Source organism: Emticicia sp. C21 (genome assembly GCF_003418935.1).
Taxonomy (GTDB): domain Bacteria; phylum Bacteroidota; class Bacteroidia; order Cytophagales; family Spirosomataceae; genus Emticicia.
Map to the genome: position 1 here is coordinate 1 of NZ_QVMT01000004.1, position 230686 is coordinate 230686.

172 protein-coding genes and 4 tRNA genes (1 of these 176 cut by a window edge) are annotated in these 230686 nt (G+C 38.1%); 80 read left to right on the forward strand and 96 right to left on the reverse strand.

Annotation, left to right across the window (positions count from 1 at the left end; translation table 11 throughout):
* Nucleotides 1–396 precede the first annotated feature (396 nt).
* Nucleotides 397–921 (forward strand): low affinity iron permease family protein, encoded by a 525-nt coding sequence (locus D0T08_RS10595; RefSeq protein ID WP_116982611.1) that lies wholly within the window; start codon nucleotides 397–399, stop codon nucleotides 919–921.
* Between the two features lie 39 nt (nucleotides 922–960).
* Here the strand turns inward: D0T08_RS10595 and D0T08_RS10600 are convergent, their stop codons facing one another.
* The 3 genes from D0T08_RS10600 to D0T08_RS10610 all read right to left on the reverse strand — a co-directional run bounded on the left by D0T08_RS10600 (nucleotide 961) and on the right by D0T08_RS10610 (nucleotide 4598).
* Nucleotides 961–1686: a hypothetical protein gene (locus tag D0T08_RS10600; protein ID WP_116982612.1), complete on the reverse strand. Its 726-nt coding sequence runs from the start codon at nucleotides 1684–1686 to the stop codon at nucleotides 961–963.
* A 73-nt stretch (nucleotides 1687–1759) separates the two neighbouring features.
* Nucleotides 1760–3319, reverse strand: a complete 1560-nt coding sequence (locus tag D0T08_RS10605) for an ADP-ribosylglycohydrolase family protein (protein WP_116982613.1) — start codon at nucleotides 3317–3319, stop codon at nucleotides 1760–1762.
* 43 nt (nucleotides 3320–3362) lie between these two features.
* Entirely contained in the window at nucleotides 3363–4598 is a 1236-nt protein-coding gene (locus D0T08_RS10610) for an NAD(P)/FAD-dependent oxidoreductase (RefSeq protein ID WP_116982614.1), read from the reverse strand.
* Nucleotides 4599–4758: 160 nt separating this feature from the next.
* On the opposite strand from D0T08_RS10610, the gene D0T08_RS10615 reads away from it, so the two are divergent.
* Complete coding sequence (locus D0T08_RS10615; protein WP_116982615.1) at nucleotides 4759–5532, forward strand: alpha/beta fold hydrolase; 774 nt, start codon at nucleotides 4759–4761, stop codon at nucleotides 5530–5532.
* Between the two features lie 51 nt (nucleotides 5533–5583).
* Entirely contained in the window at nucleotides 5584–6249 is a 666-nt protein-coding gene (locus D0T08_RS10620) for a CBS domain-containing protein (protein ID WP_116982616.1), read from the forward strand.
* On the opposite strand, the gene D0T08_RS10625 is transcribed toward D0T08_RS10620, so the two are convergent.
* The 15 genes from D0T08_RS10625 to D0T08_RS10695 all read right to left on the reverse strand — a co-directional run bounded on the left by D0T08_RS10625 (nucleotide 6239) and on the right by D0T08_RS10695 (nucleotide 20436).
* Nucleotides 6239–7483, reverse strand: coding sequence for a TCR/Tet family MFS transporter (locus D0T08_RS10625; RefSeq protein WP_116983019.1), 1245 nt, complete (start codon nucleotides 7481–7483; stop codon nucleotides 6239–6241). The genes D0T08_RS10620 and D0T08_RS10625 overlap by 11 nt on opposite strands.
* Nucleotides 7484–7617: 134 nt before the next feature.
* A complete protein-coding gene (locus tag D0T08_RS10630; RefSeq protein ID WP_116982617.1) occupies nucleotides 7618–8601 on the reverse strand; it encodes a LamG domain-containing protein in 984 nt (327 codons plus the stop codon).
* A gap of 98 nt (nucleotides 8602–8699) precedes the next feature.
* Nucleotides 8700–9503, reverse strand: a complete 804-nt coding sequence (locus tag D0T08_RS10635) for a LamG domain-containing protein (RefSeq protein WP_116982618.1) — start codon at nucleotides 9501–9503, stop codon at nucleotides 8700–8702.
* Nucleotides 9504–9545: 42 nt separating this feature from the next.
* Complete coding sequence (locus D0T08_RS10640; RefSeq protein ID WP_158561244.1) at nucleotides 9546–12074, reverse strand: YfhO family protein; 2529 nt, start codon at nucleotides 12072–12074, stop codon at nucleotides 9546–9548.
* Between the two features lie 154 nt (nucleotides 12075–12228).
* A complete protein-coding gene (locus tag D0T08_RS10645; protein WP_116982620.1) occupies nucleotides 12229–12894 on the reverse strand; it encodes a hypothetical protein in 666 nt (221 codons plus the stop codon).
* Nucleotide 12895: 1 nt separating this feature from the next.
* Nucleotides 12896–13888, reverse strand: a complete 993-nt coding sequence (locus tag D0T08_RS10650; RefSeq protein ID WP_116982621.1) for an alpha/beta fold hydrolase — start codon at nucleotides 13886–13888, stop codon at nucleotides 12896–12898.
* Nucleotides 13889–13984: 96 nt separating this feature from the next.
* Complete coding sequence (locus D0T08_RS10655) at nucleotides 13985–15091, reverse strand: helix-turn-helix domain-containing protein (RefSeq protein ID WP_116982622.1); 1107 nt, start codon at nucleotides 15089–15091, stop codon at nucleotides 13985–13987.
* Between the two features lie 131 nt (nucleotides 15092–15222).
* Complete coding sequence (gene tuf / locus D0T08_RS10660) at nucleotides 15223–16410, reverse strand: elongation factor Tu (protein WP_116982623.1); 1188 nt, start codon at nucleotides 16408–16410, stop codon at nucleotides 15223–15225.
* 252 nt (nucleotides 16411–16662) lie between these two features.
* Nucleotides 16663–16734: transfer RNA gene (locus tag D0T08_RS10665), tRNA-Thr, on the reverse strand.
* 158 nt (nucleotides 16735–16892) lie between these two features.
* Nucleotides 16893–16965, reverse strand: a tRNA-Gly gene (locus D0T08_RS10670).
* 70 nt (nucleotides 16966–17035) lie between these two features.
* A tRNA-Tyr gene (locus tag D0T08_RS10675) sits at nucleotides 17036–17118 on the reverse strand.
* Between the two features lie 206 nt (nucleotides 17119–17324).
* Nucleotides 17325–18377 (reverse strand): outer membrane beta-barrel protein, encoded by a 1053-nt coding sequence (locus D0T08_RS10680; RefSeq protein ID WP_116982624.1) that lies wholly within the window; start codon nucleotides 18375–18377, stop codon nucleotides 17325–17327.
* A gap of 57 nt (nucleotides 18378–18434) precedes the next feature.
* On the reverse strand, nucleotides 18435–19316 hold the full coding sequence (locus D0T08_RS10685) for a hypothetical protein (protein ID WP_147322756.1): 882 nt from the start codon (nucleotides 19314–19316) through the stop codon (nucleotides 18435–18437).
* 62 nt (nucleotides 19317–19378) lie between these two features.
* Nucleotides 19379–19933 (reverse strand): RNA polymerase sigma factor, encoded by a 555-nt coding sequence (locus D0T08_RS10690; protein WP_116982626.1) that lies wholly within the window; start codon nucleotides 19931–19933, stop codon nucleotides 19379–19381.
* A 284-nt stretch (nucleotides 19934–20217) separates the two neighbouring features.
* Nucleotides 20218–20436, reverse strand: coding sequence for a hypothetical protein (locus D0T08_RS10695; RefSeq protein WP_116982627.1), 219 nt, complete (start codon nucleotides 20434–20436; stop codon nucleotides 20218–20220).
* 314 nt (nucleotides 20437–20750) lie between these two features.
* On the opposite strand from D0T08_RS10695, the gene D0T08_RS10700 reads away from it, so the two are divergent.
* Nucleotides 20751–20821 (forward strand) — tRNA-Cys (locus D0T08_RS10700).
* A 100-nt stretch (nucleotides 20822–20921) separates the two neighbouring features.
* On the opposite strand, the gene D0T08_RS10705 is transcribed toward D0T08_RS10700, so the two are convergent.
* Complete coding sequence (locus D0T08_RS10705; protein ID WP_116982628.1) at nucleotides 20922–21656, reverse strand: hypothetical protein; 735 nt, start codon at nucleotides 21654–21656, stop codon at nucleotides 20922–20924.
* A 127-nt stretch (nucleotides 21657–21783) separates the two neighbouring features.
* Entirely contained in the window at nucleotides 21784–22734 is a 951-nt protein-coding gene (locus D0T08_RS10710) for a hypothetical protein (RefSeq protein ID WP_116982629.1), read from the reverse strand.
* A gap of 273 nt (nucleotides 22735–23007) precedes the next feature.
* Between D0T08_RS10710 and D0T08_RS10715 the strand changes: the two genes are divergently transcribed.
* Nucleotides 23008–24192 carry an MFS transporter gene (locus D0T08_RS10715; RefSeq protein WP_116983020.1) on the forward strand — a complete coding sequence of 395 codons (1185 nt, stop codon included), beginning with the start codon at nucleotides 23008–23010 and terminating at the stop codon, nucleotides 24190–24192.
* On the opposite strand, the gene D0T08_RS10720 is transcribed toward D0T08_RS10715, so the two are convergent.
* From D0T08_RS10720 to D0T08_RS10740, 5 genes are all read right to left on the reverse strand, one after another.
* Entirely contained in the window at nucleotides 24189–24626 is a 438-nt protein-coding gene (locus tag D0T08_RS10720) for an NUDIX domain-containing protein (RefSeq protein WP_116982630.1), read from the reverse strand. The genes D0T08_RS10715 and D0T08_RS10720 overlap by 4 nt on opposite strands.
* Nucleotides 24627–24714: 88 nt before the next feature.
* A complete protein-coding gene (locus D0T08_RS10725) occupies nucleotides 24715–25062 on the reverse strand; it encodes a hypothetical protein (protein WP_116982631.1) in 348 nt (115 codons plus the stop codon).
* 28 nt (nucleotides 25063–25090) lie between these two features.
* On the reverse strand, nucleotides 25091–26608 hold the full coding sequence (locus D0T08_RS10730; protein ID WP_116982632.1) for a S10 family peptidase: 1518 nt from the start codon (nucleotides 26606–26608) through the stop codon (nucleotides 25091–25093).
* A gap of 175 nt (nucleotides 26609–26783) precedes the next feature.
* On the reverse strand, nucleotides 26784–27545 hold the full coding sequence (locus D0T08_RS10735) for a carboxypeptidase-like regulatory domain-containing protein (protein WP_116982633.1): 762 nt from the start codon (nucleotides 27543–27545) through the stop codon (nucleotides 26784–26786).
* A gap of 57 nt (nucleotides 27546–27602) precedes the next feature.
* Nucleotides 27603–29087, reverse strand: coding sequence for a PKD domain-containing protein (locus D0T08_RS10740; RefSeq protein ID WP_229238939.1), 1485 nt, complete (start codon nucleotides 29085–29087; stop codon nucleotides 27603–27605).
* A gap of 438 nt (nucleotides 29088–29525) precedes the next feature.
* Between D0T08_RS10740 and D0T08_RS10745 the strand changes: the two genes are divergently transcribed.
* The 5 genes from D0T08_RS10745 to D0T08_RS10765 all read left to right on the forward strand — a co-directional run bounded on the left by D0T08_RS10745 (nucleotide 29526) and on the right by D0T08_RS10765 (nucleotide 34783).
* Nucleotides 29526–29960, forward strand: a complete 435-nt coding sequence (locus tag D0T08_RS10745) for a hypothetical protein (protein ID WP_116982635.1) — start codon at nucleotides 29526–29528, stop codon at nucleotides 29958–29960.
* A gap of 154 nt (nucleotides 29961–30114) precedes the next feature.
* Nucleotides 30115–31173 carry a sensor histidine kinase gene (locus D0T08_RS10750; RefSeq protein WP_229238940.1) on the forward strand — a complete coding sequence of 353 codons (1059 nt, stop codon included), beginning with the start codon at nucleotides 30115–30117 and terminating at the stop codon, nucleotides 31171–31173.
* A 117-nt stretch (nucleotides 31174–31290) separates the two neighbouring features.
* Nucleotides 31291–32406 (forward strand): sensor histidine kinase, encoded by a 1116-nt coding sequence (locus D0T08_RS10755; protein WP_116982637.1) that lies wholly within the window; start codon nucleotides 31291–31293, stop codon nucleotides 32404–32406.
* Nucleotides 32407–32451: 45 nt separating this feature from the next.
* Complete coding sequence (locus tag D0T08_RS10760) at nucleotides 32452–33243, forward strand: LytTR family DNA-binding domain-containing protein (protein ID WP_116982638.1); 792 nt, start codon at nucleotides 32452–32454, stop codon at nucleotides 33241–33243.
* 226 nt (nucleotides 33244–33469) lie between these two features.
* Nucleotides 33470–34783, forward strand: a complete 1314-nt coding sequence (locus D0T08_RS10765) for a hypothetical protein (protein WP_147322757.1) — start codon at nucleotides 33470–33472, stop codon at nucleotides 34781–34783.
* Between the two features lie 67 nt (nucleotides 34784–34850).
* On the opposite strand, the gene fmt is transcribed toward D0T08_RS10765, so the two are convergent.
* Nucleotides 34851–35762, reverse strand: coding sequence for a methionyl-tRNA formyltransferase (gene fmt, locus D0T08_RS10770; RefSeq protein WP_229238941.1), 912 nt, complete (start codon nucleotides 35760–35762; stop codon nucleotides 34851–34853).
* 237 nt (nucleotides 35763–35999) lie between these two features.
* On the opposite strand from fmt, the gene greA reads away from it, so the two are divergent.
* Nucleotides 36000–36473 (forward strand): transcription elongation factor GreA, encoded by a 474-nt coding sequence (gene greA / locus D0T08_RS10775; RefSeq protein ID WP_116982640.1) that lies wholly within the window; start codon nucleotides 36000–36002, stop codon nucleotides 36471–36473.
* A gap of 167 nt (nucleotides 36474–36640) precedes the next feature.
* Here the strand turns inward: greA and D0T08_RS10780 are convergent, their stop codons facing one another.
* The gene (locus D0T08_RS10780) at nucleotides 36641–37897 is read right to left on the reverse strand and encodes an MFS transporter (protein ID WP_116982641.1); all 1257 of its coding nucleotides are present in this window, start codon (nucleotides 37895–37897) and stop codon (nucleotides 36641–36643) included.
* 220 nt (nucleotides 37898–38117) lie between these two features.
* Between D0T08_RS10780 and D0T08_RS10785 the strand changes: the two genes are divergently transcribed.
* Nucleotides 38118–39761 carry a M1 family metallopeptidase gene (locus D0T08_RS10785; RefSeq protein WP_116982642.1) on the forward strand — a complete coding sequence of 548 codons (1644 nt, stop codon included), beginning with the start codon at nucleotides 38118–38120 and terminating at the stop codon, nucleotides 39759–39761.
* Here the strand turns inward: D0T08_RS10785 and D0T08_RS10790 are convergent, their stop codons facing one another.
* The 4 genes from D0T08_RS10790 to D0T08_RS10805 form a co-directional block, all read right to left on the reverse strand.
* Nucleotides 39762–41468 carry a T9SS type A sorting domain-containing protein gene (locus tag D0T08_RS10790; RefSeq protein WP_116982643.1) on the reverse strand — a complete coding sequence of 569 codons (1707 nt, stop codon included), beginning with the start codon at nucleotides 41466–41468 and terminating at the stop codon, nucleotides 39762–39764.
* Between the two features lie 8 nt (nucleotides 41469–41476).
* The gene (locus D0T08_RS10795; protein ID WP_116982644.1) at nucleotides 41477–42694 is read right to left on the reverse strand and encodes a hypothetical protein; all 1218 of its coding nucleotides are present in this window, start codon (nucleotides 42692–42694) and stop codon (nucleotides 41477–41479) included.
* Between the two features lie 172 nt (nucleotides 42695–42866).
* Nucleotides 42867–45401, reverse strand: coding sequence for a cytochrome c biogenesis protein CcsA (ccsA, locus tag D0T08_RS10800; protein ID WP_116982645.1), 2535 nt, complete (start codon nucleotides 45399–45401; stop codon nucleotides 42867–42869).
* Between the two features lie 74 nt (nucleotides 45402–45475).
* Entirely contained in the window at nucleotides 45476–45913 is a 438-nt protein-coding gene (locus D0T08_RS10805; protein WP_116982646.1) for a hypothetical protein, read from the reverse strand.
* A gap of 103 nt (nucleotides 45914–46016) precedes the next feature.
* On the opposite strand from D0T08_RS10805, the gene D0T08_RS10810 reads away from it, so the two are divergent.
* The 6 genes from D0T08_RS10810 (at nucleotide 46017) to hemB (ending at nucleotide 52610) form a co-directional block, all read left to right on the forward strand.
* The gene (locus D0T08_RS10810) at nucleotides 46017–46751 is read left to right on the forward strand and encodes a hypothetical protein (protein ID WP_147322758.1); all 735 of its coding nucleotides are present in this window, start codon (nucleotides 46017–46019) and stop codon (nucleotides 46749–46751) included.
* An 89-nt stretch (nucleotides 46752–46840) separates the two neighbouring features.
* Nucleotides 46841–48139: a phosphoribosylamine--glycine ligase gene (gene purD / locus D0T08_RS10815; protein WP_116982648.1), complete on the forward strand. Its 1299-nt coding sequence runs from the start codon at nucleotides 46841–46843 to the stop codon at nucleotides 48137–48139.
* Nucleotides 48140–48391: 252 nt separating this feature from the next.
* Nucleotides 48392–50434: a regulatory iron-sulfur-containing complex subunit RicT gene (gene ricT, locus D0T08_RS10820; RefSeq protein ID WP_116982649.1), complete on the forward strand. Its 2043-nt coding sequence runs from the start codon at nucleotides 48392–48394 to the stop codon at nucleotides 50432–50434.
* Nucleotides 50435–50457: 23 nt separating this feature from the next.
* Nucleotides 50458–50937, forward strand: a complete 480-nt coding sequence (locus D0T08_RS10825) for a gliding motility lipoprotein GldH (protein ID WP_116982650.1) — start codon at nucleotides 50458–50460, stop codon at nucleotides 50935–50937.
* Nucleotides 50938–50980: 43 nt separating this feature from the next.
* The gene (locus D0T08_RS10830; RefSeq protein ID WP_116982651.1) at nucleotides 50981–51610 is read left to right on the forward strand and encodes an LON peptidase substrate-binding domain-containing protein; all 630 of its coding nucleotides are present in this window, start codon (nucleotides 50981–50983) and stop codon (nucleotides 51608–51610) included.
* Between the two features lie 28 nt (nucleotides 51611–51638).
* Nucleotides 51639–52610 (forward strand): porphobilinogen synthase, encoded by a 972-nt coding sequence (gene hemB, locus D0T08_RS10835; protein WP_116982652.1) that lies wholly within the window; start codon nucleotides 51639–51641, stop codon nucleotides 52608–52610.
* Between the two features lie 76 nt (nucleotides 52611–52686).
* On the opposite strand, the gene D0T08_RS10840 is transcribed toward hemB, so the two are convergent.
* On the reverse strand, nucleotides 52687–53181 hold the full coding sequence (locus D0T08_RS10840; RefSeq protein WP_116982653.1) for a dihydrofolate reductase: 495 nt from the start codon (nucleotides 53179–53181) through the stop codon (nucleotides 52687–52689).
* Between the two features lie 138 nt (nucleotides 53182–53319).
* Here D0T08_RS10840 and D0T08_RS10845 point away from each other — a divergent pair, with 138 nt between their 5' ends.
* Both D0T08_RS10845 and D0T08_RS10850 read left to right on the forward strand, forming a co-directional pair.
* Nucleotides 53320–54027: a 2-phosphosulfolactate phosphatase gene (locus D0T08_RS10845; RefSeq protein ID WP_116982654.1), complete on the forward strand. Its 708-nt coding sequence runs from the start codon at nucleotides 53320–53322 to the stop codon at nucleotides 54025–54027.
* Nucleotides 54028–54104: 77 nt separating this feature from the next.
* The gene (locus tag D0T08_RS10850; RefSeq protein ID WP_116982655.1) at nucleotides 54105–55112 is read left to right on the forward strand and encodes a dipeptide epimerase; all 1008 of its coding nucleotides are present in this window, start codon (nucleotides 54105–54107) and stop codon (nucleotides 55110–55112) included.
* Nucleotides 55113–55185: 73 nt separating this feature from the next.
* Here the strand turns inward: D0T08_RS10850 and D0T08_RS10855 are convergent, their stop codons facing one another.
* From D0T08_RS10855 to D0T08_RS10870, 4 genes are all read right to left on the reverse strand, one after another.
* The gene (locus tag D0T08_RS10855; RefSeq protein WP_116982656.1) at nucleotides 55186–56208 is read right to left on the reverse strand and encodes a PmoA family protein; all 1023 of its coding nucleotides are present in this window, start codon (nucleotides 56206–56208) and stop codon (nucleotides 55186–55188) included.
* A 104-nt stretch (nucleotides 56209–56312) separates the two neighbouring features.
* On the reverse strand, nucleotides 56313–56804 hold the full coding sequence (locus tag D0T08_RS10860) for a DUF6691 family protein (protein ID WP_116982657.1): 492 nt from the start codon (nucleotides 56802–56804) through the stop codon (nucleotides 56313–56315).
* A 10-nt stretch (nucleotides 56805–56814) separates the two neighbouring features.
* Entirely contained in the window at nucleotides 56815–57369 is a 555-nt protein-coding gene (locus D0T08_RS10865) for a YeeE/YedE family protein (protein ID WP_116982658.1), read from the reverse strand.
* A gap of 114 nt (nucleotides 57370–57483) precedes the next feature.
* Nucleotides 57484–57993 (reverse strand): HNH endonuclease, encoded by a 510-nt coding sequence (locus tag D0T08_RS10870; protein WP_116982659.1) that lies wholly within the window; start codon nucleotides 57991–57993, stop codon nucleotides 57484–57486.
* A 209-nt stretch (nucleotides 57994–58202) separates the two neighbouring features.
* Here D0T08_RS10870 and D0T08_RS10875 point away from each other — a divergent pair, with 209 nt between their 5' ends.
* Nucleotides 58203–58745 (forward strand): YqgE/AlgH family protein, encoded by a 543-nt coding sequence (locus tag D0T08_RS10875; RefSeq protein ID WP_116982660.1) that lies wholly within the window; start codon nucleotides 58203–58205, stop codon nucleotides 58743–58745.
* On the opposite strand, the gene D0T08_RS10880 is transcribed toward D0T08_RS10875, so the two are convergent.
* Complete coding sequence (locus tag D0T08_RS10880) at nucleotides 58723–60357, reverse strand: amidohydrolase family protein (protein WP_116982661.1); 1635 nt, start codon at nucleotides 60355–60357, stop codon at nucleotides 58723–58725. The genes D0T08_RS10875 and D0T08_RS10880 overlap by 23 nt on opposite strands.
* A 216-nt stretch (nucleotides 60358–60573) precedes the next feature.
* Here D0T08_RS10880 and D0T08_RS10885 point away from each other — a divergent pair, with 216 nt between their 5' ends.
* From D0T08_RS10885 to D0T08_RS10895, 3 genes are all read left to right on the forward strand, one after another.
* Nucleotides 60574–61647, forward strand: coding sequence for a transglutaminase domain-containing protein (locus tag D0T08_RS10885; RefSeq protein ID WP_116982662.1), 1074 nt, complete (start codon nucleotides 60574–60576; stop codon nucleotides 61645–61647).
* A gap of 80 nt (nucleotides 61648–61727) precedes the next feature.
* The gene (locus D0T08_RS10890) at nucleotides 61728–63602 is read left to right on the forward strand and encodes a beta-N-acetylhexosaminidase (protein ID WP_116982663.1); all 1875 of its coding nucleotides are present in this window, start codon (nucleotides 61728–61730) and stop codon (nucleotides 63600–63602) included.
* A 77-nt stretch (nucleotides 63603–63679) separates the two neighbouring features.
* On the forward strand, nucleotides 63680–65629 hold the full coding sequence (locus tag D0T08_RS10895; RefSeq protein ID WP_116982664.1) for a hypothetical protein: 1950 nt from the start codon (nucleotides 63680–63682) through the stop codon (nucleotides 65627–65629).
* Nucleotides 65630–65639: 10 nt separating this feature from the next.
* Here D0T08_RS10895 and D0T08_RS10900 read toward each other — a convergent pair whose 3' ends face one another.
* Nucleotides 65640–66824: a WD40 repeat domain-containing protein gene (locus D0T08_RS10900; protein WP_116982665.1), complete on the reverse strand. Its 1185-nt coding sequence runs from the start codon at nucleotides 66822–66824 to the stop codon at nucleotides 65640–65642.
* A 175-nt stretch (nucleotides 66825–66999) separates the two neighbouring features.
* Nucleotides 67000–68193: a WD40 repeat domain-containing protein gene (locus D0T08_RS10905; RefSeq protein WP_116982666.1), complete on the reverse strand. Its 1194-nt coding sequence runs from the start codon at nucleotides 68191–68193 to the stop codon at nucleotides 67000–67002.
* 149 nt (nucleotides 68194–68342) lie between these two features.
* Here D0T08_RS10905 and D0T08_RS10910 point away from each other — a divergent pair, with 149 nt between their 5' ends.
* The 6 genes from D0T08_RS10910 (at nucleotide 68343) to D0T08_RS10935 (ending at nucleotide 76196) form a co-directional block, all read left to right on the forward strand.
* Nucleotides 68343–69686: a DEAD/DEAH box helicase gene (locus D0T08_RS10910; protein ID WP_116982667.1), complete on the forward strand. Its 1344-nt coding sequence runs from the start codon at nucleotides 68343–68345 to the stop codon at nucleotides 69684–69686.
* A 95-nt stretch (nucleotides 69687–69781) separates the two neighbouring features.
* Nucleotides 69782–70819, forward strand: coding sequence for a 6-bladed beta-propeller (locus D0T08_RS10915; protein WP_116982668.1), 1038 nt, complete (start codon nucleotides 69782–69784; stop codon nucleotides 70817–70819).
* A gap of 151 nt (nucleotides 70820–70970) precedes the next feature.
* Nucleotides 70971–71747, forward strand: coding sequence for a phage tail protein (locus D0T08_RS28165; RefSeq protein ID WP_116982669.1), 777 nt, complete (start codon nucleotides 70971–70973; stop codon nucleotides 71745–71747).
* Between the two features lie 9 nt (nucleotides 71748–71756).
* On the forward strand, nucleotides 71757–72539 hold the full coding sequence (locus tag D0T08_RS10925; protein ID WP_116982670.1) for a phage tail protein: 783 nt from the start codon (nucleotides 71757–71759) through the stop codon (nucleotides 72537–72539).
* A gap of 5 nt (nucleotides 72540–72544) precedes the next feature.
* A complete protein-coding gene (locus tag D0T08_RS10930; protein ID WP_116982671.1) occupies nucleotides 72545–74230 on the forward strand; it encodes a S8 family serine peptidase in 1686 nt (561 codons plus the stop codon).
* Nucleotides 74231–74294: 64 nt separating this feature from the next.
* Entirely contained in the window at nucleotides 74295–76196 is a 1902-nt protein-coding gene (locus D0T08_RS10935; RefSeq protein ID WP_116982672.1) for an AAA domain-containing protein, read from the forward strand.
* Between the two features lie 153 nt (nucleotides 76197–76349).
* On the opposite strand, the gene D0T08_RS10940 is transcribed toward D0T08_RS10935, so the two are convergent.
* A complete protein-coding gene (locus tag D0T08_RS10940) occupies nucleotides 76350–77288 on the reverse strand; it encodes a LysR substrate-binding domain-containing protein (RefSeq protein WP_116982673.1) in 939 nt (312 codons plus the stop codon).
* A 290-nt stretch (nucleotides 77289–77578) separates the two neighbouring features.
* Between D0T08_RS10940 and D0T08_RS10945 the strand changes: the two genes are divergently transcribed.
* Complete coding sequence (locus D0T08_RS10945) at nucleotides 77579–79936, forward strand: ABC transporter permease (protein ID WP_116982674.1); 2358 nt, start codon at nucleotides 77579–77581, stop codon at nucleotides 79934–79936.
* A gap of 94 nt (nucleotides 79937–80030) precedes the next feature.
* The gene (locus D0T08_RS10950; protein ID WP_116982675.1) at nucleotides 80031–80330 is read left to right on the forward strand and encodes a hypothetical protein; all 300 of its coding nucleotides are present in this window, start codon (nucleotides 80031–80033) and stop codon (nucleotides 80328–80330) included.
* A 95-nt stretch (nucleotides 80331–80425) separates the two neighbouring features.
* On the opposite strand, the gene D0T08_RS10955 is transcribed toward D0T08_RS10950, so the two are convergent.
* On the reverse strand, nucleotides 80426–81502 hold the full coding sequence (locus D0T08_RS10955) for an AI-2E family transporter (protein WP_116982676.1): 1077 nt from the start codon (nucleotides 81500–81502) through the stop codon (nucleotides 80426–80428).
* A 126-nt stretch (nucleotides 81503–81628) separates the two neighbouring features.
* Between D0T08_RS10955 and D0T08_RS10960 the strand changes: the two genes are divergently transcribed.
* Nucleotides 81629–82465, forward strand: a complete 837-nt coding sequence (locus D0T08_RS10960; protein ID WP_116982677.1) for a hypothetical protein — start codon at nucleotides 81629–81631, stop codon at nucleotides 82463–82465.
* 5 nt (nucleotides 82466–82470) lie between these two features.
* Here the strand turns inward: D0T08_RS10960 and D0T08_RS10965 are convergent, their stop codons facing one another.
* Both D0T08_RS10965 and D0T08_RS10970 read right to left on the reverse strand, forming a co-directional pair.
* Nucleotides 82471–83136, reverse strand: a complete 666-nt coding sequence (locus D0T08_RS10965; RefSeq protein ID WP_116982678.1) for a DUF1361 domain-containing protein — start codon at nucleotides 83134–83136, stop codon at nucleotides 82471–82473.
* A 57-nt stretch (nucleotides 83137–83193) separates the two neighbouring features.
* Nucleotides 83194–83502 (reverse strand): hypothetical protein, encoded by a 309-nt coding sequence (locus D0T08_RS10970; protein WP_147322759.1) that lies wholly within the window; start codon nucleotides 83500–83502, stop codon nucleotides 83194–83196.
* Between the two features lie 195 nt (nucleotides 83503–83697).
* Here D0T08_RS10970 and D0T08_RS10975 point away from each other — a divergent pair, with 195 nt between their 5' ends.
* Nucleotides 83698–84957 (forward strand): sterol desaturase family protein, encoded by a 1260-nt coding sequence (locus D0T08_RS10975; RefSeq protein WP_229238942.1) that lies wholly within the window; start codon nucleotides 83698–83700, stop codon nucleotides 84955–84957.
* A gap of 71 nt (nucleotides 84958–85028) precedes the next feature.
* Here D0T08_RS10975 and D0T08_RS10980 read toward each other — a convergent pair whose 3' ends face one another.
* Complete coding sequence (locus D0T08_RS10980; protein ID WP_116982681.1) at nucleotides 85029–85946, reverse strand: patatin-like phospholipase family protein; 918 nt, start codon at nucleotides 85944–85946, stop codon at nucleotides 85029–85031.
* A gap of 296 nt (nucleotides 85947–86242) precedes the next feature.
* On the opposite strand from D0T08_RS10980, the gene D0T08_RS10985 reads away from it, so the two are divergent.
* Together D0T08_RS10985 and D0T08_RS10990 are read left to right on the forward strand one after the other, a co-directional pair.
* Nucleotides 86243–87217, forward strand: a complete 975-nt coding sequence (locus D0T08_RS10985) for a polyprenyl synthetase family protein (protein WP_116982682.1) — start codon at nucleotides 86243–86245, stop codon at nucleotides 87215–87217.
* A gap of 172 nt (nucleotides 87218–87389) precedes the next feature.
* Nucleotides 87390–88241 carry a serine hydrolase gene (locus D0T08_RS10990; protein WP_116982683.1) on the forward strand — a complete coding sequence of 284 codons (852 nt, stop codon included), beginning with the start codon at nucleotides 87390–87392 and terminating at the stop codon, nucleotides 88239–88241.
* Nucleotides 88242–88246: 5 nt separating this feature from the next.
* Here the strand turns inward: D0T08_RS10990 and D0T08_RS10995 are convergent, their stop codons facing one another.
* Nucleotides 88247–88702 carry a sterol desaturase family protein gene (locus tag D0T08_RS10995; protein ID WP_116982684.1) on the reverse strand — a complete coding sequence of 152 codons (456 nt, stop codon included), beginning with the start codon at nucleotides 88700–88702 and terminating at the stop codon, nucleotides 88247–88249.
* A 165-nt stretch (nucleotides 88703–88867) separates the two neighbouring features.
* Between D0T08_RS10995 and pafA the strand changes: the two genes are divergently transcribed.
* The 3 genes from pafA (at nucleotide 88868) to D0T08_RS11010 (ending at nucleotide 92986) form a co-directional block, all read left to right on the forward strand.
* Nucleotides 88868–90499, forward strand: a complete 1632-nt coding sequence (gene pafA, locus D0T08_RS11000) for an alkaline phosphatase PafA (protein WP_116982685.1) — start codon at nucleotides 88868–88870, stop codon at nucleotides 90497–90499.
* A gap of 133 nt (nucleotides 90500–90632) precedes the next feature.
* Nucleotides 90633–91289: a hypothetical protein gene (locus D0T08_RS11005; protein WP_116982686.1), complete on the forward strand. Its 657-nt coding sequence runs from the start codon at nucleotides 90633–90635 to the stop codon at nucleotides 91287–91289.
* A gap of 398 nt (nucleotides 91290–91687) precedes the next feature.
* Complete coding sequence (locus D0T08_RS11010) at nucleotides 91688–92986, forward strand: amidohydrolase family protein (RefSeq protein ID WP_116982687.1); 1299 nt, start codon at nucleotides 91688–91690, stop codon at nucleotides 92984–92986.
* Nucleotides 92987–93032: 46 nt separating this feature from the next.
* Here the strand turns inward: D0T08_RS11010 and D0T08_RS11015 are convergent, their stop codons facing one another.
* The 3 genes from D0T08_RS11015 to D0T08_RS11025 all read right to left on the reverse strand — a co-directional run bounded on the left by D0T08_RS11015 (nucleotide 93033) and on the right by D0T08_RS11025 (nucleotide 96489).
* Nucleotides 93033–94097, reverse strand: a complete 1065-nt coding sequence (locus D0T08_RS11015) for a serine hydrolase (protein WP_116982688.1) — start codon at nucleotides 94095–94097, stop codon at nucleotides 93033–93035.
* A 54-nt stretch (nucleotides 94098–94151) separates the two neighbouring features.
* The gene (locus tag D0T08_RS11020) at nucleotides 94152–94976 is read right to left on the reverse strand and encodes an AraC family transcriptional regulator (RefSeq protein ID WP_147322760.1); all 825 of its coding nucleotides are present in this window, start codon (nucleotides 94974–94976) and stop codon (nucleotides 94152–94154) included.
* A 427-nt stretch (nucleotides 94977–95403) separates the two neighbouring features.
* Nucleotides 95404–96489 (reverse strand): hypothetical protein, encoded by a 1086-nt coding sequence (locus tag D0T08_RS11025; protein WP_147322761.1) that lies wholly within the window; start codon nucleotides 96487–96489, stop codon nucleotides 95404–95406.
* Between the two features lie 456 nt (nucleotides 96490–96945).
* On the opposite strand from D0T08_RS11025, the gene D0T08_RS11030 reads away from it, so the two are divergent.
* The 5 genes from D0T08_RS11030 to D0T08_RS11055 all read left to right on the forward strand — a co-directional run bounded on the left by D0T08_RS11030 (nucleotide 96946) and on the right by D0T08_RS11055 (nucleotide 101211).
* The gene (locus D0T08_RS11030; RefSeq protein ID WP_116982691.1) at nucleotides 96946–97485 is read left to right on the forward strand and encodes an SRPBCC family protein; all 540 of its coding nucleotides are present in this window, start codon (nucleotides 96946–96948) and stop codon (nucleotides 97483–97485) included.
* A 279-nt stretch (nucleotides 97486–97764) separates the two neighbouring features.
* Nucleotides 97765–98832, forward strand: coding sequence for a recombinase RecA (recA, locus tag D0T08_RS11040; RefSeq protein WP_116982693.1), 1068 nt, complete (start codon nucleotides 97765–97767; stop codon nucleotides 98830–98832).
* A 371-nt stretch (nucleotides 98833–99203) separates the two neighbouring features.
* Nucleotides 99204–100013 (forward strand): PspA/IM30 family protein, encoded by an 810-nt coding sequence (locus D0T08_RS11045; RefSeq protein ID WP_116982694.1) that lies wholly within the window; start codon nucleotides 99204–99206, stop codon nucleotides 100011–100013.
* Nucleotides 100014–100026: 13 nt separating this feature from the next.
* Nucleotides 100027–100584 carry a TerD family protein gene (locus D0T08_RS11050; RefSeq protein WP_116982695.1) on the forward strand — a complete coding sequence of 186 codons (558 nt, stop codon included), beginning with the start codon at nucleotides 100027–100029 and terminating at the stop codon, nucleotides 100582–100584.
* Between the two features lie 18 nt (nucleotides 100585–100602).
* Complete coding sequence (locus D0T08_RS11055) at nucleotides 100603–101211, forward strand: TerD family protein (protein WP_116982696.1); 609 nt, start codon at nucleotides 100603–100605, stop codon at nucleotides 101209–101211.
* Nucleotides 101212–101253: 42 nt separating this feature from the next.
* Here the strand turns inward: D0T08_RS11055 and D0T08_RS11060 are convergent, their stop codons facing one another.
* Nucleotides 101254–101928, reverse strand: a complete 675-nt coding sequence (locus D0T08_RS11060) for a pseudouridine synthase (protein WP_116982697.1) — start codon at nucleotides 101926–101928, stop codon at nucleotides 101254–101256.
* Nucleotides 101928–103481 (reverse strand): NFACT RNA binding domain-containing protein, encoded by a 1554-nt coding sequence (locus D0T08_RS11065; RefSeq protein WP_116982698.1) that lies wholly within the window; start codon nucleotides 103479–103481, stop codon nucleotides 101928–101930. Before D0T08_RS11065 ends, D0T08_RS11060 begins: the two co-directional genes overlap by 1 nt.
* A gap of 168 nt (nucleotides 103482–103649) precedes the next feature.
* On the opposite strand from D0T08_RS11065, the gene D0T08_RS11070 reads away from it, so the two are divergent.
* From D0T08_RS11070 to tatC, 6 genes are all read left to right on the forward strand, one after another.
* Complete coding sequence (locus D0T08_RS11070) at nucleotides 103650–104765, forward strand: endonuclease/exonuclease/phosphatase family protein (protein WP_116982699.1); 1116 nt, start codon at nucleotides 103650–103652, stop codon at nucleotides 104763–104765.
* Nucleotides 104766–104937: 172 nt separating this feature from the next.
* On the forward strand, nucleotides 104938–106443 hold the full coding sequence (locus D0T08_RS11075) for a xylulokinase (RefSeq protein ID WP_116982700.1): 1506 nt from the start codon (nucleotides 104938–104940) through the stop codon (nucleotides 106441–106443).
* Nucleotides 106444–106729: 286 nt separating this feature from the next.
* Nucleotides 106730–109192 carry a penicillin acylase family protein gene (locus tag D0T08_RS11080; protein ID WP_116982701.1) on the forward strand — a complete coding sequence of 821 codons (2463 nt, stop codon included), beginning with the start codon at nucleotides 106730–106732 and terminating at the stop codon, nucleotides 109190–109192.
* Between the two features lie 45 nt (nucleotides 109193–109237).
* The gene (locus D0T08_RS11085) at nucleotides 109238–109594 is read left to right on the forward strand and encodes a hypothetical protein (protein ID WP_116982702.1); all 357 of its coding nucleotides are present in this window, start codon (nucleotides 109238–109240) and stop codon (nucleotides 109592–109594) included.
* Nucleotides 109595–109720: 126 nt separating this feature from the next.
* Nucleotides 109721–110335, forward strand: a complete 615-nt coding sequence (locus D0T08_RS11090; protein WP_116982703.1) for an OmpH family outer membrane protein — start codon at nucleotides 109721–109723, stop codon at nucleotides 110333–110335.
* A gap of 50 nt (nucleotides 110336–110385) precedes the next feature.
* Entirely contained in the window at nucleotides 110386–111270 is an 885-nt protein-coding gene (tatC, locus tag D0T08_RS11095; protein WP_116982704.1) for a twin-arginine translocase subunit TatC, read from the forward strand.
* Nucleotides 111271–111338: 68 nt separating this feature from the next.
* Here the strand turns inward: tatC and D0T08_RS11100 are convergent, their stop codons facing one another.
* On the reverse strand, nucleotides 111339–111773 hold the full coding sequence (locus D0T08_RS11100; RefSeq protein ID WP_116982705.1) for a (4Fe-4S)-binding protein: 435 nt from the start codon (nucleotides 111771–111773) through the stop codon (nucleotides 111339–111341).
* A 186-nt stretch (nucleotides 111774–111959) separates the two neighbouring features.
* Between D0T08_RS11100 and D0T08_RS11105 the strand changes: the two genes are divergently transcribed.
* From D0T08_RS11105 to D0T08_RS11140, 8 genes are all read left to right on the forward strand, one after another.
* Complete coding sequence (locus D0T08_RS11105; protein ID WP_158561245.1) at nucleotides 111960–113189, forward strand: carboxypeptidase-like regulatory domain-containing protein; 1230 nt, start codon at nucleotides 111960–111962, stop codon at nucleotides 113187–113189.
* 258 nt (nucleotides 113190–113447) lie between these two features.
* The gene (locus D0T08_RS11110; protein WP_116982707.1) at nucleotides 113448–114566 is read left to right on the forward strand and encodes a Re/Si-specific NAD(P)(+) transhydrogenase subunit alpha; all 1119 of its coding nucleotides are present in this window, start codon (nucleotides 113448–113450) and stop codon (nucleotides 114564–114566) included.
* Between the two features lie 286 nt (nucleotides 114567–114852).
* Nucleotides 114853–115161: an NAD(P) transhydrogenase subunit alpha gene (locus tag D0T08_RS11115; protein ID WP_220275200.1), complete on the forward strand. Its 309-nt coding sequence runs from the start codon at nucleotides 114853–114855 to the stop codon at nucleotides 115159–115161.
* A gap of 33 nt (nucleotides 115162–115194) precedes the next feature.
* The gene (locus D0T08_RS11120) at nucleotides 115195–116595 is read left to right on the forward strand and encodes an NAD(P)(+) transhydrogenase (Re/Si-specific) subunit beta (RefSeq protein WP_116982708.1); all 1401 of its coding nucleotides are present in this window, start codon (nucleotides 115195–115197) and stop codon (nucleotides 116593–116595) included.
* 127 nt (nucleotides 116596–116722) lie between these two features.
* A complete protein-coding gene (locus D0T08_RS11125) occupies nucleotides 116723–118519 on the forward strand; it encodes an FAD-dependent oxidoreductase (RefSeq protein WP_116982709.1) in 1797 nt (598 codons plus the stop codon).
* Nucleotides 118520–118588: 69 nt separating this feature from the next.
* Nucleotides 118589–120391, forward strand: a complete 1803-nt coding sequence (locus D0T08_RS11130) for a 2-oxoacid:acceptor oxidoreductase subunit alpha (RefSeq protein ID WP_116982710.1) — start codon at nucleotides 118589–118591, stop codon at nucleotides 120389–120391.
* Nucleotides 120392–120395: 4 nt separating this feature from the next.
* Nucleotides 120396–121448: a 2-oxoacid:ferredoxin oxidoreductase subunit beta gene (locus tag D0T08_RS11135; RefSeq protein WP_116982711.1), complete on the forward strand. Its 1053-nt coding sequence runs from the start codon at nucleotides 120396–120398 to the stop codon at nucleotides 121446–121448.
* A 112-nt stretch (nucleotides 121449–121560) separates the two neighbouring features.
* On the forward strand, nucleotides 121561–122067 hold the full coding sequence (locus D0T08_RS11140; protein WP_116982712.1) for a DUF6265 family protein: 507 nt from the start codon (nucleotides 121561–121563) through the stop codon (nucleotides 122065–122067).
* A 212-nt stretch (nucleotides 122068–122279) separates the two neighbouring features.
* Here D0T08_RS11140 and D0T08_RS11145 read toward each other — a convergent pair whose 3' ends face one another.
* Nucleotides 122280–124379: a BatA domain-containing protein gene (locus tag D0T08_RS11145; RefSeq protein WP_116982713.1), complete on the reverse strand. Its 2100-nt coding sequence runs from the start codon at nucleotides 124377–124379 to the stop codon at nucleotides 122280–122282.
* Between the two features lie 267 nt (nucleotides 124380–124646).
* On the opposite strand from D0T08_RS11145, the gene D0T08_RS11150 reads away from it, so the two are divergent.
* A complete protein-coding gene (locus D0T08_RS11150) occupies nucleotides 124647–127001 on the forward strand; it encodes a prolyl oligopeptidase family serine peptidase (RefSeq protein WP_116982714.1) in 2355 nt (784 codons plus the stop codon).
* A 42-nt stretch (nucleotides 127002–127043) separates the two neighbouring features.
* Here D0T08_RS11150 and pnuC read toward each other — a convergent pair whose 3' ends face one another.
* Together pnuC and D0T08_RS11160 are read right to left on the reverse strand one after the other, a co-directional pair.
* Nucleotides 127044–127697 carry a nicotinamide riboside transporter PnuC gene (gene pnuC / locus D0T08_RS11155; protein WP_116982715.1) on the reverse strand — a complete coding sequence of 218 codons (654 nt, stop codon included), beginning with the start codon at nucleotides 127695–127697 and terminating at the stop codon, nucleotides 127044–127046.
* 3 nt (nucleotides 127698–127700) lie between these two features.
* Nucleotides 127701–130766, reverse strand: coding sequence for a two-component regulator propeller domain-containing protein (locus D0T08_RS11160; protein WP_116982716.1), 3066 nt, complete (start codon nucleotides 130764–130766; stop codon nucleotides 127701–127703).
* Between the two features lie 256 nt (nucleotides 130767–131022).
* Here D0T08_RS11160 and D0T08_RS11165 point away from each other — a divergent pair, with 256 nt between their 5' ends.
* Nucleotides 131023–131424: a hypothetical protein gene (locus D0T08_RS11165; RefSeq protein ID WP_116982717.1), complete on the forward strand. Its 402-nt coding sequence runs from the start codon at nucleotides 131023–131025 to the stop codon at nucleotides 131422–131424.
* Nucleotides 131425–131435: 11 nt separating this feature from the next.
* On the opposite strand, the gene D0T08_RS11170 is transcribed toward D0T08_RS11165, so the two are convergent.
* Nucleotides 131436–132167, reverse strand: a complete 732-nt coding sequence (locus D0T08_RS11170; protein WP_229238943.1) for an aspartate/glutamate racemase family protein — start codon at nucleotides 132165–132167, stop codon at nucleotides 131436–131438.
* A gap of 100 nt (nucleotides 132168–132267) precedes the next feature.
* Here D0T08_RS11170 and D0T08_RS11175 point away from each other — a divergent pair, with 100 nt between their 5' ends.
* Both D0T08_RS11175 and D0T08_RS11180 read left to right on the forward strand, forming a co-directional pair.
* Nucleotides 132268–133050 carry an AraC family transcriptional regulator gene (locus D0T08_RS11175; RefSeq protein WP_116982719.1) on the forward strand — a complete coding sequence of 261 codons (783 nt, stop codon included), beginning with the start codon at nucleotides 132268–132270 and terminating at the stop codon, nucleotides 133048–133050.
* Between the two features lie 76 nt (nucleotides 133051–133126).
* Nucleotides 133127–133693 carry a DUF1772 domain-containing protein gene (locus D0T08_RS11180; RefSeq protein ID WP_116982720.1) on the forward strand — a complete coding sequence of 189 codons (567 nt, stop codon included), beginning with the start codon at nucleotides 133127–133129 and terminating at the stop codon, nucleotides 133691–133693.
* 261 nt (nucleotides 133694–133954) lie between these two features.
* Here the strand turns inward: D0T08_RS11180 and D0T08_RS11185 are convergent, their stop codons facing one another.
* Together D0T08_RS11185 and D0T08_RS11190 are read right to left on the reverse strand one after the other, a co-directional pair.
* On the reverse strand, nucleotides 133955–137674 hold the full coding sequence (locus D0T08_RS11185) for a HAMP domain-containing sensor histidine kinase (RefSeq protein WP_116982721.1): 3720 nt from the start codon (nucleotides 137672–137674) through the stop codon (nucleotides 133955–133957).
* Between the two features lie 52 nt (nucleotides 137675–137726).
* Complete coding sequence (locus D0T08_RS11190; protein ID WP_116982722.1) at nucleotides 137727–138005, reverse strand: iron-sulfur cluster assembly accessory protein; 279 nt, start codon at nucleotides 138003–138005, stop codon at nucleotides 137727–137729.
* Nucleotides 138006–138118: 113 nt separating this feature from the next.
* Here D0T08_RS11190 and D0T08_RS11195 point away from each other — a divergent pair, with 113 nt between their 5' ends.
* The gene (locus D0T08_RS11195; RefSeq protein ID WP_116983023.1) at nucleotides 138119–138643 is read left to right on the forward strand and encodes a hypothetical protein; all 525 of its coding nucleotides are present in this window, start codon (nucleotides 138119–138121) and stop codon (nucleotides 138641–138643) included.
* On the opposite strand, the gene D0T08_RS11200 is transcribed toward D0T08_RS11195, so the two are convergent.
* Complete coding sequence (locus D0T08_RS11200; RefSeq protein WP_229238944.1) at nucleotides 138636–139271, reverse strand: DUF421 domain-containing protein; 636 nt, start codon at nucleotides 139269–139271, stop codon at nucleotides 138636–138638. The two genes, D0T08_RS11195 and D0T08_RS11200, sit on opposite strands and share 8 nt — an antisense overlap.
* 74 nt (nucleotides 139272–139345) lie before the next feature.
* On the opposite strand from D0T08_RS11200, the gene D0T08_RS11205 reads away from it, so the two are divergent.
* From D0T08_RS11205 to D0T08_RS11215, 3 genes are read left to right on the forward strand one after another with little or no spacing between them, the layout of a single operon-like run.
* A complete protein-coding gene (locus D0T08_RS11205) occupies nucleotides 139346–139930 on the forward strand; it encodes an RNA polymerase sigma factor (protein WP_116982723.1) in 585 nt (194 codons plus the stop codon).
* 32 nt (nucleotides 139931–139962) lie between these two features.
* A complete protein-coding gene (locus tag D0T08_RS11210; protein ID WP_116982724.1) occupies nucleotides 139963–141624 on the forward strand; it encodes a hypothetical protein in 1662 nt (553 codons plus the stop codon).
* Nucleotides 141625–141672: 48 nt separating this feature from the next.
* Nucleotides 141673–142227, forward strand: a complete 555-nt coding sequence (locus D0T08_RS11215) for a DUF255 domain-containing protein (RefSeq protein ID WP_116982725.1) — start codon at nucleotides 141673–141675, stop codon at nucleotides 142225–142227.
* A gap of 71 nt (nucleotides 142228–142298) precedes the next feature.
* Here the strand turns inward: D0T08_RS11215 and D0T08_RS11220 are convergent, their stop codons facing one another.
* The 3 genes from D0T08_RS11220 to D0T08_RS11230 form a co-directional block, all read right to left on the reverse strand.
* The gene (locus tag D0T08_RS11220; protein WP_116982726.1) at nucleotides 142299–142784 is read right to left on the reverse strand and encodes a hypothetical protein; all 486 of its coding nucleotides are present in this window, start codon (nucleotides 142782–142784) and stop codon (nucleotides 142299–142301) included.
* Between the two features lie 635 nt (nucleotides 142785–143419).
* Nucleotides 143420–144679 (reverse strand): MFS transporter, encoded by a 1260-nt coding sequence (locus D0T08_RS11225; protein ID WP_116982727.1) that lies wholly within the window; start codon nucleotides 144677–144679, stop codon nucleotides 143420–143422.
* Between the two features lie 84 nt (nucleotides 144680–144763).
* Nucleotides 144764–145375, reverse strand: a complete 612-nt coding sequence (locus tag D0T08_RS11230; RefSeq protein ID WP_116982728.1) for a DUF1080 domain-containing protein — start codon at nucleotides 145373–145375, stop codon at nucleotides 144764–144766.
* A gap of 76 nt (nucleotides 145376–145451) precedes the next feature.
* Between D0T08_RS11230 and D0T08_RS11235 the strand changes: the two genes are divergently transcribed.
* The gene (locus tag D0T08_RS11235) at nucleotides 145452–146195 is read left to right on the forward strand and encodes a hypothetical protein (protein ID WP_147322762.1); all 744 of its coding nucleotides are present in this window, start codon (nucleotides 145452–145454) and stop codon (nucleotides 146193–146195) included.
* On the opposite strand, the gene D0T08_RS11240 is transcribed toward D0T08_RS11235, so the two are convergent.
* Entirely contained in the window at nucleotides 146192–146623 is a 432-nt protein-coding gene (locus tag D0T08_RS11240; RefSeq protein ID WP_116982730.1) for a hypothetical protein, read from the reverse strand. The two genes, D0T08_RS11235 and D0T08_RS11240, sit on opposite strands and share 4 nt — an antisense overlap.
* Nucleotides 146623–146874 carry a hypothetical protein gene (locus D0T08_RS11245; protein WP_116982731.1) on the reverse strand — a complete coding sequence of 84 codons (252 nt, stop codon included), beginning with the start codon at nucleotides 146872–146874 and terminating at the stop codon, nucleotides 146623–146625. Before D0T08_RS11245 ends, D0T08_RS11240 begins: the two co-directional genes overlap by 1 nt.
* 134 nt (nucleotides 146875–147008) lie before the next feature.
* Between D0T08_RS11245 and D0T08_RS11250 the strand changes: the two genes are divergently transcribed.
* Nucleotides 147009–147464 (forward strand): nuclear transport factor 2 family protein, encoded by a 456-nt coding sequence (locus D0T08_RS11250; protein ID WP_116982732.1) that lies wholly within the window; start codon nucleotides 147009–147011, stop codon nucleotides 147462–147464.
* 43 nt (nucleotides 147465–147507) lie between these two features.
* Nucleotides 147508–148407, forward strand: coding sequence for an SMP-30/gluconolactonase/LRE family protein (locus D0T08_RS11255; RefSeq protein WP_116982733.1), 900 nt, complete (start codon nucleotides 147508–147510; stop codon nucleotides 148405–148407).
* 5 nt (nucleotides 148408–148412) lie between these two features.
* Here the strand turns inward: D0T08_RS11255 and D0T08_RS11260 are convergent, their stop codons facing one another.
* Together D0T08_RS11260 and D0T08_RS11265 are read right to left on the reverse strand one after the other, a co-directional pair.
* Entirely contained in the window at nucleotides 148413–149102 is a 690-nt protein-coding gene (locus D0T08_RS11260) for an acetoacetate decarboxylase family protein (RefSeq protein WP_116982734.1), read from the reverse strand.
* A gap of 3 nt (nucleotides 149103–149105) precedes the next feature.
* On the reverse strand, nucleotides 149106–149666 hold the full coding sequence (locus D0T08_RS11265) for an NADPH-dependent FMN reductase (protein ID WP_116982735.1): 561 nt from the start codon (nucleotides 149664–149666) through the stop codon (nucleotides 149106–149108).
* Between the two features lie 102 nt (nucleotides 149667–149768).
* Between D0T08_RS11265 and D0T08_RS11270 the strand changes: the two genes are divergently transcribed.
* From D0T08_RS11270 to D0T08_RS11280, 3 genes are all read left to right on the forward strand, one after another.
* The gene (locus D0T08_RS11270; protein ID WP_116982736.1) at nucleotides 149769–150485 is read left to right on the forward strand and encodes a DNA alkylation repair protein; all 717 of its coding nucleotides are present in this window, start codon (nucleotides 149769–149771) and stop codon (nucleotides 150483–150485) included.
* A 182-nt stretch (nucleotides 150486–150667) separates the two neighbouring features.
* Nucleotides 150668–151411, forward strand: a complete 744-nt coding sequence (locus D0T08_RS11275) for a hypothetical protein (protein WP_116982737.1) — start codon at nucleotides 150668–150670, stop codon at nucleotides 151409–151411.
* A gap of 119 nt (nucleotides 151412–151530) precedes the next feature.
* Nucleotides 151531–152793 carry an aminotransferase class V-fold PLP-dependent enzyme gene (locus D0T08_RS11280; RefSeq protein WP_116982738.1) on the forward strand — a complete coding sequence of 421 codons (1263 nt, stop codon included), beginning with the start codon at nucleotides 151531–151533 and terminating at the stop codon, nucleotides 152791–152793.
* A gap of 62 nt (nucleotides 152794–152855) precedes the next feature.
* Here D0T08_RS11280 and D0T08_RS11285 read toward each other — a convergent pair whose 3' ends face one another.
* A complete protein-coding gene (locus D0T08_RS11285; protein ID WP_116982739.1) occupies nucleotides 152856–154109 on the reverse strand; it encodes a DUF937 domain-containing protein in 1254 nt (417 codons plus the stop codon).
* 327 nt (nucleotides 154110–154436) lie between these two features.
* Here D0T08_RS11285 and D0T08_RS11295 point away from each other — a divergent pair, with 327 nt between their 5' ends.
* Entirely contained in the window at nucleotides 154437–154742 is a 306-nt protein-coding gene (locus D0T08_RS11295; protein WP_116982741.1) for an isoamylase early set domain-containing protein, read from the forward strand.
* Between the two features lie 54 nt (nucleotides 154743–154796).
* Here D0T08_RS11295 and D0T08_RS11300 read toward each other — a convergent pair whose 3' ends face one another.
* Both D0T08_RS11300 and D0T08_RS11305 read right to left on the reverse strand, forming a co-directional pair.
* A complete protein-coding gene (locus D0T08_RS11300) occupies nucleotides 154797–155090 on the reverse strand; it encodes a Dabb family protein (RefSeq protein ID WP_116982742.1) in 294 nt (97 codons plus the stop codon).
* Nucleotides 155091–155187: 97 nt separating this feature from the next.
* Nucleotides 155188–158628, reverse strand: a complete 3441-nt coding sequence (locus D0T08_RS11305) for a ThuA domain-containing protein (RefSeq protein WP_116982743.1) — start codon at nucleotides 158626–158628, stop codon at nucleotides 155188–155190.
* A 256-nt stretch (nucleotides 158629–158884) separates the two neighbouring features.
* Here D0T08_RS11305 and D0T08_RS11310 point away from each other — a divergent pair, with 256 nt between their 5' ends.
* The 3 genes from D0T08_RS11310 to D0T08_RS11320 are packed head-to-tail and all read left to right on the forward strand — an operon-like array spanning nucleotide 158885 to nucleotide 160480.
* Nucleotides 158885–159613 (forward strand): YafY family protein, encoded by a 729-nt coding sequence (locus D0T08_RS11310; RefSeq protein ID WP_116982744.1) that lies wholly within the window; start codon nucleotides 158885–158887, stop codon nucleotides 159611–159613.
* A 37-nt stretch (nucleotides 159614–159650) separates the two neighbouring features.
* Nucleotides 159651–160109, forward strand: a complete 459-nt coding sequence (locus D0T08_RS11315; RefSeq protein WP_116983025.1) for a GyrI-like domain-containing protein — start codon at nucleotides 159651–159653, stop codon at nucleotides 160107–160109.
* Between the two features lie 2 nt (nucleotides 160110–160111).
* The gene (locus D0T08_RS11320; RefSeq protein ID WP_116982745.1) at nucleotides 160112–160480 is read left to right on the forward strand and encodes a DUF1801 domain-containing protein; all 369 of its coding nucleotides are present in this window, start codon (nucleotides 160112–160114) and stop codon (nucleotides 160478–160480) included.
* Between the two features lie 113 nt (nucleotides 160481–160593).
* Here the strand turns inward: D0T08_RS11320 and D0T08_RS11325 are convergent, their stop codons facing one another.
* The 16 genes from D0T08_RS11325 to D0T08_RS11395 form a co-directional block, all read right to left on the reverse strand.
* On the reverse strand, nucleotides 160594–163026 hold the full coding sequence (locus D0T08_RS11325) for an ABC transporter permease (RefSeq protein ID WP_116982746.1): 2433 nt from the start codon (nucleotides 163024–163026) through the stop codon (nucleotides 160594–160596).
* Nucleotides 163027–163507: 481 nt separating this feature from the next.
* Nucleotides 163508–165703 carry an ABC transporter permease gene (locus tag D0T08_RS11330; protein ID WP_409012922.1) on the reverse strand — a complete coding sequence of 732 codons (2196 nt, stop codon included), beginning with the start codon at nucleotides 165701–165703 and terminating at the stop codon, nucleotides 163508–163510.
* A complete protein-coding gene (locus tag D0T08_RS27935; RefSeq protein ID WP_229238946.1) occupies nucleotides 165700–165867 on the reverse strand; it encodes an ABC transporter permease in 168 nt (55 codons plus the stop codon). The genes D0T08_RS11330 and D0T08_RS27935 overlap by 4 nt, the downstream gene beginning before the upstream one ends.
* 635 nt (nucleotides 165868–166502) lie before the next feature.
* A complete protein-coding gene (locus tag D0T08_RS11335) occupies nucleotides 166503–168938 on the reverse strand; it encodes an ABC transporter permease (RefSeq protein ID WP_116982747.1) in 2436 nt (811 codons plus the stop codon).
* Nucleotides 168939–169075: 137 nt separating this feature from the next.
* Nucleotides 169076–171514 carry an ABC transporter permease gene (locus D0T08_RS11340; RefSeq protein WP_116982748.1) on the reverse strand — a complete coding sequence of 813 codons (2439 nt, stop codon included), beginning with the start codon at nucleotides 171512–171514 and terminating at the stop codon, nucleotides 169076–169078.
* 292 nt (nucleotides 171515–171806) lie between these two features.
* Nucleotides 171807–174254, reverse strand: coding sequence for an ABC transporter permease (locus D0T08_RS11345; protein ID WP_116982749.1), 2448 nt, complete (start codon nucleotides 174252–174254; stop codon nucleotides 171807–171809).
* Nucleotides 174255–174337: 83 nt separating this feature from the next.
* Nucleotides 174338–176728 (reverse strand): ABC transporter permease, encoded by a 2391-nt coding sequence (locus tag D0T08_RS11350; protein ID WP_116982750.1) that lies wholly within the window; start codon nucleotides 176726–176728, stop codon nucleotides 174338–174340.
* A 418-nt stretch (nucleotides 176729–177146) separates the two neighbouring features.
* A complete protein-coding gene (locus D0T08_RS11355) occupies nucleotides 177147–179567 on the reverse strand; it encodes an ABC transporter permease (protein WP_116982751.1) in 2421 nt (806 codons plus the stop codon).
* 66 nt (nucleotides 179568–179633) lie between these two features.
* The gene (locus D0T08_RS11360) at nucleotides 179634–180911 is read right to left on the reverse strand and encodes an amidohydrolase family protein (RefSeq protein ID WP_116982752.1); all 1278 of its coding nucleotides are present in this window, start codon (nucleotides 180909–180911) and stop codon (nucleotides 179634–179636) included.
* A 55-nt stretch (nucleotides 180912–180966) separates the two neighbouring features.
* Nucleotides 180967–183387: an ABC transporter permease gene (locus D0T08_RS11365; RefSeq protein ID WP_116982753.1), complete on the reverse strand. Its 2421-nt coding sequence runs from the start codon at nucleotides 183385–183387 to the stop codon at nucleotides 180967–180969.
* Between the two features lie 153 nt (nucleotides 183388–183540).
* Nucleotides 183541–185895 carry an ABC transporter permease gene (locus D0T08_RS11370; RefSeq protein ID WP_116982754.1) on the reverse strand — a complete coding sequence of 785 codons (2355 nt, stop codon included), beginning with the start codon at nucleotides 185893–185895 and terminating at the stop codon, nucleotides 183541–183543.
* 114 nt (nucleotides 185896–186009) lie between these two features.
* On the reverse strand, nucleotides 186010–188421 hold the full coding sequence (locus D0T08_RS11375; RefSeq protein WP_116982755.1) for an ABC transporter permease: 2412 nt from the start codon (nucleotides 188419–188421) through the stop codon (nucleotides 186010–186012).
* A 133-nt stretch (nucleotides 188422–188554) separates the two neighbouring features.
* Nucleotides 188555–190984, reverse strand: a complete 2430-nt coding sequence (locus D0T08_RS11380) for an ABC transporter permease (RefSeq protein WP_116982756.1) — start codon at nucleotides 190982–190984, stop codon at nucleotides 188555–188557.
* Between the two features lie 73 nt (nucleotides 190985–191057).
* A complete protein-coding gene (locus D0T08_RS11385; protein ID WP_116982757.1) occupies nucleotides 191058–193454 on the reverse strand; it encodes an ABC transporter permease in 2397 nt (798 codons plus the stop codon).
* A 95-nt stretch (nucleotides 193455–193549) separates the two neighbouring features.
* On the reverse strand, nucleotides 193550–194503 hold the full coding sequence (locus D0T08_RS11390; protein ID WP_116982758.1) for an alpha/beta fold hydrolase: 954 nt from the start codon (nucleotides 194501–194503) through the stop codon (nucleotides 193550–193552).
* Between the two features lie 124 nt (nucleotides 194504–194627).
* Nucleotides 194628–197021 carry an ABC transporter permease gene (locus tag D0T08_RS11395; protein ID WP_116982759.1) on the reverse strand — a complete coding sequence of 798 codons (2394 nt, stop codon included), beginning with the start codon at nucleotides 197019–197021 and terminating at the stop codon, nucleotides 194628–194630.
* Between the two features lie 298 nt (nucleotides 197022–197319).
* Here D0T08_RS11395 and D0T08_RS11400 point away from each other — a divergent pair, with 298 nt between their 5' ends.
* The 4 genes from D0T08_RS11400 to D0T08_RS11415 all read left to right on the forward strand — a co-directional run bounded on the left by D0T08_RS11400 (nucleotide 197320) and on the right by D0T08_RS11415 (nucleotide 200374).
* A complete protein-coding gene (locus D0T08_RS11400; protein ID WP_116982760.1) occupies nucleotides 197320–197904 on the forward strand; it encodes a hypothetical protein in 585 nt (194 codons plus the stop codon).
* Entirely contained in the window at nucleotides 197904–199013 is a 1110-nt protein-coding gene (locus D0T08_RS11405; protein ID WP_116982761.1) for a sensor histidine kinase, read from the forward strand. The genes D0T08_RS11400 and D0T08_RS11405 overlap by 1 nt, the downstream gene beginning before the upstream one ends.
* Nucleotides 199010–199765: a LytTR family DNA-binding domain-containing protein gene (locus tag D0T08_RS11410; protein WP_116982762.1), complete on the forward strand. Its 756-nt coding sequence runs from the start codon at nucleotides 199010–199012 to the stop codon at nucleotides 199763–199765. Before D0T08_RS11405 ends, D0T08_RS11410 begins: the two co-directional genes overlap by 4 nt.
* Nucleotides 199766–199852: 87 nt before the next feature.
* The gene (locus tag D0T08_RS11415) at nucleotides 199853–200374 is read left to right on the forward strand and encodes an META domain-containing protein (protein WP_116982763.1); all 522 of its coding nucleotides are present in this window, start codon (nucleotides 199853–199855) and stop codon (nucleotides 200372–200374) included.
* 95 nt (nucleotides 200375–200469) lie between these two features.
* On the opposite strand, the gene D0T08_RS11420 is transcribed toward D0T08_RS11415, so the two are convergent.
* The 12 genes from D0T08_RS11420 to D0T08_RS11475 form a co-directional block, all read right to left on the reverse strand.
* Nucleotides 200470–202866, reverse strand: a complete 2397-nt coding sequence (locus tag D0T08_RS11420; RefSeq protein WP_116982764.1) for an ABC transporter permease — start codon at nucleotides 202864–202866, stop codon at nucleotides 200470–200472.
* Between the two features lie 264 nt (nucleotides 202867–203130).
* On the reverse strand, nucleotides 203131–205497 hold the full coding sequence (locus tag D0T08_RS11425; RefSeq protein ID WP_116982765.1) for an FtsX-like permease family protein: 2367 nt from the start codon (nucleotides 205495–205497) through the stop codon (nucleotides 203131–203133).
* 76 nt (nucleotides 205498–205573) lie between these two features.
* Nucleotides 205574–207973, reverse strand: coding sequence for an ABC transporter permease (locus D0T08_RS11430; protein ID WP_116982766.1), 2400 nt, complete (start codon nucleotides 207971–207973; stop codon nucleotides 205574–205576).
* A 126-nt stretch (nucleotides 207974–208099) separates the two neighbouring features.
* The gene (locus tag D0T08_RS11435) at nucleotides 208100–210520 is read right to left on the reverse strand and encodes an ABC transporter permease (RefSeq protein ID WP_116982767.1); all 2421 of its coding nucleotides are present in this window, start codon (nucleotides 210518–210520) and stop codon (nucleotides 208100–208102) included.
* Between the two features lie 113 nt (nucleotides 210521–210633).
* A complete protein-coding gene (locus tag D0T08_RS11440; protein ID WP_116982768.1) occupies nucleotides 210634–213057 on the reverse strand; it encodes an ABC transporter permease in 2424 nt (807 codons plus the stop codon).
* A 123-nt stretch (nucleotides 213058–213180) separates the two neighbouring features.
* A complete protein-coding gene (locus D0T08_RS11445; RefSeq protein WP_116982769.1) occupies nucleotides 213181–215595 on the reverse strand; it encodes an ABC transporter permease in 2415 nt (804 codons plus the stop codon).
* An 84-nt stretch (nucleotides 215596–215679) separates the two neighbouring features.
* Nucleotides 215680–218046 carry an ABC transporter permease gene (locus D0T08_RS11450; RefSeq protein WP_116982770.1) on the reverse strand — a complete coding sequence of 789 codons (2367 nt, stop codon included), beginning with the start codon at nucleotides 218044–218046 and terminating at the stop codon, nucleotides 215680–215682.
* 131 nt (nucleotides 218047–218177) lie between these two features.
* On the reverse strand, nucleotides 218178–220565 hold the full coding sequence (locus D0T08_RS11455; RefSeq protein WP_116982771.1) for an ABC transporter permease: 2388 nt from the start codon (nucleotides 220563–220565) through the stop codon (nucleotides 218178–218180).
* Between the two features lie 90 nt (nucleotides 220566–220655).
* Nucleotides 220656–223037: an ABC transporter permease gene (locus tag D0T08_RS11460; protein WP_116982772.1), complete on the reverse strand. Its 2382-nt coding sequence runs from the start codon at nucleotides 223035–223037 to the stop codon at nucleotides 220656–220658.
* Nucleotides 223038–223187: 150 nt separating this feature from the next.
* Nucleotides 223188–225605: an ABC transporter permease gene (locus D0T08_RS11465; RefSeq protein WP_116982773.1), complete on the reverse strand. Its 2418-nt coding sequence runs from the start codon at nucleotides 225603–225605 to the stop codon at nucleotides 223188–223190.
* A gap of 135 nt (nucleotides 225606–225740) precedes the next feature.
* Nucleotides 225741–228185, reverse strand: coding sequence for an FtsX-like permease family protein (locus tag D0T08_RS11470; protein WP_116982774.1), 2445 nt, complete (start codon nucleotides 228183–228185; stop codon nucleotides 225741–225743).
* Between the two features lie 94 nt (nucleotides 228186–228279).
* On the reverse strand, nucleotides 228280–230686 hold the 3' portion of the coding sequence (locus D0T08_RS11475; protein ID WP_116982775.1) for an ABC transporter permease. Its footprint extends 17 nt past the window's final position; the window shows 2407 of its 2424 coding nt (coding positions 18–2424); its start codon lies off the right edge, out of view; its stop codon occupies nucleotides 228280–228282.

Sequence of the window (230686 nt, forward strand, 5' to 3'; positions counted from 1 at the left end):
AATTTATTTTCAACCCTTTCGTTCCCTCAACCTCTCTTTCCTTACTCTCTCAATCAATCGGGGTGCAAAATTCTGACTTTATTTTTACAATTCCAAATGAATGACAAACTTTATTTTCAACCTCTTCCCAACCTTCTGATTACTACCTTTTTACTATGCTCCTGCTATGTAACGCTCAGTCTGTTCATCATTTTTGGGACTGCAAAGGTACGGCGCTTTTTTACATTTGTCAACCCCCCAATCAAAAGTTTTTTAGAGCATAAACCTTATTTAACTTACTNTGGGTAAATCTATCCTCATAAAGCTTTAAATATGGTGGAACAGTTTTTTATTATACATAATAGTATATATAAGAGCGAACAGCTACATCCATTATAAACAGTAAATGTTTCTACAATGAAAAAAAAGAAAAAAGGAATACTTGGTTTCTTCGACCGTTTTTCAAAAAAAGTAACTAAGGCTACGGGTAGTCCCTATGCTTTTGTGAGTGCTTTCATCGTCATTATTATATGGGCAGTCTCTGGGCCACTGTTTGATTTTTCTGACACGTGGCAATTAGTTATTAATACTGGTACTACAATCATTACTTTTATGATGGTGTTTATTATTCAGCAGTCTCAGAACAAGGATACAGTTGCCTTACAACTTAAACTCAACGAATTGATAGCTTCAAGTGATAAGGCTAGTAACCGCTTGATTGATATAGAAGATTTAACAGAAGAGGAATTAGAAAAAGCCAAAGCTTTCTATAGAAAACTGGCAGACCTTGCTGAAAAAGAAGATGATGCTTTTGTCTCTCATTCTATTGAGGAGGCCACTCAGAAACATGAGGAAAAATCTAGTACGCAAAGAAGACCTAAAGCAACAGATAATAAAAAAGAAGAAAGTAATAAGAAAGAAGCCACTAAGGCAACAACATAAAAAAAGCCCGACTTTCAGGTCGGGCTTCTCTTTGCCTACTTATCTTGCAAAAGCCGAAGCAGATATATTATCATTAAACACGATACTAGTTGTTACTTTTACAGTTCGCTTATCAGCCGTACTGGTATAAGTTGATTCTGATGGGTACTTGATACCATAAGGCGAAGTTGCGTAATTGATGTAATCTTCTGTGATCACTTCACCGCTAGCCAGAGTAAGTTTTCTTCGGTTCAATAAACCTGTGCCTTCATCAAAATATAGATTGTATTTTACGCCTTTACCGCTAAGTTCTACATGGTTTACTTTTTTTCCGTTCAAGGTTTCTGAACCAACTAAAGTAGCCACGTAACCTTTCTTCTGAAAATCCCAAAAAGGCAACACTAACTCTCTTAATTCTCTACGCATATTTTCTTGTTCTTTCGCACTCAAATCCTTTGTTTCGTATTGCGTATTTTTATCGCCGCTTCCAAGTGGCACTTTCAACCAACCTTCATTTCCCTTAATACCATATACAAAGGTTCTTTTTAGGATAGTCTTTGATTTAGACATTGAATTATCGCCAAACGATCCCTTAATATCCATATCGTAGTCAGAGGCTGCACCACTTTTATAGCTTTGCTTCATAGAATAAGTATTCACCCCATCCCAAAGTGACTTGCCACCTGTAACCTCCATATATTTGTTGAGAACATCTTGTGCCGTTTGAGCAAATGCAAAACTTACCGAGATTGCAAATGCAATAAGACTGATAATTGATTTTTTCATGTTTGCTGGATTAATTATGTTTCCTTATTAACGTAATTTCATTCATTCCATTTTCTTAGATATGATTTATTCTCTAAGGTTTAATTTTCTTCTGCTGCCCGAATCGATAGATAGTCTGGTTACCCTCGGCATTTGGTTGGTCGTTATACACAATTACATCATTTAACCGTAAATCGTGTTGAGCCGATGGATTCAGTAATTTTACAACTATCTTATGTTTTCCCTTTGATAATTGATAATTCCAGAAAATCTCATGCCTGCGGATGCGGAACTCAGTTGGCATTTCTACGGTTTCAGCCAATTTGCCGTCTATGTATACTTCCGTATTTAATACTATATCTTTAGCGTCTTTGTCTTTCTTTTCGGCAACACCTTTTATTACAATACCTGTACCCTCGAAATCAAAACTATATTCGTCTTTTATACTTTTATAAACAAATATCTTGTCAACCGGATAGGTCTTTTCAAAACTTTGCTCCCAACGAACCAATTCAGGCTTTTGTAATAGAATACTTACTTTATCATCAGTAACCTTACCTCCATTTCTTTCGATATTCTGCAAAGCATGTTTCAATCCTATCTCATATACCTTATTTAATGAGATAGTAGTATACTTAAAATCAATATCTTCAGCCTCTGTCAATCCTATTTTCCAGTAAGGAGGTATTTTTGAATAACCTAACATAGTCCCCAGAATACCACAGGCCGACGATGGATTACAATCGGCATCTTGTCCGCAACGGGTGGTTATTTCTATAGTTTTCGTAAAATCTCCCTTACCATATAATAGCCCTAATACCACATAAGCTGAATTCAACTTGGCATCAATATTAAAAGGAGCGAACACACCATCAGGACAGCCAATGTCATCAGACCATCTTTCCTGCAAAGCATACCATGTCTTTTTCCAGTCGTTCGGGTATAGTTTATAATACTTAATTACATCGGCTATACATTTATAATACTCACTTTGCTTGGGAATTGTTTTCAAAGCTTCATTAATTATGTATTCTATATTATTAGAAGAAAATGCCAAAGTATAGCAAGCTCCTAAGAAAATACCACCGTACCAACCGTCTCCGTAATTCATGATATGCCCGATTTTATCCGAAATTTTAGAGGCAGTATTCGGCATTCCTGGAGACATCAGTCCTGCGAAATCACATTCAATCTGATAGTCGATACAATCTGCGTGAGGATTATGAAGCCAATGTCCTGATTGTGGAGGCATTATATTATGTAATATGTTATATCTACCGGCCTGATTGGCATGCCATAATGCATAACCTGCGTTGGCATAAGCTTTAGCATGAGACTCAACCGAAGCATCCAGCCCTTCTTTTTCAAGAATATCTACAAAAGTTAAATCCATGTATAAATCATCATAGAGACCAGGATTTTCAATCATGGTTTTCTTCAGATAGCCATCGTACCAGGGAATAGGCTGATACTCATTAATAATAGTACCATTGTAACGAAACTCCATTGGCCCACCAAAAGTAACGCCAATGGTCTGACCTGCCCAACCACCTTTTATTTTATCATATAATACTTCTTTTGATAGGTTCAGATATTTTTGTTGGGCTTGGCTAACGAATGTCAGACATAAGAGTAGTGAGGTAAGGATTTTCATAAAATATTTATAGGTTTTGAATAGGTACGCTTTTGCTATTATTTCAAATTTCACTAATTATTTCCGCTACTTCTCTACCCGTTTGCATGGCTGCATTTAAGGATGGATAAGCCAGATAATCGCCACAACGATACAGGTTTTCACTCAATTTCAGTACCTGCTTCTTTGTACCTGCCGGAAACTTTACCAATGCCTCGGGCATGTGGTAAGTACGCAGATGTTTCCAGACATTTACTTGTGCACCAAACCAATCATATAATTCACGTTTGATACGGCTGATATGATTTCGTTCATCAATTTTATCTAAACCGTGAGCACTTACTGAAATCAATGTCCTACCTGTTGTGCTATAAGTAGGTGCTATATCTGTAGGCACACATAGGTTGTGAGCCACGCCTTTTCGGTCTGGATTTAAAGTTAGCATTTTCTGTCCTTTTAATGGCGAATATTCTGCCGAAAAATAAGTGCAAGTGCTGATCTGATAATCATAATTTTTGTCTTCCCCTAAAAAATCGGAAGCTGTATTTCGGTCTGTGGCTATGATTATTCTATCCGTTGTCAGCACTTCTCCATTCTCCAAAAAAACCTGGTTACTTTCTATTCCCTTTACAAGGGTATTTAATCGGATTTTCTCTTTTGAAATCAGAGCTGAAATTTGTTCGGGTACTGCCTGTATTCCCTCAGCTGGCAGTGCCATTTCTCCTTTGACAAACTGCTTGAAAACAAAATGGAACAGATTACTTGAGGAATGTAATTCGTTATCAAGAAAAATACTACCAAAGAGTGGTCTGAAAAACTGATGAATGATTTCCTTACTCCATCCATACTTTTTCAGGAACTTAATAGTCTCAGTATCATCCATGCCAAATAGCTCCTCATCTGACATATCTGATACATATTTAGCAAATTTTTTAATTTTCAGTCTATCATTCCATGAACCAATCGGCGAAAAAGCGGTCGACAAAAAAGAACCTTTACCTTTGAAGGGATTTTCAAGCTTTGTGAAACCTTTATTTGCTTTTATTAAGGCACCGGATTCAAAATAGTTGAGATCTAAGTTGCTGTAATTTAGTATTTTACGTGCTTCGGTATAGTTGGTTAATAACGTCTGAAAACCCCTGTCAAGACGAAACCCCTCTACCATATCAGTGCGCACTCTTCCTCCCAAAGCGTCTGAGCTTTCTAAGATTACGAAACTCATTCCTTTGTCGTTCAGATACTTTGCACACGTCAATCCTGAAATCCCACCGCCTATAATCACTGTTGAAAAGTCATTCATAAACTTTTAATCTGTGTTTTTCGTTCTTTACTATAGAAAGTTTTGAAAATTCAATTTTAAACTACTATTTTGTCTTAGAAAACACAAATATAGACGGATTTCTTAATTACATCTTTGTCACAACATACTAAATCTTTAATAGAATTTTCGAGAAAATAGAATGAATTATCAAGTACAACAGGAGGGAGAGTTTAAATATATTGACGAAGGTAGTGGCGATACGCTACTAATTTTGCATGGCTTATTTGGTGCATTAAGTAATTTCGACGATGTGATTGAGGGCTTCAAACATCGTTGCAGGGTTGTTATTCCTGTAATGCCTATTTACGATATGCCTATGCGCGAAGCAAGCTTAGAAGGACTGCAAGCATTTATAGAAAGATTTATTGCTTTTAAACAACTGAAAGACATTATCTTATTAGGTAACTCGTTAGGTGGCCATGTAGGTCTATTATATACGTTGGCGCACCAGGATACCGTAAAAGCATTGATACTGACCGGAAGTTCGGGTTTATTTGAAAATACCATGGGTGGCTCTTTCCCTAAACGCGGAAGTTACGATTATATCCGTGAGCGTGTAGCTTATACTTTCTATGACCCAAAAACAGCTACTAAAGAATTGATTGACGAGTGCTTTGAGATTACATCAAGTATTCCGAAATGTATGAATATCGTACAGATAGCTAAATCGGCACAACGCCATAATATGGCTAAGGAAATTCCGAATATAAAAGTACAAACTTGCTTAATCTGGGGTCTTAATGATACTATTACTCCCCCTCATGTAGGTTTTGAATTCAATCGTTTACTAGAGAACTCAGAACTGTATTTCATTGACAAATGTTGCCATGCCCCTATGATGGAGCGTCCTGAAGAATTTAATCATTATCTTGCCAATTTCCTTGACAAAGTTCAGGAAGAGGTATTGGCATAATTTTTTTATGATTATTTCTTTGGAGAAATATATTATAAAATTTTTACCAGAATGACGGCTGCTCAAATTATCAACCACGAATTACCCATCCTGAAACTGAGCGATACAGTTGGTGACGCTTTAAGTTGGTTGGAAGAAAATCGTATTGGACAGTTGGTGGTTGTCGACAATGAAAAATACTTAGGTATTATAAGCGAAGATATATTGTTGAATTATGACGAAGACTTATTGATTTCTGAGATAATGCCACAATATTCGGGCGTATACATTTTCGATTACCAACATCTATACGAAGCTTTAGGATTAATTTCAAAATACCGTCTCGAAATATTGGCGGCAATAGATGAAGAACAGAATTTCGTCGGCAACATTACAGCCGCAGAAATTTATAATAGATTTGGCGAGTTACTTGGAACACAAGAACCGGGAGCCGTATTAGTGATTGCTATTAAAAACAGGGATTATTCTTTAGCAGAAATCAGCCGTTTAGTCGAGTCTGATAATGCCAAGGTTTTAAGTAGTTATTTTTCAGGGAATCAATATAACGGAGAAGAAAATTCAACCCTTACGCTGAAAATCAACCGCCAGAATATTACTTCAATTGTAGCTACTCTCGAACGTTTCGGTTATATCGTTGAAGGTGCTTATGCCAATGACCCTATTGATAGTATTGAGCAAGAGCGCTACGATATGCTGATGAAATATCTTAGTGTTTAATTTCTTCTGCCTGTTCTACTTTAGTAGTATGCTTATTTAATGTTCTAATAATCAATAACAAACTTATTGTGGTTAAAATAACTGATGCCAGAAAAGGAACTCCAGGAAAATAAATAGGAGCATCTTTAGCTGTGAATCGAGCAAACAGGCTTGACATAAGTACAGGCCCAATAATAGCTGCTACACTATTTAGACTGGTTAAAGACCCTTGTAATTCTCCTTGTTCATTAGGCGGTATCTGGCCTGAAATAATACCTTGCATAGCAGGACCTGCTAAACCGCCTAACGAAAAGGGTATCATAATAGCATAGACCATCCAGCCTTCGGTGGCAAAACAGTAGGCAAGAGAGCCTAAAATGGAAAATACGAACCCTACATAAATTGATTTTTTAGTTCCAAGTTTCGGAATCAGGATGCGGGTAAGGAATCCCTGTACCAAGGCAATCATTACTCCTACGAAAGTCAGTGATAGACCTACTTCACGCTCTGTCCAGTTAAATTTTTCTTTGGTATAGTAAGCCCAGGTACCTTGTGTAGAAAAACTTGATATATATACTAAAAACAAAGCCGCTATTAATCCTATAATCATCGGGAATCGGCGTAAATTTACTAAGGCCCCAATAGGATTGGCTCTTTTCCAGTTGAATTTTCGACGGTTTTCTATGCTGAGTGATTCAGGTAGAACAAAATATCCATATAACCAGTTTAATATAGTCAGACCTCCCGCTACCATAAATGGAGTACGGGTACCAAATTCACTGACCAATCCTCCAATAATAGGTCCGATAATAAATCCTAAACCAAAAGCTGCGCCAATCATCCCGAAGTTCTGGGCCCTTTTCTCTGGAGTACTTATATCAGCCATATAAGCAGCGGCCGTAGTAAAACTTGCGCCCATGATGCCTGCAATGACTCTACCAACAAATAACCAAGCAATAGTAGGAGCAAAAACCAATAGCAAATAATCCAGCCCAAAACCAAAAAGTGAAGCTAATAACACAGGTCTGCGTCCGTACTGGTCACTGAGCCCTCCCATAACCGGAGAAAAAAGGAATTGCATCACCGAATAAGCAGCAAATAATAAACCACCATAACGGGCAGCCCCACTGGTATCGACATGTGCCAATTCTGAAATTAATCTGGGTAAAACAGGGATAATTACTCCGAAGCCTATAGAATCTATTAAAACAGTAATAAGCACGAATGAGGTAGCTGCACTCTTTTTAACGGTCATGGTTTGGTAAGTTTTACGCAAATTAATCATTTTTCTGCCTTACTTCTTTAATTATGGATTAAATTTAGGTTAAAGCACCTACAATTTAACTCATCTCTAAATGCATTTTCAAAGCTTTTAAATATACCAATCTCTCAATTACAACCACCAACTATGGAGCTTACAGATGTAGAAATTACTGCTCTATTATTCACACTAAAGCCTGGATTTAGTTCCACTGATCGTGCATTCAGGTTTAGTCTTGCTTCTCCGGTTATCTTGCTTGCCATTTTTATTTCTACTGCTCCTTTTAAATGGTTACCTGTCGATAAATCATCTATCGGGCTTGTAAGGTTTAGTAAATTAAGACAAGGTGTAGAATTATATAAGCTTGTGATTTCTATAGAAGAAAGTGCTCTGTTCCAGATACCATAATCATCTAATTTGCCAAGAAATACTTCAGCAGGAATATTAGCGGCCTCTCCACCAAAAACCATTTTACAGTAATACTCTACGGCATTGGTATTGCCAATGACAGTTTTATCCAAAATACCATTAATGTAGAAGTCATAATTTTTTCCATTTTTTACCAAGGCCACATGATTCCAATTATTAATAGTTTTCAGAGTATTAGAGTATCCTTCATACTGAACAATATCCCAACCCCTGTTATTTGGCCAAGAACCAGCCAGAAATACATATTTATTGTCGAAATACTCACTAAAAGGATTATTTTCTCCATATAACGTAATCGCAATACCATTATGCGGATCTGTATTAATTATGACCTGACTGTCATTATAGTTATTTGGGTTCAGGAAACTTGTTGAGTATGTCCAACAAGAAATCGTGAACGACTCCCAACCGACATTAAAAAAGGCATTAGTTATATCAATTCTACTGGTTGAACCATTAAATAGGTAAGCACTATTTTCATTCCCGAATCTGTCAGAAGTTAAAAATACATTGGTAGGTGTACCATGATTATTATTACCGCTGTCGTCATTCGCATTACCATTAAATCCCCAATAGCCTACCAGATTAGCAGTTGGCACATAAGGTGGAACTTGTGAAAAAACAGAAAAATGGATAGATACAATGAGTACGATTGTAATCAGAGGTAGAGATTTGAATTTCATATAGGGTAGTTTAAATGTCAGCAGCAATAAAAACAGGTGTAATTAATTAAGCAATTACTTTTATCTTGCTAAGGTAGTTACTTAATTGATAAAATATATTATTTGCTTGATTTTCTTATTTCAAAAGGCACACAGATGAGACAACTCTGGCTCATTAAGCCTCTTATTTCTGATTCAGATAAAGCCCGGTTCCAGATGCCAAAATCGTCTAATTTACCTAAAAATACTTCCGGAGTAATATTAGAGGCCAGACCTCCGAACACGATTTTACATAAATAAGAATCGGTAGATTTATTACCAACAACCGTTTTGTCAAGAACCCCATTTACATAAAATTTATACGTAGTTCCGGTTTTTACCAATACCAGATGATTCCAGGTATTGATAGTTCTGGTTGTGTTTGAATAGCCCGTGTATTCAGCAATATCCCAGCTTCTGATATCAGGCTTAGAACCTGCCAGGAAAACATATTTGTTATCGAAGAAATCTTTGAATGGGTTATTTTGTCCATACAGTGTAATAGCAATACCATTATGAGGGTCGGTATTGATTACTACCTCACTATCATTCACATTATTCGGGTTAAGAAAACTGGTAGAGTAGGTCCAACACGAAATAGTGAATGAATCCCAATCTATATTAAAGAAAGCATTTGTGGTACTTATTCTACTATTAATTCCATTAAACTGATATGCGCTATTCTCATTACCAAATCTATCAGTAGTCAAAGTTACATTCGTGGCAGTAGCATGATTATTACTTCCGCTTTCATCATTGGCATTTCCTTTAAAGCCCCAATACCCAACTAAACCATCGGTTGGTACATAAGGTGGGACTTGAGAAACGACATTGCTAATAGCCAATACAAAAAACAGGATTGTAAATAGTGATAAATTTTTCATCTCAATAATTTTAAAATATCGACAGCTATATATAAACACAAACTAAACAGTTTCTTCTTTATCTTTTTTCTTCCGGAAGCTAAAAAAAGCTATGGCTGCACCCCACAAAAGTATCGAAGCAATTGAAACATAGCCTCCTTCTTTAACCGTTGGCGGAGCGAATTGCAATTCTACCTCATGATTGCCTTTTTCTAATAAAATGCCCATTAATCCGGCATCTACTTTTTCGATAGTCGTTTCTTTCCCATCTACTTTAGCAGACCAACCTTTATCGAAAGGAATGGCAAAGAATAGAATTTTAGGATTCTCTACCTGTATCTTACCTATAATCTGATTATCTGTGAATGAGGTAACTTGTAAGGTATCTTGTTTAAGTTTATCCACCCAGTTTTTCAGTGCAACCAATGAAACGCCTTCCGCCGGAACTGCCGAAGAAGTAATTCTAGAAAGCCCTTTTAGTTTTTGTTCAAAATCTTTATTGACATTGACAGCCTGTAAAACAGTTATCTGTCTTTCTAAGGAATCAAGTTTATTGTAATCAGCCTCAGAAATATATTGGTCAAAAGTTATGCCTAAAGGCAGATTATCTTTCAGTGCAAATACCTTTACATCTCTGAACATTGCCACAGAATCCTGATTAGCTCCTCTCATGGCTGCTGCATCTATACCTTTAGCCAAGAAATATTTAACATTACAAAGTCGCTGAATCAACGGAGAACCCAGCACTCCATATAACCAACGGCTACTTGTTTCATCATTGATTCGGAGTAATTTTACACTCTCCAAAAACTTCACATAGTTCAACTGGTTAAAAGAGTGGTATGAACGCGTACCATAATATCCCTGAATCTTGGCATCATTAGTACTTTGATGGATAGCTACTCCCGAAGTATAGTTTTTCTCGATTCTATAAAAATTAGGATCTTTTTCTTTCAGATATTTTACAGCTTCTACCGTACCGTCTTTCATGCCTATGCCTTCCTCATTTAGTTCTTGCTTAGTCAGGGCATCACGTTTTGAGAGCGAGTTTGATGAGAAATAAACTACTTCTATCAATGCTAATATACCTATCAGCGAAAAGGCAAGCACTTTCAGATTACTTACACGGCTCATGAAAATAAAGCCTGTATAGAGTATCAGAAATATGTTTACCATACTTTTTACACTCTTGCTAACCGTTTGCCCTTCTGCCACTACTGTATTTACAATTATAAGTAATAAGACACTTGTTGCAGCCAGAGTAATGATATTTGCCTTTCCGCTTTCGTACAGAAAGTTTAATGCACGCATTGAAAAGAAGAGCAACAGACATACCATCAACAGAGAGAAAGTTCGGTAGTAATCTCCGGTAAATAACCAGAAAGCATATCTTAAATAGGGGAAAATGATTATCAATAAAGATAGCCCAAGCAATGTTCCATAAACAATCTGCTGTTTACGATTCAATTGGAAGAAGAATTGTGGAGCTAAAAGTAAACTCAAAAATCCACAATAGAATACAGGAGCTTCCATATAGTTTTGCCAGCCTGTATAATTCCTTCCATCTCCTAAGAAATCGCTTGAAAACATTCGTAGAAGAACTGTTGTATACTGTTTCCAATCTCCCAGACTGAATATCGGGCTACTTCTTAAAGTATTGGCATAAGAGTAATCTCCACTGACACGAGGGCTATCAATCATTTGCTGTAAATTGCTCCATAGCTGAAACGAGCCGATACCCACACCTACGATTCCTAAAATCAGAAATACAAATAAATGCCTGGCATAATCTAATGTTTTTATAGAACGATTTTCGGCATAACGAACAGTGATATAAGCAAACAACATGATGCCGTACAGATACAAATCAAAAGGCTGGTGAATGCCTACCAAAGCAATAGCGATAGGAAATAAAGCCCATTTGCCTCTTGATAGATATATTTCTACACTATATAAAAGCATAGCAATATGCAGTATTTCTAAAGGGAACTTATCGACTGTCCAGGTTCCACCAATGGTTACATATCCACAAAAAGTAAATAATAATCCACCTATCAGGGCCGGATAGTTTTTGATTTGCAGAGTTTTCAGATAAAGAAAAAAGAAAATTCCTGCCAGAAGCATATAAATGAGTTGCATCCATATCATCACAGATGCACTTTCGGTCTTGAAAATCAGAAACAAAACTGCACTGATAGGGTCGAACCAGAATGGATGTACGTTTTGTCCTAAACCTTGCTCGAAAGACCATTTTGGCATAGTGCCATACTTCTGAATATAGGCTGCATGATGGTAAAATTGCGGGTAAATGAGGTTATATGAATCACTCCCGATATCTTTGAACATATAGGCCAGCTTACTCCCTAGATACGACCTATACACCCATCCCAACAAGACAATGAGTAATCCGATAAATACAGACAACATCTTAAGTGGAGATAATTTCTCAAGAAATCCTAAATTACCGGATGCAGTAACTGAAATTGAACTCTTAACTGATTTATCTACTGGAGTCTCTATTTTATTAACCGAAGGTGTTGGTACATCATTAGCAATAGCGGGCTTAACAATGTTTTTTTTCTTCTTAGACATATAAGAGGAGCGTATAATTAGGTTTACTTCTACAAAAATAGCAAAAGCCTTGCCTAATTTACCAGAATCTAAAAAAAATCGCATCCATGATAATAAATCTTAATATTGAAAAAGTTGTGTGGAAGGCTTATGATAATTATTGGCTCTTTGTATTTTATTTTATCTTCAAATTATACCCCAACTGTATATAAAAAGGTAGTATTGGCTCAGTTTTGAAATCCTGAGTAACAATTTTTCCTGCTTTGAGGGTTAAATCATGGCTTCGCCAACTAAAACCTGATTGCAAACCATAATAAAAATTTCCTCCGGTAGCAGGTTCATACCAGCCATCTTTAGTAGCAAAGTTCTCTTTCATTAAGTCCGGGTGTTTGAAGTGCGTTACAATAGCTTTATCAAAACCTGCCTCACCTGCCAAAAACCATTTAGGTTTATAGTAGCCGATAATGCCTGATAAGTCGCTTCCGAAATTATTGAGCCTCGCATAATTGTTTTGAAATCTTCTGAAAACACCTTGCACTTTGGTGCTGAATTGCAAATCTCCTACCCTAATCCATCTGATTTGTCCCCCTATTTTGGTTTTAAAATCATCACCTATGTTTTTACCTGATGGTAAAGAGTTCTCCGCTACTAGTATAACAGGCAACTTTGCTTTTAATTGGTAGCCGTAAGCAATACCTAATGTGATGCCATAATCTAAACCAATATTAATACTGGTAATATGTCTTTGTTCTTTTTGCAAACTTGCCCAGTTAAGGGTTTGAGCATGGCTGAAACTGATAGTTATAAAGCAGAAAACGATAATCAATTTTAAGGTATTCATATTAAAGTGTGTTTAAGTAGTTTAATGCAATAGGATAAAAATTAGTCCAACCTGTCGGGAAGCTCAGCATATCATGCCCGGCACCGTTTATTTTTTCTAATTGTACATTCGGATAGGCTGAGGATACTTTCTGAGCATGAACTAAGCCATAGGATTTATTCCGTTCGCTATAGATGAAAAGTACTTTATTGGTATATGATTTTAGATTAGTAGTCCAGTCTGGTTTTTCTTTGTCTCCGACTTCAAATAAGGCTTCCTGAATTACCGCCCCGCTTCGCCAGAATGGTAACGGGCCATCATTGCCTAGAGAGCTTTCCTCCGATTCATCCGCCGAAGCCATTAATGTAAATTTATAATCTAGAATGGCTTGTTCATTCTGCTTACCTGTAATAAACTGGTCTAGATAAGTAGCATCATTGAGGGTTTCGGAAGTAAATCTGAAACTGCGCGAATGACCTACATAATCAAGCACGTCCTGCCAGATAAAACCACCCGGTTCAGCCAATATGGCGCCGTTAATACTTTTGGGATAGGCATTGATGTAGGCAGTTGCCAGCATCGCCCCCCATGAATGCCCTAATAAAAATACCTTTTGTGTAGATGAAGTTTTGTAATGGGTAATTACTGCACTCAAATCATCCAACATAATCTGGATAGAGTAAATACTTTTCGGGTGTCTTTGTGATAAGCCTGAACCTCTCTGGTCATAGAAGACAACATAATAGCCCTTGTCAGCAAATGCTTTACAATTCAGCAAATAACGATAATCACTACCCGGCCCACCATGTAAAATGACAAGCATAGTATTGGCAGGATTGCCAAAAGCTTCTGCGTGAAGCTGGGTTTCATTGACTTTGATAGAAGGAAGAGACACATCTTGTTCTACCGTTTTCGGTACTAAGTTGCCATCATCATTGATAGAGATTTCTTTTTCGCAACTGAAGATAAAGAATGTCAGGAGCGTTGCTGAGATAATACTGAATGTTCGACTCATATTTTTGCTTTAAGTTTTCAGCAAAATTGAACCGTTTAAAGATGCCAGTCGCCCCAATATGTAAGGTGGCACTCACTTACTTTTAAATTTATGCAGCTACTTAAAGGAAGTTTGTGCCAGGTATTCTTTTGGTGAAATGCCCGTAGATTTCTTGAAAGTCCGGTTGAAAGTAGTCTTTGAATTGAAGCCACAATCAAACGCTAAGGAGAGCAAAGTATATTTCTGGCTATCAGGTATTAAAGCAATTTTCTTAAACTCTTCAATCCGTAATTCGTTAATATAATCATAAAAGTGTTTTTGCTCGAAAGAATTAATTACCTGTGATAAAGTATTCTGATGGATGTCTAGTCTTTCTGCTAAATCACCTAAACCTAACTCGGGATTTTTAAAAAGTTTTTCGGTCTTCATTAAGTTATTCAAGCTTGCATGAATCTTTGCGGCATCTTCTTCCTTTAAAGTTGATTTCTGATATTTTACTTTCTCCTGAGCTACATTTATAACAGAACTAGCATTGAACTGGACTGTTGAATAAGATAAATTATAATTGCTGAATACATTTCCCTGTCTAATACCTAAATATCCCAAAAGGGTTACATACACTGTTACCAAGGCAAAAGTGAGTGTATCATTACCCAAAATAACTACTGCCCAAATAGCACCAATACCATAGATTAAATACAATATCCATTTCATATTCACTTTTTCAGTTAATGAAAAATGGTTTTTAATGCTTTTCTTGTGTCGATTCAATTGACGCCAGCTAAGTATCAGATAGATAATTCCTAATAAAACAATGGAAATGAAAATAGTTGCAGTCTGTACCTCGAAACCTAAGCCATTCTGCTGATAAACTAATATTTTTTGTTCGGACGAAAGTAATAAAAAGGGGATTAAAGATCCATAAGCTAAAAGGGCAGGAAGAAAATGGGGAAATGACTTAACAGATTGTTGAGTCGGATAAATTAATGCTCTTATATACAAATACAAAAAAGGTCCATGTAGCAATGGCATCGGGATTTCAAGGCCTAATAAAAAAGAATAATGAACATATTGGCCGCTAAAGTGTAGATAGAATAATTGCAGGTGTATTCCAATAAGACATAGCCAGGTTGCCAGAATTCTATCGCCTTTTGATTTATCCTTTTTACTTATAAGCAGAATTGCCAAAAAGAATGTAATGATGATTCCACTAAGATAAAACATAGATTGTGTTGTTTTCTTGTAGACAACACAAACAGGCTACTCCCCTATCAGCTATTTCATCTTTTTTAGCTTATAAAAACAAAAAGCACTTCCTTGCGGAAGTGCTTTTCTATATGCTGTCTTAATTAAAATTAAGCAAGGATTTCAGTTACCTGACCAGCACCTACGGTACGTCCACCTTCACGAATCGCGAAACGAAGACCTTTATCCATAGCGATGGCGTTGATTAATTTCACTTCGATAGTGATGTTATCACCAGGCATAACCATTTCAACACCTGCTGGAAGAGTGATCTCACCAGTTACGTCAGTTGTACGGAAATAGAATTGAGGGCGGTATTTGTTAAAGAATGGAGTGTGACGACCACCTTCTTCTTTGCTCAATACGTAAACCTCTGCTTTGAAGTGAGCATGTGGTTTAACTGAACCTGGTTTACAGATAACCATACCACGTTTGATATCAGTTTTCTCAATACCACGTAACAATAAACCTACGTTATCACCAGCTTCACCACGGTCAAGGATTTTGCGGAACATTTCAACACCAGTTACAACTGATTTCAAACCTTCAGCACCCATACCTAAGATTTCAACTGGCTCACCTGAGTTGATGATACCCGTTTCGATACGACCTGTTGCTACAGTACCACGACCTGTGATAGAGAACACGTCTTCAACTGGCATCAAGAATGGTTTGTCAGTTGCACGAGCTGGAAGTGGAATAAATGAATCTACTGCATCCATCAATTGTTCGATAGTTGCAACCCATTTCGCTTCTCCGTTCAATCCACCAAGAGCTGAACCTTGAATTACAGGAATGTTATCGCCATCATATTTGTAGAATGATAACAAGTCACGGATTTCCATTTCAACAAGTTCTAATAACTCCGGATCATCAACCATATCCACTTTATTCATGAATACAACTAATTGAGGTACACCTACCTGACGAGCCAAAAGGATGTGCTCGCGGGTTTGTGGCATAGGACCATCAGTTGCAGCTACCACAAGGATAGCACCATCCATCTGAGCAGCACCAGTTACCATGTTCTTCACGTAGTCAGCGTGACCAGGACAGTCAACGTGAGCATAGTGACGATTTACTGTTTGGTATTCTACGTGCGCAGTATTGATAGTGATACCACGTTCTTTTTCTTCTGGAGCGTTATCGATTGATGAGAAATCTCTTTTATCTGCTAATCCTTTCTCTGAAAGTACTTTAGTGATAGCAGCTGTCAAAGTTGTCTTACCGTGGTCAACGTGACCAATAGTACCAATGTTTACGTGAGGTTTACTACGGTCAAAATTCTCTTTTGCCATGATTATTGAAGTCTAAATATTAGATTTATTACAAAATTATTAATTATTCACTTTGATGAGCCTTCCTGCAGAACTGTTGATTGAACTTGTCAAGTTTCCTGGTTACGAAAGAAAACTCCTAAATTTAATTTACTAGTCAGAATCAGATAATTACAAGCAACCCTTTACAACATATCTTATTCTGATTCTACTAAACTAAGAAAACAATTCATCTCTGATTGCTTTCTTAATAAATGCTCGATACAAAGCTAGAGCCTTCAAGCAGGATTGAACTGCCGACCTCTTCCTTACCAAGGAAGTGCTCTACCACTGAGCTACGAAGGCATTTTTCTGAGCGGGAGACAGTTCTCGAATCGGTAACGACCGAACCGCCACCACCTATATCTTGAAATGCCTATCGCTTTCTGAGCGGGAGACGGGTCTCGAATCGGTAACGACCGAACCGCCGCCACCTCTAACTTGAAACGCCTATCGCTTTTCTGAGCGGGAGACGGGTCTCGAACCCGCCACCTATAGCTTGGAAGGCTATCGCTCTACCAAATGAGCTACTCCCGCTAATGATTCATTAAACCGAAAATTTGTAATCACTAAATCACAAATTAACTAAATCACTAAATTTAATGAGTGGGGGCGGATGGATTCGAACCACCGTAAGCGTAAGCTAGCAGATTTACAGTCTGCCCCATTTGGCCACTCTGGTACACCCCCAATTATTTCCCTATCTCATTCTGAACTCTTATCAAAGAACGTTACGTTCCGAATGGGAGTGCAAAATTAAGTTCTTTTTTTTAATTGTCAAATATTCGGTCAGAAAAAAAATAATTTCTTTTTCACTTTTTTTCTTGCCCCCTGATTTACACATAAAAAATTGGCAAAAACCGTAGTTTTCGCCACTTTTCATAATATTATTATTTTTACAATCTTATCCCGATAGTCCAGGCTTGTAGACCAGCCACATTTTTCTGACCTGATTTGAATAAATCTCCCATATCGTATCTACCGAAAAATGTAATCCCTCTTCTCTTGCCTATTTCAGCTGTAAGACCATAACGAAAATCATTCAGACCATAATTATCTCTGTCGATTTCCTTTTTACTACTATCACTATACTTTAATTTGCGATAAGTCCCTATTCTATAGCCAATATATCCACCCAGGCCGATTTTTAGTTTAGCTTCTTCAAAACCGAAGTTCAGCATAACCGGCAGGTTCAGACTGGTTTCAACTAATTTGGTTTTATTGAGGTCTTTATTTGCAACCAGAAACTCTACCTGCTCATTGGTATGTTCTATATAGTTATTATCCTCAAACATGAAGTTATTCCACGATATTTCCGGCCCATAGGTTAAAGCCAGGTCCATCTGTTTACCATTTACCAGAGTAGCATTTCGTTGGAATGATAATGCAATGAAACGAGAACCCCAGGTTTGTAACGATGGCACGGTAGATGGACCATTAGCCCAGTTATTCAATCCCAGATAGAAGCCGAAGTCGGTACGAGAGAAGAATCGGCTATTACCGCTCTTTTTCTTTGGTTTCTCATATTTCCTATCGTTGTCGTTATTATCATCATCGTCATCATTTCTATCCGAGCGACTCCAATGGTCATTATTTCCGTTGCGTAGTGTATCTCTCCTACTCAGTTGGTCTCTGGCATCTCTTGCTACAATCTTAATGTTTCTGCCGTCACTTGCCACCAGAAGAATGGTATCCTGCTTCGCTCCATCCTGCCCTATCAGAACCAATGCCTTTTTGCGTTCTGATGAATCTACGCCCATTGTCTTCAATACATTCTCTAAATTCAGATTACGCGGTAATTCAAAATCTTTTTTACTCGAGGTATAAACCGTTACACGCTTCTTTACGCCCCTGTCTGTAAATTCTACAATAGTGGTATCTTGTTTATAAGATGCCTTTACCGAAATTCCTCCCAACAGTAACAAGAGGATAAGTCCTAGTCTTTTCATTGAATTATTGCCTGTTAATTTTTCTATTAAATTTCCCGTACTAAACGGTATATATAACTACTCTCTTCTTTGCATTCTACCTATTCTGCGTTGCACAAAGTCTCTCACATCTTCACGCTCTTCCTTAAACAAGTTATCATCAACTTTGGCCATTGCATCTTTTACCCCTATACCCTTCAAATCTACTTTTTCGCCGTATTTAAAGTGTTTGTATTCACCTAAAAGTTTTGCAAGAAATGATTTTTCTTTTTCTGCTATAGTTTCAGTTTCAACCGGGGATTGAACGGATGTCTCTTCCATTGGCGTAATCACAACAACGACAGTTTCGCCTGGATTATATTTATTGGCGATAGAAGAATTATTATCAGCATAAGTAGCTATATCAGCAACATTTCTGCCTGTTAAAGTTTCCGCTTGCAATGGAGAAGGTTGCGATTCGTTCGGTTGATTCAAAGCAATAGCATCGTTAGATTCTTCCTCTATTGGTGACGTTATTTCTTTTACTATCGGTGCTTTCGCAGGTATATTGAGTCTTTTTGCAACAGCTAAATCATTAGCTGGATTTACTGATAACACTTGGTCAACAGTATTTGACTCCTTATTGGTTTTGATTTTGGCTAATTGATTTGAATCATCCTGATTGCTAGATGGGGCAGGTTTTATTTCAGGTGCAACCTGAATAGGTTTCACCGGATTAGCTGCTACATGCGTATCATCAGTATTACGTTGTGATAGAACTCCTATTGTCAGGGCAGCTACTATCCCTGCTGCGGCTGCATAATAGCCCCAGTTGCGGTTCATAGCAAAAACTCCACCACGACGTTTGGTCTGTTTCTCTTGCAAACGTGCCTGAAATTTCTCAAAAGCTTTTTGAGAAGGTTCCTGGCGGTGTTCTGCCAGTTTCTTGGCAAAAAGTTCGTCAATTGGATGTTTCTTCATTTTGATTATTGATATTTTCATATCCCCTGCCGAAACGTCGGCTCGCCCATCAGCGGGAAATATTAAATGACACTCTTTTCTAATTTCATTAACTTACTCTGTAACATGGCTCTCGCCCTACTTAACTGAGATTTCGAAGTCCCTTCTGAAATCCCTAACAACTGGCCTATTTCCTGATGATTGTACCCTTCAATGGCATACAGGTTAAAAACCATGCGATAACCCTCAGGCAACTGTTCAATCAGTCTCATTAAATCTTCTGCTTCCAGATCTGTACTAAAGGCAGCATCGTTTGGTTCTTCAATGGCATATTCCAGATCAACCGCTATCATCTTTTTGCTTCGTACATACATTAACGCCTCATTAATCATGATTCTTCTGACCCAACCCTCAAAACTTCCCTGAAATGTAAACTGGTCTATCTTGTCAAAAATCTTCATGAATCCCTCAATCATCACATCTTCCGCCTCCATTTTATCTCCCACATAACGATTACAAACGGCCAGCATCTTCGAAGCAAATTTCTCGTATAGCCGAGTCTGTGCTTTGGAGTCTTGCCTTTGTACAGCTCTTGCGAGGTCGTACTCGTTAGTGAATAAGGATAAAATTCGTGTCATAAAATCATACGTTCATAAGCAAGATGCAAAAAACTATTGAAAGGGTTGCGTCAGAAATAAAAAAATATTGAAGGTTGTAAAATATTTTTCTGAGAGGTGGGTTAGTTATGATTGAACTTGTTAACATTTTTAATTTAACTACTATAGAATGTCGCCTTGCAGCTATCTTATATTCCTGGAATCTCAATTGATAATTTGTAAGCCATCGCTACCCTCATTAAAAAAGGTTCCCATCATATTGGTAACCTTTTCTGGTTCCGTTTGAGTAATCTTAACTCTGGTTTTTAGAGACCATCCCTGCCCTCATTCAAAAAGGTTCCTACCGTATTGGTAACCTTTTCCTGTTCCGTGTTAATGGTCATAACTTTGTTTTTTTGGAAACCATTGCTGCCCTCATTCAAAAAGGTTCCTTCCATATTGGTAACCTTTTCTTGTATTGCACGCTTGCTCGTCATAGTCGGTGATGCCACTGCTACTTGTATTTGCTGTCTTTTTCTCTTCATAATATTTCACAGTTGTTATGTGTTCAGGTAGTTGTGAATGGTTACCCAAAACTGGGAGTTTCCTAAATTTCCGACTTAGGCTTGTGTTTTCAAAGTGATTGGCGAGGTTTCTCGTAAAATCGGACTGTTGTGTTATTCTCTATGTAGCTGCCATCTTACTTGATGCGTAGGAACAAATTTCCTAACCAGTTCCTTATCAATGATTTAGGGAACAACCATTAGAAGCCTTAATTATCCCTTCTCAGAAATTTCAGATTTTTTTTTAGTTTTTTTTTGGAGTTTGGTACAATGCTTGTACTTTTGCACTCCCAAATGGTCCTGTGGCCGAGTGGCTAGGCAGAGCTCTGCAAAAGCTTGTACAGCGGTTCGAATCCGCTCGGGACCTCGGAAAAATCAAAACGCAGTCTTCCTAGATTGCGTTTTTTTATTTGAACAACATGAAAGGTTAAACTTTCATTCTTCACTTGTTTCTCTTACTTATACAACTATTGTGCATCTCTATATTTTCTAACAAGTTGTAAAGTCTGATTTTCCCATAAATAAGTAGAAGGATCAATCGCTACAACGTCTCTATAATTACTTTCCAATACTATTCTTTCAAGATTCTCTTCAAATGAACCATTTGGTATGCTAAGCGCAACTGTACCTGAATTGATTATGGTTACATGAAGGTCATCTGCCTTTATATCAGCTTTTAGTTTATCAATAAAATTACTGTCGTACAAAATACAAGTGGCCAATCCTATCTGGCTACTGATACTAATCATATTTTCTCCTGTTGCCGGGTCTTTAAGTCCTTCAATTTTTAGTTTTGCTTTTTTTATATTTTGAAAACTAATATCTAAAACTTCTTCTTCTGTAATTTTATATTCATACAGATTCGATTTCATTACGTAGTCTATACCTGTTCTTCCGTTTGGTCTAACCTTTACTCTTGCTATAAAAGCACCAATATTATCTCCAAGTTTTTCATTTACTACTACCTGATGGAACATATCATTCTCTTCAAAATTGCGAATAACGGGTAAGAAATCTAACCTATCCTGTTCGAGATTTAGTGTTTTAGTAACGTTTTCGCCGACATTCATTTCACTAAAACCTTCCTTTTGTTCGGCTCTCATTACTATATCTTCTTTCTGCGTTTGATTCTTGTCTTCTTCTTGAGTTACATTCTTATTATTACTATTAAAAAGACCTGATAATTTGCTTAGTATTCCCATGTTTAAGTTTTCTTTATTATTAACACTCAAATATGAGAAAACTTAGTTATAAATGACAGGCCTCATAAACCCAAAAAAAAGTGTTACCAAAAACAGGCAACACTTTCCGACATATTTAAACGTATTACTAACCTTTTTCCCTTTTTGTTGGTTTTGTCTTTTCCTTCTCCTCTGTTACGCCATTGACAGTCACTGTGTATTTCAAATCACAGGTACCATCCCCATAATCGACAATTTTTGTATCGCCTGAGAAAGGCTTGATTTCTATCGTTCCACTTACAGGGAAACCTCGGGAATCTTTACATGAGCGTTTCACTATAAGCGTTTTGGTAATATTGGCCGTAAATTCTGTGCCGTCACTTGACTTGGCATTGGTAGTACCAGTTGTTTGTGATTCGTCATCATCTTTAGTTGCCGTTCCTTTATTATCCACTGCACGCTTTTTAGTACTTGTATAAGTAATTATCTTGTTCGTGTTTGTATTGGTAATGGTGATATTAGCCAATTTCTCGCTTACTGTAGCCTTACCGTTGGCAACGGTAGTGGTGATAGTATGCGTACCATTAACCACCAATGTATCTCTTTTCAGATTCTCATAAGTTACTGTGCGTGTCAGCGTACCTGAGAACCCTGAATCTGGTTTTACAGGAATCGAAATTGTCATTTTTCCGCCTACTGCTTTATCGTCACAAACCCCATCTGCTACACTGGTATAATCGTATACAATCGTAATAGTGTTGTTTGCTACAGTTTTGCTTACATCGGCGCAATTATCAAATCTACCTCTCCAGGGTTTATCCCAGCCTATACCCAAACTTGGAAAATGTCCGCCATGCTTGCCTTTGTCTCCGCCACCGGTTTCACGGAAATTACGGCCGCCAAAAGGTAAAAAAGTTACATCATCTACTAATTCGTACACATCTTCTGAACCATCCTGAATAGTCTGGTTATCGGCTACTACCGCTGCCGATTGCGCGTCTGGTGTTACAGAGTTGTTGTCAGCGTCTTTTGTACAGGCCGTGACTGCCACTCCAAGAGCAATGCACAGTGAAGCAATTTTTAAAAAATTGTTTTTCATCGGTTTTAATTAGATTTTAAATAGTGAACAAATAAGAATTTGTGTACACTTTTTACCATAATCAACGAAACTTTTAAGTGATAGATTAGCGAACCTGTTACAAGGACGAAGCCCTTTGCAAAAAGGGTTGCACTGCCAGAATTAAAATTTAGAACCGCCTGATTATGAAGCTTTTCAGATAAAACTTTTTCAAAAATTGCATTTTACCATTGAATGATAGTTGGAAACAAAGTTTGTCTTGCATATATACCCACCTATGCTTTATTTTTACAGATGGAACAACAATCTAACAGTATATTCTCTCTCCAATATTGGCTTCTCTGTATCAGTTCACTGGTTTTCTTTGCAAGTTTCAATATGCTCATACCTGAGCTACCTGATTATCTGTCTAAATTAGGGGGTGCCGAATCGAAAGGTTTGATCATTAGTCTTTTCACGCTTACTGCCGGACTTTCGCGTCCTTTCAGTGGGCGTCTTACCGACCGTATTGGTCGTGTACCTGTCATGGCTTTTGGGTCTCTGGTTTGTTTTGTGTGCGGATTCTTCTATCCGTTGGTTACCACTGTTTTTCCTTTTTTAATGCTAAGATTAGTACACGGTTTTTCTACAGGTTTTAAACCTACCGGAACAGCCGCGTATATTGCAGACATTGTCCCAATCAACCGAAGAGGCGAAGCCATGGGTATGCATGGATTGATGAGTAGTTTCGGAATGGCGTTCGGACCTGCTTTGGGTAGCTGGATTGCAGATACTTTTTCGATGAATGTGTTGTTCTATGTTTCTTCCATGTTTGCCCTTATCTCTATTGCGATATTGTATAATATGAAAGAAACGCTGCCGAAAAACCAGCAAGAGAAATTTACACTCAACTCGCTGAAAGTTACACAGAATGATGTTTTTGATATTATGGTTTTACCCGCTGCCATTGTTATGTTTCTGACGGCATTCAGTTTCGGCGCAGTTGCTACTTTATCGCCTGATTTGAGTAAAAGCATCGGGTTACATAACAAAGGATTTTACTTTCTGATTTATACACTGGCCTCATTATTTATCCGCTTGTTGGCAGGCAAAGTTTCTGACAAAAACGGGCGGATTCCTGTATTAAGATGGGGATGCTTTGCGCTGATTATTTCTATGGGCTTTACAGCCTTTGCACATAACATTTACCTGTTCGTCATAGCAGCTATCTTCTTTGGCATTGGTCAGGGAGTACTCTCTCCTATTCTACAGGCATGGACTATAGACTTATGCGATGAGAATAATCGTGGTAGAGCGCTGGCAACCATGTATATCTGTATGGAAGCGGGGATTGGTTTAGGAGCATTTTTATCGGCAGAAATCTATCATAATAGTATAGCCCGAATGCCTTATGCTTTCCTGATTATGGGGGGACTGGCAGTTTTAGCCTTTGCCTACCTATTCTCGGGCAAAGTTCGCCGCATGAAAGCAGCTTTCTAAAACCAGGTCTGATCTAGTTTACCTATATATTTATCAGGCAAATTCCCTGACAGGTATTCTTTGAGATTTTTGGTGATATTGGGATATAAATTGACACTACTCAACTCCTTGATATCTATCCATCTGATAGCTAAAGCAGAAGTGTGCTCAGGATTAAGCAAAGGAGTGCCTTTTATAATTTGTCCTTCAAAAATAAAATGAATGGTTTGTTTTTGAGGTTCAGGAAAATGGACTTCTCCCACCATCATTAGCTCACCAATTTCAACTTTAATACCTAACTCTTCGTCTAGTTCTCTGGTTAAAGCAAGGGTTAAAGATTCACCGAACTCTAAATTGCCACCCGGCAAATTATATACATCCTGACCACCATATCGATAATGCATGGTCAGGATTTTTTCATTTTCTATAATGGCAACCGCCGGCCTGATTTTCATAGCTACCTAAGTGAACTCTTTTATAATAGGTTATATATTCTCAATTGAGATTTAATATAGCGCTTGTTTGTAAAAATTACATGAGAAATTATCTACTCCTATATATGATAAACTCCCTCCATTTTTTACAAAGCGCCAGTAAATCAATTGTTTTGAACTCTTTATTTTTATCTATAAATTTAGGGTTATCTAAATCAATTAGTGTTGAAATATCGCTACCCCATAATATACCTTGAATAAATATTCCTCCTAATTCAGAAGAATCAGGTACATCTCTATTGATAATATCTTCAATCTGCTCTATATAACAATCTAAATCTTCAATATCATCCACAGAGCTTAAAATAGAAAGTTCAGATAATGGTTCTTCAACTCTCAAAGTTGGAATGAAGCGATTAGTTGCTACATGTAAAAACTCACCAAATCTATATTCCATTTTCTATTAGCTTTTAGCCAAAATCTTTTTACTTCAAAGCCATCTCATAAAATCTATCAGCATCCTTTTTCAATTTAATTAACGATTCTTTATGAATATACATCATATGCCCCGCTTCAAAATAAGTAAAATTCACATTTTTCTTTTGTTCCGGGCGTAACATCATATGATTAAAAGTATATTCTGCCGCAAAATAAGGGGTTGCCAAATCGTAATATCCTGCCGCTACCCATACTTTTAAATAAGGGTTCTTCGACATGGCCTGACGTAGCGTTTCACTCACATTCAGGTATTTATTTTGCACATTGTTATAGTTCCAGGGCTGTACTCTGCCTGTCAGAATCAGATAGGGTAAATCATTTTCATATTTCAATTCCTGACGCAAATACTGGTTAATTGTTCCAGAATAAGGCCCAGAAATAGTAGCATCCAGGCTTGGGTCAAACTCATATCGTTCTCCGGCATTATCGTAGTCTGTACCAGTAAAACGACCATCTAAACGCCCAGCGGTTTTGCCATCTTCACGCAACAGTTCTTTCACAAAACGACCTATTTCTATACGGTTATTCGCACGTTTGATAAAATCTTTCGATAAACCCGTAAACTTGCTTAGTTTCTCGGTAACCATTGTTTGCTCTGCCTCGCTTGCCTGGTCTCCTTTCATTAATATGGTTGAGTATTCATTCAAAACAAACTTTTCTACTTCCCGCAAAGTCTTTTGTAAATCTGCCTGATATTCGGGGGCTATCTTTTTATGATACCAGGCCATAGCCGTATAAGTAGGCAGAAATAGTTCAAAAGGCAGATCATTTCCTTTATCGAACAGGGCAGTCTGGAAATTCAGAATAGACGAAATCAATGAAATACCATTGATATACATATTATATTTATCCTGCAGATAACCCGATAATCCTGCCGCTCTGGTAGTGCCATAGCTCTCGCCCGCCAGAAACTTTGGCGAAGCCCAGCGGCCATATTTAGTAGCATGCAAACGAATAAACTCCCCTACTGATTCTATATCTTCATTATAACCCAAAAACTGACGTTCATTTTCACCCTGCACGGCACGACTATATCCCGTATTAACTGGGTCTATAAATACTAAATCTGATTTATCTAACCAGCTATATTCATTATTTACATACGAGTAAGGTGGTGCTAATGACTCTCCTTTATCACTCATCGGAATACGTTTTGGCCCAATGCAACCCATATGTAACCAAACCGAAGCCGAGCCAGGGCCACCATTAAAAGTATAAGTAACAGGGCGTTTTGACAAATCATTTACACCATCTTTGCTATAGGCAATAAAGAAGATATTGGCCTTAGCCTTACCGCTTTCATCTTTTAGTACCATATAGCCCGTGCGAGTAGTATAATTAATGGTTTGTCCACCAATGGTTATCTGTCCTTTGGTTTCAATAGGTGCCGGAACGGGTGGAAGAACCGCTGGTTTTTCATCAGGTTTTTTCTCTGTATTCTGGGCCAATGCTGAAAGTGTAATGCAAGTAAGAACAAAAAGGATAGTTTGTCGAAGTCTGGTCATGAGCGTTCAGGTAATTGATTCAGGACAAAAATAGAAAAATTTGTGAGTACACAAGCACATATCAGATATAAAAAAAGTATTCTCCTGATGAAGAATACTTTCTTGCGATTATGGTTAAAAGTTGTGTGGTGAAACCTAATTCTAAACCTACTGCTACTTTCTTAAATGTCTCTTACTACTTGATTAATAACGTCAGCTCATAATGTTCAGCCAACTCATAAGGCGGGATAAAAATTCCAGTAGTTGAATCACTATAATCTTTCTCCTCGTATCTCACTTTTACCTTTAGTTTTTTGCCTGTGCTTACATCTTTAGCTGTAATTTTATATTTGCCTACTGCCACATCATAGATATGATAATCATTAGTGGCAACGCGACGAACCACCGTTTGTCCGGCACTCCCATCAACCAACGGGCCGTCTGGTACTAAGGTTACTTCTATATTTCCGACCTCTAAATTGTCGAAATCATGTAGTATTTCAATAGTCCCGCCATAGAAGCCATCATCACCGAAATTGCCTGTACGTTTACCTGTTAATTTTAGCGTAAGATTCTTGACAGCTCCATCATAAGGCGAAAACTGACCATCGTTTTCAGTAAAAAGCGCCAGATCATAGTTTTGCCCGTTGTATTTTACTTTTACGCTTCCCCTCACATAAAATGACCCTGAGGCAATACCAGTCGGAAGCTTGATTCTATAATTACCATTTGCATCTGAATACCCAATTACGGCATTTGCATAATCCAGACTATTAGCGACAATTTTGGCATTAGCAATAGGCTTTTTGTTACTATCTGTTACTCTACCTTTTACAATTCCTTTCTCTATACCATCAGATTTACCGGGTTCAGGTGCAGGATCATTACACTTGCACTTATCTGGAGTACATGCTATAGTTAATAATGTTATCAGCAGAAAATATATGATTGATTTCATGGCTTATAAATGTTGATTAAGTGGCAGAGAGTAATATCTCTCTGCCCAAAAACCGTTTTAAAACTTAGCTACGTTAGCAGCATTGTTGCTGGCAAATGTATTAGTCGTTGCAGCATCGCTGTTTACATCAGCATCAGAAGTATACAGGATTCCATAGCCGCCGCTATAAGTCAAACGGGTATTTTTAATGGTTAACTTCGCTCCTTTGCCATAAGCAACTACGTTTGCTCTTCTGCCTGATACAATGATTGCGCTACCGCCACCACTTATTTCTGCATTCTGGATTACATTCTGATTACTTACCGAATAAATGATAATTCCTTTCCAGTAGACTTCGTTTCTTCTTACGCCTGTTATCACTACTTTTTTATCAGGTATTCCTTGTGCAGATAAATAACCATTGCGATTTACACTAATCATCACATCTCTTTCTACTTCTACCGTTACACCGGGTTTTAGAGTCCAACCCGTTTCTATTTCCAGATTACCTAATAGTCTATATTTCGTTCCGTCTTTAAAAGCAGGCCAGCTTACGTTAGTCTCTTCCTTAATTATAGATGAGTTTACTTCTATCAAATCACGCTCATTTGCACCTGTAAATTTCGAATCTGCATCCAGAAAAGTAGCGTTGATTGCATCAATCAGAATACCCGCCTGCGATTGTCTTTCAAAGCTGTTTCTCTTAAAATCTTTTAATAGTGATCCCGTTTGTACATATAAACCATAGCCATCATTCGTAGCAAAAAGACAATCTGTTAAACTTATCTGTGCTTTTTTATTGCCAAACATAGCCAAACCTGCTTTAGTATTGGTAAAAGCAATTTTACCTGCGCCATATTCTACATTCACAAAAGCCATCTTATTGGCCGCACTTGGAGAATACAGTTTTATACCAGCCCAATAACCTTTTTGCAATTGCATACCTGTAAATCTTATACGGTTTTCGCTCAATCCTACGGCATCAATTATTCCTTTTTCTTCAATGCTCAAAGCTTTATCGCGGTCAAAAGCCATCGTTACACCCGGCGCAACACTTAGTTCAGCATTTACTGAAATATCTTTTGTTACCAGATAATCTGGTTTTATATGGTCAATAAAACGGTCAGCCAGATGCGTTTTTTCATTGATAGGCTTATCAATGGTTATAGGCTCTTTGTACTCTACTTTAAATCTGACCCTGTCCTGACTTTTTTCGCTGCCTTGCGTTACTGTCAGTTCAAATTCATAATAACCTACAATATCAGGCGTAAAAGTTGGTTTTACTGCCGTTGGTTGAGCCAATGTCAGTTTACTATTGGCTGGTTTACTAATAAGTGTCCAGTTAAAAGTTTTAGTTTCGTTACCGGTAGAAGCAGAACCATCCAGCGTTGCTGCTTGTATAGGCAATACATCCCGATCGGCTCCGGCATTGGCTTTTAGATTTACGACTGGTGTTGGCTTGGGAGTTTCTTCTGTTTCTTTGCACGAAATCAAGGCACTGAACAATGCCAGTGAAAGGGGGATAATAATTGATGTACGTTTCATTGTGTTTAACTTTTTCATAATTGATAAAATGCTTTAACTGTGGTTTTAATAATTTTCTTTGGCTATCAGTTTATGATGCAAAACTATAGGCAGACTTTTTCTGCTACCATTACTGCCTGTTTCAATTGCAGGTTTCGGGTTATTAATTGTAAGAATTGTCACATGAACTGGTAAATTTTCGGCTGGTGCCTGAAGGAGGTTTTTCTATATTCTTGGTAAGTCTTACTGTATTCTAAGTCTTTTCTGCTATTATTAAGTCACAAACTGCTAATAATCTTCTATTTACAGTCTATCCGCCTAAAATCACAATTCAGTCGTAAGAGCTTCCATTTCAGTCAGGATGGCTTTTCAGAATAGACTTCTAAGCCTTCATATTTGTAAAGCGAACGGAAAATCTGTGGTGCAGAAAACTGATTTGCTTATCAATTATTTAAAACAAAATTATTTTTACACATTATGAAAGCTTTACGTTACTCATTAAAATCTGTTTTAGGTATCTGCATGATACTTAGCCTATTTCTTACTTCATGTAAGGATAATGGAAAAGACCCGGCACCGGATTTAGCTACCCAAATTGAAGGTAATTATGCATTTACCGAAGTTGTGGTTGATGGACAGACTGTCCCTGCCAGCCAAACCAATATAAAAGGAACGGTTAAAATTACACGTGCTACTGAAACAACTGTAGATGTAGATTTAAATATCCGTCAGAAAACTTCTAACGAAGAGTTTCTGGTAGGAAAAGTAACAGGTGTGGTAGCTTCGCAAGGAAGTGGCATTATTAATTTGATCTACGAAGGAGAAAATGTTGGTTCAGTAAAAGGCAACAAATTATCAATTAAGAGTGTAGATGAAAATGATGAGCATTTTACATTGGTTGCTGTTAAGTAAAGTAAGCCAACTAAATATCCACATTTTTACAAATCACACATCACTTTTAGCAATTCATACATAAATATGGTCTCATAAAGTATAGTGCATGCAAACATTCGTGAAAGAATTTTTATTTTTGAAAATTGCCTGACACGCACTGTACTGAAATTTCATGAGGCCCAGATTTTTTTCAAAATATGAATGGTGGTATCACCTCACAATGATGCCCATCTTTTTTGTCGCAGGTAACTATTACTTTATTGGTGATAGTTACTTTTCTGACTTTAAGACATTCCTGATTGGAACAGAGTTGGTTTTTGTTCTCTACTGGTTCTCTATTATAGTGCTTACTGTGGCCATCCGTTGGGTAATAGCCCGTTTCCCACACTTCCACCAAAACGGAATCCGCCTGATTGTGATGCTCATACTAGTTGGTAGCATGACTATGCTATTAGCTGTTTTTGATGTATGGGCTTACAGCATCTTTCCCTATCTGAAAGTCGACTTTGTCTGGGACAAGATATGGCCTATCATGATTTTAGGCATATTTTTCGACTTTTTCCTTTGTGCTGCCTTAGGCTTATTTTATGCCTTCGAAAAGTGGAAACAGAATCAGACCGAAAGTGAAAAATTAGAACGTATTGCCCTACAACAACAGTTTGATACGTTGAAAGGCCAAGTGAATCCGCATTTTCTTTTTAATAGCCTGAATACACTCTCGTCTTTAATCGGAGAAGATAAAGACATGGCTGAGCAGTTTGTAGAAGATCTCTCAAAGATATATCGCTACATGCTGCAAGCTGCCAAAGTAGAATTCGCCTGCCTTTCTACAGAATTGGAATTTCTCGAAACATACGCCCGACTCTTGAAAGTGCGCTACGGAGAAGGTCTGCAATTCAAACTTCCTCAACCTAATTTTTATAAAGGTATAGTCTTGTCTCCATTGAGTTTACAGAATCTGGTAGATAATGCTATTAAACACAATATGATGTCAATCAGTAAGCCTTTAATCATTACCATTGATGTTTTAGCTGACCGGCGCATAAGCGTGAAAAATAACCTGCAGAAGAAAATCAGAAGCATAGATACGCAAGAAGCCTTGCTGGCAAATCTGGTAGCCAAATACAGTTTCTTATCTAATGAAGCTGTAGAGGTAATTGACCAGGACAAATATTTTACGGTTATTCTCCCAGTAATTATGGAAAGAGAATTGAGCAATTGGTCGGGATAAACCCTCAATTCATACATCGTTTATGAGGATTGATGTAATGTAGTTAACTTAATCAGTATAAGACCTACTTATTTTGTTTTAAAGAAAAAGAATCAAAGTGTTTTGATTAATAGTCCGATGAAGAATCCTTTTGCCAATGCGCTTAATGAAAAACCTGAAGCTAAAACAAGCTGGTCGTATGCACTGACCATGCCTGTGTTTCTCATGTTTTTCAGTTACCTGCTTATCGGCTCAGGTTATTTTTCCGACATCAGAACATTTGTTGGAGCTACCATCCTGAATGGCGTTTTATTGACCTGCACTTTTTTGATTCAGAATCGGGTAAATACTAGTATTTCAAATAGATATTCCAGTTTGAATCAAACTATCCAACGAGTAGCAGTATCTGTATTTACTCACGCAGTTTTATCAGGAATATTCCTGTTACTGATTGCCACACTCTATGTTAAATTCAGGTGGTTTGGTTCTACAGCCAGTTATAAATCTATTATTATAGTCTATGTGATTAATATGATGGCTATTGTGCTGACGATGGTTATTCAAGAAACTTTTCATTCATTAGGACATTGGAAACATCATGAATTTAATAAGGAAAAACTGCTGAAAGAAAACATACAAGGTCAATTACAGAGTCTGAAAGCACAGATAAGTCCACACTTTTTATTCAACAGCCTGAATTCGCTCTCAACCCTTATTGCTGAAGATTCTGAGAAAGCAGAGGAGTTTGTTGACCAGATGGCACGGGTTTACAGATATCTGTTACATACTAATCAGTCAACAGCAGATGAAGATCAGGTAAATCATCTGACTTCATTAAATAACGAACTGTCATTTATTGAGTCTTACTATCATTTATTAAAAACACGATACGGAGAAGGTATGCATCTGAATATTAATGTTAATGAAAAATATTTATCATACCTGTTGCCCCCGCTTACGCTGCAATTATTAGTAGAGAATGCGGTTAAACATAATGTTATCAGGTCAAGCAGACCTTTAACGGTAGAGATTGCAAGCACTAACGATGGTTTCTTGCAGGTAAGAAATAACCTGCAGAAGAAAAATGTTTCAGGCTTAGAAAACCTGGAATCGACACATATAGGTTTGGCTAATATTAAGGCTAAATACCATTTATTAGCACAAAATAAGTCTGTTGTATCAGAGCCTATTTTTGAAAATGGGCCTGATTATTTTACTGTTACTTTGCCTCTAATTGCAAAGACTATAAGCTAAATATTAAGGATATACTAAAGAAATTTAAACTAAAGAACTGTAGAAATGAATGCATTGATTGTTGAGGACGAAGCGCTGTCAGTCCGCCGATTGAAGAAGATTATTAATGAGATAACTTCCGAGATTCATGTCATTGGCGTAACTGATAGTATAGAAGATACAGTTGATTGGTTGGCAACAAACAGAGCCAACCAACATGCAGATCCTGACCTGATCTTTCTGGATATAGAATTATCTGATGGACAGAGTTTTGAGATTTTTAACCGGACAGAAGTAAAAAGCACAGTCATTTTTACGACTTCTTATGATGAATATGCTCTACAGGCATTTAAGGTAAATAGTATTGATTATCTGTTGAAGCCTGTTCATCGGGATGATTTACAGAGAAGTCTGAATAAATATGAAACCTTAAAGGCAAAGCCTGCGCAACCCGCACAAGATTCGCTAAGTGGCATTAAAAAACTTCTTGAAGACTTAAAGTTAAACGCGACGCCTGAATACCGCGAGCGTTTTTTAGTCAAACAGAATCAGAAGCTATTATCTATAGAGGTGGGAGAAGTTGCTTATTTCTTTACCGATGAGCGATATAGTTTCTTCACGACCCACACTAATCAGAAATTTCTGGTAGATTATACTTTAGACGAAATAGCCGAAACACTTGATCCGGCCCGCTTTTTCAGAATTAACCGAGGGATGATACTTACACACAAAACCGTTGAAAAAATGGAACCCTATTTTGGTAATAGGCTGGCTTTGACGCTCCGCCCTGCGCATGGTAAACAAGCTCTGGTGAGTCGGGAAAAAGTAGCTGATTTTAAAAACTGGATGGGCAAATAACATCTTAAAAATATTATTTAAGGAGAGCAGTGCTCTCCTTTTTTATTGCTATAAACTGCTATTATTCATCTTCTAATTCCACAATTCATAACATGGTTCTATCAATTGCAACGAGCTATTATACAGTTCATGTGTTGGCGCATTTATGAAGTTTTCTCCATCAGCTAAGTTTGCATCATGTTATTTGACATCACTTAACTATATGAACAGCTATTACTTTAAAATTATGAAAACTTTACAAACTGTCGCCATTACACTTCTTTCACTTCTGGGATTAATATCCTGTGAAACCGATCAGCAAAATCCTAAACCTGAACAACCATCAAAAGGTACCCCCACAGAAGTCGGTAAACCTTTAGGCGCTGTCACCGCAAAAATGATTGGTGCACAGGGTGGTAACATTTCTACTCCTGATGGCAAAGTTACACTTACCTTTCCGGCAGGCGCATTAAGCAAAGAAACCAATATCACCATTCGTCCGGTAGAAAATAAAGCCTGGGGAAACGTTGGTATCGGTTATGAATTTGGCCCAGATGGTAGCGAATTTGCTAAACCTGTTACTTTTACTTATCGCTATACTGACAAAGAAATAAGCGGCGTTTCATTAGACAATATGGCGCTGGCATTTCAGGATCAGAATAAAATATGGCAGGCTACTGCACCGCTGACTGTAAACAAAACCCAGAAAACCATTACCGGCTCCATTAAGCACTTTAGCTGGTGGTCTATGATTACTAAATATCGCCTGACTCCGGAATACGATACAGTATTGATTAAGCAAACCAAAGAACTTCAGATAGAATACCTTGAAAGTGAATGGCCATGGTCAAACAAACCTGATAGTGACATATTATTACTTGTTCCGCTGGTAGCGCCTAAGCTGGCCGATCGCACGGCGATTTCAAAAATCTATCTGAATGGGGTAGATTGTACAACTACCTTACCTAAAGACCAGTCCTCAGGGTTATTAGGATTCGCCAATAAAGACAACAAAGCGGTTGTTATGTATACCGCACCTAATAAGAAACCAAATGCAGCTTATAATCCGGTGGCTATAAGCATTGAATTGCAACATGCAGGTAAAGCTAAGCTCATGCTCGTAAGTAATCTTTATATAGATACCGAGAATACTTTTAGTATCGATGGATCAGACCCAACAAGTATCGCTATCAATGCTGCCTATGGCGCTGGGGCATTATATATATCTTTCGAAGATAATATGTCTAATGTACTTCGTGTGTATACAGAGCACTTTGCGCCCGGGACTTATACATTTAATATTAAAGATACTAACATTGCTGCTATGCATCATTCGAAGAAAAAAGCCGGAGGTTCGGTTTATGAGCACTGTAGAGACGAGAAAAGTGAATCAGGCAGAATTGTTATTGACAGAATTTATCAATCAAATGGGAAAACTGTTATTCAAGGCAGTGTTACAGGAAAGGTCTGTACCCTCCATGATACTGATGAAAAATGTAATATAATTAAACATGAAACCATGACGGTCTCCGCTAAATTTACGACCGTAGTAATGATGTAATGCTTAATTATAAACCAAAAGCCTTGCTTCTCAAAAAGCAAGGCTTTCTAATATAAGACAATAGATTTTACAATCTGAATCCTCTCAGAAAATCTTCTATCCCCATTTTCTTTTTCCCCTCAATCTGCAGTTCTTTTATTCTCAGAAATTTATCGGAGCATTTAAATGCCAGAAAAGTTTTTCCGTCCATTTCTATTTCTCCCGCCTTCACATCATTTCCTTCTGTATCTGTCAATTCAGATTGATATATCTTGCACATTTTACCAGATAAGGTTGTCCATGCAGCCGGATAAGGTGAAAGCCCACGAATAAAATTATGTACTTTTTCAGCAGGCTGATTCCAGTTAATCTCACAGGTTTCTTTAAAAATCTTCGGTGCTGGCCTTAATTCAATATCAGTTTCCTGTGGCAATTGCGGATAATCTCCGGCCTCAATAGCTTTTACCGTTTTCAAAACCAGGTCTGCTCCTCGTTCCATCAGTCTATCATGCACTGTACCCGCATTATCGTGCGCATAAATGGGTTCTTTATCTACAAATATGATATTTCCTGTATCTATTTCATGTTTAATAAAAAAAGTAGTTACCCCTGTTTCAGTATCACCATTAATCACAGCCCAATTAATAGGTGCTGCACCACGGTATTGCGGTAAAAGCGAGCCGTGCAGGTTAAAAGTACCTTTGGTTGGCATATTCCACACAATCTCAGGCAACATCCTGAATGCCACAACCACCTGCAAATCAGCCTGATAGCTTCTTAATTGCTCAATAAATTCAGGATTTTTAAGCTTTTCAGGTTGCAAGACAGGAATTCCCTGCGACACCGCATATTGCTTGACAGGTGTTTCGTGCATCTGCAAGCCTCTGCCCGAGGGTTTATCGGGTGCTGTTACCACTGCTACCACCTCACAGCCATTTTCTACCAATTTCCGCAGACTTGCCACTGCAAAATCAGGCGTACCCATAAAAACTATTTTCATCTTTTCTCCGTTATATAATTATGTGGTAGCAAAAATACTTGATTTAAAAAAATCTTTGTACCTTTGTTATCTAAATTGCATAAATGAAACAAAATCGAGCAAATAAAGTATTTTTTCGAGTAAAATTCAGGTAGTTTCTTAGATAAAATCAAAACTTTTATCAGGAACGGTCGAATTTTCGCCGTTCTTTTTTTGTCCACCCCTCAGAAGAAAGGGGTTTTTAAATTTATAAGAGATATGTCAAAACTTCAGTATTACACGGAGGAAGGTTATAATAACCTTAAAAATAAATTACAAGACCTGAAAGGCAAAGGCAGAGCAGATATTGCCCGCCAGATTGCAGAAGCTCGTGACAAAGGCGATTTATCAGAAAACGCCGAATATGATGCGGCTAAAGACGCGCAAGGCCTGATGGAAATGGAAATTTCCAAATTAGAAGAACTAGTTGCCAACGCCCGCATCCTGGATGAATCAACGATTGATACATCTAAAGTATCTTTATTGTCGAAAGTAAAGATCAAAAGCATAAAAAATGGTGCTACTATGATTTATACTTTGGTTTCGGAAGAAGAAGCTGATTTGAAACAAGGTAAAATCTCTGTCAACTCTCCTTTTGGCAAAGGTTTATTTGGGAAAAAAGTAGGTGAAACTGCTCAGATTCAAGCGCCTGCCGGATTGGTAGAAGTAGAAGTATTAGAAATCACCAGATAAAATATCTGAATTGCACACAACAATCAAAAGATTTTATACTGACATCTCCAAGCATTAATAAGCAAAGGTCATTCAACATTGAATGACCTTTGCTTATATAGAGCCTGTTTAAATATTGTCTTGCGAACGGCTAGTTTCTCTCCGAAAAGAGCGGTCCGCCACCCATATCAATCTTTTAAAGCCGTCTCTAATTTAACAGAGAATAATTCTTTTGACCTTAAGAAAAGCGTACCTACCACAACCAAAGTCATTACCCCACCAAAAATAACTGTCGGAATTGCCCCGATAAATTTAGTTAATACCCCCGACTCAAACGCTCCTAATTCGTTAGAACAACTGACAAATATACCGCTCACCGAGTTTACCCTTCCCCGCATATCGTCAGGTGGCAATACCTGTAAAATCGTTTGTCGAATCACCACACTCACACTATCAAATGCACCTGTAAAAAATAACGCTATAACTGATAACCATAAACTGGTAGAAAAAGCAAAAACCAAAGTAGCTAAACCAAACCCTGTTACAGCTATAAGCATATTGCGCCACGCCTGACGGGTTGGCGGAAAATAAGCAGTACCCAGCATGGTCAATACCGCGCCCAAACCTGGAGCCGCCCGCATGATTCCCAACCCCTCTGCCCCTACTTTCAGAATATCTTTCGCAAAAACAGGTAATATAGCTACTACTCCCCCAAACAAGACTGAAAACATATCCAATAATATTGCATAAAATAGGATTCGGTTACCTGTCACAAACTTGATTCCCTCCTTTAGACTTTTAAAAACATCTGTCTGAGCTTCGATATTCTGAATACCTTTTTTTGAAATTTGGGAAACAAACACAAAGGCAGCCAGAAAAAATATAATTACCAAAATAAGGGTATTGGTGAGCCCTAACCAGCTATACAAAAATCCGGCAGAGGCCGGGCCCAGAATAGAACCTATCTGCCAGAACTGACTACCCCATGAAGCAGAGTTAGAATAGTGTTCTGGCGATACCAGAAAAGGCTTTAATGACGACCAGGCCGGACCATAAAAACCTCTGGCTACTCCTAAAAAGAAGACTGTCAGATAAATAAAGTTTTTTTGCTGTAAAATACTGAATCCATGCTCGGTTGAAGGGTGCGTTACCCAAAGCAAGATTAACGAACACATAATAATGATTCCGTAGCAAATCTGAATAATAGTCCTTTTTTCCTTCCGGTCGGCAAAATAGCCACCAAACAAAGCTAAAGATATATAGGGTATTGCTTCAAAAAGCCCGATTAAGCCCAAAGAAAGAGGGTCGCGTGTGATTTCGTAGAGATAATAACTGATTACTACCTCCTGCACTAAAATAGCTATGGTAAATAAAAACTGTGCCGTAACAAAATATCTGAACTCAGGATACCGCAGGGCGGCATAAGGATCCTTGGTCTGTTTCATGTCTGATTAATATGAGAGAAATCAATAGCGTTTCTCAGGGTGTACTCATCGAATCAAATCCTCTTTCTTAAATTAGTACAATTTTTCCACAAAAACAGTTTTCAAAAACCAGATTTATTTGCTGTTTTTAATAACCACTTACAATTTTTGAAATTGTTTATGTGTTTTTATCAAACTAAAGAATTTAGGTTAAATTTGCCTACCAAAAATCTATTAATATATGAAAATGCTAAAAGCATCACTACTCTTTATCAACACTTTCTTATTCTTTGCTGCTTGCGGACAAGTAAAAACTCCTGAATTTAGCCATGACGACACCTTACGTGGAAGCATTACTCCTGAACGAAGCTGGTGGGATTTAAAATATTATGAACTCCGAACAAAAGTAAATCCACCTGAAAGATTCCTTTCAGGTAGTACTACCGTATTTTATGAAGTTTTAAAACCCTATCAGGTTATTCAGATAGACTTACAACCACCACTGAAAGTAGAGAAAGTAACACAAGATGGGCAAGAACTCTCATATAAATTAGATGGCAAAAATGCCTATATGATTAGCTTGAAGAAAAAGCAGGAAAAAGGTAAGAACGAATCTATAGTAGTACATTATTCGGGTAATCCGATTGTAGCCAAACGTCCACCCTGGGATGGTGGTGTACAATGGGTAAAAGATAAAGAGGGCAACGATTATGTGGCAACTTCCTGCCAGGGACTAGGTGCAAGCGCCTGGTGGCCTTGTAAAGACCATATGTATGATGAATGTGATAGTATGCTGATTAGTATCACAGTGCCTGAAAATCTGAAAGATATTTCAAACGGGCGTTTGCGTAAAGTGATTGATAATAAGGACGGTACCAGGACTTTTGAGTGGTTTGTCAAAAACCCTATCAACAATTATGGTATTAATATGAATGTAGGAAACTACGAACATTTTAATGAGACGTACGATGGAGAAAAAGGCAAACTGACCCTTGATTATTATGTATTGCCTGAAAACCTGGAAAAAGCCAGAACACAGTTTAAGCAAGTGCCGATGATGCTGAAAGCATTTGAGCATTGGTTTGGGCCTTATCCTTTCTATGAAGATGGCTATAAATTGGTTGATGTACCTTATCTGGGCATGGAACACCAAAGTTCGGTTACTTATGGTAATAAATATACTAATGGATATTTAGGCAGAGATTTATCTGGCACGGGCTGGGGGATGAAATGGGACTTTATCATTGTCCATGAATCAGGGCACGAATGGTTTGCCAATAATATCACCTATAAAGATATGGCCGATATGTGGATACACGAGAGCTTTACCAATTACTCCGAAAACCTGTTTACTGAATATTACTACGGCAAAGAAGCCGGAGCAGCGTATGTAATTGGCTGTAGAAAAAACATTATGAACAAAGCGCCTATTATCGGTATATACAATGTAAACAATGGTGGCTCGGGTGATATGTATTATAAAGGTGGTAATATGCTACACACCATGCGCCAGATTGTGAATGATGATGAGCGCTGGAGACAGGTATTGCGAGGATTAAACAAAACCTTTTACCACCAGACAGTAGTAAGCAAGCAAATAGAAGATTATGTTTCGGATAAGAGTGGTAAAAATCTCAGTAAAGTATTCGACCAGTATTTAAGAGATATTCGTATTCCGGTTTTGGAGTATAAAGTTGAAGACGGCAAATTTACTTACCATTGGGCCAATTGTATTGAGGGTTTCGATATGCCTGTAAAAGTTTCGCTTAATGGAGAAAAAATGGATTTCATTTACCCAACAACCGGTTGGAAAGCATTGAAGAAAGAGGCTAAAGACGTGAAACTGGATGAGAATTTTTATGTAACGCTCAAGAAAGTAGAGTAGTTATTTAATAATAGCCACTTTGCCAACAAAGCTTTCAGAGCCATCTTCGGCAATACAAAAGACCATATAAATACCAGAGATTGTACGGCTTTCTGTTGAATTATTCAAATTCCAGGAAGCCGTTCCTCCATTAGACTTTGTTTCGTAAATCAACCTGCCCGAGGCATCAGTTATTTTAACTGCACTATTATCTCTCAAACCAGAAATCGTCATAACCCCCTGATAATCCGGACGAATAGGATTCGGAAATATTTTCACTCCGCTCAAATCTTCTTTTGGCTCCGAGGCATCGCTTTGATAAGAAAGTAAGCCCTTAGGAGTCAATACAAACACCTCTCCACTCACCACATCTATGGTCAAATCTACTATTTCATTGGTAGGCAGCGGGCTGTTGGCTTCTGTAAAATTCTGTGTCAGTTCATCAACTGTAGGCACAAATAAATTCAAGCCATTATTCGTTCCGATCCATTTTCTGTTCCCTCCATCTACTACTATTTTCTTTACCGTTTCCTGTAACAATATTCTCCTGCCCTGGCTATTAAAAGGTGTATAAGCATCTACTATTCTCGAGAAAATGTCCCTTGCCGGAATTACCGCCGCAATACCATCATTGGTACCAATCCAGATAGTTCCTTCTTTATCTATGGCAATGGTATTGACTATAGTGCTTGGCAAATTTCCTGAATTTTTCCCAATCGTATACAAGCGCGTTTGCTTACTGGCATCTTCAGTTACCCGAACACCATTAGAAACCATTTGCCAACGAAAACCATAATTATCTATCACATCTTTCGAATATGTCGGTAGCTGATTCAAAGCAATCGTCTGCCATTCGTTATTGGTAAATTGATTACCTGTCGTTCCTTTAGTATAGATTTTTGATTCAAGATAAAACAGCTCGCTAATCTCCCCTTTAGGGCCACTGGGTGAATAATTCTTAAAAGAGCCTTCCCAATTACTGATTAAACCATTTCCATCATCTGCAATCCAGACTTTACCTTCAGCATCTGTTTCTATTTCTAACGGATTCTTGATAAGCACATCTTGCGGATATTGCTTAGGTTTGAATAACTGATTATCCGTAATGGGTTTCCAGTTACCATAAAATTGTAGATTGATATTAGCGGCAAACTTTGCGCCCAGTATACCATCAGTTGTATTGACAAAAATACTGTCTCGCGCAAAAGCTATTTGTTTCAGGCTTACGGCTTTACCACCACCGCCGATATTCTGATAGGTTTCTTTGATTTCTGCTTTTTTGGTATCTAGTACGACTAAACCGAAATCGCTGGCCAGATAAGCGAACTCACCCTGAAATTCAATGGCATTAATACGCTTGCTAGTCTGTATTGTGCTTGTATTTTTGATGAAATCTATATTATGAATCTCGTCTAGCAGCCCATCTGAATCAATATCCACTAAATCCAAATTGCCTGAATCATAGGCTATCAGTAGTGATTTTAAACTCGAATTGTAGCGAATTTGCGCAATATTAGTTTCTGCCAGCCCATCAGTTTTTGATAGCTTAATAGACTGCTTATTAGTCTTGTCGTAGTAGAAAAAGCCATTATCTGAAAAAGCATATACTTTCTTTTCTACTATCTCTACACCTTTCAGATTGACATAGTTATTATGCGTCAGCCAGGTATTGGTAGGTATTTGTGCAAATGCCTGAAAAGTGAAGAAGCAGAGAAAAATTCTAAGCATTATCTGGTTCAAAAATTAGTCGATTCCTGAGCCAGAGGATACCATTCCGAAGAACGCAAAGTATCCTGAATTGGCATTTTGTGTTCCATCAGGAAATACCCCACACCTCTGGTTTTGGTAGCCAATGGGTGTAAAAAGCATATCAAAGCTACAAGCGTCAGTACAACTCGGAGTTGTTGGACGGTCAGCCTGGTACGTACAATCATAATCCCTAAAAAAATCATCGGGAACACATAAGAGCCACTTCGGGTAGAATCGTAGGTAGTCATCCCTAAAAAAACCATAGCTAAAGTTCCACCCGCAACCAATAGAAGTTTCAGATATTCTTTATTGCTATATAAAATGGCAAAAGCCAGAAGCATCAAAAGCCAGAAGCCTTCTAATACCCACGTAAACTTAAAGCCAAAAGAACGCCAGCTATCATGTATCATCTGCATAAACTCCCCCTCTTTGTAGGTGGCCGACATGCCTATATATTTCATCAGATATAAACGCAGACCTCCATAAGCAATAACGCCCAGAGCTACAGCTACCATCTGCCAATTGGGTATAAAACTTATTTTCCGGTTATCTTTAATCGTTGGCGAAATCCACCACCATAAAAATACTAATCCGCTGGCAACAGCCGCACGTTCGTCACACCAGGTAGCTGCAAAAATAGAAGCAAAAATAATGAGTGGATTGCGGAAGTACATGCCTAAGAACAGGAAGAAAAAAGTGTAGAAATCTCCGTAGCCAAGGTTTTCAATAAAAAACGAACTTCCGAAATAAATGCAGGACAACGCTATCATTGCTAAAAGCGTAGCCGCTTTATCGTTGAGAAGCTGAAACAGAAATCTGGTCAACAAAAAGTATAGTAAAACACCCAATACTAATTGCAGACCATAAATAAAGATACTCACGTGTCTGATATGCAATACCTTTACGATGACTGGTAGAGTCAAACGAAAAACGCGATTATTGGAAGCAGGTTCCTCATAAACTCTATGTTCGGTTAGATTCTGAGCCCGGTCTTTGGTTACTTTATACAGAAAGAACTCACCCTTTTTAGCAATTACCTCTTCATAATATAATTTAAAATCATCAAAAGGCATTGTATTGTTAAAAAACGACAATAGCATCAATATGCCCGAAACTACTACCACGCGCAGTTGCCAATTGCTTACGTTTAGGAAACGATTAATTTTCGATTCAAAATTCCGGTAGATGTTTTCTAAAAAGGTCATAAATGATAATGTAGATTGTATTGCGGCTAAAATAGTAGAGACGTATTGCAATACGTCTCATTAGCCTATCTATATTTTAATAATTTTCTTTCCTTTAAAACCTTGCATCTGAATAGATTTATTGGATTACATAGCCCTTTGGAGACGTATTGCAATACGTCTCTACAAAATATTAATCTGTAGCCCCGACTATCGCAAACCGCCTGACGGCTGAGAGCGTTATTCCTATAATAACGAACAAGAACCCAAACCATAGCATGTTGATATGCGGTTTCTCAAGGGCTTTCAAGACTATGAACTCCCGCTGCCCCCTACTTGCTGAGAAAGAAAATCTTCCAGTAGCAGGGTCAATTTTTGTCAGTTGCAAGCGTAAGCCCATTTCGGTATTTACTTCCGGTTTACTCCATATTTCATGGTTTCTGATCGCAAATACCGGACGCATCGTTACTGCCACATTTCTGTCTAATACTTTTACAATCGCTCTTGCAGCGGCATCTCCTACATTCAGTTTCATTCCATCTACTTCATTAACTCCCTCTACATTTTCCAGAATGGCCACATAGTCATTTACAAAGAAAGTATCTCCTACTGCCACTGTAAACTCTTCCGGAACACTCCATTCTCTGTCTTCGTCTAAAGTTACAAAACGAACATGGGTATAAATATCCTTGTTCCAGAATTTCTTAATATCCGGCGAGGCCACATTACCCATTTTCTCATTAATCTGAAAACGTGGATATAGGTTAAAACTCTTCCCACTTTTATCAGTATAAGCTACCTGATAATAGGTATTTTCAGCTTCATATTCTAAGGTGTCACCACGTTTGTAGAAAGTCTTGTCTCCGTCCACCACATCAGCACGGGCAATACCTTTGAAATTACTACCTGGCACAGGCAGAATATATTTTTTCTCAATATAACCAGGCACTTTACGTACATCAACAAATTGGCCTTTATAAGTAAATGAGAAATCACTAAACTCTGTAGGACGATTCAGCCAAAGCAAGGCATTTTCCTTATTCTCTTTATCATTACCTTGAAATATCTCTGCACCCGAAAAATTCAAAGAAATAATTTTCGAATACGCTGACGAGAACATTACCCCCATCAACATTAAAGCTACACCAATATGCGTAATGGCACCTCCGGCAACTTTAAATTTCCCTTTCAGCACATCTGTCAGGATACTTGCATTCGCTACAATACTAAAGGTTGAAGCCGTTAATAAGATAATATATTGCCAGTTGGTTACTTTAGCAAAAGTAATAACCAATGCAGCTACTAAAAGCGTAATAATCAGCGGGTTCAATAATTTAGAAAGGCTCTCTTTCTTCACACGCTTCCACCAGAAAAACTGGGCAATACCTGTCAGAATGGTTATCACCACAAAAAACCACATCTGGAATTTGGTATAGTGCTCAACCTGATTAGTAGGCAAGGCCATATTGAGTTTCACGCCAAATACTTCTCCAATCTTATTATAAACCGGAATAGATGTAGTAACAATAATCTGGAAAGCCGCCAGACTCAACATCAATACCCCCATAAAAACCCAGAATTCACGTGAGAAAGTAGAAATCTCCTGTGCGTCTTTAGGCAAGTGTTTCCAGCGGATAACTGATAAAACTACTGCGGCAATGATGAAAGTAAATAAGTAGAGAAGCAACTGCCCCGAAAGTCCTAAATCAGTAAATGAGTGTACAGAGGCATTTCCTAATACCCCACTCCTAGCTAAGAATGTAGAATAAAGTATCAGAATATACTGCGCAATAACAAGAATAATGGTATACTTTAGTGCAGAACTATTTTTTCTGGCCAATAGCATCGTGTGGAAACTTGCCACTAATACCAGCCAAGGCACATAAACTGCGTTTTCAACCGGGTCCCAGTTCCAGTATCCTTCAAAGTTCAAGGTTTCATACGCCCAGATACCTCCCATCATAATCCCCGTACCTAAAACTACTGCGGCTACCAATGTCCACGGCAATGCAGGTTTTATCCACTCTGTATATTGTTTTCTCCATAAACCCGCCATACAGAAAGCAAATGGGACTAGAGTCAAACCAAATCCTAAAAAGGTGGTCGGCGGGTGAATCACCATCCAATAGTTCTGCAACAATGGATTCAAACCATTACCATCTTTCGGAACAAAGTCCGGATTGGTTTTCCAGACAGGAATATCCGGCATCGATTCCCTTAAAGTCAGGAATGGGGAACTACCTATTTTGAAATCGCCAAAAATAACTACTCCCAAAATCATAGAAGCCAGAAACGTCTGTACCAATGTAAATATGGTAAGCGTTGGTGCTTCTAAGGTTTTGTTCTTTCTTAAAGATGAGTTAATCAATATTACTCCTACAATCACATTCCAGAACATCCAGAGTAAAAAACTACCCTCCTGGTCTTGCCAGAAACAAGAAACAGCATACCCCAAAGGCAAACTCAGCGAAGCGTTGTCCCAGGCATAATGGTATTCAAAATAATGATTAAAAATAATGCCCAACAGTGAAGCACAAACTGCAACAACCGCTACAGCATGCACATAAAAAGCACGACGGGCAAATGTAAGCCAATCGGTAACATTCTCCTTTAGCACTTGGGTAGTCGGGCGACTAGCCTGCCAATAGGCATACGTAGAAACTAAGGCAGCAACAAACGCGACAATAATGGACAAATGCCCTATATTTCCTAAATACGGTCTTAACATAAAATATTTGATAAACTTTGTTTGGTAATTGAAACTCGTAAAGTCCTAGCAATCGGCTACAACTTCTACAAAAATCAATCAAACCAATTACTCCATGGAATACGACTTAAAATCAACACTAAAGCTAAGCCAAAGAAAATGGCCGTTTGCTTAAATTTCTTTCCATTACCCACAGCACGTTTCACACGGGCATTGCCTATTGTTACTAAAATAACGGCAATCAGATTGACAGTCGGGTGTTCAATGGCATACTGACGTAAAACTCCATTTTTCATGGTGGCTTTCATATCAGCAAAAGCAGTCTGTGTAATAGGTGAAATAAATAATAAAATAATGCCTAAAAGAAACATGGTATGTGTTGCTATTAAAGCAAATTTATTGATTCTCAAATGCTTTTCTTCAAAAGCTTTCTGACTACCTGACCCCAGAATACCATTAAGGGTAGCAAAAGCTAACAGAAATAAAGTAAGATATGCCAGATATGAGTGAATCGGTTGGATAATTTGATACATATATTTTAAGTCGTTAGGTTACTAAAAATTTTCGGCAAAATTACATCATAATCTTTTAATAACATACAGAACTTTAAGTTCATTATGAGATGTTAACAGAACAATGAGATTCCTAAAACCCATATTCATCATCCTATTCTTTTGTTTCATACTTTTTATCTCGGTTTTTCCGCAAGTATTGCGTTGCTCTTTTGTGAAGTATGATGATTTTATTAACCTACAGCCCAAGGTGTATGCAGCTACTACTTCTACTTTAAAACAGCAGGATTCACTAAAAAAGTATATTAAAATCGCTAAAAAACGTGTGGAAGATTTCTGGGGTGATCAGAAAGGTAAGGCAACTATTATTTTCTGTGATAATCCGGAAGAATATCAGAACTACTGCCGGACGTCAGACGGAGCAGGTTGTACCATTGGCACACCGGTAGGTTCCTGGATAGTTTTAAATAAAGATGGGCTTAATGCTGATGTGATTGCCCACGAAATGTCTCATGACGAATTAATGACTCGCCTGGGTTGGTGGAAAACCAGGACAAAAATCCCCACGTGGTTTGATGAAGGCGTAGCTTTAATGCTTGATTATCGTTTTGTTGAGGCCCAGGATAGTATTCAACGATATAAGGCCTATAGAGACGAATTATTTTTCCTGTCAAAAAAATCTCCCTCGCTTGAAGAACTAAGCACTGAAAAAGAGTTTTTCGGTCAGGGTGAATTTTATACCAAATTAGCCTATTATACCTCAGCTTCTATTGTTTCCAGAAAAATTGCTTATGGTGGCAAACAGGCTATTCATGAGACCATTCAGAAAGTAAAACAAGAGAATGAATTTGAATTTTAGCTGCCAGCGCTAGCATTTTCCGCTCTCATTTTTTTCTTTTCCAAAAAACTTCCGACCTTTGCCCCTTTGGAACACAAAATTTATACGCAATGAATATTTTGATTATTGGCTCTGGTGGTCGTGAGCATGCATTTGCCTGGAAGATTTCTCAATCAAAAAACCTGACGCAATTGTTTGTTGCGCCGGGTAATGCAGGCACTGCACAACTTGCCACCAACTTACCGATTGCCGTAAGCGATTTCACAGGAATTGCACAGGCAGTAAAAGAGCACAAGATCGAAATGATTATTGTAGGGCCGGAAGACCCACTCGTAAAAGGCATTGTTGATTTCTTCAAAAAAGACAAAAGCCTTAAAAAAATCAAAATTGTTGGCCCTGATGCTGCAGGCGCACAATTAGAAGGCAGTAAAGATTTCTCGAAGAATTTCATGCAGAAATACGGCATTCCAACAGCGGCATCTCAGACTTTTACGAAAGATACACTTGCCGAAGGATTGGACTATTTAGAAAAACAATCGCTTCCAATCGTTCTAAAAGCAGATGGCCTGGCGGCCGGTAAAGGCGTAATTATTGCCGAAACACTCAAAGAAGCCCAGCAAAGTCTGCATGAAATGCTGGCCGAAGCCAAATTTGGCGACGCAAGCAGCAAAGTATTAATTGAGCAATACCTGAGTGGAATCGAATTGTCGGTATTTGTGTTATCAGATGGAAAGAACTACAAAATTCTGCCGGAAGCAAAAGATTACAAACGCATTGGCGAGGGAGATAAAGGCTTAAATACTGGTGGTATGGGTGCTGTTTCTCCGGTTCCGTTTGCCGATGAAGTCTTTTTGCAAAAAGTAGAAGAACGCGTAGTAAAACCTACTTTGGGAGGCTTACAAGCCGAAGGAATCAAATATGTAGGTTTTATTTTCGTTGGACTAATGAATGTAAATGGCGAACCTTATGTGATTGAATATAATGCACGCATGGGCGACCCTGAAACAGAAGTGGTTTTACCAAGAATAAAAACTGATATGGTAAAACTCATGAAAGCTACAGCTGAGGGCAAGCTGGATAAAATCAAACTTTCGCTCAATCCAAAGGCGGCTATAGCCACTGTATTGGTAGCAAAAGGGTACCCTGAAGATTATAGAAAGGGAGATTTAATGCAGATTCCTGAAGCAGAAAAAGATACGATTGTCTTTCATGCTGGCACAAAACTGGCTGATGATAATACAGTATTAACCAATGGTGGACGCGTGATTGTATCTGTAGCAATGGCTCGCACCTTAAATTCTGCCCGTCAGAAGTCACAACGATTAGCAAAAAATATTATATTTGACGGCAGATATTACAGAAAAGATATAGGCAAAGACCTTTTAAAGTATTTGAAAGACCAGGAATAAGATATTTCGAGACTTATTATATATAGATTTTAACACCAGAAATCATAACTTACAAATAAGAATTAGCCCCATAATGCGCTAAAGAAATACATTATTCTCACACTTTTGCCTGTATCTGTATAAATACAATGATGTTTGAAAAGGCTGATTTGAATTAGTTTTTTATTGAATTTTAATCATTCACTCAATCACTAACTCGCTCAATCACTCAATATCATTCTTAAACAAATATAAACTATATATACAGAGGATATGGGCTGTGGACAATGTTCATCAGGTGGCTGCGGAGCAGTAAAAGCCTTAGATAGAACCGAAAAATCGAATCATAAAACTGTGGCAGGTTGCTCATCGGGCGGCTGTTCGACAGGTGGATGTAATAAAATGAATGCGTACGACTGGCTTTCAAACATGGAAGTACCGATGAGTATGCGTTATAATATGGTTGAAGTAAAGTTTAAAGGTGGTAGAAAAGAATATTTCAGAAATACCAACGGCCTTGAGCTTTATACAGGAGACTTTGTGGTTTGCGAAATGCAGACAGGTTTCCATATTGGTAGTGTTTCGTTGCAGGGCGAGTTAGTTCGCTTACAGATGATAAAAAAAGGCATTCAGGACGATGACAATATAAAGAAAGTTCTACGTCTGGCTCAGGAAAAAGACCTTGAAAAACATCAGCAAGCTATTGCCCGAGATTTACCTACCATGTATCGCGTGCGTGAAATTTCAAAGGAACTCAAATTGCAGATGAAAATGTCTGACGTTGAGTTTCAGTCAGATAATACCAAAGCGACTTTCTACTATTCAGCTGATGACAGGGTCGATTTCCGTGAATTGATTAAATTGCTCGCAGCCGAATTCAAGATTCGGGTTGAAATGAAGCAAATCAGCCTTCGTCAGGAAGCTGCCCGTGTAGGTGGTATAGGCTCTTGTGGCAGAGAATTATGCTGCTCTACCTGGTTGACTGATTTCAAAGCTATTCCAACTTCTGCGGCTCGTTATCAGAACCTTTCATTAAATCCTGCTAAACTTTCAGGACAATGCGGACGCTTAAAATGCTGTCTTAACTACGAATTAGAGACTTATCTCGATGCATTAAGCGATATTCCGACTGTAGAGAAACCATTGAAAACAGAGAAAGGAATTGCCGTTTTGCAAAAAACTGACATTTTCCGTCGCATCATGTGGTTCAGCTACAATAATGATATTAACTGGCATTCGTTACCAATTCATAAGGTAGTAGAAATCATGAAAATGAACGAAAGAGGTGTTATTCCTACTTCATTGGATGATTTGAATCTACTGGATACGACAGTTGCCGATAAAAGTTCTCCAAGAAATTCTGACTTAGACCGCCTGGATAAAAAATATACTGATAAAGGCAAAAAACCTCAGCAGTTTAACAGAGACCAGAAGGGAGAGCCTAAGGCACAGAATAATAACCCGAAACCTGCTAATCCGGCTCAGAATAACCAGAATAGTCAAAACACTAATCAAAAACAGGGAAATCAAGGTCAGAATAAAAATAATCAGGGAGGGAATACTCAGCACTCTAAACAAGGAGGTACTCCGAACCAAGGTGGCAATCCTAATAAGCAGCAGAATAATAACCAGAATAATCAGGTTAAGCCTTTGCAAAACAATCAGGGTAGTAATCCTAATAACCAAGGGCATAACCAGAATAAACAAGGCGGTAATCCTCGAGGTGGAGAACCTAATAATCAAAAAGGAAATCTGCCGAATCAGGGAGGAAATTCAAACAATCAAGGGAATAATCCTCGGAGTGGAGATTCGAATAAGCAGCAAAATAACCAAGGCGGTAACCCGCGAGGTGGAGACCCAAATAACCAAAAAGGTAATCAACCTAATCAGGGAGGCAACCAACCTAAGCAACAGAATAATCAGGGCGGCAATCCGAACAATCAGGGAAATAACCAGAATAAACAACAGAATGGTCAAGGCGGAAATCTACGGAGTGGAGAACCAAATAATCAAAAGGGAAATCAGCCTAATCAGGGAGGGAACCAACCTAAACAACAGAATAATCAGGGCGGTAATCCCCGTGGTGGAGACCCAAACAAACAAGGAGGAAATCCCCGGAGTGGAGACTCAAATAATCAAAAGGGGAATCAGCCTAATCAAGGAGGGAGCCCTCGTGGCGGAGACCAAAATAATCAGGAAGGAAACCAACCTAAGCAACAAAATAATCAAGGGGGAAATAAACCGCAGCAAGGAAATCAGCCTAAGAATAATCCTCAGGCCAACAATAAAAACAATGACCCTAATCAGCCCGGCTGATAGGTTTCAAATACATTTGCTTAATGAAAAACCTTATTATAGGCTTCGTACTTTGTTTGAGTGTTTTTGCTTGCGACAGCAACGCTATTTATAAGTCTTTTATAGACTTTAAAGATACAAACTGGTATATCAAGGATGTTCCGTCTTTTACTTTCGAGGTAAAAGACGAAACCATTCCTTATGATATTTATCTGCTGGTCAGAAATGCCTCTCAATATCCTTACAATAACCTGTATCTTACCCGTTACATTTACGGGCCGGATAATAAGCTTATCAACAAGCGTCTGGAACAGGTTATTTTATTTGAGCCTAAAACAGGCAAGCCTTTAGGCAAGGGTTTAGGTGATATCTGGGATAGCAAAGTGCTTTCTAGTCGTGCTTATAAATTTCCAAAGAAAGGCAAGTATACTATCAAGCTTCAACAGTATATGCGCCAAGACCCACTGCCTTTCATTATGTCAATTGGTTTAAGTGTTGAAAAACCTTTGCCTCCGAAACAATAATGCAAAAATTTGGGTTATCCTCATAAACCAAAACTGGGCTTCTATGAGTTTTTTACCTCTTTTTCCGTTGAACCTGGTAGTCTTTCCACATGAAGATTTGAATCTACATATCTTTGAGCCTCGTTATAAAGAACTCATTAATGAGTGTCTTGACAATCAGACAACTTTTGGAATCCCTACGTTTGTGAATAATAAACTGGCAGGTTATGGTACCGAGGTGCATATCACCCAGCTATCCAAACGCTATGGTGACGGCCGGATGGACATTAAAACCAAGGGGCTAAGGGTCTTCAGAATTACTGATTTTCAGAACCCCATAGAAGACAAACTCTATGCTGGTGGCGAAGTAGAATTTATTGACAATGACGATTTGAACGAAGCCGTAAATCCATTTTTATTAAGTCTGGTCGATCGGTTATATGTATTACTGAAAATCAAAGTCGATTATAATAAGCCCGAATATCAGCCTTTCAGCTTTAGAATTGCCCATAAAATCGGCCTTTCAGTTAACGAGGAATATGAATTGCTAACGATGGCATCCGAAATTCAACGGCAGAAAATATTGATTGCCCATCTGGAAAGAATCTTACCAATCGTTTCTGAAGTAGAACGAACCAAAGACCGTATCGCTATGAACGGCCATTTTAAGGAGTTTGACGCCTTAAATTTTTAATTATATTAAGATTATACCTTATATACCCATGCTTATTCACCGCCCACGAAGAAACCGCAAAAGCGCTGCTATCAGAGATTTGGTGCAGGAAACTACGCTTTCGGTCAACGACTTTATCTTTCCGATGTTTGTTATGGAAGGCGACAACATCAAAAGCGAAATCAAATCAATGCCTGGTATCTATCGTTTTTCGTTAGATACGCTTCTGGAAGAACTCAAAGAGGTAACTGATTTAGGCATTAAATCTATCTGCTTGTTCCCGAACTATCCTGAATCAAAAAAGGATAAATATGCTACTGAAAGCTATAAAGCGGGTACACTTTACCTGACAGCATTAAGCGAAATCAAAAACAAATTCCCTGATTTGGCACTAATGACCGACATTGCTTTAGACCCTTACAGCAGTGATGGTCATGATGGTATCGTAGAAAACGGAAAGATTCTGAACGATGAAACTTTAGATGTACTAGGCAAAATGGCATTAGCACAAGCACATGCCGGAGCAGATATTCTGGGACCATCAGATATGATGGATGGACGCGTAGGATATATCCGTGAATTATTAGACGATGAGGGCTTTAGTGAAATAAGTATCATGTCTTATTCGGCTAAATATGCCAGCGCATTCTACGGCCCTTTCCGTGATGCATTGGATTCTGCTCCTAAATTTGGTGATAAAAAGACCTACCAAATGAACCCTGCTAACGTAAAAGAGGCATTAATTGAAGGACAATTAGATATGGAAGAAGGAGCTGACTTCCTGATGGTAAAACCGGCTTTCTCTTACCTGGATGTCATCAAAACTTTATCAGATAATTTCCCGTTGCCCATAGCAGCCTACAATGTTTCAGGTGAATACGCCATGATTAAAGCCGCTGCCCAAAACGGTTGGATTGATGGACAAAAAGCGATGTACGAATTATTATTAAGCATCAAACGAGCAGGAGCCAATGTAATACTAAGCTACTTCGCTAAAGAATTTGCGCAATTAAAAGCATAGATTGATTTACACTTTAGAAATTTATAAAAATAAGGGCTCAAAATTTTGAGCCCTTATTTTTATGATAATCAATTAGTTATCTCTTAACCAATTCAACAATATCAAAATCATGGTCGTTTTTCTCATTTTTATGATATGACTTTCTGGAAACCTCTTTCCATAGATCCTCATTCAATTTCGGAAAAAAGGTATCCCCATTTATATTCACTTTTACTTCTGTCAGAATAATTTTATCCGTTATAGCTAAAGATTGTTCGTAGATATTTCCACCACCGATAATAAAGATTTCCTCATTACCTTTTGCTTCTTTGGCTAGTTCAATAGCTTTTTCGATAGAATTAGCTGTTATTACAGATTCATCGTCTGAAACTTTGCCATGTCTTGTAATCACAATATTAGTCCGGTTAGGCAAAGGCTTCCCAATGGACTCGAATGTTTTTCTGCCCATGATTACGGCATGACCGCTGGTTAAGGCTTTAAACTGTTTCAAATCGTCCGAGAGCCTCCATAGCAATCGGTTATCTTTTCCTATCGCGCCATTTTCGGCTACTGCTACTATTATCGTAATCATTATCCCATTTTTTTATGGGCGCAATTTAGTGGTTTTAATAGGCTTTTACAGCATTTTTTGGCATCTTTGCCAAAATTTAGTCTCAAAGCTTATTCAGATAACTTGATAGTCGTCTGAATTTTTTTTCTCAATCATTGAATGAAAAATATTGACGTTTGCCTGACACCCGATTTATTACATCTCCATAGTATCGACAATTCAATAGTAATTATAGCAGATATTTTCCGGGCTACTTCGTGTATGATTACAGGCTTTGCCTATGGCGTAAAAAGCATTATTCCTGTTGAAACCGTAGAGGAATGCAAAAAACTTCAGGAAATGGGTTATATTGCTGCTGCTGAAAGAAATGCCAGAAAAGTAGACGGTTTTGAATTAGATAATTCACCATTCAGCTATATGAGCGAAAGACTAATCGGTGAAAAAATCGCCATGACTACCACCAACGGCACTTATTCAATTACGAAAGCAAAAGCATCGGCGGTTAAGGTTTTAGCCGGAGCATTTTTAAACCTGAATGCCATAGTTAAATATCTTAAAACACAACCTTACGATGTATTGGTATTGTGTGCCGGCTGGAAAGGGCGTGTAAATATTGAGGATACGCTATTTGCGGGAGCATTGATTGAAGCATTGGAAGATGAATATTTTGTACCTGAGGATAGCGCCATCATGTCACTGCGCCTTTATAAGCAGGCCAAAGATGATTTGATTGGCTATCTGGCTAATTCATCACACATTCGTCGCCTGCAAAACCTGGGCATCCATAAAGACATTTCCTACTGCTTACAAAAAGACCTTTATTACGTAGTACCCATTTTAAGAGGTAATGAATTAGTAAATTTATAAATTTGATTATGGTAAATGAATATTTCAAATAATCACTCAATCACTAATTCACCAATCACTCATTAATTCTCTTCATCATGAAACTAAAATTTCATATCCTTAAGCTGCAGATGCGGCATACATTTACCATCGCTCATGGTTCGCGTGATGATATTGATGCTTTTATTGTAGAGCTACAAGATGGCGAATACAGTGGTTATGGTGAAGCCACCCCTATCCCCTACTATGGCGTAACAGCCGAGGGCATGAGAGATAAGTTGGCTGAATACCAATCCATCATTGAAAACTATGATCTGCAAAATCCGGAAGATTTCTGGACATTGATGTACCCCTACCTGAAAGATAATCCTTTTGCCCATTGTGCCTTAGACATGGCTGCATGGGATTTATGGGGCAAAAAACAGGGCCAACCATTATATAAACTTTGGGGTCTCTCAATCGATAAAGTTCCATATTCAAATTATACTATCGGTATCGATACCATCGAAAAAATGGTATCTAAAATGCAGGAATTTGATTTTCCTATTTATAAAATCAAATTAGGTACCGACCATGATGTAGAAATCGTAAAAGAATTGCGTAAGCATACCGATGCACTTTTCAGAGTAGATGCCAATTGTGCTTGGGGTGTAGAAGAAACCATTAAAAACTCGATTGAATTCAGTAAACTGAATGTAGAATTCATCGAACAGCCAATGGAGAAAAGTGCTTATGCGGCTATGGAAGAAGTCATGAAACATTCGGTACTACCTTTGATTGCCGACGAAAGCTGTATCATTGAGGAAGACGTAAAAAAATGCTTCGGAAGATTCCACGGGGTAAACGTGAAATTAGCAAAATGTGGAGGTTTGACACCTGCCCGCAGAATGATTGCCGAAGCTAGAACCTTAGGCTTACAGGTCATGTGCGGATGTATGACCGAAACCAGTATTGGAATCTCAGCCATCGGGCAATTATTACCTCTACTTGATTATGTAGATATGGATGGGTCTATCCTTATTTCAAACGACCCTGCCACAGGCGTTTACTTAGATAAAGGCAAACCTATCTTCCCGAATGTGAATGGTACCGGGGCTTTGTTATAGTAAGGCTTTAGCATAACAAAAACAGCGCTTTGAAATATTTCAAAGCGCTGTTTTTGTTTATATTTCAAATACCTTACTTCCCAAAATCAGCTTCCAGTTTATTCAAGTCACCATCTGAAACTTCTCCTGAGGTTACAACTACACGGTAACGGAAAGTAGTCGATTGTTTGGGTGCTAAAGTAAGGTTCAAATTCTCTTTACCATTAGAGAAAACTTTTTGACCTAATGGATTTACAGAGAAAAGACCATATCCACGTGAGTGCCAGTAAGCAGGATACCCTGGGTTTTTAGGGTGGTCAATAATCGCTACTGAAATTTTTTCAGCCCCTATTTGTCCTCTCAGGTTTATCCACTCCGAACGTTTTGCCCAGGTGTCTTCACCTTCAATACCTTCTTTGTTTCGGTAAGAACCTACAATCCCTTTATTGTCTAAAACAGGCACTTTTGTAGCCACACCACTTGCGTCAGTAAATACTTCCGGTTTATTAGATGGATGTTCTAATTCTCTTGCTAAACGAATCGCAAAAAAGCCGTCTTTTACGTCTTTAAATACTACCTCTTTATCTGCGGCTGTCAAAGTCGTAGTTCTATCGATGATGCGTTGATTATCTGTACCCTGAAACGTATAAGTTGTCTCTTCAGTCAGCATCAATTTACCTTCTTTATCCAGCCAGTCTGCTGTTACAACCAATGAACCTTTTTTACCTGATTTGACAGATTTAATACCTGTGTGAACAATTGTTCCGTAAGTACCTTTAGCACTTGGAGGTGTATTAGAGTTATTCCAGAAATCATGACCATTTACATCTTCATAATTCATCCAGATACCTACATGGTGTGGGTGGTCAACTCTTTCGCCCGGACGAGGGTCCAATGGCCATCCACGGGTAATAACCGTTCCTTTTGATGTATAAACTGGATACAGAACTGCTTTTTTGAGGACATCAGGCCCCGGATAAAAGTAGGATGTGAAAGGTTTGCCGTCTACTAATACGTTTACTTTTTTATTGGCGTCGTCTCTGACTAACTTCACTTCTTTGGTTTGTGCGAAAATTATGGCAGGGCTTAGTAATAATAACAGAATTAATTTTTTCATGAGTTTATCGGATTGAAAATGAATAAACAAAGTAACGCATCATTTTATTATCTCTCTACCGATATATTAGCTTTTTATTATATTTTTTTGACTTTAAATAAGAATCAATGCGGCAATTTCTCTCTGATTAAGCCATAAAACCATGTTCCGGCTAAGGCACTTAATAAAGTAACAATAAATACTGAAACGCCAGTGCCTATCTGTGCATAGATTGGTCCTGGGCAAGCGCCGGTAAGCGCCCAACCAAAGCCAAAGAGTAAGCCACCGAAAATTTGTCCTTTGCTGAAAGGTTTAGCATCCAGATTGATTGGCTCTCCGCTTATGCTTTTCACTTTAAATCGTTTAATAATTTGCACAGAAATGATTCCAACAACTACGGCTGTACCAATCACACCATACATATGAAATGATTCCAACCGAAACATTTCCTGAATACGAAACCAGGAAATAACCTCTGCTTTCACTAGCACAATCCCGAAGCCAATACCTAAAATCAGGTACTTCAATAAGCTGCCAACCGTTCTTTTCTTAGTTGAAGAATCAGCTAAATTCTGGGTTTCAAAATCTAACGTATCTATGTCTTTTATCTCTTTCATGACCGTAGAATTATAAGTAAGGAATCACTAACCAGGTGACCAGAAAACCACCTACCATAAAACAGATAGTGGCTATGAGCGAAGGCAGTTGAAGATTGGATAACCCCATGATAGAATGCCCCGAAGTACAACCTCCGGCATAACGGGTACCAAAGCCTACCAGAAAGCCCCCTACGACAATAAAGATGAAGCCACGAAGCGTAAACAGGCTTTCCCAACTAAACAAGTCAGTAGGCACCAACGCACCAAATTCCTGAATGCCTATAGATTGCAGATAAGTTTTTGTGCTATCAGCTATTTTAATGGGTTCCAGATTGCTTAATAAATGGGCACCTATCCAGCCACCTATAATTACACCTGCAACAAAAACCAGATTCCAGGTTTCTTTTTTCCAGTCATATTTGAAATAGCGGATTTTAGCAGGAAAAACAGCCGCACAGATATGCCGCATAGATGAAGATATACCAAAGGCTTTATTGCCTGAAATGAGTAAGATGGGGACGAAAAGCCCAATAATGACACCGGCTACCGACCAATGCCAAGGCTGTTTGAGTAGTTCGAGCATGTTGTCAAGTGTTTATATACAAACATATGAAATAATCTACTAAATTTATAGACTATTAAACATAAGTTTGGAAAAATAAATTCCTTGCTCGCTCTATGTCATGTGCCCAGTCCTTTAACTTCTCTCCTTTATACCCAAAAAAGGCACCCAGTTCTCTTCAATAGAGCCTGCGAAATCGCGGAGAAACATAATAAAAGATGGCTTGTAAGGTTTTCGAGAGAGAGAGAGTTTTGCTTCTTCAGGGGAGAGGTCGCCTTTTTTGGAGTTGCAGCGGCGACAAGCAGTTACTAGATTATCCCAGTTTGTTTTTCCACCCTTAGATTTCGGAGTGAGGTGGTCGAGGGTGAGGTCTTCATGGCTTCCACAATATACACATTTGTTCCCGTCCCGCCTAAATACATTCTGCCTACTGAGCATGACACCTTTAAAAGGTAAACTTACATAGCGATGGAGACGTATTACTGAGGGGAGAGGATAAGTAGTGTCTACTGTTCGGAGATAGCCTTTCTGGGAGTCTGACACCAGCTCAGCCTTGGCGAGGTATACCAATGCAAAAGCTTTCGGAACAGTGCAAATACTCAATGCACTATAATCTGCATTTAAAACTAAAACTTTCCTGCCCATACAACATTTAAGATTAGCGGTTTACATATTTGCAAGGCAATTTAATCGAAAGTTTTCAAATTTCCAACAGAAGTTTTTTAAGAAATTGTTTTTTCATTATTTTGAAAACCTCTATTTTGTAGAGTGATTATAAAAGTTCGAAAACATCCTTGATGCAATGTGCGTTAATTAAGAAATCGGAGATATTCCATTAAAAATATTTGAGAAATATGTCGGCGGGAAGAGGAAAATTATTGATTGCTGAACCATTTTTAGGTGACCCCAATTTTGAGCGTAGTGTAGTACTTTTATGTGAGCATAATTCACAAGGATCATTTGGCTTAGTTTTGAATCAGACTACTCAATTACGGTTAGATGATGTCATCGAGAATGTATATGGCGAGTTGCCCTTGTTTATTGGAGGGCCCGTTGAGCAAAATACTTTACATTTCATTCATCGCTTAGGTGATATTGAAGGGGCCGTTGATATTGGCAATGGCATTTATTGGTCAGGAGATTTTGAGAATATCAAAACACTGATAAATATCGGAAAGATTACAGAAAAAGATATTCGTCTGTTTATTGGCTATTCAGGCTGGTCGGCAGGGCAACTGGAAAATGAAATGAACCGTAATTCATGGATTGTTTCAGAAACCGATGCGCATTTCATTTTTGATACACCTGCCGACCAGTTCTGGCGTGAGATATTAAAAAGTATGGGCGGTGAATATAAAGTCCTGTCTAACTACCCTACTGACCCGAGGTTAAATTAGTCACTTTACCTTTTCCATAAATAATTTCGCCGGGCTTTTTACCTGTATGCTTGCCATTTTCAAGCACAACTGTTCCATTGACTAATACATAATCAATGCCCTCTGAATAGGCATGAGGTTTTTCGTAAGTAGCCATATCTATAATTTTGTTTTCATCAAAAATCACAATATCGGCAGCAAATCCGGTTCTGATTAACCCCCGGTTTTCTATTTTAAATCTTTGCGCAGGTAAAGATGTCATACGGCGAACAGCATCTTCCAGACGAAGCACCTGTTTCTCACGCACATATCTGCCTAATACACGGGCATTAGAGCCATAACCACGTGGGTGTGGCATATTTCTGTTGAATTGAATTACCCCTGCGTCAGAGGCTATCATGGTATTAGGATAACGTAAGATTTTAGCCACATCATCTTCACTCATTTTATGAAACACCATTTGCGCCCCACCCTTGTCTACCATATCCATAATTAAATCTGCTTCTGTGGCTAGATCACTCTTTCTCCCCAATAGTTTATTGATTTCGCTTACATTCTTACCATTCAGAGTTGAGTCAGCTCTGTAACGGGCAACAAAGGCATAATCATAGCTTTTGCGCTTATCAGCTTTTACGCCCTTTATCATTTCTTCACGAATCTTCTTTCTTGTTTCAGGATTCGTCAAACGCACATGTACCATTGAATCTCCATCGGCTAAAGCCCATGAAGGGAGCATGGTTCCCATATTCGTACTACTAGCTGTATAAGGATACTGGTCAACATTGACGTCTATTCCTTCCAGACGGGCTTTTTCTACAATGCCAATCGTCATATCGCTATGCCCCCAAAGTGGTTTGCTTGAAATCTTGAAATGGGATATTTCAACCGGAATATGCGCTTCTCTGCCAATATTGATGGCTTCTTCTATCGCATCCCGTACCTTAACACCTTCATCACGAATATGAGAAGCATAAATACCTCCAGACTTTGATGCTGCTTTGGCTAAGCCTACTACTTCGGGTGTTCTTGAATAAGTGCCGGGTATATAAATCAATCCGGTTGCCAGCCCTACTGCACCATCTTTCATAGCTTGTTCCACCAATGCCTCCATCTTTTGTTGTTCCTGAGCAGTCGGGTCACGGAAAACATTCATCATCACCGCTCTTCTGACAGAATTATGCCCAATTAATGAACCTAAATTTACGCTTATCTGCAATTGTTTCAAATCACCAAAAAACTTGGCAAGGTTCACTTCTGACGAACCACAGTTACCAGTAATGACACTCGTAACCCCATCATGAATAAAATTATCAGCCGTCGATACAGTTTTGATTCCATCTTCTACATGCGTATGCACATCAATAAATCCCGGACAAACAATCTGATTTTTAGCATCAATCACCTGCTTGCCTTCATTAGTTTGAAAAGAACCTATCCCCACTATTTTCCTACCTTTAATGGCAAGGTCAGAAGTATACCAGGGATTGCCTGAACCATCTATAATTCTTCCATTTTTGATAATAGTATCGTATTGTTGGGCGAAGGTCAATGAGCAGAAGAAAGTGGCTAATAAAAGTAAGCCCAGATGTCTGAATTTAATAGAAAATGATTTTAGTTTAGTAGTGAAGTTCATAGAGTGTCCTATTGCATTGGTTTAATACTACTAATATACTTATTTAAGATTATTTTCTTATATTAGCTTTAGCTATTAGTCAAAAAATAGTCTGGTCTAAGGTTCAGATAATAGAAAACCTTTTTTAACGTTTAATTGCTGATATTAACCTTTTTTGCTATTAAGTAGGGGTAATTTCCCGAACAATGACGCTATTACCCAATTAAGTTTTCTGAAATGAAAAAGGGAATTTACTTTCTGCTATTTTCTTTTTTTAGCCTTGCTGTATCTGCTCAAAGCGTTTCGCCATCTGTAAAACGCCTGGCTTCCCAAATAACTGATGGTGTTCACACGGACTCATTGAAAGTACGAGCTATTTATGAATGGGTGACGGATAATATTGCCTATGATATTGATTTGTTCAACGAGATGAATATCAAAACTGTGGAACAATATGCAGAAGCCCAAAAATCTGACAAAGTAATACATCGCAAAAAAGCAGTCTGCATGGGTTATACCAATCTTTTTCAGGATCTCTGCAATGCTTCCGGCATAAAGGCCTATAGTGTACCGGGCTATTGCAAAAGTCGTGACCCTCGGACCAATGCGATGATTTTTTCATCGGAACGACACTCGTGGAATGCAGTAAAAATCAATAATAGATGGTATTTATGCGACCCAACCTGGGGCGCAGGGTCAATTAATATGCGTACAGGCTTGTTCGTAAAAAATCTGAATGAAGAATTTTATCTGACTGAAGGCAAAACTTTTATCAAAAGACATATCCCCTTAGACCCACTCTGGCAATTCTTAGATAGCCCTATAAGTATGCAGGAATTTCGCTACGGACAAAAACCTGCCAGACCACTAAAGTTCAATTACCTTGATACCCTCAAAGTATATGAAACCTTAGCTATTGACCAGCAAAAACTGAATGCCGATTTCAGAAGTCTGCGATTCGATGCCAGCAATGATGAAGCCAAATCAGGCATCGGATACTACTATGCGAAAAGAGCCGAAGTAGATTCGAAAGCATGGCATGATCTGGTAATGTCTTTTATGAATAAGAATACCAGCGATTCTTATAGAAGAGCCCGCGAACAAAAAGACCGCGTGTATAGTCTTCTGGCAAGTATCGAAAAAGATATGAATCAAGCACGCTATTATTATTCCCTGGTTCCACCTAATTCGGAGTTGAGCCGGATGGCGCTAAATAATATGCGCAATGCCGATAATTACCTGCGTTTCATTGAGCAAAATCGGGATAACCTGGCCAAGTATTATGATGCAATCAAGAAAATGAGACAGTAAGCCACAAAATATTTGCATGAACTACCGCTTTTTTATGTACTTTTGAGTCCTGTTCTGACTCAAAACCTAAACGTTTACTCATGAAAAAAACGCTCTTTTTACTTCTATTAAGCATTCTGACATTGGATGTTTTTGCACAAAATATTATTCCGAAACCCGTAGAAATTAAAAACACCGCCGGTGCTTATAACATTACTGCGGCTACTATTATCGGCGCCAATAATGCCGAAAGCCAGAAAATTGCTGAAATGTTGGCAGCTAAACTCCAACAAGCAGCCGGACTTACGCCAAAAATTCAAAAGACAGGAGCTATTCAATTTACGATTAATACTACTCCCAATGCTACCATTGGTAATGAGGGTTATACCTTAGAGACCACAAATACAGGCGTAAAAATTGTGGCCAACAAACCAGCAGGCTTATTCTATGGCTTGCAATCACTCTTACAATTATTACCTAAAGAAATTGAAAACAAATCGGTAGCCAAAGGTATAAAATGGACTGTACCAAGTGTAAAAGTAGTGGATTATCCTCGCTTTGGATGGAGAGGTCTGATGTTAGATGTAAGTCGCCATTTCTTCTCGAAAGCAGATGTAAAGCGTTACATTGATGATATGGTTCGCTATAAATTCAATACACTTCACTGGCATTTATCTGACGATAATGGCTGGCGAGTAGAAATCAAATCTTTGCCTAAACTAACCGAAGTGGGTGCCTGGCGCGTAGCTAGAGACGGTCATTTTGGTGACAGAAAAGCACCGGAAGACGGAGAACCAACGCCGTATGGCGGTTTCTATACACAAGACGATGTGAGAGAAATCATCAAATATGCTGACGAAAGAGGGGTAACTATTGTTCCAGAAATAGACGTACCGGGACATAGCATGGCAGCCATTGCGGCTTATCCTGAGCTATCTTGTACCAAAGACCCTAAGACCAAAGTGAACCCGGGTACCAATTTTGCTGAATGGTATGGCGGGGGTAAATTCAGAATGTTTATTGATAATACTTTGAATCCGTCAGATGAAAAAGTGTATGAGTTTCTGGATAAAGTATTTACCGAACTGGCGGCTTTGTTTCCGAATAAATATATTCATGTAGGTGGTGATGAATGCTATAAAGGTTTCTGGGAAAAAGATCCCGGATGTCAGGCTTTGATGAAGAAGATGAATATGAAAGACGTGGAAGAACTACAAGGCTACTTCATGAAACGTGTAGAAACTATTCTGAATGCCAAAGGCAAGAAATTATTAGGCTGGGATGAAATCCTTGAAGGTGGTATCTCTCCTACTGCTACCTTAATGAGTTGGAGGGGTGTACATGGTGGTATTGAGGCCGCCAAAATGGGGCACGATGTAATTATGACTCCAAGCACTTTTGCTTATTTAGATTACAATCAAGGTGAAAACACCATCGATCCTCCTATTTACGCAGGATTACGTTTAAGCAAAACTTATAGCTTTGACCCTGTACAAGAGGGAGTTGATCCTAAATACATTTTAGGCGGACAAGGAAACTTGTGGACAGAGCAGATACCAACTATTCGTTATGCCGAATATATGACGTATCCCAGAGCGTGGGCATTATCAGATATTTTCTGGTCGCCAAGAGAGAGTAAAGACTGGAATAACTTCATCAAACGTATGGAAGCGCATTTTGAAAGAGCTGATGTAGCCGAAATGGGATATTCGAAAGCAGTATATGATGCCATTGTGAAAGCAAGTAATAAAGACAATAAACTGATAGCAGAATTAGGCTCTGAACTATCAGATGTAGATATTTATTATACAATGGACGATACCATGCCTGATAATTTCTCAACCAAATATACTCAACCTTTCGAAGTACCAGACGCTCAAATTACATTGAGAGTAGCTACTTATCGTAAAGGAAAACCTATCGGACATTTGATTACCTTGAAAAGAGAGGATTTGAAAAAACGCGCAGGCAGGTAAAATTTTCAAGCCTATATACCTAAAATAAAGTCTTTTACTCTACTTTTGCAGTTAGCGTAAAAGACTTTATTTTTTAGATGGCTCCAACAAAAACCACAAAGCAAAATCTCTTTCTTGTTTTCTTTAGTCTTATTTTCTTTTCTTTAACAATACCTGCCGGGTATGCAGGCGCAGATATTGATGCCTCATGGCACGAGGCTCTGGTAATGGCTATTGAGAAAAACTTCGTTTTTGGCAGAGACTTCATTTTCAACTATGGCCCATTGGGTTATCTGAATACCGGACTTTTGCCTAAGACTGTTTCACATCTATTACTTGTTGCCGTAGAACTTTTTACACTTTTCAATTACCTCATTATTATTCGTCTGGCTTTTGCCAAAGCAGGTACTAAATGGTGGGTAGTAGCGATTTCGGCTTTGCTTATTTTTATGCCCTGGGGTTTTATTGCTGATACCTCTTTTACACTTTTCTATTTCTTTTTATTCTGGTTATTACATGCTCAACAAACCCGGAATTCTGTAGGGTTGCTATTGGCTTTTATCCTGTCAGTCCTGATTTTCTATATAAAAGTGAATCTGAGCATTGTCGTTTATATCATCTTCTATGCTTCTCTGATTTATTTTTATATAGCTCGCTATTTCACACTTCGCACGGTTATTATTCTTGCTGTTTTACAAATACTTCTTACATATGCACTTTCTTTTGTGCTAAATGTAGATATACCTGCTTATCTAGGGGCTAGCATGAAAATCATCGATTCATATCAGGATGGAATGGCAGTCATGCTCTTAAGTCAAGCCGAACTTCTACCGCTTCTGTTATTTGAGGGATTAATCCTGGCATTTGCAGGCTTATTCATTCTATTTACATTTCAATGGAAATCTCTTTATCTATATATCCTCGTCGCCTTAACCTGGTTTTTAAGTTTTAAGCAGTCGCATACAGCCGTAGGGCATTACAATATTTTCGGGTTCTTTTTATTTATGTCGCCTTTGGCTGTAATTTTATATTTATTCACGGCTGATAAGTATAAAATATGGGCAGGAAGGGTCTTTGTTGCTATTCTGGTTTTACAACTCTCAGCCACGCAGATTATCCGTTATTATTTAGGAGAGCATACCTTAAAAGGTTATGCCCTCACCTACCCTCCTTCAACTGTAGCCCAATCAATGAAAGAAGGTTTTAAACCAAGCCAGATTATAGATATTATCTTACAGAAAAATCCGGTCAATTATCTGAACAGGCTTTTTGCTTATCATTACGAAGATAATTTTAAGAATATCCCTACTAAGCTACCACAAACCTTACTTGATAAAATTGGTAACGCTACAGTCGATATTGTTCCGCATCAGGTAACTTATCTGTTTTTCAATAAACTCAATTATAACCCTCGCCCAATCATTCAATCATATCAGGCTAATAGCGACTGGTTGATGAAAAAAAATGGTGAGAAATACTTCTCCAAAACAGCTCCCGAGTTTGTGATTTATCATGTAGAATCTTTCCGAGAGCAGAATCCTTTCTGGGTAGAAACTGATTTGACAAAGGCTTTATTGAAGAACTATCAGCTGACAGATACCACGCTTATTGAAAAAGATACATTTTTTGTTTTTCAACATCAAGCCATCCCTAAATCACTAAAAGTAGCCAGCACAAACGGTATTATATTTAAACTCGATGAAGATATTAATCTCCCTGCTACAGATAATCCAATTGTTCTCTCTGCCAATATGCAATATAGTCTTAAAGGAAAATTGGCAAGGTTATTTTTCCAACCACCTTATTTACACTGCCTGGTTACATACGAGAACGGCAAACAGGAGAATTTCAGGGTAATTGATAAGATTTTAAGAGGAGGGATATTCGTTAGCCCGAAAGTTACAACACAGTCGGAAGCAGCCGCATTCTTTTTGAATAGTGGAAAGAGTAATCCGAAAATCAAAAAGATACGTTTCTGGGCTAAGTATGGCAGAGGGTTCGGAGAAAATTTTAAAGGTAAACTGGAAGAATATACAATGCCCCGTTAAGGGTTCCTGACTAAGGCATTGTATATCTATAAGTTTTCCAACTCGTTTCGTTTCCTGTTTTATTAACATTCACAAAAAACTCTTTCTCAGACAACCATCCAAAATTACTTGTATCTGATATTTGCCAGGTTTTTCCACTTTTCAATTCATAAATCCACAAGTCGGAATTATTAGCTACCGAACTGGCAAACAAGACATATTCATCGTTAGGCGAGAATAAAACCGATTGAATAGCATCAGGCCATTCAAACAATTTTGCAGGAGTTTTCTTGCTATCAGCTAAGTCCCATTTTACTACCTCGCGGGTCTCCAAAGTAGAGTTTGCTTTATTTCTTACCTCAATAATATTTTTACCATCTACAGTCCATTGAAAATCATGAAACGTGTCATTTGAGTAAACCCTTAAATTCTCCAAAACGGTATCATAAAGAAATAAACCTGTACTATTATAATCAGTAAAAGCCATTCTATAGCCATTAGGTGAAAAAGCGCAGTTCCAGATTCTTGAAGCTATAGGCATTTTTATTTCTATAATTTTCTCATTAGCCAAATCATAATAATCAAAGGCACGATCCTGCCCTCTGGTTGTTTCCAGAAACAAACGAGCTCCTTCTGTATAAAAACCCTTTATCCGGTAGCTTTTGCTGGCCGAATTCTTGAAAATCACTTTTCTCGTTTTATCCTTCCAGTTTTGAAGAATTACTTCACCGGTACCATCATCAACATAAGCTATATAGGGACTCGTAGGAGAACTACTAATAAACCAGCCATTTTGCAACTCCAACAGCGTTTCAAGTGGTTTTATTGTACTGGTAGTAAACATTATCTGTTTAGAAAACTCTGTTTTAACGCCATTTTTTATACCCTTTACAGCCACATAGTAAGTTTTATCTGCTTTCAGGTTATCCAGCTTTAATGTTTTTGAATTAGTGGTAGATACCAGTTTCATGTTTGAGTAGCCTGAGGCCTCCTCTGAAACCCAAACCTCTGCCTGTTCAAAAGTAGTCGCTACAGGATTAGTGCCCTTAAATGTTGTAGCAGTAATGTCAAGTATTACTTCACCATTTACTTTTCTGGCCGATACAGACATAGACGAAATTTCGTCACCTGCTGGTGGCGACGGTTCCTGTTTCTTATCACAGGCATTAATAAATAAAGCAACAACACAAATAATAATCAGGGATAGCCTTTGCATAAGATGTAATTTAAAACTGAACCTTAAATTTCGTAAAAAGCTTTGAGAAAAACACAAATCAGGTTCATTATTATGTAAGAAATCCCGACTAATAGCCTCTACCAGGTCGATATAGTCTGCACCATCTCTCCTTTAAAGATATTCAGCCGGAATTAGAGATTTACAATCGGTCCAATTAAGGCATGGTGTACTTATAAGTTTTGTAGGTAACTTCGTTTTCTGCTTTATTGCCATTCACAAAAAACTCTTTGTCAGATACCCAACCAAAATTACCGATATCTGATATTTGCCATAATTTTTTACTTTTCAATTCGCAAATCCATAAATCAGCACTATTGGCTACATAGCTACCAAATAATACATAATCTTCTTTAGGCGAAAATGTTACCCATGCTATCGTTTCATCAGGCCATTCAAATACCGAAGTTGGAACCTGACTTGCATTTGAGACATCATACTTCACAATTTCTTTGATAGTAGGCCCACTATAGACTTTATTTCTTAGCGCAAAAATATGTTTACCATCAGCCGACCAATTGAAACTATAGAAAAAACTATCGTTCGAAAATAACTTATCCACTTTATTGGTAATATCATAAATGTACAACCCTTGTCTGCTATAATCCGTATAAGCTAATTTGCTTCCATCAGGCGAAAATGAGTAGTTCCATACACGAGCATTGGCCGGTATTTCTATTGGTACAAATTTCTGAGCAGCTATATCATAATACTCAAAGGCTCTTTCAGAATTATTATTCTTTCCGGTTTCTAAAAATAATCGGCTTCCCTGGGCATAAAATCCTTTCACCTGATACCATTTGCTTTGGATATTCTTAAACAAGACTCTTGTAGATTTATCCTGCCAGTTTTTCAAAACTACTTCACCTGTTTGCTCATCCACATAGGCCAGATAAGGGCTGTTGGCTGAACCTTTCATATAATAATTACGAGTTGTTTCCACAAGGGCTGAGATGGGTTTTAACGAACTGGTAATAAACATAATAGCTTTTGAAAACTCTGTTTTTTTACCATTCTTCGTACCTTTTACAGCTACGTAATAGGTTTTGTCAGGTTTCAGGTTTTCAAGCTTTAGTGTTTTCTGTTTGGTTGTGTAGGCGAGTTTCATATTTGAGTAACCTGATGCCTCTTCCGAAATCCATACCTCGGCTTCATCAAAAGTAGTGGGCTCGGGACCAACAGGGCTCTTAAAAGTATAGGCTGATATGCCTAAAGTTACCTCGTCATTGTTTTTTTTGGCTGATACAGCCATATTTGAAATGCTACCATCGGGGTTCGGATCATTTTTTTTCCAACAAGCACTTGTCAATAAAGAAACAATAAATACGATTAGGAGTGAACTCTTTTGCATGGGGAATAGTCTTTATTAACAATGACACTAATTCCGCCGAAACGGTTGGGAGAAATTACAAATTAGGCTAAGTTTTATTATTTGACTAATTTTGCACCAAATTAATAAAGAATGTAATAGATAGTTTATATACATTCTGAGTAAAACACATGGAAAATTCTTTTGAAAAATTTGAGCTGAATCGCCAGTTATTAAATGCCGTGGCAGATAGCGGATATACAGAGCCTACCCCTATTCAGGACAAAGCTATACCGCTGATTCTGAAAGGGCAGGATGTATTAGGCATTGCTCAGACGGGTACAGGCAAAACAGCCGCTTATTTATTGCCTATACTCATGAAAGTCAAATATGCACAAGGCAGTATGCCTCGCTGTATTATTTTTGCGCCTACCCGGGAGTTAGTAATACAGATAGATAAGGCCGTAGCAGAACTAGCTAAATATACCGATTTACGTCATACAGCTATTTATGGCGGTCTTGGTCCAAAAACACAGATTGAGACTATTCAGAAAGGTATTGATATTATTGTAGCCACGCCGGGCAGATTTATGGATTTATACCTGCGTGAAGAAATAAAGGTAAAAGACCTTAAAATAATGGTACTGGATGAAGCCGATAAAATGATGGATATGGGCTTTATGCCTCAGATACGCAAGATTCTGGAGGTAATACCACGCAAAAGACAAAATCTTCTGTTTTCGGCGACATTTCCCGAAAAAGTAGAGCGATTATCAGAAGAGTTTCTGGAATTTCCTACCCGCATAGAAGTAACACCCCAGGCAACAACTGCTGAAACTGTAAAACAGCGTATGTTTGAAGTGCCTAATACGCAAACAAAAATCAATCTGCTGAAATATCTTTTTGAGAACGAGGGTGTACAAAAAGCGATGATTTTTACGAGATCGAAAGAAGTAGCCGACAATGTATATAATTCGATGGTACAGAAAATTGTGCCTTTTAGTAAAATACGGGTGATTCATGCCAATAAGGGCCAAAATACCCGTATCAACTCAATGAATGCTTTTCGTGAGGGAGAAGTACATGTGTTGGTGGCTACAGATGTAGCGTCAAGAGGAATTGATATTCCACAAGTGTCTCATGTAATCAATTTTGATGTGCCATTGATTTATGAAGACTATGTGCACCGAATCGGTCGAACCGGAAGGGCAAATCAGGTAGGTGAAGCTATCACCTTCCTGACTATTGCCGAGGAGTATCATATCAAGAAGATTGAGATGATTATTCGTATGGAAATTCCCAGAGAAGAGATTCCATCAGAAGTAGAAACAGCAGAAACGCCATTTGAAGAACGTCAGAATTATTTGCGTGAAGTTGATGACCAACGTAAAAAGGAAGACCCGACATTTAAAGGTGCCTTTCACGAAAAGAAAAACAGAAAACCGGAAGTTAAAAAAAGTAAATCTTCTTCTCCGGGTAAGAAGCCTTATAAGACTGATAAAAACAGAGGGGCAACTAAATCTAAACGCAGATAAACAGGTTCATAGAATAAAAAGCATGGTTTCTTGTAAATCATGCTTTTTTCTTATCTTTAACACAGAATTTTATCGACCATATTCAACCTCGTACTATGAACCAATACCTGAACCGTCGTGATTTTGTTAAGCTCGGAGGCTTAGCGACTGCTGCGACACTCTTGCCCGAAATGAGCTTCGGCAAAAACGATGAAATAATCATCGGCCATAATACCCATAAATACAAAGTAAAAACAGGTTGGGGGGTATTAGATGCTGCTAAAAATCCTGTGAACGACTGCCATGAAATGGTAGAAGACTCAAAAGGAAGATTGATTCTACTGACCAACGAGACCAAAAACAATGTACTCATATACGATAAGTCTGGTAAGTTATTAGAAACCTGGGGTAATTCGTATCCGGGTGGGCATGGTTTAACCATTGCCGGGCAAGGAAGCGACCAGTTTCTATTGATTTGTGATACAAGCCGCCATCAGGTGATTAAAACTGACCTGACGGGAAAGGTGATTTTCAAGATAGATTATCCGAAAGAAACTGGCGCATATGACTACCCGACGCAGTTTAACCCTACTGAAACAGCTGTTAATCCAGCTAATGGGGATATTTATGTGGTAGATGGCTATGGCCTGAACTATGTAATGCAGTATGACTCAAAAGGCAAGTTAATCAGACATTGGGGGGGTAAGGATATGTTTAAATGTAATCATGGAGTGATTGTAGATACCCGTAACAAGCAAAAGCCTACTCTTTTGGTCACTTCACGTGTAGAAAACTGTTGGAAAAGATTTTCTTTAGATGGCAATCATCTTTCGACAATTGAATTGCCCGGCACATTCATCTGCCGTCCTGTAATCAAAGGCGAAACACTTCTGGGAGCTGCTTATCGCTCTACTTCCGGTGATAATGCAAATTCTGGTTATATCACTATTCTTGATAAAAATGACCGTGTGATTTCTACGCCAGGTGGAAGTGCGCCTGTTTATACTGATGGGAAATTGGGTGTGCAAAAAAAGGAAGACCCATTCAATGTATTTATGCACCCACATGATGTTTACATGGATTCTGACGATAATATTTATGTGCCGCAATGGGCTTCTAAAAAAACCTATCCGATTAAACTGGAAAGAGTATAATATAAGTTGATAATAAGAAAAAAAGATGCACTAAACTGCATCTTTTTTTATGCCGTAAAATCGTTGGATAAAAATTTCGGGGACTTGTTGGGCCATTTTTAGGATTCTTCTTTGTAGACTCTATATTTTTGAATCGTAAAAAACTCATCTCATGAAAAAATTTCTATCATCAATAAGTACTGGTTTAATACTTTACTTTTGCTCAGTTAATATTGTACATGCGCAGTCAACCCTTATTACGCCCGGCAATAATCAGCCTAATATTACTGCTACTTCTACCAATAATGGTATTCTTGTGCCGCAAATCACACTGACCGGCAATTTAACTTCTGCTGATCCTGTTTCAAATCCAGGCGCAGGGCTTTTGATATACAATATAGGAGATAATCAGGACAAAGGTTTTTACTACTGGACAGGCTCTACCTGGCAGTTATTAGGCGGTGCTCAGCTTACTGCCACAGCACCTATCAGTATTACCTCCAATACTATCAAACTTAACTCAGGCACGGCAGCCGGACAATTACTGACCTGGGATGGTTATAACTGGGTAAATACCTATCCTAAACCGGCCGACAACTTAGATAATCGGCAACCTTACCTGACTCTTAATTTTTCTATTGCGTTACAAGGTATTTATCCTTCGCAGAACGGTTATGAGCCTTTTCTTGGAGAAATAAGCATTTATGGTTTTAATTTTGCGCCTACTGGTTGGGCTCTTTGCAATGGTCAATTATTAGCAACTGCTCAAAACGATGCACTTTTTACATTACTTGGCACCACTTACGGCGGAAACGGTACATCAACTTTTGCTTTGCCTGATCTAAGAGGTAGAGTACCCGTACATAAAGGTCAGGGCTCAGGTTTAAGCAATTATACTATCGGGCAATCAGGCGGCACTGAAACTCTTACTATTGACAATAAATACTAAAACAAGACCATGAAAAAAATCATTTCTCAACTTGGTTTTGGCTTGTTAATAGTTTTGTGTGCAACTTATATAGCTAAAGCACAGTCTACAACCATTACCCCGGGCGATTATACTCAGCCGAATATTACTGCCACTTCTACCAATAATGGTGTTCTTATACCTCAGTTAACTTTAACGGCCAGTTTAGCTAGCGCAAGTCCTGTTACAAATCCTGCCGAAGGTCTTTTAATCTATAATGTGGGTAATAATCAGGCAAAAGGTTTTTACTATTGGGCCGGAGACAACTGGGAATACATTGGAACTATAACAACCCCCACTGCCTCTGCACCTATTAGTATCGCTTCTAATAATATTAAACTTAACTCTGGTACTGAAGCCGGGCAATTACTGACCTGGGATGGGAATAACTGGATAAACACCAGCCCAAAGCCAGCCGTAAGTTTAGATAATCTTCAACCTTATCTGACTCTCAATTTTTGTATAGCCCGTCAGGGAGCATTTCCGCAAAGAAATGGTTTAGATAATTATATTGGAGAAATAAATATATTTTCGTTTGGGTTTACCCCTAAAAATTGGTCTCCCTGCGATGGACAGTTAATTTCTATCTCTCAGAATACTGCACTTTTTGCATTATTAGGCACCTATTATGGAGGTGATGGTAAAGTGACTTTTGCATTGCCTGATTTGCGTGGCAGAGCTCCTATGCACATGGGTCAGGGTCAGGGTTTAAGTTCCTATACACTAGGACAATCAGGAGGAACAGAGTCAACTACGTTGGATAATAAATACTAAAGACCTTGAAAAAATATTATATTCTTAAAGCCTGTTTTGTATTGCAGGCTTTTTTTGGGGTATATTCATCGGCCTTTGCTCAGTCCGATAAAAATATCTGGGCTTGGGAACAGATAGGCATTCCGGCAGATTTCAAAACATTGCAAGCCAAAAAAGAGGTGGTTATTGCCATTGTAGATGACGCCTTTGATCTTAATAATTCATACCTGAAACCATACTTCTATAAAAACCCTAAAGAGGTACCAGGTAATGGTATTGACGATGACAAGAATGGTAAAACAGATGATGTAATGGGTTGGGATTTTTCTGATAACGATGGAGACGTCAATCCACCGGCTCAGCATGTACAGCGATTTTCGCACGGTACTAAAGTAGCAGGCATTCTTATACAAACCTTACAAAAGCTTTGTAACCAGACTGCTGTCTTTAAAATCATACCTATTAAAACTTCCTCAGACGCCAGACAAAATAATTATATTATTGATGGATATACAGGTATAGATTATGCTTTAGACCTGAAAGCAGACATCATTATTACCTGTTGGAGTGGTGGCTTGTTTGACATTGAGAAAGAAAATATTCTTAAAAAAGCACAAAATCAGGGTACACTTATCATTGGCTCTGCAGGTAATTTTTATGCTGATACACCTCTGATGCCAGCGGCTTTTCCGTGGGTAATTGCTGTAGGTGCTACTGACCGGGAAATGCGTAAATATAAGGTTTCTAATTATGGGAGCTTTGTAGATATTTCTGCTCCATCTGATTCTATTGCTACCACTTTTCCACTTCAATCGGGTTTCACCAATTATCTATCTGCTACCTCGGCTTCAACCCCGATCATTGGCGGTGTGGTTGCCGCTTTTATGGCTACCTATCCGGATTTAAAGACACAGGATTTTGACAGATTACTTAAAAATACTGCTCAACCCATAGACCAGTATAATTCCTTATATCATGGCAAATTGGGCGCGGGTTTGGTAAATGTAACTAATCTTAAAAATTATATTGAACATCAGGAATTACCCAATCGCTTTACACAAACAAAGGCCTATCTTCCGCTATGGCAAAAAGGAACTAAAGAAACGTCTTTTGCTGTAACCCCCGTAGGTCAGTACCCTGCTTACAAACTTTTATTGTCACAGCCCTTAATGGCCAAAAATACTATCGATGTTTCGCTTTTTCTGAATAAGCAAAAAAAAGACACAACGCTGACAGCTGCGCAATTATCTCAACCTTATACTTTCAGAGCCGATTCATTTCAGGTACATTTTGCTACTAAGGCTTTCAAGGACAAAAATACCTACCTCTATTATGAGGCTCAACCAATTGATTCGAGCGGCTTGTACTGTCGAGATAAAATTACAATAAAAGGCGAAGAGGGTTATATTGAGGATGGTAGCGGAGCAGAGAATTATGCCAACCGTTGCAATTGTAAATGGTTGATTGAAGTACCTAAAGGGAAGAAAATCAAAATTAATTTTGAAAAATTTGATACCGAAGCCAAAACAGATCAGATATATTTCTTTGCAGAAGATGGTACGGAACAACCCATTTTAGCCATTTTCAGCGGCCCGAATATCCCTCCGATTATTACCAGTTGGTATAATAAAGTGCTGATATGGTTTGTGAGCAACGAATCTACAAGTGCTAAAGGCTGGAAATTGCATTATCAGGCGATTGATGATAAATAGTGTTTTCTACGTCTGAATCGCTCCTTTCTTCACAAAGCAAGTTTTTAATGCGTACCTTTGTGACATGAATTACTTCAGGAAACTATTGGATTTGCTCAGAATTGAGCGCGAAGAAGACCATAATCAATATATAAAACTCACCGAACAAAGCTCTGTTGCCGAACGAAGAGCTAATGGATTAAGCTGGTATCCGATTGCTATCAGGGGAATGGAAATGAGCAGGGGTGACTACCTGACTGTAGAAGTGGAGCGAACTACCCATCAGGATATTGCTCATCAATTAAGAACAGGAATGCCTGCTGTGCTTTTCAGTAATCATGATGCAAAGAACGACCGGGTTGAAGGTACTATCTCCTTTCAGAACAATAATCGCCTGAAAATAACTCTACGAACTGATGAATTACCGGAATGGAGTCGGGATGGGAAATTAGGTATAGACGTTCTTTTCGATGATAATAGTTATGACGAAATGCAGGATGCTTTGAAACAGGCATCTGCTATAGCCGAAAGGAATGAAGGGAAACTAGTAGATATATTAATCGGTGAAAAAGCACCAACTTTTCATACCGAAAAACCTCAGTTCTTCGCTAAGAACTTAAATGAATCACAGTCAGAGGCAGTTGAGAAAATATTACAAGCTAATGAATTAGCTATTGTGCATGGCCCCCCGGGTACTGGTAAAACCACTACATTAGTGCAAGCCATTAAGGCCTTGATTCATAAAGAACATAAGCAGGTATTAGTAGTTGCGCCAAGCAATACCGCCGTTGATTTATTGAGTGAGAAACTTCATTTAGAAGGATTAAATGTAGTAAGAGTGGGGAATCCGGCCAAGGTAACTGAGCGATTGATGTCATTGACTTTGGATAGTAAGATGACTGAGCACCCCATGATGAAAGAGGCTAAAAGGCTCAAAAAACAGGCTCAGGAATACAAAAACATGGCGCATAAGTATAAGCGCAACTTTGGCAAATCTGAGCGCGACCAACGCAAATTACTCTTTGATGAAGCCCATAAGATTATGAAAGAGGTGGGTAACTCGGAGCAATATATCATTGATGATATAGTTGCCAAAGCGCAGGTAATAACTGCTACGTTGGTTGGTTCCAATAACTACACTATCAGAAATCTCAAATTCCAGACGGTGATTATTGATGAAGCCGGACAAGCCTTAGAGCCTGCCTGTTGGATACCCATCCTGAAAGCAGAGAAAGTAGTATTGGCAGGTGACCATTGCCAACTACCTCCTACCATCAAATCAAATGAAGTAGCCAAACAGGGGCTTGCTACTACCCTACTCGAAAAACTGGTAACACTCCACCCGGAAGCAGTGGTTCTGTTAGAAGAACAATACCGGATGAATGAGCAGATTATGGGTTTCTCCTCTAAGGTATTTTATGAAAATCGTCTGAAAGCCAATAAGGCCGTAGCCAATCATTTATTGTTCGATGAAGATACACCAATTGCTTTTGTTGATACAGCCGGTTGTAGTTTTGATGAAAAATTGGATGGAACCAGTACAACCAATCCTGAAGAAGCCATATTCTTATTTAAGCACTTGAGTATATTGGCAGAACAATTGAAGAAGCACTATAAGCCTGAAAATTTTCCGACTATTGCTATTATTTCGCCGTACAAACAGCAAATTAATCTGCTCCAGTCGCAATTAGTGCAATCACCTGATTTGCAGGATTATTTTATTAAGATTTCTGTAAATACAATAGATAGTTTCCAGGGACAAGAGCGGGATATTGTCTACATCAGCATGACCAGAAGCAATAGTGAGGGAAATATCGGATTTCTTTCTGATATCCGACGTATGAATGTAGCCATGACCCGCGCCAAAAAGAAACTGGTGATTATTGGTGATAGCGCAACTCTGGCCTCGTTTCCTTTTTATGCCGATTTCATCGCTTACGCCGAACAATTAAATACTTATCAGAGTGCATGGGAGTTTATGGAGTAGATAATAATTGAGTGAATGAGTGAGTTAGTGATTGAGTGAGTACTTTAGTAATGTACTTAAAAGTATTAAACAGGCCATTTATTGATTTATAAGCTAATTCCTATTCAGAATTAATCACTAAATCTCTCAAACACTCAATCACTAAATTTTTCCCTATATCTCAACCACAAACTGCTCGGCGGGTTTTTCAGGTATAAATTTCGCTACAGCCTCTGTTATCTCCTGTTTCAGTACTTCAAGCAATTTGGTTTTGATAAAATGCCTATAGGTAACCAGACTGATTTCACGAACGGGTACAGGCGCCATAAATTCCCGTATCTGACTTTTCCGTTTTTCGTCAAAAGTATTCATCGCTAGTTCAGGAATAACCGTAATGCCTTTATTGATCTCAACTATTTTTAGCAGAGACTCTATACTTCCGGCTTCGTATTCCAGATTACCTAAATCGGTATTTTTATTTCGTAATTCGCATAAATTCATCATTTGGGAGCGCAAACAATGCCCTTCTTCCAATAACCATAGGCGATTCACATCAATATCTTCCGGCAGAATATACTGCTTGTTCAGTGTCTCTTCATTACCCGATACAAAGGCCACTAATTTTTCATAAAACAAAGGATATTCTTTCATGCCCTCTGCCGCTATAGGTGTTGCCAGAATGCCCACATCAATCAAATCATTACTTAATTGCTCAATAATCTGATTGGTATTCAACTCACTGATACGGATTTTTACCTGTGGGTATTTTCTGAGTAAATCGTAAAGGAATAAAGGCAAAAGATAAGGTGCCAGTGTAGGTATAATGCCTATACGGAGTTGTCCCTGTACTTCGTTTTTGATAATCTTAGCCAATTCTTTCAAGTGTCCTGTTTCTCTTAAGATTACTTGTGCCTGGGCTATAATTTTCCTACCAATGTCTGTGGGCACTACAGGTTGTTTACTTCTATCGAAAATGATTACTTCTAATTCTTCCTCCAGCTTCTTAATCATCATGCTCAAGGTTGCTTGTGTAATAAAGCAGGCATCAGCGGCTTTCAGGAAGTGGCGGTGTTTATCTACCGCTACTATATATTCCAATTGTTGTAAATTCAAGATTTATAGATTTTATCTATACAAAGATAGAACACTTAAATATCATTGAACAGTATACTCTATCAAATTTCTATTCGCAAACCACAAACTAAGCTACTATTTAGGTATTCGCTTAAGTGTATTACTTATAAAGACATCTTAAAACACTTGTCCATATTTGAACAAAGAATGTCCGTTTATGGACATTTAAGACCCTTACAATACACATAAACAACTAATAATCAATCATTTACTTTTTTGGCATAGGCTTTGCAAATATATAAACATAGACCTATTCTCAATACAAAATTATGATAAGTAACTACTTAAAAATTGCCTGGCGGAATTTGTGGAAAAACAAAACATTCAGCCTTTTAAACATTATGGGTTTGGCTTTGGGGATGGCTTGCAGCCTTTTGATTATGCTCTGGCTGCAGGACGAAATCCAGAAAGATAAATTCCATAAAAACGGCAAACAATTGTACAGAGTAATGGAAAATCAGTTTTATGCTGGTGAAACCGTTACTTATGCTTCTACACCGGGGATTCTTTCACAGCATATTACAAAGGATATTCCTGAAATTGAAATGGCAAGCCAGATGCTTTGGGAAGAATACCCACTGTTTACGGTTGGCGATAAGTTTGAGAAAGAAAAAGGAAGATACGTAAACGGCGATTTCCTGAACATGTTTACGTTTGAGTTAGAAAAAGGCGATGCCCGCACTGCCCTTAAGCGCCCTGACGGAGTTGTCATTTCTAAAAAACTGGCCGATAAATACTTCCCTAACCAGGACCCACTGGGAAAAATCATCAGAGTAGATAACAAAGATGATGTGATGGTAACAGGTGTATTAAAAGAAATTACAGAACAATCGTCGCTTAAATTTGATTTTCTGATGAGCTTTGAGCGTTGGCAGAAAACCAATGAATGGTCGAAAGAATGGGGCAACAACGGGCCAAGATGCTATGTGATGTTGAACAAAAATGCGTCGCTTGATAAAGTACAGGCTAAAGTAAAAGGTTATATCAAAACCAAAAATAAAGATAGCAATGTAGAGTTGTTTTTACAGCCTTACGAGGATGTGTATTTGTACTCAAACTACAAAGCCGGAATCCAGGATGGTGGTAGAATCGATTACGTAAAAATGTTTACCATTATTGCCATTTTTATTCTTGTAATTGCCTGTATCAATTTCATGAATCTGGCAACAGCACGTTCCATTAAACGTGCAAAAGAAGTTGGGGTGAGAAAAGTTGTAGGGGCAGTACGCTATTCGTTGATTGCGCAATTCTTAGGCGAATCGCTGATCATCGCTTTCTTAAGTTTGGTTTTTGCGGTTTTTATTGTTTTTCTGATGTTGCCAGCATTCAATACGCTTACAGAGAAGCACCTGAATCTTGATTTCACAGACCCTCTGTTTTTGTTAATTCTATTAGGTTTGACGATTGTGACAGGTATAGTAGCAGGTTCTTATCCAGCGTTGTTCATGTCTTCTTTAAGACCTGTAGTAGTTTTGAAAGGAGCCTTGAAATTCAAACCAAGCGCCACTTTCTTCCGTAAAGGCCTGGTAGTTTTTCAGTTTGCGCTTTCTATTATGCTCATTGTAGGAATGTTGGTAGTATATCGCCAGATAGAATACATTCAGAGCAAAAACCTGGGTTTTGACCGTGAAAACATGTTATATATGCCATTAGAAGGCGATCTGTCAACTAATTTCATTTCGTTCAAACAAGAGTTGACCAATATGCCAGGTATTAAATCGGTAACCTGCTCACAGGCTGACCCGTTAGAAGTGGGAAGCTCAACACAAGGGGTTAACTGGGCAGGAAAAGATACAACCAAGATAATTTTATTCTCGCAGAATCCTGTTTCTTATGACTATCTGACAACGATGGGTATCAAACTAAAAGATGGCAGAGATTTCTCTACTGCTTTCAGCACTGATACTTCTAACTACATCATTAACGAAGAAGCTGCGAAAAAAATGGGCATGAAAGACCCGGTAGGCAAGGAAATGTTTATGTGGGGCAGAAAAGGAACAATAGTTGGTTTGGTAAAAAGTTTCCATATCAACTCTTTACACGAAAGTATTCCTCCGTTGATTCTTAATATGCAGAGAGGGAAAAATTATTGGGGACAAGTGATTGTAAGAACACAAGCCGGACAAACCAAAGAAGCTATTGCGAGTATGGAAAAGGCTTTTAAGAAGTTTAATCCTCGTTTCCCATTTTCGTATAAATTCACAGATCAGGAGTTTGCAGCCCAATATAAAGGCGAAAACGTAGTGAGTAAACTAGCCAATTACTTTGCTTTCTTAGCCATATTTATCTCCTGTTTAGGTTTGTTTGGATTGGCTATGTTCACAGCCGAGCAACGTACCAAAGAGATTGGTGTAAGAAAAGTATTGGGTGCAAGTGTAGTAAGTATTACAGCCATGCTATCAAAAGACTTTTTGAAACTGGTATTGATTTCGGCCATAATTGCATTCCCGTTAGCCTGGTATCTGATGAAGAACTGGTTGCAGAAATATGCTTATCGCATCGAAATTCAGTGGTGGTTTTTCCTTGTAGCAGGAATATTAGCCTGTTTGATTGCTTTATTAACTGTGAGCTATCAATCAATCAAAGCAGCATTAATGAATCCTATAAAATCTCTTAAAACGGAGTAAATCGCATGGGGTATGGAGCGTAGGTCATGGGGACAAATATCCTCTTGCCATATGCCCTTACCCCTCTGCCCTATGCTCCATAAACCAACGAAGCATGGCACATATAGCAATCCCGATTCCGTCGCTTCCGGGTAAGCAGGACATCGAAATCGAAGTTACCATTAATGGTTTAAAACAACAGCTCCACTACCGTGTTGAGCTTTTCTATTGGGATGAATGCGAGTTCCCAACGGTTGACCGTGCAGAGTGTATCAGGAATATGTTGTCGAGGTATGATCAGGACTGGACCCTGTATTATATCGGCTCTCCTACCGAAGCCTTTGTACCGATTACCTTTGTAAAAAGAGCAGATTTGCCTTTGCAGAGAAAATTAACAAAAGGGGTAGAACTATGATATAAACTCTACAGTTATTAACCTTAATTACAACTAAGACATCATTAATGCTTCCTTTTATAGGTTCTATAAAAGGAAGCTCATTTTTGTTTTATCTATCCTCTGCGTTTCCTGACATCTACATGGTCGGCGTCACCAATCAAAAAGCCATAAGGCCTTAGTCCCTCAATCGAATCAAAAATTACTTTAATAATAGCCGTAATTGGTAAGGCAAGTACCAAGCCCGAAAGTCCCCATAGATTACCAAAAATAATCAAGGCAATAATAGCCGCCATTGAGTTGATACTTACCTTAGAACCTACCACATAAGGTGTAATAAAGTTACCTTCTAAGAACTGTACCCCACCAAACAAAGCAGCAACCCCTAATGCGTACCATGCTGAGTCTTTAGTAATCAAGGCAAATATTATGGGCAATAGCGAGCCGATAGCTACGCCTATGTAGGGAATAAGCACCAGAATAGCTGCAAAAAAACCGAAGAAAAAGGCATGTTCAATACCTAAAATAAGCAGACCCAAAGTGTTAAGAATACCGATAATGCCGATTACTATTATCAATCCTACTACATAATTCACTACTACATCTTTTACTTTTTTCAAAACAACATCTACCCGATGATTGCTCACAGGTTTCAAAGCCTTATAGAAAAATACACGTATAAAATCACGGTAAAGTAATAGTAAAAAGACATAAAGAGGGATTAAGGTAAGATTGCCTAATAGCCCGGTTGTGGTCGAAAGTGTATTAGTAATTAAGTCGCTGTTATTCTTTAAAAATTCAGTAAGATATTTCTGTCCTTCTATACGCTGTTTGGTACGGCTGATATGGAAATTATCCCGAATCATAAATTGAAAATCGCGATACCATTTTTCAGCTTTTTCTGACAGTTGTGGTAATACTTCTTCCAAATCCATTATCTGGGTATAAATAATGTAGAAGAACAATGTCATAAAGCCTAAAGTCAGCAAAATAGCTACTGTAATAGCTAACCACCTCGGGCAACCATATTTTTCTAAGAACTGTGAGACAGGTACCAGCAACAAAGCAATTATTCCCGAAAAAGTCAATGGAATAAGCAAATCCCGCAAGATATACATGCCATAAATAACAATTACCAGGGAAATCAGAATATAAGCAAGACGCGTATAAAATGGCTGTTGGCGTGGTAGCATAACAATAGGTTAGAAAATAATTAGAGACTATTTATGGGTACCTGTTTTCAAACAATCCAAAATTAACTAACTTGTTGACTAAATTCAAACTTTTAGAAAACGATTTGATCATACTATTACAATTACATGTTTCTTTATAAAATTTATATGCTGCTGTTTTCGATGAAAGTTGCGCTGTGCAATTGTCATTCCGAAATAAATAAAAGTGGTTTTCAGGCTGCCAAAACCCAGTATACTATCACAAAAACAGGCCGTATGCCTGTATGTATCAACGAAAATTCCGGCCTTACTCCTGCCTGGCAGGAAAATTATTACTGGACACATAATGACGGAGGTGGGAATACTGAACTATATATGATTGACAAAAGAGGTTATATTTTCGATACCTTATTTGTCAATGACTCGCAGAATATTGATTGGGAAGAGCTAACCAAAGACGACCAGGGGAATATCTATATCGGTGATTTTGGTAATAATAGTCAAGCACGCCAGGACTTGAGCATCTACAAACATAAAAACAGCAAAACTGAAAAAATTACTTTCCACTATGCCGACCAGACGGAGTTTCCGGCTCAAAAACGCGTCTTCGACTGTGAAGCATTTTTCTGGTTTAAAGGTAATCTTTACCTTTTCTCGAAAGACTGGTCTAATACGCATCACACCAAGCTATACGTAATGCCGGATAAAGCCGGAGATTATGCTATAAGCCCGAAAGACAGTGTCTTTTTAAAAAGCCCCATAACGGCTGCCGATATAAGCCCCGATGGAAAGGAGTTTGCTTTGCTCTCTTATGGGAAGATTTACATTTTCGAAATTGCTAATAATGAGATTAATTTCTCAAAACCAAAGTCGTGCATTAAAATAGGTCGTGCTCAAATGGAAGCGCTTAATTATACAAGCAATACAGATTTTATCATGACCAATGAGCAACGGAAGATATATACGGTAGTACGAAATAAGTAAAACACTTATTTCAACTGTATTTGTTTCGTTTCTGTATTTTGAGTAGGACCAAAATTGCGATAAGCCAGATAAAAACCCAAGATAACAAAACCATAAGTACTTGTCAGTTTAAATGCCATCGGATTCTTAAATTGATGGAGTACTCTTCTTGCAAACCAGAGAGGTTCATTAAATAAATCCCAGCTATTTAATCGGCAGTATCTGCCTAAATAAATACCAAAACCTAATAGAATCACACTACTTATAACCGCACTCCATGCCTGTACTTTACCAAGCATGAGTTCAAGGCTTTGATGTACAATGCTTAATGAACTCAAGCCAATCAATAATCCTGTGACAGCAAAAGTAAAAACCAATAGACTATCGAACCATAGGATATTCTGAGAATAGCCTTTCAAATGCAATAAATCTGTAATAATATAAGGGGCATTCGGGAAAAACAATAGCCATAAGAAAAGCATTAAATAGGCTAATAGCCGATAATTCTGCTTCACAGCATGATAACTTATCTGAGCCAGAATAAGGGGAATCCATGCCAAAAAAAGATTCCACGACAAAAAACTATATTTTATATTGCCTTTTAGTAAAATACGGCCAATAATGAATATACTACATAAGGCTGTCAGAAAAATTAAACCTTTGGTTGCGCGATTGAATGAGATACTAGGCATAATGATATTTCCTTAATAGAGCTTTAAAATAAATTTTTGAATTATGTAATTTCTAAACTAAACACCTGCCTCTCTACGTCTCCACCATTTTATTAAAGGGTTTGCAATTAAGGATATAAGAAGAACCAACACCATCTGTAAAAACATAAAAACTAAAACTCCCAAGATAGCCCCTATTCCTTTTTCATCATGCCATACATAACGACTTAAATAATAAATTCCTATTATCCCGGAAATAAAAATCAGAAAATTAATCACGACAAATATCCAATAATAGTTTTTCTTAACTTCTGCCAAATGCTTAGCAGAAAAATGTATGCAAATGATTAACAACGAGATTAGCACAAGAATAAATGTAAGAATCATAGCCGTAGTTGTTTGTATAAGGTATAACAGGTTTTTTAGCCCAATAGTATTAAGCAACTAATCTAACACTAAAATTTGACAACAATTCGTTTCACTAAAAAACTTTACAATTTCTTAGAATATTACTAACTTGCATCATAAATATTATGCAAGCATACTATAATGGAAACCTACGGCAAAATCCTTAACATTGCTATGCCTATATTTCTGGGTTTAGTATTGTTAGAAAAAATCTACGGCTGGTTCACAAGAAAAGAATCATTCAAAACGATGGATATGCTTTCGAGCATGACCTCGGGTTATACCAATATCATCAAAGATGTATTAGGTTTAAGCATCTCCTTGCTTACTTACGATTATATGGTGAAACATTGGGCCATCTATAAAGTAGAATCCACCATTTGGGTATATATAATAGCTTTTATTGCCTTAGATTTTTCAGGGTACTGGGTACATCGCCTGAGCCATCAGATTAACTTTTTCTGGAATAAACATGCCATTCATCATAGCAGCGAAGAGTTTAATCTGGCCTGCGCCTTAAGGCAGAGTATCTCAACCTTTGTCAATCTCTTTACGGTTTTCTTGCTGCCCGCAGCGCTATTGGGAGTAGATGGCAAAGTGATCGCTACTGTGGCACCTTTGCATTTATTTGCCCAATTCTGGTACCACACAGTGTACATCCGCAACATGGGTTTTCTGGAAAAAATCATTGTTACCCCTGCTCACCACCGGGTACACCACGCCATTAATTCTGAGTATTTAGACAAGAATCACTCTCAGATATTCATCATCTGGGATAAGCTCTTTGGTACTTTTCAGGCAGAATTACCGAATGTGCCACCTGTATATGGCATTACTCGTCCGGTTAGTACATGGAATCCTATCAAGATTAATTTTCAGCATCTATGGCTCTTGATACAGGATGCTTACAGAACTGATAGTTGGAGAGATAAACTACGCATCTGGTTTATGCCAACGGGTTGGAGACCTGCCGACGTGCTTGATAAATATCCGGTACATAAAATAGAAGACCCTTATCATTTCGAAAAATATGCACCAAAATCATCCTTATTGATGCAGATTTGGATATGGATACAATTCCTTTTTACTTTTGCTTTGGTCAGCTATTTCTTTGCCAATCTGGCTAGCATCGGCAGCCCGAATATATTTATCTATGGTGGTTTTATCTTCCTGATTGTATTCAGCTATACTGAACTAATGGACAGAAATCCTTATGCTTTGTTGTATGAAACACTCAAGAATATCGTAGGCTTAGTGATTATCTATCAGATGGGTAGCTGGTTTGATATCAATGAGAAATTGTCTTGGGCTACCGCAGCTATTGCTGCTTATTTTATTCTTTCGACATTAGTAACAGCCTACTTTGTATGGTTTGATTTACGTAAAGATAAGGTTGTGAGTGAAATAGCTTTTTCTGAAGCGGTGCAGTCTTAATGTAGATTTATATAAACAATAATAGCCGAAAATATCTATTTTCGGCTATTATTGTTTATAAGTGATACCTCCTAAACTCTTTCAAACAATTTCTTATAAGCATGTTCATAACCCTGCTTAATAACTTCTCTGATATCTTTTGAACTAAAGTCTGTCAATTCTAAGTGGATAGGCTCATCAGGGCGTATAATAGTCAGGTTGACTTTTCTGGCTAATTTAAATGAGCCTATACTCATATAATTTTCTGCATAGTTTTCTGCCCAGTCAATATCACTATTTTCAAACTGATTTACGGTAATATCTTTTACACGCTCAATCAGACTCAAAAAACTTCTATAATTAAAATGCTCCATCGGACGATGTTTCGGGTGTGTAGCAATACAATATATCTCGGTAGCACCATCTTCAATGGCTTTTTTCACAGGTACTACCTCTCTCAATCCTCCGTCCATATAAGCCTCCCGATGGTCGCCGCCAATTTGTATGGCAGGCATAATAAAGGGTAAAGAGCTACTTGCCCGAAGATAATCCAGAAAATATTGCTCCAGCGGGTCAACATACTTCATTTCGCCGGTATTAATATTTACAGCTCCTACTTTCAGGTAAATAGGGCTACGGCGAAGTGTATTAGAATTAATATATTTTCTTAACTTATCGTGTAGCGGATTGGTATCAATCAAGCCATCGAAACGACTCATAATGGTATCAATACCTAAAGAAAATCTTGATTTCAGAATACCTATATCAGAAGGTTTAGTAATATTTTCAAGCCAGAATCTTAATAGTTTTTTATTGACCACATCCCAGTTAATTTCTCCTTTCTCGATGTATTGCGCGCCTGCTTCATTGACCATAAAACTGGCATTCAATGCACCTGCAGAAATACCGTAAATCATTTCGGGTCTGAATCCTGTTTCTAAAACTGCCTGAATTGCGCCTACTTGCCATGCTCCCTTCAATGAGCCACCGCCCAATACTAATGCCTTCATGTATAATGGTTAAAATTGAATAAGCGAATTAGTGAATAATTCGTAAATATTTCAAATATAACATCCAAAATTAAATTTGGCTATCAGTCTAATGCGTTTTATATTTGAACCAAATTTGAACATCGGCTTGAATAGTTTATTTATTAATGTTGGGAATTGAAGATTTAAGATAATTATTAGTTTTTTTTGCATAAAAACACTAAACTTTATACAATTTGCTTAATTCTGCATTAAAAATCAGTTTTCGGTCGTAACATTGTACCAATAGAGTAAGGTACTGACTTACTCACGTCTTCATGTCTTTAAATATAAAGCAAATACAGGCTCCTATTGAGCAGGAATTGAAGGTTTTTGAGAAGAAATTCCGTCAGTCTATGAAAACTGACGTCATGCTTCTAGACCAGATTATGAACTACATCGTACACCGCAAAGGGAAACAAGTACGACCGATGTTTGTTTTTCTGATGGCTGGTACAATAGGCACTATCAGCGAATCAACGCACCGCGGGGCTGCTATGATAGAACTCCTGCACACAGCTACTTTAGTACATGACGATGTGGTGGATGATTCTAATTATCGCCGAGGTTTCTTCTCAATCAATGCCCTCTGGAAAAATAAAATAGCCGTATTAGTAGGAGATTATCTTCTCTCTCGTGGATTATTACTAAGTGTGAATAATAAAGAGTTTCACCTGCTTGAAATCATGTCGACAGCAGTGAAAGAAATGAGTGAGGGTGAGCTTCTACAGATGGAAAAAGCCCGGAGGCTTGATATAACTGAAGACTTATACTATGAGGTAATCCGCCAGAAAACTGCGTCCTTGATTGCTTCTTGCTGTGCAGCAGGCGCAGCTTCAGTAAGCGCCGATGAAGCCACTATTGCTAAATGCAAACTTTTAGGTGAAAAAATCGGTATGGCTTTTCAGATAAAAGATGATTTGTTTGATTATGGCGATGCAGAAATAGGTAAACCAACCGGTATTGATATTAAGGAGAAAAAAATGACCTTGCCACTCATTTATGCCTTAAATCATGCTACATGGTCTGAAAAAAGAAATATTATTAATTTGATAAAAAATCATTCCGAAAACCCTAAAAAGGTTGAGGAAGTGATTACCTTTGTAAAAAGCTCTGGTGGTATTCACTACACCACCGAAGTAATGAAACGCTACGTCGACGAAGCTAAAGAGATTCTGTTTACTTTCCCCGACTCCATTTTCCGCCAATCTTTACATGATCTGATTCAATTTACTATTGAACGGACTAAATAAATAGAATATTCAGAACTGAACATTTATTCTATTTATACAATTGATACAGTACGTGCAATTCTTACAAAAAAATCAATTCGGAGTATATGTTCTATACGTTCAGTAAATTTCCATTATCCAATCTTATCGATTTATATTAAATAAATAATATATTCTAAATTTTCAGAATAAAATGAAAATATATTTATTTCCTCTTTTGCTCACTATCTATTCTACACTCTCTTTTGGTCAAAATTCATCCGCACGCAAGGTAGATATTAACAGAATCAACGATTATTTATCCAGACTTCCCTTTTCAATTAAGGTAAGCATGTCGGTAGAAAGTGTTTCAGGGGATAAATACTTTACCTTGCGACCTGATGTAACTGTTCCGGCGGCCAGTGTTATCAAAGTTCCGATTTTGATGGAATTGATGGAGCAAGTGAAAGCAAAGAAGATTAACTTAAATGCTATTCATATTTTACAGGCTTCTGATAAAGCAGGAGATTCCAGTATCATCGCCGATAAACCTGCTGGCACTCAGTTAACAATTCGTGAATTAGCGCAGGAAATGATACATTCGAGCGATAATACTGCCACTAATATTCTGATTAAAGAAGTAGGCATGGAGGATGTCAATCAAAATTTAATGCGCTTAGGTAGTACAAAAACAAAACTTAACCGTATTATGCTAGATACTTTAGCAGTAAAACAAGGGCGGCAGAACTGGGTAAATGCTCTAGAGATCAATGATTTATTACGGAAGATTTATAATAAAAAGGTAGCAACTCCGGCGTTGTGTGATGAGATGATTGTCATATTGAAAAATTGCAGAGATAAAACCACGATTCCGAGAAATTTGCCTGAAGATTTAGCCATTGCCCATAAAACCGGAGAATTAAGTTATGTACGTGGCGATGCCGCCATTGTTTATACCAAGCAACCTTTTATAATTTCTATTTTTGTAGAAGGATTTAAAGACCTTAGCCAGGCAGAACAGATTATCGGAGATTTGGCAGAAATCTGTTGGGAGAACCTAAAATAGAGATATTACTCTCGTTTTTTAGGTTCATACTTTTCAGGCGCATATAAGAAACCAAAAGCCTCTGCGCCATCTTTTGTATGTACTCTGTGATGGATATAATGGGCATTCATGATTCGTTTCATGTATTTACTTTTGGCCACAAACTTTATTTTTACTCTGCGATGCACGATAATATCATGAAAAACAAAATAAGCTACTCCGTAGCAGGTAACTCCGGCACCTATCCAGGTCAGATACCAGAAATCAGAATTGATATTACCATAAATAATACTTGACGCGGCTACTATACTGAATACCACAGCATAATAATCATTTTTCTCAAAAAAACCTTTGTGGTGTTGATGGTGGTCTTTATGCCAGTTCCAACCGAAACCATGCATGATGTATTTATGAGCAAACCAGGCCATAAACTCCATAAAACAGAAAGTACCTAAAACAATCAAAGCTTTAATTAAGAACATTTTAATATTAGGATATGAGGTTTAAATCTATGAAATCGTCTATCTTGTCTTCTTAACACAAAATTAGCATGGATTGTTTGATTTTGCTTGCAGAAGATTTCTAATTTTGAAGTCTGTTTCAACCCGTAACACCAATACAATTTTATAAATAATCAATTATTTACAATGAAACGTTTCACATACCTACTACTCTTACTCAGCCTGCCGATTTTTGCGCAAAAAACGCAAAAGGCCACTGCTCCAACAAAACCTAAACTGGTTTTAGGAATCATGGTCGACCAGATGCGTTACGATTATCTCTATCGTTATTATAGTAAATACAGCGAAGGTGGTTTTAAGAGATTGATGAATCAGGGTTTTAACTGCCGCAATAACCATTATCACTATGCCAGTACCATTACAGGCCCTGGTCACGCAGCTGTTTATACAGGTTCAGTTCCGGCAGTGAACGGAATTATTGGTAACGATTGGTATGATCGTTTTCTTGGCAGAACAGTATATGTAGCCGAAGATACGACTGTAGTAGCCGTAGGAACAGATGCAGCAGGGACAGAAGGTAAACGCTCACCTGTAAATATGAAAACCACTACTATTACCGACCAACTGAGATTAGCTACGCAATTTAAATCTAAAGTAATTGGTATCGCAGCTAAAGACCGTGGAGGCATTTTACCGGCAGGGCATTCAGCCAACGCGGCTTATTGGTTTGATGGAAAGTCAGGCAACTGGATTTCGAGTACTTATTATATGACTGACTTACCTCAGTGGATGAAAGATTTCAATGCAAAGAAATTACCAGATTATTATAAATCACAAAAGTGGGAAACGCTTCTGCCGATTGCTCAATATACTGAGAGCGACGAAGATAACCAGGAATACGAGAATGTAATGTCTGGCGAAAAATTGCCGATATTCCCGCATTCTATTGCTAACAATAACGCTATTCTTACCTCTCCTTTTGGTAATAATATGACCAAAGAAATAGCTTTGGCAGCTTTGAAAAACGAGAAAATGGGACAAGGTGCTTTTACAGATTTCTTATGCGTAAGTTTCTCATCTCCTGATTACGTTGGCCACGCAACCGGAACACGCTCTATTGAGGTAGAAGATACTTATCTACGTCTTGACCGTGATATTGAAGAGATTCTTAACTATTTAGATACCAGTTTAGGAAAAGGTAATTATACAGTTTTCTTAACTGCGGACCATGCTGCCGCCGATATTCCTGCATTTTTAAATAAAAACAAACTACCTGGTGGTGTCTGGATGGGTGCTAAAGAAGTAAATTACTTGAATGGCCAGTTGGTTGAGAAATACGGTGCAGGTAAATGGATATTATCAACAGATAATTACCAGATTACAATGAACCGCGAATTGATGAAGAAAAACAAGGTGGAAATGAACGAAGTATTTAAACTGGTACAAGATGAACTGCTATCAATGGGTTCTCCGGTTTATCAGGTAGTTAATTTCCATGATATGGCTAATACTGTCATTCCTCCATTCTACAAAACTTTGGTTGAGAATGTGTATAACCCAAAACGTAGTGGTGATTTTATGGTATTACTAGAGCCGGGTTGGTTCCATGGAGGGAGTAAAAAAGGCACTACCCACGGCACTATGTGGCAATATGACCGCCACGTACCACTTTTATGGTATGGTTGGAATATCCCGGTTGGTGAAACAACCAAGCAAACCTACATTGCCGATATTGCTGCTACTTTGGCGGTTCTACTCAAAATACAGGAACCAAGTGGTTGTATAGGTACACCTATTGAACCGATATTCAAGAAATAATAGATTAGATATATTTCGCATTAAAACGTTCTTTCAGGCAATGAAAGAACGTTTTTTTATTTACAGGAAATTCTTTCCTGTAAATAAACTTTTCCTCTTTAATTTGCAGTAAACTCTGTAAACAAAAGCTATTATGATAAGCAGGAATGCTGTTAATGGGTCAAATTATAAAATTCTCAAAAGCATAAAATATCTTCTTGTAATTATCAGCTTATTGCTGTATGCTTGCGAAAGCACTCCTTCTAATAAAGAAATTGTTTTCACTGATACAAAAGACCTTTTTGAATACGGTGCAGGAATAAGAGCTGATGCAAAAAAGGGGTTTGAAAAAAGAGCCTCAAAAGGCGATACAATCCGATTGGCTCATGAAAAACTTTTTGAGTATTTACCAAAGAGTTTAAAAAACTGCATAAATGATGGAAGCCCTGTGATACTTAAAAATACGATTTATAATAGGGTTGGACAGCATTTCAAATACAAGGATCATCGTTTTTTGGTGTCAGTTACTGATTTTAACAATGAATTTGCCTTATTTGACGATGATATTATGATTCATACTAAGTCTCTACCTTTTGAAGGTTCTACCGAAATAAGAAAAGCGGTTAAAGTTGGTCCCCATAAAGGACTTTTTCTTTATCAGCAATCAAATATAGGTACCTGGGGAATATGTAATTTTTGGGTGGATAATAGATTTATTATCGGTGTGGATGTAGAACTCCCCAAAAGCAAAGAGACATTGGACGAAATTCTGGCATTAATTGATTTCTCAAAAATGCCCAAATTGAATTAGAGGTTGGTTAAATTAGGTAATTTCATGGTATTGCCAGAATCGGGTTGATTCCACAGCGGGAGCAAAAAAGGTACAACAGGCAATATGACCGCCACTCACTACTTTTTTGGTATGGTCAGAATATCCCGGTTGGTGAAACAACAAAACAAACCTACATTGCCGATATTGCTGCTACGTTAGCGGTTCTACTTAAAATACAGGAACCAAGTGGTTGTATAGGCACCCCTATCGAACCGATATTCAAGAAATAATAGATTAGGACTCATTCTCTTATAAATCCGAAAACGTTCTTTCAGAATCTGAAAGAACGTTTTTTTATAGAATAAAGTCTATTAATTTTGAGTATCTGGAAACATATTTTCATAAATAATCCTATTTCCACCCAAAACCAATATCCTATGCGACTATTGTTAAGCGCACTACTTTTCTTCTATTCTACTATTACCCAAGCCCAATCACCCAATCGATTACTCATTCAAGTGGGTAAACTATATGATTCTCAACAAAAGATCTTCCTTAATAACCAAAAAATCTTCATTGAAAATGGCATTATAAAAGAGATTGGTCCAAACATCAAAAAGGCCGCAGGAGTTAAATTTATTGATTTAAGCCAATGCACTGCCACCCCAGGCTTGATTGATATGCACACGCATCTGCTGATACATCAGAAACAAAGCGATGACGGGATGATAATTGCTTCTAAAGTTCCTGCTAGTGAACGTATCAAACAAGGATTGGCTTTTGCTAAAGAAAATCTGGAAGTAGGTCTGACCACTGTTCGGGATATAGGTAATTCTGGCCAGTATCTGGATGTTGCACTGAAAAAAGAATTGGCCAAAGGCAAAGCCCTTGGCCCAACTATGTATGTCTCCGGCCCTATTCTGAGCCCTCCGGGTGGACAATTTGGCAAAATGGCACCTGCTGATAGTTTTGTTATCAATCAGGAATACAGAGTTATTAAAGGGGCTGATGATGCCCGATTAGCTGTTTTAGAGCATATTAAGCATGGGGTAGATGTGATTAAAGTATGCATGAACACAGATAACAGAATGTTGACCCTCGATGAAATCTCAGCTATTGTAAAAACGGCTCATGAAAATAATATACCTGTAACTGCTCATGCTACTACAGATAAATCAGCAAGAGCAGCAGTTCTGGCTGGTGTTAATGGTATTGAACATGGATATGATTTATCGGACAACACGCTTATTTTAATGGCTCAACGCGGCACTTATCTGGTGCCTACTGATGTCACCAAAGAACAGGCAAAGATTCTGGTAGAGGGCATAGGCATGAGAGGCAAAGAAGCCGAGGACTATGCCAAAGGCTTTCTGGATGGAGTTCATGACCGACTGAGAAGAGCCGTTGGTAAAGGCGTGACAATACTATCAGGTTCTGATTTTTATAATGATATAAAGGGTTTACCACGCGGTAAAGGTGCTGTAGGAGTAATATTATCTTACCACGAGGCCGGTATTCCGGTTAATGAAGTATTACAATATGCCACTTACAATGCTGCTAAAGCATTAGGAGCATCAGATAGTATAGGTACTATCAAAAAAGGGATGAAGGCCGATATAGTATTTTTTAATGGCGACCTGGAGAAAGATTTTGGCACTGCCTTATTTGATGTACAAATGGTTTTGAAAGACGGGATTCCAGTTTACCCGAAACGAAAAACTGAAACAAATAAATAATCATTAAAACAGCAGGTAGAATTAACAACTACCTGCTGTTTGCATTTCATAAACATGATTCAATCATCAGATGATGCAAATCCTGATGGTGTTGACGGGATGCCTGTTTTCCTTTCCACATAAATAAGCCCTGTTGTAGAAGTGCTCGTCCGGTATCATTTCTTGATACGACTACTAACTGGTTTTTACGATCAACAATCATAAATTGTCCTCCCCAACCGGATGCCCAGAAAGTGCCTTCGTCGGTATCATTCAACCATAAATAGGCATAATGGTCGAAAGGCTCATTGTTTTTATCTTCTGAATATGGATAGGTACTTTCTGCCACCCATTTAGCAGAAACAATGGTTTTACCTTTCCATTTTCCTTCATTCAGCATCAACATACCAATACGCGCCATATCTTCGGCGGTCATAAAAATAATATATTGCTTATGCTCTGAATAATCCGGTTGTTTATAGATTACATAATTAGCCTTAAATTTCTTCATGCCCAAAGGCTTTGCCAACCATTCCTCAATGGCTTGACCAATGCTCAGTTGAGTTTGCTGCTCGAAGATAGTACCCAACACATTAAAACCCCAGTTATTATAATAGAAAAACTCACCGGGCTTGTGCATACCACGTTGCGGACGAGATGCTTTCATCTCTTTTGTTTCACCTGCGGCTTCAATATAAATGCCGGATCGAGACATCAGCAAATCTCTGATAGTACAAGTCTTTTCAACGGCTGTCAACGGTGCTTTATTATCATCAATTTTTAATTCTGCCAGAGTCTGATTCAGTCGTATCAAGCCTTTATCAATGGCTATACCATATAATACGCTCATGATACTTTTACGGGCCGAATGTGTCATGATGGGCAGATGAATATCACTCCATGAAGCCAAAATGCTATCATTTTTAATTGCAATAAAAGCATCATATTCGGTCTTCTCTTTCAGGAATTGATAAGCTTCCCTGATGCTATCAGGATTCTTAGGGTTGGTAATAACTGGCAGGGGCTGATAGGTCTTATTAGCTCGATTCCAGAATTTTGGAGAACAAGAGACAATGAAAGTTGAGATTGCCAGGAGAGCAATAAGGATAATAAATTTTCTTTGCTTTTTCATGATTGATTTTTGTTTTTTCAGCAAAGAAAAGCCGTCAAATTACTATCAATCCTCTCAAAAAGGGTTTTGAGAGTTATTTTTTTGCAGAAAATCTTTAGGAGATTGTCCGGTGATACCTTTAAAGACCCGATAGAAACTTGCCTCTGAATTAAAGCCAGACTCTAAAGCAATACCTAAAATAGAAAGATGTTTATACTCCTGACTCAATAATTTTCGCTTCACCTCCTCTACCCTTTTTTCATTAATAAAGTTTCGGAAGTTCTGATAAAACTCTTCGTTGATTATTGCAGAAAGCACTCCCTCCCCAACTCCTATTTGTCTGGCTAGTGCATTCAAATTCAGCTCGGCATCCAAAAATACTTTATCCTCATTAATTGCTTTCAGCAATTTCTCTTTGACCGTCGAAATCTGTTCAGTATTCAATGTCATTGCAGAACGTTTTTCTGTTTGAAACGCTACTTCAAAATCTTTTTGCTGATAACCTGTAAAGCCTAAATAATAGACCAGCACCGCCAGATAAAAATAAAAAAATTGCCATTGAATAAAATGCCTTGCCCCGAAATTGAAAAAGATTTCAAGTGGAATATTAATCATTAAAAAGGTTACCAAAACACCCATGGCTATCAATACATTACGTAGCCAGCTATAAGTAGGGTAAGAAGCATTAGAGATATTGGTATTCAGCCAATGTTTATAGGCCTGTATCCGGCTGAAACTTAATACCCAGTAGATAATACCTGATAATACCGAAAGAATATCTTCAAACTTCTTAATTCTATTGTAGTATAAACCCTCAGCTAATTGATCTTTCAGCATAATATCATTGGTTTGTAAGCTTAGTGTATAAACCCAGATGGCATGGCATAAAAACAAAAGCATAGGCCAAAAGTGTAACCAATCCTTTTCTTTAACCCTATAATTTGTTTGAGTAAGAGAGAGTGTGTACAAATAAAAAAGCGGTTGAATCAACAAATCAAAGGCTAAAGGCAAGTAACGCCACTGCGGTTTCTGCCATAGTCCTAAAGTATGAAGCAATATTTTGAAACTTAAGACAATAAACGTCAGAAGAATAAAGGCCAAGATAGTCTTATTAGTCCGGACAGGTCTATGCAATAAGAGTAGCACAGCACAAATAAGCCCCTGTGCCGTGCCTAATAAAACTATTATGTCAAATATAGATAGGTTGATAGTCTTAGGAGTTTCACCGAATAAAACGGTACGCTGTCGCTGGCTAAAATAACAAAGGATGAATTCATTATCTGTGCCGACTTAAGTCAGCACATTATTTATTCGAACAATAATAATTTTAATGTAACTGGTATTTCACATATAACCCCTCTGAATGTTCAAACTTACCGTTCTGCACATCGTAATGAGGCTCTACTCTTAATGAAATATTCAGCCCATCAATTATTTTCCAGTCTTTTACTAATCTTAGCATTAATATACTTCTATACGGCTCGTAGTAGCCGTTACTATTAAATTTAAGGGAATATGTCTGATACAAATCATTACCCATAGGCGCATAAAAGAAATGCCCGAACCAATAACTTACGCCAACCTGAAATTTAGGATGTTGCCAATAACCATTTATATAGTAGCCACTTCCTTTCAATGGCGATTCAAAATAGCTTGCATAATAATTATCTGCCACAAGGCTCTGATTATTCAGAAAATCCTTTTGCACTCTTATACCCAAAGCAGTATTAATAAGTGTCCGGACAGGTTGTAAAGTCTGAATATTTTGTCCTCCTATGTGGTATATACTACCCTGTACCAATGCCTTAATCTTAAACCCTTTTATGAGCAAAGCAGGGCTATAAAATGAAAGTCCATTCCAGAAAATCTCCTGATGTGTTTGTCCAGGACCAGTGCTCCGCTGCCAATCAACCCACGCATCAAAATAGGTTTCATCACTGATATCGCTGTTTTTCAGGGTTGTAGTTTTTTGATATTTTATCTGTGCTCCATGCTCCAAAGGTGCCCGTATCAATCGCTCAAAACTCATCATTGGTTCAATCATCCGGTGATTAATATTTCCCTCAATATTCCCGAATAAAAACCGCCAGTCATTATGCTTTACCTGAAGAGTAAAAGTGGGCTGAATCTCCATAAAACCACTGGTACCGAACTCTTTTCTGGCAAAACCACCTAATTCGAGAGATACTTTTTCATGCGGTTGATAACTTACTTTGGGGTTGACATAATACCCAAAAAGCGTGTATCCATCGGCTATATTATTAAAATATTCGTTGTTTCGAGCATAGCCTAAAGAGGAGAATTTAAATTGAACTTTTCCAAGTTTAGACTTGTTATAAGAATAGGTATTTTCCAGTGAACTTGTATTGGTCTGCGCTTGCGTTTTTGAGAAAATTCCAATCAAACATGCCATACAAAAAATTTTCCAATTATAAAATCCGTTCATCATTAAAAAAAACCGTTCATCATTTTTTTGCTGCATAGTATTCTAATTTTTTATACCTTTGTATAGTCTTAAAGGTCGTGGGGTGATACAAATATTTAAAACAGATTGTTATTTCAAAGACAAAATAAAGGAATAAAAATTTCAAAAATTCAATTGCATTTTTTTTATAAAAACCTAAACACTACCAAATACCAAAATTAAGCATTTTCCTTTCAGATAGGAAAGTAAAGAAAAAAGAATGAAATTAGGTACTTTGGCTCATTTTAAAATTATTAAAAGGTAGAAATATATAATGATAGAGAAATAGGAAAAGTGATAGAGTAATCAGGTTGAGGTGTTTGATAAAGCGTAGATTTTTAAAACAGCTATTGTCAATTAATATAAGTGCGGTCGCCGCGCGATTAACCTTAAATTTTTAAAAAAATGAAAATTCTAAAAACTATCCTATTTGTTATTCTTGGTATTGTAGTTATCTGTTTAACAGCGGCATTGTTCATCAAAAAAGATTACGCTGTTGAAAAAGAAGTGGTAATCAGCCAGCCGAAAGCAGTTGTGTTCGATTACATTAAGATGTTGAAAAATCAAAACAATTTTAGTGTATGGGCACAAATGGATCCCAACATGAAAAAAGAATTCAAGGGTACTGATGGCACCGCAGGTTTTGTATCAGCCTGGGATAGTGAAAATGGCAATGTAGGAAAAGGCGAACAGGAAATAAAGAATATTGTTGAGGGTGAAAGAGTAGATTACAAATTGCATTTTATTGAACCTTTCGAATCAACAAGTGATGCTTATATGACAACTGAAAGCGTGGACTCAACCCATACAAAAGTAAAATGGGGTTTCGTAGGAAGAATGAATTATCCGACCAACCTGATGCTAGCCTTCATGGATATGAACGAAGCAATTGGAAAGGATTTTTCTACAGGGCTAACCAATTTAAAAGGCTTATTGGAAAAATAATTCTAAAAAAATGGCTGTAATTAAAACAAAGTACAGGAGTAAAAGTGTTAAAGATGTTCTGAACACAACTCGAACTAAGAAAAAACGTTTAGATTGTTTCGACTTACTGAAAATGGCAAGTCAACAGGAAACTGAGAAAAAAATAGAGAATGTATTAGTTGTATCAAATCTATTAGCAAATTTTCAGCGGTTAATACACGAAAATTTTATTTCGACGGCAAACGTTAAATAATCACTCAATCTTAAATAAGTAACAAATAAATCACATAAATATAAAAAATGGCAGCAGAAAAAGACGTAACCAGCGACAAATTGAAGATTCTCCAAACAACCATGGAGAAATTGGACAAAACTTTTGGTAAGGGTACCGTAATGAGATTGAGCGATACAAAAGTTTTAGAAATTCCTTCTATTTCTACTGGCTCACTTGGACTTGACCTTGCGTTGGGTGTAGGTGGTTTTCCGAAAGGGCGTATTATTGAAATATATGGGCCTGAATCTTCAGGTAAAACAACCCTGGCAATGCAAGCCATTGCAGAAGCACAAAAAGGTGGCGGAATAGCAGCCTTTATCGATGCAGAGCATGCTTTCGACCGTGTTTATGCCCAGAAACTAGGTATCGATACCAAAAACTTGCTTATCTCGCAACCTGATTATGGTGAGCAGGCACTCGAAATCGCTGAACATCTTATTAGTTCAGGTGCAGTTGATATCTGTGTCATTGACTCAGTAGCTGCGCTTGTACCTAAGGCAGAGTTAGAAGGCGATATGGGTGATAGCAAAATGGGTCTTCAGGCACGTATGATGTCTCAAGCCATGCGTAAACTAACGGGTACCATTAACAAAACAGGTTGTTGCTGTATTTTTATCAACCAACTACGTGATAAAATTGGTGTAATGTTCGGAAGCCCTGAAACCACTACTGGTGGTAATGCATTGAAATTCTATGCTTCTGTCAGAATTGATATCCGCCGTATTGGTGCCATCAAAGATGGTGACGATGTATTGGGTAACCGTACCCGTGTAAAAGTAGTTAAAAATAAAGTTGCTCCTCCGTTTAAAGTAGTAGAATTTGATATTCTTTACGGACAAGGCGTGTCTAAATCAGGTGAAGTACTTGACCTGGCGGTAGACCTTGAAATTGTGAAGAAAGCAGGTTCATGGTTCTCTTATAATGGCAGCAAATTAGGACAAGGACGTGATGGTGTGAGAGATATGTTAAAAGATAATCCTGAATTGCTTTCAGAATTAGAAGACAAAATCAAAGCCGCAGTGGCAACTAACTCCGATGCCTTAATGGATACCAAACCCGGTGACCAGGATGGTGTTGTAGACAAAGACGAGTAAAATAGATACATTAGGATATAAGTTTGGATTCGAAAAAGGCCGCCCATTGGGTGGTCTTTTTTTTTCCTCTGTTTTTCTAAAATTTCTCTATAATTGAATAGCCACAATATACACTAAGGTACACTTTGTATCACAATTTGCTCGAATTAGTATATAGTGTAACATAGTGCTTCCATTATGTACATTATGGCAAAATCACCGAACAATAAAATAAAAATTTCTTTCTCCTTTTTCCATTCCCCTTTCTCCACGCTCCAAAATCTCATCAAATTTTCAAACGTCACCGTCCTGATTTCTATCCTATCATCAAAAGTATCTTGAGGGTTGCCAACCTATTCTCTTGCTTTGTCCCCGTAAACAAAAACAAAAATATGTGGACAAACCTACTTAAACGAATACTAAATATCAGTAAAGCCAAAGCCAACGATACCCTCGATCATATAGAAGACCCGGTGCAAATGATGAAGTTGGCAGTGGTAGAATTGGAAGAAGCAATTACCAAAGTAACTAAAGCTTTAGCAGTTGCCATGGCTAACCAATTAAGGTTGGAAAAAGACCATGAGCAGTTCAAACTGGAAGGTATTTCGTGGTATCAGAAAGCTGCTATTGCCTTGCAGAGTGGTAATGAAGACATGGCTAAAAAAGCGCTTTCACAAAAGGCTTTGGCTGAAAAAAAAGAAACAGAGTATGGCGCTTTGGCTGAAAACTCGCGCCACATGGTACAGCAGTTGAATGAGCAATTAGATGAATTTAAGCTTAAACTGGAAGAAGCCAAAACCAAACAACGCATCTATGCCGCTAAAGCTGAAAGCGCCAAAGCTCAGAGGCAAATTTCGGAGTCGTTGGGAGGATTGAATTCGACAGCACTCGCTAATATGAGCAAGTATGAGGATAAAATTAATCAATTAGCTGCCGAAGCAGAAAGCCTTACCACTTTGAACTCTATTACGACCGGCTTGAACAGAGAATTTCGGGAAATGGAGAATGATATGCTTGTGCAAAATGATTTGGAAAAGTTGAAGAACCAGTTAGCAATTGAGTCAGAAAAGCAGAAGGAAGAGCGAATGGAGGCGATTCAGAAAAAATTGAATGAGATGAATCAACAGGATAGTCAATTGCCCGCTGCAAGTAATCCTAAACCAGATATAGATAAATTATTAAATGATTTTTTTAAACAATAAACTATAAAAAACAATGTCGATTAATTTAAAAAAGGGTGGTTCTATTAACCTGACCAAAGAAATGACCAAGCTTAACAAGGTGATGATAGGATTAGGATGGGAACAAACAGGTAGAAATGTGGACTTAGATGCTTCTGTTTTTATTCTGGGTGCTAACGGCCGGCTATTAGCTGAAGAGTATTTTGTCTTCTATAACAACCTGAAGTCGCCGGATAAAGCTGTTGAACACATGGGAGATAACCGTACCGGTTCGGCAGAAGATGATGACGAGATAATCCTGGCAAACCTCGAAAGTATAACACCTAATGCTACAGAATTAGCCGTTTGTGTATCTATTCATGATGCAGTTAACCGTGGGCACAACTTTGGTTTGTTGAAAGATGCTTATATCAGGATTATAGATGTAGACAGCAAAAAGGAAATTACACGTTACGACCTTGATGCCTCACACTTTGTTGAAAACTCTGTGGTATTTGCCAAGGTAAAGAAGTCAGGTAATGAATGGTTTTTCCATGCTACCTCACAAGGCTCTATGACCGAATTACAAGGTTTAGTTGATCTATTTCTTTAATCTTTACACGCTATCTTAATGATAAATCTGACTAAAAACTCAAAGATTTCATTAGAAAAAAATGGAATTGACTTAAAAGAAATTACCGTTGGCTTGGACTGGGGAAGTATCAAACATAAAGCTTTCTTTGGCCTGCTCAGCAACGATGAAGCTGTTGACTTAGACGGTTCGGTTTCACTTTTTGATACAAACAAAAAAGAAATTGAAACTATCTATTATAATAACCTGAAATCAAAAAACGGAGCCATTAAACATAGTGGAGATGACAGAATTGGTGATAGTGGCGCAGATAATAAAGATAATGAAGTGATAAGTATCAATCTGGAGAAAGTTGCAGCAGAAGTAGATACGATATTCTTCTATCTGAACTCATACAAACAACAGGATTTTGCTACCATTCCTTATTCGAAAATCAGAATTATGGAGGGCAAGCACCATAACCCGAAAAATGTATTTGCCAATTTCAACTTATCGGCTGATGCAACCTATGGAGGGCATGTATCCATGCTAATGGCTAAGCTGAAACGTACGCATGGCTCACGGTGGGAATTCACGGCTTTAGGCCAACCCATTGCGGCCAAAGATATTGCTGGGACTATCAAGTTGATTCAAAGCGAATATCTATAGTAGATATTCATGGTTGCTACTTTTGTAGTACCCATATTCCTGTTATTTGACATCGGTAAGAATACGATACTTACCAGCTGTTAAGTCCCCTAATTCAATCATACCCATTCTGATGCGAACAAGCCTTAATACTTCATAATGAAGTTTATAGCACATCCTCCTGATTTGCCGGTTTAATCCCTGAATCAGAATGATTCTGAAAGTAAAATCGTCTATCTTTTCTATCTGGCAAGGCAAAGTCATCTTTCCCATGATTTTGATGCCCTTAGCCATAGATGCTAAGAAATATTCATCAATAGGCTTATCAACCGTTACAATATATTCTTTTTCGGTCTTATTCTCATTACGAAGCATTTTGTCGTAGAGTGTACCATCATTTGTCAGAAATAATAATCCCTCTGATTCTTTATCCAATCTGCCTATCGGGAACAATTCTTCTTCAAATGGCAGAATATCTTTCAGATTATCAGCTATTGCAGTATTCAATGTAGTTTCTATGCCTCGTGGCTTGTAAAAAGCGATATAGATAAGCTTTTTCCCTTCCTTTAATACTTCATTATTATAAACCACTTCATCTGTCTGGCTTAGTTCTACATTGGTACTAACCGACATACCATTTACCTGAACCTCACCTGACAATATGAGTTCCAAAGCCCTCCGATTAGAAACCCGTAGTTTCCAAACTAACAGATATTGCAGACGATTCCTGAAAGTCATTAATTCGGCATTTTGGGCTCTACCATTACCACTTCTTCTTTTTCCACAATCACTTGTCCTTCTGCCAGATCTTTTGTCTTTCGCACAAATTTCTTTTGCGTCAATATTACAGGCGCTAAGCTTTCATTCCGCCGTTTAGAATAATAAGCTGCCAAAGAAGCCGCTGATTCTTTTACTGTATTAGGTATCTTTTTACCTGCTTTGTATTTTACTACCACGTGTGAGCCTTGTGCATCGCGGGCATGTAGCCATAGGTCTTCTTTATAGGCATATTGCTGGGTAAGCAAATCATTATTTTTGGCATTCCGGCCAACCAGAATCTCAAAGCCTTCTACTTCAAATCGTTTGAATAATTCTTTATAGTTGGTTGTCTGAGAAGAATTACGAGCAAGCTTGTTGGCTTTCAGATAATTGCGTAGTGCCTTTAAATGTTCTGCCTGCTCTATTTTTTCTATATGCAGGTTCAGATTTTTCAGCAGTTCTTCACGGCTTTCGATGTTTTCCATCAGTTTTTCAATTTCTATCTTTTCGTTCTTAGCCTTACGATAAAAATTCTCCGCATTTTTCTGGGGAGAAAGCTCGGGCTTCAATTTAATAACGATGTCCTTATCCCGATAAAAATCAAATAATTCTGCTTTCTCGGCTCTCTCCGGTATCTGATGCAGGTTGGCCATAAGTATATGCCCGATTTCTTCGTTCTTAATATCAGAATCAACAGCTTCCAGCCGCTGATAGGCATCTTTCAGATATAAATCAGTTTGTTTCTTTTCTTTGGTTAGTTTCCGCAGAATCTCGGCCTTTTCTTTATCAAGGGTACTGACTTTGTTATAAATAACATAGAAAGCATTGATTGCTTCGATAGGCTTGTCAAACTCCTGCAAAACCTCCCCTATTGGCAACAGAGATAAATGCAATTGATGTTCCCAGCGAATAATATAGTATCGGGGATTTTCTAATTTATGGAGAGTTTCCTGGATTCTTTGCCAGGTGATTGGCTCTTCTTCCAGATAAGTATTTACTAATTTCCCAAAAGTTGGGAATAGTTTTCGGTAATCCTGATTATTTGCCTGAAACGCATCAAATGACTGATCTATCTGACGATCTAAAGTACTAATCCGGAGATTTTTATCAGCTACAATTTTACTATGGAAGAGGTCGATTACTTCATTATTCTGAAATAGAATGATATTAGAACGATTGCCATACATCTTGAAAACTACCGAAAAGCCTTGCTCAAAATTAATAGCAAAGCATCGTTCATTCAGAAATTGCCTTATACCTGTAACCTCTAAATCAATTAGTTGATTAAATAAATCAATGCTGTTTTTTTTGGCTCTCTCAAACTGATCAGTAAAATATAAGCAGGAGAAATCCGGAAAAACGACGGCTTTAAGAAAAAACTCTTTATAGTTTTTCTTTTTCCCACGGGCAGCGGCAAACCCAAAAACCAATTCATCTTTTTCCTGACTGAAACATTCCATCAATTTCAGTCCGGTGATTTTAGTTTCTACTTGCAGAGTAAGTTGCCGTAAGAAATAATAATTATTTTGCACGATTCAATAGTATATGAGTCTGCAAAGGTAGCTTAATTTGAATAAATACCGAAAAAGCTGTAACCAGCTATAGTAAAACCAAAAAGTAGCCGTAAAATAAATTTAATAATTAAGACATATAAAACTACACTATTAGGCTTAACTTCGTTTAAAACCCAAACACCTCCTATGCCTTATTACAAAAAACTATTTGATGAGACGAGCTTATCCGGCGAAAAAAAGAAACGTATTGCTGAGAAGATTTTGCTTCTACGCGAGGCATTAGATAAACAAATTCCGGCAAGAACCCTCAACAGTAAATTAATCTTAGCCACTTGGAATATCCGTGAGTTTGATTCATCTAAGGGTGGTGAACGCTTGATTGAATCATTCTACTATATAGCTGAAATCATTGACCGGTTTGATTTAGTGGCTATTCAGGAAGTGAGAGAAAACCTGAAAGCGCTTAACAAATTAAAAGAGGTTTTGGGTAGTAACTGGGATTATATTTACACTGATGTAACAGAGGGGATAGGAGGCAATGGTGAAAGAATGGCTTTCCTGTTTGACCGCAGAAAGGTAAAGTTTGATGGATTAGCAGGAGAAGTAGTGAATCAGCCCGTCAGAAAAAAAGAGGGGGATAAAATGGTAGCACTGCCTAGTGTACAGTGGGTCCGCTCACCATTCATTTGTGGATTTAAAGCAGGATGGACAAATTTTATGCTTTGTACAGTTCATATTTATTACGGTGAAAGCAAACCGGAAGATTCTATAAGGGTTCAGGAAATTAAACAGATTGCCGAGTTCATGAAAGCCAAAGCCGAAGATGCTATTGAATTGGGAAACATGCAGAGCATTATTTTAATGGGTGATTTTAACATATTCGATAAAAAAGATGCTACTTTCAAAGCTCTGACCAGCACAGGTTTTAAAGTACCCGCTGCTCTTGCAAAAGATGAATTAACTGGCTCAAACGTAAAAAAAGATAAGTTTTATGATCAGATTGTGTTTTTAAACAGACAAGGTGTATTTGAATTTACAAATGAAGCAGGAATCTTTGATTTTTATGAATCTGTTTTTAAAGACGGAGAGGAAGCTATTTACGAAGAACATTTTGTTAAAAAAAAACCTGAGGCAACTGAAGAAGAAAGTGATGGAATAAGCCTGGCATCTAAGTATAAAACCTGGCGTACTTTCCAGATGTCTGACCATTTGCCTATGTGGGTCGAAATTAGAATTGATAATACAAAGGAATATCTTACTAAGAAAGCAGAGACAGTAGTGCCTACTCCAACGCCGGAGTAATTTAATTGGCAATTGAGTTCATCCAAAAAAGGGTTATATCAACTTTTAATGATATAACCCTTTTTCGTATTACATTTATGTTCGGGAAAGAGAATAGCTCTCATTTATCAGTGTGATTTTGTTTTACTTTATTTAAAGTGTAACTTTGACAATTAAAATTTCAACCTAAGATATGTTACTACTCGGAATCGATATTGGTACTTCTTCTATTAAGGCATCTGTGGTAGATGCTGATACTCAACAAGTGATTGCCTCTGCACAATACCCTGATGTAGAAGCACCTATCTCTTCTCCTTTTGCAGGCTGGGCAGAACAAAGTCCTGAAATGTGGTGGAACAATACCATTGAAGCTATTAAGCGAGTAAACGCTTTAGGTAAACACGAAGCAACCAGATTTGATTCAAAAGAGATTGGAGCCATTGGTATTGCCTACCAGATGCATGGTCTGGTAATGGTAGATAAAGATAAAAAGGTATTGCGCCCCTCAATTATCTGGTGCGATAGTAGAGCCGTGCAGATTGGTGATAAAGCTTTCAGTGAAATGGGAGAAGAGTTATGTCTGAATCATTTGTTGAACTCTCCTGGTAATTTTACTGCCTCAAAATTAGCCTGGGTAAAAGCCAATGAGCCACATATTTTTGAGCAATGTGACAAAATCATGCTGCCGGGCGATTATATCGCTATGATGCTGACTGGTGAAATCACAACCTCTAATTCAGGTTTATCAGAAGGTATTTTCTGGGATTTTCAGGAAAACAGCGTTTCAAAAGATTTGTTGAATTATTATGGTTTTGATGAAAGTATCATTCCTGAAATCAGACCTGTATTTAGCGAGCATGGTAAAGTAACACAATTCATTGCTGATATTTTAGCAATCAAGGCAGGCACTCCGGTTACGTACAAGGCCGGTGACCAGCCCAATAATGCGCTTTCGTTAGATGTTTTAAATCCGGGTGAAATTGCAGCTACAGCAGGGACATCTGGTGTAGTTTATGCCGTAAGTGACCAGATTTCTTATGACCCACAATCGCGTATCAATTCATTTGCCCATGTCAATCATAAAATAGATGGAGCCAATCGGGTGGGTATTCTGCTTTGTATCAACGGTACAGGCATCCTGAATCGTTGGGCAAAAGAGAATTTTGGTAAAGATTTGACTTATCCTGATATGAACAAACAGGCAGAACAAGTAGCCATCGGCAGCAATGGACTCTTAGTAATGCCATTCGGCAATGGAGCAGAGCGTATACTGAACAACCGTATTCTGGGAGCGTCTTTCCATAATCTTGATTTCAATATTCATTCACAGGCGCATGTTTTCCGTGCTGCACAAGAAGGTATCGCTTTCTCATTCAATTATGGGTTAGGCATCATGCAAGCCAATGGGGTTGAGCCAAAGGTTATTCGTGCTGGAAAAGCCAATATGTTTTTGAGCGATATTTTCAGTAATGCTTTGGTGAATGTCACCAATACCCCTATTGAATTATATGATACAGATGGCGCTAAAGGAGCAGCTTTGGGGGCAGGCTATGGTGTAACCTATTATAGCACACCCAAAGAAGCCATGAGCAAACTGATAAAACTGAAAGTAATAGAACCAAAATCAGCCGATGTAATGGCTTATCAGGAGGCTTACGAGAACTGGAAAGTTGTTTTAGAGAAATTGATGCAAGGTTAATTTAAATAATAGGTCATCAGGCAGGCTCAATCAGTATTATACTGGTGGAGCCTGTTTTGTTTGAGGTGTTTTATGATCGTTTCAATGGTAAAGAAGATATTAAAAAAATCCTAAAAATCATCTAAATAATAAAATCTTCGATTCTTTTTCGCTACATTCGCAACAGAATAAATAGTATGTTTGCATACTGATAATGTAGTCTTTGTAAAGAATCATTTCTGAAGCAAATAACTAATTTCAGACCAACTATTAATCAAAATCCTGCCTTTTTAACACTAAGTCATTTATGAAATTTATTAAGTTTCTTGTAAGTCTAATCATAGCTGCTGGTTTAACTTACATCTTAAACCGACCTTTGGGAGCCTTGCCTGCTCTTGGAAAATTATTCAATCCATTTGAGGGCTTCTGGCAAAATGGCGGCACTAAGTCTTCTCCCGACGAACTCAAATTAGACGGTATTAAAGATGAGGTAAGCGTTATCTTCGACGATAATCGTGTGCCACACGTTTTTGCACAAAATGAAGACGACCTCTATTTCACCCAGGGCTATCTGGTAGCACAAGACCGCCTATGGCAAATGGAATTTTATACGCTAGCCGCTTCAGGCCGATTATCAGAAGTAGTAGGTGAAAGAGCCATCGAACTAGACCGCTATAACCGCCGGATGGGTATGGCTGAAACAGCTAAGAAAATTGCAGCTTCCTACAAAAAAGATGATGTCGCCTTCAAAGTTCTTAGTGCCTATGCAGCCGGAGTAAATGCCTATATCAAACAATTATCTTATAAAGACTTACCAGTAGAATATAAAATAATCGGTTATCAACCTGAAGAATGGTCGCCTTATAAAACTATCTTAATGTTGATGAACATGCGTCAGGTATTGAATGGCGGTAGCGAAGATTTCAGGATGAGCAATGTCCTGGCTAAATATGGCCCTGAAGTAGTTAAAGACTTATTCCCTGATTATCCTATTGTAGAGTCTCCGATTATTCCCGTAGGCACCAAATGGGAGTTCACTCCAGTACCCGTTCCGGCAATACCTACTGAAATAGCAGCTAAACCTGCCGGTAAAGACGGGGCTGTCGCTTTTAATATAGCTGCTCCTGCCCCTGAAATTGGTAGTAATAACTGGGCCGTAGGTGGTAGCAAATCAGCATCAGGCTTACCTATTCTGGCTAATGACCCCCACTTACAACTCACTTTACCATCTATCTGGTATCAAATGCAGTTGTCTACTCCTACCATGAATGTCTATGGGGCTTGTTTGCCTGGTACTCCGGGGGTAACTATTGGTTTCAACAAAGACATTGCCTGGGGTGTAACGAATGTAGGCTCTGATGTGATGGATTTTTATCAGATAAAATTCAAAGATAAAAGCCAGAAAGAATACTGGTATAATGGTGCATGGAAGCCCACTACCATGCTCATTCAGGAATTTAAAATCAAAGGTAAATCGGAGTCTTTGAAAGACACCGTCTATTATACGCATCACGGTCCTGTTTTATATAACAGAGCCAGCGAAAATAACTATGCTAAGAGCTTTCCTGTAGGGCATGCCATGAAATGGGTAGGGCACGAAGAAGACAATTCTGATTTAATGGGCTTTTATTACCTGAATCGTGCGAAAAACTATGACGATTATCGCAAAGCGCTTACCTACTACAAGGCTCCTGCACAAAACTTTATTTTTGCCGATAATCATAACGATATAGCGATTACACCAAATGGTAAATTACCATTGAAATGGAAAGAGCAAGGCAAGTTCATTCTGGATGGCTCTAATCCCGCACACGATTGGCAAGGTTGGATTCCTGCCGAACAAAACCCAACAGTTAAAAATCCTCCTCGTGGATTTGTAAGTTCGGCCAACCAATTCTCTACCGATCCAACTTATCCTTATTATTTAGGTTGGAAATTTGCTCCATCTGAAAGAGGTATCCGTATCAATGAACGCCTGGAAGCTATGCAAAAAGCAACAATTGATAGTTTACGTTCGGTACAGAATGATAATTTCAATGTAGAAGCACGCAGAGTTCTGCCAGATGTGATGAAGATATTAGCTGCTGATTCTGCTAATACAAACAATACAGCCTATCAGGCATTGGTAAAATGGAATATGAAAAATGACCCATACGAAGTTGCGCCGACCATATTTGAAAGATGGGTAAAAGAATTGAGAACCTGGGTTTGGGAAGATGATTTTTCTGCGCAAAGTGAAAAAGATCCGATGAGCCAGCCTACCAGAGACCGCACATGGGAATTGATCAAGAATCAGCCGACTGCCAAATGGTTTGATAATATTAATACCAAAGATAAAGTAGAAACGGTAGAAGATATTGTGAGAGGAAGCTTTAAGGCAACTGTTGATTCTTTGACTACTAAATTGGGGCCACTAAATGCTGAAACCTGGGCATGGACAAAAGTAAAAAGCACAGATATTAATCACCTGGGCAGACTACCGGGCTTTGGCAGACAGGATATTCCAAATGGTGGTGGTCCAGGAATAGTCAATGCTACCTCAGAAACGCACGGCCCGTCATGGCGTATGGTGGTGCAATTAGACAAAGAATGGCCTAAAGCTTATGGACTATATCCGGGTGGACAATCGGGTAATCCGGGTAGTCCTTATTATGATAATATGGTTGATAAATGGGCAAAAGGTGAGTTGAACGAACTGCTCTTTATGAAAAATAAAGATGAAAAAAGTAGCAAAATCGTGTCGACCACTAAAGTCATCGGAAAGAAATAGGCTTTATACACTATCAGATTATTAAATCTTAAACGAAATTAACCAATGTCTTATATAATTATTCTTATCGTGAGTGCTATTGCACAATTATTTCTGCCCTGGTGGGTTATCGCTCCCATTGCCTTTCTGGTAGGCATGATGAAATCGAAGTCTTCCAGCGGCTCTTTCTTTGCCGGAGCAGGTGCTATTGCTACCCTATGGATAGCCTATGCACTTTATCTCAATATGTCTTCTGACGGACTAATGCTTGACCGCGTAGGAGGCCTGTTTTTGGAAAGTATGAAATTCCTGAAAAATATCCCTTATACGCTTTCATTTTTTGTCATTATGGCACTTATAGGTGGATTAGTAGGCGGTTTTTCAGCATTAGCAGGTTATCAGTTCAAGCAATTAACCAAATAAAACCCTATATAATCCCTCTTTTTCTGACGGATTTTTCTATCTTTGCAGGCTTTATTTGCAAAAAACCTTTAATCAAATACTTTTTAATAGTATGCAAACATTCTGCATACGCTAATTAATTTTCAAATGAAAAAACTTTCAGTTTTCGTTCTATTAGTTTCTCTTATTGCATGGGGTTGTGACAAATCAGCTTCTACCTCAACAACAGCAGGTGGAAAACAACCATCAGGTCGTATTGTTTATGTAAATACAGATACCTTGCTTAATAAATATGACTATTACAAAGACATTCTTAAGGCTTCTGAAAATAAAAGATTCCAATTAGAAAACGATTTGCAGAATAAAGCCCGTACCTTCCAGAATAAAGTAGCTTTTTTCCAACAAAGAGCACAACAAGGTCATATGACCCAGGAGCAAGCGCAAACTACACAAATGCAATTGCAACAGGAAGAGCAAAATCTGATGGCTTATCGTGATAAAAACGCACAGGTTTTAGCACAGGAAGAAGGCAAGAAAACAGAAGATATTCTGAACAAAATTCATGATTATCTGAAAGAATTCAATGGCTCAGACAAATATGATATGGTAATTGGTTATTCTAAAGGTGGTGGTGTATTGTATGCTAAAGAAGATTTAGATATTACCAAACAAGTATTAGAAGGCTTGAACAAAAAATACGCTGAAGATAAGAAAAGCGGCAAAATAACTATTCCAAAAGATAGTACTGCTGCTAAGAAATAAATCTGGAATGCGCTTCTTGCGTATATTTGAAAGAAAATTATTGAAATAAAATGCCACTAGATCAAACTCCGTATTACGATTACGATGACGACGGCAAAGAAGAAGAAGTAGGTAAAGAGATGTCTTTTTTAGACCATCTCGAAGAGCTTCGCTGGCACTTAATCCGTGCAGCTGTTGCGATCGTCTTCTTCATGATTTTTGCCTTTATCTATATTGAGGAAATTTATGAAACTGTTATCCTAGGTCCATCTAAGGTAGATTTCTGGACCTACCGCATGATGTGTAAGCTCGGAACAGCAGTTGGTGCACCTGGCCTTTGTGTTGATAAACTACAATTCAGCTTAATGAGTCGTGAGGTATCAGGGCAATTTATTATGGCTTTTACTTCTGCGGCCATCATCGGGTTGGTCTTTGCGTTCCCATATGTATTCTGGGAAATATGGCGTTTTGTGAAACCGGGTTTAAAACCATCAGAAAGTAAATCAGCCAGAGGTGCCGTTTTCTACGTTACTTTTTTATTCTTTTCGGGGGTTGCATTCGGCTATTTCATTGTTTCTCCATTAGCTATCAACTTCCTGGTTAATTTCCAGATTAGCAAGAGTATCGAAAACCAGTTTGATATTGGTTCTTATATTTCTTTGCTGGCAACCCTTACTTTGGCTTGCGGAGTGGCTTTCCAATTACCGGTTGCAATATTTGTATTAACCAAAATTGGGGTTATTGGCCCTCAATTTATGAGAACTTATCGTAAGCATGCGGTTGTAGTTATTCTGATTGTATCGGCTGTTATTACTCCGTCACCAGATGTTACAAGCCAGCTATTAGTGGCATTCCCACTCTATATTTTATATGAAATAAGTATTGTTATATCAGCAAGAGAAGAAAAAAGACGCCTGGCTGAGTTAGCCGCTGAAGGTGGAGAAATAAAAGATTAATCTTCTTCTGATTATACAAAAAGGCTATCATAATTTAAATTATGATAGCCTTTTTGCTTTATGAGGTCTTAAGCAATAAACCCAATCTTGGTATGTGTTCCGTCACAAAAAGGTTTGTTTTCGGATGACCCACAACGACATAAAGCCGTAACCTTATGCTTTTTAGTAATATTTCCCTCTGAATCTTTAATAGAGATATTACCGTAGATTAACAGAGGGCCATTTTTGGTAGTTTCTACTATCGTTTCATTATCTATTTGCTTCTCCTCCTGCCCTACTTCATTTTTAAAATACGATAATGCGCCCGAAGGACATTTATCTATCTGTGCCATAATTTTCTCACCACTTTCATGTTCAGGAGTAACCCATGGGCGCTTGCGAGGGTCGAATACATGTGGCAAGCCACGAAAACAAATAGCGGAGTGAATACACATATGTGGTTGCCAGACAACTGTCACATCGCTATTTGAATAATGCTTGGTTATTTTCTTTTGTTCTTCCATATATGTGGGTAGTAAATTTTATTCAATTATAAGGAAATTAAACTTTATATCAAATTACACCATATTTTGCCATAATTGCCAATATAAAAATCCTAGTAATCTTTTTAAAGATTCCAAGAAAATAACTAATCAATTAGTTATACATTTGCGTCAATAATGATGAAATACTTGTTCTATAAAGCCTCCATGCGTATTCAATTTAATACAATTATTTTACTACTCTTTTGTTTTTCCTTATCTGGTATTTGCCAACATACCATCGAGGGGCGTGTGATTGATGCAGCAGACAAAAAATCTCTGATTTTTGCCAATGTATTTATCAGTAATACTACCAAAGGTCAACAAACTGATGATAAGGGTAGGTTCAAAATCACTAATGCTCCCTCTGGCACTATTGATCTGGTAATAAGTTATATAGGTTACGAAACCTTCTCTTTACAGTTAAAAGCCGATACCTTAAAGAAACCACTCCTGGTGATGCTCAATGCTAATTCCATCGAATTACAAGCGGTAACCATTAAACGTATTAAAGATGGTTTTAAAAGATATTTCTATATTTTTGAGGAGGGCTTTATGGGTAAAACTATTTTCTCAAAAGAATGTAAACTAAAAAACCCTAAAGCCTTGACATTCACGATGAACAATGATGATTCAGAACTGATTATCAGAGCGGATGAACCTTTAGAAATTGAAAATAAACTGTTGGGCTATGTCATTAAATATCAGTTGGAAGAGTTCAGATATAATTTTAAAGAACGCTATACTTCTTACTGGGGTTATCCATTCTTTGAAGAAACGAAAACCAAGAGTGACAGGCGACAAAAACAATGGATTGAAAACAGGAATAAAGCGTATTATGGTTCTTCACAACATTTTCTAAAAGCCCTGACTGAAAAGAAACTCAGTGCAGAAGGCTATGTCATACATAAGTTAATACGACAAGAGAAAAAGATGTTTTCAGTACCTCTAACTACTGAAAGGCGAGATAGTACAGGTAATATTATTACGCAGGCATCCAGAGAAAAAATGATGGTTGATTCAACCGACCTAAAATTAAGAGCTGAACAGTCTTTGAAGAAATTAGCCATCAATGGTTTTTCCAGATACGTGCAGTATCTGGTAAGAACTCCTTTGACAGAAAGTGAGATAATAAGCCCCTATAAAGATATGTTTGCTATTGATTTCAGCAATCATTTGTATATAGTCTATAACAAAGAGTTTGAAGAACCACAGTTTATAGAGGCTGGACAAAAGAATATTCCTCAAACTTCTATCGTATCAATTTTAGAATCTCCGGTTCTGGTTGAAAAAAACGGGCATCTGATTAACCCCCTAGCTCTGGTTTTCGAAGGCAGATGGGGCAATGAAAAAATTGGCGAATTATTGCCGCTTGATTATCTACCGGAAATACCTTAAAAGTGTATCATGATTTTTCAAATCGCCGATTCTCCTAAATGTAGCCAAGTTATAAAATTCTGCCGGATTTTAACGATTTGAAAAATCTTTATACACTTACTCTCTAACAAATTACGTCGAAAAAATAAGATAAGACATAGGCTAAAAATAGCCTATGTGTCGATTGATAATTTAACTTCAATTTAATTTATAAATATATTGATAAATACTTGAATTATTTCTATATTAGAGGCGACATAAAACCAAGTTTACGACCCTGTGAAAATAGCGATAATCAAAGAAACCAAAGCATTTGAAAAACGTGTTGCCCTAAGTCCCGAAGTCTGCAAACAACTGATTCAAGCCGGATTTGAGTGTGCGATTGAAAATGAAGCCGGAACCTCTTCCTTTTTTGAAGATACTGCTTACGAAGCCATTGGCGCCAAAGTGGAGAAAGACAAATCTTCACTGCTTGCTAGTGCTGACATTGTTCTGAAAGTCAACCCACTGACTGTTGAAGAAGTCGGTCAAATGAAAAAAGGAGCAGTGTCTATTTCATTTATGTATGCGGCTACTAATCCTGAACTGATTGAAGCTTCTGCCAAACAAGGTATTTCTGCCTTTTCGGTCGATGCAATTCCCCGTATCTCCAGAGCCCAGAAAATGGATGCCTTGAGCTCGCAAGCCAATCTTGGGGGATATAAATCTGTTATCATTGGAGCCTATCACTTGGGCAAAATCTTTCCTCTGTTGATGACTGCTGCAGGAACTATCAAACCTGCCAAAGTAGTAATTATGGGTGCAGGGGTGGCAGGTTTACAAGCCATTGCCACCGCTAAACGCTTAGGCGCTGTAGTGGAAGTAAGTGATATCCGTCCTGAAACAAAGGAGCAGGTACAATCATTAGGTGGAAAATTTATTGAGGTGAAAGGCGACGATTCCATTAAAATTGAAGGTGGTTACGTAAAGGGCGTTTCAGAAGATTTCCTCAAAAAACAACAGGAAGTAATTGCCAGGCATATCAGCGAAGCCGATTTGGTGATTACCACTGCACTTATACCTGGTAAAAAAGCCCCTATGCTTGTACCGGAAGACGTAGTAAAAAGCATGAAACTAGGTTCAGTAATAGTTGATATGGCAGTAGAACAAGGAGGTAATTGTGCTTGCAGCGAATATGGTAAAACAGTTGTCAAGCACGGAGTAACTATTGTAGGCGAACCTAATATCCCCTCTCTCCTACCACTGAATGCCAGTGAGCTATATGCCAAAAATATTGCTACTTTCTTATTGCATCTGGCCACCAAAGACGGGTTCAAGTGGGAAATGGACGAAGAAATAACCAAAGGTTCTTTGATTGTTCATGAAGGAAAAGCGGTTCATCCGTCGGTAGTGAGATAGAAATATATCTGTGCTTACAAGATGATAATGAATATATTATCCCTACGGGATATTTGACTTTTAAATTGCTTAATACTTCTACCGATATATCGTCCCTATGGGGCTAAAAATCAAGGTTCATTAAATATCCCGTAGGGATAATATATCGGTAGAAATAATGATAAGAACATATTCTAAAGTCCCGTAGGGACGATATATTCAAAGTTTCTCTTATGAAAATAATTTCAGCAATCAAGTTTTAAATACTAATAGCAAATTCATCAAATTCTAAATAACCTTATACGAAATGATTAACGACATAGTCAGTTTTTTAGGAGAAAATATTGAGATGATATACATTCTGATATTATCTGTTTTTGTGGGAGTAGAGGTGATTGGTAAAGTACCTGCTGTGCTACATACCCCTTTAATGAGTGGTGCAAATGCGATTCATGGCGTGGTGATTGTTGGGGCTATTATCGTGATGCTAAATACGCCTGTAGATAATATACTGGCATTAGCACTAGGATTTGTGGCAGTAGTATTAGGCACGCTCAACGTGGTTGGAGGCTTTGCCGTAACAGACAGAATGTTAGAAATGTTCAAGAAAAAATAAAGACACACACCATCTATCTAAGAATCTGGTACAATGGAGATAAAATATGTTCTTGATATAGTCTATCTGATAGGCTCTGTCACTTTTGTAATCGGCTTAAAAATGTTGAGCCACCCTGATACTGCTCGGAGAGGAAATTTATTTGCCGCCTTTGGTATGGCATTGGCCATAGCAGGTACGATTCTCTGGTATAATCACCCGGATGGTTTTACTTCAAGAGAACCTTTGAAAATCATATTGATTTTAGTCGCAATAGGTATTGGTACGCTGGCAGGTTGGTTGACAGCTAACCGCGTACAAATGACAAAAATGCCAGAATTGGTTTCCCTTTTTAATGGGATGGGTGGTGCTTGTGCGGCTCTGATTGGTATTATGGAATACGAACATAATATAGGTAAAACAGGCGCTCTGGCAACAATTATAGCAGGAATGATTATAGGCTCAGTTTCTTTCAGCGGAAGTATTATCGCTTTTCTGAAACTGAACGAAACTATGAAAAAACCTATCAGACTTCCGTCTTATAATATTCTGAATACGGTAGTAATGGTAGCATTAATTGCTTTTGGGATTTACATAGTGTATGCACAGCCTGAACATATGCTACTTCCGATTTTGCTTTTTGCTGCTGCTTTAGTCTATGGTGTTTTATTTGTCATTCCTATCGGTGGGGCAGATATGCCTGTAGTTATTTCTTTGCTGAACTCTTTTACAGGTCTGGCGGCCGCTTTTGGAGGTTTCTTGTATCAAAACCAAGTTATGCTAACCGGGGGGATTCTGGTAGGATCTGCAGGGACAATTCTTACCTTAGCTATGTGCAAAGCCATGAATCGTCCTTTAAGCAATGTAATTTTCGGTGCATTCGGAGGTGGAGGAGCGGGTGCTGCAGGTAATGATGTAAAAGGAAGCATTAAAGACATTTCGATTTCAGATACAGCTATTCTTATGAATTACGCCAAAAAAGTAGTAATAGTGCCCGGCTATGGTTTAGCAGTTGCACAGGCACAGCACGTGATTCATGAACTGGAAACATTACTTCAGGATAGAGGTGTTGATGTTGAATACGCCATTCACCCCGTTGCGGGCCGTATGCCGGGGCATATGAACGTATTATTGGCCGAAAGTAATGTATCTTACGACAAACTGGTAGAGATGGAAGAAATTAACCCTGAATTTATCAAAACCGATGTAGTATTGGTAGTAGGTGCTAACGACGTAGTAAACCCTGCGGCTAAGACCGATCCCTCATCACCTATTTTTGGTATGCCTATTCTGGATGTTGAAAATGCACAGAATGTGATAGTGAACAAACGAAGCATGAATGCTGGCTATGCCGGTATTGATAATTTGCTTTTTTATCAACCAAAAACAAGCATGCTTTTCGGAGATGCTAAGGGAGTGCTAACCAAACTGGTTAGTGAGTTAAAGCAGATGTAAAATTTGTACTTTCTTGACAATATTTCATATAATCATTGCCAGTTTTACCAAATACAAAATATTGTTTGGTTTTAGATTTTAAATTTGAGTAGTTTTACTTACGACTTAACTATAAAAATATTCACCGTTGGAACCTACAAACGTCAATGACCCCGAGTACTATCACAAAGTAGTAGATTGCCAGTACGCTTGTCCTGCGCATACCCCTGTGCCTGAGTACATCAGATTAATTGCGGCCGAGCGCTATACCGAAGCATACATGATTAACTGGGAATCGAACGTATTTCCGGGAGTATTAGGCCGTACCTGCGACAGGCCATGCGAACCAGCCTGCCGCCGTGGAAGAGTAGAAGAAGAACCTGTAGCTATCTGCCGCTTAAAAAGAGTAGCGGCCGATAATAAAGGAGATATCAAGAATCTTATTCCTAAAGCACCTAAAGAAGGCAATGGCAAGAAAGTAGCCTTGATTGGTGCTGGCCCTGCTTCCCTTACGGTTGCCAGAGACTTGGCTCCGCTGGGCTATGAAATACACGTTTTTGATGAACAAATCAAAGGCGGCGGTATGATGCGTAGCCAGATTCCTTCTTTCCGCCTACCTGAAACTGTATTAGACGAAGAGGTCAATAATATTCTTGAGATGGGTATCCATTCCCATTTTAAAACCTACGTCTCAAGTTTAAGAGAGGTGTTGGAGAAAGACTACGATGCCATTTTTATAGGTACAGGAGCCCCAAGAGGTAGAGATTTAACAGATTTACCAGGTCGTATAGAAGGAGCGGCTAATATTCATATTGGTATTGAGTGGCTAGCAAGTGTGGCTTTTGAACATACAAATAAAGTAGGCAGAAATGTAATAGTATTAGGAGGTGGAAATACCGCTATGGACTGTTGTCGTACTTCACGCCGTTTAGGTGGAGAAAACGTGAAGGTAGTAGTGCGTAGCCCATTTACTGAAATGAAGGCTTCTCCCTGGGAAAAAGAAGATGCCATGCACGAAGATATTCCTATTCTGGATAACCATGTACCCAAATCTTTTGTAGTAGAAAATGGCCAGTTGAAAGGAATGATTTTTGAAAAAGTGCATGCAATATATGATGAAAGAGGGAAACGCTCATTAGTACCCACGGGTGAAGAACATGTATTTATTGAAGCGGACGATGTACTGGTAGCTATCGGACAAGAAAACAGTTTCCCCTGGATAGAAAGAGACCTGGGTCTTGAATTTGACAAATGGGAAATGCCTAAGGTTGACCCAGTTACTTTCCAATCAACCAATCCTAGAGTTTTCTTTGGAGGTGATGCTGCTTTAGGCCCTAAGAATGTGATTACAGCCGTGGCACAAGGGCATCAGGGCGCTATTTCTATAGATTTATTCTGCCAGGGTAAATCATTGCTTGACAGACCTGCACCTTTCACCAATCTGGTTTCGCAGAAAATGGGTATCCACGAATGGAGTTATGATAGCGTAGTAGCTAACGACCATCGTTTTGTGGTGGCTCAGGCTGATAAATCTATTACGCTGAAAGACCGTAAAAAAGAGGTTGAACTGGGCTTTAACAAACTAGAGGGCTTCAAGGAAGCACAACGCTGCCTGAACTGTGATGCACAGACCGTATTTACTGAGAATCGCTGTATAGAGTGTGATGCCTGTATGGATATCTGTCCTACGTCGTGCATTACATTTACTGTAAATGGCCCTGAAGAAGACCTGCGCACTCGCCTGATGGCGCCTGCGCTGAATCTCGATCAGGAACTGTTGGTATCAGGAACACTCACCACCGGTAGAGTGATGGTAAAAGACGAAGACGTATGTCTGCACTGTGGTTTATGCGCCGAAAGATGCCCGACCTCAGCCTGGGATATGCAGAAGTTTTTCTATAACGTTACCAAGCCTTATCATGCCTGCAATACAGTAGGTGCCTGATTTTAAAAAGACTATTATTTAATCACGATAAAACAGCCCGGGATGTAATACCCGTCGATTCGGCTCAAAATGTCAGCACTTATTAATGATTTTGTAGTACGCTTTGCCAACGTCAACGGTACCGGTTCAGCCAGTGCCAATGGTATGTTTGCCAAAGCAATCTTCCGCATGGGGATTCCCGTTACTCCTAAAAATATATTCCCTTCCAATATTCAAGGCTTACCTACCTGGTACGAAGTACGCATCAGCGAAAAAGGCTATTTAGGCCGCCGTGAAGGAATTGATTTGATGGTATCGGTCAATCCGCAAAGCATGCTGAAAGATGTACAGAGTGTGCGCCCCGGCGGATACTTCATGTACGATAGCACCAAGCCTCTCCATAAAGAATATATCAGAGAAGATATTACCTATTTAGGCATCCCTCTCATGGGCATTTGTCTGGAGCAATATTCCGACCCTCGCCAGAGACAATTATTCAAAAATATCATTTATGTAGGTGCATTAGCAGCCCTACTGGATATTGAATTTAGTGTATTAGAGCAACTATTGGCTGAGCAATTTAAAGGCAAAGAAAAACTGATTCCTGCCAACGTTCAGGCATTACAATTAGGTGAGAAATATGTACAGGAGAATTTCAGTTATCCTTTAGATATTCGTGTAGAACGACGAGATAAAGTAGGTAATCGAATCATGATTGATGGCAATGGTGCCTGTGGATTAGGTGCTGTGTTTGCAGGAGCAACCGTAGCAGCCTGGTATCCGATTACACCATCTACTTCAGTTGTAGAAAAATTTGAAAAATATGCCAAAAAATTCAGAACTAATAAAGTAACTGGCAAAAAGAATTACGCCATTGTACAGGCGGAAGATGAATTAGCTGCTATTGGTATGGTGATTGGCGCTAACTGGAACGGTGCAAGGTCTTTTACTGCTACCAGTGGTCCGGGAGTTTCATTAATGAATGAATTTTTAGGCCTGGGTTATTTCGCCGAAGTACCAGCCGTTTTAATTGACGTGCAACGCACCGGCCCATCAACAGGGATGCCAACCCGTACACAACAATCGGATATTACGATTGCAGCCTACGCTTCTCATGGAGATACCAAACATGTATTGTTATTCCCAAGTAATCCGAAAGAATGTTTTGAACTAACAGCCGATGCTTTTGATCTGGCTGAACGTCTGCAAACACCAATCATTGTGTTAACAGACCTTGATTTGGGCATGAATGATCATATGAGTGAGCCTTTTGAATGGAATAAAGAAAGGCAATATGATAGAGGAAAAGTATTGACCGCTGAAGACCTTGAAAACATGGGACGCTTCGGCCGTTATCTGGATGTAGATGGCGATGGTATCCCTTACAGAACTTATCCAGGTACGCACCCTACCAAAGGTTCTTATTTTACCCGTGGTACTTCACGCGATGAATATGCAGTTTACACGGAAGACAGCGCGGTTTATATTCGCAATATGGAACGTTTAGTAAAGAAATGGGAAACGGCTAAAACTATAGTTCCTAAGCCTCATTTCTATCAGGAGAAGAATATGAGTCCGATTGGGGTTATTTTCTTTGGTACTTCTACGTATTCATCAGAAGAAGCTATTGACCAATTGCGTGAGCAGGAAATTGTAATGGATGCGATGCGTATCAAATCTTTCCCTTTTAACGAGGAAGTAGCACAATTTATAGAAGACCACGAGGTGGTTTATGTAATAGAGCAGAACCGTGACGCGCAGATGCGTTCGCTGTTAATCAACGAATTGGAAATCAATCCTAAAAAACTGATTCGTGTGCTGAATTTTGATGGTATGCCTATTACGGCAGATAAAATTGTTAAGGAAATCACTCAAACACTTGTAACTACCTGAAATCATGACATATATACGTCCAACCTTTCGGCATCCGAATTTACCGAAAAACAAGATAAACTATACAAAGAAAGATTACGAAGGCGCACTTTCAACCCTTTGTGCGGGCTGTGGTCATGACTCTATCAGCGGAGCTATTATTCAGGCTTGTTTTGAGTTAGCCATTGAGCCTCACCGCATTGCCAAGCTTTCAGGTATAGGCTGTTCATCCAAAACTCCTGCGTATTTCTTAGGTAATTCGCATGGTTTCAATTCGGTGCATGGTCGTATGCCATCGGTTGCCACAGGAGCCTATCTCGCCAACCGTGACTTGGTTTACTTTGGTGTATCAGGCGATGGTGACTCAGCTTCTATCGGTATGGGGCAGTTTGTACATGCCATCCGCCGTAACCTCAACATGACTTATATAGTCATGAATAATGGTTGCTATGGATTAACCAAAGGACAGGATTCAGCTACAGCAGATGCAGGTTCAATCAGCAAGGCGGGTTCAACTAATATGTTCAATGCTATTGACTTAGTAGGTTTAGGCTTAGAATTGGGCGCAACCTTTGTAGCCCGCAGTTTCTCGGGTGATAAAACTCAGTTGATTCCCTTAATCAAAGCCGCCATGTCTCACCCGGGCTTTGCCTTGATTGACGTCATTTCTCCTTGTGTTACTTTCAATAATAATACAGGTTCTACTAAATCTTATGATTATGTGCGCGAGCACGTAGAAGCTACTTCAACTATAGATTTTGTACCTACTATGGAAGAAATCACGACTTCATATGAGGAAGGAAAAGGTAAAGAAGTGGCGCTGCATGATGGTTCTATTCTGAATTTACAGAAACTCAACCAAGGCTGGAATCCGGAAGATAAATTATCTGCGATGATTGCACTACAAAATGCCAAAACCAAAGGAGAGATTCTGACTGGGTTGATTTATATTGAGCCTACTACGCAAAGTTTACACGAGGTTTTAGGCACATGCGAAACACCTTTAAACGAATTGAAAGAAGATCTTCTCTGTCCAGGAGTTAATGCCTTAGAAGCATTGAACCAGAGTTTGAGATAATTGATTAAATATACTCAGGGCTTATATATGAAATTTGCATATTCATGTATAAGCCCTATTTTTGTGCCTACTATTTTACTTATTTTATTATCAATTCTTTACCTACATTTCTATGAAAAACTCAACACGTACTATTTCCCTTCTTTCATTGCTTTTCGCTTGTTTATTATTCAGCAAAAATACTTTAGCGCAATCTAAGGCTAACCTGAACGATGTAGCATTTATGCACGGGCATTGGCAAGGGACCTTTAATGGTGGCCCGATTGAAGCTTTCTGGGCAAAGCCTGCTGGAGACAACCTGACAGGCTTTATGCGCTGGATGAAAGATGATAAAGTGGTTATGTACGAAATGCTTATTTTTGAGCAAACTGACAAAGGCCCTATTGTATTAGTAAAACACTTCAAACCGGGTTTGGTTGGTGTAGAAGACAAAGAAGTTTCAGACCGTTACGGTTTTATTGAATCGAAAAAAGACTGGGCATTGTTTGAAAAACAGGACGGCTCTATCCGTATCATCTACGAAAAACGTGGCGCAGATGTATTGGTGATTCAACGCGGCAAACAAGAAAATGGCAAATGGGTATTTGCTGATTTGTTTATGTTTAATAGAGTGAAGTAATCAAAAATTCGTAGTGACGTACGGTTCGGCGCGCAATGCTTTACGTCTTCAAGGGTCTGTAAAACCCAATAAATGTAATTTAAGAGAGTAAATCCATTAGACAAATTTCTGATATTTATAGTCCCTCGGAGACGTATAGCAATACGTCACTACGAAAATAAAAACCTTTTGAGTCAATACTCAAAAGGTTTTTATATAATATGAAACATCTCTTACCCTTTCATAAACCGAATCAATAATATCTCAACTGCCAAGAAGAGCAGTGCTAATATCACACAGTATTTCCAAAGAGGTGTACCGATATTGCTTTCCTGAAAAGTCTTCACAAAATCTCCATCTAAAAGGTTATCAAAGATAGTTACGTTCTTTTGTCCGGCGAAGAAGCTTTTTAATTCAGCAGGTGTATAAAACTCCATTTTTGATTCTTCATTATCATGATTCAATGCCAACAATTTCTCTGTCTTACCATCCAACTGCAATTCATAATAACCTGATTCCAATATCTGATTATCACTCAATTGGGTAGCTTTAGGCAATTCTAAAGTCAGTTGGTTACCGCTGATTCGTTGAATCGGGATAATCTCTACATTATTCTTGTTGGCTTCTGACACAACGCTTTTAAGCTTATAAGTGGCGTTTTTCTTTACATTCGGAATATCAACCGTAATGCTTCCCTCACTAAAGTTATAAGCCGCCCTTTCCTGTCTTACACTCATAGAGGCTATCTTAAACATCGTTGGCACAAAAAAGGCATGCTCCGCAAAATTTCCATAAGCTTTCTCTACCGGAGAGGCACATAAATAAATCTTGCCCTGGGCTGTATTAGTAGCAGTAATAAAGTTTTGCAGGTTCTTAAAAGTCAATATCTTCTCTCCTACTCCCGACCAGTTCCATACAGGTTGCATGAGTGGCGTATTGGCAACACCTTGAAGCGTTGTTCGCTCAAAAACATCAGCGTAGAACGGGTTCTGACGATTAGGTTCAGCAATTGGTAACTGACTTTGTGGTAATGGTGGCTGGCTGATTACCGAAACGCTCTGAATACCAAACCCACCTAAAAACTGTCCATAATCTTCCGGATCAGGATTTGATGGTGGGAATACTAGTAAACTTCCTCCTGAACGGATAAACTCTTCCAGACTCGCTCTGAAAGTACCGTTTATCTGCTCTACCCCCTCTAAAACAATCAGGTTAGCATTTTTGAATTGACCAACATCTACATTATTAGCACTATAAGCATGGTAAGCAAAAAGACTGTCATTATCAAATACTTTTCCGATATAATCGGCTGCGCTGCGTTGTTGATATAAGTGTAATACCTGAATAACAGGCGAGGCATCTAGCACAAAATAATAATCGTTGTCGAAAGTAATAGGTTGGTCATCGAAAGAAACTTTTCCTTTATGAAAACCTTTATCTTTTACAGTGAAATTAAACGTAGCTGTGGCCGAACTATTAGGGGCAATATCTACCGAAGCCGTAGAGGCCTGTGCATTATCAATGAATAATTTTACAGGCAGTTTTTCTACTTCATTATCTCCGGAATTAAAGACTTTTACATATAACACATTGTTCTGCATTTCTCTGATAAACGGCGATGCTAACCAAACCGAATCAACAAAGACGTTTTGTGAAGCCTTACCTTGAACTGGCACCAAAAATAGTTTATCTAAAGAATCTATCCTCAATTGTTTCATATCTCCTGATGTGCTTTTCTGAAAATCAGAAAACCAGAAAAACTGGTTATTGGCACTGGCATTATGCTTTTGGGCTAAACTACGCTGACGTTTATAAACGTTCTCAAACGTACGTGGGTTTGGAGATAAACCGATTGAGGTCAATCTGTCTTTTACTTTAGTTGCATTGGTCACGGCCTGATCTTCACCAGAAAAATCGTTGGTTACTAATTGCACATTAGGTGATTGACTGAATAAAGTAAGCAATTCATCTATTTTAGTAACAGCCAGGTCTAAGTAGCGTTTGTTTTCAGTGGTATTCTGCATACTCAATGAGTTATCCAGATACAGGCTACTTACTCCCAAACCAGAGGAGCGATTCGCTCCTGCATTTTTAGCAGGCAAAAAAGGTTGGGCAAAAGCTAAAGCCAGAAATAGAAGAAAAAGAATACGAGAGGCAAGAATCAGCCATTGTTTGATACGTCTAAACGAGCTTGTCTCTGTTTCGACCGCTTTCAGAAAGGCAACGTTCGTAAAAAATACCTTTTTGGTACGACGAAAGTTAAACAGATGAATAATAATTGGCACCGAAACAGCCAATAAACCCCACAAGAAAGACGGAAAGAGAAACTGCATATATCAAGCCCCTAAAGGTATATCATTTAAATTTTTAATAATAAACGTAAAAGTCTGAAATTCCTTTCAATGTTTCGTTGATATTTTACGCTTATTCGACACATCAGCCAATTATTATGCCAAAGCCCGAGAATATTCAATCTTGAAAGTACAATTGAGAAGTTTTTAGGTAATAGCTAATCAATCATAATTAAATCAAAATAAATCAGATTAGCAAACTTAATAAAATAGAGTAATTTTGTCAAAACTCATTACTCCCTGAATTACATGAAAAAACACTTCATTTTACTCACAGTTTTACTGTATTCTATCACTACCCAAGCCCAATTGACTGTCGAGAAAATTATGCAGGAACCCTACAAGTGGATGGGAACAGCGCCCAGCAATATTTTCTGGTCAGAAGATTCTAAAACCATTTATTTCTCCTGGAATCCTGATAAAAATAAGGGTGATTCTTTATACAAAATTGTTTTACCTAACAAAACACCAATAAAGATAACACCAAAAGAAAGGCGTGCCCTACCTTCGCAAACAGGTACTTATAATAGAGACAACTCATTGAAAGTATATGAAAAACAAGGAGAGTTATACCTTATGTATTGCAAAACTTTGAAAATCAAGCAATTGACCAATACCATTGAACGAGAATCAAACCCGTACTTCAATGGCGATGAAACAAAGGTTATTTTTTCAAGAGGCGGCAATATATTCAGCCTTAATCTGGAGGATGGTCTTATCTCACAAATATCAAATTTCATAACGGGAAGTAAAAAAGCAGAAACCAAACTCAACGATGAAGAGAAGTGGTTGAAAGCAGACCAACTGGCTATGTTCGAGATATTGAAAGAACGCAAGGATAAAAAAGACGAAACTGAAAAAAATACTAAAGCCGACCAGGCGAAACGTCCGAAAGAAATCTATTTAGAAGGCAAAAATCTGGAAGTACCAATGGTAAGCCCTGATATGCGTTACATTACCTATCGACTTTCAACCCCTGCTACTGGTGCTAAAAATACTATTGTACCAAGCTATGTGACAGAATCAGGCTTTACAGAAGATTTACCCGCACGCACTAAAGTAGGTAGCCCAATGACAAGCTACGATAGCTATGTATATGATATCAAGAAAGATACGGTTTATCAGATTAGTACAAAAGATTTAGTAGGGCTTACACAACAACCTGAATTTCTGAAAGAGTATCAGAAACAATCTGATACAACTAAGAAGAGACCCGCCAGCCGCAAACTAATTATTACAGCCCCAAACTGGTCAGAAAATGGCTCAAATGCCGTGGTAGTAGTACGTTCATTCGATAATAAAGACCGTTGGATTATGCTTTTAGACCCAGCTACAGGCAAACTTAAATTATTAGACCGTCAACATGACGAAGCATGGATAGGCGGGCCAGGTATGGGTTTTACGCTAAGTGCTGGTAATATCGGTTGGGTAGATGAGCAAACGCTTTACTTCCAATCAGAAGCGGAGGGATATTCACACCTTTATACAATAAATGTGATTACAGGTGAGAAAAAACAATTGACCACAGGTAAGTTTGAAATACAACAAGCGCAATTATCAAAAGATAAGCAATGGTTTTATCTGACGACTAACGAGGTACACCCGGGTGAAACTCATTTCTATAAAATGGCCGTAACTGGTGGAGAACGCACAAAAATCACTAGCATGATAGGAGGTAATGATGCAACTTTATCGCCTGATGAATCGGCAATTGCCCTGCGTTATTCTTATATGAATAAGCCCTGGGAATTGTTTGTGCAAGACAACAAGCCTACAGCTACAGCTGAGCAATTGACAAATTCATTGACAGATGAATTTAAAGCTTATGCCTGGAAAGAGCCACAAATTATTACTTTTAAGGCCCGCGATGGAGTTGATATTTATGCCCGTATTTATGAGCCAACTAAAAAACTAAAAAACAAAAAAGCGGTTGTCTTTGTGCATGGTGCAGGTTATTTGCAGAATGTCCATAAATGGTGGAGCCAGTATTTCCGTGAGTATATGTTCCATAATTTATTGGTTGATAAAGGCTATACTGTTTTAGATATTGACTACCGTGCAAGTTCGGGCTATGGCCGCGATGTACGCACAGGTATTTATCGCTTTATGGGAGGCAAAGACCTGACTGATAATGTTGATGGTGCTAAATTACTGGTTGACAAATATGGTATTGATCCTAAGAAAATAGGCATTTATGGTGGTTCTTATGGTGGTTTCATTACTCTGATGGCTTTATTTACTACGCCAGACGTATTTGCAGCAGGTGCAGCCTTAAGACCTGTAACAGACTGGGCAGCGTATAATCATGGTTATACAGCCAATATCCTCAATGAGCCTCAAACGGATAGTCTGGCTTATCGCAAAAGCTCTCCCATTTATCATGCTGCAGGTCTGAAAGGGCATTTATTAATTTGCCACGGTATGGTAGATGTAAACGTACATATTCAGGACTCTTACAGATTGGTGCAACGCCTGATAGAATTGAAAAAAGAAAACTGGGAAATGGCAAGTTATCCGATGGAAGACCACGGCTTTATAGAACCAACCTCCTGGATGGATGAATACAAACGAATTTTGAAATTATTTGAAGAGCGATTGAAGTAAACAAAAATAAACAAGAAAGCCAGATAGTATCTGGCTATCTTGTTATAGTGTTTTCTTATATTCTTTTGTCCAATTCACAGCACCAAATAAGGCTATCACACAGAACACAGCATAGAGTAGTGAATATAATTTCACCTCCTTCACATAGTACATATAAGTACTGATAATATCTATACCTAACCAGAACCACCAGGCTTCCACTTTCTTACGGATTAGCAGAAATGTAGCAAAAATACTCATAACAGTCGTAAAAGAATCCATGTATGGGAATGCACTTGGCAGACTAAAAACCACGGGTAACCACTCGTGAAGATTTTTGGCAAAGGTGCCTAATAAGGCTGTGCCAGTTAATCCAGTCAGAGTCAGGAGTCCAAATTGCTGTAAAGACAACTGGCTTATTCTTAATTCATTCTTTTTATTAGCGTCTTGTTCTTTCGGGTACTTCCATTGCCAGAAACCAATCAGGTTTGTAATGAAAAAGAATACCTGCAAGAACATATCAGGATACAGCTGAATCTGATAAAACATCATAAAAGCCAACACTACATTTACCAGTCCCACAATCCAACTCCATACATTTTCCTGCGCTGAGAGAATCACTGCTACTAAACCTGAAATGGTAGCATAAAACTCCAGATAACTCATTTTTACACCCCAAAGCTCAAAAAATATATGATTAATATCGAAAAAACTCATACCTTATTCTTTTTCCTCCAAGATAGGAATTGTAATTGTTACTTTCGTACCGATAGGCTTTTTTTCTTCATTATATAAATCCTCTGTAATTACCTTTGCCAGGTTTGTGTTATACTGTTTATTGAGTGTTTCTATGGTTTCCAATACATTTTTAGTCCCTTTAGAATCACGACGGTTGGCACTTAACTGATTCAATTCTCTTGATTTGCCTCGTCCTACTCCATTGTCTTCGATAGAGCATGAAACTGTGTTCTCTTCTTCATTTAAAGAATAATATACTATAATTTTTCCTACGCCATCGGTTTTCTGCATTAAGCCATGCCATATTGCATTTTCAATATGGGGTTGAACAATCATAGTCGGGAACAGTATCTCATGTATGTTAATATTCTCATCAACCTTGATTTCAAAATCAAACCTTCTTTCCCCGAACCTCAGCTGCTCTAATTCAACATAAAGTTTTAAGAAGCTGACATTCTTTTCAATTGGCACATAGGGCTTGTCGGTATTGTCTAATATTTGCCGTATCAGTTTGGCAAACTTAGACAGATACCTTGATGCCTCCTGATTCTCATTATACAAAATAAAGCTATTAATAGAGTTCAGACAGTTGAATAGAAAGTGAGGATTCATTTGTGCCCGTAAAGCCCGCATTTCCAATTCTGCAATCTTTCGGTTTAGTTGGGTCTTTTCCGTTTCCTGTCTTTTCACCTGGCTCAACCTGAAAGAGAAAAATAGTATAATACCTGCAATAGCAAGACCCACTAGGGTATAAGCAAACCAGCTGTGTTTCCAGAATGGGGCAGTTACTCGTACTTTTACTTCCAGGGGCTTATCGTTCCAGGCTCCATCTGAATTAGCTGCTTTTACTCTGAACACATAATCACCAATAGGTAATTGTGAATAACTCACAAAGTGTCTGTTGCCACTCTGCACCCAATCGTCATCAATACCTGATAATTGATAGGCGTATTGATTCTTTTTAGGAGAAATAAAGTCTAAAGCAGCAAAATCGAATGAAATAAAGTTGTTCAGGTAACTTATTTCTATAGGCTTGGTATGGTCATAAGCAAAAGGTTGATTCATCACCTTTACTTCAGTAATAGCTACCTGTGGTTTGAAAGTATTGGTAGGTATTTTATCAGGATGAAAAATGTTAAAACCATTTACTCCCCCAAATGCCAGTTCATCTGTTGAGAGTTTAATGGCTGCCCCACCATTAAACTCGTTATTTTGCAAACCATCACTTACATCATAATTCGTAAAAGTTTTTCTCTTTTTATTAAACTTCGACAAACCAAAATTGGTACTTATCCAGATGTCGTTCCCATGTGGCAAAGCGAAATAAGCAATATTATTAGACATCCCATCGCTTACATTATAGGAGATAAATTTGTTGGTTGTAATATCTAAATGCGCCAGGCCTTGCGTATAGCTTGTAATCCAGAGATGCTTGTCATCATCCTGGAAAATCGATCCTATATCGTCTAACACAATATTACGATTGATGCATTGGGTATTAACAACACTGATTTTCTTAGTATGATAGTCATATTTTAAAATATTTATTCTTCCTCCTATCCATACATTTCCTTTACGGTCTTCGTAGAGAGTATTTACTAATTCTACTTCATTTTCTGTAGCATTAAAGGTTTCAACCTCATGTGTGGATAGATTATATTTTACTACGCCATTCTGCGTGCCTAACCATAAATTACCATCGGTCGTATGAATCATTTTCTTAATGAACTGATTAACAAATCTTTTTGTCAATGCGGCATGTTCAGAGGCTAATGGATATATGCGTCTTTTTTCAAGGTTAAACTCAACTATATTGTCTGAAGTAGCTAACCAATAAATACCCGGCTTAATCTCAATAATGGAAAAAATACGATTTTGTTGAATATTTGTACTTAAAATATATTCAAATTTATTGGTCTTCCGGTTCCATAAATTCAGGCCTCCCCCATCAGTACCAATTAACAGATAATCTCCCGATTCGCAGAATGTAAGAATAAACCTGTTGTTCAGACCATTGTCCATATTGATAGTCTTGAATTTTATATTACTCAGGTTAATTTTACTGAGCCCCGAGTTATTGCTTCCAGCCCATATGACACCGGTATGGTCTTCAAAAGAAGTAAACAACGGTGAACCATGTACAAGATTAGGCTTATTATCATCAGATGGAAGCAAAAGCAACGTATTATTAACAGGATTATACTTAAAAAGTCCTACAAGCGTGCTTACCCATATATTTCCTTGCTTATCAGTATTAAGTCCATTGACACTGAATTCTTTCAGATGAGGAAAGAACTTTTTAAAATCAATTATTTTAGTTTCATTCCAATTCTCATCTAAAACAATCATTCCCAGATTATCAGCATTAACCCAGGTCAGACTCCCTGCCTTTAAAAGACCAAAAGATATATTCTCGTTAAAATTTTTATAAATCCGTTTAGTTGATTTGGCAGAGGCCACATCATATTCAAAAAATCCCTCAGTAGTCGAATAGAAAATCTTGCTAAAATCGTTGTTTAACACCAAATCAAATACATTACCAGCCGTTAGTTTTGTATGTTTTTTAGTCCGGATATTAAATGAATAAATGCCCTGATTGGTAGCTAACCAGAAAATATCTTTACCATTAGGATATATAGCCCTTACCCGAAAACCTGTCATATAATTATGAAATGATTCGTCGTTAAGATTCATCTCAGACATGCCATTCCCAGTGGTAATCCATAATTTGCTTTCAGTTTGATAGATGGTATATATACGAGCATGGGGTAACGAGTTTTTGGGTTTATCAGGGTCAGGTCGAAAAACTTTAAATTGGTAACCATCATATCGAAGTAGCCCATCATGCGAACCTAACCATAGGAATCCTCTTGTATCTTCCATAATGGATACTACTGTATTCTGTGGGAGTCCGTTGGTATTATCAAAATGTTCTATTATTCCGCTACCAATTTCCTGCGCAGAAAGTGGTAAACTAAGTAGATAAAAGAGGAAAATTTTATAGATTTTCGAGCAGTATAGTTTAGTATATGATTTGTTGATTTTCAAGATGATATAGTGTTAAAGCAGGCCAGAATACCCTCTGTTTTATAAAACTTTATTCAATATAAATAAAAACTTTTTTATCAATCAAACAACAAATTTCAGGGTCTTTCAAATCGCCTGTTGTTTCCTGCCAAATATCAATCAAGTTCCGCCATATATCAATCGAAACCTGCCGAAAAAAAATCTGCGCATTCGCTAAAAAAAAATAGACTTATATTAGTCTGCAAGACAGTTAGGAATACATCAACAATTAGAAGCCATGGAGTTATTTTTTCTGATATTGACGGGAGTCTTTATAATAGCAGCGTTTTGGGTAGCACTCCTCAAAATCATTGCTCATTTAAGTGGGTGGAATACGCTGAAACATACCTATGAAACTACTTATACACACAACGAAATCAACTATTTTGGTATTTCCGGCAAAATCGGAAAGTTTTATTATAACAGTATTCTGAATGTATCCCTTTCAGAAGCAGGGCTATTTCTTTCAGTAGGCCCAATGTTTAGATTCGGGCACCCTTATCTGTTGATTCCCTGGAGTAATATCAAAAATATACATGAAAAAGGTAATACACTTTTCTGCGAGGTAGATGGGATTCAGATTGGTTTATCAAACAAAATTCATAATATCTTTAAAAGCTACCTGAGTGCCTATTCGTAATAGAGGTAATACTAACCAGCAGATAAAGCAAATTCGACAGCTGCATTAGCGTGAATGAAAGTGGTATCAAATACGCGCACGGATACATCTTTCTGACTCAGAAGCATCGGAATTTCAGTACATCCGAAAATAATACCCTCAGCACCCTGGTTAATCATATTTTTAATAATTGATAAATAGGCTTCTTTCGTTTCCTGCCTGATGAGTCCTTTACCTAATTCTTCTTTCAAGGTTTGCTGAATGTAATCTCTTACCTTCTGAGATTCGGGCACAAACGCTTCTATATGATATTCCCAGAGTTTGTTCAGATAAAAGTCCATTTCCATAGTAAACTTTGTACCCAGTAACCCTACTTTTTTAAATCCTTGCCCGTTTATCTCCTTAGCCGTTGCGCTTACAATATGAATAATGGGTAGGTCAATACTATTTTCTAATCTATCTGCAACGGCATGCGCCGTATTAGCACATAAAACGATTGCCTCGGCCCCTGCTCTCTGCAAATGCTGACAGGCCTCGAAAATAAGCTGATAGGTATTATCCCAATGGCCAAGCGTATTGTTTCTTTGAAAATCGTCAAAATTCAAGGAATAGATAATACATTCAGCAAAATTGAATCCACCTAATTTCTGATTAATACCCTCGTTGATATATCGATAATAATCAATTGTAGAAACCCAACTGATACCTCCAACTAGCCCGATTTTCTTCATGCTTTGCTTACTTATTTCGATAAATGTAAGCATTCATTCTATAAATTCTTTTGATTTTTTCATATATACTCAATTATGGCCTAATTTGTCTGTTGTTTTATACACCAACTTTAGTTCTCGGCACGTATTAATAATGATATTTGAGAATATAATCCCCGATAAATCAGTCTCTTTATTTATAAAGAATATCCTGGTTTTTGAAGAGTATGAAAATACTTCGAAAACTATCCTGCCTTTCTTTGCCGATGGATACCCTGGTTTAATATTTCAGGAAACCCAAAACGGACTATTAGTTAATCCACACCGAAAACAAATGCCTGTATTATTTCTCTACGGGCAAACCATTCACCCTATCGAATTGGTAATGGAGGGCAACTACAAACTTATCATATTTCAATTATACCCTTTTGTATTGAAAAGTTTCTTTGAGCTCGATCCCAAAAGCATTAATGATAATTGTTATGATTTGATGCAATTAGATGATAATAAAATTGAGATTTTAATTCAAAAGCTAAAAGTTGAGTCCAATTTCAAAGACAGAATCAATCTGTTATCTGACTTTCTATATACCCGCTTTCGAGTTAAAAAATCAACTATTGATTTCAAAATTAAACAATCTTTAGAACTAATTCTTGATAATAAAGGGCAATTAAGCATAGGAAAGGTATGTGAGGATTTGAAGTTAAACGAAAGGACTTTTGAACGAAGGTTCATAAACGAAGTAGGTATTTCAGCCAAGAAATTTTCACAAATCATTCAGTTTCAACATACGCTGGAACAATTAACGGTAAAAGATTATACCAAACTAACTGATATAGTTTATACTAATGGTTTTGCAGACCAATCGCACTTCATTAAAGTGTTTAAGGCTTTTACGGGTAAAACTCCTAAAAAATTCAACCAGGTTAGATTCTGAACAAGTGTCGGTTTTCTTCTATTTTAACCCTGATATCCTGCTGAACTTTGTCGTATCATTTAAACAATATACGATTATGAAAACAGCAGACATCATTTTAATCGCCACAACAACTGCAGCAGCTTTAATGGCAGGTCTTTTTTATGCATATTCCTGTTCAGTAGTAATAGGTTTAGGTAAACTCAACGATATAGAATACTTAAAAGCTATGCAAGCTATTAATAAAGAAATATTGAATCCGGTATTCTTTGCTGCTTTTCCAGGCATTTTGCCCTTACTCCTACTCAATACTTATCTCCACTCAGATCAGTCCAACTTCTTACTATTAGTTATGGCAATGGTGGTCTATTTAATTGGTGTTTTTGGGGTTACAGTGGTTGGGAATATCCCATTGAATAATGGATTGGAGAGTTTCAATATTCTTTCTGCCGATAGAGAAGCTATTGAGGCACAAAGAGCATTGTTTGAAAATAAATGGAACAAACTAAACCATGTGAGAACCATTTGCTCAATTATTACAGTTGTTCTTTTAATTACTGCCTGCTTATATAAGTACCGTTCTACTACAATCGCGAATAGCTCCGCCATTCATTCTACCAATAAAAATAAAGTCAATGCATTGACTTCTATATTAAACTCCTGAATTGGGAGATTTAGCAGTAGATAAGTTGATTTTTACCGAAAATAAACTGAGTGCCACCGTTCCTATATTGTAATTTCTATCTTTCTGAAACAGCTGTTAGTTTTATAGCAAGAAAGAAGTAGGAATTTATTGATAGCTAAGAAATGAAGACCAATTACGTAATAGCCACACCAAAGAACAAGAAAAGTGTAAAGAAATCAGCTTGGCGGGCAATGGTTGTCCGCCTCGCCTACTGGTGGAGGAATCAGTTTAAATGAACTATTATTTCGTTGACGCTAACGGTAAATCAATAAAAAACGTAGTGCCACGCCCATCTTCGGTTTCAAACCAGATATTTCCTCCTGCATGTTCTACCCCTCGACGAGCCATCGCCAAGCCTAAACCGGACCCTCCGATTTTTGTAGTGAAGTTCGGTAAAAATACTTTCTGGCGATGATTTTCGGGTATTCCTGAACCATTATCCTGTATTTCGATGATTACTTTATCTTCTTCGCTTTTATACAAACGTAGATTAATAATAGGTCTTTTCCCGGCAGGAACCGATTGAATGCCATTAATAATCAGGTTGGTAACTACCCGACTCATGAACTGACGGTCGCCCACTACCCATGCTTCTTTTTCTTTAACGTAGGGATTGAGCGCAATCTTTTCATCCTCAGCATATAAATCGGCTGATTTCTGAATCAGTGGTACCAAATCAAATGTCTCGTTGCGAGGTACAGGCATTTTGGCAAACTCCGAGAATGAGTTAGCAATCTCGCTGATATTATCAATCTGCTCTGTCAAAGAATTTAAGGCTCTTCCAATACGCTCTTTGGCCTTCGGATTATCAACAACCAACGTGCGTTGTAACTGCTGAATAGATAGCTTCATAGGTGTCAGCGGATTTTTGATTTCATGCGCCACCTGTTTAGCCATTTCACGCCATGCCGTTTGTTTTTCACTCAACGAAAGTGCTACTTTACTCTCTTCTAGCTTCTTCAACATCTTGTTGTATTCGCGCATCAAAAGCCCGATTTCATCATCTGAATTCCAGTCTAACCGCTCATGCAATTTATCCAGATTGGTCTTTTTTAGTTTTTGGGCTACAATTCTCAACGGATTCGTCAGAACATTCGAAGCAAAATAAGAAATAACTAATAAGATCAGGAACAGCCAGGTAAAGATATTCAGAATAGATGCGACTACCTCAGTTACCTGACGGTCTAAAACTGGTTTAGCGTCAAAGAACGGAATACCTATTACACCCAAAGGCTTACTATCCTGCCCCTTGATAATCATATAGGATGTTTTATAATTCAGGCTACCCAAGGTCTCTGTCAATAAGGCTTCATTTTCTTTTTCTTCAATAATCCGTCTATAAGCCACCGGATTAATGAAATTTGAAATCAAACCATACTCATAAACTAGCGGACGGGTAGTCAGATTAAGTTTGCCATCTAAATTATATAAGTTGATATCCAATTTTGTATCGTGCGCCAGATCATTTATTTCCTGCTCCAGAAATGCCCTGCTCATACGCTTCTGCGTAAAATTCTCCAATTGCAATTGCACAGTAGACGTAATATTTTTGGTGTTATCCAGATAGGCTTTCTCCTGATTACTTACAAACGTTGAGTTAATGACACTCAGAGTAATAATTACTACCAAGACCAAAGGTACTAAGAACGCTGCATTGAGATATAGCTGAATTTTGGTAGAGAAATTCACATTCATATTCCTGAAACTGTACTTCAGGGTATACAACAGCATCACAAATACTATGCAAAGCACCGAAAGCAAAAACAGGAATGAGAAGTTTGGAAAAACACTCTGCCAAATATGGTATTTAGAAGAAATAACAATCTTGCGCCCATTCTGCCCGATTTTGCCTATATGATTATAGTCATTCAACTCAATGCCTTTTTCATACAATTCTTTATTCTCTAATGTCGCAGCAGGTAATTTACGGCTATAATTATAGTTACCTGAGTTGAAAATCAACTGGTTTTTCTCATCATAAATGGCATAACTATAATTTTTGGTTTCAGGTGTCTGGGCAAACTTTTTATCCATTAACAATTCAGGATAAACACTCTCGGCAAACTCGTCGCGCAATTTCAACTCAAGCACTACACTCCCTATCGGACTATTATTTTTGCTGACAGGTATAAAAGCTACATATTGCTTAATAAAATTATTGCCTATATCATCTATAAAAAATACATTCGGATTATTGGTTTTATACTCAGGCTTTTGGAAGTTTTCCTGATAATAAGCCAGATTATTTACCCCTTCTGATAGGTCCAGAGATTTGCCGTTTTTATTAAATGCCAGTACATCGGTATCATATCTGTCAAAATATAGATCAAGGTGTTTACTTTTAACAATCTGTTGCGTCTGTTCTCGAGCCAGGGTTGCTCGTGCCAAAGCAGCACTGATCGCAGTATCTTTTTGTACAGTCTGCACTACCCTCGCCAATAGACCCTCTCCTAATACATCATTTTCTGCCAGATACTTTTGTCCGAATTTCAGCTTATCATAAAAGTCTTTTTTCTGTTCTTCATGAAAAATGACAAACATGGCTATAAATGCAAATACAAAAGCACCTGTAAAAAAATAGATGGTTGTTTTATACTTGAAATTATAGAAGAAGCGTGGGAATCTGTTAATATATACCAACAAGAAATAAAGCCCCACTACTATGTATACCCAACGGAATTGATTGATTAAACTAATCACTAATAAACCCACTAACATTCCGGCTAACCAAAGGATTATCCCCATCTTAAAATCTTTATTCAACCTTAAGAAAAGGCTGCAAAGCAGGTGATTGAATAAGAAAAAGATAATGGACAGAACTACATAAAATAGCAGAGCAGCGATTTTCAATGATGAAAACGAAATGCTCAGGGCCAGGTCTAATGTAAACTGCGACATCTCGTAGACATTGCACAGGTTTCTGAAAAACAGACCTGTGATGGCAATTGATGTTGCTACCAGTACAACTGAGATAATATTCTGTAGTAGCTTCGGTGTCTTAAAAAGTTTGTAGTAAGTATTAGACCGATAGAAGTAAGTAACCAGATAGCCTACTAATAAAAATACCACAACGGCATTGAGCAGCATATCGCCAAGTGATGGCGCCAAAGCATTGATGGTTAGGAATTTAGGATTAAAGAGATTCGACTCGTAGACAACGAACGGAATACTATTCGATAGCATCATGAGGCGAATAAAAATCAGATAAGCAGCCAGCAGTGCAAAAGCACGACCAAACTGATGTGCCTTTACCAGGTTAGCAATCCATTGGGCTATATAAATACCTAATAAAAGAATGCTGATAGCGAGCAGGAAAAGCGTGTTACTCGGAATATTAGAAGTAGCCAGTTTTTCAAGCTGCGGCGGAATGACAGAAAAAAGGAAATGCCCTTTATCATCAGTAATATTCAGAAATGCCTCTTTTGTGGCTTGCTCTGATACATTCTGTGGCTCAGTTGAGAATATTTTATGATTATACCCATTATGCAGATAATCGTTTTCGTTGTGGAATTTACGATAGAGATTAATTAACGAAAACACCTCCACTATACCACCTTTACTGCCAAACTTGATGGCATTAACAATATATTTGCTATTGTCAGTGCTTAATAGTTTGGTTTCGGTATTGCCGGCTAATTCGGGATAGGTAGGCACAAAGCGGTGATCTGACCAATAAACTAATTGACCATTCTTAAAAATATAATAAGGATAAACCGTTACAGCTTCGAAATTCAGGAAAGTGCTTTCAGGCGCTTTCTGATACTGTGTTCCTATGCTGAAAAGCTCATCTTTTGACCGTACGATTTCATTCCTTATTCTTTCTCTGATAGCATTTACATAGTGTTCCTTTGATGCCCGGGGGGCATCTTTCTCAAAAATAAAGAAATTTAGGGCAGCAGTGATTGTAAATACTATGGAGAGAATAAGGAAGAGATGTTTCTTAAATAACTTCAAATCCATGTTCACCTATTTATTCTCGGGAAAAATTTAACGAAAACCATGCCAAAAGCAATCAGTCTTTCAGAATTACAAAGCCCAATCCGGCTTCGGTTTGTGTGTAGTCTATCTTTACGCCTATCAGATACATGAGGTGTTTGCGGTCTATTACTACTTTTACCCCCTCTATATCATATGTTTCGTCCTGTTCAGTCGCTTTATCTAGACCTAAAAGATAGTTTGCCGAACAAGCGCCTCCTTTAATACCTACCCGTAAGGCATAACCATCAGGAATTTGTGGTGAATTGAGTGTTTTAGTTATTTCTTCTTTTGCTATTTCGGTAAATACTATCATCTGGTTCGGCAACGTTATTCCCACATAGCAACAAAAATAATCACACATTCATTACATTAGCTAATAGACTAATGTATAATTTTGCATCACAAAATTCTGAAAAAAGAAATCCAATGGCCTTAGTGACCGAATTATTGAAGATTCTTATCCCTGCAGCGGCAGTTTTATATGGTATGTACCTCACTGTTCAGACCTTTTTACAAAAGCAGTTTGAACAAAAACAATTAGAGATTAAGCAAAAAAATACGGAGCTTGTTACACCCTTACGTTTACAGGCCTACGAGCGTATGACGCTTTTCCTGGAACGTATTACGCCTAATAACCTATTGGTAAGATTAGGCAATAGTGGTATGCAGGTACTTGATTTTCAGCAATTATTATTAAGAGAAATCAGAGAAGAGTTCAACCATAATCTTTCACAGCAAGTTTATCTTTCACATGAAGCCTGGGAGAAAATCCGTCAGGCTATGAATGACGTAGTAACTTTATTGAATACCTCAGCCAAAGATTTAGCTACTGATGCCCCTGCTATTGATTTATCCAAAAAAGTATTTGAACGGGTAATCACCGAAAACAAACAGCCTACTACTGATGCCCTCAAATTCTTGAAAGAGGAAATTCAGACCATGTTTATGTAGTTGCATTAGGTTTCTGCAAGGTTTTGTGAATACGTTTCCGGCGTGATTTTGTTTTAAAATCATCGGTCAATACACTTATATTACCATCAACTTCAAGCATGGCTAAATCAACGTCTTCAATTCTTTCAACGCCATGTTCTCTGATAGCAGCCTCCAGTTCGGCATGGCTAAAACCTGCTATTATCAGGTTTTTCTCTTGTATCGCACCGTTATAAATAAGCATAACGGGTTGCCCCTGTATAAGCCTGCCTATAGAGTCGTATCGGCCTATCAGTTTTTTCAGCACAAAATTGGCAATAAATAAACCTCCGGCTGCTGTGAGCCCACCGACTAATGAATTATCCGGGCCTACCATGGCATTTTGCACAGCATTGCTGATGAGCAGGATAAAAACCAGGTCGATAACCGATAGCTGGGCTAGTTCTCTTTTACCAAAGAGTCTGATAGCTCCAATCATAAATAAGTAAACGGCTACAGCACGTAACATGAGGCCTAAATAATAATCCATATCCTGATAAATACGTATAGTCTTGTTCAAATTTAATGAAACTTTTGTATCAGAAAAATTAATATTCATAGCTACCCGAAAGTGCCATTCTTGTCTCTCATGTATTGCTTTTTGTCGCATTTTTCACTAACGTTGGGTATTATTTACAGGTAGAACGCAACCACCGCGCAGTTTTTTTCGTATTCAAATCAGTTATGGTAAATCATTTGCCTGATAGTCCGGAAGAATTATTGATTGCAAGCTTAAAGGGTGACCGAAAAAGCCAGGAAAGGCTTTATAGGCTATTCTATGGCTTTGCAATGGGGGTTTGTTTACGTTATAACCAGAATCGTGAAGAAGCGTTAGAAATTGTGAACGATAGCTTTATGAAAGTGTTCACCAAAGGAGAGCAATACGATGCCAGCGGGCGGCACTCATCCTACCCTTTCAAGGCATGGTTTAGAAGAATTATCGTCAACACAGCGTTAGATTATTACCGGAGCCAACAAAAACACTATTTCCACGAAAATCTCAATGAAGCATACGACGTTTCTTCAACTGAAAGTAATGCTTTGAGTCAACTGAATCATGACGAACTACTGGAACTTGTAAAGAGATTACCATCGGGCTATAAAATGGTATTCAATTTGTTTGTAATTGATGGGTTTTCGCACGAAGAGATAGCGCAGCAATTACAAATTTCAGTAGGAACATCAAAATCAAATTTATCACGCGCACGAGAAGCACTCCGAAAAATGATTATGAAAATTGAAGGTGCATTGACTGACAACAAAAATTAGCAGGTTTCTGTATCAGAAGCCGTTTTTATAAAATGAGCAAAAACCTACATGATTTATCAGATGACGAGTTTGATGACCTTTTCAGAGATTCTGCTGAAAAGTCTGACATCGGCTTCGAACCTGATGCATGGAACAAAATGAGTCAAAAACTTGATGCGGCTTCTTTGCCTCCATCAAGTCAGGGTAAAGGAGGCAATCCACTGACGAAGTGGGGTTTGCCTGCAGTAGTTGTGTTGTTACTGCTGATTACAGGAACTTATTTCTTTTTAAGAAAACCATCAGACGCAGTAACGAAAATAAAAGGAGATACTAAAGAAAATCCGGTAAAGCAAACAGATAAGGTCGTAGAAAAAGATGTAGCAACACACAAAGTAGATACAGAGAACCCCGAAAATGCCAAAGAAACTACTATACAAAATGATACAGATAAAGTAGTTGCTCCAGATAGTAAGGAAAGCACTAAAAAGGCCAATGAAACATTAAAATCTACTGATAATACAACCGCTAAAGCGGAAAAAGTTGTTTCTCTGAAAGCTAAGCAAATGCAAGAGAATAGCAAGACAGATATAGCTGCAAAAGCAAATGTAACCAGGCAAGAAGAGACTCACCCTCTGGGAAGTGAAAGAAGAACAAAAATTATATCATCAGATAAAAAAACTACCGAAAATACTAAAACTAATGGTTATAAAGTAAATAAAAAATCCTCTGATGGGTCTACTCCTGCAAATGAAACAAATGCAGTAATTGCTAAAGATAGAATTGAAGCAAAATCTCAATTACCTATAATATCAGAGAAAGAAGAGAATAATAGTATAGGCAAAACTAACAAGCAACCATCTGCATTAAGAGACACAAGAACTGCCAATAATCAAAAAGCGGATGAAATCAACTCTTCCAATACTGTTAATAATGATTTGAAAACCGTGGTTCAAAGTCGGGCTTCAACAATAGATTCAGCCGCTACAATTGAAAAAACGCAATGGGCATCTGTGAATGCACTGTCACCAGTCATACATTTGTATGATATAGGCTTGAAACTGCCAGATGTTCAATTTGAATCGCCTGATCTTGCACCTGTAATAATGCCAAGGACAAATACTGCATTTAAAAGAGGATTAAATATACGTTTAGCTATATCTCCAGATTTGAGCTTTATTCCTTCAAACAAAATATTTAAAGTAGGTAATAACTGGGCGGCTATTCTGGAATATCGTTTTAATAATCGCATGAGCATCCAAACAGGTGTCATTCGTTCGATGAAGTACTATGGTGCATTGCCAAGCCAATATGAATGGAACGCTTACTGGACAATGCCATCGCCTCTGAAAGACATTGATGCAACCTGTAAAATGCTCGATATTCCGCTTAATTTGAGATATGATATTTCACAAAAACCCAATAGTCGCTGGTTTGTAAGTGGTGGATTTACCAGTTATATAATGTTAAAGGAAGTATATCGTTATAACTATGAAAATCCTTATGACCCGAATATTAAGCGCAAAAGTTGGGAGGGCAAAACCGGAGCGTATCCATTTAGCGTACTAAACCTGTCAGTCGGATACGAAAGACAACTTTTCAGACGTTTAACTTTCCAGGCAGAACCCTTTTATAAAGCACCTTTAGGAAAAGTAGGTTATGGAAAAGTTCGTTTAGCTACAGCTGGTATATTTTTCTCTGTAAAATATCCTTTTTAAACCGTGAGTTGGTATATTAATTGCTATTTTTGATTAAAAAATCATATTATGAAAAATATTCTCTTATTAATAATATTTATTGCAGGAACTTATACCACGTTTGCTCAGGAAAGCAACGCATCTAAGGCAACAAAAGAAATACAGTGGATAAGTCTGCAGGAGGCCTACAATCGCACCCAGAAAGAGCCGCGTAAAACTATCATTGATGTCTATACGGCATGGTGTGGCTGGTGTAAAGTGATGGATAGAGAAACTTACACTAACCCAGATGTAATTGATTACCTGAACAAAAACTATTACATGGTAAAGTTGGACGCGGAAACACGTCAGGAAATAGTAGTAGGAGGCGTGAAGTACGGGTTTGACGAGAAAAGTAATACTAATCAAGCAGCAATTGCCTTACTTCAGGGTAAACTGAGTTATCCGACAACGGTCTTCTTAGATGCCCAATACAATATGATTCAGCCTTTACCTGGTTACCTCGACGCAAAGGCGTTTCATCAGATTATCACTTTTATTGGTGGCGATAGTTACAAAAAAGAGTCATTCGAGCAGTACAAAGAAGGTACTTATAAAGAAGCCTTCAAAGTTACTAAGTTATAACTACTTAATAAAAAGCAGGAAAGTAATGATGATACTACCAATTAGTTCCTAATATGAGAATATTTAGGAGCTTATCCTATATCTATAGGATTGGTATTAATTTTTAAATTTTCGATACTCCAATCAATACCTTTTATTATGTTTTTGATATCATATTGAAGTAGAAAATTTTCATCTTTTTCCCATTCAATTTTTTGTAAATCTTCATTCGTCATATCAGTAGTAATATTACATCCACAAATCTGTTGTGTGTGTGTTTTTGTGATTTTTGTATACATTCTACCTTTGAAATTAAATTTTTCAATACAAAACGCAGAGATATATTGGTCAGATAAGTCATAAACAATAAAAATCTCTGAACTATCACTCATCACCACACTTTTCCAATGCTTTAGTAACTCATGGAATATTTCTTTTACTGATAGTCTATAATTATTTTCGCTATTCCGTTCAATCTTAAGAAAATCGGCAATATAATAGAAATCGACTTTTTCAACAGATTTTTCAGTTATTACTAAAATATCCGTTGTTTGGAAGTCCAGTAAAAATCTTATCATGATATATTTTTCTTACTCCAGTCAAAGATATTCTGATTGGGATTAAAGTTTGATTCAAGTAAAAATAGAGATTTGGGTTGAGATATACATATGATTTTATTAACAATATCCAGAAAGAGTGGATAAAGTAAAATAAGCGTTTGACGAGAGAGAAAATGCAAATCAGAAAGCCATCGCTTTAGTGCAGCGCAAATTGAGTTATCTGATAACAGTTCTTTTATTGACAATATAACATGATTCTGCCTTTCCGAGGTATCTCAATGAAAAGCATTTCATCAGGTTATTACTATTTTTGGTGGAGATAGCTGCGAAAAAGATTCTTTCAAATAATATAAAGAGGGCACTTATAAAGATGCCCTTAGAGATACTAAATTATAGTCATTAGCTTTATTGTTTTGAGTTCATAGGGTGGGCTGACGTCTTTAAAAGAAGTCAGCTCTTTTTGTTTCATGACTATAATTGATTGCACAAAACTATAAGGGATTCCCTTTTTTGCATAGCGTAAAAATACGCATTCTGTTAGGGGTTTTTACGCAATCTTTACATCGGCTAACTAACAGACTCGATTTTAACACTAAACAAAAATCCCGATAAGGCCTAGGCCTTACCGGGATTGACATAGATTCTCCGCAAAACTATTCTTCTAAGAAATCTAAATCTTTTCCGTGTGTTTCAGGAATAGTCAGAGTTGAGTAGAATCCAATAGCAAAGCAAATTGCTCCCACAATCGCTCCGGCAATAATTACTCCTTGATCAGGCTTAAAGAATTTATAGAGAATGGTCATAATCACTACTGTACCACGCACCATATTCGGCACTGTTGTAGCCGCAGTAGCTCTCAGGTTAGTACCAAACTGTTCGGCTCCTACTGTTACAAACATTGCCCAGTAACCTGTTCCTAGGCCTAACCAGCAACATACGCCATAAAGCATATTCGGGCTTTTGATACCGCCTGAAAACAAGAAGAATAATACACCAACAAGGGCAAAAGCCATCATAGCGGCAATAGCTCTTTTACGTGAGTGAAACAAATGACTGATGAATCCACTCAGGAAATCACCAACTGAAATACCTACATAAGCCCACATAATAGCCAGACCCGGGTCAACTTTTTCAGTAATACCCATTGCCTCACCAAACTCGTTGCTGAAATAGGTGAGAATACCAATGCAAAACCAGGTAGGAAGCCCGATACCAATACATTTCATATATTTTATGAAGCGCTCACCGTTGGTAAAAAATGAAAAGAAATTCCCTCTCTCTACATGCTTCTTCCCTACTACATCTTTATAAATCCCTGACTCTATAACCCCTACTCGAAGTAATAGAAGAGCGACTCCCAAACCACCGCCTATCAGATAAGCAATCGTCCAGTCGCCTGAAAGTTTCACAGTAAATGTAGCCACTACCGCCCCGCATAGACCTATACCAGCTACCAAAGATGTACCAATAGCACGCAGATGCTTAGGTAAAACTTCTGACACCAAAGTAATACCTGCTCCCAACTCTCCTGCCAAACCTACTCCAGCAATAAAACGTAGCCATTTATAGGCCTCCACCTTATCCATAAAACTGATATGAGGGATTAGACCGCAGGCAATATTAGCCAGGGAATAAGTAATAATTGAGCCAAAAAGTACTGATAAGCGACCTTTTTTGTCGCCTAATACACCCCATAAAATTCCTCCAATCAAAAGCCCAATCATCTGAAAGTTAATAATGGTTGTACCTACAGACGAGATTTCTTCTTTGGTAGAAAGACCAAGGCTTTCAAGGCTTTGCACACGCACAATGCCAAACAATTGCAGGTCATAAATGTCAACGAAATAACCAAGGGCAGCAACGATTACAGGAAGGCTAAAAAGATACTGCAAGGTCGTTTTTTCTTGCTTCATAGTGTTTAGGTATTTGATTTAGATTCAGTATTTCCATAAAAATAGGCCGGATAAGCTATCCGGCCTATTTTTACTAAGTATTTCTTAAAGTTCTTTAACAACGATATTTTTCCATCTCACTTTAATTCCACCACCACTGTGAATTTGCAGAGCCAGTATACCGTCTCTTTCTCCAATTTTAGGATCATCCAGTTTAATCATTTCAGTACCATTCAGTATAGTAGTTACTACGTTATCTACTACTCTCACTGTCATAGTATTCCACTCTCCCATTTTCAGGGCTTTGTCTTTTTCAGCTTCTGGTTTAATAATCCAACCACGGCCATGAGACTCATAAATACCACCTGTATTGTGTCCCGGAGGAGCTACTTCTGCCTGCCAGCCTGTAATGGTAGTTCCGGCAATTGAAGAATGAAAAAACACACCACTGTTACCGTTTGCTTCTTGTTTGAAATCAAGTGTCAGCTCAAAATTTTTGAATTTCTTCTCAGTACCTAAATAACCATATTGTTTGTCAGGACCGCTTTCGCAAACCAATATACCATCTTCAACATACCATTTTTCAGTACCGTATACCACCCATCCGGACAGGTCTTTACCATTGAAAAGTTTTTCTCCTTTTTTGTTCTTTTGAGCAAAGCTCAGGGTAGAAATTAATAAAAAAGTAATAGTTAGGAAACGAAGTTTTGTGTTCATTTTGAATAGAGTTTATTTACTCTTACAAAGAAAAGATAAATTTCTTATCTTGCATCACCAAGCAAAAACTATTTGTATGATAAACCGAATATTCAGCGTTTTTCTTTTGTCATTTTCTCTTTTTAGCTCCTTTTCTTTTGCGCAAAACTCTCTGTCGAAAGAAACTTTTGATGGTTTAATCAATAACAAAATACCTATCTTAATGACCCTTACTTTCGATGATAACCTTATCTACGGAACGTTAGTCTATAAAAGAGTAGGACAAGCCATTAAAGTAGTAGGTTCTTTAGAAAATGGTAATGTATTATTGCATGAGTTCGATTCAAAATCGGAAGTAACAGGGATTTATTACGGCACAAGGAAAGGCGATGAGATTACAGGCTTCTGGTCGAAACCTAATAGCGATAAAGAAATGAGTTTTAGTCTGAAAAAAACTTCGGACATAAAAATAGAATCTACACCTATTAATACTACAGGAACTTATGCCTATAGCTTTGGTAAAGAAGCAGGAACGGGAAGCATATACGTAAATCAGATTAGTAAGGATAAAATCATAGTTGAGATGCAAGCCATCAGGGGTGCCCCGAGTTACAATCAGGCCATTATTGAGAAAACTACCCTTAAACTGAATGGTAACCAGGCCCTTTATGAAAATAATGAGTTTGGAAAATGTAAACTCAAAATCATTTTCTTTGAGGGCGGTGCTACCATTGTCTATCAGGATGAAGCCTTTGAATGTGGATTTGGTAATGCGGCTACAGTAGCGGGAAATTATCTGAAATACGATAGCAAAGTGCCAAAGTTTGAAAAGCAGGATTAAACGACCAATTCCTGAGTTTCGGTCATACTGATTCTCTCTTGCTCATCAGCCTCGATATTATTTGTAATAATAAAAGGGCAAACGGCGCAAGCTTTATCACCGGATTGATAAAACCATCGACAATTAGAACGAATACTACAGGTGGGAAGATGAGCAAAGCCGTCAAAACCCTGATTCATATTAAGTACCCTGTCGATAACTGTACAGCGCGATCCATCCCATTGCCTACATCCACCTTCCACACATTTATTTGTAAATCTGAAGCGTTTTTCGGGTGTATTGCCTTGATGGGCAATGGCAACAAATTCATTAGTGACATCAATTTTCTGAGGCAATAAACTGACAAAACCCTCTTGATTGACAATACCAATGACTGCCGCCCCAGTTTCACAAGTGGCACTGGGGCAGGCTTTGTCAAGCGATTTCATCAGCCGTATCGGTTTACGATGTCGAAAGTTTTAGACACCTCAATGGCACGGAAATCTTTAAAACGGCGAAGCCAGATTCCCAGCCATTCAGGATTGATTTTCAACATATCTTTTTTCCCGATGGCAGCGGAGTGGTCAATACCGGCAACGTGCTTGGACACTACCGCATTGAGTTCTTTTTGCAAGGCTGATTTTTGTTCTTTCGATAACTCAATGTTCTCAAGAACGACATTAAATTTTGTAGAAGGCATGGCTATAAAGTTTTGTAAAACATTATGGCTCAAAGGTAGGTAAGATAAACTTTGCTTTTTAGCGTAAAAAGTCGTGAATCATAGCGTAGAAATACTTAATTTCTTTATATTTCAATCAATAAACCAAATAACCAATGAAAAAACTATTTACACTCTTATTCCTGGTAATCTCAATATCCGCTTTTGCTCAGACAGACGAAGAGCAAATCAAAGCCAGTATTAATCAGGTTTTTGATGGGATGCGTAAAAATGACACTACGCTTATCAGACAAGTGCTATACCCTTCATGCTTTCTGAAATCAATCGGAAAAAATAAAGACGGTGTAGTAAAACTACAGGAAGACCAGATTATTGACTGGCTGAAATCGGTAGGTACTAAACGTGATGGTGTAGTGCTTGACGAAAGATTAACTTCTTATGATATAAAAATAGATGGCGAAATGGCTATGGCCTGGACACCCTATGAATTTTACGTGAACGATAAATTCAATCATTGCGGGGTTGATGTATTTACGATGATGAAAACTGATAAGGGTTGGAAAATTGTAGGTATTGTTGATACCCGTCGTAAAGACAATTGCAAGAAATAATAATATCCAGTGTTCGTTGTTTATAGAACTATCAAATTCTGCCATGAAAAAGACAGCCCTTATTGTAGTAATGTTGTTGAATGCTACTTGCATTTTTGCTCAAAAAAATATCTTTATTGCTTCCGATCTGACCAAAGAGGGAGAATTCACCAATAATTGCGAAGGTCCATCAGTTGACAAAGACGGAAATATTTATGCTGTAAATATCAATCAGGATGGTACTATTGCCAAAATTAGTTCTGATGGAAAAACAGCTATTTTCCTGACTTTACCCAATGGCAGTGTAGGCAACGGGATACGTTTTGGGGCAGAAAACACTTTTTTCGTGGCAGATTACACACAACACAATGTACTAAAGGTAAATTTGAAAACCAAACAGGTAAGTGTGCTGGCGCACGTACCATCCATGAATCAGCCCAATGACCTGGCTATTATGAACAATGGAACTATCTTTTGCAGCGACCCTAACTGGAAAGAAAGCACGGGACAAATCTGGAAAGTAACCCAGGATGGTAAGGCTGAGTTACTGGTAAAGGATATGGGTACAACGAATGGTATTGAGGTAAGCCCTGACGAGAAAACATTGTATGTCAATGAGTCGGTACAGAAAAACGTTTGGGCTTTTGATATTACCCCGCAAGGTGCATTAACTAACAAACGTCTGCTGATAAAATTTGAAGATGGCGGTATGGATGGTATGCGCTGCGATGATGAGGGAAATCTGTATATTACCCGCCACGGACTTGGGATAATAGATATTGTTTCTCCGCAAGGTAAAGTTATCCAGACCGTGAAAATGAAAGGCAAGCTGACCTCCAATATCTGTTTTGGCGGTAAAGATGGCAAAACTTGTTATGTAACGCTACAAGACCGTAAATGTCTGGAAACTTTCCGAAGTAACAATCCAGGTAGAGAGTGGCATATGATGAAAAAGTTTAAGTAATATATCTACCTCTTCTTAAAGTAATCGTTTATCACCTTTGGAAAAGGAAAGGTCATTTTAAAATTTTTAATAGATACTATAGCCAGTAATTTTGCTTGTGAAATATCAGGGAAATACTGGCTATTTACTTTTATACCTGATAGTTTAGCAAATGATGCTTTGCCATTCGTAGATAAATGAGTAATAAGTAAATCGTTGTGAAGCTTTTGAGCTAGTTTCAATGGGAAGAACTTTGTGGTAACTGGAAAATTGAAATCGCCTTTTTTCAAACGAGCCTTAAAGAATACCTCATTATTAGTTTTTACTTCTATAATTTCTTCTCGTTCACTGATTTTTTGAATGTTGAAATCGGCCAATTCCTTTGGTATTCCCCAGTTCTCTCTTCCATTCCAGACACTATTATAAGATGAGACATAAATTTTCGATACTCCCCACGTTTTGATTGAAGCTTTGCTGAAATCGAATTTTCCGGGTACAAATAGCAGTTCTCTATAAGGTCCAACATTAGAAGTTGTATAGTCTAGAAACATGACTGTACCCAAACCTAAAAGTCCATGCTTATATGCACTTTTCTGAAAATCATCCAAAAAACCCTGTTCCTGCACAAATACTTTCGAAAAACGAAACAGAAAGACGTATCCGTTTCCCGTTAATTTCCAGGGTGGTGGCGCAATTTGTGTGGGTCCAAGGCTCATATTTTAAAAGGCAATCAGTTCTTTGGCTTGTCTTTCAAGAAATCTCTTATAAATATTGCAAACATGTTGCGCTTTAGCATCATTCGGGTCTCTTGGGTTAAAATCTTCCCCATCAAAATGTTCCCAGATTCTCCCTAGTTTGATACGTAAGCCCATTACATCTGTTTCCATATAACTCAATATATCATTCAGATGCCCTAAACCAGCAACATTACCCTGAACACCTGAAGATACACCCACTAAAGCTGCTTTTTTATAGTGAAAACTATCAGGATATCGCAACCCATCAAGAAAGGTTTTTAAAACACCCGGAAAAGAACCATTGTATTCTGGTACAACAAAAACGAATTTATGTGTAGTGTCTACAATAGTCTGAAACTCATTAAATAAATCGTTCTTGCCATAATTATGGTAAAGAGCTGAAAAAGCAAAGTCTTCCGGCAAAGTAGCCAAATCTATCAGCTGGCTTTTTGCCCCTAACGATTCTAACAATTTCTGATAATATATACCGACTTTTCTTGAAGCTGAATTAGGACGATTGGTACCAATGATTACTCCGATCATTTTAGAGAAAATTAATTAAAAAAGGGTAAAGATTAATACCTCCCCACAGATTGTATTCTATCTTATTATTATCTTTAACAAAAATAACTCTAAATCGTTTCAATGAACGAACTCATTTCAGAATTACAGGCAATTGCCACCCCCGAACGGGCTAAAGCATCTGCCTGGTTTTTCAAAACAGGAAAAGGACAATATGGAGAAGGTGATGTTTTTATTGGTATAACAACGCCAGATCTCCGTGCCATTTGTAAGAAATACGGTTCATTATCTTTGGAAAATTTACAGGTTTTGCTCAACGACCCTATTCATGAATATCGTATGGCTGCTCTAATGATTCTGGTGAATCAAATGAAAAAAGCTAAAGGAGATGCCCAGAAAAGTATTTATGACTTTTATCTGAAGAATACCAAGCAAATCAATAATTGGGATTTGGTCGATGCTTCGGCTCGTGATATTGTAGGGTATTATTTATTCGACAAAGACCGGCAGATATTATATGATATGGCTCACACCAATCATCTCTGGACGCAACGTATAGCCATTATTGCCAGTTGGTATTTCATTAATAAAAATCAATACGAAGACACTTTCCGGATTGCTGAAATTCTGCTTTCGCATAAACATGATTTAATTCATAAAGCGGTCGGCTGGATGCTTCGGGAGATATGGAAAAGAGAAGAGGCCGGTGGCATAGAAGCCAAGCAAGTAGAGCAGTTTTTAAAGAAAAATATCAGTAGGATACCAAGAACGGCACTTCGGTACAGTCTCGAGAAAATGACTGAGGAGCGGAGGAAGTATTTTATGACATTACGTCCCTAGCCATTCGGCGAATCGTCCCTGAAGGTGGATAATTTAAAAATATTCATTATATTTCCATCTGAGATATCCCTTGAACCTAATGAGGCATTTTACAAAGCACTAAGATTGTACTCATCTTATACTCCTTCAAACAGTTTAATGAAAACAACTCTTTAAATTACAGAGAATAATATTATTTAACCATGATAAAGGAGTTTTTTGAAGAAATTGAAGCATCAGACGATTTTTTGAATCAACTGGACAGACAGATAAAGCCACAAATAGAGGCTTATTTTGACTATATATTTAACCATGACGAAATAAGACTTCAATTGAAATACAATGGTTTTGAGACAATTCAGAAAAGAGATAGTGATAAAAAATATATAATCAGGTATGAGGGGAATATATCTAAAATTACTGTAGGAGTGTACTTTGGCACAAAGCAAATATGTTTTCCCATTGGAATTGCTTGGATAGACCCTTATTATAGATTTGAAATAAAGCCGAAGGAATACTTAAAAAGTGAGCCCATACTTTTTTGGATTATGGTTCCCTTTAATATTAATTTTTTAGAGGATATGAAAAAAATTATCCGAAGTTCAAAAACCAAGAAGTATGACTTTGGAAAGTTTAAATATGCTTTAAATATAAGCTCTTTAGGGATTGATATAACTATGAGTATCCAGACAATAGATGATAATTATGAAATACTTACGCGTGAATTATCGTCAATCATGAGCGAATGGAATACAAATGCCGAAAATAATATAACTGGATATAAAGGCCTCATTCATTATGCAGAATTGGAAAGAGGACCGATTCCGATGTTAGCTATAGCGAAGATAAATTTAGGCACAGCAGAAATGGATGGCCTGAAATTTATCCTGAAGAAAATCAACAAATTAGAGATTAGTCTTACTAAAGTTGAAATAGCAAGCATGTAAAGAAGGTTTTCAAAGTTTTAATAAGTAAATTGCTAAATTAAACTCCGTACAACTTAGAGTATTTTACTCTGTGTTACCCAGTGGTTAAAATTTTTAATAGCAACAATCTTTTCCCATCAATGAACAAACGTCAGTTTATTAAGACCATTGCTGCTACTGGCTTGGCTGTTCCTGCTTTTGGGGAGGGCTTTGAGAAAGCCTTAGCTAAAGTTCAAATACAAACCCCGGAAGAAACCGCAGAGAATGAGGAATTCTGGGCAGAGGTTAGGAGAGGTTATAAAATCAAGCCCGATTATGTGAATCTCGAAAACGGCTACTATTGTTTTACTCCTCAGGAAACCTTGCAGAATTATATCAGGCATGTGCAGGATATTAACTTTCAGGGGTCTTATTATATGCGCACCCGACAATTTGATGATAAGGCTGAAATCAGAAAGAAACTGGCTGCCTTAGCTGGTTGTTCACATGAAGAACTAATAGTTACCCGGAATACGACAGAATCATTAGATACTGTGATTGCCGGGATAGACTGGAAAGCAGGCGACGAAGCCGTAATGGCCGAACAGGATTATGGTGCGATGCTCGATATGTTTAAGTTACAAGCCCGCCGATATGGCATTATAAACAAGATTGTCTCTGTACCGAATCACCCCGCTTCTGATGAGGAAGTAGTTTCAATTTATGAAAAAGCCATCACACCTAAAACAAGATTGCTAATGGTTTGCCATATGATTAATATTACGGGGCATATCCTGCCTATCAGAAAAATATGCGATATGGCGCACAGTAAAGGTGTTGAGGTAATGGTTGATGGAGCACATGCATTTGCACATATCAACTATAAAATCAGTGATTTGGGTTGTGATTATTATGGAAGCAGTTTGCATAAATGGTTGAGTGTGCCGCTAGGCACCGGAATCTTATATGTAAAGAAAGATAAAATTGCCAAACTCTGGCAGATGTTTGGAGATATGGGTTATAAAGATGATGATATCAGAAAGCTAAATCATACGGGCACTAACCCTGTACACACAGATTTAACCATTGCCGATGCCATTAACTTCTACGAAAAAATTGGTAGGGAACGCAAAGAGGCACGGTTAAGGTATTTGCAGGAGTACTGGACAAAACAGGTGAGAAACCTACCAAATATAGTATTGAATACACCTGCTGACAGTCATCGGGCCTGTGGGATAGCCAATGTAGGTATTGCAACTATGAAACCGACTGACCTTGCGAAGACCTTGTTGGAGCAATATAAGGTATGGACTGTTGCCATTGACTCCCCTACCGTAAAGGGTTGCAGAATTACCCCTAATATCTATACGACAACTGCCGAACTGGATACCTTTGTACTAGCATTGAAAACTTTAGCTACATAAAAAATGCCCACGATTGACTCGTGGGCTTGTAACAATAGCAATCACCAGCAGATACTGATTTTCTATTTTTTTACTTTTACGGTTATTTTTGCGTCAACCTCGCTTACTGTTTTAGATTGTATATCTATCTGACTCTCCCGTACACCTTTTTCCAGTAAAGCTTCACGCAGGGCATAAGCACGGTCTTCACCTAAGGTGCCACCACCGCTTTGTGAACCACCTGCGATGGTAATCTTAGCCTTTGAATTATTCTTCAAAAATCTTACCAAATCGTTTATATCACCCTTACCACTGATTTCAGCGCTACCTTTTCTGAAATTAAGGTTGGGCAGACCAATCCAAGAAGTACTCGTATTTAATGCATTACTGATAGATTCTCCACTGCCTGACGCATTATCTGCAGAGTTCACAGGCTTCTCCTCTATCTTTGGTAATTCTGCTTTCTTATCTGCTACTTTCGTATCTGCAGGCTTAGGTTCGACTTTTTCTACCGGGGTAGTAATAGTCAAAGTATCTTTTGGCACTATATTAAATGAAGTAGTATCAGGTATTACAGTGGCAGTAGAATCAGCCAATGGTAAAGATTGTGGCTGCGAATCCTGCTGTTTTTTGTACTTAAATACATAAAACAGAATAGCAATCAGAACTAAAGCCAATAAAACCCAGGGAATCCAGACCGCAGGACCTCCACCGGAGGCATTCGGGTTTGGATTGGCATCTTTCTCTTTTTCCTTTTTCTTCTCCTTAGCTTGTTCTCTAGCCGATTTTTTATTGACAGGTTCTTCTTTTGTAATCAGTTTATTAATCAAAACAGGTGGCAGGGCTGCCAATACAGCATCTCTCTGCTCATTTAACAACTTCATTAGTCCCGAAACCCCCATACCCTCTCTGGCAATTACTTTACCCAAAGCCCCTAAAACCAAAGGCGTTGCTAAACCTATTAAAGACGAAGCAGAAGTTTTACGAATATTGCTTAAAGCAGAAATAGTCTCAACAATACCATTACTTTTATTACCTAAAAAATGATTAAAGATATTTGTACCAATGGTTATTAATAATTGTGTTTTGTCGAAGTTTCCCAACAGATTAGGTAAATCATCAAGGATTTCTCCTGTGTGCCCACCATCCTTTAATACATCCATCACCTTGCCCGCACTCTCTTCTGTAGTAGTATTCTGTATAATACCCCCAAGTACTGTAGGAACGGCTTTATCTAAAGCAAGGCTGATATTTTCGGGGTGTTCGCCCAAAAAATTGCTAACTTTTTCAATAACTGAATCAGTCAGTTTGTCTTTTATCAGTCCAATAATATTCATACAAATCTTTTTCTCGTGTAGCTAATAATTATTTTTGGGGTACGATCATAACAATTATGTTTTTTACAAAAACTATGCCCAAAATAGAGGCATTTCTAAAAAAAATCATATCCGTTTAATAAGAAAACGAAAAACCAAAGCTGCTATTTTCTGTTATACAAATTATAAATCAAGCATTTTAAAATATTGGCATACAAAGGGCAAAATATTACCATTTAAGAATATTATATGATTTTTTAAAGAATTTTACAATATAAATGACTGATAATCATTCATTTATGATTTTTATAATATAATTTTGTTGCGAAAATCAAAACATGCATAAAAATGGCACTTGTAAAACAATTTTCTAAAACCAAATCAGTTTGTAAAGTTACGTTCACGCTACCTTCAGAAGTTGTTAATGAAGCTAAGAAAGTAGCTCTTGTAGGTGAGTTCAATGAGTGGAACTCAACAGCTACCTTGTTGAAGAAACAAAAAGATGGTCAATATAAAGCTTCAGTAGAACTTCCTATCGGTTCAGAATTCCAATTCCGCTATTTATTGGATGGAACTAACTGGATTAATGATGAAGCTGCTGACAAATATGTGGCTAACGAATTCACTACAGACAACTCGGTAGTTGTATTGTAATTTGAAGAAGAAATTTAAAAGCCCAAACGGTGTCGTTTGGGCTTTTTTTGTATACTACCGAATTGGCTCATAGTCTAGTTCCAGAAAACCTTCTACATTGGCTAACCAGTACTGGTCTACAAATGCCACATGCTCAGGGTGAGAATTATACTTCTCGTACAGGGCTCTATTGGCAAAATCCATAAACAAACCATAATCAAACGAATTATGCGTGCTCGTCTGCCGATAAGTTATAAAATTCTCTACTCCTTCTATTGATGCCAGTTTATTTACTGCATCAAAAAATAACTGCTCTTCCTGAGACCCTATCGGGTGCTTTAGTTTAAATACAACTGAGTGGCGGATCATTTTATTGAGTGATTGATCGATTTAGTGAATTAGTGATTAGTAAATATATAATTCATTACTTAACTATTCAACAATTCACTCTTAATTACTCCTTGCATTAATCAAATTTAAGGGTTTTAAATTTAATTAAGTTATCACTTGGTTTGTCTGGTTTCACTGCTACGATATATAAATCGCGGAAGCCCTCAACAGGTTTATCCAGTTTGCTTTCTACCCACTTCATTTTACCCCAGCCCTCTGTCGGACTAAAGGTAGTTGATGCAAGAATAGGCCCGGCCACTGAATTTTCTCTTACTTCTATCACACCCGATTTATCCAGAGAGGCATATTCAAAGGCAATAGTTTTGATATTGGTCAGGTCTATATTCTTGAATACGAGATAAGCCTTAGAAGCTCCTTGACGAAGTTCGCCCCAGTCAAACACAAAACCAGGGTGTCTGTCAGAATCCATCGCTCTTAGTTGGTGATAACGCAAGCGAGTAACGTCTTCTGATTTTTCCGGTTTTGCGCCTGCTGCGCCATTGTCAACATATGTCGCCTTAACAGTATAATATCCGGTTGTTTTGTTTTCTAAATGCTCTTTTAATGGCAGAATGCCATTTGCTCCGATAGGCTTAAAGTTCTTGTTAGGGTCATTGATGGCCAGAATATACTTCACCATTTCGTCGGCATCCTGAGAAGATATTTGCGGGTGCGCACTCATCACGTGTGTGCTGCCCCAGCTACCACCACCACCATCAATAATTTTCTTCGATAAAGTCCTGATAGTTTTGTTATCTCCACTACCATATTTTTTTGAAATTGCTAAAAATGATGGACCTACCGAAGTTTTATCGATTGTATGGCAAGCTTTGCAATCGCTGGCTTCTATCAGAGTTTTACCTAATGAGCCTAATTCTACTTTAGAATCTGATTTTGCACCACTCACTGGTTGATAAGGGTTCGGATAGTAGTTATACTCTACCTTACGCTTTTTGGCATTGATAACCTTGTCTTCTGCATCATTAATTGATACTGTATATTCAAAAGGTTGGTTATCCCAATAGAAAGACTTGTTTTTCTTTGCATTGATTGCCACTACCGGAACAGCATTGCCTACCCTTACATTCAGTGTATCCGTGCCTGTTCTACCTGCGGCATCCTTAGCCATAAAAACTACTTTATAATTGCCGTTTTTGTCGAAGGTATGCGTATACATAGCTTTATCAGCCGGCAATTTAGCACCATTAATATACCATTCGTAAGTAAGTTTATCATCAAAATCTAAATCTACTCCTCTACCCGCAAAACGTAGTCTTAGCGGGGCTTTGCCTGCCCACTCTTTATACTGAGGCACATCTCTGATTTCGGAAGTAATAAATGATTCTTTATTTTTTCTCACTGCTAAAACCGTATCTACAATACTGGCTATGGCTTGTGGCGCTCTGTTATCGTAATTATACTCAATTTTCACCAAACGGGCATCGGTATTATCAGCGCCATAAACCGAGCCGTATTCCAATACGTACATAATACCTTCTTTGCTGAATGCCAAGTCAATTGGTCGTCTGAAATCGCCTTTCGTTGGCATAAATGGCTCTGTTTTTACGTAGTTCTCATCTTTGTCAAATCTGACTGCCAACATCCAGTTACGCATCCAGTCGAAGATAAACAAGGCACCATCATAATACTTAGGTATCTTGTTCTTAGTACTAGAAGCTTCATTATAGGTATAAAACTGACCTGCCATCGCACTACGCCCACCTGTACCTAATTCAGGGAAATCAGGTGATAAGGCATACGGATACCATAACATAGGCGGTGTAGCTGCAGGTAATTCTTTCAGTCCTGTATTATTAGGTGAGTTGTTGACAGGTTTTTTAGGGTCATAATTAGCGCCAGGTTTTCCGGTTTCAAAATCCCATTCGGCATAGGCGTAGTTGTTACCTACAAAATACGGCCATCCGAAATTGCCCGGCTTTTTAGCCTGATTAAATTCATCATACCCTCTTGGGCCTCTTGGGCTATCTTCTCCGGCATCAGGGCCAATTTCTCCCCAATAGATGGTACCCGTTTGAGGATTGATGGCAATTCTATATGGATTCCGACAACCCATGGCATAAATTTCGGGCTTTGTATTCTCCTTCCCTACTTCAAACATATTTCCTTTTGGAATGGTGTATGTACCGTCTGGTTGTGGGTGAATACGAAGTATCTTACCTTTGAAATCATTGGTATTAGCCGCTGAACGTTGCGCATCCATCGGGTAATATTGTGGGTCGGTACGTTCGTCAATAGGTGCATAGCCATTCGATGGGAACGGTGTAGTACCATCACCAGTCGATAAAATCAGGTTACGGTCTTTATCAAATGCCAGAGAGCCGCCATGATGCGAACCACTATTAATTTGTACAGGTACTTTTAATAAGACTTTTTCAGAAGCTAAATCAATTACATCTTTAGTTGAAATGGTAAACCTTGATAGATTGAAATAAATCGGCTCACCCTCAATAGGCGGAGAATAATATAAATACATCCAACGATTGGTATCAAAATCAGGATCAAGTGTGATACCTATCACACCTGTGCCCCCTTTCATTACGACCGGGAAACGATGAATCAGTTTGAATTTATTGGTTTTGGTATCAAATACTGATAGATTACCTGCTAGTTCGGTCATGTACACCTTTCCGTCGTTAGATACAGCCAATTCCATGGGATTATTCAGGTCGTTCACCAAAACCGTTTTCTCAAATCTGTTTTCTTCCGGCATGGTTACCGAATAGGCTTTAGAATAATCCAGCGGTTTCCCGTCACCCATCGCATAGTTAATACCACCCAGAAGGTGTTTCTGAAATAATGGTTCAGAAAAACTATCATCATTGTGTCCACCTCCGGTAAAGAAAGACCTGCCGCCATCAAATTCATGATACCAGGCAATCGGGTGATTTCCTCCGTTGGTACCACCATCGTAGGTGCTTTCATCCAGATATGCCAAAGGTTTTATGTTGCGGTAGATAGACTTATAATTATACCATTCATCGGTGCGCTCCCATTTATCAGGTAAATGATTGGTTGAGATATGCGATTTATCTGTTACAAGTACTGTGGCCTTTCTAACGTTTGAGTTATTCGGGTGGCTTTCAAAGTATGCTCCTACCAATTGCCCATACCATGGCCATTCGTACTCTGTATCAGCCGCCGAGTGGATACCCACAAAACCACCCCCAGCCTGAATGTACCTTTCAAACGCTGCTTGCTGTGCATTGTTCAGAACGTTCCCGGTAGTTGAATTGAAGATAACGGCATTATACTTTTTAAGATTATCGTCGGTGAAATCATCTGAGTTTTCTGATATATCAACTCCGAAATTATTCTCCTGACCTAATTTTTTTATCCCTTCTTTGCCAAAAGGAATACTTGAGTGTCGCCAGCCTTTGGTTTTAGAAAATACTAAAACTCTTTTTTGCTGGGCTGAAGCACCATGATAAATGAAAGTCGTAAATAGGGTGCAAAGAACCCACAAGCTGAAAGAGAGTCTTTTAGCAGGTTGTTTCATAGTAATAAGGTTAAATAGAAAGAATTCAAATATAACTATTTCTTGTTAAACCTTTGCTATTTTAAGATAATTCAGAATAATTATGCGATGAAAAAGCACAAATACACTTCAAATAAGAATCAATTAACTCATTTTACAGTATTTTATTTTATCAAATTGACTATTCACAGGTTTTCAACTATTTAATTAAACCCAAACAAAAATCATATTTTGACATAGTTTTAACTATTTTTGATGTATCAATAAGAGATATATCATGATTGATTCTGAAACCCCGAGGCTCTCGCGACTTACTGCCATTATTACTTTCCTGCAAACAAAACGTTTAGTTACTTCTACCGAATTAGCTAAGAAATTTGGTGTAAGTATCAGAACCATTTACCGGGACATCAGGGCTTTGGAGCTATCCGGTATTCCCATTTGTACAGAAGAAGGAAAGGGGTATTCTTTGGTTGAAGGATTTTCATTAGCCCCTGTCATGTTTACTGAAACAGAAGCCAATGCCTTGATAACTGCTGAACAACTGGTATTGAAAAACAGCGATACTTCTTTTATTAAAAACTATCAGGATGCGCTCATTAAGGTAAAAGCTGTACTACGCACCAATACCAAAGAAAAAGCCCGGATTCTGGCCGAAAGAATTATATATAGAAATAATACTCCGCAAAGTAGTAGTAGTCATTATTTGTCAATTATCCAGTTAGCGCTTACTAATTATGCGCCCATCCGTATCAATTATGTGTCATATGAGAATAATACTACCCAAAGAGTAGTTGAACCCTTTGCCTTATATAATACACAGGAAAACTGGGTGTTGATTGCCTACTGCCGGATGCGAAAAGAGAATCGCTCGTTCAGATTAGATCGTATTCAGTCCTTAGAGACCTTGCCTGAGAAGTTTCAGCCACAAAACATTACCTTGCAGGAATATTTTGAATCGGTGAGAAAGAAATATTTTAATACCCCTGACATACCTCTGTCTTAATGGTAAGCTAGTTTTGATGGAAACAAAAAGCAAAATCATGAATTTAACACACATCCCGGCGTTTGCCTTCATTGGCTTAAGCATCAGAACAACGAATGAAAATCAGCAAGCCATGCAGGATATACCTGCTTTATGGGCGAAATTCTTCGCAGAGAATACACTTGCCAAAATCCCCAACAAAGTAGATGATACCCTTTATTGCATCTACGCAGATTATGAAAAAGATTATACTAAGCCTTATACAACGTTTTTAGGCTGTAAAGTAGAAAACCTTGATAGTATCCCTGATGGATTGACAGGGAAATTAATAGATGGAGGAAATTATACTACATTTACAGCAAAAGGAAATCTTAATGAAGGAATTGTGGTGCAGAAATGGATGAAAATCTGGAACAGTAATTTAGACAGAGCCTACACTGCAGATATTGAGGTATATAGACAAAAAGCTCAAAACCCTGAAAATGCCGAAGTGAATATACTGATAGCTATCAAATAAATATGTTAAGCCCGATAGACCAATATTTTGAACAACAGGAAGAACCCATTAAAAGCTGTCTGCTTTTCCTGAGATCGTTTATATCAAAGTTCGATGCAGATATTACAGAAACATGGAAATACAAGATGCCTGTATATTGTTACAAGGGTAAAATGCTATGTTATTTGTGGATATATAAAAAATATAAAAGCAATAGCATTCCCCTCCCCTATATTGGCATTATCGATGGCAACCTGATAGATGAACCAGATTTGATTAAGGAAGCACGAGCCAGGATGAAAATTCTGCTTATAGACCCCAATGAGGATATTCCTGTTGAGAGAATTAAGAGGCTTTTGAGGGCGATGATACAATTAAGACAGAATTTTTAGGAGTTAAAAAGAACTCTCTATCAAGTGCTTTCATTTTAGAAAGACTTGATAGAGAGTTTATATTTATAAAAAACGTTTCTATTTGTACCTTTTTCCCTTCGCCTTTCTCTAAACTATTCCGTTTTTAATGACTTCACCGGATTCATCAGAGCCGCTTTGATGGCCTGGAAACTAATAGTAGCAAAAGCAATAACCACAGCCATTACTCCGGCCAGGATAAATATCCACCAGGCGATTTCTGTTCTATAAGCGAAATCCTGTAACCAGCTATACATAAAATAATAAGCAACAGGCGATGCTACTATTAGTGCTATTAATACTAACTTCAATAAGTCTTTTGATAGCAAGAGAATAATACCCGGAACAGTAGCACCTAAAACTTTGCGAATGCCAATCTCTTTAGTACGTTGCTGAACAATGTAACTTACCAGCCCTAACAGGCCCATACAAGCAATAAGAATACCCAGAAATGAAAATATCCAGAATACTTGTTGAGATACCTTTTCATTTCTATATAATTCTGCCAAATCTGCATCCAAGAAAGCATAATTAAAAGGTTGTTCCGGTAAAAACTTCTTCCATGTTTGTTGTAATTGCCCTACAACTGACTGAAAATCAGAGGTGTTAATTCTTGCGGCAATCAGATTACTTGCACCACCAAAAAAGCGATTATTGACAATAAACAAAGGCGTGATTTTTTGATGCAACGAAGAGAAGTGGAAGTCTTTTACTACACCTACGATGGTATAGGTAACTTCAGGGCCATCGCCCTGCACCAGATTGTCAGGACTGAATATTTTCTGCCCGATAGGATTTTTAAGACCAAGTGCTTTTACTGCTTCCTGATTCAGAATGACCGATAAAGAATCGTTAAATTCTCTCTGGAAGAAACGCCCTTCGGCTACTTCCATATTCAGGGTTTGCAGGTAGCCTTCATCAGCCATCATGGTTTTACCTGTTACAGTTTCTTTTTCACCACCTTTACGGAAAGTAATTCCAAAGAAAGCTTCCTGCCCCGGTTCAGCACTTGTACCTCCTACTTTTTCAACACCTGCAATTTTCTTTATTTCTTCTTTAAACACTTTAGTACGATCTCCTAAAAATCCGGCACCTCTTAGATGAATCACAAAATCTTTAGAGTAGCCGAGTTCTTTATTCTGAATAAAATTCAGTTGTCGGTATACCACCAGCGTACTGATAATCAAGATGATGGAAATAGAAAATTGAAAAACTACTAAACCATTACGCAAGGCATGCCCTTGTTTTTTAGAAGCAAACTTACCCTTAAGCACCTGTATTGGTTGGAATGAAGACAAAACCCCTGCCGGATATAAACCTGCCATTAAACCTACAGCTATTGATAGAATCAGCATGAGAGGTATGGTTTGCCAGGTAAAGAAATTATCTAATGCCAATTGTTTATTGGCTAAATTATTGAAGAAGGGTAACGCCAATACTACTATTAAAGTTGCTACCAACAAACTTGTTACGCTCAACAAAACAGACTCTGTCAGAAACTGAATAGATAACTGCGATTTCGTTGACCCCAGTGTTTTACGGATGCCAACTTCCTTGGCTCTTTCAGTAGAACGGGCTGTAGCTAAATTCATAAAATTGATACAAGCAATCAGCAATACAAAAACGGCAATTACCATGAAAATATATACCAGATTTCTACTACCATTCGCACCCAATTCAGCTTCCAGATGCGATTCTAAATGAATACTTTGTAAAGGCTGTAAGAAATAAAAGTAGCCATTGCCAGCCTTTACATAATCTTTGAAAGATACTCCAAAAGTCCGTTGCACTTCTCCTGCTGCATACTTTTCAACAATGGCAGGTATTTTGGCTTGTACTTGCTCGGGCGAAGTATGTGGTTTTAATAGAAGATAAGTTGAGGCAGAAAAACTGATATGATTGGTAGCCTCGGCAAAGCGATTACCCTTAATTGCACCCAGAAAATCGAATTGAAAATGAGCATTCTTAGGAACATCAGTACAGACTGCTGTTACTTGAAATTTTGGCCCTTGCACCAGTTCTATATATTTGCCTATTGCATTGGTTGTGCCGAAATAGCGTTTAGCTGTGCTTTCTGTCAATACAACAGTATTCGGTGCTAACAATGCTTTTTCAGGATTGCCTTGAAGCAATGGCAATTTAAATACCTTGAAGAAATTGGAATCAGCAAATAAAACGTTTCTCTCCTGATACACCTGATTATTGTGTCTGATAAGCGTTTCACCGCCGTTATCAAAAATTCTAACGGTTTCTTCTACCTCAGGCAATTCTTTCTTTACCGATTGGGCATAAGAAGGCGGAATAATAGCATACTTGGTCGACCTACCCGGGTAGATACGTTCAAGTGCCATGCGATAAACCCTGTCACCATTCTCCCAGAATTTATCATAACTCAATTCATCAAATACAAACATTAGAATCAGGATGCAGGAGGCCATCCCAATCGAAAGTCCGGTAATGTTAATTAAGGTTTGTAGTTTGTTTTTCAACAAATTTCGCCAGGCGATTTTTAAGTAATTGCGAATCATGCCCCTAGCCCCTAAAGGGGGACTTGTTTAAAGGTTATTGAAAATTTGAGCCCCCAACCGAACGGTGAACCGTCTCTAAAGGTGAGGTTAGAAGAAAAGTAAATTATCTTATTCTCTATACTAAAACAATTTAACAATCTTATCATAAAAGTTTATGTGGTTCAATCAGTCATTGTTTCATAAAGATACACCCCCTCAAAAAACATACCTAACATACAAACAACTCACTATCAACATTTTACACAGACAACTACACAGAAATTCGTCCACAAGCGGACAGTTTTCGTACGGTAGCGTACATGGGAATAAAAGAGAAAAAAGGAGAAAGGCAAAAGGAAGAACGATTGTTGGGGCTGAAAAAAAGGAACACGGAGAAAGTATGTTTTTCTTTCTACGTGTTCTATATTTTTTTTGTCCGCTGCTAAACTTCTCAAGCGCAAGCAACTCCCCTTTAGGGACGGTCCGCCGCTGCGGCCGGGGGTTACTCCGTCTTCAACGACTTAACCGGATTCGAAAGCGCCGCTTTAATCGCCTGATAACTGATGGTCAATAAGGCAATGGATACAGCCATTAGCCCGGCTAAGGCGAAAGTCCACCAGCCTATGGTAATTCGGTAATTGTAGTCAGCTAACCATTTAGTCATAGCCCACCAGGCAATAGGTGAAGCTACGGCAAAGGCGATGATTACAAGTCTTAGAAAGTCTTTTGAGAGCAAAGCCGTAAGGTTAAAGGTACTTGCGCCTAATACCTTGCGGATACCGATTTCTTTGATACGGTTTTCGGCAGTAAAAGTTGCCAAACCGAATAATCCTAAGCAAGAGATAATAATAGCTAAAGATGAGAACACCCCTGCAAAAGTGCCAAAGCGCTGTTGAGTACCAAATTTCTTCCCGTAATCATCATCTACAAACTGATACTGGAATGGATATGCGGGATTGTACTTTTTCGTTACAGTTTCCAATGCAGCCAGATTCTGTTGAGTAGAGCGGTCTTTATTGAAACGAACTGTAATTACATTATCCCAATTACGGGGTTTTACTAATAAGGGCTTGTTATCACCATAAGGCGAGCGAAGAATAAAGTCTTTCAATACACCTACGATGATAAAAGTTCTTTCATCGTTTTTCACCCACTCTCCTACCGGATTTTTCAATCCCATTACTTTCACTGCAGACTCATTCACAAGCATCGCCAGAGAGTCAGTTTTATAGGTATAGATATCTATGTCGCGGCCGTCTACCAGTTTCATACCCATGGTTTTGGCAAAATTAGCTGAACAGGTCATTACATCAAAATCAATCTTATGATTCTCAGGGCTGCCTTTCCACTGCACACCCCAGGTATCGCTCCAACCCTGCGATACAGGTGAATTGGTTTTGCAAATGCTTTCTGCTGTACCATTATTCAACAATTCCGAGCGAATAAGTTCATAATTTTTACCCATGTCTCCGGTCATGTACATAAATACCAGATTCTCACGGTTATATCCTGACGGACGGCCTTGTCCATGCTTAATCTGTTTATACACAATAATCGTACTGATAATGAGCATGATAGAGAAAGAAAACTGAATCACAACCAGAACTTTGCGAGGAGTAACTGCCTGATTCCCTGCTTTGAAGAAACCTTTCAATACCTTAATAGGTCTGAAAGAAGACAGATAAAAAGCAGGATAGCTACCTGCCAATACACCTGTCAGAAGTACGATAATTAAGGCTGCCATCCAGTAATAAGGATTAGCGAAGTCAAGTGTTAATTGTTTGGTAGTAAGTGTATTAAAACTTGGTAAAGTAGCATAAACAAGCAAAATGGCAAGAGCAAAAGAAATTGCCGACATAAGTATAGATTCCCCTAAAAATTGAGAAATAAGTCCTCTACGTTCAGCTCCGACTACTTTTCTGATGCCTACCTCTTTGGCTCTTTTTTCAGAACGTGCCGTACTTAAATTCATGAAATTGATACAGGCTATTAATAAAATAAAGATGGCGATAATAGCGGCCAAACGCACATAAGTGATACCTCCGCCCACTATTTTACCCTCTTTAAACTCCGAGTATAAATGCCAGAATTTAGCCGGATGCAAAAACACCTCTGTATCTTCTTCTTTATTCGAATGATTGATAGTGATATCCTTTATCTTCTTATTGACCAGATCAACTGATACGTTTGGCTTGAGTTCTATATAAGTCTGGTAAGAATTATTGCCCCAGTAAGAATTTTCGTTGCCCTCTTTTACAAGGTACTTCCAGGGAAGCAGGTATTCAAAACCGAAGCGGGTATTATTAGGTAAATCTTTCAGAACACCCGTTACCTTGAAATTATCCTTATTATCAATTTTCAGGATTTTGTTCATGGCAGGTTCATCTCCGAAAACTTTCCTGGCCATTTTTTCGGTAATCACAATGCTATAAATACCGTCTAAGGCATTTTTGGCACTGCCCTCTTTAAATGGGAACCCGAAAATGGTAAGTAAGGCAGGGTCGCAGATATTTCCTGAAATAAATACGCCTTTTTCTTTATAACTAACCAGTCTTTCACCTCCCCAACTCACAAAGCGAGCCGTTTCGGCTATATCAGGGTACTCAGCTTTCAGGGCAGGCCCTAAAGGAGCAGGCGTAGTTCCCCAGCACCAGAGTTCACCATCAAAAGTATTGCGGTTATATGCCTGATAAATCAGGTCTTTCTTTCGTAAGACTGATCGTAGCTTAACTCATTCTCAATCCAGAGCAAGAGCAACATTGTGCCTGCCAGCCCAACGGCAAGGCCAAAAATGTTGATAAACGAATAAACCTTGTTTTTAAACAGGCTTCTAAAAGCGATTTTGAAGTAATTCTTTAGCATAATTTTATAAGTAAATGGAGAAAGGAAGAAGAAGACTGTCCCTAGAAGAGCATATGAGAGGAATCCTCCTTTTACATTTTCCTTTATTCGGATTGGCAATGAGTACAAGCGAATAAGTCTTTACATAATAGACCCACAATATTTCTAATAGTTGCATCTAATACTCTTCTTGTACCAAATTCTTTTACTTTTTGCTCGGCAGTAAAAGAAATCAATCCAAATACCCACTGCAGGCATCAGAATAGATACATCGGTGAAGCCCGCAAAAAGATACTCATTACGTTATTCGGAAAGATATTGTTTATTAAAAATCGGCTAAGAAATAAAAATTAAAAGGTAAATCAGTTTTATATTTTTTATAGACTTTCTTGACAGAAGTCACCTTTTGCTGTAGGTCTAATTTGGGGTCAATTTTAATATATAGGGTGCGTAGTTGACTAGTATCTTTTACTACTCAACTACGCACCCTAGCATATATTTTTTGTTGGAGAGAAGTAAAATTGAAATCTTTAAGTACTCCTATTTTTCAGTAAATTCCTAAAAGCGATTTTAGGTAGCTTTCCAGCATACGGTTTGCTTTGAGCATGGAGCAGAGGGTATAGGGAAGCGTTTTACCCTGTGCTCTATGCTCACTACTACTCTGATTTTAATGATTTTACTGGATTCATTAATGCTGCTCTGATAGTCTGGTAGCTGATGGTTAGTAAGGCTATAGTGATGGCTATGATACCTGCCAGAGCAAATACCCACCATTTCATCTCGATATGATAAGCAAAGTCTTGTAACCAGCTGTGCATAGCCCAGCCGGCAACCGGGAAGGCGATCAAAGCTGCTATCAATACCAGTTTTACAAAATCTTTAGTCAGAATCACAATGATACTACTGATACTTGCTCCTAAAACTTTGCGAACACCTATTTCCTTAATACGTTGCTCGGCCGCATAAGTAGCCAGACCAAATAACCCTAAACAAGCAATCAGTATAGTCAGGATAGCCACTATCAGGAATATGGTTTGTTGTATCTGGTCTTGTTGATAGAATAAATCCCATTGCTGGTCTAAAAAATGATATTCAAACAAATGTTGCGCATCTATGCTATGCAGGATATTATCCATCTGCTTGAGTGTTTCAGCGATGTTTTCGGTGGTAACCCTGCTGCTGAAATAATCAATATTCTGAATAGGATTATTACGAAAGCCCAAAACCATAGGCGATACAGCCTGATGTAAAGACTGGAAGTTAAAATCTTTTACGATTCCTACCACTCTTACATTGAAAGAGGCATCGAGTTTTTCGATACTTCCTCCAAAGTCAACACTTGGAATCTCAATAATCTGATTCGATGCCTGAGTAATGCCCAGTTGTTTAGCAGCGCTTTCGTTAATAATAACGGCGGTAGAGTCGACTGTGCCTGTATTAATTAAATTTCTTCCTTTTAGTAGTTGAATATCATAAGTTTTCAGGAATTGGTCGTCAATACCTAGGAAATACATATCCTTACCTTCCAATGAGGTAACATTTTCATTTTTCACTCTCACTTTAGCTAAGTTTTTCCACTCGCCCGGTACGCGCGAACTAACCGAGACATTTTTTACCTGAGACAATTTGGCAAATTCTCTTTTAATGGTTTCAGCACCCCGCCTAACCTTACCACTATTAATATCTACAATCACCAATTGGTCTTTCTTAAAACCCATATCTTTAGTATCTACATATTTCATTTGCAGATAGACAATCGTAGTGGCCACTATCATAATGATAGACAACGAGAACTGAAATATGACCAAAAAGCGGCGAATAGAAAGATTTCCCTTACCAACGTTAATTTTATTCCTCAGCAATAAAATCGGCTTAATACGAGATTGGAAGATGGCAGGATACATGCCAGACATAAGGCTGGCTACTATTACCATTATACCCACACCTATCCAGATTCGATAATCTGTACCAAAGTCGAGCGTGAGTTTCTTATGTGTAAAATTATTAAAATAAGGCAGCGATGTCTGTACAACTAACAGTGCTAGTACTAAAGCAAAGAAAGTTACCAAAAAAGCTTCTGCAATAAACTGTTTAATGAGATTCTCTCGAGAGGCACCTGCTGTTTTGCGTACGCCTATTTCTCTGGCACGATTGGCAAATCTGGCTGTGGTTAGATTCATGTAATTAATACAGGCAATAACCAATACAAAGACCGCCAGCACAGCAAATATATAGATATAGGTTAGGTTACCTCCCGATGCTCCCTGAAAATCGTTTGAGTAAAAATGAATATCTTTTATCGCCTGAAGCGAATAAGCATATTTATCTTTTTCTTCCTGTGAGCGTTTAGATTTTATTAACTGATTGAGTTTTGCCTCTAGATTTTTAGTGTCAGCTTTTTCGTCGAGCAGAAAGTAGGTTGTAAAGTTATCAGAACTCCAGTCTGAACTAATAAAATCACGGAAACGCTTACCAGTAAGACTTGATTCTGAAAAAATCAGATTGAAAGAGATATGCGAATTGACAGGAATATCTTTCAGAACGGCAGTTACCGTATAAGGAAGAGAATCGCCATCTACTTTAATCGCTTTACCAATAACATTGGTTGAATTAAAGTATTTCATCGCTGATTCTTCTGTCAGAACTACTGAATTCGGAGCTGTTAAAGCTGTTTTTCGGTCGCCTGCTAATAAATCGAAGTCTAATACCTCTAAAAAATTGCTATTGGCAATCGAAAAGTTTTCGTAAAAAACGTTCGTATTTTCCTGTGTACCCACATTGGTTCTACCCGAAGTGGTAAATCTGGCTGCTTTTTTGATTTCCGGGAAAGTAGTTTTTCCGGTCTCAGATATCTGGTAAGCTACACTGGCTACTTTGGCTTCCTTTCCCTCGGCAGAAACCTTCTTATTCACTACCCGATAAATATGGTCGGCATGGGTATGAAAGCTGTCGAACGTCAGTTCATCAAAAATGTACAATGCGATTAAAAGAAAGCTGGTTAAGCCAACCATTAAGCCGAAGATATTGATAAAAGAGAACACCTTGTGTCTCATCAAATTTCTCCAGGCGATTTTAAAGTAATTTTTTAGCATAATTTTGTAAGGATAACGGAAAACGGAGAAAGGAAAAAGGATTTATTAAACCCCTTTTCCTCTACCCTTGCTTATTTTAATTTAAAAATTCTAATGTTTGAAAAATCCTTTTTCCGTTTTCCTGTCTCCTTTCTCCCCTACTCCGTCTTCAACGATTTCACAGGATTCATCAAGGCTGATTTAATAGCCTGATAACTTACGGTCAGGATAGCAATAGCCACTGCGATTACCCCCGCTAATGCAAAAACCCACCACTCTATTTCTATACGATAGGTAAAATCAGTGAGCCATTTATTCATTAACCACCAGGCTATCGGGCTGGCAACCAATAAGGCAATGACTACCAATTTAATAAAGTCTTTGGTTAAAAGCGTAGTGATGCTGAATACTGATGCACCTAATACTTTGCGGATACCTACCTCTTTGGTACGTTGTTCAGAAATGTAGGTTACCAATCCGAATAAGCCTAAACAAGCAATCAGAACAGTAAGTATAGCAAATGTGATAGCTATTTTACCCACCCTTTGCTCGGCTCTGTACATCTGATCAAAACTCTCATCTAAAAAGCTATAGCTGAAAGGCATCTCAGGCGCCATAGCTCTGTATTTCTTTTCAATTTTATTGACAAGCCCCTGCAAATCATCGGTGCGCACTTTAAATGCCATCGTCCAGTCGCTTTTGCCTAAGCGCATACTCAAGGGCCCGATGGTTTCGTGCATAGAAGAGAAATGAAAGTTTTCAACTACGCCAACTATCTCGTAAGATTTAGTCTGACCTGAACCTGGAGGGCCGTCTGAAGTATACAGTTTTTTCCCAATAGGGTCTTCATAGCCTATTATTTTAGCCGTAGCTTCATTGATAATAATACCGCTTGAATCAGAGCCAAAATCTTTAGAGAAATTTCTGCCTTTTACAATTTTCATTCCCAGCGTAGGGATATAATCATAGTCTATCCGCCAGGTTTGCATATTGAAGCCATTCTTCATATCCATCACCGCTTCTTTTGAGAAACTATTATCATTACGGGAAGAATTAGAAACTGGTAAATACGCTGCATTAGTGCCATTCTGCACACCTGCCAGTTTCATTACTTCATTCTTGAAAGATTCTGACTTCTGACCTAATGCACTTGTTCCATCAACCACTAATACCTGATCCTTATTGAAACCTATATTTTTAGTCTGGATATAGTTTAACTGACGATACACAATAATAGTACTGATAACCAGAAAGATTGAAGTAAAAAACTGGAAGGTTACCAAAGCATTGCGAAAATTACTTTTCTGAAATCCGGCATTTACTTTGCCTTTTAGTACAACAATCGGCCTGAAAGAGGAAAGGAAAAATGCAGGATAATAACCTGCAAGAATACCTACCACGATAGGTAATAGCAATAAGAAAGGCAGGGTTTTTACAGAAAATAAGGTACCCAATGTAAAAGCTTTAGCTGCCAAATCATTAAAATAGGGTAATATCAGCCAGGTTAATAGTAAAGCTACCACAAAGGCCAGGTAACTCATCAAGGTTGACTCTGCCATGAACTGGCTCATTAAAGTGCCTTTACCCGTACCTAAAACCTTGCGAATACCCACCTCTTTCGCCCGATTGGCTGAACGCGCCGTTGAAAGATTCATGAAGTTGATACATGCCAATAGCAAAACAAAGAAGGCAACTGCCGAGAAGATATAAACGTATTGGATATTGCCATTCACGCCCAATTCCGGAAATCTATCTGATTTCAGGTGAATATCAGTCAATGGCATCAGGCTATACTCTAATTTATTACCAGATTTTCTGAATTCTTCTATGCTTTTTACCTGCATAAATTCTCTTGCCTGTGGCACTACATATTTGACAATTACCTGCTCTAGCTTCTTCTCAAAAGCTTTATAATCAGACCCTTTTTTCAGAACAATATAGGTATGAAAGTTATGGCTTAGGAAATTTCCGAATCCATAATCCACATTATCCATCGAAAATATCATATCAAAATGAAAGTGTGAATTCTTCGGAATATCTTTTATTATGGCAGTAATGTTGTACTGTATTTTATCCTGAATACCTACTTCAAGGCTCTTGCCTAAAACATCGGTTGTACCAAAATATTTTTTCGCAGCACTCTCGCTAATAACAACTGTATTAGGTTGATCTAAGGCAGTTTTCGGATTGCCTGCTATCACAGGCAAGGTAAATACATCAAAGAGTGTTGAGTCGGCATAAACCACGTCATTTTCTGTAATATACTCATTGCCTTTTTTAACAAATTTAGAGCCCTCGCTGGCATAGAATCTTACATATTGCTCTACTTCGGGATAGTCCTTTTTCAATACAGCCCCGGCAGGATCGGCACTTACTGCCAATCGCAGGTCTGTACCACCGAAACGTATATCAGCCTCTAACCGATAAATTCTGTCGGCTTTTTCATGGAATTTATCATAGCTGAGTTCATCGACTACATATAATCCTATGAGTATAAAGCTGCTGAAGCCAATGGCCAGACCAGAGATGTTAATAAGCGAAAAAGTCTTGTTTTTCAACAAATTCCGCCAGGCGATTTTCAAGTAATTGCGTATCATAATTTTTAAGTTAACGGAAAAAGGAGAAAGGAAAATGGAGAAAGGTGGTTCAATTAATTTCTCAATCTTGGTTACTCTTTTTCAATCGGTTTATGTTTAAAATATTACCATTATGATAGTTAAGATGCAAAAAACACTCAAAACGTTACAGAAAATAAATACTTTTTACACTATTTTTATCTGTAACGCCTTTATAATCAAAACTTCATTGCCACAATGTACACTAAGTACTCAATATGGCACAATTATCATTTTCTTCCAGTCTTAAGCTACCCTTTAGGGGCTGGGGGTTTTACTCAGTCTTCAAAGACTTCACCGGATTCATCAAAGCGGCTTTAATCGACTGAAAACTGATGGTGATAAGCGCAATGATTAAGGCAGAAATACCTGCTATCAGGAATACCCACCATTGTATATTAATTCTACTGGCAAAATCCTGCAGCCATTGGTTCATTACTCCCCAGGCAAGTGGGAAGGCAATCAGGGAGGCAATGAGTACCAGTTTCAGAAAATCCTTAGAGAGTAGCACTACAATGCTTGAAATACTTGCCCCTAATACCTTGCGAACACCAATTTCTTTGGTACGTTGCAAAACATTGTAAGAAGATAAACCCAATAGCCCTAAACAAGCCACAAAAATGGCCAGCATAGCAAAAAAGCCGAATACTTTTCCGAAGAGAATATCTGATTTATACTGACGATCGAAATGTTTATCAAGGAAGAAATAATTAAATGGATCGTTCGGAAAATAACGATTCCATAAGCCCTGAACCTCTCCCAGGGTTTTGCTAACATCAGCAGTTTTTAGTTTGATAGAATGAAATCCGCCATTTTGCAGGTTTATTCTCGCCACCATCGGGTTAACTGCTCTTTTCAAACTTTCCTGATGGAAATCTGCCATTACACCAATTACATTTACTGTATCACCACCGACAACTACTTTTTCGTTAATAGCCTTTTGTGCATTCTCTATCCCCAATGCTTTTACGGCCGATTCATTCAATAATATATTTTTGCGATGTTGATCTTCACCAAATTTTTCAGAGAAGGCTCTTCCCGCTACCATTTTCATATCATACGCCGGAACGAAATCATAATCCATCGACATGATGTACATAGTCGTGTTAAATTCTTTCGGTTTACGTATCCATCTTGCTCCATTGGTCCAATAAACTTCATCACCTGGTACAGTCGATGATAAGGTAATATTTTCAGCACCATTCAGTTTCAGTATATCGTTTTTAAATGGTTTAAAAGAAGATTGAAACAAAGAATCCTGTACTGAACTCGCTCCCTCCAACACCAAGGTTTGTGCAATATCAACACCCAACTTCTGATTTCTCATATAGTTTATCTGTTGATATACTACAATAGTGCCTATAATTAAAGCAATAGAGGCCGAAAACTGCGAAACAATTAATACCCGACGCATAGACACGCCACCTGTCAATCTAGGCATAATACCTTTTAGAACAATAATAGGTTTTACACCAGACATCACAAACGCCGGATACATTCCTGAGAGAAAAGTCCCTCCTACAAAAACAAGGAGCATAATTAGCCAGAAACCTATGTTATTGCTAAAATTGAAGGTGATTTGTTGCTCTAAGAAATTACTGAAGGAAGGCATGGCAAAGTACGCAATGGTAAAAGATAGCACTAATGCCGAAAGATTAAGAATCAGGCTTTCCATCATGAACTGCCCTACCAATTGCTCTCTCAGAGCACCCATTACTTTACGAACACCCACCTCCTTAGCTCTTTCTAAAGAGCGTGCAGTAGCCAGATTGATATAGTTAGTCCAGGCAATAGCCAGAATAAAGAAGGCGATTAAAAATAACCAGGATACTGCCTGACCATTGCCATTCACTTCTGCTTCCTGATTAAAGTTGGCATATAAGTGAATATCTGTCATTGGCATCAGGTAAGCCTCCGTTCTGCGGTTACTTTTAGGGTCTCTTTTAGAGTTAATGTAACGGTCACATAATGACTGCATTTTTGCCTGTACCTGTGCTATAGTAGCATCCGGACGAAGCTTAAAATAAGTGTAGAAATCATACCAACCCCAGGCTGTTTCGGTAGCGTTTTCGGTATCACCCCTTTCTTTAAGAACTTTACCCAATGTGCTATAGGATACCAGATAATCAATGATCAGGTGAGAATTCTTAGGATAATCCTTAAAAACGCCTGAAACTTCAAAAGCACGCGGATTACCCATGCCGCCTACTTTTAATATTTTACCTAATGGATTTTCGTCAGCGAAATACTTTTTAGCATAGCTTTCTGACAGCATTATCTTTTCGGGAGCATTCAGCGCAGTGGCAGAATTGCCCTTTACCATTGGTATCGTGAATATTTTCAATATAGAAGGGTCGGCAAAATAGCCTTTTTGCTCATTGAATTTTATATTACGTGCTTCGTTTGTAAGCAATATATTGGCATCAATCAGACGTCCGGCTTCTTCAATTTCCGGAAATTCTTTCTTCATGGTCGGCGCAAATGCCGGATAAACCGTGGCCGATTTCCAAAGTAATTTGCCCTCGTTGTAATTATCTATACGTAAGCGGGCGATCCTTTCGGCGTCTTCATGAAATTTATCAAAACTACGCTCATAATTTACATACTGCAGAATCAGCAGACAGCAGGTCATACCAATAGCTAGGCCGAAGATATTCAGCAAAGTAAAACCCTTTCTTTTTGAAAGGTTTCTTAAGGCGATTTTTAGATAGTTACGTAGCATTTGAATATAGGGTTAAGAGAGAAAGGAAAACGGAGAAAGGAACAAGTAAAAAAGTTTTCCCCTTGTTCCTTTCTTCCCTCCAACTATTCTGTTTTCAACGACTTCACTGGATTAGCTAGTGCCGCTTTAATGGCCTGATAGCTCACTGTCATTAAAGTCACGATTAATGCCACAACAAGCACTAATAAGAATACGCCTACACCAATGTCTATTTTGTAGGTATAGTCTTTCAGCCATTCCTTCATGGCATACCAGGCGATAGGTGAAGCAATAGCACAAGAAATGACAATTAACTTCACGAAGTCTTTTGAGAGTAAGCCCCAAAGGTTGGCAACGCTGGCTCCCAGTACTTTTCTTACACCTATTTCTTTCTTGCGTTGTTCAGCCATAAATGAAGCTAAACCAAACAAGCCCAGGCATGAAATGAAGATAGCTAATACTGAAATGATAGCAGCCAAATTGCCAATCAGCTCTTCGTAGTTGAATTTTGTGGCATATTCACTGTCTGCAAACTTATAGGCAAACGGAAAGCCCGGATTGTATTTATCGAAAATTGGTTTAATACGTTTGATAGCTTCGGCACTCGCAACATTCGGGTTGATTCTGACATTAATAAAATTTACCCAACCTTTCTCGAATACGATAGTTAGCGGTGCAATATCACGATAAGGCGACTGCATCATTACATCTGCTACCACTCCTACTATTCTGCGATCTTTGCCATTCCATTTTACCATTTCATCTACCGGATGTTTCAGCCCCATTCGTTTAACGGCGGCCTCATTCAGAATTACACCTGTAGAATCAGTCGAAAACTCTTTAGAAAAATCTCTACCTTCTTTTAATTTTACACCTATTGTTTTTACATAATCATAATTGGTAGCAATGGTATTAAAAAGAACTGATTTTTCTTCCGGTGTTGAGCCTTTCCACTCCCAGCCATTATTATTACTGTAGATATCAGTTGGTGGCGAATTAGTTTCGCAAACAGATGATACCATTCCTGAAGCAATCAATTCGTTGCGGAGAGGCTCATAATTGTCAATCAGGTCTTTAGAAACTTCTACCGAAATAAGCCCCTGACTATTAAATCCAATAGGACGGTTTTTAGCATGCTGTATCTGCTGATAGATAATCACAGTGCCAATCATCAGTACAATAGAGAAAGTAAACTGGATAACTACCAGAATTTTGCGTGGTAAAGAGGCATTCTTACCCACATGTACGCCGCCTTTCAGGATTTTAACAGGGTTGAAAGAAGATAGATAAAGGGCAGGATAGCTTCCGGCTAATAAACCTGTAAATAGTGTAAAACCTAGTATAATTGCCCAGAAAACAGGATTATCAAACTGAATACTCATCAGTTTTTCGGTCAGTTTATTAAAGTATGGCAACGAAAGTGCTACAAGAAGAAATGCTACTATCAACGCCAGAAAAGCAATCAGAATAGATTCGCTCAAAAACTGGCCGATTAATTGTTTACGGGCTGACCCAACTGCTTTGCGTACACCCACTTCTTTGGCGCGCTTTTCCGAACGGGCAGTACTCAGGTTCATGAAATTGATACAGGCAATTACCAGAACAAAGATGCCGAAAATACCAAACAGCTTCACGTATCTGATGAATCCACCTGAGTTCACACCATCGGTAAAATCGGAGTATAAGCGCCATTTTTCCATTGGGTGTACAAAGACAGCAGGCTTAATGCTTTTTTGCATCAGCTCATTATCTTTAAAATGGTCTAATACCACATTCTTGATTTTGGTACTGGTTTTTTCAGGGTCAACACCATCCTTCAGCTGTGCATACGCCTGCCATGAATTATTACCCCAGTTTGTTTTATGAAATTTTGGAATCCAGTCGTAAATTTTTTCCTGTAAATGCCAGGGCATCAGATAATCGTATTGCAAGGTGGCGTTCTTTGGCTGTTTTTCTACTACAGCAGTTACCTTCAGATTCATTGTATTATCTACTCTCACTACCTTGCCAACAGGGTCTTGCTTACCAAAAAGAGCTTCGGCCGTTTCCTCTGTCAATACGATAGAATAAGGCTCTTTCAATGGGTCTTTATCTCCATTTTTAACTTTCAATGAGAACATATCAATGGCATCCTGGCCAATAAAATGTCCGAATTTCAAAAATTTCTGATTACCTACTACTAGTGAGCGGGTACTACCCCAGTCGCACATGGCTACAGCTTTAAAATCAGGGAATTTTGTTTGCAATTCATCTCCCATCGGGAAAGGGATGGCATCTTGTGTACCTCGTTTTCCATCAAAGGTCTGATGCATTTTAATCTGATAAAGCGTAGCATAATTGGCATGGTGCTTATTGGCCGACAGCTCGTCGTTTATCCAAAGACCGATCATCATAGCCACTGCCATACCTACGGCCAGACCAAAGACATTAATAAACGAGTAAACCTTACTCTTAGCAAGATTTCTCCAGGCGATTTTTAAGTAATTGCGTATCATAATTTTGAGGTATTGGAAAAAGGAGCAGGGAGAACGGAACAAGGAAAAGCAAATACGACTTGTTCCGTTCGACGTTTTCCTTTCTCCATTTTCTATTGTAATTATAGCATCTAAAGCCATGCCAAAATCACAACACTCTTATTATCAACATATTACACCCAGTTAAAAATAAAATCCTGTCCGAAAATGGACAGGATTTCGTACAGTAACGGACAAGCACTTCCGAAAGGTTTTATCATGATTCGTATTTATGATTTTTTAAGCTAGCTTATACTAAACTTATATTATAATCATAAAATCAACCAGAGCAATTCATAACAAAAAATCCAAGGCAGATTTGAATGAAATAGAGAATAAATAATCAAAAGGAAAAAGTCTTTGTTGGGTATGCCCATTAACCTTTATTCCATGCCCTTCGCTATTCCGTCTTCAAACTCTTTATCGGATTTGTCAGTGCTGCCTTAATAGCCTGAAAGCTAATTGTAAGCAATGCTACACCAATAGCACCTGCACCTGCCAGTACAAATACGGGCCATTCAATATCTACTTTATAAGCAAAATCCTGTAGCCATTTACCCATTCCCCAATAGCCTAATGGGAAAGCGATTAAACAGGCTATCAGAATTAATTTTACGAAATCAACTGAAAGTAAAATCACAATTTGTGATACATTGGCACCTAATACCTTACGGATGCCTATTTCTTTGATGCGTTGCTCGGCGGTAAAAGTGGCTAGTCCGAATAAACCTAAGCAGGCGATAAAAATGGTAAGTCCCGTGAATATGCCTAAAATGACACCGGTTTTTTGTTCGGCCATATAGCTTTTATTGAAAAGCTCGTCAAGAAACGCATAATCGAAAGGTTCTTCTACTTTAAATGTCGCCCATTGGCTTTTTATGTCTTTTAACAAGCCCGGAATATCCTGCGCTTTCACTTTTATTATTAAACCCGAATTGTTTTCCAGTACCATTGCCAATGGAGCAATTTCTTCATGCAATGATCTGAAATGAAAATCTTTTACTACACCAATAACTTTATATACTTTCTTATTCCCCTGGTTATCCGTAAATCTATTTACAGTATGCCCTACGGCATCTTTGCCCCAGCCATAAATTTTAGCAATTGTTTCGTTGATAATTATTCCCGACGAATCTGTTGCAAATTCTTTTGAAAAATTGCGCCCACTTACTAATTCCATTCCCATAGTCGGAATATACTGATCATCTACCTGATAGATGATGGTTCTTCTGTTCTGATTAACTTTTTCATCCGGATAAGTCCCCGACATATTGGTATTGGTAGGTCCGGCAGGTAAGTATCCCGAAACAGTGACATTCATTACTCTGGGGTCTCTCAGAAGCTGGTCTCTGAAAATCAGTTCATTTTGCCCCAATGCCCATGAGTTTCTTAAAACCAATAACTGGTCTTTATTATACCCAAGTTTTTTGCTTTGGATATAAGATAACTGCTGATAAACGATAGTAGTACCTATAATTAAGGCAATAGAAATCATAAACTGAAAAACAACCAGACCGCTTCTCAAACCAATATTTTTGCCAGCCGCCATAAACTTGCTTTTTAGAACCGAGGCCGGTTTGAATGAAGAAAGGAAGAATGCCGGATAGCTCCCTGCTAATAAGCTTACCAATAAACCAAATAAAACAAGTCCTGTAATTACAAGCAGATAATTAGTGAATTGCAGGCTTAATTCCTTACCCGATAAATCATTAAACAGAGGCAACGCTATTCTAACCATCACCAATGCCAGGGCTAAAGCAAAAAAGGTGAGCATTAATGATTCAAGAAGAAACTGCCCTATTAACTCGTATTTAACTGACCCTAATACCTTTCTGATACCAACTTCTTTGGCACGTTTTGAAGCACCTGCCGTAGAAAGATTCATGAAGTTGATACAGGCAATCAATATCATAAAGATGGCAATCGCCCCAAATATGTATACATAACGAACATCACCACCGGGCTCAATACTCACACTAAAATCGGAGTATAGGTGAATATCTGTTAATGGTTGTAAATGAAATCTTATATCATTACCTTTTTTTCTGAATTCGCTCAATGTTACGCCTAAAGCCTTTTGCAATTGAGGCGCCACATATTTTTCTATCAACTGCGGTAGTTTGGCTTCAAGTTTTTTATAATCCTGACCTTTGCGTAATAGTAGATAAGAGAAATAATTAGATTCCATCCAGCTCGTTCCCTTCGCCTCTTCCAGACTTGCCATTGAACCAAACAAATCAAAATGAAAATGTGAATTAGCAGGCACTTTCTCAATGACACCCGTTACCTTATAAACCTGTTTCCAATCCTTGAAAGTCAATACTTTACCGATTGGGTCTTCCTTCCCAAAGTATTTATTGGCCATTGCCTGAGTAATCACTATAGTATTAGGTTCAAGCAATGCGGTTTTCGCGTCTCCTTTAATGAGCGGAAGTGTAAATATCTGGAAGAAGTTAGCGTCAACATAAGCCAGATTGCCATCCTTGAAGGTTTTTTCTCCAACAGTAATTTTATGGTAGCCATAGTTTCTTAGCCTGGTAGCATCTTCTACCTCCGGGTAATCATTTTTTAGAGTAGAGGCTGTCGGAGCCATAGTTACGGCCTCTTTCATGTCTTCTCCATTAATTGTCCCTTTAAAAACCACACGCACCATCCTGTCTGCCTTTTCATTGTATTTATCATAACTTAATTCATCCTGTACAAAAAGCATGATGATTAAGCAAGTGGCTATACCAATAGCCAGCCCAAATACATTGATAGCAGAAAAAACCTTATTTTTCACAAGGTTACGAAATGCGATTTTCAGATAATTGCGTATCATAATTTATGTTTTATTGCACCTGATACAATAAATGTTCGGGCATTGATGCTGAACTATTTTTAACTGTCATTTTATAATTTCTCCCTCTTTCATAACAAAAACTACCTTTTCAAGCGTACGAATATTATCCAAAGGGTTTTCTTCTACTGCAATTATATCGGCAAAGTATCCATTCAGAAGTAGCCCGATTTTGCCTTCACCAGCTAGAAGGTCACCAGGATGCATTGTAGCCGACTGTAGAATCTGAAGGTTAGTCATTCCAGCTTCTTTATATGTGCCATAAGAGCTCGCTGCCATCTGGCCTCTTGTAATACTAGCGTTATAATAATATAAGTCTGATCCAAAGGCAATTTTAACCTTAGCTGCTACGGCTCTCTGAATTCTTTTCTGATACCGTTCAACTCCTTGCGCATCGGTTGGCACTAAATAGATATTTTTTTCGGCCATAAGTTGAAGTACTTCCGATGAAAGTGTGTATCCATGTTCAATTGAACTAACTCCAGCCTTTATTGCGAGTAGCGAAGGACCATCGCCATTAGTAGCATGTGCCGCTACTTTAAGTCCAGCCCTCTTTGCTTCATCTACTATTGCTGTCAACTCCTCCTCACTTAAAACAAGCCTGCCATTGTTAACAATAATTTTAATACAATCTGCTCCATCATAAATCGCTTGTCGAACTGCCTTTCGAGCATCATCAATGCTATTTATTTCAATGTATTCTTTTGAGATAATTACATTCTGAACTTCTGGAGTCATTTTAGAAAATTGACCTCCAATTGGTGAAAGTGCCCTTGTTGTAACAAATAAACGAGGTCCAATAATCCAACCTTTATTTATTGCATCCCGGAGAGCCACAGCACTATTCATTCCTGAATTACCTAAATCTCTGACTGATGTATAGCCTGACATTAGCATCTCCCTGGCATATTTGGCTCCCAATAATGCTCTATCACCTTCTGTTAGCTTTACAGTTTCAATAATGATATTGGCTCCAGATACTCTTTCAAGTTCACCGTAGTATTCATGACACAAATGGGTATGGGCATCAATTAAACCTGGTAAAATATATTTATCAGATAGGTTAATTATTTTAGCACCATCAGGAATGGGTAAACCCGTACCAATTTTTTCAATTTTCCCATTCCGGATATAAAGCACCGGATTTACAACTGTTTTCCCATTTTGAACATCAATTAGTGCTTTTGCCATTAAAACAGTCACGACATTCGTATTATCTTTAACAGACTGCCCATATGAGAGAGTAACAGTTAACAATAGTATAAGACCTGCTTTAAAATTTACTACATTTTTAAATATTGAATGATTTAGAATTTTAGCAACCATTTTTTTTATTCAAAATTTGTAAGTAATTAAACTACTTTTCGGTATTACTCTCCTTTTACTCTGTTTTTAAACTCTTTATCGGATTCATCAAGGCTGCTTTTACCGCCTGATAGCTGACCGTTAGTAATGTAATACTTAGTGCACCTAAACCTGTTACTACGAAAATCCACCATGATATTTCGGTATGGTAGTTATATTTTGTTAACCATTGACTCATGAAATAGTAGGCAATTGGCGTAGCCACCAGGCATGAGATAACAACGAGCACTACAAAATCCTTAGACAACATTTGCCAGAGACTGGTTACACTTGCACCCAATACTTTACGAATACCGATCTCTTTGGTACGTTGTTCAGCTACGAATGAAGCTAATCCGAAAAGACCTAAACACGAGATAAAGATGGCCAATAAGGCAAAGAAACTGGCTAATTTACCTATACGCTCTTCCTGATCAAATTTATTACCATACTGTTGGTCTACAAACTTATAATCAAATAAAGCAGATGGCACTATCTCTCTGAACACCGCTTCTATTTTAGGCAAAGCCTCACTAGCACTGATACTAGGTTTGATTTTGATAATCATCTGACTAACATCCACATATTTCGGGTCCAAGAAATAGAAGGAGCGTTTTACAGGGTCGTATGGCGACTGCATCACTAAATCTTTAACTACTCCTATAATCTGCCAACTTTCGTTTCCACCTTCATCTAGGTTAGTAATAAATTCTCCAACAGGATTTTTAAGTCCTAAGTACTTTGCGGCAGTTTCGTTGATAATGATAGCATTTGAATCTGTTGCATAAGCTCTCGAAAAATCACGTCCTTCTTTAATTTTCCAGTCTACCAGTTTTCCAAAATCATGAGTTACATTGATTACTGCAAAATCAGAGGCTAGTTCAGGGTCTTTGCCTTTCCAGTTATAGCCACCTGCATTACTCCATATTTCTGTCATTGGGCTCGACGAAAGCGCCAGATTCTCTATCATTCCGGTAGCAATCAATTGATTTTTTATTACATCCTGCTTGCCCTGATAATTAGGGTCATTCAACGATACTTTGATTAATCCTTCTCTATTATAACCTACAGGTCTATTACGGGCATGTTGAATCTGTTGATACACCACAATAGTACCCACAATCAATACCACCGAAACTGTAAACTGAACAACTACTAAAACCTTACGAGGCAAAGATGAAAATCGCCCTAGTTTGAAGGTGCCCTTTAATACCTTTACAGGCTGAAACGACGATAGATAAAAAGCAGGGTACATACCTGCCAGAGAAGCAGTAAATATGATAAATGCCATACTGATACCCCAGAAAACCGGATTAGTAAATGGCACAGACATATCTTTATCGGCCAGATTATTAAACCACGGCAATGCCAATATCACAAAACCAATAGCTAAAGCAAAGGCAAACAAAACAACTAAAAACGATTCACTCAAAAACTGCTGAATCAACTGTACTCTGACAGAACCGATGGCTTTACGGATGCCTACTTCTTTCGCACGTTTTTCAGAACGAGCCGTGCTCAGATTCATGAAATTGATACAGGCTAATAGTAAAACAAATATACCTACTATACCAAACAACCATACGAAGGTGATACGTCCACCTGCTACTTTGCCCTCTTTAAACTCAGAATACAAGTGCCATTGTTTCATCGGGTATAAGAATATTCCCGGGTTATATTTTCTCCAGTCTTTCGCAATTTCTTTAGGCGCATTTTTATCATAAAAGCCTTTCAGCCCTGCATTCGCCTGTTCAACTGATACATTCGGGTGAAGTTGTACATAGACATTGAATGAGCTATTTTCCCACTGATTTTCACATGATTTTACCCAATCGTTTGATGATACCCATAATGACCAAGGGGAGAAAAACTGCACTTCGCTGAAACGGTTATTTTTTGGCAAATCTTCATATACTCCTCTCACCACCACATCCATGCGGTTGTCTATTTTCATATTTTTGTTGATGGGATCATGACTTCCAAATATAGCTTTGGCAGTAGACGAGGACAGAATAATTGAATGTGGATCTTGTAATGAAGCGGCTGAGCCTTTCAGCATCTTTAATGAAAGCATATCTATCACGTCTCCATCAATAAACTCTCCTCTTTTAGGATATTTTTCATTGCTTAAAGAAAGTGTATAATCTCCAATCCAAAACGCCAGTAATACATGCTTAAAATAGTGTTTGTAATTGTTTTTAAGGGTTGTTCCAATCGGGAATTGTAAAGCAGGGCCGCTTCTTGTAATTCCCGTATTTGGGTCTGTACCTAAGCTGCGTATCTGCGCAATAGAGTCATAGTTTTTATGAGATTTATTGTACGATAATTCGTCATAAATCCATAGTCCAATCAATATGGCTACCGACATCCCGACGGCTAGTCCACCAATATTGATGAATGAATAAACCTTGTTCTTGGCAAGATTCCTGAATGCGATTTTGAAATAGTTGAATAACATAACCCCTCCGAATCGTCGGACCGTCCCCTAAAGGGGGATTTTAAAAGTTTTATAATATTTTCCTCCATCCCCATTTTATTTAAGCTTGCGCAACTACTCATGCGTAAGCAACTTCCCTTTAGGGGCCGGGCGGACGCCGCGCGGGGCGGTATTTTACTCCGTTTTTAAAGTCTTTGCCGGATTGGTCTGTGCTACTTTCAATGAGAAAAAGCCTACAGCACTCAACGCGAAACCTATTACAATCAATAAAAGTATTCCCATAGCCAGGTAACCTATGCCATTATTGAATACCATGAAACTATTCATAAATACAGCCACTGCTATGCCGGCAGGAACAGCGATTACTGTGGCAATGGTCAGTAATTTGATGAAATCGCGCGACATCAATCTTATTACCTCTGAAACATTAGCCCCCAATACTTTTCTGATACCAATTTCTTTCGTTCGTTTTTCTAAGCTATAGGTAAGTATGCCTATAAGTCCGAGAATGGCTATCACAAAAATGGCAAGTCCTTCCATGCTCATAAACTTCATATCTTCGAAAGGATAATACACTTCATATAAATCAGTATCCAGCCACGAGGCATTCATTTCTTTGTAGGGGTTCTGTTTCTTCCATAGTGTTTCTATGGTAGCTTTAAGGGCTTTTCTGTCTCCAACAGCGCTTGTTTTCAAACACATTACTTTGAATAAGGCCGGCTGATACTGAAAAACCAAAGGCTCAATCTTACTTTCATAGTTATAATGACAGAAGTTTTCAACCACTCCGACAATAGTTGCAGAAAGCGTATCATTCACAATAATAAGCTTACCTATTGCATCTTGTGCCGAACCAATCCGAAGATTTTCTATAGTTTTTTGGTTTACTACGACCATAGGTGACGGATGCTCTGAATTGCTCTCAATAAGGTTTTTACCTGCTACGAATTTCAGACCCATATTCTCAATAAAATTGTGGTCTGTAGCATAGTAGAATGCGGGTCTTGGCGCGTCAGTTTTGGCACTTTTAATACTCGAGTAGGTAGGTTTATTACCAAAACTCAGAGAAGTATATCCTATTTTCTGTACTTCTTTAACAGAACTTATATCAGTTGCCAGTAATTTACTTTTAGTGCCCGCCAGGCTTATATTAAGTATGTTTTCGCGTTGATAGTTCTCATTATCATTGGCCATATAACTTACCTGATGGAAAGCCTGCCCCATAAAGAATATGTAAATCAACGCTATGGTGAACTGCACTACAATCAATGATTTTCGGAAACCTATTTTCCTGAAACCTAAAGGAGAAACAGCGCCTTTTAATACTTTTACAGGCTGATAAGAGGAAAGAATAAGGCTTGGGGATGCCCCGGCTACTAAACCAAGAATCAGATTAAATGCAAAAAATAGCAAAACAAGATAGCCCAAGTGGTCAATATCCCAGGTAAGCCAGGAAACATGCATATTTTCTTTAATAAACCATAGGATAAGCAAACCAAAGCCCAAGGCTAAATAAGAAACTAATACAGACTCTGTCAGGAACTGAAATACCAGTTGTGGTTTTGTTGCACCCATTACTTTTCTTACCCCAACCTCACGGCTTCTATTCATAGAGCGTGCTAATGTAAGATTAATATAATTTAAGGCTGCCAGAGCAATCATAATCAATTGAAAAGCGAAATTGATATAGATACTTCTGATATCCTGAATGTATGGGTCATTCTCCAATATTTCTTTGGCTGGTGAAATTTCAGCCAGATTTTGTGCTTTAAATTGCAGATTTTTCTCGGCCTTTGTTCCGAGTAATTTATTTACTTCTTTTGATGTCTCTGACAATTGTTTATTCAGTTCGTCAGTCGTTTTCCCTTTTGTTATTTTTAAAAAGGTATGGGCATTAAATGCGGTCCAATCATTTGCTGTGCTGTCTTTATAGCCATCAGTCGAAATGAACACGTCAGTTCTGAACTGGGTTTTCATTTCATTAAATGGCTTTAATACCCCAACAATTTTAAACCCACCATATTTAGGGTGCTCCAGTACATTTCCAACGGGATTGGTGTCTTTAAAAAACCATTGAGCTGTCTCGTGGGTAAGCACCATTGTATTAGGTTCTATAGCATAAGTACCTTTCTCTAATGGGAAATTAAATATCCGAAAAAACGAAGCATCTGTATAAATGGCGTTGGCATTCTTAGTTTTGAAACCATTACTTAATAACCAACCACGATCCCGTACTATAGTGGTTGATTGGTCAATTCCTGCCAGATTTTCTTTAATCTGCTCACTCAATAAGAATGGACTCGATGCCCAATTAATTATCTGTCCGTCTTTTTGTTTTTCGTCGGTTATTACTCTCACTATCTGTTCGCTATCCTTATGAAAATTATCATATTCATAATAATTCACAATCTGAATCAATGACATCAAAGCAGAAGGAATAGCCAGGCTCAACCCCAATATATTTATCAGAGAGAAGAGTCTATACTTCAGAAGATTTCTCCACGCGATTTTTAGATAGTTTAAAAGCATGCTCCTAGCCCCTAAAGGGGGACTTTTTAAAAGTTAGATATTATGTTCCTTAAAACCCCTTTTTGCTTAATTACTCGTGCGTAAGCAGCTCCCCTTTAGGGGCGGGGGGCGCGTTTACTCTGTCTTCAAACTCTTTACCGGATTCAACAACGCTGCCTTAACAGCCTGATAGCTTACTGTTAATAAGGTAAGTATTAATGCCCCACCGCCCGCTGTGGCGAAAATCCACCATGACAGTTCGGTGTGGTAAGTATATTTCTGTAACCAGTTATCCATGAAATAGTAGGCTATTGGTGCAGCTATTATGCATGAAATGATAACCAGTACAACAAAGTCTTTTGATAACATTTGCCAGAGGTTGGCTACACTAGCCCCTAATACCTTGCGGATACCAATTTCTTTGGTGCGTTGCTCGGCTACGAAAGAGGCTAAGCCAAAAAGCCCGAGACAAGAAATGAAAATAGCCAGAATAGCAAATAGCGTAGATAACTGACCAATACGCAGCTCCTGAGAGAATTTTTTATTATAATCTTCATCTACAAATTTATAGTCAAATGAGGCTGATGGTACCAGTTTATGAAATATGGCTTCAATCTTTGGCAAGGCTTCAGTTGGATTGACGCTCGGTTTAATCCGCATGGTCATCTGGCTTGAAAATCTACTAACATCTAAAAAATAGAATGTCCCATTGATTTCTTCGTATGGCGATTGAATAATCATATCTTTAGTAACGCCTACTATCTGCCAGCTGAACTTTCCGTCTTCTGTTTTAATGTATTCGCCAATCGGATTTTTTAATCCTATTTGCTTAGCCGCAGCTTCATTAAGAATTACAGCTGCTGAATCAGTTTTGAAGTCAGTGGAGAAATCACGCCCTGTTATCACCTTCCAGTTGATCACTTTACCAAAGTCTTCTGTTACCCATACTTTATTGAAACCTGATGGTGCTTCCGGGGCTTTGCCTTTCCAGACAAATCCGCCACCTCTGTTCCAGATAGATGTTAATGGGCTATTAGAAAGGGCTACATCTGATACCATTCCTGAATTTAATAACTCAGTTCTGAACAGATCATACTTACCTTTATAGTTAGGATCATTCAGACTAATAGTGATTAAGCCCTCTTTACTATAGCCAACCGGACGGTTTTTAGCATGTTGGACTTGTTGATAAACTACCATGGTTCCGATAATCATCACAACCGAAACAGTGAATTGAACCACTACTAATGCTTTACGTGGAATTGTTGCAAAGCGGCCAGTCTTAAAAGTACCTTTGAGTACTTTAATAGGTTGGAAAGAGGATAAATATAAGGCCGGATAAATACCTGTAAGGATACCTGTTAAAACGATAAAAGCGGCACAGGCCCACCAGAAATAGGTATTGATAAATGGCAGAGCGATATCTTTATCTGCTAATTCATTAAACCCATTCAGAGAGAAAACTATAATCAGACATGATAAAGCAAATGATATCAATACCACTAAAAAAGACTCACTGAAAAACTGGCTTACCAACTGGCTACGAACAGACCCAATAGCCTTGCGGATACCTACTTCCTTTGCACGTTTCTCTGAACGAGCAGTACTTAGGTTCATAAAGTTGATAGAAGCCAATAAGAGCACAAAAACGCCGATAATACCAAATAGCCAGACAAACGTAATGCGTCCGCCCGTTGGCAGGCCATCTGTAAAATCTGAATACAAATGCCATTGTTTCATCGGATACACAAATATTTCCGGGTTATAAGCCTTCATGATTGAATAAAAATCCTTTGGCGAATTTTTGGCATAAAAATTTTTCAGACCTGCATGTGCGGTTTCCAGACTTATATTTGGTTGCAATTCTACATAGATGCCAAAAGAAGTATTACCCCATGACGTCACATTTGCTTTTACCCATTCATTTGAAGACACAAACAAGTCCCAGGGAGTGAAGAATTGCACTTCGCCAAAGCGTGAATTCTTTGGTATATCCTCATAGACACCCGTAACTTTTACATCAATTTTGTTATCAATTTTCAGGGTTTGGTTAATCGGGTCAGCATTGCCAAACATGGCCTCAGCAGTTGATTTTGATAGTACGATCGAATGATGGTCTTTTAAGCCATCATACGTGCCTTTCAGCATTTTCAGAGAAAGTAACTCGAGAATACCAGGCTCAACAAAATGCCCTCTTCTACTCAGGTTTTTCTCTCCCAACTTCAAAGTATAGTCATTTACAGCCCATGAGGTTAGCACTTTACTGAATAGATGCTTATAATTCTCCTTCAAGGCAGTACCCATCGGAATTTGCATATGCGGACTACCCTCACTTACTCCGGTAGTTGGCTCGGTAGAGATAGAGCGAATCTGCCCTATTCTATCATAATTTTTATGATATTTATTGGCGTTCACCTCATCGAAAATCCATAACCCAATCAGCATGGCTACTGACATACCCACAGCCAATCCACCTATATTGATGAATGAATAAACCTTATTCTTAGTAAGGTTTCTGAATGCGATTTTGAGATAATTGAATAGCATATACGCTCCTAGCCCCTAAAGGGGGATTTTTAAAAAGTTAGATAATAATTTTTCTCATACCCCATTTTGTTTAATTACTTGTGCGAAAGCAACTCCCCTTTAGGGGCTAGGCGGACGCCGCGCGGGGCGGCTGTTACTCCGTTTTCAATGATTTAACCGGATTCACCAATGCTGCTCTGATTGCCTGATAGCCTACCGTAAGCAATGCTACCATTATAGCGCCTAGGCCTGAGGCAGCAAAAATCCACCAGGATATGTCTACTTTGTATTCAAAGTTCTCTAACCATTTGCTCATCAGGTAATAAGCAATCGGGCTGGCTATTATAATTGAGACAATGACCAGTTTCAGAAAATCTTTGCTGAGCAATGCTGTAATTCCTAAGACCCCCGCACCTAACACTTTTCTGATGCCCACTTCTTTAGTCCGGCTTTCTGTAGTGAAAGTAGCTAATCCAAAGAGGCCTAAACAGGCAATCACAATGGCCCAGATTGAAGAGGTTGTAAATATTTTACTGTATTGCTGCTCGGTTAAGTATTGCTTGTTAAAGTTCTCGTCTACAAAGAAGTATTCATAAGGATTACCCGGAAAATTAGCTTTATAGAGTTTTTCCAGGCTGGCAATTTTATCCTGAACTTTATCTGACGAGAGTCTTACTGTATAATATGCAGATGAATTCTGTGGGTAGAATATGATAGGATCAATGGCTTTCTGAACTCCCTGGTGATGATAGTTTTTCACTACACCAATAATTTCCAAAGGTCTTTCGTCCCATTGTATACGTCTGTTCACCGCTTCTTCTGCCGAAGCAAAACCCAACGATTGCACTGCCTGCTCGTTAAGCAATATCTTGCTGTTTTTATTCCACTCTACCTTACATTCAGCTGCTGTAAAGTTTCTGCCTGCTTTTAGATTAATTTCGTAGGTTTTCAGGAAACGGTCACCAATAAGGGCAAACGAATAGGTTTTCAGTTCATCACCGGGTTTTGATTTCGGTTGGGTGAACCCTGCAGTTGTGAAGTTATACCAACCACTTGGAACAGTGCCTGATGCGCAATAATCCTTTATAAAACTTTGCCCTGCCAGGCCATCAACGAAAGCTGTCTTTCGTACAGCATAAGTGCTATCATGCCCTACTTCCGGTCCTTTGATTACCAATAGCTGTTGGGTATTCATGCCTAGGTTTTTGTTTTGCATGAAATGCAACTGACGGTAAATCAAGACAGTACCTAAAATCAACATGATAGAAATACTGAACTGTGATACCACCAAAGCTTTACGAAGGATTATCCCCTTAGATTTCTTACTTAGCTTGCCTTTCAGGGTTTCTATGGGATTAAAATTGGCTAATACAAAGGCGGTCAAAGCTCCTGACAGGATTGAACCGAAAAATAGTAGGCCTAAACCCAAAACAGAAACTGATGAAAAATCAATAGTTTTAAACGACAGATCTTTACCAATTAACTCATTGAAAAATGGCTGAAAGGAATAAATAAAGACCATTGACAAAGCAAAACCTAATAGGTTTACCAGAATTGACTCACCTAAAAACTGCGAAATGAGATTCATCTGGGTAGCACCTATTACTTTTCTAACGCCTACCTCATTGGCCCTTTTTAAAGAGTTGGCAGTTGAAAGATTAATATAGTTAAACCAGGCTATAAGTAGTATCAGAAAGGCTATGCCACCTAACATATAGACATATTTCAGATTGCCGGTAGTCTGATAGGTATCTCCTAAAGATGAAGCGAGATGTACATTAGCCAATGGCTGTAACCGGAAACGAATGCCATCGTTTTCTTTACCTGATTTCTGGCGTAAATCTGAAAGTTTCTTTTCAAATGCCCTGGGATCAACTCCTTTATTTAGCAGAAAAAATGTGGTAATAAATTGAGAGTCAAGATTAGTCAAGGTGGCCCAGCCGTTTCCTCCTATATAAGAAGGGTTTTTCATGGTTTCCAGTGAGAAAACCATATCATATCTGATATCTGAATTATCTGCCATATCGGCAAATACGCCTTCAACTGTATGTGTTGATTTACCAAACTGATTATCTAAAGTCAGCACCTGTCCGATGGGATTCTCAGTACCAAAATACTTTTTAGCAGTTGTTGCCGAAATAAAAACAGTATTAGGCTTATTCAAAGCTTTAGCATCGCCTGACACCAGAGGGAAAGTAAAAAATTCAAAGAAGTTACTCTCGGCAAACCCGATATTCGACTCACGAAATGGTTCGCTATTTGCATTTGCTCTTTTTACTACCCCTTTAGAGATACCCGATTCAAAACGACAAAAATCTTTGATTTCAGGAAAATTTTCTTTGGCTTTTAATGCCCAGCCAGGCTCTATTTCTGTCCAGGTACCGCCATGAATATCCTCATTGAGCAAACGGTAAGTATCTGATAAGTTTTTGTGGAATCCGTTAACGCTTTTTTCCAGACTAATATACTCCAGAATAAATAAGAACGCAGTGATTCCCATCGCTAAACCAACAATATTGATAAAGCTATATACCTTGTTCCGAACAAGATTTCTGAATGCGATTTTTAGATAGTTAAAAAGCATGTATTTGTGCTTTGAGCAGAGGGCATGGAGCATAGGGAAGAAAAAACCTCTGCCCTCTGCCTCTTGCCCTTTGCTATTCTGTTTTAAGAGATTTAACCGGATTGACCAACGCTGCTCTGATAGCCTGATAGCTTACCGTTGCTAAAGCAATCAATAAAGAAATAAAGGCTGAGCCGACAAATATCCACCAGTGCAGCTCTACTTTATAGGCAAAGTTTTGTAGCCAGCTATTCATTAAAACTACAGCTAATGGTATACCTATTACAGCAGCTATCAATACCAGTTTCATAAAGTCTTTATTCAATAAAAGAAAGATAGAAGTTACGCTAGCCCCTAATACTTTTCTTACACCTATTTCTTTTACTCTTTGTTGTGCTGTAAAAGCAGCCAAGCCGAATAATCCAAGACAAGCCAATAGCACTGAGATGATGGCAAAATTTAATGATAAAGCGCCCTGTTTTTGTTCTGCCTCATATTGGCGGGCAAAATTTTCATTCAGGAAATTGATTTCAATCGGGTTTATTTTATCAAACTCACGATACGTTTTTTCTATATAAGCTAATGCTTCCTTGGTTTTCGAAGTATTGATTTTCACATACAGATTATCTTCCATGCTGGCTTGTGGTGGCATAACCAATACCACAGGCTCTACTTTGTGCTGTAAAGAGTACGTATGAAAATCTTTGAAAACACCTATTATTTTTCGTTCAACAGTTACTTTTCCGTTATTGAATTTTACCTGCACTTTTTTTCCAATCGGATTTGTATAGCCCAATTGTTTCAACAGGGTTTCATTGATAAGTGCAGCACCAGTAACATCACTGATCTTATTTTCTGTAAAATTCTCACCCAGCTTCATCTTAATATCCATTGTTGGCACAAAAGAGGCATTCACCATCAATTCCTGCACTACTGTAGAATTGGTTGAAATAGAACCATCAGGTTTTTCAAAATAATAAGGCGTTTGTCCCAGATTATTATTGCCAATCGGGTTACCTGCTGTTGCTACATTTACTATCAATGGATTTTTCATCAATTGCTCTCTCAGTGCAGCTACTTTCGAGCGTAGATTTCTATCGTCAATATGAATAGTAACAACCTGTTGTCTGTTAAAGCCCAGATCTTTATTGGATGAAAACTGTAATTGCTGATAGATAATCCAGGCTCCGGCAATCAGAACAATAGTTGCGGCAAATTGAAATACTACCAGTGATTTTCTAAAAATTACACTTTGGTTTAAGTTACCTGACAAACCTTTTAAAGCGAGAACAATTTTGAATCTTGAAATAAAGAAAGCAGGGTAGCTACCACTAAGGAAGCCAACAAACAGGCTGAATAAAGCAAAAACGACTATTGAAAATCCAAGACCAAATCTGTTTATTTCTAAAGATTTATCTGCCAGTTGATTGAAAAAAGGAAGCAGGCCTGTTATTAAAAAGGCTGAGATAACCGAAGCAATAATACTTAGTGTAAGCGCTTCTACGATAAACAAGCCCATTAAATTGGTCTGCGTAGAGCCAATTGCTTTGCGTACACCTACCTCACGGGTGCGTAAACCCGCTCTGGCTGTTGCCAGATTCATATAGTTAATAATTGCAATAACCAATATCAAACCTGCCAATGCTATAAATAAATAAACACGATTGATAGAGCTATTGGAACTTATTTCGTATTGAAGATTGGATTGCAGGTGAATATCGCGCAATTGTTGTAATTCCATTCTGTAGGATACCACCGGCATCTCTTTCAGAATGGTTTTTTGTGCGAAAGCCGGGAATTTTGCTTCCAGCTTGCCTTTATCAACACCATCATTCAGAAGCAAATAGGTATATAAATTAGAGTCCTGCCATCCTGCAGTAAAGTTATTGGGCAATGAACGTAAGCCCTCAAATTGTATATGTGAATTACCCGGAATATCCTGAACTACTCCGGTAATTTTATTGGCTACTTCTTTATCAAATACAATGGTCTGATTCAAGGCATTTTTAGCATTACCGAATATTTTATTTGCCAACGATTCTGTAATAACAATCGTATTTGGTTCTGAAAGCGCAGTTTTTGGATTACCTGTTATGAAAGGAAAAGTGAAAACATCGAATACATTTTTGTCGGCGAATAGAATATTACCTGCCTTAACAGTTTTATCTTTAAATGCGATGACACCACCGCCTTCAGGAGCAAATCTAACTGCCTCTTTTATCTCGGGAAACTCTGCTTTCAATGCCGGAGCAAAGGCCGCCGAAGTAACTGCGTGATGTGCTTCTCCGCCTTCCCATTCAGCATGATGCACTAATCTTACTATATTATTACCCTTCGCATGAAAATTATCAAAACTTAATTCATCAGCTATATATAATGCAATCAGACAGAAAACTGTAAAGCCTACGGCTAATCCTCCAATATTGATGAATGAATAAACCTTGTTCTTAACAAGATTACGAATAGCGATTTTTAAATAGTTGCGTATCATACAATTATAAGGTTAATGGAGAAAGGAACAAGGAGAAAGAATTTTAAAATAAAGGAGAAAAATACTTTTTTCATTCCCCTTGCTCCGTGTTCCTATTAGTTAAGAATACTATCTTCTAATGCCTTCTCAAATGCTACGGGTTGGTCAAACCACAATAAATGCCCTGCATTTTTGATAGGTATAAACTGACCGTTTGGTACTTCTTTAAACCATTTTGGCATAAGTGTGTTACCAAAATCAAGGAAATCATTATCGCCCATAATCACCTTTACCGGAAAACCTGCTTTCTGAAGTGATACAATAAAATTAAAGCCGCCTGATGGATAGGTTCTGGTGGTTAAGTTATATACATTGGATTTAAAAAGTGGCCCTCCTCCCTGAAACTTTTTCCAGTTTTTAATATTATAAACCATTCTGCTACAAAGGTTTATTCTATTTTTATATGTTTCCTGCCTAGAATTAAGGTTAGATCCAATCAGATTATACTTTTCCAATTCAGCTTTTACCTGGGGTCTGTTTAAAAAATTCTGAAAAGCAGGTCGACTGGCATTCAGAATTGCATTATCTTCATTCGACAATGGTTCTTTTAAGTAGGCCGGTGCTAAAAGTATCAGCTTTTTTATTCTTTCCGGATACCTTGCTGTATATGCCCCTGCTAAAAGTCCGCCCATTGAATGACCTACCAGTGTCATTTTCTTTATATTCAGCTCTTTTCTTAATTTTTCCAGGTCTTCCATATGCGCATCGAAACTTATCAGTGAATCGGAACATGGAGATCTGAGTGACCCACGTTGTTCGTAAAATATGAAATGGAATTTATCTGACAGATTTCTTACGGCATCTACTAATTCATCATGGCTACCACCCCAACCCCCGTGAAGCATCACAATGGTGTCTTTGCCTATGCCCATTTCTTTTACATAAATTAATGGGGAATTTTGTGAATTACCTGTCCGCAAAAACCAGTCTGTACTTGCAGACATTTGCTGAGCAAACAGGTTGGTGCTTAGAAAACCAATATAGAGTATTAAAACTATTCGCTTTGCCATACATCCCTAACCCCTAAAGGGGACGTTTAAAAGTGGATAATTATGTTCTTATCTTCCCTTTTTTGTAATTGTAAATACGCATCTTAAACTCGTGCGCAAGCAGCTCCCCTTTAGGGGCGGGGGGCTACTCCGATTTCAATGATTTCACAGGATTCATCAACGCTGCTTTAATTACCTGATACCCTACGGTTAAAGTAGCAACTACAAACGTTGACGCAATAGCTAATATAAATACTTCTGGTTTAATGTCGATATGGAATTTAAAATCCTGAAGCCAGCCGTTCATTAACCACCATGCTAATGGTGCAGCTACTATAAATGCAATAATAATAAGGCGGGAAAACTCTTTTCCGAAAATCCAGATAATATTACTAATGCTCCCACCCAATACTTTTCTGATACCGATTTCTTTGGTTTTTTGCGCTACCATAAATGAAACCAGGCCATATAAACCTAAACAACCAATAAAGATTGCAATCCCCGAGAATGTCTGAATCAGTTTAAGCATGAGGCTTTCAGTTTCATAAAATCTGGCTATTCTTTCATCAAGGAACTGATGTTCATATATCTGGTCGGGATGCGCTTTTGTCCATATCTTTTCTACAGCCGCAAGTGTAGTTTGTGCATTGGCCATATTCAGTTTCAAACCATACATTTCATAATTTCTACCTAAAGTAGTTATGCAAAGTGGATTTATTTCTTCGTGAAATGATCTGTCATGAAAATCTTTTACCACGCCTACAATTGGCCCTGTACTTTGACCTCCATCCATTGACACTATTTTCCCTATAACCTCCTGAGGTGAGGTGAGGTTTAGTTTACGAACAAATGTTTCATTCACCACACATTCTCTCATACTATCAGCGGCAAAAACGTTTCTACCAGCTACTATTTCCAAGCCAAAAGTGGGTACATATTGCTCGTCAGCTGATTTTACATTTACTCTGAACACCTCTTCTTCTGCCCGGTTGTCAAATCTTACAGAAGTGCTCCAGTTTGAGCTTGAAGCAGGCGGTCTGAAAAAAGTAGATACTTCCTCTACCCCACTAATAGACTCAAACTGGTTTTTTAAAGTTTTCTGTCTGTTTAAATCTGTACCGGTAGCCATTGGAACCAACACAATAGCATCTTTTTCAAAACCAAGATCAGATTTTTGCGCATATTTCATCTGTCTGGCAATAACAACCATGCCGATTATCAGAACCTGAGAAATAGCAAATTGTGTAATAATGAGTGTACGTCGTGTGTTAAAACCACCTATATTTTGTTGAGATAGTTTCCCTTTAAGAGCGAGAACAGGCTGAAACCCGGCCAATATAAGACCGGGATAAGACCCAGAAAATAAAGTAACTACTACAATTAATGAGACAATGAAAAGCATTAACTGCCAATCACTGACCAAACTAATACTGATTTGAGAACTGAACCAGGTATTTACATAAGGTAGCGCAGCAATAGCTAATACTATAGCTACGGCACCACCTACTAGGCTTATCAGTCCGGTTTCGGAAATAAATTGCCAGAAAAGTTGCATTCTTACGCTACCTAATACTTTTCTTACACCTACTTCTTTAGAGCGTTTTAATGCCTGTGCTGTGGCAAGATTAATGAAATTAACGCAAGCAGTAATAATCAGGAACATGCCGATAAACGACAATACCCATAGGTTCTTTTTTTCCATCGGGCCGCTATAACGAGCATCGAAGTGCATTTCAGCTAATGGCTGGAATTTATAATGATGTACATTTTTCGATGTAGGGCGATACTTCTTCACATAAGCAGGCATTACTTTTTCCACCTGCGCAGCAGAAATACCGGGGCGAAGCAAAACAAAACATTGCATAGGGCTGGCGATACCTCCCCATGAATCATCGCTGGCAAACCATTCATTATAAGATTTTAAGGTAGGATATGAAGCATAAATATCTGTTTGTCTATCGGAATTGTTTGGAAAATTTTTCAGTATACCTGTAACCTTAAACTCAATGCGGTTATCCAGTTTGAAAGTTTTGTTAATTGGGTTTTCGTCACCAAAGTACTTTTTAGCAGCTTTTTCTGTTATAATGGCCGTATTAGGCTCGCTTAAAACCGTTTTCTTATCGCCTTGTAAAAGCGGGTAATTGAAGATGTCGAAAAACTCAGGTTCGGTAAAGGCCACACCCTGTTCATCTCTGAATTTCTTGATTTCGTTGCCCTGTTTTACTGTAATCAACTGCTCATCGAACGTACAGATGCGGGCGACTTTCTCACCGAAAGTATAGTCATTTCTGAATGCCTTGCCTAATGGATTGGGTACGCTGAAAGTATAGCTGATATTATCGCGGTGTTGCTCAGTAACAATGCGATAAATACGATTGGAATTTTGGTGGAAATTGTCGAAGCTCAAATGGTGCTTTACCAATACGAAAATAAGGATTCCGCAACTCATGCTCAACGCCAGCCCCATAACATTAATTAAGGCATAAACTTTATTGCGTTGCAGATTCCTTATTGCGATTTTTAAATAGTTCTTCAACATAGCTTTTTCATAATTTTGTATTGTACAATATAATTATCTAAAGCCATGCCAAAAACACAAATCACTAACAATCAACCAATTACAGCAAAACAATAAAAAGAAATCTGTCCGTTTTCGGACGACTTTCGTACGGTGACGGACAAGGTACTTTTCATCCTTCCCATTTTTATTTTTATGTAACGATTTATGTATTCTATGCGCCTGATTCTGTTGTATAACCGAAAGTCATTTCTTTGAAAGTCGTTATGATGAAGTTTTGTACTGAAATTATTAATCAGCACAAAAATTTCATTGAGTTATGCAATCAAAATCATCGGTTCTCGACAAAAAATTTTGGGCTATTTGTCTAGTATTAGGGCAGTTCATTGTGATTATCAGTTCTTTTCTCTGGAAAGAAAACGGCCGCCATTCTGTCAATGGCTCAGTTCTGGTATTTTTTTCTACTCTATTCCTTGCTATTGGTATGGTGGGTTTGTTCTACGTGCTCAAACCAAAAATGCCCATCTATTCACGCTTAGGCTTTTTATATGGTATGTATGGTATCTTCGGAGGAGTTGGTTTTGCCTTTGAGGGATTGTATTCAAGTGCTTTAAATATTTCAGATACAATCGGTCTCGAAGCATTTAAATCTTTTCCCACACAGATGAATCTGGTTCTTTATTGGAGTGGGCCAGCTTTTCCGCTTACATTCCTGATTCTGGGCATTGTTTATATCCGTGTTAAGGTCGTGAAATGGTGGGTTGGTGTAATGCTGTCTTTAGGAGGCATTACTTTCCCTATAAGCCGGATTTTACGCAACGAATGGATTGCTCATTTGAATGATGTCATTCTATTTATACCTTTATGTATCATTGCCTACCAATTCTGGAACGACGCTGAATAATGAGACCTAATAATTTTTTCAGTAATTCATTCTTTCAGTTTATTATCATTACCCTCATCAACTTCGGGTTAGGAGGAGGTCTGTTTCTATTCGCAACCCTTTCAGGTTATGAAGCTCCTGCAGACGCTCCTCTTGGAGCATCCAACGATTTTATATTTTATGATAATCTGCTTGAATCATTCATGGCTGTTGTGGTTATCTACCTCTACCGCCGTTATACTTTTATCGACAAACAAAAAACCTTTTTAAACTACTTAACCCTGGGTATTCTTTTATATGCAGGCAAAGGGCTATTAATACTTTTGAGTGCCAAAGACATGCCGTTCCACTATACTTTCCACGATTTATTTTTCAGGATTAACGGCTCTATTGTATTCAGGCTGAATCTGGTTTGGGCAGGTTTATTTGCTTATTACTGGGTAGAAAACGAGAAAACCCGGGAACAGCACTTTTTATTGAAAGAATTAGAATTGACCCAATTAAAAGAACTCAAAACCAAAGCAGATTTAGAAGCTTTACAGGCTAAAATCAACCCGCATTTTCTTTATAATTCCCTGAATTCTATTGCCAATGCCATAGAAGATGAGCCGCAAAAAGCCAAACAGATGACCTTGTTATTGAGTAAGTTTTTCAGATTTACCACCAATTCGCAAAGCCAATATTACTGGACATTGAATGAAGAACTGGATTTAGTACAAACCTACCTCTCAATCGAAAAAATCAGGTTTGGTGATAGACTTGATTTTATGATTCCAGCACCTGAATCAGAACTATCTGCCTGCTTGATTCCACGTTTTCTTATTCAGCCTTTAGTGGAAAATGCCATTAAGCATGGCATTTCAAAAATAGCGGGTAAAGGCATGATGGGTATACAGGCAAGTGCCTCGAATGAGTTTATAGAATTGAAGATTTATGACAATGGTGTGCTTTTTCAGTCGGGTTTTCAGCAAGGCTATGGATTAAGAAGTATCCATGAAAAAATAAAATTGCTAGGTGGAGAAAACGCTACCGTCGAAGTTTTCAATGAGTCTCCTGTAAGTATTAACAATTACCATGAATATCCCACTAAATATATTCTAATTCGTCTTCCTAAAAAGTATACATCATGAAAACAGTTATTATCGAAGATGAAGAATTGGCGATTAAAGGTCTGAAAAATCTCCTGGCCGGATACCCTGATTTTTTTGATATAGCAGCCATTGCCTGTAATGGTGAAGAGGCGGTCGACATGGTAGAAATCCATAAGCCCGATGTTATCTTCTTAGATATAGAAATGCCCGTTTTCAATGGTTTTGAGGTATTGAAACGATTGAAAAACATGCCTTTAATTGTGTTCACAACAGCCTATGATGACTTTGCTGTCAAAGCCTTCGAAGAAAACTCAATAGATTATCTACTAAAACCTATCGAAAAACAACGCTTCCACTTAACAGTAGAAAGGCTTAAACAAAAACGCTTAGAAAAACACAATCAGATTGATTTTCAGCAATTTGCCTCCCTTTTACATACGCTCGGAAACAAAAAAGAAATCCATTCTCTGACGGTAAAAGCAGGCGAAAAACTATTGTTTATTTCCATTGCCGAAATCGCTTATTTCTTCGCCGAAGAACGTTATGTTTTTCTGAATACGCTTGCTGGGAAACAGTATCTGACCAATTATACTATTCAGAATTTGGAAGACATATTACCGAAGGAATTTGTCAGAGTAAGTCGCTCGGCCATTATTAACTCAAAACATATTCTGGAAGCACAACGTTTTTTTACTGGTAATTATATGATTATATTGAAAGACTCAAAGAGGTCAAAAATTGAAACAGGCCGCAAATACGTTGAAAACTTTGTTAAATTATTTGACTATTAACTATTTAGCCTGAAAGATTTTTACTGGTATTCCAACCATTTTCTAAAGAACAGTATCATAATAGTATTACCTTAAATCTATTTTTGTATGAAAAAATTCATGCTATTATTAAGTTTTATGGCAGTAATGATGTCTTGCGAAAAGGCGGCAGATGATATGTCGGCCAATGCAGATGATTTACCTGCTACAGCGAATACAAAAGATGGTGAGAATCCGAATGCACCAGTATCAAGCAAAGATCCTGGCGCCGTTTCAAAACCAACTGAATATTATTTTGCAGGTTATCAGGTGAGCAAAACAGCAGGTTCGGAAAAACTGGGGATGGATATAGTTAAGAAAGCTCCTGATAATACGGCATATCTTAATATAAGCGGCTTTAGCTACGTAAATATGTATGGTGCTACTTATACCCACAACGAAGCGGATGGGTCTCTCAAAAATACTGAAGTAATCACAACCGAAATGGCTGGCCCTGCTGACGCTATGAAAGCAGAAGATGAATTATACAAGAATCTGGCTAAGGCAACCAAAATAGTTTATGAAACCAATCAGGTAAAATTACTAATTGGAAATCCGGCAACTGAAGTAATGATATTTAAGAAAAGATAAGATTTGGAACTGAATGATAAAAAAATGGCAAAAGGGCTTCCCTCTTGCCATTTTTATTTTTATAAAAAACAAAACTCTTTATTCCGTTCTCCAAATTATTCCGTCTTCAACGATTTCACCGGGTTCATCAAAGCCGCTCTTAACGCCTGTCCACCAACAGTCAGAAACGCAATAATAATCGTAATCACAGCTGTAATAACGAAAATGGGAACGCCGATTGAAATGCGATAAGGATAGTTCTTGAGCCATTCCTGAGCTGCATAAAATGCCAACGGGAAAGCAAAAATAAATGATAAACCTACCAGTTTCAGAAAGTCGGTAGAAAGCAATTGAATAAGACTACCTACCGATGCACCCAATACTTTACGGATACCTATTTCTTTGGTGCGTTTTTCTGCCGATAAAGTGGCCAGACCAAACAAGCCAATGCACGAAATAAAGATAGTGAGCGCTGCACCAAATAGCATAATTTGTTTCCATTTAGCTTCTGACTCATATTTTTTCAGATTTTCAGCTTCCATAAACTTATAATCATACGAGTTGATAGGAAACAATTTTCTAAAAGTCTTTTCAATATGTTTCAGGCTTGCTACCTCTGTATTGGGCTTAATTTTAATATAAACTGTTCCGTATCTGTTACCAGGTTTCATTGTAAATAGTTGTGAGCCAATTTCCTGATTTAAGGCATTAAAATGATGGTTTTTCACTACGCCTATTACCTTATATTTGGTATTATTATCATACCAGAAATTCACTTCCTGCCCTATTGGGTTTTTCCAGCCCGCTTTCTTTACAAATGCCTCATTCACAATGACAGATTGCGTAGAATCTGAAGGAAAATCAGGAGAAAAATTGCGACCCTGTAAAATAGGTATTTTCAGAAGCGGCAAGAACGCCGGATTCACAGTTTCGTAGGCAAAATCAATTTGTTTATCACCATTAATCTTGGCAATTGTCCCCCATTGTCCACCATTTTTAGGGGCAACTTCAACGATATTCGGGTTTTTCTTCAATTCGTCAATCAATACATGTGCTTCGCTATGCGCCATTCGCCATTTATCAACTGTTATCAGGTTTTTATCATCGTAGCCTAATTCTTTGGTAGTTAGATAATCAAACTGTGAATAGATGGTAAGCGTAGCAATAATCAGAAAAGAAGCCAGGCCAAACTGCACTACTACCAGACTTTTCTGCAAATAGTTTTTACCAGTCAGATTAAAACGGCTATATAAAGTCTTCACCGGGTCATAGCCTGACAATACCAAAGCAGGATAAAAACCTGCCAGTAGGCTCGTAATAAAGAAAAGTACAATATATGCTACAACTAGTTTAACATCAAACAAATAAGAGAATGCCAGAGCTTTATTAGCCAATTGGTTAAATGTAGGCAATACAATTTGCAAAATACCAATAGCCAACATAAAGGCTATTGAACATAATACAAAAGACTCGCCTAAAAACTGCATAATCAATTGTTTCCTATCCCCACCTACTACCTTTCTTACACCAATTTCTTTGGCACGTTTCAACGAACGGGCAACCGTCAGATTAATAAAGTTGATACAGGCAATCAGCAAAATAAAGAGCGCAATACCGGTCAGGATATAAGAGAATGTAGGATTACTAGCATCAGACAGACCATTTTGCGCAGCAAAAGCCGTGCTCAGGTGCATATCAGTCAATGGTTGAAGAGCATAGCGGGCTTTTTCCTTTATATCATAATCCTTCATCATCTTCTGAATACTCTCCTTTGCATCAGCTTCATACACTCGTTTCATTTTTGCTTCAGCGGCAGTTGCAGTAGAGTTTGGCTGTAATAATACAAACGTATTCAGAAAGAAGTTAAACCAGTTTTCATTATTCTGATACTCTTCGTTCTTAACAATCATCGGCAACAAAAAATCAAATTTAACAGATGAGTTCTGAGGTGCTTTTTTGGCTACTCCTGTAATCTGATAAGGGACTAATTTTTCATCTTCTACAAAGTCGATGGTCTTACCCAATACATCTGTATTCTTGAAGAGTTTTTCAGCCATTTCATCTGTAATAACTACTGATTTAGGCTTTTCAAGTGCCGTAGCCGGATTCCCACTAATCAATGGAAATGTGAATACAGAAAAGAAATTACGGTCGGTTTCCATCATGCCATACCCTTTGATTTCTGCTCCCTGACGAATATTTCTGAAATCGCTTCTTAATCTTACAAAAGACTGAATGTCAGGCACGCCATCCTTGAATTTCGGACCCTGGAAATAGCCAGTAGTACCATCCCCCTGTTTCACGCTCCCATCTGGGTTAATCCATTGGGTAGTAACCCGATAGATATTAGCACTATTGGCATGGAAGCGGTCGTAACTCACCTCATCTTTGGTATAAAGCATAATGAGCATAGCTGCTGCCAAGCCAATGCTTAATCCGGCAATATTAATAAAGCTGTAAACCTTATTCCGGAAAAGGTTACGCCATGCGATTTTTAAGTAATTGCGTATCATAAACACCCCTAGCCCCCAAAGGGGGACTTTTTTTAAGTTAGATAATATATACTCCCAACCGCGCGACGGTCGCCCCTAAAGGGGAGTTTCTAAAATTAAACAATTTCCAGTATAGCCTTTTCATTTTTAAAACTTTATTATCCAAAGCTATGCCAAAACTTCAATACACTCACTATCAATACATTACATCCAATTAAAAATAAAATCCTGTCCATTTTCGGACAGGATTTCGTACAGTAACGGACAATACTTTCTCCATTTCCCCTACTCAGTCTTTAACGATTTCACCGGATTCACTAGCGCTGCCCTGATGGCCTGATAGCTAATGGTTAATAGGGCAATAACAACCGCAACTATACCAGTGGCAGCAAATATCCACCATTCGATAGAGACGTGGTAAGCGAAATCTTTTAACCATTCTGCCATAAAGTAATAGGATACTGGAACAGCAATGATGATTGATAGAAAAACTAATCTTAAAAAATCTAAAGATAATAGTGAGGTAATGCTGAAAACAGAAGCCCCTAATACTTTACGGATGCCTATTTCTTTAGTGCGCTGTTTGATTGAGAAAGTAGCCAACCCAAACAAGCCAAGGCAAGAAATAAAGACAGATAAAGCCGCAAAGGTTTTAGTCAGGTTACTGATCAATTCTTCTCTTTCATAAAAACGAGCCACATCTTCTTTGAAATACGAATATTCAAATACATTATCTGGATACAATTTCTCCCATATTTTGGCAATATCCTGAATCGTGTTTGGATTATAAGCTTTTAATCGAACGGCGGCATAACGGTAATGACTACGTGAAGAAAAAATAACCGTTGGCTCTACACCTGTATACAAGTCTGTATTGTTGAAGTCAGCTACTACCCCTACTATAATACCTGTTTTGCTTAAATCACCCACCAATAACTTTTTATCAAGAATTTCTTCCGGTGATTTCAGCCCCAAACTTTTTACCATTTTTTCGTTTACTAATAACTCGCGTAAAGTATCAGAAGCCACGGGTTTATGTCCGGCTACAAGTTTAATATCATACGTATCAATATAGACTTCATCGGCCATTTTAGACCTTGCTACAAACTTTTCCCAATCTCTGTTTTCGTACTTAATGCTGCCCCCGCTACCTGTTTTTGAAGATGGGGCCGTTCGGAAAAATGAAATATTTTCAATATTCGCTTGTTGAAGCAGCTGATTCTTGAAGGTCGTCAGTTTGTCGGCTTCAGGATTTGGGATATTCACATGCAGAATCATGTCTTTTCTCAGTCCCAAATCTTTATTTTTCAGATAATCTAATTGCAAAACCACCAGCATCGAAACGGCAATCAGAATACAGGCAATACTGAATTGCGTTACTACCAACCCTTTTCTCAACGTAAATTTCTTAGGCAGTTCAGTAATATTTTTAAGAGCCTTTAAAGGATTGAAATTGGCAATAATCATGGCAGGATAAAACCCTGCAATGAACACAATGGTAATCAGTAAAACCACAATAAAGCCTATCAATTTCACATCAGACAAAAGATTCATGCTTATTGGTGTTTTCAGCCACTGACCCAGGAAAGGGGCAGTTGAATAGGCTATTGAAATAGCCAAAACTACCGACAATATAGCCACCACAGCTGTTTCACTGATAAACTGCCAGAAAATCTGTCCTTGAGAGCTACCTAATGTTTTTCTGACACCCACTTCCTTGTAACGCTTAAATGATAATGCCGTAGATAAATTAATGAAATTGATACAGGCAATAATTACCATTAACACTCCAATCACCAATAATAAATTGATAGTAGCCATCTTGATTTTACCACCGTAATCAATATTAAAATGTATATCTGATAAGTCTTGCAGGCAGTACTTAAATACTTCACTATCAGCACCATGATACTTTTTTGAGAAAGCAGGCATTTGCTTTTCAAACGCTTCTTTCTGGTCTTTTGAACGAAGCATAACAAATGTCTCGCGACTGCTTTCAATCCAGCCCCAGTCTTCGTAGCCATAATTCGGTACCAATATTTTCAAGGTAGGCAGAGAAACAAAAATATCTGTTTTTAAATCAGTGTTATCAGGATTATCTTTGATTATACCTGCAACAACTACTTCCTGCTGATTCTCCAGCTTCATGCTTTTGCCGATGGGATTTTGAGAGCCAAAAAACTTCAAAGCATAGCGTTCTGTCAAAACAGCTTTATTTGGTTCATCTAAAACTGCCGGAGTCCCGGTTTCCCATTCATAGTCGAATATTTTGAAGTAATCAGCATTAGTAAAGGCTGCCGATTCTTTTTCCAGATATTTACGCACATTGTTATTTTCAGTGAGAGCAATAGTCAAAGGCCGATGTGCCAGATAAGTAGTTTGTTCAATTGAAGGGTACTCTTTCTTAAGTGTGCTGTGCAAAATATAAGCACTTCCTTTTGAGCGCTCAATCTGACCATCTCCCAGATGCAAATCAACTACTGATCGATAGATTCTATCAGCATTTTTATGATAAGCATCTACACTTAAATGGTATTTCACTAATTGAAAAACCAATATCCCACCTGCCATCCCTAAGGCAAGTCCGGCTATATTCAGAAATGTAAAAAGCTTATTTCTGTTTAAAACTCTGAGTGTAAATTTCAATTTCATGGTTTTTCATGGAGCAGAGGGCTAGGGGCATGGGGAAGAGTTAACCCTCTGCCCCATGCCCCATGCCTCCTGCTATTTATTCTGTTTTTAATGATTTTACCGGATTAACTAAAGCTGCTTTGATAGCCTGAGAGCTTACTGTCAGTAATGCTACCAGCACGGCAATTAAACCTGTTACTATAAATACCCACCATTCTATGGTAACCTGATAGGCAAAATCTTTTAGCCATTGCGTCATAAAATAATAAGCTATCGGACTTGCTATCAGTACTGCTATAATAATCAATTTCAAAAAGTCTTTCGAAATCAAAGTGGTGATACCTGCCACTGAGGCGCCTAATACTTTGCGGATACCAATTTCTTTGGTGCGTTGCTCGGCTGTATAAGCTGCTAAACCAAATAAACCTAAGCAGGCGATCAATATCGCTAAGCCTGAGAATAATAAGACGACATTGGCTGTCTGGGTTTCAGCACGATAGAGTGTACCCAGAAATTGGTCAAGAAATATATATTCAAATGCCGACGATGGAATGCTCTTTTTGAAAGTAGCTTCTAGTTGCTTCATGGTTTGTGCCAGATCGCTCGTATTGATTTTCACAAGCAGGTAAGGTCTCGACTCGGTATCCGCATTATGAAAAGCATAGGAGCCAATAGGTTGATGAAACGAATTATAGTGGAAATCTCTTACCACCCCAACTATTTCAGTTTTCTTATTCCAGAAGAAATTATCAGAGAACTTGCCAATTGCTTCCTGCGGCGTTTTATAGCCTAATAACTTTGTAGTGGTTTCATTAACTACTAATTGTATTGTCGTATCTTTTTCACCTTTTATGAGTGGTAGTGTTTTTCCTGCCAAAAATTTCAGGTCTAAAACCTTGGCAAAATCTCCTGTCATTCGGTTAGTAGTAACAGCGAATGATTCTTTTGGATTATCAGCCTTACTCATCGTACGGACGCTTCCACCAAAGCCTAAATAAGTCTGTGCCCGTGAAGTTTCTACTACGTTACTCAATGCTTTATAGTTGTTGATTAAACCATCAACCTGTTCTTTGTTTTCTGCTCCTGATGTCATTACTGCTACAACCTGCTCGGGGTTATAGCCTAATTTTTTATTCTGAATGAATTTTAATTGTTGGAAAAAAATAAAAGTACAGATAGTCAGGATAATTGATGCTGCAAATTGTATCACTACCAATGACTGGCGGAAAAGCCCTGCTCCGGTTTTCTTAGTGATGGAAGTCTGCAAAAGGCTTTTAGGAGCAAAAGAAGAGAGATAAAACGCAGGGTAAGAACCGGAAACAAATGTTACAAAAGTAAACACAATCAATAATCCTATACCGATTTCCGGCGTGAAAATATTGGCGATAGACAGGTTCTTATCAGCCAACTGGTTAAATAAAGGTAAGGCCAATATTAAAAGGCTCAAACTTAACAATAAAGCTAGGAAAATTGTGAGAGTGGTCTCGGTATAGAAACGACCAATTAACTGACGATTGGTAGCCCCAATCGTTTTATTAATACCTACCTCCTTGAAACGCTTCTGCGAGCGAGCTGTTGCCAGATTCATATAATTGATACATGCAATTACCAGCACCACCAACGCTAAAATCAGTAATATTTTCACTTGACTGGCATCACCTTTACGAGTAGTATTGGTATTAGTAATATCACCTGATTTCAGGTGGACATCTACCAATGGTTGAAGCCAGAGTGAGAACCAGCGTTCTTCTTTATTCGGAACATTTTTTTCAAGAATCTTTGACATTTGCGCCTCTACTTTTTGTTGACTGGCATTAGGTGTCATCAATAAATAGGTTTCAAAACTCGAATTACTCCAATAAAGTCTTTTAGATGCCCATTCCACACTATTAAACGAGCCCATTAAATCGGCATCCAATGTAAAGTTATGCGGCAGGTCTTCATAAATACCCGTTATTTCTAAAGAATACTTGCTACCCACTTTCAGCACTTTTCCTATCGGGTTTTCATTCCCAAAATACCTATGGGCAGTAGACTGGCTCAATATTACTTTATTCGGGTCTTGCAATGCCACTTTCGGATTCCCTTGTATGAGTTTTATATCGAAAATCTCAAAGATTGTTCCATCTACCCAATAGAGTTTTTTCTCTGCAAACTTCTTCTCGCCAGAGTTGACAAATGCCGTCTGTCCAAAATCATTCAGAAGGATTCTAGTTTGTTGTACTACCTCCGGAATCTCGTTTTTCATTGTTGGGCCTACTACATTGGGCGCATTAGCCCATTTCTGGCTTTTGCCGTCAAAAGTAGCTGTTACGCCAATCCGATAGATGTCCTTAGCTTTTGAATGGTATTTATCAAAAGACAATTCATCTTTTACGAATAGCATCAGCAAGAGCGATACCGTTAGCCCCAAGGCCAGACCTAATAGATTCAGAGCAGTAAAGAGTTTGCTTTTCAATAAGCTCCTCCAAGCGATTTTTAAGTAGTTCTTTATCATAAATATACCCCTAGCCCCTAAAGGGGGACTTTTTTAAAAGTTGAAAAAAATACGCCCCTAAACCCTAAAGGGGGGTAAAATTATATAATACTCGTGCGCAAGCAGCTCCCCTTTAGGGGCGGGGGGTTATTCTGATTTTAATGATTTCACAGGATTCATTAATGCTGCTGAAATAGACTGATAACTCACTGTTGCTACAGCAATCAGGATAGCTAGCAAACCTGCCGATGGGAAAATCCACCATTCAATATTAATTCGATAAGCAAAATCTGTCAGCCAGCTATTCATGGCATACCAGGCTATTGGCGAGGCAATCAGAATAGATATAAGTACCAATTTAATAAAATCTTTCGACAATAAAGTGGTAATACTTCCTATTGATGCACCTAATACTTTTCGTACCCCTATTTCTTTACGTCGTTGTTCTGCCATAAATGCAGCCAAAGCAAATAAGCCCAGGCAGGAAATAAAGATAGAAATACCTGCAAAAATGATAAATAGTGACCATTGTTTCTGCTCGGACTGGTATTGTTTATTAAACTGCTCGTCTAGAAACTGATAGCTGAATACTGCATCGGGCATATACGATTTAACTATTTTTTCAATACTGGCAATTGTCTGCTGAAAATTACCGGCTTCCATTTTGATTGAAAGCCAGCTATCCTGACCTTTATTGGCAATTAATATCATCGGCGCTATTTTCTGATGCATAGATTCGAAATGAAAATCTTTCACAACACCCACTACCTTACCTTTCCGACCGTCATATTCAAATGCTTTGTCAATAGCATCGTCGCTATTTTTCCATCCAATTGATTTGACTGCTGTCTCATTCAGGATAAATACCGCTGAATCACCTAACCTGAAATCTCTTCCTGTTGCTAACTTTATTCCGTAAGTAGATAAGAAATCAAAGTCAACTCTGAGCGATTTTATTACAACATTGGTAGGAGCCAAAGAATCACCATTTTGTACTTTTGCGCCTTGAAAATCAAGTAAACGGTCTGTAGGGGTTCTTGAAGAGGCACTTATATTCTTTACTCCCACCTGACGTTTCAGCTCTTGTTTAAAACTCTCAAAATCAAACGAGTTATTTCTATCAAGTTTCATCAGAATAACCTGATCTTTCCTGAAACCGACATCTTGCGTAAGCATAAAACTCAATTGTTTGTAAACAATAGCTGTACTGATAATCAATATACAAGCAATTGAAAACTGCATCACCACCAATATCTGACGTAAGCGGCCATTCTTCATGGCATTTTTTATTTTTCCTTTCAATACCTCTACCGGCTGAAAAGCAGTCAGGAAAAAGGCAGGATAACTCCCGGCCAGAATCCCTGTAAAGAAGATGACACCCAGAACCATTAAAATAAATTTAACATCCAATAAACTGGTAAATGCCAAAGATTTATTAGTAAAGTCATTTAATACCGGAATCAACAGAATAAGGGCAGTTAATGCTATAATTAAAGAGAATAAAGTGAGTAGCAGCGATTCACTTAGAAATTGCCCGATTAATTGTGAGCGTAAGGCTCCTACTGCTTTACGAAGTCCCACTTCTTTGGCTCTACCTGATGAACGGGCTGTTGCCAGGTTCATATAATTGATACAGGCTATGAGCAGAATAAAAAAGGCAATCGCCGAAAAGGTATATACGTATCTGATATTTCCGTTAGCCTCAAGCTCTGAATCTAAATGCGAATATAAGTGTATATCTGTCAGCTTCTGGAAAGTCAGGTCTGACCAGTCAGAGCCTTTTCCACCATCAGATGTAGGCAAATGTTGGTCAAGGAAAGTTTTCACCCGGCTTTCTATGCTCGACATATCATAACCTTTCGGCATTAAGAAATAAGTAGCAAAAGCATTACCTCCAAAATCATTATTCATTGCCTCTTTACCATAAATCCTGTTATCATTCAATGTATTCATTGAGAGAAATAAATTAGCATGAAAATGCGACTGATCCGGCATTGGTTCAAACACCCCCGAAACTCTTAACTCATACTTATTGTCTACTTTAAGCAACTTACCTATGGGGTCTTCATTGCCAAAATACTTCTCTGCCAAAGGCTTGGCTATAACAATTGTAAATGGTTCTTCTAAAGCCTTATCAGGATTACCCGAAAGCAGATTAATTGAGAATACTTTAAATACATTTGCATCAGCAAAAAACATATTTGATTCCTGATATTTTTTTTCAGGGCTTTCAGGTCGGTTCAATATATTAAATAAGAGGGTTGCATCTAACAATCGGGTAATCTGTTCCACCTCCGTAAAATCACTTTGAAAATATTGCATAAAAGCAGGAGCTACTTGCCCCAGATGCAGACTAACCTTACCATCTTTTGATTTAAAAATACGGGTGACACGATAAATGTTGTCAGCATTTTTGTTGAACCGGTCGTAACTCAATTCATCTTTTACATATAAGCCTATCAACAAAAAGCAAGTCAGCCCGATAACTAATCCTGCGCTATTAATAAAAGTGAAACCTTTCTGTCTAGCCAGGTTTCTAAAGGCGATTTTAAAGTAATTGCGTATCATAAACCCCTCCGAATCGTCGGACCGTCCCCTAAAGGAGGATTTTTAAAAGTTAGATAATATTCTTCTACAACTTGTAGGTACAATATAGCACCCCTTTAGGGGCGGGGGCGGTTTTATTCCGACTTTAATGATTTCACCGGATTCACCAATGCCGCTGAAATGGCCTGATAACTCACCGTAGCCACGGCAATCAGGATTGCCAATAAACCTGCCACAGGGAAAATCCACCACTCAATATCAACCCGATAGGCAAAATCTGTCAGCCAGCTATTCATGGCATACCAGGCAATAGGTGAGGCAATCAGAATAGAAATGACAACCAACTTGATAAAATCTTTAGATAGCAAAGTAGTTATACTTCCTACTGAAGCCCCTAATACTTTACGAACCCCAATTTCCTTTCGACGTTGTTCTGCCATAAAGGCGGCCAAAGCAAATAAGCCCAGACAAGAAATAAAGATAGAAATACCTGCAAAAATCATGAATAAAGACCTTTGCTTTTGCTCTGCCTGATACTGGTTATTGAAACGCTCATCTAAGAACTGATAGCTGAATGGTGTATTAGGCATATAGGTTTTAAATGTCTTCTCGATACTGGCAATAGTATTCTGGAAATCTCCGGCAGCTATATTTATCGAAAACCAACTACGCCAGCCTTTATTGACAAACATGACCATAGGAACGATTTTCTGATGCAAAGACTCAAAATGAAAATCTTTTACTACACCTATTACCTTGCCTTTTGTACCGCCATATTCAAACACTTCATCAATGGCATCGGCATTACTTTTCCATCCTATTGATTTAACAGCTGCTTCGTTCAGGATATAAGCCGCAGAATCATCTGATTTGAATTCTCTTGATAAATCTCTGCCCGCCACTAATTTTATCTGGTAGGTAGATAGAAAATCATGGTCTATTGATAGTGCTTTAATTTCTGTACTGGTTGGAGCCAGAGAATCACCTTTTGCTACTTTCGCTCCTTGAGAATCAAGCAAACGACCTGTTGGAGTTCTTGATGAATGGCTTACATTCTTCACACCTGCCTGACGTTTCAGTTCTTGTTTAAAACTCTCAAAATCAACCGAGCTATCATTACCAACACGCATCACCAATACCTGGTCTTTTTTGTATCCGGCATCTTGTGTGAGCATAAAACTTAATTGTTTATAAATAATAGCCGTGCTGATAATCAGGATACAGGCAATTGAAAACTGCATCACTACCAAAACCTGACGTAAGCGGCCATTCTTCATAGCATTTTTGATTTTCCCTTTCAATACTTCTACCGGTTGAAAAGCCGTCAGGAAGAACGCAGGATAACTTCCCGCTAAAACACCTGTAAAGAAGATAGCACCCAGAATCAGTAGGATGATTCTAAAATCTAATAAGCTGGTGAAAGTCAGGGTCTTATTAGTAAAATCATTCAGCACAGGAATCAAAAGAATGGTAGCTATTAATGCAATAGCCAAAGAGACAATAGTCAATAGTAGAGACTCACTCAAGAATTGCGCTACTAGTTGAGAACGAATTGCTCCTACAACTTTGCGAAGCCCCACCTCTTTAGCTCTGCCTGCTGAACGAGCCGTTGCCAGGTTCATATAATTAATACAGGCAATAAGCAGAATAAAAAAGGCAATGGCTGAGAAAGTATAAACATATTTGATATTTCCATTGGCTTCATGCTCTGAATCCAGGTGTGAGTAGAGATGTATATCTGTTAGTTTCTGGAAAGTAAGGTCTGAATATTGAGAACCCTTTCTACCATCATATACAGGTAAATGTGTGTCAAGAAAGGTCTTCATTCTACTCTCAATTCTTGACATCTCATAGCCCGCAGGCATCAGAAAATACGTGGCAAAGTTGTTTCCACCCCAATCTCTGTTCATTTCATCTTTACCATAAATTTTGTCGTCATTCAGTGTATTCATTGACAATAGGAAATCGGCATGGAAATGTGATTGAGTTGGTAAAGGGTCAAACACACCAGAGACCCTTAATTCAAATTTACTATCTGCTTTCAGCAATTTTCCTATAGGGTCTTCATTACCAAAATACTTTTCTGCCATAGGTTTCGATATGACAACCGTATATGGCTCAACCAAAGCCTTATCAGGGTTACCCTGAACCAGGTTTATAGAGAATACTTTAAAAATATTTGCCTCAGCAAAATACATGCGTTGTTCCTGATATTTTTTCTCAGGATTCTCTGGTCTGTTTATCACCGATTGCTGCCCAAATAATCGGGTAATCTGCTCTGCTTCTGAAAAATCGCTCTGGAAATACTGCATAAAAGCAGGCGCCACGTGACCCAGATGTAGGCTCACGGTACCATCCTGTGACTTAAAAATGCGTGTAACGCGATAAATGCGGTCGGCATTTTTGTTGAATCGGTCATAACTCAATTCATCTTTCACATACAAACCAATCAACAAAAAGCAGGTAAGCCCGATGGCTAATCCGGCTATGTTGATAAAAGTGAATCCCTTCTGCTTCCGCAGGTTTCTAAAAGCGATTTTTAAGTAATTGCGTATCATAAACCCCTAGCCCCTAAAGGGGGACTTTTTAAAAGATTGAAAAATCACCTTCCTAACCCCTAAAAGAAGGCTGCTCTAAACTTAATAATCTTTTCTTAGCTCCCCTTTAGGGGTGGGGGGCTGTTACTCTATTTTTAGTGACTTTACCGGATTTAATCTTGCTGCTTTGAAGGTCTGGAAGCCTACTAATAGAGCAACCATTACCACGAATACAAGCCCTACAAAGGCAAAGGTAATCCAGCTTAATTCTATGCGGTAGGCGTAGTTTTGTAGCCAGCTATTCATACTCAGAACCGCTAACGGAAAAGCGATGATTATCGCTAATCCGACAACAATCAGGAATTCTTTCATAAACAGAAAAACAATGCTGATGCCCGAAGCACCTAATACTTTGCGAATACCTACTTCTTTCGTTCTTCTCACAATATTCAATGATACCATGCCTAAAATCCCCAACAGTACAATAATAATGGCTAGTGTTGTTGCCACCTCTGCCGCTTTCTGCAATTGTACCTCTGACTGGTAGAGTTTCTGCAAAGTTTCGTCCATGAAAGTATATTCAAACGGTGCATCAGGTAGTAATTCTCTCCATTTCTTTTCGATATTTTTCATGGCCTCACCCACATTGGTCGGGTTCAGTCTGAACGATAAATAACGATAAAAAGGATTATCTCTTACCTGCATAAAAGCAGTTGGTCCGATCGCTTTATGCATAGATTCAAAATGGAAGTTCCGGGTTGCACCAACAATTGTAAATACACTGGAAATATTATGCATTCTTATCTGCTGACCTATAGCCTCCTGCTTATTTTTAAAACCTAAAGCCTTGATAGCCGCTTCGTTCAGTACTATTCTATTGGGTTGAAATGTTCCTTGGGTAGCATGGAAATACTGTCCTGCTACCATCGGTATTTCGTAGGTTTCTGCAAATTTTTCATCAGTTACCAGCGTAGGTGCATAAAATGCCGTAGTTGAGTCCTGGCCTACTCTGTATATGGCACTACTGAATCCTGTAGCACCGTCAGGTATTTCCCATCCAAAACTACCCTGCTTTATTTCTTTTAATTTTGCCATCTCGTTTCTGACAGTCTCCATTTTTTCTACACCTCTAAGCGACCAGTCACGAGGGACTCTTAGTGAGAAAACAGCTTCTTTATTATATCCTAAATCTTTATTAAAGAAATAACTTACCTGTTGAGAAATAACAGTAGCTCCACCAAAAACAAATAGCGCAACCGTAAATTGAGAGGCCAATAGTAAGCGTCTGAAAAGCACATTCTCTTTTACCGATTTCAGTTTGCCCTTCATGGAATCAACTGATGGCAGATTTGCCAGTACCAATGATGGATAAAGGCCGCTTAGTAGCCCAATAAACAGGCTTAATGCAATTGCTCCCAAATAGAAATAAAGCGATGCACTGAATATTGATATAATGTCTTTTTGAAGTATCTGCGAGAAATAAGGTCTGAAAAGTTGGTAGAATACTAAAGAGAGCAATAAGCTAAATAAGCTGATAATGATAGATTCAGTCAGGAACTGACGTAGTATCTGCCCTTTTAAACTTCCTAATACTTTTCTTACGCCAATCTCTTTTAAACGTGAAGATGAATTACCAATAGAGATGTTCACAAAGTTTACGACTGCCATTAAGAGAATAAATAGGGCAACTATGCTCAATGTCAGGATAGTTTTGTTTACCAGTCCATTATTAGTGCCCAGATAAACCTCTTTCAATGGTTTCAGATAAGCGTGTAGATTTTCGCTGATTTCTTTAGAAGCATTGGTTGCAATTAATTGCGCCATAGGTTTTTCTAAATCTTCTTTTTTAACCCCTTGTTTTAATTCTATATAATTGACAATATGCGTAGCATTCCACAGGTCATATCCGGTACGTCCTAAGAACTGAGCATTACTAAAGGATATTAAAATGGGGAGTTTATTATGTGGAGTAACGAGATTGGTAATTGAATTATAAGACACATCGCCCAGTACAGCGGTAATCATGAAATCCCGTTTTTCGCCTGTGAAAGACTCTATTCTTAGGCTTTGTCCGACTACGTCGGTTCTGCCAAAGTATTTAATAGCCTGAGCCGATGAAATCACCATCGTATTCGGCTCATTCAAAGCCGTTTTAGGATTGCCTTGTACCAATGGCAATCCGTACATGCTTAAGATAGTAGAATCTGCTATCTGAATATCTTCTCTGAAAACCTTATCTCCTTTTGAAATAATGGTTGTTACGGCATCAAAGCGATAATAGTTTTCTACTAAACCCGGGTAATGCTCTTTCAGTGCTTTGGCTAATGGTCCAAGGGAAGTAATCTCTCCACCCATGTTTTCTTTATCCCATTTGCTCTGCAACATGTATTGGTTATCCAGATTGCGTAACTCACTATTTACTCTTAACTCTCCCCACACATAGCTGCCTATCAGCAAAGCAAAGGTGATTCCGACCGAGAGGCCGAAAATTGTAACCACAGTATAAAACTTACGTTTCATGAGGTTACGCCAGGAAATTTTCAGATAGTTTTTTAACATAATTTTGAAATTTTAATGATTAAAGCTTGAAGTTAAGCCCTCAATTAATCATTCTCATTTCATTTAAGTTAATTTAACACTCTCTTATTCAGCTTTCAGGCTCTCAACGGGATTGGTTCCAGCTGCCTGATAGGTTTTCAAACCGATGGTTGATAAAGCAATCAGAAAAATCAATCCGAAACTACTAATCAATAACCCGGCATTTACACCCGGATTGAAAGTGAAAATATTCAATACGATTACGCTACATAAATAGCTTACGGGGAAAGCAATCAAGGCAGCAATCAATAAAAGTTTTAAGAAACTCCATGAAAGCAAACGCACAACTTCAGAAGCACTCGCCCCTAATACTTTACGAATGCCAATTTCTTTATATCTTTTCTCGGTGCTATATGTCACCATTCCTAACAAGCCCATAATAGCAATCACAAAACCCACCAAGGTAGTAAGCCCGGAAAACTTCATATCTTCTCCCGGGAAGTAGCGATCGTATAATTCTTTTTCATACCATGAATAAACCATGGCATCGTAAGGATGATATTGCTTCCAGATTTTCTCAACTGATGCAAATAAAGCTGACTCATTAGCTGCGTCTGTTGTTTTAACAGAAAGTATATGAAACTGCTTAGGATTATACTGAAAAACCACAGGCCACACAGCAAATTCATAAGTTGAATAACAGAAATCTTTTATTACTCCTGCTACCAACACCTCGGTCTGATTATTAAGAAGAACCATTTTTCCGATAGCTTCCTGTGGAGTACCCAAATGCAGGATTTTAACAGCCTTTTCATTAAGCAAGACAAAACTTCCACTTGAATCGATTTTAGCATCGGGGAGGTTTTTTCCTGCTACTAATGTCAGTTTCATATTATCAATAAACCGATTGTCTACCGAAAAATGATGGGCTGCTGTATTTTCGTCAGTCTTTTTGGCTTTGATGGCATATTGGCTTGCGCTACCTCCGAAAGCATCAGAAGTCAAGCCAACGCTTTCAACACCTGACAATTGGGATAGCTCATTTTTAAGTAATTTATAGTCATTGCCTGCCAGCGTAATATTAAGGATATTCTTGCGATTGAAGTTTTCGTTTTCAGTAGCCATATACTCAAACTGACTATACATAGTCACATTCAAAGCCATGTATATCAATGTTACTACAAACTGAATTACTATCAGGCTTTTGCGTAAACTGAGTTTACCGAATGAACTTGGTCCCAACTCCCCTTTCAATACCTTGGCCGGCTGAAAGGCCGATAGAATACGAGCCGGGAATACCCCTGCAATGATACCTGTCAGCAAAGTAAAGCCTGCAAAGATGCCCCACATCAGCCATTTATTATCTACCTCCCAGACAATCCATGAAAGGTGTATGTATTGTTTAATAAATGTAAAACTCACATAGGCTATCAGCAATGCAAAAAATGCTAATACGATGGCTTCTATCAGAAACTGACTTACCAATTGTCTGCGTACAGCCCCCGAAACTTTTCTGACACCCACTTCTCTTGCCCTACTTAAAGAACGGGCCAAAGTAAGATTGGTATAATTGAAACCTGCCAGAATGATAATCACTAAGGCCATCAGGAAATTGACAGATACACTGAATACATCATCTACATAAGCATTCTTTTCCAATCTCTCAAAATCAGGAGAAATGTCTTTTAATGCCTGAGGACGGTATTCATGGCTTGTTTTTCCAAAATCTGTGTCTTTTTTATTTTGAAGAGCGATAGTACTTAATGCTTTGTTGAGTGTGGCTGGCTTTGTATTTTTATTGACCAATACATAGGTGTAGGTATCGTAATTCGTCCAGTTTTTCAGGTCTTGTTTGTCTTTGTTAAAGGAAGTATAGGTTGCCATCGACACCATCAGGTCGCTTCTGAAATGGGTACCTCTGTATTTATAAGGCTTTAATACACCCGTAACGGTGAACACACCAAAATCGTGGTGGGAAATGGTTTTACCAACAGGGTTGGTTGTGCCAAAAAACCTCACAGCCGTTTCGTGGTTTAATACTACTGTATTAGGTTCTACCGGATATGAGCCTTTCTCTAGCGGGAAACCAAAAATATCAAAAAACGAAGGGTCAACGTAAATCCCATTGACACGGATGGCCTTTATCCGGTTATTCATTTCACCAGAAAAAAAGCGAATGACCCTTGCCGATTTCTCCACAAAGCCATAATCATCTTTCAATTTCCTAGCCAATAAAAAAGGAGAGGCAGCGAAAGAAATCTGCTTACCTTTTTCATCTTTGAAATCTGTCAGAATCCGATAGGTTCTTTCAGGATGAGGATGGAAATTATCAAATTCAAAAACGTTCTGAATCTGCATCAGGCCTATGAGTCCAAAGGTCATAGCCAGACCTAATCCAACAATATTAATGAACGAAAAAAGCTTGTTCTTCCACAGGCTTCTAAAGGCTATTTTGAAGTAGTTTTTTAGCATAAAATTCGCCCCTACCCCCCTAAAGGGGACTTTTTAAAAGTTTTATAATTTATTTCCTCATTCCCTCTAAACTATTACTTACGAAAAATTCTCGCGCGCAAGCAGCACCCCTTTAGGGGCGGGGGGCGGCTTTACTCCGACTTTAACGATTTCACCGGATTCATCAATGCTGCCCTGATGGCTTGATAACTTACAGTTAATAAGGCTAGTAGAGTTACACCTATTCCCCCCACTACAAATATCCACCATGACAATTCAATGCGATACACAAAGTCCTGCAACCATTGATTCATGCCGTAATAGGCTATTGGTACAGCTATTATGACCGCTATCAATACCAGTTTCAGAAAATCTTTTGAAAGCAGAGAGGTAATATTGAATATGGATGCGCCTAACACTTTTCTGATGCCAATTTCTTTTGTTTTCTGTTCAGCCATAAAGGTGATTAGACCAAATAGACCCAGACAGGCAATAAAGATGGCGATACCTGTAAATGCCCCGAAAATATTGGCAATTCGTTCCTCTGATTTGAATAGTTTATCAAATGAATCATCGGCAAAATAATATGTAAAAGGGTCTTCTACTTTGTAGCGGTTGTAAGCTTTTTCTATCTGTGTTACTGTGCTTACCATATCAGCATCTTTACTGATTTTGATATTAATATGGTCTATCTCTTTTGTTTCTGTAATGAATTTCAGCATTAGAGGTTTAACCTCATTTTTGGTGCTGAAATAGTTAAAGTCTTTTACCACGCCTACTACTTCCACTGATTCATTACTCCCCATTTCCACATCTTTAATAGTGGCTATATTTCCACCGAGTGCTTTTACAGCTGACTCATTCAACAGGATTTTCTTTTTTAAATCGCTTGGTAAGATTGCTGGTTTTACTTTCCACTGAATAGCGAATAAATTGACGTAGGCCGAGTCAACCTCGAAAACAATAGTGCCTACCATCGAAGCAATTGAATTATCTTTAGCCCCTAATTTCTTTATTCCACTAATATTATAGCCTTCTGCAAAGATTCTATGTTTTGAGCCGGACATTTGCTCTACTCCATCAATCTGCTTGATTTCATTCATCAAAGCCCCAGTTTTTGAACGAGCCTGGCCGTCTATATTCATGGTAATTATCTGGTCTTTATTCAAGCCCAGATTCTTGATTCTCATCTTTTTGATTTGCCCGAAAATGATGATAGAACTGAAAATCAAAACAGATGAAACTGCCAGTTGAAATACTGTTAATGACTGGCGGATAGCTGCGTTCCCCTTACCTTGAAATTTACCTTTCAGTACCTCCACAGGATTAAACTTAGATAATACAAAAGCCGGATAGCTACCCGCTAGTAATATGCTGATAAACAGTACAGACCCCAGAGAAACCAGAAAATAAGGATTAACCAGAAAACCTGTATCAATCTGTAATTCCAGGAGGGAATATAGAACAGGTTGAAGTAGCTTGAATAGAATAATTGCCAGTATACATGCCACAAAAATAGTCAGGGTAGATTCTACATAGAATTGGGTGGTTAACCCTAATCTGTTAGCGCCTATTGATTTTCTTACACCTACTTCTTTGGCACGGGTAGTGGCCCTCGCCGTAGTCAGGTTCATAAAATTAACTAAGGCGAGAAGCAAAATCAGGATAGCTACTGCACTGGAGATATAGACATACATCAGTCTGTCACTTAACTGAGCATTCCCTACACCCAGATGATTAGCGAAATAATTGAGTGAAAACTTAAGATCTTTATTATCAGGATTTTGTGCCCCTATTTTCGTTAATACATTTGCCACATTCGATTGATTTGCGGCATCATCAAGCAATATAAAAGTTTCATAATCTCCTGTAGAAATCTTGCTTAACTTATCATCTGTATAAGATTCAGGGTAGTTCTTTTTACCTTCTGCCAAATCAGTGGCAATCGAAGCAATGAAATTATAATTAATGCTTGAATTCGACGGATTTTTCTCAACAATTCCAACCACCTCCAGATCTGCCTTCTTATTGAATTTCAACGACTTGCCAACAGGGTTTTCTTTGCCGAAATACTTCAAAGCCATTTCTGGTGTCAGAAAAACCGTGTAAGGTCTTTTAATGGCAGATACATCCCCTTGAACAACTTTAAAATCAAAAATTTTGAAGAAACCTTCATCAACAAAAATCAATCCTGACTCATTAAAACGATGTTTAGGGTCGGTTTCCAGCGTTACATTCCAGAGAGCAGTTTTTCTACCTACAGCTTTTACAGAGGCAGCATTTTCTTTGAGTGCATCGCCTAATCTGCCTGACATATTAGAAAAAAAGAACTCCTGCTCACCCATTTTCAGCGTTGCACCTACCTTATAAATTCGCTTATAATTTTTATGGAAGGTATCATAGCTCACCTCATGCGATACAAACAATAAAATGAGAAGAGATACAGCCAGCCCAAGTGCCAGCCCTGTAATATTAATAAAGCTGAAAACTTTATGACGAAAAAGGTTTCGAATGGCGATTTTAATATAATTAAGAATCATACGAGTATAGGGTAAAAGGAGAATGGAGAAAGGAACACGGAAGATTAAAAATAAAAATTCTTTTTCCGTTTTCCTTTCTCAATTTTCCAACTATTCTGATTTCAACGATTTAATCGGATTCATCAATGCTGCTTTAATAGCCTGGAAACTTACAGTTAGCAAGGTAATAGCCAATGCCCCACCGCCTGATGCCGCAAAAATCCACCAGGATATACCTGTACGGTACTCGTATTTCTGCAACCAGTCATTTAAGAAATAGTAGGCAATAGGTATAGCTATCAGGCAGGAAATAATTACCAAAAGCACAAAATCTCTTGATAATAATGTCCACAAATTAGCGACTGATGCACCCAATACCTTGCGGATGCCAATTTCTTTGGTGCGTTGCTCGGCCACAAAAGAAGCCAGACCAAACAAGCCTAGACATGAGATAAAAATAGCCAGAACAGCAAAGAAAGAGGCAAGTTTACCTACACGTTCTTCAGTTGCAAATTTTTGCCCGAATTCCTGATCAACAAATTTATAGTCGAATGGGCTGCCTGGATTGTGTTTCTTAAATACCGCTTCTACCTTGCTTAATGCTGCACTCGCACTTACTGAAGGCTTCAACTTAACCGAGATAACATTGGCCCAGCCATAATCCATAATAAACACAGAGGGCATAATAGGCTCATAAGGCGATTGCATGATCATGTCTTTTATAATACCTACTACATGATACTTTCTATTATTCCAGGTGATAAATTTACCTACAACATCTTTAGAAGCCACCATCTTAGCAGCCGATTCGTTAAGAATCATAGCCGATGTATCTGTTTTAAAATCCCTCGAAAAATCCCGCCCCTCTATAAATTGGAATCCTACTGTTTTACCGAAATCGTGTGTACAAGCAATTGTACCAAATAATGGCTGAGCATTAGGATCCATCCCTTGCCATGAAAACCCAATATTGCTTGACCAGATACCTGTAACGGGGCTTGATGATTCTGCCATATTTTCTACCATTCCTGTATTCAGCAAATCATTGCGTATCACATCATATTTGCCATATAAATCAGGGGTAGTCATATCAATATAGATTAAGCTATTGCGGTCATAACCAATCGGTCTGTCTTTGGCATATTGAATCTGGCGATAAACGATAATTGTTCCGATAATAAGTGTTACTGATACAGTAAACTGGACAACAACCAACACTTTGCGAGGAATGGATGCAAAGCGTCCAACCCTGAAAGTACCTTTCAATACCTTAACAGGCTCAAATGAAGAAAGATAAAGGGCAGGGTAACTACCTGATAGCAAACCTGTAACAGCCACAAAAACCAAACTGATAATCCAGAACAATGGATTTGTCCAGAGCATTGTCATTTTTTTGCTTGCCAGGTCATTAAACCAGGGTAGTGTAACTGTTACCAAGCTTAAGGCAATTAAAAAGGCTACAAATACTACCAACATCGATTCACTCAGGAACTGATTAATCAATTGCGTTCGAACTGACCCGATAGCTTTGCGGATACCCACTTCCTTGGCCCGTTTTTCTGAACGAGCCGTGCTCAGATTCATGAAATTGATACAAGCCAACAACAACACAAAAATACCAATAGCGCCAAATAACCATACAAACTGAATACGGCCACCTATATTTACACCCTCTTTAAAGTCAGAATATAAATGCCATTTGCTCATAGGATGTATGAACAAGACCGGTTTAGATACTTTACCTTCCTGATTTCTCTTGTTTAGAACAAGGTCTTTCAATTTTGCAGAAAGCGGTTCGAACTCTGTTTTCTCGTTTAGTTGAACATAACATTGAAAAGAGTTATTATCCCATTGGTCTGCTGCTCTTTTCACCCATGCTTCGTCTGTTAAATAATACGCCCATGGAGTAAGTAAGTGCACTGTTGCCATTTCAGAATTATGCGGAAAATCCTCAAAAACACCCGTTACTTTCATATTAGCTTTAGCATCAAATCTTATGATTTTGCCGATAGGGTCTTCATTACCAAAAAGTGATTTGGCTAAAGTTTCATTTAGCATTACTGAATTAACTTCCTGCAAGCCGTTTTGCTCCCCTTTCAACATTTTCAGTGAAAACATGCGGGTAAACGCAGGTTCTACATGCATCCCGCTTTTGGTGAATTTTGCATCTTTATAACCTAAAATATGGTCGTTGTTCCATGAGGCCATCACGACATCCTTAAAGGATGGGTATTTTTCACGTAATTCTTTTGCTAAAGGATGAGGGACTGCCGTTTGTGCACCGATATGCCCATTAAAAGTCTGGTGCATATAGGCTTGTCCCAGCTTATTATAATTATCAAACGATTTATTAAAATTCAATTCATCATTAATCCAGAGCCCTATCAGCATGGCAACACCCATACCCACGGCAAGACCCATAATATTGATGAATGAGTAAACCTTGTTCTTAACAAGATTTCTAAATGCGATTTTTAAATAATTGCGTATCATAATACACCCCTAGCCCCCAAAAGGGGACGTTTAAAAAGTTAGATAATAATTACCCCTAACCGCGCGACGGTCGCCCCTAAAGGGGAATTTTAGTACTCGTGCGTAAGCAACTCCCCTTTAGGGGTCGGGCGGACGCTGCGCGGAGCGCTTTTACTCCGACCTTAATGATTTTATCGGATTTACCAACGCCGCTCTGATAGCCTGATAACTAACCGTAATCCAGGCTATAATGATTGAACTGGCTATGGCTAATATGAATATTCCCGGGCCTAAATCTATTTTAAACTCAAATTCTTTCAGCCAGTTATGCATGAAATAATAACCTACCGGAGCAGCAATCAGGAATGCAATGCCAATCAATAGAGTAAATTCTTTTGAAAATAAATACACAATATGAGCGACAGAAGCACCCAAAGCCTTACGGATACCAACTTCTTTGGTACGTTGGACTGCCATAAATGATACCAGGCCATATAAGCCTAAGCATGAAATAAAGATGGCGATACCTGCGAAGATTTCATAGAGGATAGATAGTTGTCTTTCCTGTTGATAGAAGTTGGCAATACTTTTATCTAGAAACTCATATTCGTAGATATAATCAGGGAAATGTTTAGTCCAGATTTTTTCAACCGATGCTATGCCGCTCTGAAGATTCTGTGCTTGTAATTTCACACCCATTAAGCCAAAGAAGTTTTTATTGCTGGCAATTACTACAGGTGGAATTGCCCCATGTAATGAGGTAGCGTGATAATCTTTGATAACACCTACAATGGGTGCTTTCATTTTTCCGCCCCAGAAATTGATCTCCTTGCCTAAAACCTCTTCAGGACTTTTAGCACCTAATTTTTTCACCATTGCCTCGTTCACCACATAGCCCTGTACTGTATCACTTGGCGAGTAGGTTTTACCTGCAATCAGTTTTAAATCAAAAGTTTTAAAGTAATCAGCATCTGCCCAGTTTAAAAAGGCAGAAAAGTCAGTAGTTTTTGGACGGCGGTCATACTGAAAATCACTATTCCATTCGTTATCATCTGCCGGTAGTCTGAAAGCTATGCTTACATTCTTAATGCCTGTTTCCTGTAATAACTGTGTTTTTAGTGTTTCATATTTACTCTGACCAAGACTATCGTTCGGAATCGGTACTCTGATAATTGCTTCTTTATTAAAACCCATTGAAGCACTCTGAAAATAATTCATCTGATTAACTACTACTAACGTAGCAATAATCAGAAACTGGGCAATCACAAACTGAGATACCACCAAGCCCCGTCGAAGAGATATACCACCAATCGACTTAGCTGTAACTTTACTCTTTAAGGCGAGAATCGGATTAAATCCTGAAACGACTAATGCCGGATAAAAACCTGACAGGAAAATAACAACTATAGACACCGCTGCCAAAAATAAGAGTAGGACCGGATTATCAGTAAACGAAAGGCTCAAATGGAAATTAAGCAGTTTATTCAAGAAAGGTAAAGCTATTAAAGCCAATACAATTGCTAATAATACAGATATCAAGGTGATTAGAGTACTTTCTCCTAAGAACTGACTCCTTAACTGTGCCTTGTTACTACCTAATGCTTTTCTGACGCCTACTTCTTTTGAGCGATTGACTGCCTGTGCCGTAGCAAGATTAATGAAATTAACACAAGCCACCAATAGCAAGAATGCCCCGATAATCTCTAATACCAGAATCATTTCAGGACTGATGGTATGATGTGCAAAATTACCAAAACGGCTATCGTAATGAGATTCGCTTAATGGACGGATAAAGTTACGAACCCTACTTTGTTGCTCCGGTGTTTTATGCTTTTTATCAAAGGCGGGCATCAGAGCATTAAACTGTTTTTCTGTCATTTGTTGAGGGAGCTGAATAAAGCAATTCCAACTACCTGATACACTTTCCCAATCATTCGCATTCTCTTTATTATTAATCAGGAAATTCTTGTACGAAAACACGATTTTCAATGGGAAATCGGTATTTTTAGGGATGTTTTTCAAAATCCCTGTAATACGATAAGGCTTTTTCTCATTGTCTCTAGTAATTGTTTTTCCAATAGCAGTTCTCCAGTCTCCAAAAAATTTCTCTGCTATTTCCTGTGTAAGGATAACTGTATAGGGTTCAGAAAGCACCATTTTTGGATTCCCTGAAAGTAGCGGGAAGTCAAAAATTTCAAAGAATTCAGGTTCTGCATAAAACATGCCTCCCTCATCTTTAAATTTTTTCTCGATACTTTTGGTTTTAGGATCATAGATATTTATCTGGGCCCCCGTTGCGGCTATACCTGCCACTTTTTCTAATTGCGGGTAATCAGTTCTTAGTGCCAATGGCACCGGCATAGGCGCACCTCTGCCATAGCTAATACCCCCATAATTAAATTCAGTAACTACCTGATAAATCCTGTCTTTTTTGGCGTGGAAATTATCGAAACTCAACTCAAATTGCACAATCAAAAAGAGAAGCAGACAGGCGGCTATGCCCACCGCCAGACCAATAGCATTGATAAAAGCGTAGCTCTTATTACGAAGCAGACTACGAAAGGCGATTTTTAGATAGTTACGAATCATAATGCCCCTAACCCCTAAAGGGGAATTTAAAATTTAGTTAGATAATAATTAACCCCAACCGTGCGACGGTCACCCCTAAAGAGGAATTTTCCACTCGTGCGTAAGCAACTCCCCTTTAGGGGCCTGGGGCGGCCGTTACTCTGTTTTCAATGATTTCACCGGATTCATTAATGCGGCTCTGATGGATTGATAGCTGACTGTAAGTAATGCGATAACTACTAAAAGAATCCCTGCTAAAGCAAAAATCCACCAGTTTAGGTCAGTACGATTAGCAAAGTCCTGTAGCCATTTCTGCATGGCGTAGTAGGCCACCGGAGTTGCTATTACAAAGGCAATGCCGACCATTTTTAGGAAATCAACAGAGATAAGATTGACGATACTGCCAATACTTGCACCTAATACTTTACGCACACCTATCTCTTTGGTACGCTGTTCGATAATCATTAAGGCAACGGCGAAGAGTCCCATACAAGAGAGCATTATAGCTATACCTGCGGCAAGGCTAAAAATCTGTGAAAGACGTTCTTCTTTATTAAACCAACGGTCAACATTCTCATTAATGAATGAGCCTTTAAATTCCTGGTTAGGGACTAATTTCTTCCAGGTATTCTTCACCAGATCCATCGATTCTGCCAGATTCTGATTGCCGGTTCTTATCAATATATAGTTGACTCTTCCTTTAGGGGCCATTTCTAAAGTAATAGTCCGGTTTTCGCGACGTAAAGAGTATAAATTAAAATCAGCGATCACACCAATAATTTTTTGTTTACCAACTGATGAATCAGGCATCAGAAACTTATCTACCCCCTGTTTTTCACCCATTTGTTTCAACATACTTTCGGTTACTATCAATGCTGTTGAATCTGTTCCATATGACGGGCTGAAGTCTCTGCCTTCAATGGTTTTGATACCCATCGTTTTTATGAAATCATAATCTACACGTACCCAGTCAGTCAGGATACTTTTTGAGTTTTTAGTATCGCTTGCATTCGGATAATAATCAAAGCCGTAGGTGCTTCTTGAAGAACTTCCATCCAGGCCATTACCAAAATTGATTTGAGAACCTGATACTGACTCAATGCCCGGGTATTTTGATAACTCATTACGGAATTGCTGCACAGCCGTCTGGTTATTTAAGGCATTACCGATAGGCACACTGATAACCTGTTCTTTACTATATCCGAGTGGCTTGTTTCTCAGGTATTTTAATTGAGTAAAAATTACCAGTGTACAACTAATAAGTATACAAGAAATAGAAAACTGAACAATAATTAAGGAGTTGCGCAATACGCCGGGCTTTTTCCTGGTCAGTTTTCCTTTTAATACCTGTACAATATTAAAACGGGAAGAAACAAATGCCGGATACCCCCCGGCAATAAGGGTAATTAAGATAAAGCTTATAAGGCTTATGATTAAATTATCAGGAATTAAGAAATTATCTATCGAAAGACTGGAGTCAAATAATTTATTGAATTGTGGCAAGAAAGCATAAGCCATGCCTAAGCCTGCGATTAAAGCAACCACACAAACGAGCAATGCCTCACCCCAACCTTGCAGGAATAGCTGACCTTTGTTGGCACCTAAAGATTTACGTACACCAACTTCTTTAGCTTGTGTAAATGATTTAGCGATAGTCAGGTTAATAAAATTGATAGAAGCAATCAGGACAATCAGTAAGGCAATAGTTAATAATGTATAAATATAATTCTTGCTTACGCCACTCCCCCAACCTGTGATTTCATCGAAATGAACCTCTTTCAGGGGCATCATTAGCAAGCTCAGATATTGTCCTCTTGCATTTTTTAAACGCCCTGCTTTCTTTGCATCTTCTTCTGAGGTCTTCATATATTTATTCACCAAAGACTCAAAACGTTTTTCGGCAGAAGCCTGGGTGGTATTAGCAGCCAACTTCACATATACCTGATGGTTCTGACTTGTCCATCTGTCTTTGATTGGTTCGTAACCAGGATTTTTTTCAGTCCGTATCAAGGCATCATATCTCACGGTAGAATTTTTCGGAGCATCATCTATCACGGCTGTAACAATAAATGGTACTTTCTCATTTGATAAGGTTACTAATACCTGCTTGCCAATAGGTTCTTCTTTACCAAATATATTTTCTGCCGTAGTCCTGCTGATGACGATATTGTTTTTGTCTGCTAAAGCAGTATTCATATTTCCTTTTAAAAGTGGGAAAGAAAATACTTTCAGAAAGTCAGCATCAACTGTTTGTATAGTTTTTTCAAATTTCTTTTCCTGATACGTTAGCTCTCCGGCTCCCCAACTATAACTGGTAACTGCTTCCACTTCCGGGTATTCAGTCTTTAAAACTGGTGTAAGTGGATAGGCCATGGCAGCACTGTACTCCTGCTTTCCGCCTTTATCGGCAGTATTAAAATACAGACAATACACACGGTCAGCGTCTTTATGGAAGGTGTCATAAGAAAATTCGTAAGAGGCCGTGAGGTACAATAAAATACTGCTACCAAAAGCCACAGCCAGACCCACCATATTAATAGCGGTATGAACCTTGTTTTTCCAAAGCTTACGAAAGGCGATTTTTAAATAATTTTTGATCATAATTTTTTTGGTTAAAGGAACAAGGAGAAAGGAAAATGGAGAATGAAATTTATTAATTTCTTCCTTGCTCCGTTCTCCTTTTTCCTTTCTCCAATTATTCTGATTTCAATGACCTAACCGGATTCATTAATGCTGCTCTGATAGACTGATAGCTTACAGTAAACAGGGCTATCAATAGCGCCACCACACCCGCTAACCCGAAAACCCACCAGGTGATTTCGGTACGATACGCAAAGTCCTGAATCCATTTATTCATCAGGTAGTACGCCAATGGCGTAGCAATCAGAATGGCAATCAGGACTAATACTACAAACTCCTTTGAAAGCAAGGCTACCAGATTTGGTACACTTGCTCCTAAAACTTTACGGATACCTATTTCTTTGGTGCGTTGCGCCATCATCATCAAAGCAATGGCAAACAAGCCCATACAAGAAAGGATAATAGTTAAAGTGGCCGCACTCATCACAATCTGCGACATTCTCTCTTCTTTCTTATATTGATTATCAGTATTTTCGTCCAGGAAAGAAGGCATATATTCTGATTTTGGGGCAATTTCTTTGTAGACTTTGCCAATCAGGTCGATAGTTGTTTTTGGTGTTTCAGGCGTAAGTTTTACGAAAATATAATTGACACCGAAATCGCCCTGATAAAGGAAAGTTATCGCTTCAATTTTATTTTTCAACGACTCAAAATGATAATCTTTTACTACCCCTACAATGGTTTTGCCCAGGCTATCACCCAAACCTATTTTTTTACCTATAGGATCTTTATATCCTAATTGTTTAACCATTGTTTCGTTCACGATACACGCTCTGTCTTTATCTGATGGGAACTCACGAGAAAATTCTCTACCTGCTACTAAGGTCAAGCCCAATGTTTTTACATAATCGTAATCGATACTTAAACCGTTGGTACGGTAAGTTTTACCTTCCATTTCAAAGCTATAAACTGATTTATAACCTGAGCCATCCTTGCCTCTGCCAATATTTATATCTGCTCCGGTAATGCTTACAATCTGAGATTCATTCGCCAGCTTATTACGCATAAATTCCAATACCTTTCCCCCTTGTACTTCATTACCCACAGGAATACTGATTACCTGTGTTTGATTGAAGCCTAGCGGTTGGTTGCGTAAATAGTCTATCTGTTTCCAGATAATAAGCGTACAGCTAATCAATAAAATAGCAATGCTGAATTGGGCTACAATCAGGGCACTTCTAATACCTCCTGAACGGGAGCTTACTTTTATTTTTCCTTTTAAAACTTCTACTGTGTTGAATTTAGCTACAGCTAAAGCCGGGTATCCTCCAGCAATTAAAGTGATAATCAAAAAGCTGGAAAGTAATAGAATACCCACCATAGGGCTAAGGAGATTTTCGAAAGTAAGGTTACTTCTGAATAAGGTGTTATATTGTGGCATCAGGGTAGTAGCCAATACGCACCCGATGCCAAATGCCAGAATACAGATAATAAAGGCTTCTCCCCAGAATTGCCCTACAATCTGGGCTTTCAGTGCGCCCAACGCTTTTCTCATGCCTACTTCTTTGGCACGGGTCATTGAGCGGGCAATAGAAAGATTAATGAAGTTGATACAAGCAATTAGTAACACTAAACCACTGATAACTAATAATATGTAAGGATAAGCAATGTCAATTGAACGGCTTCCACCTGCTTGTTTATTAAAGTGCATTTCAGGCATTGGCAATAAACGTAGGCTGCGTACTTCTCCTCTTTCATCAGGTTTTGCGCCGTCTTTTTTTAGTTGCTCAATACTGCCTTTATAATATTTTTCAGTAAAGGATTTCAGGCGTCTTTCAAAACTCAGGTAATCAACTTTATCAGCCAGTTGCACATATACATCATGATAATTTGAGTCCCATTTTTCTTTTGAGTCTTTATATTCAGGATTATTCTCAAAACGCATCAACATATCATTCTCAATTGATGAGTTTTTTGGCGCTTTTTCCATCACTCCTGTTACGACAAAACTTTCAATTCTGCCACCAAAATTCAATTGCACAGTTTTGCCGACAGGGTCAGCCTTATCGAATATCTTTTCAGCTACTTCTTCATTCAAAACCACACTGCGCAAATCATTCAGGGCTATGTCGGGATTTCCTTTCAGCATTTTGAAAGAAAACATTTTCAGAAAATCAGCATCAACATAGCGAATGTCTTCATCAATCGTTTTCTCGCCTTGCACAATCTGCACACCACTGCTTACAATACGCGTAGCATACTTAATCTCAGCATTGAAATCACTTTTCAAGGCTGGCGTTAAAGGTGTAGACAAATTAGACTGATACTCTATTTTTTCAGGTTGATTGATCTTGAAGTAAGTTCTGAAAATTCGGTCTTTATTAGCCTGAAAATCATCGTAGGTAAACTCAAAATAAGCTGTCAGAAATAGCAAAATAGCGCAACCGAAAGCGATTGACAGCCCTACGATATTGATAGAGGTATATGCTTTATTCTTCCAGAGATTACGAAGGGCGATTTTG

Bases quoted from the DNA above. Each gene is read 5' to 3' on its own strand.
- D0T08_RS10735 (WP_116982633.1), bottom strand. From the start codon at position 27,545: ATGAAATCAATCATATATTTTCTGCTGATAACATTATTAACTATAGCA.
- D0T08_RS10860 (WP_116982657.1), bottom strand. From the start codon at position 56,804: ATGAAAGAGATAAAAGACATAGATACGTTAGATTTTGAAACCCAGAAT.
- D0T08_RS10695 (WP_116982627.1), bottom strand. From the start codon at position 20,436: ATGAAGAGAAAAAGACAGCAAATACAAGTAGCAGTGGCATCACCGACT.
- D0T08_RS10780 (WP_116982641.1), bottom strand. From the start codon at position 37,897: ATGAAACAGACCAAGGATCCTTATGCCGCCCTGCGGTATCCTGAGTTC.
- D0T08_RS10605 (WP_116982613.1), bottom strand. From the start codon at position 3,319: ATGAAAATCCTTACCTCACTACTCTTATGTCTGACATTCGTTAGCCAA.
- D0T08_RS10915 (WP_116982668.1), top strand. From the start codon at position 69,782: ATGAACCAATACCTGAACCGTCGTGATTTTGTTAAGCTCGGAGGCTTA.
- D0T08_RS10645 (WP_116982620.1), bottom strand. From the start codon at position 12,894: ATGAATACCTTAAAATTGATTATCGTTTTCTGCTTTATAACTATCAGT.
- D0T08_RS11005 (WP_116982686.1), top strand. From the start codon at position 90,633: ATGATAAGCAGGAATGCTGTTAATGGGTCAAATTATAAAATTCTCAAA.
- D0T08_RS11190 (WP_116982722.1), bottom strand. From the start codon at position 138,005: ATGATAGTATTTACCGAAATAGCAAAAGAAGAAATAACTAAAACACTC.
- D0T08_RS10720 (WP_116982630.1), bottom strand. From the start codon at position 24,626: ATGAAAATCAGGCCGGCGGTTGCCATTATAGAAAATGAAAAAATCCTG.
- D0T08_RS10975 (WP_229238942.1), top strand. From the start codon at position 83,698: ATGCCTATATTTCTGGGTTTAGTATTGTTAGAAAAAATCTACGGCTGG.
- D0T08_RS11050 (WP_116982695.1), top strand. From the start codon at position 100,027: ATGTCGATTAATTTAAAAAAGGGTGGTTCTATTAACCTGACCAAAGAA.
- D0T08_RS10895 (WP_116982664.1), top strand. From the start codon at position 63,680: ATGGCTCCAACAAAAACCACAAAGCAAAATCTCTTTCTTGTTTTCTTT.
- D0T08_RS11310 (WP_116982744.1), top strand. From the start codon at position 158,885: ATGATTGATTCTGAAACCCCGAGGCTCTCGCGACTTACTGCCATTATT.
- greA (WP_116982640.1), top strand. From the start codon at position 36,000: ATGTCAAAACTTCAGTATTACACGGAGGAAGGTTATAATAACCTTAAA.
- D0T08_RS10740 (WP_229238939.1), bottom strand. From the start codon at position 29,087: ATGAAAAAGTTAAACACAATGAAACGTACATCAATTATTATCCCCCTT.
- D0T08_RS10935 (WP_116982672.1), top strand. From the start codon at position 74,295: ATGAATTACTTCAGGAAACTATTGGATTTGCTCAGAATTGAGCGCGAA.
- D0T08_RS11295 (WP_116982741.1), top strand. From the start codon at position 154,437: ATGGCACTTGTAAAACAATTTTCTAAAACCAAATCAGTTTGTAAAGTT.
- D0T08_RS10595 (WP_116982611.1), top strand. From the start codon at position 397: ATGAAAAAAAAGAAAAAAGGAATACTTGGTTTCTTCGACCGTTTTTCA.
- D0T08_RS11305 (WP_116982743.1), bottom strand. From the start codon at position 158,628: ATGAAACAACCTGCTAAAAGACTCTCTTTCAGCTTGTGGGTTCTTTGC.
- D0T08_RS10890 (WP_116982663.1), top strand. From the start codon at position 61,728: ATGAAAAAAACGCTCTTTTTACTTCTATTAAGCATTCTGACATTGGAT.
- D0T08_RS10750 (WP_229238940.1), top strand. From the start codon at position 30,115: ATGAGGCCCAGATTTTTTTCAAAATATGAATGGTGGTATCACCTCACA.
- D0T08_RS11105 (WP_158561245.1), top strand. From the start codon at position 111,960: ATGCGTATTCAATTTAATACAATTATTTTACTACTCTTTTGTTTTTCC.
- D0T08_RS10640 (WP_158561244.1), bottom strand. From the start codon at position 12,074: ATGTCTAAGAAGAAAAAAAACATTGTTAAGCCCGCTATTGCTAATGAT.
- D0T08_RS11265 (WP_116982735.1), bottom strand. From the start codon at position 149,666: ATGATCGGAGTAATCATTGGTACCAATCGTCCTAATTCAGCTTCAAGA.
- D0T08_RS10685 (WP_147322756.1), bottom strand. From the start codon at position 19,316: ATGAAGAAACATCCAATTGACGAACTTTTTGCCAAGAAACTGGCAGAA.
- D0T08_RS11130 (WP_116982710.1), top strand. From the start codon at position 118,589: ATGTCAGCACTTATTAATGATTTTGTAGTACGCTTTGCCAACGTCAAC.
- D0T08_RS11045 (WP_116982694.1), top strand. From the start codon at position 99,204: ATGTGGACAAACCTACTTAAACGAATACTAAATATCAGTAAAGCCAAA.
- D0T08_RS10810 (WP_147322758.1), top strand. From the start codon at position 46,017: ATGAGATTCCTAAAACCCATATTCATCATCCTATTCTTTTGTTTCATA.
- D0T08_RS11415 (WP_116982763.1), top strand. From the start codon at position 199,853: ATGAAAAAATTCATGCTATTATTAAGTTTTATGGCAGTAATGATGTCT.
- D0T08_RS11170 (WP_229238943.1), bottom strand. From the start codon at position 132,167: ATGCTTACATTTATCGAAATAAGTAAGCAAAGCATGAAGAAAATCGGG.
- D0T08_RS10945 (WP_116982674.1), top strand. From the start codon at position 77,579: ATGATAAGTAACTACTTAAAAATTGCCTGGCGGAATTTGTGGAAAAAC.
- D0T08_RS11120 (WP_116982708.1), top strand. From the start codon at position 115,195: ATGGAGATAAAATATGTTCTTGATATAGTCTATCTGATAGGCTCTGTC.
- D0T08_RS10960 (WP_116982677.1), top strand. From the start codon at position 81,629: ATGTTTCTTTATAAAATTTATATGCTGCTGTTTTCGATGAAAGTTGCG.
- D0T08_RS11385 (WP_116982757.1), bottom strand. From the start codon at position 193,454: ATGATACGCAACTATTTAAAAATCGCTATTCGTAATCTTGTTAAGAAC.
- D0T08_RS10950 (WP_116982675.1), top strand. From the start codon at position 80,031: ATGGCACATATAGCAATCCCGATTCCGTCGCTTCCGGGTAAGCAGGAC.
- D0T08_RS11460 (WP_116982772.1), bottom strand. From the start codon at position 223,037: ATGATACGCAATTATTTAAAAATCGCATTTAGAAATCTTGTTAAGAAC.
- D0T08_RS10655 (WP_116982622.1), bottom strand. From the start codon at position 15,091: ATGTTTTATCTTAGTGGAATCATCATTACATTCTTTTTGGCAATTCTG.
- purD (WP_116982648.1), top strand. From the start codon at position 46,841: ATGAATATTTTGATTATTGGCTCTGGTGGTCGTGAGCATGCATTTGCC.
- D0T08_RS10875 (WP_116982660.1), top strand. From the start codon at position 58,203: ATGTCGGCGGGAAGAGGAAAATTATTGATTGCTGAACCATTTTTAGGT.
- D0T08_RS10965 (WP_116982678.1), bottom strand. From the start codon at position 83,136: ATGCCTAGTATCTCATTCAATCGCGCAACCAAAGGTTTAATTTTTCTG.
- D0T08_RS27935 (WP_229238946.1), bottom strand. From the start codon at position 165,867: ATGCTAAAGAATTACTTCAAAATCGCTTTTAGAAGCCTGTTTAAAAAC.
- D0T08_RS11175 (WP_116982719.1), top strand. From the start codon at position 132,268: ATGATATTTGAGAATATAATCCCCGATAAATCAGTCTCTTTATTTATA.
- D0T08_RS11215 (WP_116982725.1), top strand. From the start codon at position 141,673: ATGAAAAATATTCTCTTATTAATAATATTTATTGCAGGAACTTATACC.
- D0T08_RS11395 (WP_116982759.1), bottom strand. From the start codon at position 197,021: ATGTTGAAGAACTATTTAAAAATCGCAATAAGGAATCTGCAACGCAAT.
- D0T08_RS11020 (WP_147322760.1), bottom strand. From the start codon at position 94,976: ATGCTTTTGTTTTTATGCCATGCCATCTGGGTTTATACACTAAGCTTA.
- D0T08_RS10980 (WP_116982681.1), bottom strand. From the start codon at position 85,946: ATGAAGGCATTAGTATTGGGCGGTGGCTCATTGAAGGGAGCATGGCAA.
- tuf (WP_116982623.1), bottom strand. From the start codon at position 16,410: ATGGCAAAAGAGAATTTTGACCGTAGTAAACCTCACGTAAACATTGGT.
- D0T08_RS11470 (WP_116982774.1), bottom strand. From the start codon at position 228,185: ATGATCAAAAATTATTTAAAAATCGCCTTTCGTAAGCTTTGGAAAAAC.
- pafA (WP_116982685.1), top strand. From the start codon at position 88,868: ATGAAACGTTTCACATACCTACTACTCTTACTCAGCCTGCCGATTTTT.
- D0T08_RS11420 (WP_116982764.1), bottom strand. From the start codon at position 202,866: ATGATACGCAATTACTTAAAAATCGCATGGCGTAACCTTTTCCGGAAT.
- D0T08_RS10615 (WP_116982615.1), top strand. From the start codon at position 4,759: ATGAATTATCAAGTACAACAGGAGGGAGAGTTTAAATATATTGACGAA.
- D0T08_RS11360 (WP_116982752.1), bottom strand. From the start codon at position 180,911: ATGGTTGCTAAAATTCTAAATCATTCAATATTTAAAAATGTAGTAAAT.
- D0T08_RS10705 (WP_116982628.1), bottom strand. From the start codon at position 21,656: ATGGGAATACTAAGCAAATTATCAGGTCTTTTTAATAGTAATAATAAG.
- pnuC (WP_116982715.1), bottom strand. From the start codon at position 127,697: ATGAGTTTTTTCGATATTAATCATATATTTTTTGAGCTTTGGGGTGTA.
- D0T08_RS10620 (WP_116982616.1), top strand. From the start codon at position 5,584: ATGACGGCTGCTCAAATTATCAACCACGAATTACCCATCCTGAAACTG.
- D0T08_RS11365 (WP_116982753.1), bottom strand. From the start codon at position 183,387: ATGTTATTCAACTATTTCAAAATCGCATTCAGGAATCTTGCCAAGAAC.
- D0T08_RS11025 (WP_147322761.1), bottom strand. From the start codon at position 96,489: ATGGCATGTTTGATTGGAATTTTCTCAAAAACGCAAGCGCAGACCAAT.
- D0T08_RS11355 (WP_116982751.1), bottom strand. From the start codon at position 179,567: ATGATACGCAATTATCTGAAAATCGCATTTCGTAACCTTGTGAAAAAT.
- D0T08_RS10845 (WP_116982654.1), top strand. From the start codon at position 53,320: ATGAAAAATATTGACGTTTGCCTGACACCCGATTTATTACATCTCCAT.
- D0T08_RS11060 (WP_116982697.1), bottom strand. From the start codon at position 101,928: ATGACTTTCAGGAATCGTCTGCAATATCTGTTAGTTTGGAAACTACGG.
- D0T08_RS11115 (WP_220275200.1), top strand. From the start codon at position 114,853: ATGATTAACGACATAGTCAGTTTTTTAGGAGAAAATATTGAGATGATA.
- D0T08_RS11260 (WP_116982734.1), bottom strand. From the start codon at position 149,102: ATGAGCCTTGGACCCACACAAATTGCGCCACCACCCTGGAAATTAACG.
- D0T08_RS11070 (WP_116982699.1), top strand. From the start codon at position 103,650: ATGCCTTATTACAAAAAACTATTTGATGAGACGAGCTTATCCGGCGAA.
- D0T08_RS11370 (WP_116982754.1), bottom strand. From the start codon at position 185,895: ATGCTTTTAAACTATCTAAAAATCGCGTGGAGAAATCTTCTGAAGTAT.
- D0T08_RS11350 (WP_116982750.1), bottom strand. From the start codon at position 176,728: ATGATACGCAATTACTTAAAAATCGCCTGGAGAAATCTTGCTAAGAGT.
- D0T08_RS11235 (WP_147322762.1), top strand. From the start codon at position 145,452: ATGATAAACCGAATATTCAGCGTTTTTCTTTTGTCATTTTCTCTTTTT.
- D0T08_RS11410 (WP_116982762.1), top strand. From the start codon at position 199,010: ATGAAAACAGTTATTATCGAAGATGAAGAATTGGCGATTAAAGGTCTG.
- D0T08_RS11135 (WP_116982711.1), top strand. From the start codon at position 120,396: ATGACATATATACGTCCAACCTTTCGGCATCCGAATTTACCGAAAAAC.
- D0T08_RS11285 (WP_116982739.1), bottom strand. From the start codon at position 154,109: ATGAATATTATTGGACTGATAAAAGACAAACTGACTGATTCAGTTATT.
- D0T08_RS10905 (WP_116982666.1), bottom strand. From the start codon at position 68,193: ATGCAAAAGAGTTCACTCCTAATCGTATTTATTGTTTCTTTATTGACA.
- D0T08_RS11275 (WP_116982737.1), top strand. From the start codon at position 150,668: ATGATAAAGGAGTTTTTTGAAGAAATTGAAGCATCAGACGATTTTTTG.
- D0T08_RS10650 (WP_116982621.1), bottom strand. From the start codon at position 13,888: ATGAGTCGAACATTCAGTATTATCTCAGCAACGCTCCTGACATTCTTT.
- D0T08_RS11465 (WP_116982773.1), bottom strand. From the start codon at position 225,605: ATGATTCGTAACTATCTAAAAATCGCCTTTCGTAGTCTGCTTCGTAAT.
- D0T08_RS10730 (WP_116982632.1), bottom strand. From the start codon at position 26,608: ATGACCAGACTTCGACAAACTATCCTTTTTGTTCTTACTTGCATTACA.
- D0T08_RS10990 (WP_116982683.1), top strand. From the start codon at position 87,390: ATGAAAATATATTTATTTCCTCTTTTGCTCACTATCTATTCTACACTC.
- D0T08_RS11200 (WP_229238944.1), bottom strand. From the start codon at position 139,271: ATGCGACAAAAAGCAATACATGAGAGACAAGAATGGCACTTTCGGGTA.
- D0T08_RS11340 (WP_116982748.1), bottom strand. From the start codon at position 171,514: ATGATACGCAATTACTTGAAAATCGCCTGGCGGAATTTGTTGAAAAAC.
- D0T08_RS11205 (WP_116982723.1), top strand. From the start codon at position 139,346: ATGGTAAATCATTTGCCTGATAGTCCGGAAGAATTATTGATTGCAAGC.
- D0T08_RS11245 (WP_116982731.1), bottom strand. From the start codon at position 146,874: ATGCCTTCTACAAAATTTAATGTCGTTCTTGAGAACATTGAGTTATCG.
- D0T08_RS10970 (WP_147322759.1), bottom strand. From the start codon at position 83,502: ATGATTCTTACATTTATTCTTGTGCTAATCTCGTTGTTAATCATTTGC.
- D0T08_RS10760 (WP_116982638.1), top strand. From the start codon at position 32,452: ATGAATGCATTGATTGTTGAGGACGAAGCGCTGTCAGTCCGCCGATTG.
- D0T08_RS28165 (WP_116982669.1), top strand. From the start codon at position 70,971: ATGAAAAAATTTCTATCATCAATAAGTACTGGTTTAATACTTTACTTT.
- D0T08_RS11090 (WP_116982703.1), top strand. From the start codon at position 109,721: ATGAAAAAACTTTCAGTTTTCGTTCTATTAGTTTCTCTTATTGCATGG.
- D0T08_RS10805 (WP_116982646.1), bottom strand. From the start codon at position 45,913: ATGTATCAAATTATCCAACCGATTCACTCATATCTGGCATATCTTACT.
- D0T08_RS11430 (WP_116982766.1), bottom strand. From the start codon at position 207,973: ATGATAAAGAACTACTTAAAAATCGCTTGGAGGAGCTTATTGAAAAGC.
- D0T08_RS10755 (WP_116982637.1), top strand. From the start codon at position 31,291: ATGAAGAATCCTTTTGCCAATGCGCTTAATGAAAAACCTGAAGCTAAA.
- D0T08_RS10715 (WP_116983020.1), top strand. From the start codon at position 23,008: ATGGAACAACAATCTAACAGTATATTCTCTCTCCAATATTGGCTTCTC.
- D0T08_RS11100 (WP_116982705.1), bottom strand. From the start codon at position 111,773: ATGGAAGAACAAAAGAAAATAACCAAGCATTATTCAAATAGCGATGTG.
- D0T08_RS11085 (WP_116982702.1), top strand. From the start codon at position 109,238: ATGTCTTATATAATTATTCTTATCGTGAGTGCTATTGCACAATTATTT.
- hemB (WP_116982652.1), top strand. From the start codon at position 51,639: ATGCTTATTCACCGCCCACGAAGAAACCGCAAAAGCGCTGCTATCAGA.
- D0T08_RS10880 (WP_116982661.1), bottom strand. From the start codon at position 60,357: ATGAACTTCACTACTAAACTAAAATCATTTTCTATTAAATTCAGACAT.
- D0T08_RS11220 (WP_116982726.1), bottom strand. From the start codon at position 142,784: ATGATAAGATTTTTACTGGACTTCCAAACAACGGATATTTTAGTAATA.
- fmt (WP_229238941.1), bottom strand. From the start codon at position 35,762: ATGAAAATAGTTTTTATGGGTACGCCTGATTTTGCAGTGGCAAGTCTG.
- D0T08_RS11255 (WP_116982733.1), top strand. From the start codon at position 147,508: ATGAAAAAGACAGCCCTTATTGTAGTAATGTTGTTGAATGCTACTTGC.
- D0T08_RS11270 (WP_116982736.1), top strand. From the start codon at position 149,769: ATGAACGAACTCATTTCAGAATTACAGGCAATTGCCACCCCCGAACGG.
- D0T08_RS11300 (WP_116982742.1), bottom strand. From the start codon at position 155,090: ATGATCCGCCACTCAGTTGTATTTAAACTAAAGCACCCGATAGGGTCT.
- D0T08_RS11400 (WP_116982760.1), top strand. From the start codon at position 197,320: ATGCAATCAAAATCATCGGTTCTCGACAAAAAATTTTGGGCTATTTGT.
- D0T08_RS10690 (WP_116982626.1), bottom strand. From the start codon at position 19,933: ATGACACGAATTTTATCCTTATTCACTAACGAGTACGACCTCGCAAGA.
- D0T08_RS11320 (WP_116982745.1), top strand. From the start codon at position 160,112: ATGTTAAGCCCGATAGACCAATATTTTGAACAACAGGAAGAACCCATT.
- recA (WP_116982693.1), top strand. From the start codon at position 97,765: ATGGCAGCAGAAAAAGACGTAACCAGCGACAAATTGAAGATTCTCCAA.
- D0T08_RS10710 (WP_116982629.1), bottom strand. From the start codon at position 22,734: ATGAAAAACAATTTTTTAAAAATTGCTTCACTGTGCATTGCTCTTGGA.
- D0T08_RS10745 (WP_116982635.1), top strand. From the start codon at position 29,526: ATGAAAGCTTTACGTTACTCATTAAAATCTGTTTTAGGTATCTGCATG.
- D0T08_RS10825 (WP_116982650.1), top strand. From the start codon at position 50,458: ATGAAAAACCTTATTATAGGCTTCGTACTTTGTTTGAGTGTTTTTGCT.
- D0T08_RS11225 (WP_116982727.1), bottom strand. From the start codon at position 144,679: ATGAAGCAAGAAAAAACGACCTTGCAGTATCTTTTTAGCCTTCCTGTA.
- D0T08_RS10785 (WP_116982642.1), top strand. From the start codon at position 38,118: ATGAAAATGCTAAAAGCATCACTACTCTTTATCAACACTTTCTTATTC.
- D0T08_RS10725 (WP_116982631.1), bottom strand. From the start codon at position 25,062: ATGGAATATAGATTTGGTGAGTTTTTACATGTAGCAACTAATCGCTTC.
- D0T08_RS11445 (WP_116982769.1), bottom strand. From the start codon at position 215,595: ATGTTAAAAAACTATCTGAAAATTTCCTGGCGTAACCTCATGAAACGT.
- D0T08_RS10635 (WP_116982618.1), bottom strand. From the start codon at position 9,503: ATGAAAAATTTATCACTATTTACAATCCTGTTTTTTGTATTGGCTATT.
- D0T08_RS10985 (WP_116982682.1), top strand. From the start codon at position 86,243: ATGTCTTTAAATATAAAGCAAATACAGGCTCCTATTGAGCAGGAATTG.
- D0T08_RS11080 (WP_116982701.1), top strand. From the start codon at position 106,730: ATGAAATTTATTAAGTTTCTTGTAAGTCTAATCATAGCTGCTGGTTTA.
- D0T08_RS11405 (WP_116982761.1), top strand. From the start codon at position 197,904: ATGAGACCTAATAATTTTTTCAGTAATTCATTCTTTCAGTTTATTATC.
- D0T08_RS11345 (WP_116982749.1), bottom strand. From the start codon at position 174,254: ATGCTACGTAACTATCTAAAAATCGCCTTAAGAAACCTTTCAAAAAGA.
- D0T08_RS10830 (WP_116982651.1), top strand. From the start codon at position 50,981: ATGAGTTTTTTACCTCTTTTTCCGTTGAACCTGGTAGTCTTTCCACAT.
- D0T08_RS10625 (WP_116983019.1), bottom strand. From the start codon at position 7,483: ATGACCGTTAAAAAGAGTGCAGCTACCTCATTCGTGCTTATTACTGTT.
- D0T08_RS10900 (WP_116982665.1), bottom strand. From the start codon at position 66,824: ATGCAAAGGCTATCCCTGATTATTATTTGTGTTGTTGCTTTATTTATT.
- D0T08_RS10850 (WP_116982655.1), top strand. From the start codon at position 54,105: ATGAAACTAAAATTTCATATCCTTAAGCTGCAGATGCGGCATACATTT.
- D0T08_RS11150 (WP_116982714.1), top strand. From the start codon at position 124,647: ATGAAAAAACACTTCATTTTACTCACAGTTTTACTGTATTCTATCACT.
- D0T08_RS11375 (WP_116982755.1), bottom strand. From the start codon at position 188,421: ATGCTATTCAATTATCTCAAAATCGCATTCAGAAACCTTACTAAGAAT.
- tatC (WP_116982704.1), top strand. From the start codon at position 110,386: ATGCCACTAGATCAAACTCCGTATTACGATTACGATGACGACGGCAAA.
- D0T08_RS11055 (WP_116982696.1), top strand. From the start codon at position 100,603: ATGATAAATCTGACTAAAAACTCAAAGATTTCATTAGAAAAAAATGGA.
- D0T08_RS10870 (WP_116982659.1), bottom strand. From the start codon at position 57,993: ATGGGCAGGAAAGTTTTAGTTTTAAATGCAGATTATAGTGCATTGAGT.
- D0T08_RS11010 (WP_116982687.1), top strand. From the start codon at position 91,688: ATGCGACTATTGTTAAGCGCACTACTTTTCTTCTATTCTACTATTACC.
- D0T08_RS11250 (WP_116982732.1), top strand. From the start codon at position 147,009: ATGAAAAAACTATTTACACTCTTATTCCTGGTAATCTCAATATCCGCT.
- D0T08_RS11230 (WP_116982728.1), bottom strand. From the start codon at position 145,375: ATGAACACAAAACTTCGTTTCCTAACTATTACTTTTTTATTAATTTCT.
- D0T08_RS10885 (WP_116982662.1), top strand. From the start codon at position 60,574: ATGAAAAAGGGAATTTACTTTCTGCTATTTTCTTTTTTTAGCCTTGCT.
- D0T08_RS11195 (WP_116983023.1), top strand. From the start codon at position 138,119: ATGGCCTTAGTGACCGAATTATTGAAGATTCTTATCCCTGCAGCGGCA.
- D0T08_RS11440 (WP_116982768.1), bottom strand. From the start codon at position 213,057: ATGATACGCAATTACTTAAAAATCGCTTTTAGAAACCTGCGGAAGCAG.
- D0T08_RS11450 (WP_116982770.1), bottom strand. From the start codon at position 218,046: ATGCTAAAAAACTACTTCAAAATAGCCTTTAGAAGCCTGTGGAAGAAC.
- D0T08_RS11335 (WP_116982747.1), bottom strand. From the start codon at position 168,938: ATGCTAAAAAATTACTTTAAAATCGCCTGGAGAAATTTGATGAGACAC.
- D0T08_RS10795 (WP_116982644.1), bottom strand. From the start codon at position 42,694: ATGACCTTTTTAGAAAACATCTACCGGAATTTTGAATCGAAAATTAAT.
- D0T08_RS10630 (WP_116982617.1), bottom strand. From the start codon at position 8,601: ATGAAATTCAAATCTCTACCTCTGATTACAATCGTACTCATTGTATCT.
- D0T08_RS10855 (WP_116982656.1), bottom strand. From the start codon at position 56,208: ATGAAAAAATTAATTCTGTTATTATTACTAAGCCCTGCCATAATTTTC.
- D0T08_RS11210 (WP_116982724.1), top strand. From the start codon at position 139,963: ATGAGCAAAAACCTACATGATTTATCAGATGACGAGTTTGATGACCTT.
- D0T08_RS11435 (WP_116982767.1), bottom strand. From the start codon at position 210,520: ATGATACGCAATTACTTTAAAATCGCCTTTAGAAACCTGGCTAGACAG.
- D0T08_RS11165 (WP_116982717.1), top strand. From the start codon at position 131,023: ATGGAGTTATTTTTTCTGATATTGACGGGAGTCTTTATAATAGCAGCG.
- D0T08_RS10790 (WP_116982643.1), bottom strand. From the start codon at position 41,468: ATGCTTAGAATTTTTCTCTGCTTCTTCACTTTTCAGGCATTTGCACAA.
- D0T08_RS10600 (WP_116982612.1), bottom strand. From the start codon at position 1,686: ATGAAAAAATCAATTATCAGTCTTATTGCATTTGCAATCTCGGTAAGT.
- D0T08_RS10680 (WP_116982624.1), bottom strand. From the start codon at position 18,377: ATGAAAAGACTAGGACTTATCCTCTTGTTACTGTTGGGAGGAATTTCG.
- ricT (WP_116982649.1), top strand. From the start codon at position 48,392: ATGGGCTGTGGACAATGTTCATCAGGTGGCTGCGGAGCAGTAAAAGCC.
- D0T08_RS11380 (WP_116982756.1), bottom strand. From the start codon at position 190,984: ATGCTTTTTAACTATCTAAAAATCGCATTCAGAAATCTTGTTCGGAAC.
- D0T08_RS11140 (WP_116982712.1), top strand. From the start codon at position 121,561: ATGAAAAACTCAACACGTACTATTTCCCTTCTTTCATTGCTTTTCGCT.
- ccsA (WP_116982645.1), bottom strand. From the start codon at position 45,401: ATGTTAAGACCGTATTTAGGAAATATAGGGCATTTGTCCATTATTGTC.
- D0T08_RS10840 (WP_116982653.1), bottom strand. From the start codon at position 53,181: ATGATTACGATAATAGTAGCAGTAGCCGAAAATGGCGCGATAGGAAAA.
- D0T08_RS11015 (WP_116982688.1), bottom strand. From the start codon at position 94,097: ATGAAAAAGCAAAGAAAATTTATTATCCTTATTGCTCTCCTGGCAATC.
- D0T08_RS10995 (WP_116982684.1), bottom strand. From the start codon at position 88,702: ATGTTCTTAATTAAAGCTTTGATTGTTTTAGGTACTTTCTGTTTTATG.
- D0T08_RS10865 (WP_116982658.1), bottom strand. From the start codon at position 57,369: ATGCTCGAACTACTCAAACAGCCTTGGCATTGGTCGGTAGCCGGTGTC.
- D0T08_RS11425 (WP_116982765.1), bottom strand. From the start codon at position 205,497: ATGAAATTGAAATTTACACTCAGAGTTTTAAACAGAAATAAGCTTTTT.
- D0T08_RS11455 (WP_116982771.1), bottom strand. From the start codon at position 220,565: ATGATTCTTAATTATATTAAAATCGCCATTCGAAACCTTTTTCGTCAT.
- D0T08_RS11325 (WP_116982746.1), bottom strand. From the start codon at position 163,026: ATGATTCGCAATTACTTAAAAATCGCCTGGCGAAATTTGTTGAAAAAC.
- D0T08_RS10910 (WP_116982667.1), top strand. From the start codon at position 68,343: ATGGAAAATTCTTTTGAAAAATTTGAGCTGAATCGCCAGTTATTAAAT.
- D0T08_RS10925 (WP_116982670.1), top strand. From the start codon at position 71,757: ATGAAAAAAATCATTTCTCAACTTGGTTTTGGCTTGTTAATAGTTTTG.
- D0T08_RS11075 (WP_116982700.1), top strand. From the start codon at position 104,938: ATGTTACTACTCGGAATCGATATTGGTACTTCTTCTATTAAGGCATCT.
- D0T08_RS11390 (WP_116982758.1), bottom strand. From the start codon at position 194,503: ATGGCAAAGCGAATAGTTTTAATACTCTATATTGGTTTTCTAAGCACC.
- D0T08_RS11145 (WP_116982713.1), bottom strand. From the start codon at position 124,379: ATGCAGTTTCTCTTTCCGTCTTTCTTGTGGGGTTTATTGGCTGTTTCG.
- D0T08_RS11180 (WP_116982720.1), top strand. From the start codon at position 133,127: ATGAAAACAGCAGACATCATTTTAATCGCCACAACAACTGCAGCAGCT.
- D0T08_RS10610 (WP_116982614.1), bottom strand. From the start codon at position 4,598: ATGAATGACTTTTCAACAGTGATTATAGGCGGTGGGATTTCAGGATTG.
- D0T08_RS10765 (WP_147322757.1), top strand. From the start codon at position 33,470: ATGAAAACTTTACAAACTGTCGCCATTACACTTCTTTCACTTCTGGGA.
- D0T08_RS10955 (WP_116982676.1), bottom strand. From the start codon at position 81,502: ATGCTACCACGCCAACAGCCATTTTATACGCGTCTTGCTTATATTCTG.
- D0T08_RS11280 (WP_116982738.1), top strand. From the start codon at position 151,531: ATGAACAAACGTCAGTTTATTAAGACCATTGCTGCTACTGGCTTGGCT.
- D0T08_RS11030 (WP_116982691.1), top strand. From the start codon at position 96,946: ATGAAAATTCTAAAAACTATCCTATTTGTTATTCTTGGTATTGTAGTT.
- D0T08_RS11240 (WP_116982730.1), bottom strand. From the start codon at position 146,623: ATGAAATCGCTTGACAAAGCCTGCCCCAGTGCCACTTGTGAAACTGGG.
- D0T08_RS11315 (WP_116983025.1), top strand. From the start codon at position 159,651: ATGAATTTAACACACATCCCGGCGTTTGCCTTCATTGGCTTAAGCATC.
- D0T08_RS11185 (WP_116982721.1), bottom strand. From the start codon at position 137,674: ATGGATTTGAAGTTATTTAAGAAACATCTCTTCCTTATTCTCTCCATA.